A 230,686-nucleotide genomic window follows, 5' to 3' on the forward strand; every position below is an offset into this window, starting at 1 on the left:
CCGTCACGCGCTGTTACGGGTGACCGACACTTCCATCGTGCTCAGTGACGAAGCATCGTCCAACGGCGTGTGGTTCGCCCAAACGCCGATCCTTGAGCGGCGACTGCTCATCGGTGATTCATTCAGCGCCGGAGGGAGCGACTTCGCGGTGCTCCCGGCTCGTGGGCTCTCACCGGGTCCGGTGCAATGGCCGTTGGAACCAGTCCCCCTCGCCGCGGACGAGCCAGGCAGCAGGCTGGCGATGTTGCTCATCGGGGCCCTCGCGCCGCTTGGTCTCGGGTTGGGGTTGTTCCTGATGACACGCAGTGTGTTCTTCCTGGCCTTCTCCGCCATTTCTCTGCTCACCGGAGGGTTGCCCGCGTTGCTGCTGCTTCGGGCCAAGGCACGCTTCCGTCGGGCCTGGGCCCAGGCAACGGTGGCGGATGCGAAACGGCGCGAGGACTTGGCTCCTCCCCTGGGTGCGGTGGCGGCAGGACTTGCCGACGGCGGCGGCATCGTGGACGGGGCCGGTTTCCCGGCGCTGGTCATCGGGCACGGCCGCCTGGCCGCATGGTTGTGCAGCGGATCCGGCGCCGATCCGCCCGCCCCGCGGCTTGCACGCGGAAAATCTCCAACGACAACGGGACCGTACAACCGACGGCGCCGGCGCCGGCGCACCAACGCGTTCGCCAACTTCCGGGCCACGAGAGCCGACGCCGGAAACGCGGATCCGTCCAACCTCGGCATATTGCAGGATTCCCCCGTCCCGCTGCTTCTGCACGCCGGGGCGATGGTGTGGTTCCCGGGGCTGGAATCAGGTTGGGGCCCGGTGCTGCGCGGCGTGTTGGTGCGGTGGCTTCCGCTGTTGGCCGCGGGCACCCTGGAGGTGGTGGTGCTGGGCCCGGCTGGTTTTCTGCCCGCCGAATTCGCAATGCTGCCCGGTGTCCGGGTGCTCCCCGCGGATGCAAAGCTGCCCTCGACCCACACCCCCAGGATCGTGCTGTGCACCGGAATCCGGAGTACACAGCACGCCCAACCGATTCCCCCGGCAACCACCGATGCCGGTCCGACAGTGTGGTTCCACTGCGGCGGTTCGGCACCGGTGGCCGGAGCCGAGGCGCACATCGACTGCCGGTCCGGTCGGTTGGTCCTGCAGTGTTCGGGCCGGGAACACAATCCATGGCTGTGGCCCGCACCGCCGGCGCGTGGGATAACAGGGGGTCGCGCGCCCGGATCACCGGGACAGGCTTCACCTCGTGGCTCCGGACCGGCGGATAACCCCGGACCGGGACCGGTTCAAGACGGCGATCTCCCGGACAGCTCCCTGCCCGTGGAGTTGGAGGGGATCGGGTTCGACACCCTCGCGCGTGCCATCCGGCGGCTGGTGCCGCTGGATGCGGCTGGGTTGGATCCGGTCAACGAAGCCGCCTCTGCGACCCCGACGGGCGTCACCCACCGCACGGGAGCCCTCATCGGGGACACCGCCGAAGGGCCACTGCACCTGGACCTCGACGCCGACGGGCCACACCTATTGGTCGCCGGAACCACCGGTTCGGGAAAATCCGAGTTGCTTCGCTCCTTGGTGCTGGGCCTGGCCACGGGAACCGGACCAGACGCTTTGGCATTCATGCTCGTCGATTTCAAGGGAGGTGCCACCCTGGCCCCGCTGTCCGGGCTGCCGCACGTCCAGGACTTCGTATCCGACCTGGATGCTGCCGCCGGGGAACGGATCCTTGAACTGCTGGGGCACGAACTTCGCCGGCGCGAGGCATTCCTGGCGCAGCATGCGGCCACCGACCACCGGGACTACCTGCGATTGCGCACCGCCACCGACCCGCCGTTGCCCAAGCTCGTGGTGCTCATCGACGAATTTCGCGTTTTCGCCACCGAGCTGCCCGAGGCACTGGAACGGGTGGTCCACATCGCCACTGTCGGCCGCTCGCTGGGGATCCACCTGGTGCTCAGCACCCAACGGCCGGCCGGGACCATCAGTGCACCATTGCGCGCCAATATCGGCTCGGTCATCGCGTTGCGCACCATCGGCGAATCCGAATCCAATGACCTGATCGGCTCCGCCGCGGCGGCGCGGCTGGATGCGTCGACCCCCGGTTTGGCATATTTCCGGCGCGGGGGTGGCTCCCCTGTGAAGTTCCGGGCTCGCGTCAACGCCCGTCCGAGCGTCCCGGCGCGGTTGCGGGGATTCGGCCCCTGCCTGGACGAAGTGCACTTCGATGAGGAGGTGCCCGCCGCCCGACCCGGCGCCGCATCCAAGGCAGCGGTGGACGAAGCCTCCGGGCAGACCGTGCCCGGTTCCGAGTTGACCGCGCAGGTGGAATCCATCCGTGAGAGGCACCGCGACGTCGAGCCCGCCCCGAACCCGTTTTCCGCAGCGCTCCCCCGGCACCTGCCCGCGATCCCCCGCTCGGTGCTCCGGCAGGTATCGGGGCACCAGGGGGTGGTCGGGATGCTGGATCGTCCCCACTTGCCGCAGGCAGGTCCCCTGGTCTTCACCCCTCAGTCCACGTCCCGGCTCATGGTCTGCGGCCTGCCGGGCTCCGGCATCGAGCGGGTGCCGGAATTGCTGGTCCATGCCGTGAACCGGGGGTCCTTTGGAATGCCGTCCTTCGTACTCGACGGCAACGGCACCTTGGGCGCGCTGCGCGACCATCCGGCGGTGTCGGGCTATCTCGGCCCCGGCGACGCTTGGCGCATCAACGAGCTGCTGCTGCAACTCGGGGACCCAGGGTGCGGCCAACCGTTGCTGCTGGTCGTTTGCGGACTCGGCGGCTGGGCCCAGGCGCTGGAGGGCAGTACGTTCCTGACCCTTGAGGCGATGCTGGCAGGCTTTGCACGCACCGCACCCGAACTGGGACGTGCACTGGTCGTGTGCGGGGACCGGGACCTGACAAGTTCGCGGGCCGCATCGCTCTGCGAGAGCCGCTGGTATTTGCCGCGCGGTGCCGGCCCCGAGGTACTCATGGGATGGCCGCAACTGCGCAAGGTTGCCTCGCACGTGGGCCGTGGCGTGTTGCTGGACCCCGAGGGGCCACCGCGTGGGACGGAATTCCAGCTGCTCGACGGGGCCGCCTCCATGCCGATGCCCGTGGGCCAAGCGCCAGAAACATGGCTCCGTTCACTTCCACTGCCCGAGGTCTTGTCATCGTCGGATCTGGAAACCGCCGCCTGGGGACAGACCCAGGGAAGTCGTGGTGCTGCTGAGTCCCCGTCGTCGTTGTCCGTGGGGGTCTGCGGTCCGGACAACCGGCCATTCATCTGGTCCCCGGGCCCCTGCGGGCTGGTCATTGGGCACGAAGGGGCAGGCAAGCGGACGCTGCTGGAACACCTCGCCGGATTGGCCGGTTCGGGTCAACGGCACACCGTGCACTTTGGCCCGGACGACGAGTTGCCCGCCCATGCCGAAGAGTTCCTCAACTTGCACCCACTAGCCGAACGCGTGCTGGTGGACCGTGCCGACCTGCGCATGGCCCAGGCCTCCCGGGCCGCCGAGGTGTTACTTGCAGCCCGCGTCCAAGTGATCCTTAGCGCCGAGCCCTCGGCTCGCTTGCTCTTCGAACTGGGACTTTCATCGGTGGTGCGGGACCAACGCTCATTTTTGGTGCTTGACCCGCAATTCGGTGGTGACGCCGACCCCAGCGGATTCCGGCTTCAAGCCGCGGCCACGAGCTTGCCGGGACGTGCCTTCGCCATGGATCGCGGAACGATTCGGCAGATCCAGTGCGTGAACCGCGCAGCGTGATCCATGCGAGCGGGACCGGTCCCGGAAAGTGTCGACGGTCAGCTTTCGGGCTCGGCGTCGGATGAGGGACGATCGCCCAGGAACGCGGTGGTGCGCGGGTCGAAGATGAGGACGATGATCAGGGCGGCGGGAACCAGCCACAGCCAAGCCATGAGCGTATCTCCGGTTTGGAAGTAGGGAATCGCCAGGATGATCTGGAAGACCTGCCACATCAGGACCGCCGCACGCGTCCAGGCCCGCGCCCGGAAGAAGTGGTGCGCCACCAGCAACTGCCAGATGCCGGCTCCTGCGATCAAAATGAGCATGAAGATGCGGGCTCCCATGCCCAACGCACCGGCCTGGCCCAGCGCCATGGCGTAGGTGAAAGCATAGAAGAGAACGGCGAGGCCCTCGAGGACCAAAAGCCCGGAAACGAGTAGCACCGAGATCGGGCGACGCTGGATCGCGGGGCGGACGGGCTTTGGCGCTGGCTGGTTCATCACTCCCCAAATCTAGTATGCGCAGCCTCCCCGAGGCCAAAGCCGGAGCCTGCCCGGGTGTGACAAACGACCACACAATGAGGCAAAAAATGCCCTTGTCACGGAGGTGGAAACCTGTTAGTCAGACCCGTAAAACCGGTGCTTGTGACCAAGCACTCAAGGTTGTGGAGGTATTTGCAACACAGGACTCTTGTTTACGTGAACGTAACATGAAAACCTTGTTAGGCAGTCGTTCGGGTAAGGCATTTTTCCCGCCGCGCTGCTTTTGTCCCGGCTTTTTATGCTGGGCAATCCCCTCACTTTTCCTAGACACAAGGAGCATCATCAAGCATGGATTGGCGTAGCCGCGCGGCCTGTCTGGACAAGGACCCGGAACTTTTCTTCCCGGTAGGAAACACCGGACCGGCCCTGCTCCAGATTGAAGAAGCCAAGAGTGTCTGCCGACGGTGTCCCGTAGTGGACACCTGCCTGGCCTGGGCCATCGAATCCGGCCAGGATGCAGGTGTTTGGGGCGGCATGAGCGAAGACGAGCGCCGGGCGCTCAAACGCCGGGCAGCACGGGCTCGTCGAGCCTCCTAGGCTGATCGGTGCATCACAGCACCTTCACGTGAGGGGTCGGTTCCACGGGAACCGGCCCCTCACCTGCATTTCGGCTTCAAGCCGGGCAACACGGGCAGCGCAAGAACCTCGCCGTTCCCGTGTTGCGGACTCCACCCACCCCCTAGCACTGGTTACCATCGATAAGTGACAGAGCCACACACCGACCCCCGCATAGGCACGACGCTTGATGAACGCTATCGGCTCGATGCCCGCATCGCCGACGGCGGAATGTCCACCGTGTACCGCGCCATGGACGTGAGGCTGCACCGCACCGTCGCCGTGAAGATCCTGCACGCGCATCTGGCTTCCGACCCCGTCGTCCTTGAGCGATTCGCCTCGGAGGCGATCATTGCCGCCGGTCTCACCCACGACAACATCGTGGGTATTCGCGACCACCACGTTTCGGGCACCACCGCCTACCTGGTCATGGAATACGTGCGCGGGCTGAATCTGCGCGAGTCGCTCGCTTCCCGAGGGCGCTACACTCCGCGCCAGGCATTGGTGGTGTTGCAGGCCATCTGCACCGGCTTGTCGGTGGCGCACGAGGAAGGCATCGTGCACCGCGATATGAAGCCGGCCAACGTGTTGATTTCGGACGAGGGTCGCATCAAGGTCGCCGACTTCGGGCTGGCGCGCGCCGCCTCGGCCCACACCAATGCCACCAACTTCTTCGGCACCGCCGCGTACATCTCCCCCGAGCTGGCCAAGGGTGAACCGTCAGACGAGCGTAGCGACATCTACGCCGTCGGGATCATCGCCTATGAGCTGCTCACCGGGCGCCAGCCCTTCACCGCGGAAAGCGCCTACGGGCTGGCCTTCAAGCACATCAACGACGATGTCCCGCCGCCCTCGGCGATCGTGCCAGGACTTTCCCCGGAGATCGACGAGTTGGTGGCCTATTGCACCAACAAGGACCCGGAGGACCGGCCGCAGAACGCTTCGTTCCTGCTCAGCGACCTCAAGCAGATCCACGATTCGCTCACTCCGAACCAGCTCGACCTGGGCTCCGAAACCCTTGGCGGGCTCAAGGACCTGATTCCGCCGGCGACTTCCGCCCACACCACCGTCCACGACCGCCTTGCACTGGCCCAGGAATACCGTGACTCCGCAGCCGCCGGCCGGGCTTCCGGCGATGCCGCCACCATGGCATTGTCAGCCGCTTCCGGCGACGAAGCTACTCCCTCTACGGACGACACCACCGTGCTGGCAAGCGGTTCGGACCACACGCAGGTGCTGGCCGGTTCATTCTCCTCCACCCAGCAAGTGGACCAGGGCCACACCCAGGCGCTGCAGGCTCAGCCCCAGCGACCGGTTTCCGCGCGGCAGGCCAAGAGGAACGCCAAGGCTGCCGACATTGCGTGGCGAAAAGACGCGCAGATCCCCACCCGCCAGCTGGATTCCCGGATCCCGACGCGCCGCAAGTGGCTCTTCGGGGTCCTGCTGACGCTCCTGGCAGCAATCGTTGCCGCCGTCGGCCTATTCTTTGGCATGGGCCCCGGGGCCCCCTTCACGATCCCGACACTGACCGGGGTCACCGGCAGCGAGGCGGTGCAACGCCTGTCGGACACCGGCGTCCAGGCCGGCACCCGCGAGGTATTCGACGACAAGCTTGAGCGTGGCCTCGTGGTTGGAAGTGAACCCGCCGCAGGGGAAACGATCCGCCGATTTCAAGGGCTCCAGCTCTTGGTCTCCAAGGGTCCCGAGCTTTTCTCCGTCCCGAACCTGACCGGCCGCACGCAGGCAGCGGCCGAGAAGGACCTGAAGGCCGCAAACCTGGCAGCCGGAAAGGTCTCGAAGAAATACTCCGAGGAAGTCGCCGAGGGCGTGGTGCTCGGCCATGATCCGGAGACAGGGGAAAAGCTGCGCCGCGGCACCAAGGTCGGGCTGACAGTGTCCCGTGGACCGGCCCCGGTGGACGTCCCTGTGCTTGCTGGCATGTCGCCCCAGCAGGCGGATTCCGAACTGAAACAGGCCGGGCTGAAGGGCAAGTCCTCCGGAAAGGAATACAGCACCTCGGTGCCGGAAGGTGCAATCATTTCGCAGCAGCCTTCCGGCGGCCAGGTCGAGCGCGGATCCACCGTCGAATACGTGGTTTCCCGCGGGCCGCGGATGATCGAGGTACCCAACATGCAGGGCAAGCAGCTCGCTGAGGCACGCCGGGAGCTCGAGTCCCTGGGCTTCAAGGTCCAAGTCGAGGAGTTGCTGGGTGGGTTCTTTGGGACTGTTCGTTCGCAAAGTCCCGCCAATGGCAAGGCCCCGGAGGGCTCGACCATCAAGCTGGTCGTGGTCTAGCAGCGGCAGCCCCGGGCTCCCGCTGACGCTGATCGCGCAGCGTCCGGCACTGCCGGAGTTCAGAGCGATCCATCACCCGCGGAAAACAGCAATGGCCGGGTTCCTTTCCCTGTGTATCAGGGTGAAGGAACCCGGCCATTGTCTTGCGGTCGGTGCGTGTTGCGGCTAGCCGCGGACCCCGCGCTTGGCCAGTGCCCCGGAGACCAGGAAGGCCATTTCCAGGGACTGCTTGTGGTTCAGGCGCGGGTCGCAGACCGACTCGTACAGGTCGTCGAACTGTTCCTGGCGGATCGGATCGGCGCCGCCGAGGCACTCGGCCACATCGTCGCCGGTCATTTCCACGTGCAGGCCGCCGGGGTAGGTGCCCAGCGAGTCGTGGACCTCGAAGAAGCCGCGGACCTCGTCCATGACGTCGTCGAACTTGCGGGTCTTGTAGCCGTTTTCACTGGTGACGGTGTTGCCGTGCATCGGGTCGGTGACCCAAAGGACCTGGGCTCCGGAGGCCGTGACCTTCTCGACCAGGTTCGGCAGCTTCTCGCGGATGTTCTTCGCACCCATGCGGGTGATGAAGGTCAGGCGGCCCGGTTCGCGGTTCGGGTCCAGCTTGTCGATGAGCGCCAGGGCGTCTTCGGGCGAGGTGGTCGGGCCGAGCTTGACGCCGATCGGGTTGCGCACGCGGGAGAGGAAGTCGACGTGCGCGCCGTCGAGCTGGCGGGTGCGCTCACCAATCCACAGGAAGTGGCCGGAGGTGTCGTAGGGCAGCTCGGTGCGCGAGTCGGTGCGGGTCAGCGCACGCTCGTAGTCAAGCAGCAGGGCCTCGTGGGAAGCGAAGAACTCGGTGCGCTTCAGTGCCTCGAAGTCGGCGCCGCACGCATCCATGAAGCGCACCGCGCGGTCGATCTCGCCGGCAAGCTGCTCGTAGGCGGTGTGCGCCGGGTTGGCCATGAAGCCCGCGTTCCAGGAGTGCACGGAACGCAGGTCGGCAAAGCCGCCCTGGGTGAAAGCGCGGATCAGGTTCAGCGTGGCCGAGGAGGTGTTGTAGGCCTCCACCATGCGCCGCGGGTCGTGGGCACGGGACTCGGGAGTGAACTCGTAGCCGTTGACGATGTCGCCGCGGAATGCCGGCAGGGTCACCCCGTCGCGGGTCTCGTCGTTGGAGGAACGCGGCTTGGCGAACTGCCCGGCCATGCGCCCCATCTTGATGACCGGCATCGATGCGCCGTAGGTCAGCACGACTGCCATCTGCAGGATGGTCTTCACCCGTGCGGAGATCTTGTCGGCGGTGGCACCGTCGAAGGTCTCGGCGCAGTCGCCGCCCTGGAGCAGGAAGGCCCGTCCCTGTGCGGCCTCGGCCAGGCGCTCGCGCAGCACGTCGACTTCGCCGGCGAAAACCAGCGGCGGACGTGAGCCGAGTTCGGACACGGACTTGGCATATTGCGGGTGCTCGCTCCAGGTCGGCTGCTGGGCGATGGGCAAGGTGCGCCAGATGTCCAGTGCGGGGTCGGCAGCGGGACCGGCCGGGGATCGTCCGGACATTGAGGAAGTCGAAGATAGCTGAGTCACCCTCTAAGGGTAAACCGCTTTCGGGTCCGCGGGGCATTCACTGCGTAACCCTCGGAGTCGACGGGTTCACAGTGCCGGGCCCTGCGGGCGGAGGAAGCTATTTCTTCTTGCCGGCCTCGCGACGTTCGGCATCCAGCTGCGCCTTGACGGTGGCGGCATAGGTGTCGGCGTATTCCTGTCCGGAAAGTCGCATGATCGCGTACATGATCTCGTCGACCACCGAGCGCTGGACAAAGCGGTCCTCGCTCATTCCTGCGTAGCGGGAGAAATCCAGCGGTTCGCCGATGATCATGCCGACGCGCCGGATGTTCGGGACGCGCTTGCCGATGGGCTGGACCTTGTCGGTGCCGATCATGGCGATCGGGATGACAGGGACCCCGGCTTCCAGGGCGAGCTTGGCGACCCCGAGCTTGCCGCGGTACAGGCGCCCGTCGGGGCTGCGGGTGCCCTCGGGGTAGATGCCCAGCAGGCTTCCGTCGACAAGCGCCTGGGCCCCGGCGCCCAGGGAGTTTGCGCTTGCCGCCCCGCCGGAGCGGTCCATCGGCAGCTGGTTGATCATCCGGAAGAACCAGGCGGTCACCCGTCCCTTGGGGCCCTTGCCGGTGAAGTAGTCCATCTTCGCCAGGAAGATCACCGGGCGGCTCACGGCCACGGGCAGGAAGATCGAGTCGGAGACCGAGAGGTGGTTGCTGGCCAGGATCGCGCCGCCGGAGGCAGGAATGTTTTCCAGCCCCTTGACCCACGGGCGGAAGAACACGTTTACGAGCGGCCCCACGATGAACCGCTTCATAAATTGGTAGAACATGCTTGGAACGCCTTCCGGGCCGAGAGTGGTGCGGGACTCCACCGAGAAACCGTGCGCGCGGAGCCCCGGGACATGCCCGGAGACCTGGTGTTGAACACGTGGTTCTCGGTTAGGCTCTAACTGTAGGCAAAACTACGCCATGGGTCACACTTGGCACGACGCGGTGACGTCCGAAGCAGGTGTCCCAGACCCCTCCGACCCTCGCAGGAGCACGCTCCCCATGCCAGAGACGCCAGCGGCCCCCGGCCCCAACGCTCCGTTCCACCACACCGGGACAAACGGCGCGGCCGTCCTGGTGCTCCACGGATTCACGGCCGGCCCGGCGGGACTGCTGCCCTGGGCCGGGGCCTTCGCGGATGCCGGATACACCGTCAGCCTGCCGCTGCTGCCCGGTCACGGCACGCGTTGGCAGGATCTGGCCGCCGTGAAGCACACCGCGATCATCGATGCCGTGCGACAGGAATTTGCGACGCTGGCCGCCATGCACCGGCGCGTGTACGTCGCCGGGCTTTCCATGGGCGGCGCCCTGGCCCTGCACCTGGCATCGACCCATGCGGTGGCAGGACTCGCGCTGGTGAACCCCGGGCTGACCCTGGCCTCCCCGTTGGCGCCCTTCACCGGGGTGCTGCGCCATCTGTCCCCGACCGTCGCGGGGATCGCCAACGACATCGCCAAGCCAGGTGGAGACGAGCACGCCTACGCCCGCACCCCGGTCGCGGGGGTGCATGAGCTGCGCAAGCTCTTCAGGGAGACCATCAGTCGGTTGCCGCAGGTCAAGGCCCCGGTCCTCGTGTTCCGCTCAAACACCGACAACGTGGTGCCCGAATCCAGCCTGGACGTGTTGTGCGCCCGGCTCGATGCCGGTGTCCACCTTGAGGTGAACCGGTTGACTCGCAGCCGCCACGTGGCCACGCTTGACTATGAGGCGGAGTCGATCTTCGCCCGTTCCATCGCGTTCTTCCAGGAAGTTGAAGACAGCAAGCCATGACCAACCCCATGCACGAGCCGGCCGAATCCGGCGATTCCGACGATTCGGTGTGGGAAGACCTGGTCCGCCGGCTGGAGGCGACGCCCGGCGATCCCACGGAACCCGCTTCCGGCGACTCCCCCGCGCCCCCGGCGCCGGGCTCCGTCGCCCCGCGCGGTGTGGACCCGGGGCTCTTCAGCATGCACCCGGCGCTGTCCGGTCCGCGCGACCACGACCTGCCCGACGAGGACGAAGGCTCCTTTGTCCCGGAGGATCCACCGGCCCTGGGATCGGGAAACCCGCTGTTGACCCTGGCCTGGTCCTGCGCCGCGGGCGCCCCGATCGCACTGCTGCTGTTGGCCATCTTCTGGCGACGGGCACCCATGCCGCTGTGGATCGGGCTGGTCGTGGTGGCGGTGGCCGCCGCGGTGTTCCTCTTCGCCCGCTTGCCGCGCCACCGGCAGGACGGCGACGACGGTGCCCGCGTGTAGCCGCGCCGAAATTTGTTGCGAACCGCGGCAAATGCCCGTAAGTTACCTGTCAGTAAACAATGTGTGACCCGAACCACTATGATGGGTGACATGGGGGAAGAGGGGTTGGCGGGCACGCCCAACACCGCCCCGGAACCGAAGGAGCTCCAAATGCAGGAATTAGCCGTCCCTCCGCTGGTGGAGAACCCGCCGCAGACCAACATCACCGACCTGCTCCTGCGCCATGCCCGGTCCGCCGCCGACCCGGCGCTGCTGTCCAAGCCGGGCCCGAACGGGACCTGGATCGACATGCCTGCCTCGGAGTTCGCGGCGGAGGCCTCCGCCCTGGCCAAGGGGTTCATCGCCTCCGGCATCGCCCCGGGGGCACGCATCGGCCTGATGGCCCGCACCCGCTACGAGTGGACGCTCGTCGACTTCGCCATCTGGTTCGCCGGCTGCGTCACGGTTCCGGTCTACGAGACCTCCTCCCCCAGCCAGGTCGCCTGGATCCTGGGCGACTCCCACGCGGTTGCCGCCGTCGTGGAGGCCCCGCGCCATGAGACCGTCGTGCGCCAGGCCGCCCACCAGGAAGGCCTGGAGAAGCTGGAACATGTGTGGCAGATGGACGGCAACGGGCTCGATGCCCTGCGCGAGGCCGGCAAGGACGTTGACGACGCGGTCTTGGAGGAGCGTCGCTCGGCCGCCGGGCTGGACTCGCTGGCCACGATCATCTACACCTCCGGCACCACCGGGCGGCCCAAGGGCTGCGAGCTGACCCACTCGAACTTCGTCGAGCTCAGCGACAACGCCGCCGCCGAGCTTCCCGAGGTCGTCTACCCGGGCGCCGCAACCATCATGTTCCTGCCGCTGGCCCACGTCTTCGCCCGCTACATCTCGGTGCTCGCCGTAGCCGGCGGGGTCAAGGTGGCCCACACCGCCGACGTGAAGAACCTGCTGCCCGACCTGCAGTCCTTCCAGCCCAACTTCATCCTCGCGGTGCCGCGCGTGTTCGAGAAGGTCTACAACTCCTCGATGCTCAAGGCCGAGGACGCCGGCAAGGGCAAGATCTTCCACGCCGGCGCCGACACCGCCATCGCCTTCTCCCGCGCCGAGCAGGAGGGCAAGGTCCCGCTGGGCCTCAAGCTCAAGCACAAGCTCTTCGACGTGCTGCTGTACGGCAAGATCCGCGCCGCGATGGGTGGGAAGGTCGTGCACGCGGTCTCCGGCGGCGCCCCGCTGGGCGAACGACTGGGGCACTTCTTCCACGGCATCGGACTCACGGTGCTTGAGGGTTACGGCCTGACCGAGACCACCGCCCCGATCACGGTGAACACCCCCAAGAACTTGAAGATCGGCACCGTGGGGCGCCCGCTGCCCGGCAACGCCGTGCGGATCGCCCAGGACGGCGAGATCCTGGCCAAGGGCTTCTGCGTGATGCGCGGCTACTACAACCGCCCGGACCTCGAGGCGGAGACCTTCTCCGATGGCTGGTTCCGTACCGGGGACATCGGCGAGCTGGACGCCGACGGCTTCCTGCGCATCACCGGACGCAAGAAGGAAATCATCGTCACCGCCAGCGGCAAGAACGTGATCCCGGCACTGCTGGAGGACCAGATCCGTGCCGACGCCCTGGTCTCCCAGTGCGTCGTGGTCGGCGATGCCCGCCCGTTCATCGCCGCGCTCATCACCCTGGACGCGGATGCGCTTCCGGGCTGGCTGCAGCGCCACCACCTTCCGGCCGAGACGACGGTGGCCCAGGCCGCAGAGCTGCCGCAGGTCCGCGACGCGATTGCCGCGCTGGTGGAGAAGGCCAACGGCGCGGTCTCGCGCGCCGAGGCCATCAAGGAGTTCCGCATCGTGCCCACCGACTTCACCGAGGACTCGGGGCACCTGACCCCGTCGCTGAAGATCAAGCGCGCCCAGGTGCTCAAGGACTACGAGGCGGTGCTCGAGGACATCTACGCGGGCTCCAAGCCGCGCGCCTAACGCCGGATCAGCATCAAGACGCGCGGGGCGGGCACCGAATCGGTGCCCGCCCCGCGCGTCTATTGCCCTTGCCCGGTTGCTCCTACAACGGGTCGGAATCGCCGACCGGAACGCCGAGGCCCAGCAGGGCGTTTTCCACGACCTCGCTCAGCGCCGGGTGGATCCAGAACGGCTCGCGTGCCATGGTGTTGACCGACATTCCACTGACCATCGCCTGAATGAGCGGCTGGATCAGCAGCGAGGCCTCATGGCCCATGATGTGCGCTCCCAGCAAGAATCCGGTGTCCTTGCGGGCCAGCAGCTTCACGATGCCCACTTCGTCCTCCATGGCCCAGCCGTAGGCGGTGGAGCCGTAGGGCTGGATGACCGAGAGCACGGCCTCGTCCCCGTGCTCGGCCCGGGCCTGGGCCTCGGTGGAACCGACGGAGGCGATCTGCGGGTTGCTGAACACCGCCGCTGGCACTGCCCGGCGGTCCATGGGGCGCATGGCGTCGGGGTTCTCCAGGTTGTGGGCCACCACGCGCGCCTCGCGGTTTGCCACGTGCTTGAGCTGCTCGATATTCGCCGCGTCGCCCAGTCCGAAGATGCCCTGCACGGGCTCTCCGGAAGCCAGCACGCGCTGGTATTCGTCAACGACCAGCGAGCCGTCATCCCGCAGGTCGAACCCGAGGTCGGCCACGCCAAGCCGGTCGGTGTTCGGCGTCCGGCCGGTGGCCACCAGCACCACGTCGGCTGCCATCTCCAGCGGCTTCCCGTCACGCTCGAGGCGGACCAGCAGCCCGTCCCCGTGCTTCTCGATGCCCTGCACCGCAGCATTGAGCTCCACGCCCCAGCGCTTGGTGGCGGCCTGGGTGAAGGCAGCTGAAATGTCGGCGTCCTGCTGGCGCATCAGGGCGCCGGAGCGATTCACCTGGATGACCTCGCTGCCCAACGCGGAGAAGACCGCTGCGAATTCGCTGGCAATGTAGCCGCCGCCCAGGATCACCATGCGCCGAGGCAGCTCGTCCAGGCGCATGACGGTGTCTGAGGTGTGCACGCCGGGCAGGTCGATGCCGGGGACCTCGGGCAGGACCGCGCGCGATCCGGTGGCGATGACGATGTTGTCCGCAGTGATGCTCTGACCGGCGGCCGTGTTCAACTCGTTGCGCGAGATGAAGGAAACGTGCTCGGTGTAGAGCGTGACGTTCTCCAGCTCGTGGGCCCGGTAATTCTTGCCGGATTCGGAAATGGAGTCGATGCGTCCGAAGATCCGATCCCGCAGGCCGGCCCAGTCGGCCCCCTCGAACGTCATCGACACGCCCAGGCGCTTGGCCTCGGCGACGGAAGCCGCCAGCTGTGCCGGGTAGACGAACATCTTGGTGGGGATGCAGCCGACGTTCAGGCAGGTGCCGCCGAAGGTGCCGGCATCGATGATCGCCACCTTCTTGCCGTCCCAGTGCTCGGTGATCAACGAGTTGCCGGATCCGGATCCGATGATTGCCAGGTCGTAATGTGTCATGGTGGGTGCCTAGTGCTCCTGAACGATGGTGGAAATTTCGTGGACAAGTTGGTCGATTGCCTGACGTGCTGCCCGGCGCGGAGCCCTTGACACCGTCGCGGGGAGGGACAGCGCCGGGTCAAAGGGCAACAGGATCACCGGCCGGTCAAGGTCCGCCGGGAGCTGCAGCTCCCCACTCTCCTCCGCTCCGATGTTGATCGCGAAGAGCGTGCGCGCCGGCAGGTCCGGCTTGCCGTTGGCTTCAAGCCAGCGCAGCTTCTCCCCCAGCTCCGCGGTCATGCCCGGGTCCGGCGGGCAGACGAGCACCAGCGCATCTGTGTCACCCAGCATTCCGGCAAAAGCGGCGCGGGCCAGGCCGGGGCCTGCAGTCCGGAATCGCCATCCCTTGCCGTCGGTCCGGCGCTCGAGGGCTGCGGCCAGCGTCCCGGCGCCGGCATGCTCGACCAGCGAGAGCACCGTAATGACCTTGTGGTCGCGGGAAATTGGTGCCGGGGCTGCTGTGGGTTCGGGGGCCTCGGATGCTGCGGAAGCGGATGGCTCCGGCGTTCCTTGCTCCGGCACCGTGTCCGCCTGGGTGTCGGCGTGGGTGTCGGCGTGGGTGTCGGCGTGGATGTCGGCGTCGTTCTCCGGAAGATCTCCGGATGCGGGGAAGGTCATGTCAGGATCGGCAGGTTCGTCGGTCTGCGCTGTCGGGAGCGCCGGGGCTTCGAGCGCCGGGGCTTCGGTCGCCGGTGCCTCGATCGCCGGGGCTTCCTGTGCGGATCCATCCCCCGTTTTGGCCGCGGGCCGGGCTTCTGCGTGAGTGGCTGCGGGTTCACCGGCAGGTGACGGCGACTGGCTCCCGGTGGTATCCGGGGGTGTCGGTCCGGGGGTGTCGACAGGGGCGGGTTTGGCCGGCGCAACGTCGCCGGCGGATCCGGATTCCGTTCGCGCCGACCGTGACAGCCGCGCGAATATCCGTGAAATAAAGCCTGCACGTTTGATGGCCATGGATCCCACTCCTTCCAACGGCGTTCCGGGTTTGGTTCGCCGCCTGTTCGTTGCCGCTGGTGCATCCACTGGCAATTGGCACCCTAACACGCAAGTGAGGATGGACCCGTCCCAGGCCCTCGGAATCGGGGCGGGCGGGTCCATCCTCGCGCGCGTTGCATGCTTGTTTGCGGTGCCGGCCCCCCAAGGGATGGCCGGCACCGTGTGGCTATGCCGGGTCGATGACCACCAGTAGGTCCCCGCCCTGCACCTGGGCGGTGCCGGCGATCGCGAGGCGGGCCACGGTGCCGGCGACCGTGGAGGTGATCCCGGCCTCCATCTTCATGGCCTCGATGGTGGCGACGGTGCCGCCGACTTCGATGCGGTCGCCCACGGCCACCTGGGCGGTGACGGCGCCGGCGAACGGAGCCGCAACATGCCCGGGGTTCGCCGAGTCGGCCTTCTCCGCGGCAACCACCGTGGATTCCACCGATTCGTCGCGCACCATCAGCTGGCGGGATTGGCCGTTGAGCGTCACCGTCACGGTGCGCAGGCCCTTCTCGTCGGGCTCGGAAATCGACTGCAGGATGACCAGCAGGCGCACGCCCTTGCCCAGGGACACCACATGCTCGCGGCCCTTGACCAGGCCGTAGAGGTAGTCGCGGGTGTGCAGGACCGACAGGTCCCCGTAGTTCTCCACGCTCGCGGCAAAGTCGCGGGTCGGGCCGGCAAAGAGCAGGCGGTTCAGCGTGGCGCGGCGGGTGGCCGAATCTGCGTTCAGCGCGTCCGAGTCCTCGGCCGAAAGCTCCTCGACGTGCGGGCGCACGACGCGGCCCTCCAGGGCCTTGGAACGGAACGGCTCCGGCCAGCCTCCCGGAGGATCGCCCAGTTCCCCGGAGAGGAACTGGATGACCGAGTCCGGGATGTCGAAGGACTTCGGGTCCTTCTCGAACTCGGCCGGGTCCACGCCCATTCCCACCAGCTGCAGGGCGAGGTCGCCGACCACCTTGGAGGACGGGGTCACCTTGACCAGGCGGCCCAGGATGGCGTTGGCCGCGGTGTACATGTCCTCGATGGCCTCGAAGCGCTCGCCCAGGCCCAGTGCGATGGCCTGCTGGCGCAGGTTGGAGAGCTGGCCCCCGGGGATCTCGTGGCGGTAGACGCGGCCGGTCGGGGCGGCAAGCCCGGATTCGAACGGGGAGTACATGGAGCGCACCGATTCCCAGTAGGGTTCCAGCGAAGCTGCGGCCTCCAGGGAGATGCCGGTGTCGCGCTCGGTGTTCTCCAGAGCCGCGATCAGCGCGGAGGCCGATGGCTGGGAGGTGGTCCCCGACATCGATGCAGCGGCGACGTCCACGGCGTCGACCCCGGCGTTGATGGCCGCCAGCAACGTGGCCGACTGGCCTCCGGCGGTGTCGTGGGTGTGCAGGTGCACCGGCAGGTCGAAGCGCTCGCGCAGGGCGGTGACAAGCTTCGCCGCCGCGGCAGGGCGCAACAGGCCGGCCATGTCCTTGATCGCCAGGATGTGCGCCCCGGCGTCCACGATCTGCTGAGCCAGGTTCAGGTAGTAATCCAGCGTGTACAGGTCTTCGGCCGGGTCCAGCAGGTTGCCGGTGTAGCACAGGGCCACCTCGGCCACCGCGGTGCCGGTCTCCCGGACCGCCTTGATGGCCGGGGCCATCTGCGAGACGTCGTTCAGCGCATCGAAGATGCGGAAGATGTCGATGCCGGTGGCCGCCGCTTCCTTCACGAAGGCGTCGGTGACCTCGGTCGGGTACGGGGTGTAGCCCACGGTGTTGCGTCCGCGCAGCAGCATCTGCAGCGGGATGTTCGGCAGCTCGGCGCGCAGCAGCGCCAGGCGCTCCCACGGGTCCTCGCCCAGGAAGCGCAGCGACACGTCGTACGTCGCCCCGCCCCAGACCTCCATGGAGAAGAGCTGTGGCATCACGTGCGCGTAGGCGGGTGCCGCGGCCAGCAGGTCGCGGGTGCGCACGCGGGTGGCCAGCAACGACTGGTGGGCGTCGCGGAAGGTGGTGTCCGTGACGGCCACCGCCGTCGAGTCGCGCAACGCCTTGGCGAAGCCCTCCGGGCCAAGTTCCAGCAGGCGCTGGCGCCAGCCGGCGGGCGGTGCCTGGTCCGAGGGACCGTCGAACGGGCTGCGCTCCGGCTCGGTGGACTTGTCCCCCGGGAATGCCGGAAGCTTCTTGCGCGGGTCGATGCCCTCGACGCGGGCGCCGTTGGGCTGGTTGACGGTGACATCGGCCAGGAACGCCAGGGCCTTGGTGCCGCGGTCCTGGGACTTCTTCCCGGCCAAGAGCTCCGGGTGCTTGTCGATGAAGTCCGTGGCGGCTTCCCCGGCCAGGAAGGCCGGGTCGTCGAGCACGTTCATCAGGAACGGGATGTTGGTGGTCACGCCGCGGACGCGGAACTCGGCCAGCGCACGGCGGGCCCTGGCCACCGCGGTGGCGAAGTCGCGGCCGCGGCAGGTGAGCTTGACCAGCATCGAGTCGAAGTGCGGGGAGACCTCGGCGCCGGTGTAGATGGTGCCGCCGTCCAGGCGCACGCCCGAGCCGCCGGCAGAGCGGTAAACCGTGATGGTTCCCACATCCGGGCGGAAGCCGTTGGCCGGGTCCTCGGTGGTGATGCGCGATTGCAGGGCAACGCCGCGGATCTGCAGCTCGTCCTGGCGGATGCCCAGGTCTTCCAGGGTCTCGCCGGCGGCAATGCGCATCTGCGCCTGCACCAGGTCGACGTCGGTGATTTCCTCGGTGACCGTGTGCTCGACCTGGATGCGCGGGTTCATCTCGATGAACACGTGCTGTCCAGCGCGCTCGCCCACGGTGTCGACCAGGAACTCCACGGTTCCGGCGTTCTGGTAGTTCAGCGCCTTGGCGAACTTCACCGCGTCGGCGTAGAGCGCCTGGCGGATGTTCTCGTCCAGGTTCGGGGCCGGGGCGATCTCGATGACCTTCTGGTGGCGGCGCTGCAGCGAGCAGTCCCGCTCAAAGAGGTGCACGATGTTGCCGTGCTCATCGGCCAGGATCTGGACCTCGATGTGGCGCGGGCGCAGCACGGCCTGCTCCAGGAACACCGTCGGGTCGCCGAAGGCGCTCCCTGCCTCGCGCATAGCAGCCGAGAGCGATTCGGCCAGCTGGTCACGGGTGTCGACGCGGCGCATGCCGCGGCCGCCGCCACCTGCCACTGCCTTGACGAAGATCGGGAACCCGATCTTGTCGGCCTCGGCGGTCAGGTACTCAAGGTCGTCACTGGGTTCCGAGGACTCAAGTACCGGAATACCCGCAGCGCGTGCCGCGCGCAGCGCTGCAACCTTGTTGCCTGCCAGTTCGAGGACCTCGGCGGCCGGGCCGATGAACTTGATGCCTGCTTCGGCGGCAGCCCGCGACAGGTCGGGATTCTCGGAAAGGAATCCGTAGCCCGGGTAAATGGCATCCGCGCCGGCTTCCTTGGCGACGCGGATCACCTCTTCAACGTCCAGGTAGGCACGGACCGGGTGGCCCTCTTCGCCAATCCGGTAGGCCTCATCGGATTTCTGGCGGTGGATCGAGTTGCGATCCTCGTAGGGGTAAACGGCGACAGTCTTCGCACCCAGCTCGTAGCCGGCGCGGAAGGCGCGAATTGCGATCTCGCCGCGATTGGCTACCAAGATCTTCTTAAACATGGCGCTCCTGCGAAATGACATAGGGATGAATGACACGCACGAATATCAGGGTCTGAGTTCGTGTTTGCGGGGCAGAACGTGTGTTTCGGCGCCCAACGTCACACACTACCGTGACGGGGCGCACGTATCGCAAAAGATTGCGGCAGGCACGAAACAGTGGTGTCAGGTGGTCGTTTGAACCCGTGGCGGCAAAGGAACCAGAAGCCGATTATGATGTTGAGGGAACCAATCGTTAAGACGTGAGCAACTAACAGTAGAAAAGGGCGTGGTCCGTTCCGTGCAGGTAGTGAGCATTAGCAGCCTTAAAGGTGGCGTAGGGAAGACCTCCGTTACATTGGGGCTCGCTTCGGCCGCCCTAGCCGCTGGTATCCCCACACTCGTGATCGACTTGGACCCGCACGCCGACGCCAGCACCGGTCTGGGAGTGCGCGCCGACGGCAAGATGACCATCGGCCGAATGCTGAAGGCCGCGCGCAAGGCGAATCTGTCCGAAAACATCGTTTCCAGCTCCTGGCAGTCCAAGGCCGTCTCCAAGCGTTCGCTGACTCGAGTCCCGGTGCTGGATGTGGCAGTCGGCGACGCCTACACCGGCATCTACGACCGGCCCGACCTGCGAGCCCGCGATTTGCGCCGGCTGACCCAGCTGCTTTCCAAGACCTCCGGTTACGCGCTCGTGCTCATCGACTGCCCGCCATCGCTCAATGGCCTAACGCGGATGGCATGGAGCGCCAGTGACCGTATCTTGCTGGTTGCCGAACCGTCGCTGTTCTCCGTGGCCGGTACCGAGCGCACGCAGCGTGCCTTGGAAATGTTCCGCAAGGAGTACGCGCCGGACCTCGGCCGCATCGACGTGGTCGCCAACCGGGTGCGCAAGGATTCCGACGAGCACCGCTTCCGCCTGACCGAAATGCGTTCCATGTTTGGCACCTCCGTGCTGAGCCCCGAGCTTCCCGAGTTCGCGGACTGGCAGCAGATCCAGGGAGCCGCCTACTCGGTGCACCAGTGGCCGGGCAGGCCCGCGCAGAAAACGGCGGTGCTCTTTGACGAGTTGCTGCGCAACATCACCGATACCGCTGTGAAGCCGGAACGCAGCTAGTCTTCGCTTCACCGAATCCTCGAACCACTGTCCCCATCCTCAAAACCGCTCCGCTCATCGCCTGGCCAATGTCCGGTCGGTGAAGGGCGGTTTTTTATGGGCGGATTGGACCATGCCAGAGCTCTCCCAAGCCGAAGGCGGGCATAAAAATGGACGGGGTCGGACGCTGCCTGCCTGCGCCTGGGCGCAGCGGCGGCATCCGATCCCGTCCGCAAGAATTCGTGTCTTGGTGCGGGCCTAGCTGGCGGAGCGCTTCGCGGCGCGACGCAGAGCCAGTTCGTCCTCCGGGAAGTCCGTGGCACGCTCACTGGGCAGCTGCGACAGGGATCCCTCGACCTCGCGCCACACTCGCCCGACGGCAATGCCGAAGACGCCTTGTCCCCCCTGGACCAAGTCAATCACTTCGTCTGCGGACGTGCACTCATATACCGAGGCGCCGTCACTCATCAAGGTGATCTGGGCAAGGTCTTCCACCCCGCGCTCGCGAAGGTGACCGACGGCAGTCCGGATCTGTTGCAGGGATACACCGGTGTCCAGCAGCCGCTTGACGACCTTGAGCACCAGGATGTCGCGAAAGCCGTAGAGGCGCTGGGATCCCGAGCCCTTGGCACCGCGCACGGCCGGTTCCACCAGACCCGTACGGGCCCAGTAGTCGAGCTGGCGGTAGGTGATGCCTGCCGCCTTGCAGACGACGGGGCCCCGGTAACCGGCGTCCTCGTCGAGGACCGGCAGGTCCTCGGTGAAGAGGAGTCCCTGGGTGTTGCGAAGGGACGCGGCGTGCGCCGGTGAGGCCGCGTGTTGGTCGTCCGTGGGATTCATTGGAATCTCCTTGCTCAAGCATCCCCGTGCGGGAAAGAGGGCTGCCGGGTGTGGAACGACTCCGTTGCGAGTGAAACCGAAATCCGAGGGCGGCAAACCTTGGGAACTTATGCTTCGACGGTACGACTACATTGGGGCTGCGTCAAAGACCTTCAAGCTTAACTTGAGGCGTGTCGCGAACGGTCGTCTATTTATCGAAATCTTCCGGCTCGACCTCGTTGAGGAATTCACGGAACTCACGCACCTGGTCCTCCTCCCCCTCGGCGACTTCGGCGTCCTCCGAAACCATGACGGAGGCCTCGTCTAGCACCTGGTCGTCGCACAGTATCGGGCATTCCGCCCGGAGCGCCAGGGCAATGGCGTCGGAGGACCTGGCGTCGACGCGCACGTCGTCGGCAAAGACCAGCTCCGCGGTGAATACGGCGTTGAGGACCGATACGATCTCCACTCTCACCAACGGCGCGTGCAGCGCCTGCAGGGTCGAAATCATCAAGTCGTGGGTCAGCGGACGCGGCGGGATGATGCCTTGCTGGAACATGGCGATGGCTGATGCCTCGGGGGCACCAATCCAAATGGGCAGGTGGCGTTGGGTATTGGCTTCCTTGAGCAGAACAAGGGGCTGGTTGGAGGGAAGCTCTATGCGAACTCCCACAACTTCAAGTTCCTGCATGGTTCGCTCCTTTACCCGGGTCGCTGCAACTTGCAGTGACCGTTTGTCCGGCCTAGTGGTCCAACTTGGCGATGGCACCGTTGACCAGGGCACCATGCAATGCCATGCAGGCATCGCTTATTTCGCGGGCTGTCTCCGCCGCCCTGGCACGCGACGCCACATCTCCGCGGCTCATGTGCGGAGCCACGACACGTTCCACCAAACCCACTTCGCGATCGGCCGCTGCGCGGAAGGCCCGCAAGTGGCGGGGCTCGATGCCGTGCGCCGCAAGCGCAGCTGAAGCGGCGGCAATCTTCTGCGCATGTTCATCGAAACGCTCGTTTTCCGACGCGATCATGCCGAAGGCCAGGAGGTCATTGACCAGCTCCGGGCTGGCGCCACACAGCCCCTGCAATTCGGCCTTGGTCACCGGGCGGGTGCGGGCAGCCAGGTCCTGGGTCATCTGTTCGCTGATGCTTCGCGGTGCCAGTGTGTGCCCGCCGGGCAACTGGTCCGGCCGTTCGCCTCGGTCTACCGCGTCCAGGTAGTCCTTGATGACCTTCAGTGGCAGGTACTGGTCGCGTTGCAGGCCCAGGATGAAGCGCAGTCGGCCCACGTCGTCGGGCAGGTACTTGCGGTAACCCGCCGAGGTGCGTTGCGGGGTCAGCAGTCCCTTTTCCTCGAGAAAACGGATTTTCGACGCTGTGACCTGAGGAAACTCATCATGAAGCTCCGAAAGGACCTCGCCGATATTGAGCGCAACGGCGCGCTGGGTATCGCCGGCAACAACTGCCAGTCGCGGGTTTCGGGCTGCCTGGTTCACTACCATGTCCTGCTTAGTCGCGGACGTTGGCCGGGTTGTTGGGCAGTGCGTTATAGAAGGTCAGCCGGAATTTTCCGATCTGCACCTCCGAGCCGTTGGCAAGGCGCACCGAATCCACCCGGTCGTTGTTGACGTAGGTTCCGTTCAACGAACCGCTGTCGACCACGCTGAACCCTGAAGCATCACGAATGAATTTTGCATGCTTGCGCGAGACAGTGACGTCATCAAGGAACACACCGGCGTCCGGATGGCGTCCTGCCTGGGTCATATCCTGGTCCAGCAGGAAGCGTGCTCCCTGGTTCGGTCCGGAGTGCGCGATCAACAATGCGGAGCCTTCCGGCAGCGCGGAGACGGCGGCGCGTTCTTCAACACTCAGACCGTAGAAGACAACTGGTTCACGCGTTACCGGCGGCAAGGCAATTCCCGTTGTTTCGGTAGACGACTCGTGCTGCTGGTTAGGCACCTGAGCTTCAGCCATTTCCGGTCCTCCAAAAATCTTTATCATAATTCCCTGTGGACGTTGCCCGGCCCCAAAATGGGGCAATCGTCCTATCACCAGATTAGCCTACTAGCCACCGGTCAGTTTTCGTGAATAACGAGACAGTTAATCTCCACAGTTGCGCGGTCGGCGTGGGAGGATGCAGGCATGCCTGATTTCGAGAAAAAAGACCAGTCACCCACGGTGGCCACCCGGCAGGCCGAGCCCAAGCCCCGGTGGGGCCTGCGGATTGGGCTGGGCATAGCAGCGGTGGCGCTGCTGGCGATCGTCTACCTTATCGTCCGCCTGTTCCTGCCCGTTTGGTGGGCCACGAATATCGGCAATCAAACCCAGGGGTCACTGAGCAGCGGAATCATCCTTGGACTCGTGTATGGCTTCGTCTTCACCTTCGTTCCCCTGCTCATTATCTGGCAGGCCCGGTACAAAAAGGTGTCATGGCCGTGGAAGTCAGTGATTGTCATAGTCGCTATCCTGCTGGCGATCCCGAACTTGCTGACCCTGAGCATCTATGCGAACTCATCCAGTGCTGCCGCCAAGGCCAGGTCGATGATCGACATCAGCGCCACGTATTTCCCGTCCTGGTCCATTGGCGGTGCGGCAGCCGCCCTGGTGCTCTTCGTGGGCATTGCCGCGTTCTGGCACCTGTGGCATTCGCGTGGCAAGAAGTTGAAGGCCATGAAATCAGACATGAAGACCCAGGCCGCACTGCGGGACGCCGAGTCGTCCGCCCCGACCGCCGAATCGGGAAGGGACGGTTCCCGGCCCGTGGCCTGGTCGCCAACGGAGAACGCCGAGCATCCCAAATCCGCCAACTGACACCCTGTGCCGCCTGAACGCATTTAGCGGCGCCTCTCCAAGCATCTCCGCCCATCCGGCGGGAGTCTTGGCGGGGCGCCGTTCGCGTTTGGCCAACTTCTGGCTGGGCAGTTCACAGATGAACCACAACCGCACCCACCCGAGAAAAAGATCCGGCTAATTCGTCGCGACCCTAGACATTGCCAACGCCTTCACCTTAGTCTTGGTGAATAGCTTTCAGTGAACGCTATTGGCGGATCTCCAATGGCCGCCGGACGTACCCATGTCCGCGATGCGGATTCCCCCAAGGTCCACATCGAAAATGAGCCCCGCCGGTCTCCGGCGGGGCTCATTCGTGCGTTCAGCCGGGTCTAGCTGGGGCCCTGCGCCCCCGTCCGCCAATAAGCTGGCCAAAGCCGGTTCGCAAGACGGCGTGTCCTCGGCTTTTGGCTGTCAGCTTCACAAGCGCCTGAACGACTTACCTTTCCGACTCCAAACCTCCGGCAATTATCGAAATCTAGTCATGACGGCGGGAACGGTGAGAGTCACCGGGACATGGAAAAACCCCGGCAGTTCAACGCTACTTCGTTGATCTGCCGGGGTTTTAACCGGTCGGGCTAGCGGGATTCGAACCCACGGCCTCCTGACCCCCAGTCAGGCGCGCTACCAAGCTGCGCCATAGCCCGGTTGCTTTCGCAGCCGTTCTCCCTCACTCTCGTGAAGGTGCCGTCTGCGAAAAGCTCCGTGATTACCCTACCCTATTTTTTGGGCTACTTCGAACGCTGGCGCTTTTCGCGCACTCGCATCGACACTTCAATGGGGGTTCCCTCGAAGCCAAAGGTCTCGCGAAGCCTGCGGGTAATGAATCGGCGGTACCCGGGATCCAGGAAACCTGTGGTGAACAGCACAAATCGCGGCGGACGCGAAGAGGCCTGGGTGCCGAAGAGAATACGCGGCTGCTTGCCTCCGCGCAGGGGGTGCGGGTGCGCCGCCACAAGCTCGCCCAGGAAGGTGTTGAGCTTGCCGGTGGAGATGCGCTTATCCCAGGATTCCAGGGCCGTGTGCAGGGCGGGAACGAGCTTGTCCTTGTGCCAGCCGGTCTTGGCCGAGATGTTCACGCGCGGGGCCCACTCCACGTGCGCCAGATCGGTCTCGATCTCGCGCTCCAGGTAACGGCGGCGGTCATCGTCCATCAGGTCCCACTTGTTGAACGCGAGCACCAGGGCACGGCCCGAGTCGATGGTCATCTGCAGGATGCGGACATCCTGCTCCGAAAGGACCTCGTCGACTGCCAGCAGCACGACGGCAACCTCGGCCTTTTCCAAGGCGGCCTGGGTGCGCAGCGAGGCGTAGTAGTCAGAGCCCTGTGCCATGTGCTGGCGGCGGCGGATTCCAGCGGTGTCAACGAAGCGCCAGACCTCGTCGCCCAGTTCTACGAGCTCGTCGACGGGGTCGCGGGTGGTGCCGGCGAGGGTGTCAACGACCACGCGCTCGGAGCCGGCCATCTTGTTCAGCAGCGAGGACTTGCCCACGTTCGGGCGGCCGACCAGCGCAATGCGGCGCGGGCCGCCGCGCGGGATGATCCCACCGAAGGCAGAGTACTCGGGGAGCTTGGCCACAACGGCATCCAGCAGGTCCGCTGCGCCGCGGCCGTGCAGGGCCGAGACCGGCCAAGGCTGGCCGAAGCCAAGGCCCCAGAGGAAGGAGGCGTCGGCTTCCTGATTGGCGTCATCGACCTTGTTGGCGACCAGCAGCACCGGCTTCTTCTTCCGGCGCAGCATCTTCACCACTGCCTCGTCGGTGGCGGTTGCGCCAACGCGGGAGTCAACGACGAAGAGGATGACGTCGGCGATGTCAGCGGCAACCTCGGCCTGCTCTGCCACTCGGGCGTGGATGCCCTTGGCGTCGTGCTCCCAGCCGCCGGTGTCAACCACGGTGAAGTTGCGGCCCGCCCATTCGGCCTGGTAGGACACGCGGTCGCGGGTCACGCCCGGGACATCCTCCACGACTGCCTCGCGGCGGCCCAGGATGCGGTTGACCAGCGTGGACTTGCCCACGTTGGGGCGCCCGATGATGGCCAGGACCGGCGGGATGACCTCGTCGGCGTCGTCGTCGAAGTCATCGCCCAGGTGCGCGAGCAGCTCGGCGTCTTCCGGGTCCAGGTCGTAGTCATCGAGGCCGGCCAGCAGCGCGGTGGCGCGTGCGTCGGCATCCTCGTCGCTGATTTCGGCCAGGCGGTCGGCGATGTGGTCCTCGTTGTTGAACGGGACGTACTCGGCGCCCTCGTCCGGAAGCAGGCTCTCACTCATGGTGTGGTTCCTTTGCGTTGCGTGCCTCCACCAAACGCGGAAGCCGGTATCAATTCAAGCATGTACCCCGCCTTGGCGCGCAGCATTCGCTGCGCACCGGGGCGGGGATGGTGATCCGCCGGCGGCGGATCGGGAGGTTCTATTAGTCGGCCTGGGCCTTGATGGCCTCGAGCACGGCTGTCACCGTTTGCTCGAAGTCCATCTCCGAGGAGTCCACGGTGGCCACCCCGTCGGCGGCGACGTGGAAGTCCACCACCGTCGAGTCCTTGGCGTCGCGGACGAGCACCTGGGCCTGCAATTCGGCGTCCGACTGGGTTCCGCCGAGCTGCAGGCCGCGGCGGCGCAGGCGCGCCTCCTCGGAGGCGGTGAGCAGGATGCGGGCGTCGGCGTCCGGGGCCACCACGGTGGTGATGTCCCGGCCCTCGGCCACGATGCGTTCGTGCGCGGCAATGATGGCCCGCTGCCGTGCGACCAGCTCGGCCCGGGCGGCAAGGTTGGTGGCCACCGCAGATACGGCCTCGGAGACAAACGGTTCGCGGATCGCCTCGGTCACGTCGGTGCCGTGGATGGTGATGCGTTCCACGTCCGGATCGGTGGAGATGAACAAGTCGGCCGCCTTGACTGCGGCGGCAACCGCCTCGGCGTCGGACAGGTCGGTGCCGGCATCCAGCGCGTGCCAGGTCACCGCGCGGTACATGGCGCCGGTGTCGAGGTAGGCGGCACCCAGACGGCGCGCCGTTTCCTTGGATACCGAGGACTTTCCGCTGCCCGAGGGGCCGTCGACTGCAACCGTGATTTTCCGCATTACTGCACTACCTTCCATCCAAGTGCGCTGAGCACCGTGATCAATTCTTCCCGGCGTCCGGGGATGACGGAGATGTCTACCAGCCCGACCTGGTGCCCGGCGGAGTGTTCCATCCGCAGGTCTTCCATGTTGATCCCGGCGTTCCCGACGTCGGCCAGCAACCTGGCCACCTGCCCCGGCTTGTCCTTGACCGCGACGGTGACCAGGGCGAAGGCCTGCGGCGGCGCGCCGTGCTTGCCAGGGATCCTGGCCTGCCCGGCGTTGCCCTCCCCCATCAGCTGGGCGAGATCAAGCAGCGCACCGGGGGCCGAGGGATCCTCGAGCGTAGCGACAAGCCGCTGCAGGTCCTCTTGCATGCCGCGCAGGATCGGCACCAGGGCGCCGGCATTGTGGCTGAGGATCTGGATCCACAGCTTCGGGTCCGAGGCCGCGATCCGCGTGGTGTCGCGCAGCCCGTTCCCGGCAAGCGCCAGCGAATGCCCCGGCGCGTTCAGCAACCGGGAGGCAATCAGCGAGGAGGCCACCTGCGGGAAGTGCGAGATCAGTGCGACGGCCGCGTCGTGGTCGGCGGCATTCATCCGGGCGACCGTGGCCCCCAGGTCGATGGCCAGCGCCTCGGCGGTCTTCACCGAGTCGCCGCGCGATCCGGCATGGGCACAGATCACCCACGGCATGGAGGTGAACAGTTCGCCGCGGGCAGCGGCCGGGCCGGAGCGCTCGCGCCCCGACATCGGGTGCGTGCCCACGTAGCGGCTCAGGTGTTCCTCGCCGATGCGCGGATCCGCCCGCACGGCCTCGAGGATCGAGCCCTTGACGGAGGCGATGTCCACCACGGTTGACATCGGGAAGTCGAGAAGGGCCTGCGCCACGACCGCGGCGGTGACGTCCGGCGGGGCGCCGACGACGACCAGCTCGGGTGCCAGCGGGCGCCCGGGGACGTGAATGGTGCCCGCGCCGATGTCCTGCGCGACGATTTGTGCGCTGGGCGAGGGGTCGGCAAGCCAGACGTTCAGTCCGCGCTGGCTCAACCCCAGCCCGACGCTGGTGCCCAGCAGCCCGGTGCCGATGACCAGAATCGGTCCGGCCAGGTGCGTGGTGGGCATGTGGCTACATCCCCACCATTGCCAGCAGGTGCCCGACTTCCTGGTTGCCCAGCGGGCGGATGGTGCCCTGCTTCTGGTCGCCCAGGCGGATCGGGCCGACCTGGACGCGGACCAGGCGGGTCACCGGGTGTCCTACCTCTTCGAAGAGACGGCGGACGATGCGGTTGCGGCCCGAGTGCAGGATGACTTCCACGAGCACGTGGCCCGGGGTGGAGTCGACCAGCTTGAAGGAATCGACCGACTGCCAGCCGTCCTCGAGCTTGATGCCCTTCTTCATCTGCGCGCCGATGCCGGCGGCCATCGGTCCGCGGACCTGCACGAGGTAGGTCTTGGGGACCTCGTAGGACGGGTGGGCCAGCCGGTTGGCGGCCTCGCCGTCATTGGTCAGGATCAGCAGGCCCTCGGTCTGGTAGTCGAGGCGCCCGACGTGGAAGAGGCGCTCCTGGCCCTTCTTGCGGATGAAGTCAGAGATGCACTTGCGGCCCTCGGGGTCCTCCATGGTGGAGACGACGTTGCGCGGCTTGTTGAAGACGAAGTAGCGCATGTCGGCGTTCAGCTGCAGGCGCATGCCGTCCACGTGCACGGTGTCGCGCTCGGGGTCGATGCGGATGCCCGCCTCGGTGATCAGCACGCCGTTGACCTCGACGCGGCCGTTGGCGATCATTTCCTCACAGACGCGGCGCGAGGCCACACCCGCGTTGGCCATGACCTTCTGCAGGCGCACGCCCTCGAGATCGGAGTGGGCGGCGGCTGCCTGGGCCCGCTGCGTGGGCTTGGTGCGCTCGGTGTTGACCGGGCCGAGGTTCTTGCCGAAGCGTTCCTTGCCGAAGGCCTGGGGACCGGTGTACTTCTTCTTGCCCGGGGCACCCGACTTCTTGGACTGCTTGGGTCCGCCGTGTGCCTTGGACCAGGATCCGGCAGATGACTCGTTGCCGCCTTCGGAGCCCGGGCGCGGGTTTGACGAGCGTGGATTTTGGTTGGAACGGCCAGCACCGGTTGCTCCTCGGCCGCGGCCGTTGCCGGAGCCGGAGCCTTGTGGGCGCTGGTTGCCGCGGCCTGGGCGGGATCCCTGGTTCATGATCTGTCCTTATGTTGTTTCGTGGTTCGCCTATTGCCAGGGCGAATCAACGTCATAGTCGTCGATGTCACCCACTCCGGGAAGATGCGGGGAGAGCCTGGGCAGCTCGGAAACGCTGCCCAATCCCAATCTTTCCAGAAAGTACGAGGTGGTCTGATACAACGTGGCACCACTTTCACCGTCGTCGGGTGCTTCGTGGATCAGCCCGCGCGTCAGGAGTGTGCGCACCACCGAATCGACGTTGACCCCGCGAATCGCCGCGATCCTGCCGCGGGAAACCGGTTGCCGGTAGGCGATCACTGCCAAAGTCTCCAGCGCTGCCTGGGTAAGTCTTGCCGTTTGGCCGTCGATGACGAAGCGTGAAACGAAGGGAGCAAAATCACGTCGGGAGAAGATGCGCCAGCCGCCGGCCAATTCACGCAGCTCAAAACCGCGTGGTGTATCCCCACCATCATACTGTGCCCGCAGCTTTTCAAGGGCCGCTGTGACGCGTTCCTCACTGACCTCAAGCACCTGCGCGAGGTGGCCGGCGGCGATGGGCTCGTCGATCACCATCAGCACCGCCTCGATGCCGGCTTCCAGCCCCCCGGGCAGTGCGTCTATTGCCGACCCGGCGGCTTCGGGAAGCCCCCCGGCGGCAGGTGTGGCGGTGTGGTTCATGGATTTCCCCCCTGCGGGTCTGGTGCCAACGTGGTGGATGTCTCGGACGGTTCAGCGGCCACGGGTTCGTATTCCTCTTTCAGCGCGGCAGGGTCCCAGTCCGCATCGGGTTCAAGCCAGCGCACGTTCAGCGCATCCAGCGGCGCATCCTGGGAAAAGGCGATCACCCGTTCGCGATACATTTCCAGCAGCGCCAGGAAGCGGGCCACGACCTCCAGGTGGCTTGCCGCGTCGGCGACCAGCGCGGTGAAGCTCAGCGAGCGGTGTTCCTTCAGCAGTGCTGCCAGGATGCCTGCCTGCTCGCGCACCGACACGGTGCCGCCGTGCAGGTGCCCGGTCCCGACCTCGGTGGGTGCCGGTGCCTTGGGTGCCAGGGCTGCGGCGGCCAGCTGCGCCAGCGCCTCGGGGCTGGTCTTGAAGACCAGTTCGGGAAGCAGCGCGGCGAAGTGCGCCTCCAGGCCCGCCTGCCGCGGGAAGCTGGTGGCTTCCTCGTGCAGCTTCCCGGCGATCCAGCCGGCGGCGTGCTTGAACGCCTTGTACTGCAGCAGCCGGGCGAAGAGCAGGTCGCGGGCCTCAAGCAGGGCCATGTCCTCGTCGTTTTCCGTCTCGCTGCCCGGCAGCAGGCGTGCCGCCTTCAGGTCAAGCAGCGTGGAGGCGATGACCAGGAACTCGGTGGTCTCATCCAGCGCCTTGGACCCCGGCCGGGCCTGGAGCAGCTTCAGGTAGGCGATGAATTCGTCGGTGACCTCTGCCATGGCGATCTGGGTGATATCCATTTCGCGCTTGGCTATCAGCGAGAGCAGCAGGTCGAAGGGGCCGGAAAAGTTTTCCAGCGAAACCCGAAAACCACCGGCCGAATCGTCTGGGACGACTCTGCCGGTGGCGGTGGTTTCGGCGGCGGGTGCCGTCATTACGGGGCGCCGCCACGGGAGATCAGTTCCCTGGCGAGCTGGCGGTAGGCCTCGGCACCCGGGTGCGTGGTGGCGTAGCTGGTGATGGGTTCGGCAGCAACGTTGGCGTCGGCGAACTTGATGGTCCGGCGGATGACCGTCTCGAAGACGGTGTCCCCGAAGGCCTCGACCAGCCGGCCGACGACCTCGCGGCCGTGCAGCGTGCGCGGGTCGTACATGGTGGCCAGCACGCCGTCGATGGCCAGGGCGGGGTTCAGCCGGTCCTGGACCTTCTCGATGGTCTCCACCAGCAGGGCCACGGCACGCAGTGCGAAGAACTCGGCGGTCAGCGGGATGATCACGCCGTGGGCGGCCGTCAGCGCGTTGACGGTCAGCAGGCCCAGCGAGGGCTGGCAGTCGATGAGCACGATGTCGTAGTCATCGGTCACCGAGCGCAGGGCACGTTCCAGGACCTGTTCGCGGGCGACTTCGTTGACCAGCTGCACCTCGGCGGCGGAGAGGTCGATGTTGGCCGGCAGCAGGTCGACGTTCTCGACGTCGGTGGACAGGATGGCGTCGCGGATCTCGGTCTTGCGATCCATCAGCACGTTGTAGACGGTGACGTCGAGTTCGTGCGGGTTGGTGCCGAAGCCAGCGGACAGGGCGCCCTGTGGGTCGAAGTCGACCAGCAGCACCTTGCGCCCGTATTCGGCCAGGGCCGCCGCGAGGTTGATGGTGGAGGTCGTCTTGCCGACGCCGCCCTTTTGGTTGACCATGGCGATCACGCGGGCCGGGCCGTGGGATTCCAGTGGCTGCGGCTCGGGGAAAATCGTCATCGGGCGCCCGGTGGGCCCCATGGGGGTGGGCTCCTTGAGCAACCCCACGCCTCGCGCCTTGCTGCCCTGTTCCTCGCTCACGGTATGAACCACGCTTCCGTTCGTTGTGCGATCTGGTTGACTACTTGTTTCAAGGGTATAGGTTGTGCACCGGCCTTTGCCCAACCAGCGTCACGGCGAGCCTTTACCTTGAAGTTGAAGTCCAACGTTGGGTTTTGTGCCGGACGCACCAACGCCAGGGCCCCGGATGCGGGAGTCCCTGGCGCTGGAACCGGGTGCCGCGGAAGCGGCGCCGGTGTTAGTGCTCGTTGGCGGTCAGCGAGAGCTCGTCGAAGGGACGGTCCCCGGCAAGCACCGAGCGCGCCTGCTCCATGTCGATTTCCTTGGTCCACTTGCCGATCAGCAGCGTGGCGACAGCGTTTCCGGTGAAGTTGGTCAGTGCGCGGGCCTCGGACATGAACTTGTCGATGCCCACGATCACGCCCATGCCGTCAAGCAGTTCCGGGCGGTGCGACTGCAGTCCGGCCGCCAGCGTTGCCAGGCCGGCGCCGGTGACCCCGGCGGCGCCCTTGGAGGCGACGATCATGAAGACCAACAGGGAGATCTGCTCGCCGATGTTCATCGGCATGCCCATGGCGGTGGAAACGAACAATGCGCTCATGGTCAGGTAGATCGCGGTGCCGTCGAGGTTGAAGGAGTAGCCGGTGGGAACCGTGATGCCCACGACCGGCTTGGAGACGCCCACGTGTTCCATCTTGGCGATCAAGCGCGGCAGGGCGGACTCGGAGGAGGAGGTGGAGAAGATCAGCAGGTATTCGCGGGCCAGGTACTTCATCAGCGCGAAGATATTCAGGCCGGTCACGGCGCGCAGCAGCGAGCCGAGGATCACGATGATGAACAGGGCACAGGTGACGTAGAAGGCGCCCATGAGGATGGCCATGGAGCCGATGGCTGCCCAGCCGGTGGCGCCGACGACCGCGGCGATGGCGCCGAAGGCGCCGATCGGGGCGGCCCACATGATCATCATCATCAGGCGGAAGACCACGGCCTGGATGTTCTTGATGGCACCGAGCACCGGCTCGCCGCTCTTGCCCATGGACTGCAGGGCGAAGCCCACGAAGAGCGCCAGGACCAGGGTCGGCAGCACCGGGATGTCGCCCGGGATCAGCTCGAGCAGGAACTTGACGGTGGCGTTTTCGGCTCCGCCGGCGGCACCTTCATAGGGCTGCAGCTGCAGGCCGGAGCCCGGGTGGACCAGGTTGCCGACGAACAGGCCGATGGCCAGGGCGAAGGTGGACATGGTGATGAAGTAGAGCAGCGCGAGCCCGCCGACCTTGCCGACCGTGGCGGCCTTGGCGATCGAGCCGATGCCCAGCACGATGGTGCAGAAGATGACAGGTGCGATGATCATCTTGATCAGGGCGACGAAACCGGTGCCCAGCGGCTTGAGCGCCTTGCCGAGGTCCGGGGCCACCAGGCCGATGGTGGCGCCGGCGACCACGGCTACGATCACCATGATGTACAGCCAGTGGGTGCGGTCCTTCTTGAGAGGTGGTTCCTGGTTCCCGATGGGGTCCCGGTCCAGGACTCCGCTCGATGCCGGCGTCGTTGCCATGATGGCTCCTTCTGGAAAATGTTGCTTCGGTGTGGGGTGGCGGCGATTGGATGCGCCGTGAGCTCTTCATCCATGGTGGGGCCCGGAGTGATCGAGATCTCTCTTGTGTTCATAATGGTCATGGCGGGTTTGTTGACGTGCCACCCTTGAGGTGCGCGTTGCGCGCCACCGAGGAACCACACGAAGGGGGAAGCCGCCCATGCCAGCAGCCGATCGCCGCTCCCCCGCCGCGCATCCGCGCGGCCGCGGCCCGTATTCGCTGGCCGCCCGCATCTTCGTCGCGCAGCTGGCGCTGGTGGCGCTGGTGGTGTCGGTGGTCAGCGCCGCGGGCTACCTCAATGCCCGCGCCCAGGCACACGATTTCGCCGCCAAGCGGGTGCTATCCGTCGCCGAGACGCTCTCGCACGATCCGTTCGTGATCGACGGGGTGCAGCTTCCCGACCCGTCGGTGGCGCTGCAACCCTTTGCGGCGCAAATCCTGGAACACGCCCAGGTGGATTTCGTGACCATCATGGACACCGACCGCACCCGCTACACCCACCCCACCCCAAGCGAGATCGGGCGCAAGTACGTAGGCAGCGTCGAGCGGGCCCTGGCCGGGGACAGCCAGGTGGAGGACTATCCCGGCACTTTGGGCCCCTCGGTGCGAGCCATCGCCCCGATCCGCGGTCCCGGCGGAAACGTGATCGCGATGGTCTCGGTGGGCGTGACCCTGCAGTCCCTGAGTGTCACCCAGGCAGCCCTCATTCCCGCCACGCTGCTGGTGGGGCTGCTGGCGGTGGGCCTCGGGGGCGTGTTCACCTATGCACTGTCCCGCTACCTGCGCCGCGCCACCCTGGGCTACGGCCCGGAGGAGCTGCGCCGGCTCTACGCCTATTACTTTTCCGCGCTGCATTCGCTGCGCGAGGGGCTGGTCCTGGTGGATGCCAAGGGCCGGCTGGTGCTCTACAACGACCAGGCCGCCCAGCTGCTGGGCCTGCCGCCCGCCGGTTCGCTGCGCCCGCTGCCGGTGGTGCAGGTGGGGCTGCCGGAAACGGTTGCCGAGCTCTTTGCCTCGGGCCGGCGCGCCACCGACGAGATCCACCTGACCCAGAACCGGGTGCTGGTGATTTCCCAGCAGAACGCCGAGCAGCCCGATTCGGATCCCGGGGCGCGGGTGCGCTGGACGCTGCGCCGCAAGCAGGTGGAGAGCTCGCTGGGCACCGTGGCGACGCTGCGCGACCACACCGAGGTCCAGGCGCTGACCGGGCAGCTCGAGTCCCTCACCACGCTCACCGAGGCGCTGCGCGCCCAGACCCACGAGCACGCCAACCGGCTGCACACCGTGGCCACGCTCATCGAGCTGGGCCGGGAGCGCGAGGCGCTGGAGTTCGCGGTGGCGGACCGGCAGGAGTCCCAGCGGCTCACCGACGAGTTCGTGCAGGCGGTCGACGAGCCGTACCTGACTTCGCTGCTGGTGGGCAAGGCCGCGCAGGCCCACGAACGCGGCATCACGCTGACCTTCTCCGCCTCGGGGCACCTGCCCGCCGGCGCGCTGGATGCCAGGGACCTGGTGACGATCACCGGGAACCTTTTGGACAACGCCTTCGATGCCGCGGCAGGCTCGGAGCAGCGCCGCGTCTGGGCCGACTTCGCCGCCGACGACGACTCGGTGGTGGTCTCGGTCGCCGATTCCGGGCCAGGCGTCGACCCGGATTTGCTCGACGAGTACTTTCGGCTGGGCGTTTCCTCCAAGCCGGTGGCCGCGGGCAGCGGGTCGCGCGGGCTGGGACTGGCGCTGGTGCGCCAGGCGGTCGCACGCCTGGGCGGGTCCCTGGAAGTGGATAATGATGCCGGGGCCATTTTCACCGTGACGCTGCCGCTCTCCCGGCCGGCGCGTTCCGCGCCTTAGGCCGCCGGCACCCGCCCCACACCAAGACCCCCCCAGGAAGCACAGGTACATGGATCCGCACAGAGACCTCCGCGTTCTCGTGGTTGACGACGAGGCCACCACCGCCGCTGCGCACGCCAAGTACGTCGCCCGCGTCCCCGGCTTCCAGGTGCAGGCCATTGCGCACAGCGGCCAGGAGGCCTTCGCAGCCCTGGATGCGGCCCAGGAGGCCGGCACGCCCATCGACCTGGTGCTGCTGGACATGAACCTGCCCGACTTGCACGGATTGGACGTGGCCCGGCGGGTGCGCGGACGCGGCAACACCGTGGACATCATCGCGATCACCGCGATCCGGGACCTGAACGTGGTGCGCACCGCCATCTCCGCGGGCGTGACCCAATACCTGATCAAGCCCTTCGGCTTTGCCGCGTTTTCCGAGAAACTCGAAAACTACCGGATGTTCCGCTTCAACCTGGGCACCACCGGCCAGTCGGCCTCCCAGGAGTCAATCGACAACGCCTTTGCCGCTCTGCGTTCGGTCGGCCCGGCCCCGCTGCCCAAGGGGCTGATCACCGAGACCCTCGGCGCCATCGCCGAGGCGCTTCGCTCGGCGAGCGCGGCACTCTCGGCCACCGAGGTATCAGAATTGCTGGACCTCTCCCGCGTCACCGCACGTCGCTACCTGGAGCACCTGGCAGAGACCGGGCAGGCCGCCAAGGCCCCGCGGCACGGGACCCGGGGGCGCCCGGAGAACGAATACCGCTGGCGCCCCAGGGCGTAGCCCCCTGGCCTACCGGCCCGCCGGGCGCAGGAACGGGAGGAGTTCATCGATGACCGCCGGGTCCTCGATGGTGGAGGGCACCGCGTAGGGCTTGCCGTCGGCGATCTGCCGCATGGTCTTGCGCAGGATCTTGCCCGAGCGGGTCTTGGGCAGCGCCGCCACGATGCGGACCTCGCGGAAGTCCGCGACCGGGCCGATGTGTGCCCGCACCATCGCGACTAGTTCCCCGGCCAGATCCTCCTCGGAGATCCCCGCCCCGCTCTTGAGCACCACGTATCCGCTGGGGCGCTGGCCCTTGAGCTCATCGGCGACCCCGATGACCGCGCATTCCGCAACCGCGGGATGGGAGCCCAGCACCTGTTCCATGGCGCCGGTGGAGAGCCGGTGCCCGGAGACGTTGATGACGTCGTCGGTGCGGCCCATGACAAAGAGGTAGCCCTCGGCATCGAGATAGCCGGAGTCCCCCGTGGCGTAATAGCCGGGGAACTGCTCCAGATAGGTTTCGATGAATCGCTGGTCGTTTCCCCACAGCGTGGCCAGGGTGCCCGGGGGCAGCGGGAGCTTGATGGCGATGTTGCCCTCTTCGCCTGCCCCCACCTCGGCACCGAGCCCGTCGAGGATCCGCACGTCGTACCCGGGCACCGGGACAGTGGGAGAGCCGGCCTTGGGCTCCAGCACCTCAATGCCCACGGGGTTCGAGGCAATGGGCCAGCCGGTCTCGGTTTGCCACCAGTTGTCCACCACCGGCACCCCGAGCTTTTCCCCGGCCCAGGCGTAGGTGTCGGGGTCCAGTCGCTCCCCCGCCACGAAGAAGTTCCTGAGGCTGGACAGGTCGTAGCCGGCCATCAGCTCGGCGGCGGGGTCGGCCTTGCGGATGGCGCGCAGCGCGGTGGGAGCGGTGAAGAAGGTGTCCACCTTGTGGTCCTGAATGAGCCGCCAGAAGGCCCCTGCGTCGGGGGTGCCCACGGGCTTGCCTTCGTAGAGGACCGTGGTGGCACCGGCGATCAGCGGGCCGTAGACGATGTAGGAGTGCCCGACCACCCAGCCGACGTCGGAGGCGGTGAGCATGGTGGAGCCCGGTCCAACGCCGTAGATGTTGCGCATCGAGAAGTCCATGGCCACCGTGTAGCCGCCCGAATCGCGCACCACGCCCTTGGGGGCGCCGGTGGTCCCGGAGGTGTAGAGGATGTAGAGGGGGTGGGTGGCGGGCACCGGAACCGCGGCGGCGGGTTCGGCGAGCGCGGCCAAGTCGTCCCAGTCGTGCCAGGTGGCGTCGGTGCCGGCGAACTCGGAGCGCTGGTGCGCGAAGCCGTCACGGTGGTGGACGATGACGGTGGAAACCTTGTGGCCGGCCATCCCCATGGCCTCGGCGACGGCGGGCAGGTATTCGATGCGGCGCGAGGGCTCGATGCCGCCGGTCGCGGTGACGATGGCGGCAGGGGTGGCGTCGTCGATGCGTGCGGCCAGTTCCTTGGGGGCGAATCCGCCGAAGACCACCGAGTGCACAGCGCCGATGCGGGCGCAGGCAAGCATGGCGATGTGTGCCTGCGGAATCATCGGCAGATAGATCAGCACCCGGTCGCCGATCCCGATCCCCGCATCCCGCAGGACACCGGCGAACTTCTCGACCTTGGCCAGCAGCTCGGCGTAGCTGAAGCGTTCCTGGATGCCCAGGACCGCGGAGTCGTAGATCAGTGCGGTGTTCTCCCCGCGACCCGCCGCAACGTGGCGGTCCAGGGCGTTGTGGCAAACGTTGAGGACCCCGTCGGGGTACCACGCATAGATCGGCGCGCGGCTCTCATCCAGTCCGGCGGTGGGCTTCTGCTCCCAATCGATTGATGCGGCCGCATTGAGCCAAAAGGCTGCGGGGTCGGTCTTGGCTTCGGCAAAGGTCTGCGCGTAGGTCGGTGCCATGCGAACCGTCCATCCATTCGTATCAGGTACTTGATCGGGTCCCACTGAGCATATGACTCCCGCCACACAATTTCAAGATGAATGTATACACGAACGGACTATTTTGGAATAAAGTCTCATGCTTCGCGTGACTTTGTGGCTTTTCTGTATACAATTAACGGCATGAGGGCAAGCGACAAGGCTTATGAGGCACTGCGAACGGACATCGTCGAATGGCGGTTGCGTCCCGGTGCCGTGCTGGGCGAGGTTGAACAGGCCGAACGCCTAGGTGTTTCACGCACCCCGCTGCGTGAGGCCCTGGCCCGGCTGGTCGCCGACGGGCTGGCAGTTCAGCAGCGCGGCCGCGGTGCCGTGGTCTCCGACGTCTCGAGCGAGCACGTTGACGACCTTTTTGACCTGCGTCGCGCCCTCGAGGTCGAATCCGCCCGCATTGCGGCGCGAAAAGCCGAGCCGGCCACCTTTGCGTCGCTGCGCTCCCGCTTCCTGGAGGCGGGACGCTGCACCGGCCCCGAAACCCGCGAGGCCTACTACCTGTTGGCCGGGGAACTCGACAGCTGCATCGATGCCGCGGTGGACAACCCCTACATCGAACAGGCCCTGCGCTCACTGCGGGTCCATCTGGCCCGGGTCCGCCGCCTGGCACAGGACGACCCCGAAAGACTGGCGAGGTCCGCGCTTGAACACGCGGCGATCGCCGAGGCCATCGCGGCCCGAAATCCGGAGGTCGCCGCGGCGGCCACCCAATTGCACCTGCACCACAGTCTTGAACACATCAAAACCCATGCTGGACCCCGAGAGGACACCCCATGATCAACCACCCCGTACGCGTGTACCGCAGTGAAGAAAACCTTGCCCGCGAGGATCAGCTCGCGCACAAGATCGCTACCGTTGCAGCCGACCCGGTAGAGGTCACCGCAGAGGTCACCGAGATGATCATCAACCGCATCATCGACAACGCCTCCGTTGCCATTGCCTCGCTGAACCGCGGTCCGATCGTTGCAGCACGTGCCCAGGCCCTGACCCACGCCCCGTCCACCGGCGGCAAGGGTGCCTCGGTCTTCGGCATCACCGAGAAGGTCTCCCCCGAATGGGCAGCCTGGGCCAACGGCGTGGCGGTGCGCGAGCTCGACTACCACGACACCTTCCTGGCCGCCGAGTACTCCCACCCGGGCGACAACATCCCGCCGATCCTGTCGGTGGCACAGCACACCGGGGCTTCGGGCAAGGACCTGATCCGCGGCATCGCCACCGGCTACGAGATCCAGGTCGACCTGGTCAAGGCGATCTGCCTGCACAAGCACAAGATCGACCACGTGGCACACCTGGGCCCGTCGGCCTCCGCCGGCATCGGCACCCTGCTCGGCCTGGATGTCGAAACCATTTTCCAGGCCGTGGGCCAGGGCCTGCACACCACCACCGCCACCCGCCAGTCGCGCAAGGGCGAGATCTCCACCTGGAAGGCCCACGCACCTGCCTTCGCCGGCAAGATGGCCGTCGAGGCAGCGGACCGCGCCATGCGCGGCCAGACCTCGCCGGTGCCGATCTACGAAGGCGAAGACGGCGTCATCGCCTGGCTGCTGGACGGGCCGGACGCAGCCTACGAGGTTCCGCTTCCGGAGGCCGGCGAAGCCAAGCGCGCCATCCTGGACACCTACACCAAGGAGCACTCGGCCGAATACCAGGCACAGGCCTGGATCGACCTGGCCCGCAAGCTCAACCGTGAACACCCGGAAGCCGCCGACGCCAAGAACGTCGCCTCGGTCCTGATCAAGACTTCCCACCACACGCACTACGTGATCGGCTCCGGCGCCAACGACCCGCAGAAGTACGATCCGACCGCCTCGCGCGAGACCCTTGACCACTCGATCCCGTACATCTTTACCGTCGCCCTGCAGGACGGCGCCTGGCACCACGTGGATTCCTACTCCCCGGAGCGTGCGGGACGTGCCGACACCGTGGAACTGTGGAACAAGGTCACCACTGAGGAAGACAAGGAGTGGACCCGCCGCTACCACTCGCTGGACATCAACGAGAAGGCCTTCGGCGGCTCGGTGGTCATCACCTTGGCCGACGGCACCGTCATCACCGACGAGATCGCCGTGGCCGACGCCCACCCGTTGGGAGCCCGGCCGTTCGCCCGCGAGCAGTACATCAACAAGTTCCGCACCCTGGCTGCCGGCCTGGTCGAGGAAGACGAAATCGACAGGTTCATCGCAGCTGCCGAAAACCTGGAGAAACTGGGTGCCGGCGAGCTTGACCAGCTGAACATCGTTGCCGCCCCGGGCGTCATCGACCTCGCGGCAGCCCCGAAGGGACTGTTCTAACATGTTGTACTCCACCACCACCCCGGAGCAGAAGCGCGCGGCACTGCGCGAGATGCTCGTTCCGGGAACCGCACGCCAGTTCCCCGGGGCCTTCAACCCGCTCTCGGCCCGGTTGATCGAGGAAAAGGGCTTCGACGGCGTCTACATCTCCGGTGCCGTGCTTGCCAATGACCTTGGCCTGCCGGACATCGGGCTGACCACGCTCACCGAGGTGGCCACCCGTGCCGGGCAGATCGCCCGGATGACCGATCTGCCCTCGTTGGTTGACGCGGACACCGGATTCGGCGAGCCAATGAACGTGGCCCGCAGCATCCAGGAACTCGAGCATGCGGGGTTGGCTGGCTGCCACATCGAAGACCAGTTCAACCCCAAGCGTTGCGGCCACCTCGACGGCAAGAACGTCGTGGACCTGGACACCATGGTCAAACGCATCGCCGCGGCGGCGGATGCCCGGCGGGATTCGAACTTCCTGATCATGGCCCGCACCGACGTGCGCGCCGTGGAGGGGCTCGATGCAGCCATCAACCGGGCCAAGGCCCTGGTGGATGCCGGCGCGGATGCCATCTTCCCGGAGGCCATGAAGGACCTTTCCGAGTTCGAGGCAGTCTGCAAGGCGGTTGACGTGCCGGTGTTGGCGAACATGACAGAGTTCGGCAAGTCCGACCTGTTCACCCGCCAGCAACTGGCGGATGTCGGAGTGGCCATGGTCATCTACCCCGTGACGCTGCTGCGCAGCGCCATGGGAGAGGCCGAACGCGTCCTGGATGCGCTTGCAGCCGACGGAACCCAGGAGTCTCGGGTAGATTCAATGTTGACGCGTGCGCGTCTCTACGAGCTGGTTGACTACGAGGCGTACAACCGCTTCGACACCGGGATCTTCAATTTCCAGGTCCCTGATCTGGATATCCACTCAAACAACGCGAATTTGTAGGAATCAGGAGCGAAGTGATGACTGAAACTGAGATCAAGAAGGGCCTCGCCGGCGTCGTCGTCGACTACACGGCGGTCTCCAAGGTTAATCCGGAGACGAATTCGCTGCTATACCGTGGATACCCGGTCCAGGACCTGGCCGCCAGGAAGAGCTTCGAAGAAGTGGCCCTGCTGCTGTGGACCGGAGAGCTGCCCACTGAAATCGAGCTCACCGACTTCGTCGCCGCCGAGCGGGCAGGGCGCGCCCTGGCCGCCAACGTCAAGGCCGCCATCGACCTGCTGCCGCTCGATTGCCACCCGATGGACGTGGGCCGCACGGCGGTCTCGGTCATCGGCGCCAACCACGCACTGGCCGACGATTCCTCCCCCGAGGCCGAACTCATCAAGGCCAAGGAACTCTTTACCGCGTTCCCTGCGGTTGTCGCGTACGACCAGCGCCGCCGCCGCGGCCTGGGTGTCATCGAGCCACGCGAGGACCTGGACTACTCCCAGAACTTCCTGTGGATGACCTTCGGCGAGGAAGCCGCACCGGAGGTGGTCGACGCGTTCCGCGTTTCGATGGTCCTCTACGCGGAGCACTCGTTCAATGCCTCGACGTTCACCGCCCGTGTGGTCACCTCCACCCTCTCGGACCTGCACTCGGCCGTCACCGCGGCCATCGGGGCGTTGAAGGGGCCGCTGCACGGCGGCGCCAACGAGGCAGTGATGCACACCTTCCACGAGATCGGCATCGACAAGAACGAATCCCGCCAGGATGCCGCGGCCCGCGCCAAGGCGTGGATGGAGGAGGCCCTGGCCGCAAAGAAAAAGGTCATGGGCTTCGGCCACCGTGTCTACAAGCACGGCGATTCCCGCGTTCCGACCATGAAGGCTGCGCTGGACAAGATGATCGCCTACTACGGCCGTAGTGAAATGCTCGGGCTGTATGACGGACTCGAAGCGGCCATGGACGAGGCCAAGGCCATCAAGCCGAACCTCGACTACCCGGCCGGCCCAACGTACCACCTGATGGGCTTCGACACCGAGATGTTCACCCCGATCTTCATTGCCTCGCGCATCACGGGTTGGACAGCACACATCATGGAACAGCGCGCGTCCAACGCGCTGATCCGCCCGCTGTCCGAATACAACGGCCCGGAGCAGCGCGCGCTGTAATCATTCGGGACCTCAGCACGTTGCGAGGGAGTTGGCCGGGACCCAAAATGGGTGCCGGCCATCTCCCTCGCTTTCTTGTTCGTGCCTGTGCCTACGTGAGTCTCAACGACTCGGCAACCTCGATGGCCCGCAGGTACTCGCTGGATTCCAGGTAAGCGTCGCGCTCGGCCGCGTTCTTGAACCCCATGGGTCCGGTCCAGGCGTCCGATTGGACCATCTTGCCTTGGTAGTGGAAGGCGGTGGCCAGGTCGCAGAGCTTGCCCTCCGTGGCGCTGTCGACCGGGACCAGCGAGACCACGGATCGCTCGATCCCGAAGACGTCGGTCTGGGTGACCAGACCCAGGCCCAGCTTCCCCTCGTCGACCTCCACGGAGGTGGGGTTCAAGCCATGCAGCGTGTAGGTCCCCTCCGGGTCGCCGCAGCTTTCGGAACCGTCCTGGCCGGGACGGTCGTCGGGGAAGAGGCCGAGGTTGAAGACGGCCTTGCCGTGCGCATCGAAGAACATCAACTGGTAGGTTGCCGCGTCCCGTGGATCCGCCGTGGCGGGATCCATGGCCTTGCCGTCCTCGTCGCGCATGTTTTCGTACATGCTCCATGACGGGTGGGTGACTTCCAGGACGGAGTTGCCGTAGGCGACGCGTTCGGCCCCGTTCTCGGCTTCCATCCACGAAGGCACGTTCGGCCCGAAGAGCGTCGCGGCGACCTGCCGGGGTATTTCCTGGTCCTTGATGGCCCGGTCCATGCGTTTCTCGGGCGTTTCATCCGCTTCGTAGGTGTACCCACGCAGCAGGGGCCAGCTGAGGTGTTCTTGGTGCACCTCCACGCCGTCCTCGGCGATCTTCAGGGGCGAACTCACCCAGCGTCCCGCGTCGGGATCCCACTTGGCTATTAGCATGCCACCGGAAACGTCGTCGACGTTAAGCTCGGTGCGATACCGATCCGATGGCGTGAAGGCCGCGAATCCCTCCAGGCAACCAATGAGCGAGAAGGATTCGGCATCCAGTCCCGGATTGCTGAGCTTGCCGTTGCCGTCGGCGAACTGCATCTCGGGCAGCGACAGGGCACTGCAGGCCTCGTCGTCGGCGAAGTGCGCGCCGTCGTAGGCGGGGAACAGTTCGTTGGGCAACTGCAATGATTCCGGTTGTGAGGTCGGATCGGCCGCGCCGGTTTCCGACGGCACGGGGGCCGTGGGGCTTGGCGTGGGTGTTATGGCCGGTAGCGGGTCCGGAAGCGGGGCGTTCCACGGTGACCAGACGATCACCGCGGCCACGGCTGCGGCGGTGAGCATCCCGCCCACTGCCACGGGGCGCCAGGAGCGCCGCTGCTTGGGTGTTTCGCGCACCTTTTGCTGGGTAAAGACCGGGCGTGGTTCTTCCAGGTCCAGGGGAAGGGGCCCGGCGGAGTCCCGGCGCATGCGCGGGTCGGCGTCTCGCAGGAGCTGTTCAATGTTGTCCATTTGAGCTTCCACCCTTCAACATCTGGTTCGGTGCCTTCTTCGAAAAGGCCTTGCGCGCCCTGAAAAGCCGGGACTTGGCCGAGTCGGGCGAGCAATCGAGAATGGCCGCGATTTCAGCCAGGCTCAGTGAATCCCAATAGGCGAGCATGAGGATTTCGCGTTCCTGCGGGCGCAAGGTGTTCAGGACTTCGCGGACCGCGGCACCGGGATCGTTCTCCGGCTGCGGGCGGCGGGCCAGTTCACTGCTGCCCAGCTTCTCGACGAGGCTGCGTTGGCGGCGTTGTGCCCTGTATTCATTGGCGACCAGGTTCCGCGCTGTCACCAGGAGCCACGGCAACACATCTTCCGACGGCTCCTTCTGGTGCTGCCAGGCGATGCGGAAAACGTCGTTGGTGATCTGCTGGGCGGACTGCACATCGCTGGTGCGCCGGTACACGTATCCGTAAACGCGCTGGGAGTATTGTCGGTGCAGTTCTTCCACGTGCAACGCGGTTCTCGCTTCCACGGGTTCCCTCCCTCACGGCACCCAATGTCGGATGCTCCCCTATGCCTGGGTAATGTCCGGGTAGTCGGCTTCGGTTGCATCAGCGGCGGGAATTCCATGTCCCGGCCAGTTGAAGGTGGAAAAGCCGTCCACCGATTCGTTGTCGGCGGCAAGACGCACCAGGGCGTCGAAACGTTCACCCGACAGGATCCGCCCCAGCCACAGAGCCGAATCGTCCCACATCCGTTCCAACGGCAGGTTCTCCACCGGATGCCATTCCGGGGCAAGTTCCGCCGAGGGCCTGGCCATGCCGGTGAAAGCCGAGGTGAGGTAGATGGTGCAGTCCATGTCAGCGGCGGGGTTCGCGGGGAAGCGGAAGTAGACCCGGGCTGCGGGCAGCAGCGAAGCAATGTCGGCGACCAGCGAGGTTTCCTCGACCAGTTCGCGCACCGCGGCGGCCTCGGGGCTCTCCCCCGGCTCGATCTTTCCGCCCGGGGCAACCACCCGTCCGGCACCGAACCCGCACTGTTTCAGCCCCAGCAGCACCTGGGTGCCGTTTGGTCCGTGCTCCACGGGCAGGCACAACACGACCCGGGTGGGGGTTTGCGTCGATGCGTGCTCCATGGCTGGCAGCTCTTTTCCCTAGTTGTGGGCCCGCGGGTGGGCTGCCGCGTAGATTTCACGCAGCGTATCGGCCGTGACCAGCGTGTAGACCTGGGTCGTGGTCACCGAGGCGTGGCCCAGCAGCTCTTGGACCACGCGAACGTCGGCCCCGCCCTCGAGCAGGTGGGTGGCGAAGGAATGGCGCAGGGTGTGCGGGGAGACGTCTTGTTCGATGCCCGCCCGTTCTGCTGCCTTGGTGAGCACCGACCAGGCGGATTGGCGCGAGAGCCGTCCGCCGCGCTGGTTTAGGAAGAGGGCGGCAGTGCCTTTGCCCTTTGCCACGAGCTCGGGGCGCCCCCGGACCAGGTATGCGTTCAGTGCGTCAATGGCGTAGGAGCCCAGCGGCACGATGCGTTCCTTCGAACCCTTGCCGAAGAGCCGCACCACCGCCGGCCCGCTGGCCGGGCGTTCCAGGTGCAGGTCATCGACATCCAGGCCCACTGCCTCCGAGATGCGGGCGCCGGTGGAGTAGAGGAATTCGAGGATGGCCTTGTCGCGCAGGCCCGCGGACGTCTCGATGGAGACCGAATCCAGGATCGCGGTCACCTGCTCGACGCTGATGGCCTTGGGCAGGCGGCGCCCGGGTGCCGGCGGGTGCAGGTCGACGGCGGGGTTGGTGGGTGCCAGCCCCTCAAGTTCCCAGAACTTGTGCACTCCGCGCACCGCGACGATGGTACGCGCCGCCGAGCGTGCGCTCAGGGGCGCAGCTCCGTCGGCACCGTCGCGCACGGCCTGCGCGAAGGAGGTCAGGTGACCCAGGGTCACCTGGGACGGTTCGTGCACATCCTGGGTGTGCAGAAAGGAAACGTAGCGGTACAGGTCCCGGCGATAGGCGCTGACGGTGTTCTTGGCCATGCCGCGTTCCACGGCCAGATGCTGCAGGTAGGTCGCCAGGTGCTTGCCCATGGGCAAAGTTGCCGGGTCTGGTCCGGCAGGTGCCGGCGGAGCGGCAGGTGCCGGCTCGACGGGTGTCAGCCGGATGGTGGCCGGGACCGAACCGACAGGGGTCAACCGGATCGTGGCCGGCCCAATCGTGTCGGAAGACATTTCGCCGCTCCCCTAGAGCCTTGGCTCGTTGGAGCGCAGTCGCGGGTGGGCTTCAAACGAGGTGTCAACCGGGCGCAGCGATGTGTATCCGTCCGCGCGTGCCGCGACGGCCGCCAATAGGCCTGCAACTGCGGAAGGGTTGTGGATCCGCCCGCCCAGGACACCGGCAACGGCTTCGTCCAGGGGAACCCAGGCAAGTTCCATGTCGGCTTCCTCGTCGGTGCGTTCGTGGCGTTCATGCTCGGGGACCGGGTGGGCACTGCGGGCCAGATAGATGCGGATCGCCTCCGAGGATGATCCGGGGGAAAGGAACAGGTCGACCAGGACGGCCCAGTCCTCGGCGACCAGGTCGGCTTCCTCGGCAAGTTCGCGTGCGGCGGCAAGGTGCGGCGCCTCGTCCTCGATGTCCATGAGCCCGGCGGGGATTTCCCACAGGTTCATGCGCACCGGGTGGCGGTACTGGTTGATCATCAGCACCTCGTCGGCATCGTTGAGCACCAGCACCGCAACGGCCCCAGGGTGGTCGATGTAGTCCCGGACCAGCGGTGCGGCATCGGGCGCGAATTCAAAGGTGTCCTGCACTACGTCCCAGATGCGCCCGTCGTAGACGGTCTCGGACTTAAGCAGGCGGCGAGGGCTGAACGAATCGCCCAGCGCCTCGCCGTCTGTTGTTCCCATGGTGTTACTTGCCGGCCTTCTGGTGTGCCAACCCGGCCTTGACCAGTCCTGCAAAGAGCGGGTGCGGGCGGGTGGGACGGCTGGAGAGCTCCGGGTGGGCCTGCGTGGAGACGTAGTACGGGTGCACGTCCTTGGGCAATTCCACGAACTCGACCAGCTTGCCGTCCGGCGAAGTGCCGGAGAAGACCAAGCCAGCCTCCGCGATCTGGGCGCGGTAGGCGTTGTTGACCTCGTAGCGGTGGCGGTGGCGTTCGGCGACGGAGGTCTTGCCGTAGGTCTCGGCGATCACGGAACCCTCGGTGAGGGTCGCGTCGTAGAGGCCCAGGCGCATGGTGCCGCCCAGGTCGCCCTTGCCGTCGACAATGTGCAGCTGCTCAGCCATCGTCGCGATGACCGGGTGCGTGGAATTCGGTTCGAACTCGGTGGACGAGGCGTCTGCGAGTCCCACGACGTTCCGTGCGTACTCGATGACCATCGACTGCAGGCCCAGGCACAGGCCCAGGGTCGGCAGGCCGGTTTCGCGGGCAAACTTCAGCGCGCCGAGCTTGCCCTCGAGCCCGCGGATGCCGAAGCCTCCGGGAACACAGATCGCGTCAACGCCGGCCAGGGCCTTCTTGGCGCCTTCGGTGGTGGAGCAGTCGTCGGAGGGAACCCAGCGGATCTGGACCTTGGCCTTGTTGGCGAAGCCGCCGGCGCGCAGCGCCTCGGTGACCGAGAGGTAGGCGTCGGGCAGGTCGATGTACTTGCCCACCAGCGCAATTTCCAGGTGGTGCTTGGGGTTGTGGACGGCGTCAAGGAGCCTGTTCCACTTGGTCCAGTTCACGTCCTTGAACTTCATGCCCAGGTGCTGGACGATGTACGCGTCCAGGCCCTGTGCATGCAGCACGACGGGGATGTCGTAGATGCTCGGAGCGTCGGCGCAGTTGATCACTGCTTCCGGATCGACGTCGCAGGTGCGGCCGATCTTCACGCGCATCTCGTCCGGGATATCCCGGTCGGAGCGGATCACCAGGGCGTCGGGCTGGATGCCGATGGAGCGCAGCGCCGCCACCGAGTGCTGGGTCGGCTTGGTCTTCAGTTCCTGGCTGGGGCCGATGTAGGGCACCAGGGAGACGTGGACGAAGAAGACGTTGCCGCGGCCTATGTCCTGGCGGACTTGGCGTGCCGATTCGAGGAACGGCTGGGACTCGATGTCGCCAACGGTGCCGCCGATTTCGGTGATGATCACGTCGGGGGCCTTCTTGCCCTTGCCCGGTTCGGTGGCCGGCAGGCGCATGCGGCGCTTGATTTCGTCGGTGATGTGCGGGATGACCTGCACCGTGTCGCCGAGATAGTCGCCGCGGCGTTCCTTCTCGATGACCTCGGAGTAGACCTGGCCGGTTGTCACGTTGGCCATGCCGGTGAGGTTTTCGTCCAGGAAGCGCTCGTAGTGTCCGATGTCGAGATCGGTTTCTGCGCCGTCATCGGTGACAAAGACTTCACCGTGCTGGAAGGGGTTCATTGTGCCCGGATCCACATTGAGATACGGGTCTAGCTTCTGCATGGTGACGGAGAGACCACGTGCGCGAAGAAGGTGACCGAGGCTGGAAGCCGTCAATCCCTTTCCGAGGGACGAGGCCACGCCACCAGTGACGAAGATATGCTTTGTCGTTTCAGACGACCGGGAATCACGAGAAAGATTACGTTGCACCACGGGGTTCTACCCTATCACCTTTTCGTTGTTGGACGGTTGGGAAAGACTCTACAGCCTTGCCGGAAGCGGCAGGCGGAATCCGGGGTTCAGGAAAGCGAACTCACAAGCAGCTGCGCCTCCCCGAGCAGTTCCTCGGCATGGGCCTGGGCTGTGCTGGAGTCTTCCTGGCCGGCCAGCATCCGCGCCAATTCGCGCACGCGCTCGGCTTCGTCCAGGAGCACCACGTCGCTGGCGGTGAATCCCGCACCGTCGGCGGCCTTGGCATTTGAGGATTTGATGACCCGGACATGCCGGTCGGCGTAGGCTGCCACCTGCGGCAGGTGGGTGACAACTATCACCTGGACGTGCTTGGCCAGCATGGCCAGGCGCTTGCCGATCTCGACGGCCGCCTTGCCGCCGACACCGGCGTCCACCTCGTCGAAGACGAACGTCGGAACGGGGTCCACGGCTGCCAACACCACCTCGATGGCCAGCATCACCCGGGAGAGCTCGCCGCCCGAGGCCCCCTTGCCCAGCGGCCGCGGGGAGGACCCGGCGTGGGGCTGCAGCAGCATGGTGATCGCATCGATGCCGAAGCGGTTGGGTTCGGCGAGCTTCTCAAGCTCGACCACGAACTTCGCGTCGGGCATGGCGAGGGCCGCGAGCTCGGCGGTGACCCGGGCTGCCAGGTCCTTGGCCGCCTTGGCACGCAGCTTCGAGAGCTTGGCAGCCAGGTCCGCGACCTCAAGGCGCAGCGCCTCGGTTTCGGCACGCAGCTCCTCGATGCGGCCGTCGTCACCCTGGATCTCGGCCAGACGCGCGCGAGAGTTGTTGGCCCAGGCGATTACCTCGTCGATGTCGGGCGCATACTTGCGGATCAGCCGGTTCAGGTCGGCGCGGCGTTCCTCGAGCGCAGCAAGCTGCTCTGGACCCTCAGTGTCCAGGTCGGAGAGGTAGGCGGCCAGGTCGGTCGACACCTCTGCCGCAAGGATGCCGATCTCGTTGAGTCGCTCGGAGAGGGACTTGATGTCCGCGTCGTCGGCGGCGACCTGCTCCAGGGCATGCCTGGCGATCTCCACCAGGGAGATGACGCTGGGAGCCTCATAGTCCTCGCTGTTGAGCGACTCGTGGGCGAGGTTGGCGTTGGAACGCAACGCCTCAATGTTTGAAAGCTTCAGCGACTGGTGCTTCAGGTCCACGTCTTCGGCGGGCTGCGGGTCGACGGCGTCGATTTCCTCCAGGGCCGACTGCAGCGACTCGGCCTCGCGGATGCGTTCGCGGGATGCCGCTACGAGCTCCTCAAGCTCTGCGGTGGCACCGCCCCACTTGTCGAAGGTCTCCTGGTAGGTGGCCAACAGCTTGGCCAGCGGGGCGCCGGCAAACTTGTCCAGCGAGGCGCGCTGCGCCGCGGCTCCCTTGAGCCGCAGCTGGTCGGTCTGTCCGTGGATGGCGATCAGGTCCTCGCCCAGTTCCACGAGTACTCCCACCGGGGCCGCACGTCCGCCCACGGAGGCGCGGCTGCGTCCCTCGGCGGACAGGGTGCGGGTGATGATCAGTTCGGCCTGGTCCTCATAGCGTTCGACCAGGGCACCTGCTTCCTCGGCACGGTCAAGGACCTTGCTGGCGGCGGGCAGCACAAGCGTCGCATCCGCCACTGCCTGCTTGGCGCCGTGGCGCACGGCCCCGGCGTCGGCGCGGCGTCCGAGCAGCAGCCCGAGCGCGGTGATGACCATGGTCTTGCCGGCACCGGTTTCGCCGGTGACGACGCTGAATCCCGGGCCCAGCGGCAAGGTTGCCTGGGAGATGACACCCAGGTCGCTGATGCGTATTTCCTGTATCACAGTTGCCTCCGATGGTCTTTGTCCGCGAGGGTTTCCGGTTCGGGCTTGGGCGCGTGGTGGCGCGGCTCGATGACCTGCATCGCCGGGGTGATGACGGGCAGCGCGGTCGTGGCGGTCTCGCGTTCGCCGGGTTCCACCGGACCCCGCCAGCCGTGGATGGGTAGTTCGAACTTGTTGACCAGCCGCTCGGAGAACGGGGTCTGGTTCACCCGCGCCAGGCGCACCGGCTTGGTGGAGCGGGTGACTTCGATTCGGGCGCCCGGCGGCAGCTCGATGGAGCGCCGGCCGTCGCACCAGAGCACGGCCCCGGCATCGGTGCGGGTCAGGATCTCAATGGCCAGGACGGAGGTGGGGGCCACGACCAGCGGCTTGGCGAAGAGCGCGTGGGCACTGATCGGCACCATCACCAGCGCCTCGACCTCGGGCCAGACCACCGGTCCCCCGGCGGAAAACGCATAGGCGGTGGAACCCGTGGGGGTGGCCATGACCACGCCGTCACAGCCGAAGGTGCTTAGCGGGCGGCCGTCGACCTCCATGACCACTTCGATCATGCGTTCGCGGTTTGCCTTTTCGATGGCTGCCTCGTTCAACGCCCAAGTGTGCGCGATCCGGCGGTTGTCCAGCCAGACCTGCACGTCGATGGTCATGCGTTCCTCGACGGTGAAGCGGCTCTCCACGATCCACTGCACGGTTTCCTGCAGGGCTGTGCGTTCGCTTTCCGCCAGGAACCCTACGTGCCCCAGGTTGACCCCGAGCAGCGGGACCCCGGCGTTGCGGACCAGTTCGGCGGCCCGCAGCACGCTGCCGTCGCCGCCCAGCACAACGCCCAGGTCGATGTTCTCGAGGCTGGTGTCTTCGTCGAGGATCTCAACCTCGAGGTCCTCGCCCTCCGCGGTGTTGCGCACTGCCTGCATTTCCAGGCGCCGCATCACCGGGATGAGTCCGGCATCCCGCAGCCGGGAACAGGTGTCCACGGCTGCTAACAGGGCATCGTTTCGTCCGGTGTGGGTGAGGACCAAAATCCTGCGCATGAGTTCCTTCCTCGGCGGACCGAAGGTTAGGACATCGATTCAGATGCCGCCAGTCTAAGAATAGTCAACGTCCGGCCAGGCGTCGGTCCCGACGCGGGGATGTGCAAAAGCCTCCGGATTGTGTCCGGAGTCCTTGCGCAGCCACAGAAAGAATTCGACGTTGCCGTCCTGGCCCGGGAGCGGGCTGCGGGCCAGCCCCTTCACGGCCAGTCCGGAGTCGTGCGCGCAGGACATCACGGCGTCCACCGCCTTGCGCCGCTGGGTCGGGCTGCTGACCACCCCGGTGCGGGACAGCTGCTCGCGGCCGATCTCGAATTGCGGCTTGACCATGAGGACCAGGTCGCCGTCGGGCTCCGTGGCCCTGGCCAGGGCATTCAAGACCATGGTCAGCGAGATAAAGGACAGGTCGGCCACGACCAGGGACACGGTTCCGCCGATGTCCGCGGGATCCAGGTAGCGGACGTTCATGCCCTCGTGGACGTGGACGCGGGCGTCCGTCCGCAGCTCGGGGACGAGCTGGCCGTGTCCCACGTCGACGGCCTCGACATGGTCAGCACCGCGGCGCAGCAGCACGTCGGTGAATCCGCCGGTCGAAGCCCCGGCGTCAAGGCAACGTTTCCCGGCGACCTCGATGTGTGAAAACTCAGCCAGTGCACCGGCCAGCTTGTGCCCGGCGCGACTCACGAATTCCTCGCCCGCGGCGGCCTGGACGGTGATGGCCGAGGTCTCGGCAACGTTCTTGGCGGCCTTCGTGGCAATCATGCCGTCGACACGCACGCGCTGGTCGGCGATCAGCCGGGCGGCGTCGGTGCGCGAACGGGCCAGGGACCGGGTGACCAGTTCCTGGTCGAGGCGGCTCATGCCTGCTCCTGCGAGGTGGCATCCAGGTCGGCGGTCAACGAGGCCAGCAGGTCCTCGAAGATGGCCAGGTGTTCGGCAACGGGGGTGGATGCCAGGGTTTCCAGGACTTCGAGGTCTGTCGTCGATGCGCGTGAATCCGAGGGGGCGCCCGGGCGTGGCCCGGGGACCGCTGCGCCGGGGCCGATGTTGGGAAGTGGGGTGTGGTTGCTGCTCATCATCACCATCGAGCCTATGGCTTGATGCCGACGATTTGGGAAAAGCTCAGCCTAGGTTCCACGGCGTGTTCCTGCCGCGGGTGGGCTAGCCACCAGGCCGCGCATGCCGCACGCCAGGAATCCAGGTCGGCTTCATCGCCGTCGATGGTGATCGTGTCGCCGTTGACCGAGGCCATGGCGGATCCGCAACGGACGCCGAACCCGGTGACCTCGACAACCGGGTAAGGCTCGTAGAGCCCGGAGAGGTCGGCCAGGAGATAATCGGGGCGTTCGGCAGTGCGGGCGGCCAGGGCCGTGCGCACCGTGTCGACTCCGGTAAGCACCAGCGCGGTGTTGAATGCGGCGTTGTTTCCGCCCAGGATGTCCGTATCGAGCCGGTCACCCACCACCAGCGGTCGGGTGGCCTGGAAAGTTTCGGCCGCGCGGCGGAAGAGCAGTGGCTCGGGCTTGCCCGCCACCAGCGGCTTGGTCTTGGTGGCGGCTGCGACGGCCTCGACCAGGGCACCGTTGCCCGGGGCTATGCCCTCGGCCCGCGGTATGGTCAGGTCGGTATTCGTGGCGACCCAAATGGCACCGCCATTAATCGCGAATGCAGCTTCGGCCAGGTCCTTCCAGCCGACGGCGGGGTCGAAGCCCTGGATGACACCCTGGGGGCCATCGTGGTGGCTGGAGACGATTTCCATTCCGAAGGAGCTGACGCAATCGCGCAGGTGGGCGCTGCCCACCACCAGGACCTTGGCGCCCCGGGGAAGTTCCTTGGCCAGGAGTTCAGCCCCCGCGTCGGCCGAGCCAAAGACTTGCTCGGCCGACGCGGGAGCGCCAAGTTGATTCAGGTGTGCGGCAACGGCACCCGGGGACCTTGAAGCGTTGTTCGTGACATACGCCAGGACCACCGAATGTTCCTGCAATCGATTCAGGGCCTCAATGGCCTTGGGAATTGCACCGTTGCCGGCATAGACGACGCCGTCGAGATCGGCGAGCAGCGCGTCAAAACCTGTAATCAGCATGGATGGATCGAATTCCTACTTTTCGTCGTTTTCGTCCTGGTCGATAACCGGGGACGTTCCGTTGGCCTCGGTGACGGCCGGGGCCTCGTCATCGAGTTCCGGGTTCGATTCCTCGGCCACTTCCTCCAGCGAGGACGCATCGACAACGTCGACGGCGTCTTCGTCAGAGAGACCTTCTTCTACGGCTTCTTCCGAGGATTCGTCGCCGTCTTCCGAGGAAGGGGTCTCCGACTCGACGAGATCGCGGGCGCGCGGGCGGCGTGCATCGGTTTCGTCGTCTTCGCCGAGGTCGATGATATCCGGTTCGGCGAACTCGCCGGTGCCCAGGGCTTCCTCGGCCACGGAGATCTGCTTGCGCCAGGTCGACGCTTCTTCGATGCGGCCCAGGTTTTCCAAGGCGTCTGCGTAGGCCGAGAAGAGGCGCGGGCTGTAGCTAAACGCGCGGTTCATGTCCAGCTGCGGGATCTCAAGTTCAGCCAAGGCTGCGTCGAGGTTACCCAAGTCGTTCTGGGCACCGGAAGCGACCATGGCCATTTCGACCTTGCCGTTGGTATCCAGTGTCTCGATGACCTCGCTGTGGGCAATTTCCAGCGCCTTTTCCGGACGACCAATTCCACGTTCGGAATCGGCGATCAGGGGCAGGTGCAGGTTGTTGCCGCTGATGCGACGGTGGGTACGGAATTCACGCAATGCTTCGGCAAACTCACCGGCAGCGTAAGCGGCCAGACCAACTGCTTCACGAACAACGGCAACGCGGCCGCCACGACGGGAAGCTGCGATGGTGTGCTCATACGCCAACTGCGGATCGATATCGATCAAGCGACCGGCCATGACCAGGTGCTTGGATACCCATTCGTTGTTGACGTCGTCAAGGTAACGCAGTTCCGCGCGGGTAATGCGGTCCAGTTCCTTGCCGGTTACATCGTCATCAATTTCCGGTGAGCGTCCGCGTTCCGGGCTGTTGGAGCTGCGAAGGTCGGCCGGGTTGTGGGCGCGGCGGTTCTCTTCGTCGCGCAGCGCTTCGAGGTCAGCAGTGCTGGCTTCGTTGCGGGGCTTGAATCCACCACGGTCTTCGCGAGGCTTGAATCCACCGCGATCTTCACGGGGCTTGAAACCGCCTTCACGACGGTCTTCGCGAGGCTTGAATCCACCGCGATCTTCACGGGGCTTGAAGCCACCTTCACGACGGTCTTCACGGGGCTTGAATCCACCACGGTCTTCACGGGGCTTGAAGCCACCTTCGCGACGGTCATCGCCGCCACGGAATCCACCGCGGTCTTCGCGGGGCTTGAAACCGCCTTCGCGACGGTCATCGCCGCCACGGAATCCACCACGGTCTTCACGGGGCTTGAAACCGCCTTCGCGACGGTCATCGCCGCCACGGAATCCACCACGGTCTTCACGGGGCTTGAAACCGCCTTCGCGACGGTCATCGCCGCCACGGAATCCACCACGGTCTTCACGGGGCTTGAAGCCACCTTCACGGCGATCGTCGCCGCCACGGAATCCACCACGGTCTTCGCGGGGCTTGAAGCCACCGCGATCTTCACGGGGCTTGAAGCCACCTTCACGGCGATCGTCGCCGCCACGGAATCCACCGCGGTCTTCGCGGGGCTTGAAGCCGCCTTCACGACGGTCATCGCCGCCACGGAATCCACCGCGATCTTCGCGAGGCTTGAAACCGCCTTCACGACGGTCATCGCCGCCACGGAATCCACCGCGATCTTCGCGGGGCTTGAAGCCGCCACGGTCTTCACGAGGCTTGAAGCCACCGCGATCTTCGCGGGGCTTGAAGCCGCCACGGTCTTCACGGGGCTTGAAGCCACCTTCACGGCGATCGTCGCCGCCACGGAATCCACCACGGTCTTCGCGGGGCTTGAAGCCACCACGATCTTCACGGGGCTTGAAACCACCTTCACGGCGGTCATCGCCGCCACGGAATCCACCACGGTCTTCGCGAGGCTTGAAGCCACCTTCACGGCGGTCATCGCCACCCCGGCGGAAGCCGTCGCTGTTGTTCGGCTTAGAACCATTTCGGTCGCGGTTGTCCTTTGACCCGAAGCCCTTGTTTTCGTTTGACACTAGATGTGTTCCTCTCAAAAGGGTCTTCAGTTTTGGACCCCACGCATGAACCAGTGGACCTCCGCATCTCACGGAAGCCCACACTAAAATCTTTTTGCCCTCACCAGGGCATTGAACGCCTGCATCTATCTTAGTCGAGCGTACCGAGTCGCCTTCGTGATTTGAACCAATAGTGCGCAACGCAACTGATCAATACTACGGCAGAATCTCGACAACTCCCGTGGATCATCAGGCCAATCCGATTGGACTCAAGATCTCGAATCGCCGGCGAGCAATTTCAATCCCACGAATTAGTTCACTCGGCATGGAGCTAACCTGCTTCGAGTAGAGCGACGTGTCGAAGACGGGACCAATTCAAGCAGCCGCACATTTCCAAGTCGCGAACCTTCTTCTGCACCTCCAACTCGTCGATTCGCTCGATTGGCATGACGATGACATCATGAAAACCGCGAATTTTATCGAGGCTGCTGCACAAATACATTGAAGGACGCCCGACGTGGAATTCTTGGATGCAGAATGGGCAGTTTTTCTAGCGTCCACGCCATTCCCGCTACTAAAAGTTTGGTTTTTGGTGGTGTGGTGGTTAAGCATCGAAACCCCCAAGCCGGTGGGGCTTGGGGGTTTCGGGACGTTGTGTCCGGCGGTGACCTACTCTCCCACACCCTCCCGAGTGCAGTACCATCGGCGCAGTGGGTCTTAGCTTCCGGGTTCGGTATGGGACCGGGCGTTTCCCCCACGCTATGACCGCCGTAACTCTGTTACCGCCACCCAAAGCTGGTTTGGGTGTGGTGAATCTGTGGGTTACGACCATGATAGTTATGGTTGTTGTTGTTCCGCGAAAAACAAATTGGGTTTGTTGTTTCGGGACCGTATAGTGGACGCAGCGTTTCTTGCCAACCACCGAGCGTGTCGGTGGTGTGGTGTTTGTGGTTTAAGTTGTCGGCCTATTAGTACAGGTCAGCTTCACGAGTCTTTAGTCCTCGCTTCCACATCCTGCCTATCAACCCAGTGGTCTGGCTGGGGGCCTCTCACACTCAAAAGTGTATGGAAATCTCATCTCGAAGTGGGCTTCCCGCTTAGATGCTTTCAGCGGTTATCCCTTCCGAACGTAGCTAATCAGCGGTGCACTTGGCAGTACAACTGACACACCAGAGGTTCGTCCGTCCCGGTCCTCTCGTACTAAGGACAGCTCTTCTCAAATTTCCTGCGCGCGCAGCGGATAGGGACCGAACTGTCTCACGACGTTCTAAACCCAGCTCGCGTACCGCTTTAATGGGCGAACAGCCCAACCCTTGGGACCTACTCCAGCCCCAGGATGCGACGAGCCGACATCGAGGTGCCAAACCATGCCGTCGATATGGACTCTTGGGCAAGATCAGCCTGTTATCCCCGAGGTACCTTTTATCCGTTGAGCGACGGCCGTTCCACAACGTGCCGCCGGATCACTAGTCCCGACTTTCGTCCCTGCTCGAGCTGTCGCTCTCACAGTCAAGCTCCCTTGTGCACTTACACTCGACACCTGATTGCCAACCAGGCTGAGGGAACCTTTGGGCGCCTCCGTTACTCTTTAGGAGGCAACCGCCCCAGTTAAACTACCCATCAGGCACTGTCCCTGACCCAGATCATGGGCCGAAGTTAGGTGACCGGTACAGCCAGAGTGGTATTTCAACGATGACTCCACCCGAACTAGCGTCCGGGCTTCACAGTCTCCCACCTATCCTACACAAGCTGCACCGAACACCAATACCAAACTATAGTAAAGGTCTCGGGGTCTTTCCGTCCTGCTGCGCGTAACGAGCATCTTTACTCGTAGTGCAATTTCGCCGAGTTCATGGTTGAGACAGCGGGGAAGTCGTTACTCCATTCGTGCAGGTCGGAACTTACCCGACAAGGAATTTCGCTACCTTAGGATGGTTATAGTTACCACCGCCGTTTACTGGGGCTTAAATTCTCAGCTTCGCTCCAAAGAGCTAACCGGTCCTCTTAACCTTCCAGCACCGGGCAGGAGTCAGTCCGTATACATCGTCTTGCGACTTCGCACGGACCTGTGTTTTTAGTAAACAGTCGCTTCCCCCTGGTCTCTGCGGCCCACACCCGCTCCGAGGAGTAAATCCTCATCACGGGGCAGGCCCCCCTTCTCCCGAAGTTACGGGGGCATTTTGCCGAGTTCCTTAACCATGATTCTCTCGATCGCCTTAGTATTCTCTACCTGATCACCTGTGTCGGTTTGGGGTACGGGCGGCTAAAACCTCGCGTCGATGCTTTTCTTGGCAGCATAGGATCACCGAATCACCCCCCAAAAGGGGCGCCTATCGGGTCTCAGGCTATGTGAGTCGCGGATTTGCCTACGACTCGCCCTACATCCTTGGACCAGGTCAATTCCATTGCCTGGCTCGGCTACCTTCCTGCGTCACACCTGTTAATACGCTTACCTCCCTGGTTCGGGTCCCGCGCCGCACACCCGATACAAGGCCCGAAGGCCTTGAGGTGGGTGGTTGGGGCGGTTAGCATCACCAGTTCGGTATGGGCGGTTTTTCACCGGTACGGGAATATCAACCCGTTGTCCATCGACTACGCCTGTCGGCCTCGCCTTAGGTCCCGACTTACCCAGGGCAGATTAGCTTGACCCTGGAACCCTTGATCATTCGGCGGACGGGTTTCTCACCCGTCATTCGCTACTCATGCCTGCATTCTCACTCGTGTGGGCTCCACCGCTGGTTTACACCGCGACTTCACTGCCCACACGACGCTCCCCTACCCATCCACACGGCTGGACCACGAAGGCCTGCCAAATATGTGAATGACGCAACTTCGGCGGTGTGCTTGAGCCCCGCTACATTGTCGGCGCGGAATCACTTGACCAGTGAGCTATTACGCACTCTTTCAAGGGTGGCTGCTTCTAAGCCAACCTCCTGGTTGTCTTCGCAACTCCACATCCTTTTCCACTTAGCACACGCTTAGGGGCCTTAGTTGGCGTTCTGGGCTGTTTCCCTCTCGACTATGAAGCTTATCCCCCACAGTCTCACTGCTGCGCTCTCACTTACCGGCATTCGGAGTTTGGCTGACGTCAGTAACCTTGTAGGGCCCATTAGCCATCCAGTAGCTCTACCTCCGGTAAGAAACACGCAACGCTGCACCTAAATGCATTTCGGGGAGAACCAGCTATCACGAAGTTTGATTGGCCTTTCACCCCTACCCACAGCTCATCCCCTCCATTTTCAACTGAAGTGGGTTCGGTCCTCCACGCGCTCTTACACGCGCTTCAACCTGGCCATGGGTAGATCACTTCGCTTCGGGTCTAGATCACGCCACTCACTCGCCCTATTCAGACTCGCTTTCGCTACGGCTTCCCCACACGGGTTAACCTCGCGACGTAACACTAACTCGCAGGCTCATTCTTCAAAAGGCACGCTGTCACCCCAACAAGGAGGCTCCAACGGATTGTAAGCGCACGGTTTCAGGTACTATTTCACTCCCCTCCCGGGGTACTTTTCACCATTCCCTCACGGTACTTGTCCGCTATCGGTCATTGGGTAGTATTTAGGCTTACCAGGTGGTCCTGGCAGATTCAAACGGGATTTCTCGGGCCCCGTCCTACTTGGGATACTCTCACAAAGCGGCGGCACGCATTCGCACTACGGGACTCTCACCCTCTACGGTCCGGCATTCAAGCCGATTCGCCTATGCGCCCGCACCTCACTTCACCAGTCCGGCAGAACTGATATGGAAAGTCCCACAACCCCGACCATGCAACGCCCGCCGGCTATCACACATGGCTCGGTTTAGCCCCATCCGCGTTCGCTCGCCACTACTAACGGAATCACTATTGTTTTCTCTTCCTGCGGGTACTGAGATGTTTCACTTCCCCGCGTTCCCTCCACACAGCCTATGTGTTCAGCTGCGGGTCATACGGCATGACACCGTACGGGGTTTCCCCATTCGGAAATCCTGGTCTCAACGTCCGGTTATCGACTCCACCAGGCTTATCGCAGATTCCCACGTCCTTCTTCGGCTCCCAATGCCAAGGCATCCACCGTGCGCCCTTAAAAACTTGACCACAAACATGATCAAAAATTTACATGAGCTATATATTATTACAATCGAAAGAACCAAGAAAAACACACCCGAAAGTGCGTTCACCAGGTTCAATAATTCATAAGAAATTGCTATGCAAGACAAGGAAAAAATCCCTTGCCTCACAAGATGCTCGCGTCCACTATACAGTTCCCAAACAACAACCCCGTCACACCCACCACCAACACACCCCCAGGGGGCTCGTGCGGCTTAGGCCATGCGCGGGACAATCCAGAAAAAACAAGAACCCAACCCGAAACCGGACCGGGGCCTGTTATTCCAGGACCCAACAGTGTGCCAAAAGACCACCCGCGTTCGCCGGCGGCTCCCGTTCCAACCACCGGAACGAATCCCGGAAGCGTACTAGAAAACCACCCACCAACGATGGACGGCCATGATTTGTTGATATTCCACCCTTGAGCACTCGCCCATCAACACAAGTGATGGATGCGAGCAGCACTGAACACCCGCACGGGAAACACTGTGGAATCCCTGCCTGGTGCTAGTTGCTCCTTAGAAAGGAGGTGATCCAGCCGCACCTTCCGGTACGGCTACCTTGTTACGACTTAGTCCCAATCGCCGGTCCCACCTTCGACGGCTCCCTCCCACAAGGGGTTAGGCCACCGGCTTCGGGTGTTACCAACTTTCGTGACTTGACGGGCGGTGTGTACAAGGCCCGGGAACGTATTCACCGCAGCGTTGCTGATCTGCGATTACTAGCGACTCCGACTTCATGGGGTCGAGTTGCAGACCCCAATCCGAACTGAGACCGGCTTTTTGGGATTAGCTCCACCTCACAGTATCGCAACCCATTGTACCGGCCATTGTAGCATGCGTGAAGCCCAAGACATAAGGGGCATGATGATTTGACGTCGTCCCCACCTTCCTCCGAGTTGACCCCGGCAGTCTCCCATGAGTCCCCGCCTTTACGCGCTGGCAACATGGAACGAGGGTTGCGCTCGTTGCGGGACTTAACCCAACATCTCACGACACGAGCTGACGACAACCATGCACCACCTGTGAACCAGCCCCAAAGGGGAAACCGTGTTTCCACGGCGGTCTGGCACATGTCAAGCCTTGGTAAGGTTCTTCGCGTTGCATCGAATTAATCCGCATGCTCCGCCGCTTGTGCGGGCCCCCGTCAATTCCTTTGAGTTTTAGCCTTGCGGCCGTACTCCCCAGGCGGGGCACTTAATGCGTTAGCTACGGCGCGGAAAACGTGGAATGTCCCCCACACCTAGTGCCCAACGTTTACGGCATGGACTACCAGGGTATCTAATCCTGTTCGCTCCCCATGCTTTCGCTCCTCAGCGTCAGTTAATGCCCAGAGACCTGCCTTCGCCATCGGTGTTCCTCCTGATATCTGCGCATTTCACCGCTACACCAGGAATTCCAGTCTCCCCTACATCACTCTAGTCTGCCCGTACCCACCGCAGATCCGAGGTTGAGCCTCGGACTTTCACGATAGACGCGACAAACCGCCTACGAGCTCTTTACGCCCAATAATTCCGGATAACGCTTGCGCCCTACGTATTACCGCGGCTGCTGGCACGTAGTTAGCCGGCGCTTCTTCTGCAGGTACCGTCACTTTCGCTTCTTCCCTACTGAAAGAGGTTTACAACCCGAAGGCCGTCATCCCTCACGCGGCGTCGCTGCATCAGGCTTTCGCCCATTGTGCAATATTCCCCACTGCTGCCTCCCGTAGGAGTCTGGGCCGTGTCTCAGTCCCAGTGTGGCCGGTCACCCTCTCAGGCCGGCTACCCGTCGTCGCCTTGGTGAGCCATTACCTCACCAACAAGCTGATAGGCCGCGAGTCCATCCCTGACCAAAAAATCTTTCCACCAAAAACCATGCGGTCCACGGTGCATATCCGGTATTAGACCCAGTTTCCCAGGCTTATCCCAGAGTCAGGGGCAGGTTACTCACGTGTTACTCACCCGTTCGCCACTAATCATTCTGTGCAAGCACAAAAGTCATCGTTCGACTTGCATGTGTTAAGCACGCCGCCAGCGTTCATCCTGAGCCAGGATCAAACTCTCCGTAAAAAAATACAGACACAACCAACACGCCGACTGGAAAAAATCGACCGGGCTGCACCAAGCAAAACATCCTGGCAAATTGCCCCAGGCATCCACACGGGGGTGCGGACCCTGAAACCATTCACCAATAAAATAAATAAATTGGTATCAACAAACTTGGCACACTATTGAGTTCTCAAACAACAGACACTTCCAACACCCACAACCGGACTAACAATTCCTACCGGCGCTTCGCTCTGGAGCAACTTGAATAATTTATTACATGTTCTTCGCTTTGTCAAACCGGCTTATCGTCGATCTAATTTGCTAAAAACACATCTTTCCTTCAACGAATAAACGTTGTTAGAAGAATTCTTTTGTCATTCGCGGCTGGTAGCTTTTCGCTTGCCTTGGCCGCGGCGACTTAGAAAACAATACACACGTTTCCGCGTCCCGGCAAATCGACGGATCCTGCACACCATGACCCCGGATTCCCCCGAAACAACCGGGATTAGGCGCAAATCGGAGCCCAAAAGGCAAAAACCGGGGCGAGGTCGTCGCCGTGATTCACAGCACTCCCCCGCCCCGGTTCAAATTGCGTTGTCAGCAAGCCGGAAATTCATTTCCCTATTTAGGAGACCTCAACAACTGCCAGGTTCTTTTTCCCGCGGCGTACCAAAAGGTAGCGACCGTGCAATAGGTCCTCTCGGCTAACGACTGCTTCGTGGTCCGAGTACTTCACGTTGTTCACGTAGGCGCCGCCTTCACTGATCGTGCGCCGGGCGGCCGACTTCGATTCGGAAAGACCGGAAGCCATCAATACCGAGATAATATCCAGATCCTCCCCGGTAACAGTGGTGCTTTTTAGCTCCTGGGTCGCGGCCCTGAGCGTCGCTTCGTCCATATCGCCCAATTCGCCCTGGCCAAAAAGGGCGGCCGAAGCTGCGATGACCTTTTCCGTGGCATCCACACCGTGGACCAACGATGTCACGAGGTAAGCCAGTTCCTTCTGGGCCTTGCGGGCGAAGGGACGCTCGGCAACTTCTTTTTCGAGTGCCTCGATCTCTGCACGGGAAAGGAAAGTGAAGACCTTCAAGCGCGAAATGGCATCGGCATCCGCGGTGTTCAGCCAGAACTGGTAGAAGGTGTACGGGCTGCACATCTCTGCATCCAGCCAAATGGCGTTGCCCTCGGACTTGCCGAACTTGGTGCCGTCGGAGTTGGTGATCAACGGGGTTCCGTAGGCGTAGGCGCTCTTGCCCTCGGCCTTGCGGATCAAGTCGGTGCCGCTGGTGAGGTTGCCCCACTGGTCGGAGCCGCCGGTCTGCAGCGTGCAACCGTAAAGCTGGTGCAGCTTCAGGTAGTCGTAACCCTGCAGCACCTGGTAGCTGAACTCCGTGTAGCTGATGCCCTCGTCCGAGTTCAGACGGGCGGCAACGGTTTCTTTCTTGATCATGGTGCCCACCCGGAAGTACTTGCCAACCTCGCGCAGGAAATCGATGGCACTCAGGTTGGCGGTCCAGTCCAGGTTATTGACCATGCGGGCCGCGTTCTCGCCCTCAAAGGAGAGGAAGCGGGAAACCTGCGACTCGAGCTTGCCCACCCATTCGGCAACCGTTTCCTTGGTGTTCAGCACACGCTCGGCCGTCTGGCGCGGATCACCGATCAGGCCGGTGGAGCCGCCAACCAAGCCCAGGGGCTTGTGGCCGGCCAACTGCAGGCGGCGCATGTTCAACAGCTGTACCAGGTTGCCCAGGTGCAGGGACGGGGCGGTGGGATCGAAACCGCAGTAATACGTAATGCTCTCTCCGGAGAGGACCTTTTCCAGCTCGGTTTCCTCGGTGGACACGTGGACCAGGCCACGCCACTTCAGTTCCTGCCAGACGTTTTCAAAGGACGGATCATTACGTTGTCCCGACAGTGCGGGATTCTGCTCAATTTCAGACACCCTACTAAATTAGCAGTCTCGGCCCCGAATTACGCTTCCGAGTCAATGCCCGCAGGAATCGAGCCCTCGGCCAGGATTCGCAGGCGCTGCGTGGTGCGGGTCATCGCAACATACAGATCACCGACGCTGCCCTCGACTTCGTCGATCAACTCCTGCGGTTCCAAGACAACCACCACATCGAATTCCAGGCCCTTGGCCTCGCGTGCACCCAGCACCACGATGTCCTGGCTCAAGCCACCGGACCCGCTTCCCACACGGCGGCCGAATTGCTCGACCACGGCGGAGCGAACCTGGGCCAGACGCGGCTCGGGCACGATGACGGCCAACAGGCCGCCGTCGGCGATCGCGACTTCCCCGGGTAGAACCTCACGGAGCTTGGGCAGCAACTGCCCCGGTTCCAGCCGGTCCACCAGCGGCGGCCACTGGCCCTCGCGCACTGCCTTCGGGGTGGAGATCTTCAGTCCCGCGGCGTGGGCAACCCTGGTCGCGGCGGCGGCGATCTGCATGGGGGTGCGGTAGTTGACCGTTAGTTCCTCCAGGGTGAAGCGCTCGGCCACGAACGGCTTCATGGCCTGCGCCCAGCTGTTGGCGCCCGAGGCCGAGGAGGTCTGGGCGATGTCGCCGACCACCGTGAAGGACTTCAGGGGGCAGCGGCGCATCAGCAGTCGCCACTGCATCGGGGACAGCTCTTGGGCCTCGTCGACCACCACGTGCCCGTAGGCCCAGTTGCGGTCGGCCACGGCACGCTCGGCTGCCGTCTGGCGTGCCTCGGTCTCCTGGTTCATATCTGCCAGGTCCTGGGCCTCGACGAGCCCGTCGATGCCGGCGTTGAAGAGCATCTCGTTGACGTTGCGCAGGGTCGCCTCGGCGTTTTCCAGGTCCCGCTTGAGCTGCGCCTCGACACCGGCGTCCTTGTTGCCCACGGCCTTGAAGTCGCCCAGCAGTTCGGCTGCCTCATCCAGCAGCGGCACATCGGACTCGGTCCAGGGCGCCCCGGGCTTCCGGTGCAGCGCCTTGAGCTCGCGGGCGTTCAGCTGCGGAGCGGCCGCGGCGAGCAGGTCTTCCTTGGCGAAGAGTTCCTCCAGCAGGGACTGCGGTGTCAGCGGCATCCAGCACAGGTTCAGGGCAATGCGGACATCGCGTGATTCGCGCACTTCCTGGACCAGGTAGCTGCGGTCCACGGCATTGCCGTTGCCCGATGAATCCTCAAGGACCTGCTGCAGCTGCGTGGCCAACTCGCGCACCAGGATCTTGGTGAACACCTCGCGGGCCTCGTTGTGCGGCTTGCGGGAGGCCCGCGCCTTTTCACGCGCATGACGCACCTGGCCGCGGGTCAGCACCAGCCGGGTACCCTCGACCACGACGCGGCGGTCCTCGGCCAGCAGTCGCTGGCGGTTGGAAACCGCCTTGGCCACGACCTTTGCCATGAAGGCCTTGCCCTTGATGCGGGCGGCCTCCCGGCTGTGCTCGGGCACGGCACGCAGGCCCGGATACAGCTCGCCGACCGAGGACATGACCACGCCGGTCTCGCCCAGGGAGGGCAGCACGCGCTCGATGTAGCGCATGAACGATGATGAGGGGCCGACCAGCAGCACGCCGGCGCTCTTGAGCCGTTCACGGTGTTCGTAGAGCAGGAAGGCGGCACGGTGCAGTGCCACCGCAGTCTTGCCGGTGCCAGGTCCACCCTGGACCACCAACACTCCGGCCAGCGGGGAGCGGATAATGCGGTCCTGCTCGGCCTGGATGGTGCCCACGATGTCGCCCATGCGCCCGGTGCGCTTCTGCGTCAGGGCGGCCATGAGAGCGCCCTCTCCCTGCAGGTTGTCGTTTTCGCCGAAGAGTTCGGTGTCCAGGACCTCGTCGTCGATGCCCAGCACGGTGCGCCCGCGCAGCATCAGGTGCCGGCGGCGGCGCACGCCCTGCCGGTGCAGCGCGGTGGCCTGGTAGAAGGCGGCGGCCTCCGGGGCGCGCCAGTCGACCATCAGGCGCGTCAGGTCCTCGTCGGTCATGCCGATGCGGCCGATGTAGCGCGGGGCGCCGGGTTCCTCCCCGGAACGGTTCATGTCATCGTCAAGGTCCAGCCGGCCGAACACCAAGCGGTCCTCAACGGCATTCAGCTGCGCCAGGCGGTCTTCGTACAGGGCGGCAAAGGAGTCGCGTTCGGACACGTTCTGGATGGATCCCTGCGCCCCGCCGCGGCGGGTGCGGGTGAGCTGCTCGAGCTTTTCGGCGCGCAGCTCATCCAAGCGGGTATAGAGCATCGAAACGTAGTTGCGTTCGGCGTCGAGCTCCGGTTGAACGGTCGTGGACTCTGACATTCAGCACTCCCTGATGGAACAAATCGTGGACAGACCAGTTTACGCTCTGCGGCACCGAGCATTTGACCGGACGCCTTGGGGCGACCGATGCGGATACGGCAGGCGGGTGTTGCTAGACGAGCTGGAGCGAATGGACGTGCAGGCCGGAGAGCTTTTCGCGCCCGCCCAGGCCCTGGAGCTCAAGGACCACGCCGACCCCGATGACCTGTGCGCCGACCATTTTCAGCAAACGGGCGGCGGAGCCGACCGTGCCGCCGGTGGCCAGCACGTCATCGAGAATCAGCACCCGGGTGCCGGGCGCGACATCGTCGCGGTGCAATTCCAGGGTCCCGGTCCCGTATTCCAGGGTGTATTCGTCGCGGTGCACCTCACGGGGAAGCTTTCCGGCCTTGCGCACCGTGACCATGCCGGTTCCCGTGGCGTAGGCGGCGGCCGCGGCCAGCACGAATCCGCGGGCCTCGAGCCCGGCAATGACGTCGAATTGGCCGGAAAAGGGGGCGACGATCTCATCGACCATGCGGCGCAGTCCCGCCGCGTCGGCAAAGGCCGGGGTCAAGTCCTTGAAGGAAATCCCTGCGCTGGGGTAATCGGGAACGATTTCGCACAGTCGGTCAAGGAGGTCGCTTATGGTTTCAGGCTCTGGATTCACCCGACAAGTCTAGTCCCTTCCGCCGCGCACCTTGCGCGGTGCCGCCTTCCGGTACGGCGAGACGCTGGGCTCGCCCGGGAGCCAGAACCGGTACGGGTATTCTTCCCCGCCGCCGTCCCCCGCCACCCCGGTGCGCGGACCGGCCTGGTAGCCGGCCGGGGCGATGGCCAGGTTCCCCAACGCCAGGTCGGGTCCCGGCGGCACGGCGGTGCCGTCGCGGAAGCGCGCCAGGTTGTGTTCCAGCGTCAGCCCCAGCCCCTGGGCCAACCGGGCAGGCCCGCTGAGTAGCTGTGCCTCGGGTCCTTTCGGGTTTCCCCGTCTGGCCAACACCGTGTCCAGGCCCGAAACGACTTCCCCGGCGCGCATCAGCACGGCCGAGGCTGTTCCCTCCTGCCCGCACACCACATTGGCGCAGAAGTGCATCCCGTAGGTGAAGTACACATACGCGGTGCCCGGTGGGCCGAAGAGCCCGGCATTGCGGGCGGTCTTGCCCCGGTAGGCATGGGAGCCGGGATCCTGGTGCCCGTCGTAGGCCTCGACCTCGGTCAGTCGCACCACGACCAGCCGCCCGCCGATGAAGGTGGAGACATGGGCGCCGAGCAGGTGCGGTGCCAGTTCCAGCGACGGCAGACCTAGCAACCCAACGCGGTCCGGGCTGTTCACGACGCCCCCCTCCTTCCGGATATCCCGGTTGCCTAGTTGTTGGCCTTCAGCTTGACGGCCCAGGGTCCGAGCTCGGGCAGGTCGGTGCCGTCGGCGGCGGCGGTGGCCTGGACCGGTCCCAGCGGCTGGCGGCCGGCGAGCCAGGCGGCCAGGTCGAAGGCGGTGCCGCTGAGCACCGTGGTCGCCTCGCCCTGTCCAAGGGTGATGCGCTGGGCACCGTGGGGCTGGAGGATGTAGCGGCGGGATTCGGGCACCCGGGCTTCGAGCGCGTCGAAGAGGTGCGCACAGAATTCCGGTTCCCAGTCGGCGACGGAGTTGCCCAGGGCAAGGTCCGAGGTGTGGATGACCAGCTCGCGCCAGATGGCATGGAAGAGGTCTTCCACACTGCCTCCCTCACGGAACCCTGTTGCCAGGGCCCACTCCGCCGGGCTGATGCCGCGGATGCTGGATTCCAGTGCGTCGAGGGACTCGGTGACGCGGGCCACCAGCGCCTCGGGGCGCATCAACGCGGTGATCTCGATGGAGTCGTCGCGGGCCTCCATTCCACCGTCGTACATGGGGAAGGGTTCCTGGGCACCAGCGGTGTCCAGCTGGCGCGCTGCGGCACGGCTGAACCCGTCCAGGTGGGCGAGCACGTGTGCACGGCTCCACCCGGGAAGGGCGCTCGGCTCGGCGGCGGCCGCATCGTCGACGGTGGCCATGGTCTCGCGAAGGGTCGACAAGGCGGAGAGGATCCGAGTCGTAAGGTCCTGTTGTGTGAGCTCACTCATACTGACCACCTTATCCGGCCCGGTAGCCGGAAATCACGCAGGCGGGGCCCCCCGAATGGTGGGCCCCGCCTGCGAGGGAACTGCGGGCTTGCTAGCCGGCGTACGTGCGCACCGGAACCAGCGCGTCCTTCAATGCGGCCAGCTGCGCCGCAACGGCCGAGGGTGCGGTTCCGCCCTGTGCCGAACGGGAGTTCAACGAGCCCTCGGTGGAGAGCACGGTGCGGACCTCAGGGGTCAGGTGCCCGGAAATCCCGGCGTATTCGGCGTCGGAGAGGTCCCAGAGCTCCACGCCCTTGGACTCGGCGAGCTTCACGGCCGCGCCGGAGAGCTCATGGGCCTCGCGGAACGGCACGCCCTGGCGGACGAGCCACTCGGCGATGTCGGTGGCCAGGGCGAAGCCCAGCGGTGCGAGCTCGGCCATGCGCTCGGTGTTGAACTTCAGCGTGGCGATCATGCCGGAGACCGCGGGGAGCAGCAGTTCGAGGGTGTCGGTCGCGTCGAAGACCGGCTCCTTGTCTTCCTGCAGGTCGCGGTTGTAGGCCAGCGGCAGTGCCTTGAGCGTGGCCAGCAGCCCTGTCAGGTTGCCGATCAAGCGCCCGGCCTTGCCGCGGGCCAGTTCGGCCACATCCGGGTTTTTCTTCTGGGGCATGATCGAGGAGCCGGTGGAGAAGGCGTCGTCGAGGGTGACGAAGGAGAATTCCTTGGTGGCCCAAAGAATGATTTCCTCCGAGACGCGGGAGAGGTCCACCCCGATCATGGCTGCCACCCAGGCGTATTCGGCGAACACGTCGCGGGCGGCGGTGCCGTCGATCGAGTTCCACGCGGCGGAGTCGAAGCCGAGTTCGGCGGCCACGGCGTTGGGGTCCAGGCCCAGCGAGGAACCGGCCAGGGCACCGGAGCCGTAGGGGGAAACAGCGGCGCGCTTGTCCCAGTCCGCCAGGCGCTGCACGTCGCGCAGCATCGCCCAGGCGTGGGCCAGCAAGTGGTGGGAGAGCAAGATGGGCTGGGCGTGCTGCAGGTGGGTGCGGCCGGGCATCGCGGCGTTGGGGTGTGCCTCGGCCTGTTCGATGAGTGCGTCGATGGTTGCGACCACACCGCGGGCAATGATGCGGGCGTGGTCGCGCAGGAACATGCGGCCGAGCGTCGCAATCTGGTCGTTGCGCGAGCGGCCGGCGCGCAGCTTGCCGCCCAGTGCGGTTCCGGCGCGCTCGATCAGCCCGCGCTCGAGGGAACCATGGACGTCCTCGTCGGAGTCGGAGGCGACGTAGGCACCGGAGACGACATCGGCCTCGAGGGTGTCCAGCGCCTTGATCATGCCGCCGAGTTCGGCTTCGTCCAAGAGTCCGGCGGTGTGCAGCACGCGGGCGTGGGCGCGGGATCCGGCAATGTCGTAGCGGGCAAGCCGCCAGTCAAAGTGCGTGGACTTGCTCAGCGCCGCCAGGGCGTCCGCCGGGCCTCCGGCAAATCGTCCGCCCCAGAGTGCACCTTCGTTTGTTGCCGATCCCATGTTCATCCTTCCGTGTACCCGTCCCGGGCACCGGTTCGAGAGGTGTCCAAATCCAGTGTCCATCCTAGTGCAGGGCGGTTCCCCGGCCCCGGACGCAACACCCGATATCTAATACTTATTCACTAGTCTACATAATTATTCATCTACGATGTCACCGCCATTCCCCTGGCGGCAGCCCGGTACGATTTGGGGTATGACCGATTCGAACACCCCCGACGCGCTTTCCGATGAAGAGCTCGCGTTCCTGCACTCCATTTTCGACCTGGCCCGCGAGGGAAAAACCGAGAAGCTGATGGCCATCCTCGACCAGGGAATCCCGGCGGACCTGACCGACGCCAAGGGCGACACCCTGATGATCCTGGCTGCCTACAACGGCCACGACGAGACCGTCTCCGGCCTTCTCGAGCGCGGCGCCGACATCAACCGCCTCAACGACAAGGGCCAGGGTGCCTTGACCTGCGCCGTGTTCCGCAAGAACGAACCACTGACCCGGATGCTGGTGGTCAACGGCGCGGACCCCCACTTAGGTGCCCAAAACGCCTTGGCCGTCGCCCAAATGTTCGACCTGCCCGAGTTCAAGGCAGTCATCGAGGAATATCTCTAGGACAGGTCCCGCGGACATTGCCTTTCCGGCTTCGGGCACCGCGCTGAGACGGATCTAGATTCCGTCCGCGCGGTTCCCGCCGGTGCCACACAAATCCCCCAAGCCCTTGCTTTTGGCCTCCTGATCAGCTTTGCGCTAGTCACGCCTGAGAATCCGCTGTATGCCCCTCCACAAGATCAGGACTGGCGCGTATCGTGGTGCTTATCAGGTGTTCTGGATCACTGACAGGAGCAAAGAAATGCATATCGACATCGTGCGTGGAGACATCACCGAACAAAAGGTCGATGCGATCGTCAATGCTGCAAATCCATCCCTGCTCGGTGGCGGTGGTGTCGACGATGCCATCCATGCGGCCGCTGGTCCCGCCTTGTTGGCCGAATGCCGGAAGCTCAGGGCCACGACCCACCCCGACGGCCTCGCCTCCGGCCTTGCCTTGGCCACCGGAGCCGGCGACCTACCCGCCCGCTGGGTCATCCATTCCCCCGGGCCAAACCGGCACGTCGGGCAGACCAACCCCAAGACGCTTTCGCAGTGCTTCACCAATTCCTTGTACGTTGCCTCGCGCCTCGGTGCCACCAGCGTGGCGTTTCCGGCCATTGGTGCCGGTGCATACGGCTGGGACCCGGAGGACGTTGCCTCGATCGCCGCCCACGCCATCCACGAATGGTTTGAGACGTACCTGCATTCGACATCGATCCACCGCGTCGTGCTGGTTGCCTACAACGACAAGGTTGAATCCGCATTCCGCAAGGCCTTCAACACGCCGCGCACCGATAGCGAACTGGTCCACGGGCCGTAGCATGCCGGCGCGCACGCCGCGCGCGATCCTGCATTCGGGGCACCCCGCGAATTTTGCGCGCGGTGCCCCGAATTTTGCGCGCGGTCCCAACAAGACCCAAGCACTCGGTGCCCTTACCGTGGCAAGAGAAGCGGCGGGTGCGGCCTCAGCCCGATTCTGACGCCTTGGCCGACATCCCGCCCACGCCGGCCTGCAATCCGCCGATGTAGTCGGTCGCCGGGCCCCATCCGCCCGGGACCAATTCGAAGACTATCTCCCTGCCGTCGCGGCGCCGTCTGGCGAGGCCGGCGTCCAGAAGGATCCCGAGATGCCTGGCCGCGGCCTGCCTGCTGATGCCCAACGGTTCACTGAGTCGCGACGCACTGCTCGCCTTCTCACCTAGTAGCACGAGCATCTCTCGCCGCGTAGGGTCGGAGAGCGCTGCAAAAATCAATTGGGTGGAAGCCGGTTCAGGCTGCCCGGTCATTTTCCGTCCAAATAACGCTGCGCCGCCAGCATCTCCGCTTTCCAGCCCTGGGTGTTGGCGCTGATGGCGTGAGCATGCTCATCGGCACCGAAGTCAGCGAATCCGCTTTCCATGACGCGCAACCTCACGGCTCCGGAATGTGTGGGTTCGATCCAGAATTCAACGAGGGTGTTGGGGACGGGATCGTCCCATGCATGACCCCCCAGCGAACGGAACGCGGCATAGCGGGGCGCCTCGAGGGTGATTGTCTCGAATTCGAATTTTCCATAGATCGCATCGTAAACGGTTGAGAATGCACCGTCGGTTTCGATCCGATGCGTCGTGATGGCACCGCCGTTGATGAACCATCCTGGTTCACTGATCAGTTCCCAGACGGATGCGCCCGTGGCATTGATGTCGATGGATGCCTCGATGGCATCCTGACGTTTGACGTCCATGTGTTTTCCCCTCAAAACGAGAAGCCCTTGTGCAACAGAATGGTTGCACAAGGGCTGTGGTTGCACAAGGGTTACCGGCCGGTAGTCGCAAGGCCCTCCGGCATTCCGCGACCGTCCGCGGAAAAGACCTCTCCGCCGCCGGGACCGGCGATCATGCCGCTTGTCCCGACGATGACACCGATGAGGATCGCCAGCAAGAGAAGCGTTACCAGGATTGCACCTAGCATCGCCGCCTTCTTGGAAGGACCCATTCCAGGCTCCTGGGATTCCTGCGACCGTGCGACTGGTCGACCTGGCTACTGCGGGTCGGCAAGAGCCAGGAAGCGCGCTGCAACCTCGGCCCCACCGTTGACGTCGCGGGTCACCAGCATGACGGTGTCGTCCCCGGCGATGCACCCCAGGATCTGCGGCATCGTGGAATGGTCGATGGACAGGGCCAGGAAATTTGCCGCACCTGGCGGGGTGCGCAAAACCACGATGTTGCCCGAGGCCTCGGCGGTAATCAGCAATTCAGCGCACTGCTTGGCCAGCTTGGCATCGTGCACCTCCGGGCTGACCCCAACCTGGGGGCTGCGGTCACCGCCCTCCTGGCGTACCGCATAGACCAGTCCCCCGTCGGCCCCGCGCACACGCACCGCGCCGAGCTCCACCAGGTCCCGCGACAACGTTGCCTGGGTGACGGCCATGCCTTCCTCAGCCAGCAGGACCACCAACTCGGCCTGCGAACGCACAGTGCGGGTGGACAGGATGGCACCCACCCGCGCCTGGCGCGCGATCTTTGTTGTGGGCTGGAACGAGGCGGGGGTGCTCATCGGTTCGAGTTCACTCCCGGCACCTCGGCCAGGTTGGACTTGGCCATCAACCAGCCCATGATGGCCTTCTGGGCGTGGACGCGGTTTTCGGCCTCGTCGAAGACCACCGACTGGGGTCCGTCAATGACATCGGCAGCGATTTCGTAGCCGCGGTAGGCCGGCAGGCAGTGCAGGACGATGGCGTCCTTGTCAGCGTGCGCCATGGCGGCCGAATCCACGGCGTAGTCGCGGAAGAGTTCCATGCGCTGCGCCTTCTCGTCTTCCTGGCCCATGGAAACCCAGGTGTCGGTGGCCACCACGTCGGCGCCGGCCAGTGCGGCAGCGGCATCGGTGGTGACAGTCACCGAACCGCCGGTTTCGGCCGCGCGCTTCTCGGCAGCCGCAATGATGTCAGCACTCGGCAGATAGCCCTCCGGTCCGCAGATGCGCACGTGCATCCCGGCGGTGACGCCGGCCAGCAGGTAGGAGTTGGCCATGTTGTTGGCCGAGTCGCCCAGGTAGGCCATGGACAGGCCGGCAAGCGTGCCCTTGTGCTCGCGCACGGTCAGCAGGTCCGCCAGCAGCTGGCAGGGGTGGTAGTCGTCTGAGAGGGCGTTGATGACCGGGACGTTGGAGTTCTCGGCCATTTCCTCCAGGCCGGCCTGTTCGTAGGTGCGCCACACGATGGTGGAGACCATGCGCTCAAGGACCTTGGCGGAATCGGATATGGACTCCTTGTGGCCCAACTGGGATTCGCCGGAGTTGATGATCAGCGGGGAACCGCCGAGCTCGGCAATGCCGGCGGCGAAGGACACCCGGGTGCGGGTGGAGGTCTTGTCGAAGAAGACGACAACCGTCTGCGGGCCGGCATACGGCTTGTATCCGTACTTGTCCTTCTTCATGGCCAGGGCCAGGTCAAGGACCTCGGTCTGTTCGGCCTGCGTGAGGTCAAGGTCGGTCAGGAAGTGGCGAACTGTGTTGGTCATGGTGCTGTGGTCCTATTCCTGGGTGCCGGCAACGGCCGCGGCATATATCGCGGGCAACGCTGCTACGAAGGTGTCGAGTTGTTCGGTGGTGATGATCAGGGGAGGTGCCAGGCGCAGCGTGTTGGGGCCCGGGGCGTTGATGATGAACCCCGCCGCCAATGCGGCGGTGACAACCGCCGGGGCCACGGCGGCCGCCAGGTCGAAACCGATGAGCAGCCCCTGGCCGCGGACAGCCGTGACGAAGTCGAGCGCGGCGAGCTTGGTCCGGATCTCCTGGCCCACGCTTCGCACCTGCGCCAGCAGGTCCTGGGATTCTATGACATGCAGGGTGGCCAGGGCCGCGGCGGTGGCCACGGGGTTGCCGCCGAAGGTCGTTCCGTGCTGGCCCGGGGTGAGCAGCCCGGTGGCCTCGGTGCCGAAGACGACCATCGCGCCAATCGGGAATCCGCCGCCCAGGCCCTTGGCCAGTGTCATGGCGTCGGGGATGACCCCGGCGGAGGCGAACCAGTCGCCGGTGCGGCCGATGCCCGTCTGGACCTCGTCAAAGACCAGCAGCGCGCCGGCGGCCTCGGTGATCTCCCGTGCCTCACGCAGGTATCCGGTGCCGAATTCGATGACCCCGGCCTCCCCCTGGATAGGTTCGATGAAGACCGCGGCGGTGGTTTCATCCACCGCTGCGCGCAGCGCCTCGATGTCCCCGGCCGGGATCCATTCGACCCCGCCCGGAAGCGGCTCGAACGGCTCGCGGTAGGCCTGCTTCCAGGTCAGCGCGAGCGCGCCCATGGTGCGGCCGTGGAAGGCTTGCTCCAGGGCAATGATCTTGGTACGCGGTGCTTCGGGCGTGCCCGCGTTGCGGCGGGCCAGCTTGAAGGCAGCTTCATTGGCCTCTGTGCCGGAGTTGGTGAAGAACACCTTGGAGCCCTCCGGTGCCGAGCTGAGCTCCAGGAGCTTTTCCGCCAGCGCGATCTGCGTGGGGCTGGTGAAGAAGTTGGAGATGTGTCCCAGGGTGGCCAGCTGCGAGGAAATCACCGAGGTGAGCAGCGGGTGGGCGTGGCCCAGGGCGTTGACGGCGATCCCGGAGAGCAGGTCGAGGTATTCCTTGCCGTCGGCGTCCCACACGTGGCAGCCTGCCCCGCGCACCAGAACCTGTTGCGGGGTGCCGAAGACACCCAGCAACGAGTGGTTGTAGCGGGCGAGCAATTCGCTGCCCTGCAGGGCGCCCAGGGCGCCCGTTTCCTGTTCAATGATCTCGTTCATGCCTTGTCCTTGGGAATGACTTGGGTTCCGACGCCGGCGGAGGTAAAGACCTCCAGCAGCATGGAGTGTGGTTGGCGGCCGTCGACGATGTGGGCCTGGCCCACGCCCTCGTCCACGGCCTTGAGGCAGGCCGCCATCTTGGGGATCATCCCCGATTCGAGCTTGGGCATCAGGGCGCGCAACTGCTCGGCGTCCATCGATGAGATCAGCGAGGACCTGTCCGGCCAGGCCGCGTACAGCCCCTCCACGTCGGTGAGGATCACCAACTTGGAGGCGCCCAGCGCGCTGGCCAGTGCCGCCGCGGCGGTGTCGGCGTTGACGTTGAGCACCTGTCCGGTGGGGTTGTCCTTCTCGTCGACCTCCGGGGCCACGGTGGAGACCACCGGAATCTTGCCGGCGGCCAGCAGGTCGAGGATCTGGTCGGGCTTGACCCCGGTCACCTCTCCCACCAGTCCAAGGTCCACGTGCTGCCCGGCAATGTAGGTCCCGGTGCGCACTGCCCGCAGCAGGGCGCCGTCCTCGCCGGAAAGTCCCACCGCGTAGGGTCCGTGGGAGTTGATCAGGCCGATCAGTTCGCGCTGCACCTGCCCGGTGAGCACCATGCGGACCACGTCCATGGCTTCGGGGGTGGTGACGCGCAGCCCGCCCTTGAATTCGGACTCGATGCCCAGGCGGCTGAGCATGGAGTTGATCTGCGGGCCTCCCCCGTGCACGACCACGGGGTTGATGCCCACGTGGCGCAGGAACACGATGTCTTCGGCAAAGGCGCGCCGCAGGTCCTCGTTGATCATGGCGTTGCCGCCGTACTTGATGACCATGGTGGTTCCGGCGAAGCGCTGGATCCAGGGCAGGGCCTCGATCAGGGCTTCGGCCTTGCGCTGTGCCACGTCCATGGGCGTTGGCGCGGGTTTGTTCTCAGACATGCTCTTAGGTGCTTCCTCACTGAAACGATTGAGCCGGGGCACTTGCGTCGCCTAGCTGCTGTAGGCCGAATTCTCGTGGACGTAGTCGTGGGTCAGGTCGTTGGTCCACAGGCTGGCTTCCTGCATGCCCGCGTTGAGGTCGATTTCCACCAGGACGTTGCGCCCGGAAAGGTCCACGAGGTTGCGGTCATCGCCCACCCCGCCCTTGCGGCATACCTGGACGCCGTTGATGGACACGTTCAGCTCGTCGGGCTCGAAGGCCGCCCGGGTGGTTCCCACCGCGGAAAGCACCCGGCCCCAGTTGGGGTCCTGGCCGAAGATCGCGGTCTTGAAGAGGTTGGACCGAGCCACAGTGCGCGAGACCTCGACTGCGTCGTCCTCGGTGGCGGCGTTGAAGGTGCGGATGGTGATTTCATGGGCGGCGCCCTCGGCATCGGAGATCAGCGCCTTGGCCAGCCCGACGCAGACCTCGGTGAGCCCGGCGGTGAATTCCGCGGTGTCCGGGACGGTTTCGCTGGCGCCGGAGGACATCAGGATCACGGTGTCGTTGGTTGACATGCAGCCGTCGGAATCCGCCCTGTCGAAGCTGACGCGGGTGGCCTCGCGCAGTGCGTCATCCAACTGCGCCGGTTCCAGCACCGCATCGGTGGTGATGACCACCAGCATCGTGGCCAGCCCGGGGGCAAGCATGCCTGCGCCCTTGGCCATGGCGCCGATGGAGTACCCGGATCCGGCGAACCCCGCCTGCTTGGACACCGTGTCGGTGGTCATGATGGCGGTGGCTGCAGCAGCTCCCCCGTCGAATTCATTGCCGGAGCCCAGTGCCGCGGCGGCCGCGTCCACGCCGGGCAGGATCTTGTCCATGGGCAGTTGCTCGCCGATCAGCCCGGTGGAGCAGACCAGCACGTCCCCGCTGGAAACGCCCAGGACCGTGGCCACGTGTTCGGCGGTGGCGTGGGTGTTGGCGAAGCCCTCGGGGCCGGTGCAGGCGTTGGCGCCGCCGGAGTTCAGCACCACGGCGTCGGCCCGGCCGTCGGAGATCACCTGGCGCGACCAGTGCACCGGGGCCGCCGCCACGCGGTTGGAGGTGAACACGGCTGCCGCGTCAAAGCGCGGGCCGTTGTTGCGCACCAGGGCAAGGTCCGGGTTTCCCGAGGCCTTGAGCCCGGCGGTGATACCCGAGGCGCTGAAGCCGCCGGGGTAGGTGATTCCCATGGGTGCGTTGCTCACGGTGCTACTCCTTCAAGTGCCAGGCCGGCGGTTTCCTTCAGGCCCAGGGCGATGTTCATGGATTGGACGGCTCCGCCTGCGGTGCCCTTGGTGAGGTTGTCGATGACCGCGGAGACGATCACGCGGTTCGCGTGCGGGTCGAAGGCCAGCTGGATCTGCGCGTGGTTCGAGCCCATGACCGACGAGGTTGCGGGCCACTGGCCTTCGGGCAGCAAATGCACGAATGGTTCGTCCTGGTAGGCAGCCGTCCACGCAGCGCGCAGCGTTGCCTCGTCCACACCGGGCTTGACCCTGGCGGTGGCGGTGGTGAGGATGCCGCGCGGCATCGGCGCCAGGGTCGGGGTGAAGGAGACAGTCACCGGGACGCCGGCGGCCTTGGAGAGACCTTGTTCCATTTCCGGGGTGTGGCGATGGGAGCCGCCCACGCCGTAGGGGTTCATGGAGCCCATGACCTCGGAGCCAATGAGGTTCACCTTGGCGCTCTTACCCGCTCCCGAGGTTCCGGAGGCGGAAACCACGACCACGTCGTCGGGTTCCAGGAGGTTGGCGGCGAATCCGGGCACGAGTGCCAGCTGGACCGAGGTCGGGTAGCATCCGGGCACCGCAATGCGCTTGGCGCCGACGAGCAGTTCCCGGGCTCCGGGCAGCTCCGGCAGGCCGTAGGGCCAGGTTCCGGCATGGGAGGAGCCGTAGAACTTTTCCCAGGCCTCCGGGGATTCCAGGCGGTGGTCGGCCCCGGCGTCGATGACGAGGGTGTCGGCGGGTAGTTGGGCAGCGATCTCGGCGCTGGCACCGTGTGGCAGGGCCAGGAAGACGACGTCATGTCCGCGCAGTTGCTCGACCGTGGTTTCCACCAGGACCCTGTCGGCCAGCGAATGCAGGTGCGGGGCGAGCTCGCCCAGTCGCTGGCCGGCATTCGAGTGGGCGGTGATCGCACCGATGGTCACGTCGGGGTGGTTGGACAGCAGGCGCAGGACCTCGCCGCCGGCATACCCACTGGCTCCGGATACAGCTACTGAAATCGTCATAACCCAACCCTACTACGCATTTATGCATGATAGCTAATAAATATTCATTTGTTTGGTCCCGCAACGCAACATCGAGGCCTTGGTCACGGGCCCCTGGGGGCCCGAACGCTATGGTGGAAACAAAGCCAAGCGCCGACCCAAGGAGTCCAGCACGTGAGTTCCCATGCAATTATCGCCCGTCAGGCCGGAGGACCCGAAGTATTCGACTATGTTGCGTCGCCGATGCCCTCCCCCGGGCCCGGACAACTGCTGGTCAAGGTCGCTGCCGTTGGCGTGAATTTCATTGAGACGTACCAGCGCTCGGGCGTCTACAACGTCAAGTATCCCTTCACCCCGGGCAGCGAGTGCGCCGGCACCGTCGAGGCCGTTGGCGCCGGCGTCACCGATTTCGCCGTCGGGGACAGGGTGGCCACCACTGAAGGCTCGCGCACCTATGCCACCCACACGCTGCTGGATGCCGAGAAGGCACTGCCCGTCCCGGAGAATGTGTCGCTGGAAACCGCCGGCGCGCTGCCGCTGCAGGGCATCACGGCGCACTACCTGGTCAATTCCAGCTACAACGTGCAGCAGGGCGACACCGTGCTCACCTATGCCGGCGCCGGTGGCGTCGGCCTGCTGTTGATCCAGCTGCTGAAGCTGCGCGGGGCCACCGTCATCACCACCACTTCGACTCCGGAAAAGGCGGAACTGGCGCGCGCCGCCGGCGCGGACCATGTCCTTTCCTACGACGAAGTGCCGGTGCGCGTCCGAGAAATCACCGGCGGCAAGGGCGTCGATGTCGTGTACGACGGCATCGGCAAGGACACCTTCGAAGGGTCACTCGAAGCCCTCAAGATCCGCGGCACCCTGGTGCTCTTTGGCGGAGCCTCGGGCCAGGTGCCGCCCTTTGACTTGCAGCGCCTCAACGCCCATGGTTCATTGACCGTGACCCGACCCAAGGTCGCCGACTTCCTGCTTGATGCAGAGGAGCGACGCTGGCGTTCCGGCGAGCTTTTTGAATTGGTCTCGCTCGGCAAGCTCGACGTCCGCATCGGGGCACGCTTCCCCCTGGCCGAGGCGGGCAACGCCCACACCGCCCTTGAATCCCGAGCGACCACCGGTAAAACCATCCTCATCCCGTAGCCACGATCCAATCGTTGCCGAACCACCACGGGCCGCCACCCCGGAGGACAGACTCCCACGTGGCGGCCCGCGCCGTGCTTACCCGGAATCAGCGGCCGCCCGCTGATGCCCGAGTGTGTTCAGGAATCGGTTTTCATCCTCTGGCTGTTGTGGCCGCACCGCAATGCCTTGCCGAAGTCGTCAACGGAGTGCGCGCAGGTATCTCCGGCGTACGATTCGCTGCGCGACGAGAATCAACGGGTACAGCGCTCGCCACGGTTGCCGCGATGCCGCCCGGGTGAGGGATCGTATGGTGAGTCGCACGTCATCCCCGTGACGGCTCACGACAAATGCTTCCTCGCCGCAAACGGGGTGCCCCGGCAGCGCGCGATACGCAAACCCGACCCGATCCGGGCTATCCACGACTGCGACAACTTCCACGGGCTCAAGGACGGTGGCACCGAAAAGGTGCACCGTGACGTCCACGCGGTCGCCCCGTCTCACCGGAGCAGCTGAACTCACCGTAAACCCGCTCGCTGTCTTCACCTTCCAGCGCAGCACGTCCGCGATGACGCGTTCCCACACCAGATCCCCGGTTCCAATGAACGACGAGAATTCCGAGCGACGATACTTACCGTCGCCCGGCGGCCAATGGGCAAGATCCGGACTGGTCACGCGCCACTCTCCTCACAATCCAAACAGATGCCGGGCAAGTTGGGTCTGGGTCCATTCCTACTACAGTCCCGTACCCAAAAGAAGCCGCCCGTGGACAATCCCAACAGCAAATCAGGCGATTCCCACCGCCCCACCTACTCGATTTTCCCAGGCCTCCGGGCCAGGGGCCCAAACGAGGCTGCCCACCAAATGGGGAGGAAGCATGGCACCCAGGGAGTCGAGGCTTTCTGGATCAAGATCCAGCACGCGGAGTCCGGGGCTGTGCAACAACGGGTGGACGTTTTTCCCGGCAACCACGGGAATGCCGGCCTCACCGGCCAGGCCCTCCCCGCTGGCCTTGGCGACCGCTTCCTTCAGGGCCCACCATCTGGCCCGAAGCCGCTGCCGTTCGGACTCCGGCAACAGTTCGAGTCGTTCTCGCTCTTCCCGCGCGTAGGCATAATCCTCGAGCATGCCGCCGTCTCCGGAGGAAAACGCGCTGTCGTCCAGGTCGGCCAGGTCAACGCCCAGCCGACTGTTCGCGGGGGCCAGCGCAAGCAGCAGCCAGCCAGCAGTCCGTGCGTAGGAGAGGGAAAAAGACTGCCCGGTCTTCGCCATCCGGAGCTTCGGGGTCCCGTGCGCCACCGACGCGCATTGCTGACAGTACTGTGTGAGTTCGAGGTCGCCGGGAAGGATCCCGCGGCCCGAAGGCATCACACGGTTCAACAGGTCCGCAGCCAATACCCGGACAAGGATCCGTCCTGCCACAAAGTCGTCGCGCGGGCGTCCGGCAAGGTATGCGCCGGCGCGGGCGAGTTCGTCGGGCAGCAATCGGACCGCGGGATGCGTCGCGGCCTCCGCCAACGGGGCGGCCGCCCACAAAGGGGCCGAGAGTCCCGCTTCAGGACTCTTACCCGGTACGTCGTGCATTCGGATTGCGCTCCTTGTTCCGCGGGTCACTGGCCACGGATGCATGGCCGGTTCGACTGCATCGAGTATCTCGCATCAGCGCTGGAAGCCGGAACCAATTCCGATACACACAGTGGGCGCTGCGCCACATATTGGTTTGAGCTCCCGCGGCCGGCTTCAGCCCGACCGGCGCTCCTGCCCAGGCCCGGGCATTGGCCCCGCTGGCAGGGATCGCCGGATTCCCAAGCGGGTGGACGGCAGCTCCCTCCAACCAAGTTGGTGAGGCATCACACGGCCCTGTGATTCCCGCCCCAAGACACCTCCCGTTAACCTCCCGGTCCACCTGCCGTTCACCTGCCGTGACTACGGTGGGCGCGTACGTGCCGGCCGGGCGGCGGCGGACGCCTTGTCGGCGTGCCGCCGGAGCATGGTTGGGCTCCATCGTCCTGGTCCGTCCCCTACAGGGGGCTGGGCCGAGCACCACTTCCAGAAAGCCACAGTGGAAACGACTCCCAGCATTGCCGACAATGGATCCACCGCCCCCTTGTTCCTGCCGCAGTTCCCGGGCAGCGAATTGGCACCGAAGCCCCGCACCCTCATGGACATCCTTGAGGCCAGCGCGGCGGCCCACCCCGAAGCCCCCGCACTTGATGACGGCGAGCGCTCGCTGACCTACGCGGAACTGCTCGTGGCCGTCGACGAGATGGCCGGGCGCCTGCGCGCAGCCGGACTCGGCGCCGGGGACCACATCGGCATCCGCATCCCCTCGGGAACGCGCGAACTCTACATCGGCATCCTGGCCACGATGAGGATCGGCGCAGCCTACGTTCCCGTCGATGCCGACGATCCGGAGGAACGCGCCCAACTGGTCTTTTCCGAGGCCAAGGTCGCCGCGGTCGTGGGCGAAAAGGGCAAGATCACCTCCCTGCGCGAGACGGCAAACCCGGCGCCGGCCCGGGACGCCGCGCTGGGCGACGACGCCTGGATCATCTTCACCTCCGGATCCACCGGGACTCCCAAGGGCGTTGCCATCACGCAGCGCTCGGCGGCCGCCTTCGTCGACGCCGAGGCCAGGATCTTCCTGACAAGTGAGCCCCTGGGCGCCGAGGACCGCGTGCTTGCCGGCCTGTCCGTGGCCTTCGATGCCTCCTGCGAGGAAATGTGGCTGGCCTGGCGCCATGCCGCCTGCCTGGTGCCGGCCCCGCGTGCCCTGGTTCGTTCGGGCATGGACCTGGGTCCCTGGCTGGTGACCCGCGGGGTCACCGTGGTCTCCACCGTCCCCACACTCGCCGCCCTCTGGCCGGCCGAGGCCCTGGAAAACGTGCGCCTGCTGATCTTCGGCGGCGAAGCCTGTCCGCCCGAGCTTGCCGCCCGCCTTGCGGTTCCAGGGCGCGAGGTCTGGAACACCTATGGTCCGACCGAAGCGACCGTTGTGGCCTGTGCCGCGCAGATGGACGGCACGGATCCGGTGCGCATCGGCTTGCCGCTCGATGGCTGGGACCTTGCCGTCGTCGACGCCTCGGGCTTCCCCGTGGCCCCCGGTCAGAGCGGGGAACTGATCATCGGCGGCGTCGGACTCGGTCGCTACCTGGACCCGGCCAAGGACGCCGAGAAATACGCGCCCTTCGAAACCCTGGGCTGGGAGCGCGCCTACCGCTCGGGTGACCTGGTGCAGGCCGACCCCGAGGGTCTGGTCTTCCTGGGCCGGATGGACGAACAGGTCAAGCTCGGCGGCCGACGCATCGAATTGGGCGAAATCGATGCCGCGCTCCAGTCCCTGCCCGAGGTCTCCGGCGCCGCGGCAGCGGTGAAGACCACCGCCGCCGGAAACCAGATCCTCGTCGGCTACCTGGCCGCCGATCCCGCCTACGACACCTCGGCTGCGCGCGGGCGGCTGGCGGACATGCTTCCGGCGCCGCTGATCCCGCTGCTGGCAATCGTCGACGCCTTGCCCACCAAGACCAGCGGCAAGGTCGACCGCAACGCGCTGCCCTGGCCGTTGCCCGGAGCCACCGCCACCGGGCCCGAAGGGGTGCTGCCGGATCTCGGCCAGGACGCTGCATGGGTGATCGAGCAGTGGACCCGCGTGCTGGGGACCCCTGTCGGCAGCCTTGACACCGATTTCTTCGCCTCCGGCGGCGGTTCGCTCTCCGCCGCCCAGCTGGTCTCCGCCCTGCGCGTGCGCTACCGCACCGTCACGGTGGCCGAGATCTATTCCCACCCGCGCATCGGGTCCCTGCTCGAGGCCCTGGGCACCAGTTCCGGTGCCGAACCCGAGACCCGAATCGTCGAGCGCACCACCCGGCGCGCCCAGGTCTTCCAGACGCTGATGGGCATCCCCACCTTCATCCTGGTGGGCATGCGCTGGCTCGTGTACCTGGCCGCCGGCAACAACGTGCTCGGCGCCCTGGGGGTCTTCACCGACGCACCCAGGCTCTCCTGGTGGGCGGTGGCCGCCCTGTGGCTTGTCTTCGTCTCCTCCCCGGGGCGCATGGCGCTTTCGGTCATCGCGGCCCGGATGCTGCTGCGCAATCTCAAGCCCGGGAACTACCCGCGCTCGGGCAAGGTGCACCTGCGGCTGTGGATGGCCCAGCAGATCGCCGATCTGGTTGATCCCGTCTCGCTCGGCAACGCGCACTGGATCCAGTTCTACGCCCGCGCCCTGGGCGCGAAGATCGGCGCCGACGTCCAGCTGCATTCGATCCCGCCGGTCACCGGCCTGCTCACCGTGGGCCGCGGCGCCAGCATCGAACCCGAGGTCGATCTCACCGGCTACTGGATCGACGGGGACCGTGTCCATGTGGGCACCGTCGAGGTCGGTGCCGAGGCCACGGTCGGGGCACGCAGCACGTTGATGCCCGGCTCCGTGGTCGCCGACGGGGTGGAGCTGGCAGCAGGCTCCGCCCTTGCCGGAAGCACCAAGGCCTTCTCCTCCTACTCCGGCTCCCCCGCAGAACGCAGCGGCAAGTCCAAGCCCTCCTGGCCGCAGGAGCCGTTGCGTACCCGCCGGGTGCGCAACGCGATGTTCGCCGTGGCCTCCTCGGCCCTGGGCGCAATTCCCCTGCTCTCCATCCTGGGAGCCATCATCGCCGCTGCCCTGCTGCTGCGCGGCCAGGCCTCGCTGCACGAATCCCTGCTCCGGCTCACGCTGGCCGTCCCGGTGGCGGCACTGGTGTGGTTCGGCCTGAACATGCTGCTGGTGCTGGTGGCCACGCGCCTGCTGGGAATTCGCCTGCGCGAGGGCTGGCACCGGGTCGACAGCAGGATCGGCTGGCAGGTCTGGGCCACCGAACGCCTGCTGGACATGGCCCGCGACCTCCTCTTCCCCATTTACGCCTCGCTCTTCACACCCGTGTGGCTGCGCCTGCTCGGCGCCAAGGTCGGACGCAACGTCGAGGCCTCCACGGTGCTGCTGATCCCCAAGATGACCACCATCGGTGCCGGGGCCTTCCTGGCCGACGACACCATGGTCGCCACCTACGAACTCGGCGGCGGCTGGATGAAGGTGGGCCGAGCCAAGATCGGCAAACGCGCCTTCCTGGGCAACTCCGGCATCGCCGGAGCCGGGCGCCGCGTGCCGCGCAACGGCCTGGTCGCGGTGCTCTCGGCCACCCCCGCCAAGGCCAAGGCCGGGACCTCCTGGCTGGGCAGCCCGCCGGTGCGCCTGCGCCGCACCGCGGTGTCCTCCGACGATTTGCTCACCTACGCGCCGCCGCTGCGCCTGAAGTTTGCCCGCGCCCTGTGGGAAATCTGCCGGATCGTGCCCGTCGTGGTCACCGTCGGCGTCGCCGCGCTGGTGCTGGCGCTGTTGGACTTCCTGGCCGCGGAATACGGCTATCTGGCCGCGGCACTGCTCAGCGGCGCGGTGATGCTTGCCGCAGGTGCCGTCGCGGCAACCTCCGCGGTCGTCGCCAAGTGGCTGCTGGTGGGCCCCATCCGCCCGGGCGAACACGCCCTGTGGAGCTCCTTTATCTGGCGCAACGAGGTAGTTGACACGTTCATCGAAATGGTCTGCGCTCCGTGGTTCGCCCACTCCGCCGCCGGCTCCCCGGCCCTGGTCTGGTGGCTGCGGGCCCTGGGCGCGAAGATCGGCCACGGCGTCTGGTGCGAAAGCTACTGGCTGCCCGAGGCCGACCTGGTCACCCTCGGGGACTCCTCGACCGTCAACCGCGGCACGGTGGTCCAGACCCACCTCTTCCACGACCGGGTCATGGCAATTGATACGGTGGAACTCTCCGCTGGATCCACGATGGGCCCGCACGGGGTCATCCTGCCGGCAGCATCCCTGTCGGAAGGCGCCACCGTGGGCCCCGGTTCGCTGGTGATGCGCGGAGAATCCGTTCCCCCTTCAAGCTACTGGATGGGCAACCCCGTCCAACCCTGGAGCCAGCCGCGCGCATGAGCCACACCCAACAGACCGACACCTCCACCGCCGCCGAGGCTTCCTTCATCCCGGATGCCTATGTGCCCCGCTCCGGCAGCGCCGACTACCGTGTCACGCACTACGACCTGGACCTGGACTGCAAGCTCGGGGGCAACCGGCTCGACGGCAGGGCCACCATCACCGCCGTGGCCCTGGTCGAGCTGCACCGCATCAGCCTGGACCTGTCCGGGCTGCGGGCCTCCCGCTGCCAGGTCAACGGTGCCAAGGTGGCCCGGTCCACGCAGAAGGCCGGCAAGCTGGAGCTCCACCTGGTGACTCCGGTGCCCGCCGGGGAGCAGTTCACCGTGGAGATCCGCTACGGCGGGGTCCCGAATGTACGCGATGGCATCTGGGGCGAGGTCGGCTGGGAGGAACTCACCGACGGGGTGCTCGTGGCCGGACAGCCCAACGGGGCCCCCACCTGGTTCCCCTGCAACGACCACCCCAGCCAAAAGGCAAGCTACAGGATCTCCGTCAACACCGACGCCGGGTACCGCCCGGTCTGCAACGGAAAACTCGTTGACCGCCAGCGGCGCTCCAGCCGCGAACGTTGGACCTACGAGGTCAACGAGCCCATGGCCACCTACCTGGCGACTATGCAGATCGGCCGCTACGAGCTGCGCTCCCTGGCCGGCACCGAAGCCGGTGCCGCACCGCTGGGCGGACGGCATGCAGGTGCCCCGGTCCCGGTGCCCCAGCTGGTTGCCTCGAACACCTCCCAGCTGCGCCGGGTCTCCTCCGCATTGGCCGATCAGCCCCGGATGATGGAAACCTTCATCGAGGCCTTCGGCCCCTACCCCTTCGAGGACTACACCGTGGTGGTCACGGAGGACGACCTGGAAATCCCGCTGGAGGCGCACGGGATTTCCATCTTGGGCAACAACCACCTGCTCCCGGGATGGGAGCAGCAGCGATTGATCGCCCACGAGCTGTCCCACCAGTGGTTCGGGAACTCGCTGACCGTCGGGTCGTGGGAGGACATCTGGCTGCATGAGGGCTTCGCCTGCTATGCCGAATGGATCTGGTCCGAGGCCTCCGGCGGCCCGAGCGCCGATTCACGCGCCAGGGACGCTTGGGCGATGATTGAATCCCTGGAGCAGGACATCGCCATCGGGGCCCCCGGGCCCAAGGACATGTTCGACGACCGGGTCTACAAGCGCGGTGCGCTGACGCTGCACGCCCTGCGGCTGGCATCGGGCGATCGTGCGTTTTTCGCGATGTTGCGGGCCTGGACCGGGGCACGGCGCCACGGGACGGTCACCTACCGGCTCTTCCGGGACCACGTGGACGCGCACCTGCCCACCGCACTCTCCGCCGAGGCGTTCCTGGAACCCTGGCTCTTTGAAAAGGCGTTGCCGGCACTGCCTGCCCCGGCGGCAAACTGACAGCGGAGGGGGCTCGGCCCCACCGCCGTCGCGGTGCTCTTTTCACCGTATAGAGCCTGGTCACAAACCCCCTTCCGGGCACCCAATGTTCATCTTCCGTTCATGGCGCGCGGATACGGTCAACCCCATGCAATTGCTTGATTTGGCCGCCCACGGCTACTCCGTCCGCGACGACGACGATGACGACCCGGTGCTGTTGACCTCCACCGGCGAAGTCGTGGACACCTGGCGGGAGGGCTACCCGTACTCCTCGCGCATGGACCGTGCCCAGTACGACCTGGAAAAGCGGCTGTTGCAGATCGAGCTGCTCAAGCTGCAGGTCTGGGTCAAAGCCACCGGGCGCCGACTCGTGGTGCTCTTCGAGGGCCGCGACGCCGCCGGCAAGGGCGGGACCATCAAGAGGTTCACCGAGCATTTGAACCCGCGCGGGGCCCGCGTCGTGGCGTTGGAAAAGCCCAGTGAACGCGAATCCACCCAGTGGTTCTTCCAGCGCTACATCGCCCACCTGCCGGCCGCCGGGGAAATGGTCCTCTTCGACCGCTCCTGGTACAACCGTTCCGGCGTCGAACGCGTGATGCGCTTCTGCACCCGGGAGCAATTCGACAGGTTCATGCACCAGGCACCTGCTTTCGAGCGGCAGCTGGTTGATGACGGGATCGTTCTAGTGAAGTTCTGGTTCTCGGTTTCCCGCCGCGAACAGCTCACCCGCTTCACCATCCGCCAGATCGACCCGGTTCGGCAGTGGAAGCTTTCCCCCACCGACCTCGCCTCTCTGGACAAGTGGGACGCCTACACCGAGGCCAAGGAAGAGACCTTCCGCAGCACCGATACCGATTGGGCACCGTGGACCGTGGTGAAGTCCAATGACAAGAAGCGCGCCAGGCTCGAGGCAATGCGCCACGTGCTGAGCCTCTTCGACTACGAAGGCAAGGATCACGAGCTCGTGGGGACCCCCGACCCGCACATCGTCGGACCCGCCTCGGCAGTCGTCGCCGACGGTGAGGAATTCTAGGGTTCGGTTTCCCCCGCTGGGATGCGGCGCTGGACTGCGATTCGTGTGCGGTAAGAAGCGCCCTCGGTGGTCCGGTCCCGCGTGACCCCGTATTTTCCTGCGAATCAGAACTTCTCAAGTATCAGGCCCTTGAGGGTTCGGTTCCGTTATCCGAATCCCAAGGGAGTTCTTGGTTCCCACTTGCCGAAGCTTGAGAGAATTACCGTCATTTCGCACGCAGCACGAAGAAAATAAAGCTCAAGAACGATTCCCTGCCTTCGAATTGAGGCGGGATGAGTTCCGGGGGCGCATCGGCAGAGAAAGGTGGTTCACTGACTACCTCGATCTGGAATCCGGCCTTGGCAAATGCGTCCGTCATTTCGTGCAATGGTCGATGCCAATATGTGAGGATCGCCGGTTGGCCATTGAACGTGTGCTCATCTGAATACTTCGTGAGCTTGAAGTAGTCGGAACCGGGGTTGGTCCATGGGTAGAGGATCGGATGGTTGACAGACATGATGAGTCGGCCTCCGGGTCGCAGTACTCGCCGTATCTCCTGTAGCGGACTCAGCCAGTCTTGCAAATAGTGAAAAACCAGCGAGGAAACCACGTCATCGAACGTTTCCTCGGCGAATGGCAGCGGCTGGCCGAGGTCGGTTGTCAGCAGATCTGCTTCCGCACCAAGTCTTTTCCGGGCAAGGCTGATCATTGCTTCACTGGAGTCAAATCCTGTCACGCTGGCGCCGCGATCACGGAGCGCCTTCGTCAGCGGCCCGGAACCGCAGCCAGCATCTAGAATTCGACGATTACGGACATCCCCTGCGAGTTTTATCATCGCCGGCCGTTCGTAGAATCCATTGATCAGACTGGTTTCATTTTCAGTCGAGTACGCTTCGGCAAAGCTGTCGTAATCGGTGTCCTGCGTCATAAACCAATTCCTCCGGACCTCAGAATGGGGGGCTCATTTATATGAGGCTAACAGCCTTCCCGCATTCCCACGGATAATAATAGAAACGACACACTCACCCGAAATTAAGCTTTCGGGACGATCCTCTTTCAATATTCTGAAAGTCCAATTCCTCCCACTGGTTCCCATTAGCAGGACGGCCATGGCGCATGACCGGGTTCCTTGCGACACCGTGATTCGGCGGATGGACCATGACACGACAGCAACGCCGTCGTCTCCGGTTCGTCCCGGCCTGGTCGGTGATCCCCGATTCCGCCGGACCCTCCCCGTGCCAGTCGTCAAGTCAATTTGCGAAGAGTCTCATCATCTCGTCAAGAGTTGCGCAGGAACCAGGAACGCCCACGCCGGAGGCCCTTGGCCAACCTGTCGACCGCGTGAGCCGACTCGGCCGACCCGACGTCGGAAAACGACCCCGTCCCGCCATACAAGCTGAAGGCTGTTGCAGCGGCCGCACGGAGACCGCGCCTGTCCGCAACGCCGACGAACAGCTCGTGGAGCCAGCCGGCAGCGTGGCTCCGCTGCTTGTCGCTTTCGGAGCGAGCAACGGTGCGGACTTCGGCGATTGCGGAGAGGATTTCATCGCGGACAGTTTCAACAGCCCATCCTTTGCTACTCATGGAACAATCTTACGGATCACACCGAGCTGGGATGCTACATTCGGCGTCGAAAACCACACGCTAGGGTGGTCACATGATGACAATCATTTCAGCCCCAGGGGATCTCATCGTGGCAACCAAGGATGGTGTGGACGTGCGGTTCGCCGGGGTTGAGTCGATTGCCGACGCTCCGTTTTCCGCAACTGAATGGTTGGGAAAACAGGGAATAAGACTCCACCTCGAAGGGATCCGCAGTCCCGAAACCCAGCGCCGCGACGAACACCACGTCAAGGAAATATCGCAGTGGGCAAACCTGAGGGAACGTGATGGGGCGGAAACAGCCGGAGACGCACCGGCGATGCCCGGTCAGTTAGTTCTTGGCCCTGTTGGAGCGGATATCTCGGATGATTTAGGAACCATCTATCGATGGTCTGCCGGACAAGTCGCAGGAAGCGGGACCGATTGGGATGCCACCTGGGTGTATCTTCCGGAACCTCCTGCTGCTGCCCGATTCCTACGCATTGACTTCACTCTCGATGGAGAACCAACTGGAAAAACATGCAATGTGCAGCTTGGTTAACGTCCAAAAATCTTTCGACAAGTGTTCCTGGCGTCGACGCCAAAGACAACCAGACAAATAGGATTCGCTGTGCTGGGGGGTGCTTTCTCGCAGCATTCGGGCTTGGTGCGGCCCTGTTGATTTCGGGTTCGGCGGTCGCCGTTGGTCTCATGGCTTTTTGGTTCGCCCCCGAATACATTCGAAGCTGGCGGGCAGGGACTGGAAAAGCCATCCGAAACCCTTCTCTGGAAGGCCCCCTCCGGGTGTGATCGTACGGCCTACTGGTAGGAAACGAACCATGGCTTCGGATCGATGTCGAAGGTCTGCTTCGGTGTGAACGTCGGGGAGTCCTCGTCGATGAAGTTCTTCCACGCCATCCTGATGCCGTCGGGCAGGTCACGGCGCAGGCTCTTCCACGTCTCCATCTTCATCCCCGGCGTGCCGTTGCCGTCTGCATGCAAGACCATCGCGAGTTCGGGGTGCGAGGTATCCAGCGCGGACCGGTTGCGGATCATGCTCAACTTGAACTGGTGCAGGATGACGACCTTCTGCGGCAGGTGGTGCTTGCGCGTCAGCGCAGCCAACCAATCGTTGGTGCGGTTGAGCTCAGCGGCATCCACGGAACCGATTTGGACCATGTGACGCTGGCCGGGCTTGAGCCGCCACTCGGGGTCGTAGGCAATGCCGACGTTGGGGTAGACCAGCAACTTTTCATAGTGCTTGGCCTGGGTCAGGAAGTCGTTGCGACCCGGTTGCAGGTCAAGAACCACGTATACCCCTGCTTTCTCGGCCGCCTTCACCCATGACTCGAGTCGTTCCACGGGAACGTAGCTGGAGTACTTCCCGTCCTTGCCCGCGGACGCCGCGGCGACTGTCGAGATGATCTCGAAGGCCGGCACGACCTTCTCCTTGCTAAAGGGCTGGTACTCCGCGGCGTACTTTTTGGCGAGCTTGATGGCCCCATCGACGTCCTGTTCGCCTAGCAGACCCAGTGAAGCCGTCCCGGGCGTCCCGTACAGCGCGACCATGCGCCGGTCCGGAAACACGATCTGCCCGCCGCCTGGAAGTTGCATTCCTCCGGCAGCCGTTGCCGCCAGGGCAGAGAAATCCGCGGCTTTCCCGAAGCCGCCGCCGATCGCGTACAGCTCCGAGTCCGCGTGTTCCTGGAAAAATTTCTGGTTCTTCGCAGCCCTTGGGTCAGGCGAGGCCATGGTGTGGAGCTCGGCCCCTGCGGCTTGGGCCGTGACCAGTGCCGGACCTGCCGCTTCCGCGGCTTCTTCCCCCGAGCGAACGACGACGGCGAAGCCGGAATCCGTGGTTCGCTCGACCGGGTCAATGTCTGGCAGATCGGCATCGGATGCCGCCCCTTCGACAACTTCCCGACTCCCCGCCAGTGAATCCGGCACAGTTCCGTGGGCAATGAGGGTACGTGCGCCCAGACGCTCCAGCTCGGCGGAGAAATCTTGCCGCTCCGTTGCTTCGTCCGGTGCGTCGCCAGGTGCCACGAGCAGCGGGACGCCGAGTGCGCGGGCCTGACCGGCGGCGGCTTCCTGCCCGCCGTCATTGCCCAGCACGACGACTGCGGGTGCCTTTTCGAAGAACGCCTCGCTGGCTTTCAGTGCCATCTCCGCGGGGTTGCCGCCGATCTGGCCGATGCCAGCCTCGGCCCCGGCCAACACAACGCTGTCTTGGTTCTCCTGCGCTTTGGCACCGACAACGCCGGCGTCGTCCCCAGGATCCGCTGCGGTGCACCCGGCCGCGACCAGGGCAAGAACCAGCCCGGAAGCAACCGCAGCGAGACGTCCCCTTGCCCGAATCGTCATATTTTTACCCCCGCGTCGATCATCAGCCAAAGATTTTCACCGGCATCGTTTTATCGTTCCTTCAACAGAAAGCGCCTTCGAAACCGTTGGAGAGGCTTCAACGACGGCAACCACTAAAGGAGAACGATCACCACTAATGACACTAGCAACAACTTCCGTTGTTACCCCAACGAGCTGGCTGGCACAAGAACCGGTAAAACTTGAGCCGGTGGATACGAGGCCTTGGCCATGCGCTTACGCCCAGGGTGGGACGACTGACTCGCTGGAGCGCGGGCTGGACGGGGCCATCGCGAATCAGGACTCGGCGTCCGCCGCGTCACAGGACTTGTTCTTGAGGATGGGTAACCTCCCGCGTAACAAGGGGACAAGCACTTCCATATTGGCCAACATGGATTGAAGGCCCGGCCAATGGGCCAGCGGGCATCCTGCCACCGCACCGAGTCGCATGGCGATTCTGTCCCGCTCCCACGAGATGCTTTCCATGTGAGGCTCGCGTCACGCGGTGGGTTTTGTCCTGCGGAAGGTTCCGCTATCGGAATTCCACAGTCTATAGATCCCGGCGTCTCCCGGTCGTCAAGGGGTGATTCGGTCGCCCACAGACCAGCGGATGCTGCATGTGCAAGACTGAGCGGCATGACTTTAGACAAGGAGCTGGACAGGATCTTCGCTGCCCGAGACCGGGCGAACATGCAGCCGACCATCGATGCGTTGCTTCCCCTGCTTGCTTCGAATCCCGGGAATGCGCGAGTGCTCTACGAAGTCGGAGGGGCATATGACACTGCTGGCAAGGAAGAAACAGCCCTTGGATTTTACGAGAACGCCCTCGCTGCTGGCCTCAAGGGCGATCTGCTCCGCCGTTGCTATGTCCAATACGGGTCAACCTTGCGAAACGTGGGGCAGTACGCAAAGTCCAGCGCGGTCTTCGCGACAGCTCGCACTGAGTTTCCCGGGTCCCCATCGCTGGGGGTGTTCGAAGCAATCACCCTCCACGCAGCAGGCCGACCAGATGAAGCCATTGCTTCGCTGCTTGATGTGGTGGTGGATTTCGTTCGCTCTCCGGACATCGATAGATACAAGTCGGCGATCAGTGGGAACGCGGCCTATCTCCGCTCGCTGGATGGACGAGGTACACCCCCCTGTAGCTGAGTCCCGCTGAAGGATCCCGAGGGCAAACTCGCGCTACCTGGTCCGTGAAACGATCGTTATCGCGCTGGCAGCCCTGGGCCGAACCAGCGGCATAGCGCGTCCGTCAGGTCTTGGGCAGTTCCTTGCCCAACCCAGGCAACATATCCGTCCGGGCGGATTAGCACGGCGGTAGGAGGCGTCACGTCACCCAGGAGGGGCAGTCGCCACGGGCCGGTATACCGGGCCTCGACCTGTTGGACGTGATCGGCCCAGGGTTCGATCTCGAAGTGGCTCAGACCGTCGAGTGTTAGCAGGACCGGCTTTGCATCGTGGAGCAGCGTGAAGACACGGGTCGGACCGTTTGCCGTATCGAGATCAAGATCCGGCATGCGGCGTCCGAGAAGCGGGTGCCCCTCCCCTAAGTCGTAGGTGATGTCGAGTCCGTGGATCAGTGCGGCAACGTGCCGCCGAGGCTCATCCATCGACATGAGTTCCTCGTCGGTCTCGGCGAGCGCCTCGGTTCGGGCATCGGCGCGTTGCAGGGCTGTTTGCGCCATCGAATGCTTGAGCGCGCGACCACCGACGGGGTGTCGCTCCGCGTGGTAAGTGTCCAGAAGGGACTCGGGTGAGAGGCCATTGATCACCTGTGCGAGCTTCCACCCAAGGTTGACTGCGTCCTGCAAGCCCAAGCCGATCCCCTGGCCGCCTGCGGGATAGTGAACGTGAGCGGCGTCCCCGACCAGCAGCACCCGGCCCTTGCGATAGGTCGCTGCCTGCCGCGTGGCGTCGGTGAATCTGGAGATAGAGGTCGGTGTATGCACTCCGAAGTCTGTTCCATACGCCCAGGTCAGGGAATCGCTCAGGTCACCCAGGGTGGGATCCTGCCGCGAACCGACCTGTCGCTCCGTCGTGATGACACGATAGGTACGCCCGTCCGGCATCAAACTAAAGCCGTGGACCCCGGACTCATCCAAGTGCGTACCGGAGGGTACTTCATCGGTTGCTTCCACTTCGGCGATCAGGTTGCTCCGGGTCGCGTCCCAGCCGGGGAAGTCGATGCCGGCGCACTTGCGGACCACGCTGCGGCCCCCGTCCGCGCCGATAAGAAACGCGGCCCGGATCTTTGCGCCGTCGGCGGTCTCGACTTCGACGCCGGACTCGTCCTGGATGAAGCCAACCACCTCATGACGGCGATGGACGGGCACCCCGAGCTCCTTGATCCAGTCTTCGAGGATTGGTTGGATGCGGCTCTGCCACAGGCCGAGCCCGTAAGGGTGCCGCGTCGGAAAGTCGCTGATATCCAGAACCGACTTTCCGAATCGGGCCGTCTGCACGGTCGTGCCCTCGTCCAGGAATCGACCGGCGATCCCCCGCTGGTCAAGGATCTCAATGGTGCGACAGTGAAAGCCGCCCGCACGGGATTCCGTCAAGGCCCCTGTCGGAAGCCGCTCCATGATCGCCACGTCAATACCAGCCAGTGCCAACTCACCAGCCAGCATCATGCCGGCCGGTCCACTTCCCACGATGATTACGTCTGCCATCCCATCCCATCCTCTTCGCGTGATGCTGTGCTGACGGGCACGCCAGAGCAGTGTATTCCACAGCACGGGTCTTGCTGCAAGACCCCCTCGCGGCGCTATCCTGAAGGCGGGAGGGGGTGCTACCCCTCCTGGAAAACTGTCGTCGCATTTCCAAAATTGCCCTTGCAGATCCTCGCCGAGCGGGGCAGGGTCTTCCCTTGCGGGCGGACCAATGCGGGCGCGAACGTTTTGCCGTGCGCGGCATTCAGCGGAGACGCGTTTTAGGCGCGGGCCTGGACGAGATTGGCGAACGGCAACCTACCGTGCAATTGGCGGAACTCGGCATGGTAGTTTGCCTGGGCCGCATTGAGCTCCTCCGCAGGTAGCTCCTTCCATGCCATGAGAAGGGCTCCTGTTTCCGCCAAATGCCAGATCAGCCGGCCGTCCCAGTGTCCCGGCGGCTTTCCATTTCCGAAGTCCAAAAATTCTTGGATCTGGCGTCGAAGCCCGCGGTTGCCCTTACTGCCGGGGCTGGCCTTGCCAATGAAGAGGACATCTGCGTCCTCAACCCATTCAGCGGTGAGCCCGGCCATGGGCAGGGATGGATTCTTCTTCTTGAAAATTCCGGCCGTGCTTTTGGTGAGGAACCGCGGCTCAAACCCCTCGGGCCGCAACACAACGAATATCCCCTGACGCTGCGGAATCCGATTGATTTCAAGGTCCGTGATGGGGCGGAATCCGGTGAATCCGTCGTCTTTGAGCGTTTTTTTGTTGAACGGCATCGGATTCCTTGGATCTTGGCGGCGGGAATGTTGCGGGGCACTCTCCCGGAGGTGCCATGATTCGCACCTCCGATGCTACCCGGCCGGGCAATGAACGCGTTTCCCCGATGCCAGGCGTGAGGTGGTCGTCCCGATCTTGCAGGGCGCCGCGTCCGGGGGCCTCCCCCGCGGAAAATGGTTTGCACATCCGCTGGATGTCGGTGAAAGGGCAGCGTCCGTGGGATAGCAACCTACAGTGCCGGCCTATGGTTCGGGAAAATGCCGGTGCCGTCCAACCACCGCAGGACAGTGTCGGCAAATTCGCTCGGACGCGTCTCGTGAACGTTGTGACCAGTGGGTATGGTGACGAGAGCGCACTCGGGGATGAGCCCTGCGACCTCCACGAGTAGGTCCTGCGGAACAGGGCTGGTGGGACCGCCTCCGATGAGCAACGTGGGAGATGCGATATCGGGCAGTCGCCTCCACCAGCGGCGAGTGGAATCGTTAACCTGTTCAACGATGGCCGGCACGACCGCCCAATCGAACCCCAGGACTCCCTCGGGGCGTTCGGGAACCGGCCGTGTCCGGGGGAACGGCGGCGGGACGTCCTCGACCACGAGCCGTGCGATGCGACCCGGCTGCGCTTGGGCAACCATATATGCGACAGCGCCGCCCATCGAGTGGCCGATCAGCACCACGTCGCGCAGATCCATGATGTCAAGGACCTCGATGACGTCCGCGCGCATGAGTTCGAACGAGTAGGTGCCCGGCCGATCGCTGTCGCCATGCCCGCGCAAATCCAGATTGACTACTCGAAACAGCGAAGCGAACCGCTCCTCGACCCCGGACCAACTCGCTGCTTGTTCCCCGAGCGCGTGCAACAGGACCATCGGCGGCCCACCGGCAGGGCCGGAAATGCGGCAGCCGATTCGGATTCCGCTGCCGAGCTCCACCAACCGCTTTTCCACCTGCGAACCGCGGCCGCGCCGCCATGAATATTCGTGGCCGCCCGGAGAGGGATTGCTCGTTGAGTGTTGGTCCCTCACGAATCCGGCTCGTATCCGATGAGCCAGTGCAGCCCGTGGCGGTCGATGACCTGGCCGTCGGAGGCTCCCCAGGGCTTGGGGGAAAGCGGATCCAGCACCTTCCCGCCAACTGCGAGTTTGTCGAACCACTCGTGGAGGACGGACGGTCCGGCGGTCCCCAGCAACGAGAGCATGAGTCCTTCGAACTTGACGCTCTTTCCTCCCGTGGCAGCATCCGATCCGGCCAGCGCCACTACGCCGTCGAGAACGCCATGGGCGATGGATTCCGGCGGACCGTCCTTTCGGCCAAATTCTTCATAGGTGTACAAGGAGAGTTTTCCGCCGAAAACGTCCGCATAGAAGCCGAGCGCTTCACGCGCCGTGCCGGGGAAACTGACATAGATCTGGGGAGCAGCCATGGGCATAGCCTACGAAAACTGTTCTCCTTCCGCTACAGGTCGATCGGGGCCAGGGGCGCAAGCGGGGCCACGGCCCCGGCCCAGGATCGGTGCCGGTGAACCGATCGATCGTGGCCGGCCTCGGGGTTGGCCCGCCGAACCGAGCCCAGGCGGTCGTTCTCACAGCGGCCGCCCGTAGGGATAATCAACCCAGGCTCCGGTGCCCTCCTTCGGACATGCCTTTTCGGCGCCCTTCCGGGTGCTCCACGCATCCGCTGGATAGCTGGCACCCTGGAGCACCTTGTCCAAACTCTCGACTTGTTCCTCACGCCCGTCGGCGTATCTGACGTCGAATCGAAAAGAGCGATATGGAATCTTCAGCCAGCGGGACTTGGTCCACACGGACGTGGCACGGGCGGCAACCGGGATTTCTGCGCTCATTCCCCCATCTTGGCACGAACGAATGTGCGCTGGCGCTTTCGAACCCGGCCACCGATGCCTACCGGGTCTGGTCCCCCGCGCTTCCGCCCAGCATCCGGCTTGCCAGGTCCTGGTGGGCCAGGCGCCGCATCGCGGCAAAGATCGGATCGTAGAGCGCCGTTCCGAGCACCGAGTACTCCACGGCCCGCGATGTGTCGGCTTCGGGCAGTTCCGCCATGTCGATCTCGGCGATCGCCATGATGTGCCGTGCGTAGCCGTGCAGCCGTTCGCGCCCCATGGGCAGGCCGGCCGCTTCGGCGGCGGCCAAGGCGCGTTCGAGCTGGGCGACGGCCGCGTAGCCGGGGTCGCAGAGCTGGCCGATCTCCGCCAACGCCGCCCGGGCCCGCGGATAGTCACCGTGTGCGTCCGCCTCCACGGCCGGCGGCAGCACGGCGATCGCTCGTCCCAAAGTACTGTAGCGGTCGGCCTCCGGTTCGTCGATGATTCCAACGATGGTGCGCACCCCTGCCAGCGGCAGCCCCACGACCTCGGTGAGCGCGCGGATCAGCGCCAGCCGGCGCACATGCTCTTCGCCGTAGTCGGCCATTGTTGCACCGACCGACTCTCCGGGGGCCAGCAGGCCCTCGCGCAGGTAGTATTTCACGGTCGCCAGCGGCATCCCGGAGCGCTTGAGAAGTTCGGACATTCGCATGCGGCAACCCCTTGTGTTGGATAGTTAAGGTATCTATGTTGGATAGTACAGCTATCCAAACGGGTTCGAAAGAAACACCCCCATGGAACCGAGCACGTTGGTCCTCGCCGGAATTCTGCTTCTGGCCCTCATCACTGTCGAATCAGGCGGCGCCTTCCTCGTCCGCGTCGCCGCCGGCGGGGTTCCCGCCAACGACCTGCAGAAGTCTTGGTACCGGGCAGGGCACGCCCATGCAGCGGTCCTGCTGGTTCTGTCCTTGGCGATCCTAGCCTTCGCCGACCACCTCGACGTCCCGACCTGGGTCGACTGGATCGCCCGCTCAGGCGTCCCGGTCGCCGCTATCTTGATGCCCGCCGGCTCCTTTCTCTCGGTGCTCGGGAAAAACCCCGAGAAGCCCAACCGACTGTCGCTGCTGATCGGCCTCAGCGCCGCCTCACTTACCGCGGGGCTGTTGGCCGTGGGGATCGGGGCGATCGCCACCGGGGCCGGGAACGCCTGAGGATACGCCGCAGGCTGGCAACACGCCCCCCCAGTTCGCGGGGGTGCGGGCGGTTTGTTCCCGGGGCTTCGACCGGGCGGATTGGCGACTTATCCACAGCCCTGCAGGCCACGGGTCCACCGACCCGCGGATCGGTCCATGCTGGGATTCCCGCACCGAATCCCCAAGGATGGCCATGACCACGACGAGCAAGCAATTGCGCCGAAAACACCGCAAATCACCGAAAGCACGGCGACCCGGCCCCCACCCGTCGCGCGCCTCGGGAATCGAACGGCTCCACGGGCTGGAACCTGCCTACATCGCCTGGAGATCCCGCACCGTGACGCACGGCCAGGCCCACGACGACTGGGACGGGTTGCTTGTCCTCCTAGAGTCCTACGCCAATGTCTGGCCATTCAACGCACCCGACGCGTTGGCCCCCCGACCATTCGCCACCATGATCAAGTCCATCCGCCGGCTGCCCGGTGATGTCGCCTGCCAGGCCCTGAACCGCCTGGATGGCTACCTGCATTTCCTGCAAGACAACGGCCGATGGACGGCCGGAAGCGAGGACTTCGGCCTGTTGCACATGCTGGTGCTGATGCGGATTCCTGGCTCTGCCCATCGACGAACCCCTCGCGAATGCCCGATCGACATCCCCGCCAGGCACGGCCACGGCATAGCGCTCGTGCAGTGGGCCGCCTATCTCCTGGACGAGATGATTGAGGGGAAATTCATTCCGAATTCCACCGCATCGCTGGCGCTTCCGGTCACAGATCCTGCGGGCCCCATCCTGCTGGCCCCGGGACTCTACCCGCTTCCGCTCACGATCTTCATGGACCTTTTCACCGCCATGGACGAAGCGGAGCTCTTCGAAACCGCTGGAGACGAATGCGCCTGGGACGAGGACGAATATGTCGGGGAAGTTCCGGAGAACAGCGGCGAGCCCTATCCCACGCATGCGGGGATTGCCTTGCTGGATGACGGGCATCCACGAAACCAGGATGCCATCCGCAGCCTGCTGGCCGCCTACCTCAAGATCCTGATCTGGGCCGAGGCCAAGCCCGCGGTCGGCTTGGCAGGCCTTCGACGGGCCGAGGAACGCTTGGCCCTCCTTGCTGACGTCTCCAAGCAACCATCCGTTGAACGGGCCACCACGGAAACGAACATGTTGACCCTCGGCGAAGACATCCAGGACCGGCTAGCGGAACGGTATGGCGAATTATCCGCCTCCATCTTCGCTTGGCTGGAAGCCGGGGTCTTGGAATACACCGCCGGAACCCTCGTCGCGCAGCCTATTGTCCGCGAGGCCATCAAGGATCTACACGACGAATACAACGAACGCCGAAGGCCGGCCACCGCCCGCGATTTCGCGGGAGGTGGCCGGCCTTCGTAGCCCGTGTTGCCGGCGGGCGTTAGCGCTGCACGGCTCCGAACCGCTCGGCGGCAAGTGCCACCGCGGCAGCACGCGCCTCGGAAGCTTCGTCGGCTGTCAGCGTGCGATCCGCGGCACGGAAGCGCAGGCCGAAGGCCAGCGACTTCTTGCCTTCCGGAATCCCGGTGCCCGAGTACACGTCGAAGAGTGCAAGGTCCTCGAGCAGTTCCCCAGCGCCTTCGCGCAGGGTCTCGAGCACCTCTGCCGCCACCACGTGCGCATCAACCACCAGGGCCACGTCCTGGGTGGAGATCGGGAAGGTAGAGATCTCCTTGGCCACGATCACGTCGGCAGCGGCCTCGAAGAGCTCGTCCGCGTTGATTTCCATCGCGACGGTGCGCTCGGGCAAGTCCAGCTCGGCCAACAGCTTCGGATGCAGTTCGCCGGCGTAGCCGACGTGCGTGCCGTTGCGAAGCGCCAGGGCCGCGGTGCGTCCCGGGTGGAATGCCTGGTGCGAACCCTGCGAGACGACGACCTCGACGCCCAGCACGTCACCGACCAGCTTGGCGGTGTCCAGCGCATCGGCCCAGTCGTAGACGCGCGGGACGTGTGCGGCGGCAACCGGCGAATCGTGTCCGGTGAGCACCGCGGCAATGTGCGTCGGCTGGTGCGGCAGCCCGTTGTACAGCGCCTCGAGTTCCTCCTCGGAGGGGCGCTCCCCCAGCGGCGGGATCGTGGCGGTGCCCAGGGTCTCGCCGGGCAGGAAGACCTGGCCGGCCTCGTACAGCGCCAGGTCGCGGAAGCCGCGGCCGTGGTTGCGGCGGGCGATGCCCAGCAGGCCCGGCAGGATCGAGGTGCGCATGAAGCCGAACTCACTGGACATCGGGTTGTTCAGCTTCACGGCCGCAACCTCCCCGGCCTCGGGGGCACCGAAGGTGTTGTTCTGCACCTTGGTGACGAACGGGTAGGAAAGCACCTCGGTCAGGCCCGCGTCGGCCAATGCCGCCACGACGCGGCGGCGCTGGCCCTGCACGCGGGAGAAGCCGCGGCCCGGAGGGGCCGTGGGCAGCGTCGCCGGGATCAGGTGGTAGCCGACCAGGCGGGCGATTTCCTCCACCAGGTCCTGCTTGGTGGCCAGGTCGGGGCGCCATGACGGCGCGGTGACGCGGTAGCCTGACTCGACGTTCTGAATCTCCGCGCCGATCTCGCCCAGCGCCCAGGTGATCTGCTCCTCGGTGTAGTCGATGCCGATCAATGCCGAGGCGAACCCGGCGGGCAGGTCGATGACCACGGCTTCGGGCGCGGTGCCCTCGTCGGTGATCTCGGTGGTGGCGGTGCCGCCGGCCAGCTGGACCAGCAGGTCCACGGCGCGCTGGGCGGCCACGTCGGCGATGTTCCAGTCCACGCCGCGCTCGAAGCGCTTCGAGGCCTCGGAAGGAAGCTTGTGGCGGCGGCGCGAACGCGCAATCGAGATCGGCTCGAAGTGCGCCGCCTCGATGAGCACCGTGGACGTCGCGTCGGAGACCTCGGTGGCCGACCCGCCCATGACCCCGGCAACGCCGATGGCCCCGGATTCGTCGGTGATCAACAGGTCCTCGGCGTGCAGCTTGCGCTCCTTGCCATCGAGGGTCTTCAGCGTCTCATCCGGGTTCGCTCGGCGCACGGTGATGGTGCCGGTGAGCTTGTCCGCGTCGTAGAAGTGCAGCGGCTGGCCAAGCTCCAGCATCACGTAGTTGGAAATGTCGACGACCAGCGAGATCGAGCGCATCCCTGCCAGGTTCAGCCGGCTGGCCATCCACGGCGGGGTGGGCAGTGCCGGATTCACTCCGGTGACCTTGCGGGTGAGGAACCTGTCGCAGCCGTCCTTGCCGTAGATGCCGGCGGCATCGGCAAGCTTGACCGGGTGGCCCGGTGCGGTGGCAGCATCCACCGTGACCAGCGAGGCAGGGTCGGTGTAGGGGGTGCCCGTGGCATGTGCGTATTCGCGGGCCACCCCGCGGATGGAGAACGCGTAGGAGCGGTCCGGGGTGACGTTGATTTCCGCCGCCTGGTCGTAGAGACCCAGCAGTTCCATCGCGTCGGTGCCGATCTCCGGGTCAAGGCCCAGGGCCGAGAGCACGATGATGCCGTCGTGGTCGTCCCCGATGCCCAGCTCGCGGGAGGAGGCGATCATCCCGGCCGAAACGTGGCCGTAGGTCTTGCGCGGGGTGATCCGGAAATCGCCCGGAAGCACGGCGCCGGGCAGGGTCACCACGACCTTGTCGCCCTCGACGAAGTTGTGGGCGCCGCAAATGATGCCCTGCACACCCGAGGGGTCGATGCCCTCGTTCGTCAGGGTCTGAGTGGCACCTTCGGGCACCACGCGGACCTGGCACCAGTTGATGGTCTTGCCGTTGGTCTGCTGCTCCTTGACGATGGACAGGACCTGGCCCACCACGATGGGGCCGGAGATCTCGTCGGTGGGACGGTGCACGTCCTCTTCCTCGAGGCCTACCTTGACCAGCTCGGCCATGACGTCTTCGGCCGAGGCATCGGCCGGTACCTGCGCGTATTCGCGCAGCCATGAAAGTGGAATACGCATGTCTTAGATCTCCATCCCGAAGTGCTCGCTGAACCGAATGTCGCCCTCGATCATGTCGTGCATGTCGGGGACCTCGTTGCGGAACATCAGGGTCCGCTCCACGCCCATGCCGAAGGCGAACCCGGAATATTCCTCCGGGTCGATGCCAGCTGCACGCAACACATTGGGGTTGACCATGCCGCAGCCGCCCCACTCGATCCAGCGCGGGCCACCCTTGGCACCCGGGTGCCAGATGTCCAGCTCGGCCGAGGGTTCGGTGAACGGGAAGAAGTTCGGGCGCAGACGGATGGAGGCGTCCTCGCCGAACATCTGCCGGGCGAAGTGCTCCAGGGTGCCGCGCAGATCGGCCATGGTCAGCTTCTTGTCGATGGCCAAGCCCTCGAACTGGTGGAAGACAGGGGTGTGCGTGGCATCCAGCTCGTCGGTGCGGTAGACCCGTCCCGGGCACAGCACGTAGATCGGCAGCTCGCGCTCGAGCATCGAACGCACCTGGACCGGTGAGGTGTGGGTGCGCAGCAGGAGGTGCGAATCGGCGGGCTCGATGAAGAAGGTGTCCTGCATTTCGCGGGCCGGGTGGTCCGGGGCGAAGTTCAGCGCGTCGAAGTTGAACCACTCGGATTCGATCTCCGGGCCTTCGGCGATTTCCCAGCCCATGCCCACGAAGATGTCGGACACGCGGTCCTGCAGCGTGGAGAGCGGGTGGCGGGCACCTGCACGGCGGCGGCGCGGGGCGGCGGTGACGTCAACCGTCTCCTCGACGAGGATGCGGGCGGCGTCCTCGGCTTCCAGCACGGCGGTGCGTCCGGCCAGGGCCTTGTTGACGCGGCCGCGGGAAGCGCCCAGGAGCTTGCCTGCGACTGCCTTCTCGGACTTGTCGAGGCGGCCGATTTCCCGGTTGGCCAAGGACAGCGGGGACTTCTCCCCGGTGTGTGCCAGGCGTGCCGCCTTCAGCTCGTCCAGGTTCTTCGCGGCGGCAAAGGCGGCCAGCGCGGCTTGCACAGCAATGTCGATGCCGGCCTCGTCGGTGGGATGCGGGACAACCGGCGCGTGGCTGTCAATGACATCCACTTCCGGGCTCGTGGGTTCAGACATGGGGTTCTACGGCCCTTTTCACTGTTGATGGTGTCTCTGGTTCTGCATCCCATTCTAGGTGCTAGCCCCGATGGGTTTGGAATCGCAACTGGCTCCGCCCCTTCCGGGCGTGGTTGTGGACATCCAAGGGAAGGTTGGGCAATAGTTAGTCCCATGTCCCGAGTAATTCGAACCCTTGCCCTGCCTGCCGCCGCCCTGCTGATGATCGGCTCCCTCGGGGCGTGTTCCGCGCCACCCGCGCCCAATGCCACCGCCGAACTCCTGGCCGGTTCGCTGGCGGACCTGGACCTCGCCTCGGTCCCGCTGGCGGGCAGCGACGCAGCCACCGCGAGCGCCGAGCTGGCGGAATCGCTCAAGCCGCTGGAATCGATCCCCCGCACAGTCACCCTCGCCTCTGTCACCGAGGACGAGGGCTCTGATGCACCCAAGACCGCCACGGCCGTGTACAACACCGTGTGGGACGTCGATGCCTCCGACACCGACTGGACCTACCAGACGCAGGCAACGCTGGAACTCGATGACGAAACCAAGACCTGGGCGGTGCGCTACTCCCCCTCGATGGCCGTGCCCGGGCTGGAATCCGGTCAGTACGTCGCCAAGCGCAACTCCCCGGCCAAGCGCGGGGAGATCCTGGGCAACAACGCCCAAACCCTGGTGACGGACCGCCCGGTGCTCCGCATCGGGATCAACAAGGAGGCCATCGGGGAGACGGAATGGGAGGACTCGGCCACCAAGCTCGCCAAGGTATTGGAGATCGATGCCGAACCGTATGCCGAGAGGGTTGCAGCTTCCGGCCCGCGGGCGTTCGTCCAGGCCATCACCCTGCGCGACGATGCCGACCGCACCGTCACCGATCAGCAATTGAAGGCGATCCCCGGCGTGCTGGCGCAGCCCGATACCCAGCCGCTGGCCCCGAGCCGGAGTTTTGCCCGGGCCATCCTCGGGTCGGTGGGCGAGGCCACGGCGGAAATCGTCGCAGATTCCAAGGGCAGCGTTGCTTCCGGGGACCGGGTCGGACTGTCGGGCCTGCAAAAGGCCTACCAGGACGAGTTGGCGGGCACCCGGGGCTACAGCATCAACATCTACAACCAGGACAAGGCCGAAGTCTCAACCCTGGTGACGCGGGAAGCGGTGGACGGCAAGGATCTTAAAACCACGCTGGACCGGAACCTGCAGGAATTTGCCGAGTCGTTGATCGCCGACTCGGACAGCGACGCCGCGCTGGTCGCGGTGCGTCCCTCCGACGGGGCCATCCTGGCCGCCGCCGCCGGGCCCACCGACAACGCCCAGAACACCGCGTTGTTGGGCAAGTACGCCCCGGGCTCCACCTTCAAGGTCATCACAGCACTGGCCATGCTCCGTTCCGGGGACACCCCGACAACGAGCGTGGATTGCCCGGCGACCATGAGCGTGGACGGCAAGGCGTTCAAGAACTACGACGGCTACCCCTCCAGCGCGCTGGGAAGCATCCCGCTCTCCGAGGCCGTGGCGCAATCGTGCAACACCGTCTTCCTTGAGGGCGCTTCCAAGGTCAAGGCACCTGCCCTCGCCGACGCTGCGGCCTCCCTGGGCCTGAACATGAGCCCCGCCACGGGCGCGGCATCCTTCCTGGGGTCGGTGCCGGAGGACTCCACGGGCACCGAGCTGGCGGCCAACGGCATCGGCCAGGGAGTGGTCCAGGCCTCGGCGCTGGGCATGGCCACGGTGGCAGCCTCGGTCCAAAACGGCGCCACCGTCAGCCCCCGCCTGGTGGTAGACCCCAAACCGGATGCCGCCGCCAAGCCCAAGAACCCGTTGACTGCTGCCGAGGCCAAGGCGCTTTCGGGCATGATGGCCCAGGTCGTCGACCACGGCACGCTGAAGGACCTCAAGTCCGTCCCCGGCCCCGCGATCATCGGCAAGAGCGGCACGGCGGAATACGATGCCGAACGCAATGCCCACGCATGGTCCATCGCCGCGCAGGGAGATCTCGCGGTGGCCGTGTTTGTGGGCGACGGCAGCGGCGGGGCGCAGACGGCCGGCCCCATCCTTGCCGAATTCCTGGCCGACGCCCAGTAGGCGCCGCTCCGCCGCACACCCCAGGCATGCCAAAGGGACCGACAAACCCGGTTTTTCCCGGACTGTCGGTCCCCTTGGCGTTCAGCGGCCGAACCCCGAAGTTCGGCGTTGCGCGGTATTAGGCGTGCACGTCTTCGGTGCGCTCGGGGCGGCGCATCGTGCCGACGGCGACTACGGCACCCAGCAGGGCCAGGGCGCCGAAACCGAGAGACAGGTAGATCGGAGTGTTGTCCTTGGGCTTGGCCACGGCTGTCATCTCGCCGGTGGCTTCGCGCATGTCGAAGCTCACGGTGTTGCCCTCGATGTGTGCCCCGGCGCTGGCGGAGGTGACCTCCCCCGGGAAGGTGACGGTCATCGTGGACTCGCTCAGGCTCGAGGTGTCGGTCCCGGCAAGTCCCCGGGCGGAGAAGTGGTACAGGTCGTCGCGGTATTCGATGTTGACCTTCGGGCCAAGCCTGCCGGAAAGGTCGCCCAACTTGGTCAGCGATTGGTTCTCGATGCTGAAGACGTAGCCCTTGAAGTTTTCCTCGTCGTATGGCGCCTTTTGTGCCTCCGCGGGGATGCCCAGGAAGAATTCCTCCTCGGTGGTACCCATCTGGGTCATAAGCTCCTCGACCGAGATGTCGCCGGCAACGCGCTTGTCGAATGCCACCACCATGTCGAGGCTGGCCTCTTCCGGACTCGAGACGACCAGATCCACATCCATCTTTATGCACCCGGTCAGGCTCAACATCAGCGCCACCATGATTCCAATGACGGATACGATCTTCTTCATGTATTCTCCTCCACGTTCGGGGCATTGATCTGCAACGATGCTCCCGGTTCAATAGTCAACACTAATGGTTGGATTGCCTTGGCCGAGAATTGCCGCATGGGCTCCCCACCCGCCTTTGCGTAGGCTCCGGGATTACACTGGGGAACCATGGACACCTGGGAGCGCACACGCGAGGTCGCCAACTGGCTGAACCTGAGCACCATCAGCGGCCTGCTGCTGGCCGCCGGCACCGGATGCAACATCGAAGGCGGTGCGCGGGGAATCCTCTATGCGCGCAACTACACTCCGGTGCTTCCCAAGGCGGGAGCCTTCACCGTGGGCAACGTGGTTTTTTTCCGCCCTTCCCTTGGCACGCCGGCCCAGCGCCCCGCGTTGCTGTCCCACGAGGAAACACATGCCACCCAATACGCCCTGTGCCTGGGACTCCCCTTCATCCCCCTGTACTTTGCGGCGGCCGGCTATTCCTGGCTGCGCACCTCGGATCCCGCATCGCGGAACATCTTTGAACGCGCCGCCGATCTGCAGGCCGGCGGCTATCGTGAACGGCCGGTACGCAAGCTGCTCCCCGTGGTGGCAGCCGGCCTGCGACGGGGTCTTCGCCTCGCAACGGCAACTGCAAGCACGACCAAGGGAACTTCGGCATGAGGCGCACACCGGCCATCACGGTGCGCGGGACAGCCTCCGCGACTGCAGTACCCGACGTCATGGGCATCTCCCTCACCGTCCAGGTTCACCATGCGCAAGCTGCGGAGGCCTTCGGGCTTGCCTCGGAGCGTGCCAGGGACGTCATCGAGGCGGTGTTGGTTGCCGCCCCGGGGGCAAATCTGGCAACCACGGGAATCGCACTGGCCGCCCGCAACGCCTGGCGCAACGAGGAATCCGTGCTGGATGGCTACGATGCCGAAACCAACATCGAGGCCTCCGACCTGACGACGGACAACGTGACCTGGGTGTTGGCGGCCGCCGTGGCAGCCGGCGGGGACGCGTTGCGGATCCACTCGATGAATGCCGAGGTTTCCGACGCCGCCGACGCCCTGCGGAACGCCAGGGAATCGGCTTTCGCCGATGCACGTTCCAAGGCAGAGCACCTGGCCTCGCTCGCCGGAGCACGGCTCGGGCCCGTGCTACTGGTCCGAGAGGTCGCCGGCGAACCAGTGCTGCCGCTACAACGCACCAAGTCCACCCAATTTGCGGCGGAGTCCATGCCGGTGGTTGCCGGCCGGCGGCAGCTCTCGGTGACGCTCGAGATCCGCTGGGAACTCAGCGCCGATGAGCCATCGCCGGAGGCGGGTGCCTAATACTCCGTGCCGGCGCCAAGCCTTGGTTCGGTGGCACCGGCCAAGGCCAGCTGTGCCACGCATGCCACAGCCCGGGCATGGATCGCGATCCGGGGGGCGGCGGGATCCATCCAGGGAACATGGATGAACCCCGCGCGGAGCCCCGGCGCCCTTCCGGCGTGGTGCATCAGGGAATAGAACACCTGGTTGCAGACAAAGGTCCCGGCGGAATAGGAGATCTCGGCCTCGACGTCGCCGAGTTCGGTGGACGGGTCCCGTAGTGCCTGCAGAGCGGATTTCAGCGGAAGGCCCGAGAAGTACGCGGCCGGCCCTCCCGCCAATACCGGCAGGTCGATGGGTTGGTCCCCGGCGTTGTCTGCGATCCGGGCATCCAGGTGGTTGATGGCGACCTTTTCCAGACCCAGTGCTCCGCGGCCCTCGGCCAGCCCGAGGCTGATCACCACGCGCGGCTGCCAGGTGGCCAACAGCTCTTCGAGCATCGCCGGGGCCGTGGCAAACACGCAGGGCAGTTCCGCGGCAATGGTCGCAATCCCCTGCTGCTCCAGAATGCTCGCGGCTTGGCGTGCGATGGACATCGAGGGGTTTGAGTCCCTGTCGCCGAAGGGTTCAAAACCGGTGAACAGGATCACCGGGTGGCACCTGCCAGGGTGTCGGCCAGGACCGCGCGGACGATGGGAAGGTCTGCAGGTATCCATTCCAGGGCCTCGAGTGCTTCGTGTTCCAATGCGACCCAGGCCAGCTGGTCGTGGTCCTCGAGCGTGTCCGGGGTTCCGGCGGTGACCTCGGCAAACCAGACGCGCATCGCTGCACGTTCGTTGAGCACCCATCCCTCGGGGACCGGACCGAAGACCTCGCTGCCCAGGGCCACTTCGATGCCGAGCTCCTCGGCCAGTTCGCGCTTCACCCCGTCTTCACAGGTCTCATCGGGTTCGAGCTTGCCTCCGGGAAATTCCCACATTCCCGCCAGCTCCGGCGGCGCGGTGCGTCGCGCGGCCAGCAGCCGGCTCGGGGACACGAGCGAGTCCAGGATCGCGGCGGCGACTATCTGTTTGTAGGCCATGGTCTTTATCCTTCGTTGGGAAGCGTCGCGGAAGCCCCGAGGATGTCGGGTTCGATGTGGATCACGCACGGGAGCGGAACGGCGCTCGGATGCGTGTTTCGCCGTCGCGCAGTTGCGCGGCCGGCGACCTAACCGCGTCGTTGCGCCCGTGCCGAGGCATAGAGGCACATCGTCGCAGCGGTTCCCACGTTGAGAGATTCGGCGATCCCGTACAGCGGCACAGCCACGCGGTGGTCGGCACCTGCAAGTTCGGCTTCGTCCAGGCCCTGGCCCTCGTTTCCGAAAAGCCACACCGTCTGGTCTTCCAGCGCCGGTTCCCCTTCGGGCGCAGCTGCCCCGGCCCCGGCGCGCCGTGCGGCGCTGGCATCCTGGAGCGCATCCAAATCAGCGGCAGCGTAGCCGTCGGCTGCAAGAACGGTGCTGCCCTGGCCCTTGAACGCGGCAAGGATTTCACCCAAATCGACATTGGTGACGATAGGCAGGTGGAAGACGGAACCGACGGTGGAACGCACGGCCTTGGGGTTGTAGATATCCACGCTTCCCCCGGTCAGCACCACTGCGTCGGCGCCCGCTGCGTCCGCTGCCCGGATGATCGTGCCGGCGTTGCCCGGATCCTGCACGCGGCACAATACGGCCACGAGGCGGGGCTTGCCGGCAGCTACCTCCTGCAGGCTGGTTTCGGGGATGATGCACACGGCCACGATTCCCTGTGGTGTCACGGTGTCGGCCATCGCCGCCAAGACTTCCTGGCTGACCAGTCGAGTATGGATGCCGTCGGCCTTGTTGGACATGACCTCGAGTTCCGGATAGCGGTCCAGGCAGTCTTCGGTGGCATAGACGGCCCGAACAACGGGTGCCCGGCCATGTTCGGCATTTTCAAGGTGGAGGCGCAAGGCCTCGCGGACGGCCTGTGGGCCCTCGGTCAGGAACTCGCCGCTGCGGGCGCGTCCCGTGCGGGTGGCCAGTCGGGCCACTTCGCGAACCTTTTCGGCACGAACATTGGTCATGGTCACTTCGTTGTCTCCGGCAAGATTCATGGGAATGACTTTACCGGGGATACGCCAAAGGGACGGAATCGCAAACGATTCCGTCCCTTTGGACTAGAGCTTTATGAGCTCAAGGACTAGGCGTCCTTGATCTGCTGGCGGGATTCGCCGCCTGCAGGCTCGAAGCCGGCTGCCTTGGCAGACTCAATGCTGTTGAACCAGTATTCGGCAACAGTCTGGTCGAACCAGGTCGAACCCGGGACGTGGTACTTGTTGGAACCGGCGTTGCCCTTGATGATGAATCCGGCCGGAGCCTCTTCACCCTCGACACCCTTGACGGCACCGGCGGCCTCGGCCTTTTCGGCCGGGGTACCCTCTGCTGCCGGGGCTGCAACGGCAGCCTTCTTGGCCGGAGCCTTCTTGGCCGGTGCAACCGGAGCTGCGGCGGCGGCCTTGGGGGCGTTGACATCGGCCGGGAGGGCCTGCTTGGCAACTGCAACCAGTACGGCGAAAGCCTTGGCATCCGAAACGGCCAGCTCGGCCAGCATGCGGCGGTCAACCTCGACCGACGCAGCCTTCAGGCCCTGGATCAGGCGGTTGTAGGTCAGGTCGTTGGCGCGGGATGCAGCGTTGATGCGCTGGATCCAGAGGCGACGGAAGTCACCCTTGCGCTTGCGGCGGTCGCCGTAGCTGTAGACGAACGAGTGGAGCAGCTGCTCCTTGGCCTTGCGGTACAAGCGCGAACGCTGACCGCGGTAGCCCTTGGCGCGTTCAAGAATGACGCGACGCTTCTTATGGGCGTTTACTGCCCGCTTCACACGTGCCACGTGTGTACTCCTTTGTTTCTGTTCCGCCTGGCCTCAAATATTGGGCCGGCAAAAAATCTTTATGTGGTCGGGAATCCAGGATCAGGATTCCCAAGACGGACTGGTGTTAGAGACCGAGCATCCGCTTGATGGTCTTGACGTCCGCCTTGGCGACCAACTGGTCAGATGCCAGGCGACGGGTGATGCGGGAGGACTTGTGCTCCAGGTAGTGGCGGCGGTTGGCCTGCTGGCGCACGAGCTTGCCGCTACCGGTGAGCTTGAAGCGCTTCTTGGCGCCACTGTGGGTCTTGAACTTCGGCATATCCGCCGTTCTCCTTACTTGCTCCCGGGATCCTTTCGGACCGGGGGATCGTGCGGACTCCCGCGTTTGGGGGAATCCGTGGTTCTGGTGTTGCTCTTGCGAGCTGCCCTGCTCGGGGCGACCTTACTTGGTCGTCCCGGGCTTGGGCGCGCGGGTTGCGGGCTTCGGACCCGGCTTGCCCGCAGGCTTTGGTGGCATGGCCATTGGCTTGGGAACGGCCATTGGCTTCGGTGCCGCTGCCGGCTTGGCTGCGACGGCTGGCTTGGGGGCCGCTGCCGCTGCCGGCCTGCTGACCGCCGGACGTGCTGCTGCCGGTGCCTTTGAGGCTGCCGGACGGCTGGAAGCCTCGCGGGCGGGTGCCGACCTGACAGGGGCCTTGGCCGCTGCTGGGGCTGTCCTGACCGGGGCGACCTTTGGTGCCGCGGCTGCTGCGGCCTCTTCAGCCGCTGCCTCCGCACGTACCTTGGCAAGCTTTTCCATGATGTCCGACTCGATGACATCGGCAACGGAGCCGCCGATCTCGCCCTGGGGCTCCGAGGTGTCCATCTTGGCCTTCGGGTTGGCTGCCTTGGCCTTGTCGGCATCGCGCTGTTCCAAGCGACGGGCTTCGGCCTTGGCCTCTGCCTTGTTCTTGAGAGGCCCGACAACCATGACCATGTTTCGGCCATCGATACGTGGCGTCGACTCAACCAAGCCAACCTCGGCAACTGCCTCGGCAAACTTGTTCAACAGACGAATGCCCATTTCCGGACGCTGCTGTTCGCGGCCACGGAACTGGATCATGGCCTTGACCTTGTCACCGGCGCCCAGGAAGCGAAGTGCGTGTCCGACCTTGGTTTCGTAGTCGTGCGTGTCGATCTTCAGACGGAAACGAATTTCCTTCAGCACGGTGTTCGTCTGGTTCTTGCGCGTTTCACGTGCCTTGACTGCAGCCTCGTACTTGTACTTTCCGAAGTCCATCAACTTGCACACGGGAGGCTTGGCGGTAGGCGCCACCTCCACGAGATCAAGGTCGGACTCGACGGCAAGACGAAGTGCATCCTCAATACGGACAATGCCAACCTGTTCACCGGCAGGGCCGACAAGCCGCACCTCTGGGACGCGGATTCGATCATTAATGCGTGGATCGCTAATGTGTTGCTCCTGAGTAGTTCGAAGTTCGAGGCCACCGCAGCAAAAGGAAAGGCCCTCGGCTGCATGTGCAGGCGAAGGCCCCAGATTCGATCGATGAAAATTCATCCAGCCAACGAACCCCGCGGGGTCATCGGCACCGAACTTACCCGGCCGCCTGATTCGGCTGCTGCGGGTGGGAGTGGCCTCCACTTGCGTACTGGTTCCATGGCTCCTTGGTCACATCCACCCGGTGGGCGGCGCATCCAAGTACACGGATTCAGTCGGTCTATGGAAAGCTTAGCAGTATGAGCACCCCTGAAACCAATCCGGACTCCAACAACGCCACCAACGAGATCCGCGACATCGCCGAGGTGGCAGCCGTTGAAATCATCACCACCGCCGCCGTTCACCTCATGAGCGCCGCCGCAGTCAAATGCGGACTGGCCGAGGGCAACGACGCCGAAGAGCTGAAGGACCTTGACGAGGCCCGCAAGCTCATCACCGCCCTTGCAGGTTTGGTCGTCTCCGCATCCCCGGAAATCGGCTCCCAGCACGCCGGTCCTTTGCGCGACGGCCTGCGTTCGCTGCAGCTTGCCTTCCGCGAAGCCTCGACCTTCCCGGACGAGCCGGGCAAGGGCCCGGGCGAAAAGCTCACCGGCCCGGTGAACTAACACCCGCGTAACACTGCAAGATTTTGGCGGCTTGCGGTCGAGAGGTTGATCACAGAGTGGTTCCGGGCAGCCGGCACCGACTTGTTCCTCCCGGCCGCAGTGCCGAAAAATGCCCCGCTTCACGGCGGGGCATTTTTTGTTTGTCCCCCGGCTTATGCGTCCTGGATGAGTGTGCGTGCCCGGGTCGTGGCCCGGCGCCGGCGCACCTGCTGTGCCACCAACGCCACCGCGCACACCACGGCGGCAATGGCACCGACCACGATGAATCCCGCGTTTGCACCGAACGAGTCCACGGTGGCACCGGTGATGGGCGAACCCAGTGCCGTGCCGGTGGTCAATGCCGAGCCGTACCAGCCCATGGCCTCCCCGCGCCGCTTTTCCGCCACCAGGTCGGTCAACCATTCCGAGGCCGCCGAGAGCACCGGCGCGCACAGCATGCCGGGCAGGATCGAGAACAGGGCCAGCGACCAGGTGCCGGTGGCGAACGCCATCGGGACGGTGAGCACCGCCATGGCCAGCAACAGCACAATCGGTGAGATGCGCCGGTTCTGGCTGCCGTAGATCAGCCCGCCCACCAGCGAGGCGCCGCACCAGAAGAGGAAGACGATTCCCAGCTGGCCCTCGCTGTGCTGCGCGTCGAGAAGCGAAATGATGCCGACCTCGGTGCCCGAGAGCAGCAGCCCCGCGCCGGAGGCTGCAATGAACACCGCGATCACCGAGGCACTGACCCATCCGAACTTGTGACGGAAGCCGCGTCCGCGGGCGGAGATGCGCGCCCGCGTCGACTTGGCCCCGGCCAGGATCAACTCGCCCTCGACCTCTGCCAGGCCGCCGGGTCCGGCGGCGATCAGCGAGGCCTCGGCCCCGAGGCGTTCCTCGTGCGGGTTGGCCTGGGTGGCCACGGCTCCGGGCTGGCCGGACCGGGTGGGCGGATTCAGGATCATCAGCGCCACGCCGCTGAGCGATGCCGCGGCGGCGATCCCGATCATCCCGACGGTGGTGTCCAGTGATGTGGCCACGATCCCCGCTGTCGCCGGTCCGACGATGAAAACCAGTTCGGTGCCCATCGCATCCAGGGCGAAGGCCGACCGCCGGGTCTCCCCCGTGGTCATCACGCCCAGGGCGGTGCGGACCACGGAGAAGACCGGCAGGGAAAAGAGTCCGCCGAGGAACACGAGTGGCAGCACCCAGGTGAAGGAGACCTGGGGAACGATGCTCCACACCACGGCTTCGGCGATGATGGAGGGAATCAGCGCCCGACGCAGCCCGTACATGTCCACCACGTGTCCGCGCCAAGGTGCGCCCAGGGCGATGCCAATGGTCATCAGCCCGACCACGAGACCGGCCGGGCCCCAGTCAAGTCCCAGTTCGTTGACCAGGTGCAGCAATAGGAGCAGGCCGACCGTGGCGTGCGGAAGCCGGGCCACCATGCCGATCAGCAGCAGCGGAGCCACACCCGGCTGCCGCAGCAACTGGCCGTAGCGACCGAATTTCATGCCGGCGTACCGGGATCCGAGGTTGGTCCTGCCTTCAGGGCAACCTCGAGCGAATCGACATTGTGGGCAAAGTCCTGGTTGGCCGACAACCGCGCGTGGATCCGCGAGACGCACTCGCGGGCCCCTGCCTCGTCGATACCCGGGCGGAAGGTGAATTCAAGGCGCAGTTCCGGTCCGGAACCCCCACCGGGCACGGACGTGCCTGCGGCGGTGCGCGACCCCACCCCGCGTCCCGGTGCCATGTGGATCGCGGTGAGTGCCGCTTCGCTCGCGGCCTGTTCGGCAACCACGGCTGCCAGCTCCTCGCTGAGGTAGCTGGGGGTCCAGTCCTCTTGCCGGGCAAGGGCCCACATGCCCGGACGGCGCAGCACGAAGGTGAAGTCGGCGCCGGGGTCCAGGACCAGCATTTGGGCTTCCTCGCTCACGGCCGAAAGTGCAGCCCGCGGGGCGTAGACGGCCACGGGTCGCGCCTCGGCATGCCAGGCCTGGAGGTTCTCGACACTGCTGAACACCGGCAGGGCCTTCCGGCCCTCGGGAGCCGTGAGGGTGACCAGGGCCATGTCGGCTTCCTTGTCCTCGGCAAAGCCGTGTTCCCCCATGCCGCCTTCGGCCAGCTGTGCCACGACGGCGATGTAGACGCGGGCCCCTGCAAGGGCGGCATGGACCTGTTGCTCGGTGCCGGTTCCGGCGATGAGGCCCTCGAGGGCCGCCTTGAGCTGCGCGTCGATCAGGCCGTTGTCGTTGTCGAAGTTGTGCAGCGGGTTTCCCTCGCCGCCGAGGTCCCGGCCTTCCCAGCTTTGCCCCGCGGAATCTCCGGACCCGCCGGCGCGTGCCAGGGCGGCGGCGATATGTCCGGGCAGGTGGCGCTCTGCGCCTTGTCCGGCGGGGGAAGAAGGAGAATTCGTGCTCATATGCACATGCTATCTTGCGCCCGCGTCAGGGGTGGATCGCGGGATTCGGTGCCTGTGGCCCGGGCGCCCATGTGCCGGGCCGATTCGTTGGGTGCCGGTGCCCCGGCGGTGTGGTGAAGCTCGCTCGGAGACACGGATGGGGGCAGTGCCGCAACGCGGCAGTGCCCCCATCCGATCGATGCCTGTTGCCGCCCGAAAGCGGCGGCCGCTGGATCCTAGCGGCGCCCTGCCACGTCCAGTGCTTCGGCCATGGTGAACTTGCCGGCGTACAGCGCCTTGCCCACGATCGCGCCTTCAACGCCGCTGGGGACCAGTTCGCGCAAAACGCGCAGGTCCTCAAGGCTGGAGATGCCGCCGGAAGCGATGACCGGCTTGTCGGTGCGCTTGCACATTTCGGCGAGCAGTTCGACGTTGGGTCCGCGCAGCGTTCCGTCCTTGGTCACGTCGGTGACCACGTAGCGGGCGCATCCGGCATCTTCCAGGCGAGCCAGGACCTCCCAGATGTCCCCGCCCTCCTTGGTCCAGCCGCGGCCGGACAGCGTGGTTCCGCGCACGTCCAGGCCCACGGCAATCTTGTCGCCGTGGCGGGCGATGGCCCGTGCGGTCCACTCCGGGTTTTCCAGGGCGGCGGTGCCCAGATTGACACGGGTGGCGCCGAATTCCAGGGCGCGGTCGAGGGACTCGTCGTCGCGGATGCCGCCGGAGAGCTCGACCTTGATGGTCAGTTCCTTGGCAATGCGGCCCAGGATCTCGGTGTTGTGGCCGCGGCCGAAGGCAGCGTCCAGGTCCACCAGGTGCACCCATTCGGCTCCTGCGTTCTGCCACGCAAGTGCTGCCTCAAGCGGGTCGCCGTATCCGGTTTCGGATCCGGCCTCGCCCTGGACCAGGCGCACGGCCTGGCCGTCGGCCACGTCCACGGCGGGCAACAATTCCAGGATGTTGTTTTGGTTCTCGGTCATGATCATTCCTTGGTTTTTCCGGGCCGGCGCATTGGGGCCGGGTGATGCGAGGCGGGGCCGGCAACGATCGTGCCGGCCGGTGGGGTGCCGGTTAAAGCGTCAGGGCGTAGGCTGCGAAGAGCGCCATCCCGGCCAACACCCAGGCGGCGATGATCCAGGAGATATGGGCGCGTTGCTGGCGCAGCGAAAGCGCTCCGCCGGCCAGCAGGCCGGCGACCGCCATGAGGATGATGGACCACATGGTCTAGAGGGTCCCCAACCAGTTGCGCAGCAATTTGGCCCCGGCCTCGCCAGACTTCTCCGGGTGGAATTGCAGGGCGCACAGGGGCCCGTTCTCGATCCCGGCAATGAAGGGAACGCCGTGTTCGGCCCAGGTGACTTGCGGCGGGACCATCTTGGGCTGGGCGACGTCGAAGTTCCATTCCTGCACCGCGTAGGAGTGCACGAAGTAGAAGCGCTCGTCCTCGATACCGGCAAAGAGCTTGCTTCCGGCCGGCGGGGTAACGGTGTTCCATCCCATGTGCGGGACGACCGGGGCCTTGAGCAGCTCCACGGTGCCGGGCCATTCGGCCAGTCCCGGGGTGCGGATCCCGTGTTCCACGCCCTCGTCAAAGAAGACCTGGTGTCCGACGCAGACGCCGAGCACCGGGCGACCGCCGGCGATGCGGCGTCCGATCCAGCGGATGGCACCGACGTCCTTCAGTGCCTGCATGACGGCAGCAAAGGCACCGACCCCGGGAACGAAGAGCCCGTCGCATTCCAGGATGTCCTCGGGCTTGGCCGAGAGCTTGACCTCGGCGCCGGCCGCCTCAAGGGCCCTGACGGCCGAGCGGACGTTGCCGGAACCGTAGTCAAGGACGGTGACTGTCTTGGCCGCCATCTACAGCGCACCCTTCGTGGACGGGATGGCGTCGCCGATGCGGGCATCGGGTTGCACGGCTTCGCGCAGGGCGCGGGCAAATGCCTTGAACTGGGCCTCGACGATGTGGTGCGGGTCGCGTCCGGAAAGCACCTCGATGTGGGCGCAGATCTGGGCGTGGAAGGTCAGCGCCTCGAAGACGTGCCGGGTCATCGACCCCGTGAAGTGGCCGCCGATCAGGTGGTATTCCTGGCCTGCGGGCTCGCCGCCGTGGACCAGGTAGGGGCGCCCGGAGATGTCGACAACGGCGCGTGCCAGGGCCTCGTCCAGCGGGGCATAGGCGGTGCCGAAGCGGGTGATGCCCGCCTTGTTTCCCAGGGCGGTGCGCAGCACCTCGCCAATGGTGATGGCGGTGTCTTCGACGGTGTGGTGCACGTCGATGTGGATGTCTCCGGTGGCGCGCACCGTCAGGTCGATCAGCGAATGCTTCGAAAGCGCGGTCAGCATGTGGTCGTAGAACGGGACGCCGGTGCTGATTTCCGAGCGGCCGGTGCCGTCCAGATCAAGTTCGACAAAGACGGAGGACTCGCTGGTGATGCGTTCGAGGCGAGCGCGACGACCCGTGAGTTTTTCGGCAGACATGCACATTCCTTTAGATCAGGCGTTGAGACGAGGATGTGGTGCGGCGGCTGGCTCGTGCGCGACCGGGCATTTCGTGAAATTCGCCCGCCGCGTCCAGCGCCACCCCACCAAGTTTAGCGTGAGTGCGTGTGAGGACCCTGATCGAGCAGTTCCTCGAGACGGACAAGGAATGCGGTGGTTTCGTCCTCGGTGCCCGCGGTGACCCGAAGGTGGCCGGGAATCCCGACATCCCTGATGATCACTCCGGCCTCCAGCAGGCCCTCCCAGATGGCCTTGGTGTCCTTGACTCCCCCGAAGAACACGAAGTTCGAATCGCTGGAGGCAGGGCGCAGCCCCATGCGCGTGAGCTCGTTGACGATCCGGTCCCGCTGGACCTTGATGGCCTCGACGTTGGCCAGCAGGATGTCGGAGTGTTTCAACGCCGCATTCGCGGTCGCCTGGGTGACCGCGGAAAGGTGGTACGGCAGGCGCACCAGGCGGATCGCGTCGGTGACCTCCGGGGCCGCGGCAAGGTAGCCGAGGCGTGCTCCGGCCAAGGCGAAGGCCTTGGACATGGTGCGCGAGACAATGAGCCGCTCGCGATCGGGCAGCAGGGACAACGCCGAAGGCGTCCCGGTGTGGGCAAACTCCGCGTAGGCCTCGTCAACGATCACGATGGCGTTGCTGGCCCGGCCGGCTTCGTAGACGGCTTCGACGACGTCGAGTCCCAACGCGGTACCGGTGGGATTGTTGGGCGAACACAGGATGACAATGTTCGGCGCGGCCTCACGAACCTGTGCCGCCGCATCCTCCGCCGAAAGTCCATAGTCCTCGGAACGGATTCCCGCAACGTAGGTGGTGTCGGTCCCGGCTGCCAGCAGCGGATACATGGAGTAGGTGGGAGGGAAACTCAGGACGGTGCGGCCCGGCCCGCCGAAGGCCTGCAGGATTTGCTGGAGCACTTCGTTGGATCCGTTGGCTGCCCAGATGTTGTCCGCTTCGAGCCCGTGGCCCAGGAACGCGGCAAGACGTTCACGCAATTCGGTGAATTCACGGTCGGGATAACGGTTCAATCCCACGGCGGCCGCGGAGACTTCTTCGACAATGGCGCGATGCACTTCCGCGGGTAGCGGGTGGGTGTTTTCATTGACGTTCAACTGAATCGGTACGTCAATTTGGGGAGCACCGTAGGGTTCGAGACCTTGAAGATTTTCTCGCAGGGGCAGATTTGCCAGGCGATTTAGCCGTTCATTCACGGGCCAAGTCTACGGCGGTGGCAGGTGGGGCCAAGAATCTTCGCCGGTGCAGAGGGTAATAATCGGTTCGCAATGCCTTGTATCGGCGCCCGCGGGAGCGCCGGTGCGGGGGCTAGCTTCCGGTGGGAACGAAGAGTTCGGCACCGGGGTGCAGCACCGAGCTGTTGAGGTTGTTGAGGTCGCCGATCTGTTGAACCGCATCGCGGGGCTCGAGCTGCGGAGCGAACTCGCGGGCAATCCCCCACAGCGTGTCCCCTTCGATGACGGTGACGCTGACCGCGTCAACGCCCAGGGGCACTTCCGCCGATGCGTTGGCCGGGGAAAGGAACAGGCCCAGGAGCATCAGTGCTGCGGCACTCACCACGAAGATGGGCAGTCCGATCAGCACGAACTTTCCGCGACGGGTGAGCCGCAGGGGTGCCAGCGTCGGCTGGGATTCGGGCAGGTAGTCGTTGGATGTTACAAGGTGGAGCGGGGCCGAGAAAGCAGTGTTTGCCATGTCTTTGCCTTTCCTCTGAATTCACGTGGCCGACCGGGACCCTGGGGCGCCTAGTCGAACACGTGACGATTATTCGAACGCATCTTTCGAACATGTGTTCGTAGTGCGTATCTTATTTCTAGCACTTTTCGACGACACGTGTCCAGATCTGTTCGAACAAATCTTTGAAAGCAGTGACTTTGTCTACTAGGATGTTGGTTGTGAAGCGATGTATTTACTACATCAACCCACACCGACAATTTGCGGCACGCGCGGGCAACCGGCGACGATCGGGATGAGGCATTGACAATGACGACCGAACAACGAACCCCTCGACGCGACGCGAAGAGCCTGACCATTCGCCAGAAGAAGGTCCTGGAGACCATCCAGCGCTCCGTGAGCAGCAACGGCTACCCGCCGTCGATGCGTGAAATCGGGGACGCCGTGGGACTTGCCAGCCTCTCGAGCGTGACCCACCAGCTCAGCCAGCTCGAGAAACTTGGCTACATCAGGCGCGATCCGCGCCGCCCGCGCGCCATGGAGATCCTGCTGCCGTTGCAGCTCAAGAGCGAGGCAAAGCTCGAGGTGGTGGAGGGCCAGTCGGATCTCAGGGCAGCCAACGGCATGAACGTCTCGGAACTGACAACCTCCGCGGACACCGCCATGGTCCCCCTGGTGGGGCGCATTGCCGCCGGCGGACCGATCCTGGCCGACCAGGCGATCGAGGACGTTTTCGCCTTGCCGCGCCAGCTGGTGGGGCATGGCGAGCTCTTCATGCTCAAGGTCAGCGGCGACTCCATGATCGATGCCGCCATCTGCGACGGCGACTGGGTTGTCGTGAGGCGCCAGCCGACGGCGAACAACGGCGACATCGTCGCCGCGTTGCTCGAGGACGAAGCCACGGTGAAGACCTTCCGCCAGCGCGATGGCCACACCTGGCTTTTGCCGCAGAACTCCCGATACGAACCGATCCTTGGTGACGCCGCAACCGTCATGGGCAAGGTCGTATCGGTCATGCGCTCCGTCTAGGTCCGCAGCCACAACTCATCCCGCAACACAGCGAGGGCCGATCATCGGATCGGCCCTCGCTGTTGTTTGCGCACCCTGCACATCTCCCGCGACCGGGATGCCCTCAAGGCAACGTGCTCAGCCTTCGCTGAGCCTTTCGAGCGCGGAAATGACGGTGGCCTTGTTCGGTGTTGCCCACAGCGGTGGCAGGGATGCCCGCAGGAACGTTCCGTAGCGTTCGGTGGCCAGGCGCGAATCGAGCACCGCGACCACGCCCTTGTCGTTGACCGAGCGGATCAGGCGGCCCGCACCCTGTGCCAGACGCACCGCCGCATGGCTTGCGGCCACGGCCATGAAACCGTTTCCGCCGTGCTTGGCGACATCGCGGCTGCGTGCCGAGGAGAGCGGATCATCCGGGCGCGGGAACGGGATCTTGTCGATGATGACCAAGCGGCAGGCGTTGCCCGGCACATCGACGCCCTGCCACAGCGTCATCGTCCCAAAGAGGCAGGTATCGGGCTCAGCCGAGAACTGGTCGACCAGCGCCTTCATGCTGGACTCGCCCTGGCACAGGATGGGGATGTCCAGGCGTGCGCGCAGGATCTCCGCAGCGTCCTCGGCCGCGCGGCGGGAGGTAAACAGCGCCAGCGCCCCGCCGTTGGAGGCCTTGATGAGATCCTCGATCTCTGCAAGCGTCTCCTGGGACATTTGGCGCCCGGGCTTGGGCAGGTGCTTGGCAACGTAGAGGATGCCCTGCTTGGGATAGTCGAAGGGACTGCCGACGTCGACGCCGTTCCAGGTCGGCGCCCCGTCCCCCACGAGCCCCAGGGATCCTGCCACCGGTTCAAACGCCGCACCGATGGCCAGGGTTGCGCTCGTGAGGATGACGGTCCGGCCGTCGAAGAGGCCTTCCCTGAGTTTTCCCGCCACCGAGAGCGGTGCAACCATCAAGGTCGGCTGGCTTGACTCGTCCGGTTGGACATAGCCCTCCCCGGGGCTGAAGTGGCCGGGCCGAGAGGCCCAGATCACTTCGCGCTCCTCGGTCATTTCAAGCATCTTGGTGCATTGCTCCACCAGGTACATGACCTGGGAACGGGCCATCTGGCGTCCCCCGTCCGCAGGGGCGTTGGCCTCGGGCTTGGAGTCGGAGAGCACCACGCGTGCGGCTTCGGCGATCTGGTTGATCGCGGCTTCCTGGTCCTCGTTCAGGCCGCGGGCCATGAGCCCGGTGGGCACTCCTTCCAGCGCACGCTGCAGGGCCTTGGCGCCCTGGTTCAGCGCGTCCACGCTCACCGAGCAGTGCTTGCGGGCAGCCGAAGCGGCGGTCTGGACCATGTTGACCGACAGCGGCCGCGTCACCGAGCTGGTCACCCGGTCCTGCAGCTCGTGGGCCTCGTCAATGATGACGGTGTCGAAGTCGGGCAGCACGGCCAGGCCTTCGAAGGCCGAGACGGCCAGCATGGCGTGGTTGGTGATCACCACGTCGGCGTCGGCCGCGCGGGCGCGTGCCAGTTCGCTGAAACATTCGGCGGCCATGGGGCACTTTTGCGCGCCCAGGCAGTCCATCGCGCTGACCGAAACCTGGCGCCAGGCCTTGTCGCTGACCCCCGGGGTCAGGTCGTCGCGGTCACCGCTGTCGGTTCGTTCGGCCCACTGCCGCAGGCGCACCACTTCCTGGCCCAGGGCAGAGCCGGGGCCCTCGGAGGAACCACCGAGAACGGGGGTGCCGGATTCCATGGAAAACAGGGCGCCCTCGTCGTCGTCCGGGTATCCGCCGCTGAGCTTGTACTGGCACACGTAGTTGGAGCGGCCCTTGACCAAGGCCACTTCCATCTCGCGTGGCAGTTTGTCCTTCAGGGACGACAACAGGCGCGGCACATCGCGCCCGACGATCTGCGCCTGCAGCGCGAGGGTCGCGGTGGAAATCACCACAGGTTTTTCGGATCCCAGCGCGTGCGCCAGCGCCGGAACCAGATAGGCCATGGACTTGCCGGTTCCGGTTCCCGCCTGCACCAGCAGGTGTTCACCGGTTTCCATGGCGCGCACGACCTGGCGTGTCATCTCGTGCTGGCCCGGACGGCTTTGCCCGCCCATGCTGGACACTGCTTCGTCCAACAGGGCGATGACCTCTGATTCCTCAGCCATGAATACTAAATTGCTCCACTTCTGCGGCCATGCTTTCGCGGACCTTGACCATCATGCGGGTTCCCGTTTCGGTGTGTTCGACGGCCAGGATCTCGGCCTCGGCGCCGTGGAGCTTGTTGACCACGTCGCCTCGATCATAGGGAATCATCAATTCTAGTTGGACATTGGGCCTCGGGATTGCGGCGCTGATCCGGGCCTGCAATTCGTCGATGCCTTCGCCGGTGCGCGCCGAGACGATGACGTGGTTCGGCTCTCGCTGGCGCAGGCGCTCGACGACGAACGGGTCGGCGACATCCGCCTTGTTCAGGACAATGATCTCCGGGATGTTGCGCGCGTCGACGTCGTTGAGCACCTCGCGCACGGCCTGGATCTGGCCTTCCGGGTCCGGGTGCGACGCATCCACGACGTGCAGGATCAAATCGGCATCGGCCACTTCCTCCAAGGTGGAGCGGAAGGCCTCGATCAGCTGGGTGGGCAGCGACTTCACGAAGCCGACGGTGTCAGCGAGCGTATAGGTCAGCCCGTCGCTGGTTTCGGCCTGGCGGACCGTGGGATCCAGCGTTGCGAACAGGGCGTTTTCGACCAGTGCCCCGGCATCCGTGAGCCGGTTGAGCAACGAGGACTTGCCGGCATTGGTGTACCCGGCAATGGCCACCGACGGCACCGCATTGCGCTTGCGGTTCGCGCGCTTGGACTCGCGGGCCGGGAGCATTCCCTTGATCTCCTTGCGGAGCTTTGCCATGCGGTCGCGAATGCGCCGGCGGTCCAGTTCGATCTTGGTTTCACCCGGGCCGCGGGATCCGATTCCGCCGCCTGCAGCACCCACGCGGCCACCGGCCTGGCGGGACATCGAGTCGCCCCAGCCGCGCAGGCGCGGCAGGAGGTACTCGAGCTGGGCGAGTTCGACCTGGGCGCGGCCCTCATGGCTTTTGGCATGCTGGGCAAAGATGTCCAGGATCAAGGCGGTGCGGTCAATGACCTTGACCTTGACGACGTCTTCCAGGGCACGGCGCTGCGACGGGGCGAGTTCGGTGTCGATGATGACGGTGTCGGCACCGGTGGCCGCCACGATTTCGCGCAATTCCAAGGCCTTGCCCGATCCCAGGTACGTGCCGGGATCCGGCTTTGCACGGCGCTGCACCATTCCGTCGAGTACTTCCGAACCCGCGGTCTCGGCCAGTGCCGCCAACTCGCGCAGCGAGTTTTCCGCATCCTGGGCGGTCCCCTCGTTCCAAATGCCGGCCAGCACGACGCGCTCGAGGCGCAGCTGGCGGTATTCGACCTCGGTGACGTCCTCGAGTTCGGTTGAAAGGCTGGCGCCGCGCCTCAGGGCTCGGCGTTCGGCCAACTCCTGCTGGTCGCCGTCGGAGGAGGAATGCTCGCCGGTGAGCTTGCTCAGGGCCTGGGCCCGTCCGGAGAGCACGCCCTCGTCTTCGGGTGCGCCGAAGTGGCTGCTCTTGCTGGCCGCGGCCTTGTCGCTGGCGAGGATCCGTTCGATGGCGGCTTGGAGCTTGGCCTCGTCCATCTCGTTGTCCTGCGGGCCGGAAGTTTGTGGATTGGTCATGTTCCCCTTAGTTTGCTGTATTCCAGAATAGTGCCCCGCACCCACAGAAGCGGCGTTGTGCGTGGATTGGTTGCTCGGATGTCCGGGTTCGGTGAATGGATGCATGGTTTGCTCCTTGGGCTGGATGCCGCGCGCGGGTCGGCAAGCGCCGAATTTGGTGTCAGTGTTAGTGTCAGTGGCACGATCGAGTCGGAGTCTCGCTCGTGCTGGGAATGGCGATTGCGTGGGGCCGGCGCCTGCCTACGCGGCGGGCGCCATGTCGATCACGAAAAGTGATGCGCCCTCGCGCGAACCTGATATTGGAAACGTTGTGGTTTCGAAGGTTCGCCTCGGCGGAATGACTTTTCGGCGCGACAGCCAATCGCCCTCAGGGGGCCGCCTTCCAGCCAATGAGCCTGCAGCTCTAGTGGGGGAAGGTCCCGGGGTCGATGGTGTGCTTGATGCGTCTTACAGGAAAGTCATAGGGAAAACTCTATCACTTGCCCCGGCTTGGCGCATTGAGGCATCTCACATACTTCCAGCGCCCGAATTCGTGCCTCGGGTTTGGGTTTGCCGCCCCCGGGCGGTTAACCTGCCAAGATGAGCCCGGAACATTATTTCAGCGCCCAGCCTTCCACCCCAGAGAAGCGGCGCCACATCAGCGTCGAGTTGCGCGGCGCCGTGCACAAGGTGCAAACCTCCGGCGGCATCTTCAGCCCGGACAGGATCGACAAGGGAACTGCCATTCTCCTGGACGGCGTTCCCGATCCCTCGGTCAGCGGAAACCTCCTGGACATCGGCTGCGGCTGGGGACCGATTGCGCTCTCGATGGCCATGGCCTCCCCGGAGGCGATGGTGTACGGGGTTGATGTGAACGAGCGAAGCCTCGGCCTGACCCGTGACAATGCCGCAGCCCTGGGATTGAAAAACGTGGTCGTGGCGCTTCCCGAAGCAATCGATCCGGAGCTGACATTCGACACGATGTGGTCGAATCCTCCGATCCGCATCGGCAAAGAGGCCCTGCACGAGCTTTTGCTGCTGTGGCTTCCGCGACTGGCCCCGGGCGGGATCGCCTGGCTGGTGGTCCAGAAGAACCTGGGTGCCGATTCCCTGCAGAAGTGGCTGGGCACTGTCCTGCCCCAGGACTGGGACATCGAGCGGGTCTCGACGGACAAGGCCTTCCGCATTCTGCGCGTGGCGCGCCCCGAGGCCTCCTAGCCCTCTTTACGCCAATGGCCGGATTCCCCTTGCGGGAATCCGGCCATTGCTGTCTCAGATCTCGGTGATTCGGCCGCGGGAGACCAGGACTGCGGGCCCGCTGAGCACCACGTGTTCGCGTCCCGTGGCTCCCTGGGTGAAATCGATGCCAACCTCGCCGCCGGGCACCTGGACCTTCCAGTTTCGGGTGTCCTGGGCCTGGGCCCAGTGGCGGGTGGCAGCGGCGGCGGCGCAGGCCCCGGTGCCGCACGACAGGGTCTCCCCCACGCCGCGTTCGTGCACGCGCATGCGCAAGGACCCGACACCGTCTTGGACCACCGGGTCTGCGGCAACGACGTATTCGACGTTGGTGCCGTGCGGGGGCAGCGGCTGCACCTCGGGGATCGCAAAGAGCTCCAGGTTTTCCAGTTCGCCTTCGTTGGCCAGTGCCACGACGGTGTGGGGGTTGCCCATGGAAATGCTCAGGGCACCGCGGGCATTGCCCAGTCCGGCGGTGGAAACCTTCGAATCCAGCCCGTTTTGCATGGCTGCCTGCTCGAAGATGAACTCCCAGGGACCCATGTCCACGGCATATCCGTCCTCAAGGCGGGTCACCAGCTTCACACCGGCCCGCGTCCCAATGGCCAGCTGCTCCCCCACCGGAAGCTCCACCAGCTTTTCGCTCAGCAGGAAATGGACGAACACGCGCACGCCATTGCCGCACATCTCCGACACGGAGCCGTCGCCGTTGCGGTAGTCCATGAACCAATAGGCCTGGGGGCTCGTTTCCAGGACTTCCCTGCCCTCCGCCAGCGAGCTGGAGGGAACCGCGCGGATCAAGCCGTCGGCGCCAATGCCGCGGTGCCTGTCACAAAGCGCGGCAACCTGTTCGGCCTCGAGCCGGTGTTCATCCGCCGGGTCGGAAATGAGGACGAAATCGTTTCCGGTTCCGTGTCCCTTGGCATAGCTCAGGCCACCCACGATGGACTGCAGGGTTGGCGTGGTCGTCATGGCGGGTTTGCTCGCACTCATGCCTCCAAGGATACGGGGATCCAGGCCGCGGCACCTATTTCCGGCCAGCCCCCGCCAAGGCCCCGGATCAGGGTTTCCGGATGGTCTCCAGGACCCTCGGCAGCATGTGGGGATCCGTCGGGTCAAACCAGTTCACCCGGTCATCGGCCCCGAACCAGGTGACCTGCCGGCGCGCAAATTGGCGCGTGGCAATCACCGTCTTTTCCGTGGCTTCCTTCACCGACATGGTGCCGTCGAGCACCGCCAGGAACTGGGCATAGCCGATGGCCCGCGAGGCGGTCTTCCCGTCCCGAAGCCCCTGGGCATCAAGCCGGCGCACCTCCTCCAACAGACCGAGCTCGACCATCTTGCCCACCCGTGCCGCCAACCGATCGTGCAACAGGGCACGGTCGAGGTTCAGTCCGACCTGGAGCGCAGGGACGTGGTACTGCCGCCGGGGCATGAAGGAGCTGAACGGCTTGCCGCTGATTTCGTGGACTTCCAGGGCCCGGATCAGTCGCCGGTCATCAAGGTTCCTGGCGGCTGACTCGGGATCGACTTCAGCCAGGCGTGCTGCCAACGGGGCAATGCCCGCCTGCGCCGCCTCGGCTTCCAGCCGCCGGCGAACGTCCGGGTCGGTCGGCGGGAAATCAATTTCGTCCAGGGCAGCACGCACATACAGGCCGGACCCGCCGACCAGGATGGGCACCAACCCGCGGGCGCGGATCTCGCCGAAGACCTGGCGTGCCTCGGCCTGGAAACGTGCCACGCTGGCCTCTTGGCGGACATCCATGATGTCGAGCAGGTGGTGCGGTACCCCGCCGCGTTCGGCCGGCGGAAGCTTGGCGGTGCCGATGTCCATCCCGCGGTAGAACTGCAGGGCATCGGCGTTGACTATTTCCCCGCCCAGTTCGTTGGCAAACGCGATCGCCAGATCGGACTTGCCCGTCCCGGTGGGGCCAACGACCGCCAGGACCGGCAGTTGCTCGGAGGCCATGCCCCTAGCCGCGGACCATCAGCGAGGGCATGCCCAGGTTGGTCTTGCTCCCGGTCGGGCCCGAACCGGGGGTGGGAACCCCGCAGCTTTCGGCTTGGGCGCGGTCCCACGCGTCGCCGGCGCGCGAGCGGCGTAGCGAGTACTGGTCGGTGGTCGGGTCGGAGACCAAATGGAAGGCTGCGGCCCCGGTGACCGGCACGGTGACCAGGTCGCCCGGACGCGGTGCCTCGGCGCCGGCCGGCACGGAGAAGTGCACCAGGCGCTGGTCGGTGGTCCTGCCGGAGAGACGGTGGGTTTCCCCGGCCTTGCGGCCGGACTGCTCGGTCACCAACACCTCGACGGTGCGCCCGACCTGCTTGGCGTTCTCTTCCTTGGCGATGCGGTCCTGCAACGCGGTGAGCCGTTCGTAGCGTTCCTGCACCACCGCCTTGGGCAGCTGGTCCGGCAGGTCTGCGGCCGGGGTGCCGGGGCGCTTGGAGTACTGGAAGGTGAAGGCGGTGGAGAAGCGGGAGGCCTCGACCACGTCCAAGGTCCCTTGGAAGTCCTCTTCGGTCTCGCCCGGGAACCCGACGATGATGTCGGTGGTGATGGCTGCGTGCGGGATGCGCTCGCGCACCTTGTCCAGGATGCCCAAGAACTTCTTCGAGCGGTAGGAGCGGCGCATGTCCTTGAGGACCTTGTCCGAGCCGGACTGCAGCGGCATGTGCAGCTGCGGCATCACGTTGGGGGTCTCGGCCATGGCGTCGATGACGTCGTCGGTGAAGGCGGCCGGGTGCGGGCTGGTGAAGCGCACGCGCTCCAGGCCCTCGATCTGTCCGCAGGCGCGCAGCAGTTTTCCGAAGGCGAGCTTGTCGCCGAATTCGACGCCGTAGGAGTTCACGTTCTGGCCCAGCAGGGTGACCTCGATCGCGCCGTCCGCCACCAGCGCCTCGATCTCTGCGAGGATCTCGCCGGGTCGGCGGTCCCTCTCCTTGCCGCGCAGCGAGGGCACGATGCAGAAGGTGCAGGTGTTGTTGCAGCCCACGGAGATCGACACCCAGCCGGCGTACACCGACTCGCGGCGCGTGGGCAGGGTCGAGGGGAAGACGTCCAGGGACTCGAGGATCTCCAGCTCGGCCTGCTTGTTGTGGCGCGAGCGGGCGAGCAGGGTGGGCAGCGAACCAATGTTGTGGGTGCCAAAGACAACGTCGACCCAGGGGGCCTTCTTCAGGATGGTGTCGCGGTCCTTCTGGGCCAGGCACCCGCCGACGGCGATCTGCATGTTCGGGCGCTCGCGCTTCAGCGGTGCCAGCATGCCCAGGTTGCCGTAGAGCTTGTTGTCAGCGTTTTCGCGCACGGCGCAGGTGTTGAACACGACCACGTCGGCGACCTCGCCGGTCAAGGCTTCGTCCTTGCGCGCCAGCCCGGCGTCCTCCAGCAGGCCGGAGAGGCGTTCGGAATCATGCACGTTCATCTGGCAGCCAAAGGTGCGCACCTCGTAGGTGCGGGGCAGCTCTTCGCCGTCAATCTGGGTCATCGGTTCGCGCTCAGTCACCGTTCAAGGTTACCCAAAGTTTCGAGGAGCAACATCTTGGGTCATGGGCAGCTCCTGGGAATGGCGGGTTCCCGCGCTCTGCCCCCCTCATTCGCCGGTGTACCTTCGGTGGAGGAACGGCGAGTTCCCGGACGGTGCCGGGAAAAACGAAGCACAACGGTGCCGGCTCCCGTCGTCCACCCGAACCCTGCAGCGCTTCGATCGGGGGGCGCCGAACGCCACGAACGCCAAGGTGCCGTCAAGGACCAAGGCAGCAAGTATCATTCCGAACAGTTGCACCATGTCCTGTTGCCCTCCCAAGAGGAGGCCGACGACTGCGATCACCAGCACCATGGGAAGCAGAATGCAGCGAGCCATGACATCCGAACGGCTCAATGGCGCGTACTGCTAGGCCGATTCAGGCCTCATAATCATTGAAAAGATCCAAGAAATATCCGGTTCGACACCGACAACGGCGCCTGGGGGCGCGGGCGCCCCCGGGTCGAGTCAGTCCCGATACTGTTCGGGCACCTTCCCATAGCTGTACCAGACCACTGCGTCCCCGGCCGCGTTGTCGTAAGCCAGGCGGGGCACGTCGAGCGACTGGCCCTGGTAGACCAGGTTGCCGATGGCGCATTCGCCGGGTTGCAGGGCCTGTTCACGCAGCTGGTTCCCGCTGTCGACCAGACGTGCCTCGAGGTAGTCGTCGTTGAGCATCCCGAAGTCCTTCGGGGATACCCGGCGCTGGGCATCGGGTGCCAGGTCGCCGATCCGGGTGTCCCCGCCGGCACAGAAATTCACTTCCACGTTGACCACGTATTCGCTTTGGTCGATCGTCGGGTGCTGGATGTCGAACCGCGTGGCCGTGATCGTGGTCCCGTTGTCCAGCGTGGCCGTTTCGGAAATGTTGATCCAGTCGCGAATTGGCTCCGCCCTGTCGTCCTGCACCACCGCCATCGCGACCAGGCCTCCCAAGAGCGCCGCCACGAGGCCCGTTGCGATGCCGACCGAGCGGCGCCGACGCCGACGCCACTCGGCCACATCGGATGCCGTGCGCTTGGACTTCATCCTCAGTCGCGGCGCTCCGGCCAGGCGCTGGTCCAACGCCCTGCGCAGGGCCTTGGACCTGAAGTACAGGTCCGGGTAGATCATGGCCATGCGCAGCTTGTCGTCCAGCACAAAGAGGTTGCCCAGGCCGTCTTCGAGGACCGCCAGCAGGTTGTTCGCATCGGCAGCGTTTCCGGCAGTGGCCCCCGGCATCCGCAACTGCTGCCACTGCTCGATGAAGATGGCTTCCCGGCCAATGACCAGTGCCGGGATGACGGGCAGCGGAGCGCCTTGAAAACCTCGGGGCGCCCAGGACTTGTATCTGCGGCGGTGGCCCCCGGTGGGCAGCCTGAGTTCGTTGATGGCCGCCGTGTTGGTCCCTGCCGACCGCTCGTTGGCCCGCTGCCTGCCTCTGGCACCCGGAGCCACCGGATCGACGGCCAGGTGCAGGCTGGAGGATGAGCGCGCCACGGCGGCCCGGATGTCGGCGACATCGGGTGCGGGGTCGGCACCGAGCCCCACGAGGGCACGCTCGCGTTGCAGCCGATCGGATCCCCCGGTGCCGGCGTACGCCAAAATGTCGCCAATCCAGGCGTCGGGAATCTGCGTCATCGACGTGGCGAAGTCTTCGAGCAGGAGCCGCCGTTCCCGCTCCGGCAGCATCTCCTCGCTCAGGAAAACGGCACAAAACTCGGCGCCTGCACCGATGAATTCCACCCCGGATTTGAAGGTTCCGCTGACGATGCCGCCGCGTCGGTGCGCCAGCTGGCGATTGAGCAACTGCGCGGCCAGGAATCCCGCCGCGGAGCGCGGCACCATGACCGAAAGCAACACCGGGATGTTGTTCCCCAGCACCACGCCCGGGGCGTTGCCCACGGCAGTCGTGGACAACGGATCCGTGGCTGCCGGCCCGGTGTGGAAACCGTGCGTCGCAGAGCGTTTGGGGGTGCCGTCGGCCCATGTCCCGGCCAAGGGTGCGCTGTCGTTCTGCTTCACCGGGTACACGTGCCCGATCAGCGACTGGTCGTTGGTGAAGAACACCGCGCGGGTTCGACCGGCGGAAGGATCCAGCTGCGCGAGGACGGTTCGGGCCCGATCATGCAGATTTTCGGGATACACGTGGAAGGACGTGAACGCGGCCGCATTCGAACCGGTGCGTTGCACCAGGTCGGCGGGCCAGAACGATTCCTCGACATGGATGGGGTCGGTGTTCTCGGGGATGCTCCCGGACCTGAACACTGCGGGGAGCCGGTTCCAGGACGCGGCCACTGCCTCGGTCGTCCCGCGGACGGTCACGGTTGCGGTATCACTCCCCAGCAGTGCCGTGACCTCGGGAAGTGCCACCTGCCCCGGGCTCAATTCGACGGGTCGGGCCAGTTCGGTGCGCAGTGCCGCCAGCGCTGCGGACAGCGTCCCCGCCGCCTCGACCTGCTCATCGAGCAGCCCCATCCCGAAGCTCACGCCAAGGCACGCCTGGGTGTCCTCGCCATTGACCAGTTGCCAATTGCATCCACTCCAAACGGGCATGCTGCTCCTAACGTGTGACCGGCTGGATTCATTCTCGATGAGAACGGGACCGCCCGGTGTTTGCCTGACTCCGGGACTGAGACCGGCGTGGGTGAGATGGTGGACTGCAGAAACTACCCGGATGTGCCCTCAGGCTCAACGAGCCCCCTTGAGCTAGTGTCTGCTCTCATGCATGCCAGCAGACCGTCAGATATTGTCCTGGGGAAATAGGGAGATCCATCTGGGTTCCTCGTTAAACCGGTCATCAGCCATTTGAATATTTACTTCACTGCCGAATTCCCGGCCGAGCAACGACTCGATAAGGGCACTGCTTTTGTCCACCGTCCTCGTCCACTCCGGAACGGACGTCCCTCGGGGCGTGAACTCAATTTCACACAAGCGTTGCTTTACGGTCTGGGGTGCACCCAGCCACCGAACCCGTACGCGGGGAACATCCACGAGTTCCGCCCACGACCAGGCCCGGTCATCGCTCGGGACCAGACCCTCGACTGGCCCAAGAAGGTCCTTGTTCATGCCCGCCCGGTCGGCCAAACGCCTCATCGCCTCGAGATACCTGCGTGGAACCGCGATTTCTTCATCGACAGCCGCCGTGGCCAGTGCCTGAATCGCATCCTGTGGCCGCCCTTCGGCAACCAATGCGTAAACCCGTTGCGTGACCGGTGCCGAGACGAGATGGCTGAACCACTCGGCAACCCATTGCGCCGCCATGAGTAGGCTGCGCTCCGGCCCTTCAGGCACTGGCGACACCACGGACGGTGCCCTGTCATGAGTGGCCACCCAGGGTGAGGTGCGTTCACTCCTGGGCAAGAGGTGGCTTGATGGAACAGACGCTGCCTGCCCTCGACGAAGCAGGTCCTGGGCGGCTTGCTCGTCCAGCTGGTTGCCCTTTCCCAGCAAAACAGCCGGCCAGCTGTTTCCGGTCATGAATGCCACAGGGAAGGGCGTGCGAACGCTGAAGGCCGCAACTTCGGCCCCTTGCGGCACTCCGGCAATTTCAAATAACCTGATCGACCTGAACAGCCTTCGCGGAAGCACGATCTCCCGCAGTGCATAGGCCACGCCATGGTCCGCCCGCAGCTGACTCAATTTCCGCCCCTCAGGTCAACCGCCGGAAGATAGTTCTCTTCATACCTTGGATATCCCGAAACCATTTGGGTCTCGAGATTGTAGAAGTCGCTGTCAGTACTCGGTTGACCGATATCCACAATCCTCTTGCCCTGTTTCATCTGGTGCGCGATCCATAGTTTATTGAACTGCAAGTCGACGCTATCGGTAAATTCCTTGGAACCATGCTCCAGCAAATAATTGTGGAGGCGTTCGGGCGTCGCATTGTAGTAACCGTATTCGTTTGCATTTGCGAAGGGCTTGACACGCCCCTCCATCCAACGGCCCATCACGACGGTGTCGGCCTGTGGACGGGTGGTCAGCGGTGCAAGGAGCCGCCCGGTGATCTTCTGGCCAACGCCGCCACCGGCCCCGCCCATGATTCCGCCGCCGAGGGTACCCAGCGTGGTGGATTGCAGGAAGCCTCCCGGCGTGTGCGGGCCCGGCCCGCTTGCATAGGTGTACGCGCTTCCGGCACCGCCGGACGCCGCACCGGAGGCAACCCCCTCTGCGACCGCCGCCCTCATGCCGGTTACGCCGGCAGCACCGAGGCGTCCAACCGCCATGGCACCGCCCAGGCCGCCGGTGACAGCCATGACCGCGGTCTGCCCCCAGTTCACGTCGCCCGTGGTCGCTTTCTGGATAATGACGTCGGCACCGGCACCGATAAGCGCCATGCCCACGGGACCGCCCACACCGGTGGCCATCAGCACGCCGCCGGCCACGACCATGGCCCCGCCGGCAAAGTATTCCCAGTGCTCGCCCATCCAGTCCCCGGCCGCGGCCAGGGCGCCGTTGTTCGATTCCCGGTAGGCCGTCAGCTCGGCCTCGGTCACCGGGCGCAGGCCCAAGGGGTCGATGGCGTGCAGCGGGTCGTTGCCCGCGTAGGAGTAGGGGTTGGATGCCCAGCCTGCGCCGGCCACCGGATCCAGCGGATCCACGGAGAGGAACCCGCGCGTGGATGGGTCGTAGGCGCGGGCGCCGAGCCAATCCAGGCCCGCCACCTGCACCCCGCCGTTGGCCCCGATGCCCAGGCCTTCCGGCAGGCCCGGCACGGTGCCGGCGGCCATGGCCCAGGGGTTTGTCGCCTCGGTCGGGTGCGCGCCGCGCCACCCGGCACCCAGCAGGGTGCCGTCCACCGCGGCCAGGCCGCCGGGTAGGGCGGCGACCGAGCGGTCGCCGACGGAGACCACGCGCGGGGCGTATTCCGCAGTGTCCCACCAGAGCGCGGTGCCATCCACCTCGGCCAGTTCACCCAGTGCATCCACCCACAGCGTGTGCAGCGTTCCGGGGCCCTGCGGACCGGTGTGCTCCACCGTGCGCAGGGTGCCCAGGCCGGACCACCCATATCGGGTGGTGCCTTCCGGTCCCGTGCCGGCGGTGCGCCGGCCCGAGGCGTCATAGGTGTATTCGGTCGTCCCCGCGTCGGTGGCGGTGGCCAACAGCTGGCCGGCCGCGTCGTAGGTGGAGGCGGTGGTGTGCCCGTTGGCGGTCTCGGCGGCAAGCCGGCCCGCCGCGTCGTAGCGCCACGTGGTCACGGTTCCGTCGGCGCCCTGCATGCGTTCCAGCTGGCAGGCGCCGTCATAGGCGTAGCGCGTCTCGGTCCCGCCGGTGCGGATCGCGGCGATGCGCCCGTCAGCGTCGCGCACCAGCTCGGTTGCCTCGACCCCGTCGGGGGTGGTCACCGTGTGGCGCACCAGCGCGCCGGCCTCGTAGTCCCAGCCCTGCAGGATCTCCCCGGCGCTGGCGCCCAGGAGCTTCCCGGCCGCGTCGTACGCGTAGGTGATGGTGCCGAACACGGGATGGTCGACGGCCGCCAGGCGGCCCGCGGCGTCGTGCCGGTACCCGGTGCGTGCGCCCTGCGGATCCAACAGTGCGGTGCGCCGCCCGTCAGCGTCGTATTCCCAGGCCACGCCGGCACCGTCGCGGGTGCGGGCGACCAGCTGGCCTCGCCGGTTGAAGCGCAGCTCGTGCAGGGCGGCCGTTCCGTTGGGGCGGGTGCTGTCGGTGATGCGCACGCTGCGCTCGCGCGCATCGCGCTCGATCCGGACCAGGGTTCGCCCGTCCAGCGAAGTGGTGGCAAGCCGCCCCGCCGCGTCGTAACCCCACGCGATGCGCTGTCCGTCGGGGGTCTGCTGCCAGAGCGGCCGGCCGGCCGCGTCGTAGCCGGCCGTCGTGGTGCGGCCCAGCGGGTCGGTTTCGGACACGACCCGGTCCCCCTGGTCGTAGGCGCGGCGCACCACCGAACCCAGCGGGTCGGTGGTGGATACCAGGCGGCCGCGTTCGTCGTAGTCGTATCTGGTCACCCCGCCGAGCCCGTTCACGGCCTCGGTGAGCTGGCCCGCGGCGTCGTAGCGGAAGCGGCGGAGACCGAACACCGCGTCGGCGGCCCCGATGAGCCGGCCTGCCTTGTCGTAGTCGTAGCGGGCGGTGCCGCGCGAGGGCAGGCTGCGGGAGATGACCCGGCCCATCGCGTCGTAGCGGATCCGCTCGGCCTGCCCGTCGGGGAAGGTGCGGGCGATGATGCGGGAATCAGCGTCATAGGCCAGGGTGGTGCGCGCCCCGGAGGCGTCGATGTTGGCGCACGCGCGTCCGGCAGCGTCGTATTCGATGCGGGTCACTGCCCCGGTCGGTGACACCTGTGCCGTCACCCGGCCGGCTGCGTCGCGTTCGAGCCGGGTGAGCCCGCCCTCGCCGTCGACGAGCTCGACCACGCGTCCGCACATGTCATAGGTGGCCAGCTCGCTGCTGCCGTCGGCTTGCTCGGAGGCGACCGGGCGGCCGTATTCGTCGCAGCGCAGCGTGCCGCGCTCAAATTCGTCGGCGACGCTGAACGCGCCGGCGGCCGGGTCCGCGGAGAACTCCTGGCGCACCCCGGTGGGATCGAGAACCGCGGCCAGCTCCCCGTTCACCCCGTACTCGCGTGCCCAGGTGTTGCCCTCCGGGTCGGTGATCCCGGTCAGCCGGGAGAGCGTGTCGTGGGCGAACCGCCATTCGGCGCCGTCGGAAAGCGCCAGGGAGGCCACTCGGCCCAGGTCGTCGAACCGGCGGGTGACCGCCCGGCCCAGCGGATCCACGGTGCGTTCCAGCGCGCCGTGGGCACCGTGCTCCATCACCGTGCGTCCCCCCAGCGGATCGGTGATGACGGCCAGGGCGCCGCCGGGCGCGTACTCGAAGCGCCACAGCGCACCGTCCGCGTCGCGACGCGACGTCAGCCGCCCGGAGCCGTCATAGAGGTAAGAGGTGCGGGCACCGCCCGGGGAGACGGCCTCGGTGACCCGGCCGGCCTCATCGCGGTGCAGCCGTGCGGTGTTTCCGAAGGCGTTGGTGATGCCCTTCAGGTCCCCGAATCGGTCGTGGGCGAAGTCCAACATGACCCCGGTCGGGTCGGTGATGCGCACCAGCAGCCCGTCGCGCCAGTCGAGCTCGGTGCGCCCGCCCTCCGGGTCGATGACCGCGTTCGGGTTGCGCGCGGAGTCATCCGCATATTCGTACGTCACGACCGCGCCGGTGCCGCTGACCACGGTCAGGGGCCGGTCCGCGGCATCGTAGCCAAAGTTGAATTCCGCCCCGGTCGGGGTCAGGGTGCGGATGCGCCGGCCGCGCTCGTCATAGGCGTGCACGCTCAGGCTGCCGTCGCGTTCGGTGGCGGAAACCAGGTTCCCCCACCGGTCATAAGCCATCGACTGGCGTTTGTCCTGCCCGTCGATGACCCCGACGAGCCGGCCCTTGGCATCGGCAATCCAGGTATTGGAGCGGCTTCCGTCTTCGTCCGAGACCACCGTCAGCCGGCCGGGCAAGTAGGCAAAGCGGGTGGTGCGCCCGAAGGCCGAGACCTGGGTGAGCACCCGGCGCCGGGCGTCGTAGGTGTTCACGGCCTCGGCTACCCCGGCGGCATCGATAACGGCTTCGATCAGTCCGGCTTCGTTCCACCGGTAGGTGCGGGTTCCGCCCGGGCCGGCCGCGGCGACCAATTTCCCGGAGGCGTCGTAGGAGAAGTTCACCCGGCGACCGTCCGAGGCCTCGAGCCGGATGATCCGCCCGCCGTCATCCGGCTCGCCGGAGTATTCGGCACGGACCCAGCGGCCGCGTTCATGCTCAAGCCCCGTGACGCGTCCATGGGCGTCGTGGTGTGCGGTGATGCCGGTGCCCGGACCGCGGTCCGTGGACAGCCAGGTGCCGGAGGTGGTGAATACCCATCGGCCCCCTGCATTGTCCGAGGCAACCAGTACTCCGGCCGGCTCCGCGTGTTGGGTTTCGGTGCCCTCATTGGCCGGAGCGCCGGAGGTGGCCCAAGCTTGGCGTTGGAGCCACCAGTTCTCCCCGTCCGCCCGGTCCCAGCCCTCGCCCAGCCGCGGAAAACGCACCTCGCGCCCGTCGGGCAGGACCAGGGAGGCACCCTCGTCGTCAAGGTCCAGGCGCACCTCGAAGATCGAGGCCCAGCCCGGGCCGAAGACGCCGGTGGCCTCGGAGAGGGAGTTGTACATCCGGGACGCGGCCAGGCTTGACGCCGCCCCGGCGAAACCGAGGTCCACCTCGGGTTCCAGGAAGTTGCCGGTCGAGGTGTTGACCGGATCGTTCGAATAGCCGGTCGTCGGCGGACCGCCGTAGGCCTGCGCCGGAGTGATGGTCAGGTCTTGGCGGGACGCGCCGACCCCTTGGGAAGCCAGCGCCGCCAACAGCGAGGCGTCCGACAGCTGCGAGACGTTGCCTTCCCCGCCCGCGGCGGCAAACGCGTTGGCGATGGTGCGCGCCCACAACACGTCCTGCTCGTTGGCGTCAAGCCACTTTTCGAATCCGCGAACCACCGGACCGGCGCTGAGCCGGCCGTAGGAGCAGCGGGCCGAGAAGTCGGCCAGGTGCCCGCGCAGGGAGCCGGGCAGGCCGGCCAGGTTCGAGTTCAGGTTCGCTGATCCGGTGGCGAAGGACCGCAGGTCGCTGGGCCGGGCTGCCGAGGTTCCGCCACCGCCTCCGCCGCCGTTGCCCGGATTCGGGTTTTGGCGCACTCCAGTCTGCGGCTCGGATGCCCGTACCGAGACCGGGGCGGACGGCGGGCCGACCGGTGGATCTTCCTCCCCGAAGACCGCGTCCACGGCGTTGAAGAAGATATTGGCGTCGCGTTCATCCTTCCGCTGTTTCCATTCCCTGGCCAGGCGCCGGCGCTCGTTTTCGCTGCTTGCCTGCTCTTTCAGCTGCTTCGCACCATCGGCGGCCTCCCGGAGCCGCGCAGCCAGTTCGATCGCGTCGGATGAGGCAACGCTGGCATTGTCTGCAAACAACTGGGAGAAATGGCCCTTGAAGTCCGTGCGTGCCGTGGCCACCAGAGATGACCGCGATCCGGCCTGCCCCTCGATCTTCGACGCCGCGGCTCGGAACGCGCCAATCAACGCATCGGCGGTACCGAAATCAAATGCAACGTCATGCTCAAAGGCCCCCAGATCGGCCACGTAAAACTCCCTCATCAGCCCGCGGGACCAGGCAGTCCCCCGAAAACACTACCCGAGGCACCATCGATACCCCGGAAAAATATTGAATACGCCCCCGTCGTCAATGCGGCACTGCCGGTGACAACGGGGGCGAAGGAAAACCAGGCTAGTTGCCGCCACCTGCGGTGAAGATGTTCGTCGAGATCTGGTTCAGCTGACCACGCAGCTCCTCGAGTTCAGTCCGGGCCTTGTCCAGCGCGGCCTTTGTCTCCGGCCACGTGGCACCTCGGAATTGGGCTGCCAGCGGGCCATCCCACACGTTTGGATCCGAGAGGAGGCGTCCCTGGGCATCCAGCTGGCTGATCTGGTCGGTAAATCCGCCGTTGATGATCGCCTGGATCTGCTGAATGGCGGTTTTTGCCTGCTCTGTTGATAGGACACGCGACATGAAATCCTCCAAGGATTCGTGGGGGTCAGTAATTCCGGCGCCGTGGCCGGGGACTCGAACGTGAATAACTCTAACAAGATGACAAGGGATTTTCCAAGGATTGCAGGCCGTGGGAACCGCCTTGGGCCAAACGCGACAGACGCGAGATAGTGGCCTTCGTGCCGACGCACCGGAGAAAGTCCGTGTACTAGCCCTGCTCTTCGAAGCGGACGTCCCATTCCTCGCGCGCGATGCGGAATGCCATCGAACCGCCGTAGCCCTTGCGCGCAAGCATCCCCACGAGTCGGCGCAGCGCCTTGTCGCGGTCAGCGCCCATCGATTCGGGACGGAGCTTGGTGCGCACCAATTCCCGGGCACGTTCTTCCTCGTCGCCGTCGTCGATCTGCTCCAGGGCCTGCTGGGCTGTCTCGTCGTCCACGCCCTTTTCCCGCAGCTCGCGCTTGATCGCCCCGCGGGCCAGGCCGCGACTGCGCGCGCGGGAGCGCACCCAGCCGTCGGCAAAGGCCTCGTCGTCAACGAGCTGGATCTCCTCGAAACGATCCAAGAGGTCCTCGGAGATGTTCTCGGGGATCTCCTTTTCCAGCAGCTTGGTTTTCAGCTGAGCCCGGCTCTTGGCCGAGGCGGTGAGCTGCCGCAAAAGGATGGCGCGCCCCTTGGTGGCATATTGCTCGTCCGTGAGCTCGGCGGGTTCCGCGGCATCCGCGGGCCGCTTCTCCCGGGTCCGGGGTGTCCGGGTCGAGGCGCGCTTGGAACCGGAGTTGGCCGATCGTCCGCCGCCCCACGATCCCGTGCCGCCGGCGCCGCGCTTGGAGGTGCGCGCCGAGCTGCGACCGGCATATCCGGCTCGCTCCCCGAAGGCGGGCTTCACCTCGGGGGGTCCGGGTGCCTCCTCGGGCGGCGGGGCCGCCGAGGCCGCCTCGCTATGCGCCCAGGCGGGGATCTCGGACACGTCGCCCCAGTCGGAATTGCCGTCGGCCGGGAACGACCAAAGCGGCCGTTCGGCTCCCTGTGGGAAGCCGGACGAACCGCCTTGGTGTTTGGTGGTGCCCACGGAACTAGGACTCCTTGACCACGCGCAAGGTCTCGCCGTCCTTGTCCTCGGCGGCCTGGCCAATGCCAAGCTTCTCGAGGATCTGGCGTTCGAGTTCGTTGGCGAGGTCCGGGTTGTCGCGCAGGAACTTGCGCGCGTTTTCCTTGCCCTGGCCCAGCTGGTCCCCGTCGTAGGTGAACCAGGCGCCAGATTTCTTCACGAAGCCCTGGTCCACGCCGATGTCGATGAGGCTGCCTTCGCGGGAGATGCCCTGGCCGTAGATGATGTCGAACTCGGCCTGCTTGAACGGCGGGGCCATCTTGTTCTTCACGATCTTGGCACGCGTGCGGTTGCCGACCGGGACGGTGCCTTCCTTGAGCGTTTCGATGCGGCGGACGTCAATGCGGATGGACGCATAGAACTTCAGCGCCTTGCCACCGGTGGTGGTTTCCGGGCTGCCGAACATCACACCGATCTTTTCACGCAGCTGGTTGATGAAAATGGCAGTGGTGCGTGTCTGGCTGAGGCGCCCGGTGATCTTGCGCAGCGCCTGGCTCATCAGGCGGGCCTGCAGGCCAACGTGGCTGTCGCCCATCTCGCCTTCAATTTCGGCCCGGGGCACGAGTGCCGCCACGGAGTCGATCACGACGATGTCGACGGATCCGGAGCCCACGAGCATGTCCATGATTTCCAGGGCTTGCTCGCCGGTGTCCGGCTGGGAAACCAGAAGTGCGTCGGTGTCGACGCCCAGCTTCTTGGCGTATTCGGGATCCAGCGCGTGCTCTGCGTCGATGAAGGCGGCAATGCCGCCCATGCGCTGTGCACTGGCCACGGCGTGAAGGGCAACCGTGGTCTTGCCGGAGGATTCCGGACCGTAGATTTCCACCACGCGGCCGCGCGGCAGGCCGCCAATGCCCAGGGCGATGTCCAGGGCCACCGACCCGGTGGGGATGGCGGCAATCGGCGCAACGGTCTTGTCGCCCAGTCGCATGACCGAACCCTTGCCGTATTGCTTGTCGATCTGTGCAAGTGCAGCTTCGAGTGCCTTCTCGCGATCTTTACCAACGGCCATTGTTCACCTCGGTTGTTAGGGCCATCCGATGAGGGGTCTGGCCGGTACTCTTTGTCTATCCACGAGCGTACGACGGTTGGCCGACACTTTGGTTTCGAGGTGTAGTTGCTGTGGAAAAACCAGCCACGTTCACCTCGACGAACTCTCATTGAGAACTCTACACTCTTCCGAACAGATATTCGAAGATGGTGGGTGTGTCCCTCGAATATTCTACTTCTCCTTGATCGGTTGGTCCCTGCCCAACCGGCGCTCGGGCGGCACGTCCTGCATCTCGCATACCGCCAGCCACACCTCCCGCGGAGCGACCCCTTTGGCCAGCGCTTCTTGCGCAGTCACCCCGCCCACGGCAGCGAGCACCAGGGAAGAAGCCAATGTGCGGGAATAGCCCGCACCGAACTCGTCGTCCATCAGACGCCAAAAATCACTCAATCGCACCCTCGCAATTGTGCCACGGGATGCTTGGCGCTTAAGCAAAAAACCCCCGCACCGGAGTCCTGTTCATGATGAACGGACACCCGCACGGGGGTCATGGCCGCGGAACCGGGTACACCACCGGGACCGCGTCTGGATGATTAGTGGCTCGGGGCCAGTCGCTTGCCGAGTTCAACCGGATATTCGCCGGCGAATTCGCTGGTGAGGTCCACGGGGACCGTATCCGGAATGGTGATGCCCTCTGCGATGGCAACGCGGTCGCTGACCTCGCGGAGCATCAGTGAAAGCGGAACCTCGAGGGCGCCACAGATTGAGGAGAGAAGCTCGGATGAAGCTTCCTTCTGTCCACGCTCGACCTCGGAAAGGTATCCCAAGGAGACGCGGGCGCTGTGGGAGACTTCGCGCAAGGTGCGACCTTGGCGTTGGCGGACATCGCGGAGGACGTCGCCGATTTCGTGTCGAAGGACTACCATTTTGCGCTCCTCTTTGTCGCGGCGGACCTCGCTCTGTAGGCCCACATCACGCCAACGGACCACACCGTTTACCGATACTGGTTGCTTGACCATGTGCATTGCCCTTTGTTCTCCGGTCCTATTGCCTTGTGGGGCGATCGGTGCGGGTCACTTTTTTGTGCCCGTCATGGGTAATAACTGCCGGGAGTCGGTTTTTGTTCCCCGCCACCCACCTTAGCGACTGCTGTGTGTGATTATCCACAACACCCGCAAATCATTCCGCATTGCTGTCACAAAACGATTCATAGCCACCTTGCCCCATTAAGCTGTGCGCTAGCTGGGCGGCAGATGGGCGGAAAACAATTCGAGTGCCGCCAGGGTGCTTGAAAGTCGGATCCGTGCCCTGTCACCGGCAAAATGGTACTCGACGAAACCGCTGCCCGACGCCGTGGCATAGCCAAGGAAAACTGTGCCCACGCCCTTGCCGTCGTGGGCGTCCGGACCGGCCACGCCCGTGGCGGAGACCGCCAGGTCGGCATCGCAGGCGCGTCTGGCGCCCTCTGCCATTTGCCTGGCAACGTCCCCGTCGACGGATCCGCGCTCGGCCAGCAGCCGGGGATCGACCCCCAGCACCTTGGCCTTGACGCCGCCGGAGTAACTCACCACCCCGCCCTGCAGCACCGCCGAGGCGCCCGGCACCTCGGCAAGCGTTGCAGCAATCATGCCGGCGGTCAGCGACTCGGCCGTGGCCAGGGTGGTCCCCGACGCGATGGCCGCGGCGATCACCCGACCGGCCAGCTCGGAGCCGGGGCTTGCATCCAGGGGCACTGTCATGTCTATCGGTCCTCGGAGGTTGGCGTTTCGGTTAGTCGCGGGTGGCTGCTGCGCGCAGCTGCCAGGCCTTCAGGAGGTAGTCAAGGCCCGTCACCACGGTGACCGCCAGGGCCAGCAGCATCACGATGAACGCCACAACTCCCAGCCAGTCAAGCGTGTGGGTCCAGGGCAGGAGGTACAGCACGATGGCCACCGTCTGCATCACGGTCTTGAGCTTGCCGCCCCGCGAGGCAGCCATCACCCCGTAACGGATGACCACGAAGCGGATGAGCGTGATGCCCCATTCGCGCACCAGGATCACGATGGTGATCCACCAGGGCAGCTCGGCGAGGATCGAGAACATCACCAGCGCGGAGCCGGTGAGCAGCTTGTCTGCGATCGGGTCGGCGATCTTGCCGAAGTTGGTGATCAACCCGCGGCTGCGGGCCAGGTCCCCGTCGAGCTTGTCGGTGTACATGGCCACCGCGAAGAGCGCCACCGCCACCCAGCGCATGAGCCCGTATTCCTTCTCGTCGGCCACCAGGGCCCAGATGAAGAACGGGACCATGAGGATGCGCAGGGTGGTGAGCACATTGGCGATGTTCAGGGTCGGCACGTGGGCCGGTTGCGGGTTCGCTGGGGTTTCAGTCACTCTTCTAGGCTACCGTCCGGTCAGGTTCCAGGCGTCTTCCGAGCCCTCGTCGTCAGCGCCGTCGTGGTAGTCAACGGCCTGTTCGAAGCCGTCGAGGTCCTCGGCGACCAGGTCCGTGCCGTAGTGGTTGGCGTTGGCATTCTCCGCCAGCGCCGCCTCGGTCGCGGTGGGAACCACGTCCTGGGCGGAGCCCTCGTCCCCGCGCATCGCGGCCAGCACCTCGGGCAGGTCGTCGGGCTTGACCAGCACATCGCGGGCCTTGGAGCCCTCGGAGGGGCCGACCACGCCGCGGGACTCCAGCAGGTCCATGAGCCGGCCGGCCTTGGCGAAGCCCACGCGCAGCTTGCGCTGCAGCATCGAGGTGGAACCGAACTGCGTGGTGACGACCAACTCGGTGGCCTGCAGCAACAGCTCCAGGTCGTCCCCGATGTCGTCGTCGATCTGCTTCTTGGGCGCCTCGACGGCGACGTCGTTGCGGTATTCGGCCTTCAACTGGCCCTTGACGTGCTCGACGACCGAGTGGATCTCGGACTCGGTGACCCAGGCACCCTGCACGCGCATGGGCTTGGAGGTGCCCATCGGCAGGAAGAGCGCGTCGCCCTGGCCCAGCAGTTTCTCGGCGCCCGGCTGGTCCAGGACCACGCGGGAGTCGGTGACCGATGAGGTCGCGAACGCCATGCGCGAGGGCACGTTGGCCTTGATCAGGCCGGTGACGACGTCCACGGACGGGCGCTGGGTGGCCAGCACCAGGTGGATGCCGGCGGCGCGCGCGAGCTGGGTGATGCGCACGATCGAGTCCTCGACGTCGCGCGGGGCGACCATCATCAGGTCGGCGAGCTCATCGACGATGACCAGCAGGTACGGGTAGGGCTTCAGAATGCGCTTGGAGCCTTCGGGCACCACGACCTTGCCGTTGCGCACCGCCTTGTTGAAGTCGTCCACGTGCTTGAAGCCGAAGTTCGCCAGGTCGTCGTAGCGGGTGTCCATTTCCTTCACCACCCACTGCAGCGCCTCGGCGGCCTTCTTCGGGTTGGTGATGATGGGGGTGATCAGGTGGGGTACGCCCTCGTAGGCGGTGAGCTCCACGCGCTTGGGGTCGACCATGACCATGCGGACCTCGTCCGGGGTGGCGCGCATCAGGATCGAGGTGATCATCGAGTTCACGAAGGAGGACTTGCCCGCTCCGGTGGCACCGGCCACCAGCAGGTGCGGCATCTTGGCGAGGTTCGCCACGACGAAGCCGCCCTCGACGTCCTTGCCCACGCCCATGACCATGGGGTGCTCGGTCTTGCGGGCGTTGTGGCTGCGCAGCACGTCGCCCAGCACGACGATTTCCTTGTCGGCGTTGGGGATCTCGATGCCGATCGCGGACTTGCCCGGGATCGGCGAGAGGATGCGCACGTCCGAGGAGGCCACGGCGTAGGAGATGTTCTTGGACAGGGCGGTGACCTTCTCCACCTTGGTGCCCGGGGCCAGCTCGATCTCATAGCGGGTGACCGTGGGGCCGCGGGAGAAGCCGGTGACCTTCGCGTCGACCTTGAACTGCTGCAGCGTGTTGGTCAGCGCCGCTACCACCGCGTCGTTGGCCTCGGAGCGTTCCTTGGACGGCGGGCCGGCGGGCAGGAAGTCGGAGGACGGCAGCGTGTAGGCCACGTCCCCGGAGAGCTGGAGCTGTTCGGTGCGTGCAGGGATCGGCGGCAGCGGGGCCGCGGAGGGCCGCGAGGGGACCTGCGGAATCGCGGAGGTGGCGGCGTCCTCGGTGTCGTAGGAGGTGAGGTCGATGGCGCTCATGGCCTGGGTGTCGGCCTCGGGTTCCCTGCCCAGTCCGACGGCGTCCATGATCGCGGCGCGCTCGCGTTCATCCTTGGTGGGGCGGCGCACGCCCGGGCGGATGGCCGGTTCCTCGTGCGCTGCGTCGACCGCCTCGTCGTAGAGGTCCACCGGGTTGGACCCGGGTGCCGTGGTGTGGTCGTAGGCGTCGGTGATGACCGCCTGGTCGTAGGCGCCCTCGCCGGAGTTGCCCAGCAGGTCTTCGGCGGCAATGGCCTCGGCGTCCTTGTCCTTGCCGAAGAGCCGCATCTTCTTGCGCGGCTTTTTCTCCGGTTGTTCGTCGTAGAGGTAGGACTGGTCGTGCTCGTCGCCCGTCAGTTCCGTGTGGCCTGCGCGGTGGGCGGATTCGGGGTGCTGGCCCATGAGCTTTTCATAGCCCTCGCGGAAGCGCGCCGGGATGTGCCTGAAGGGGGTGGCGGTGAGGATCATCAGGCTCAGCAGCCCGAGCGCGATCATCACGGCCATGGCGCCGGGACCGGAAATGAGCCCCGCCAGCGGGACCGAAACCAGGGCGCCGAGCATGCCGCCGGCCGCCCAGAGTTCGTCGAAGGGCGCGGAGACCGGGGGCAGTCCCCCGGTCACGTGGGAGATCCCGGAGCCGGCCAGCGACAGCAGGGCCAGGCCGATGCCCACGCGGTTGTTGGCGCGGTGCTCCTCGGGCCAGCGGAAGAGCCTGATGGCCCCGATGAGCAGGATCGGGGGCATGAGCACTGCCATGAACCCGAAGGTTCCGCCGGCCACAGCATGCACGAACCCGCCGTAGCCGCCCGTCCCGCGCAGCCCCCACCACTCCACCGAGGCAACGATGATGGCGATGATGACCAGGAAAAGGCCGGTGCCGTCGCGGCGCACCTCGTAGGGCGGGTGCACGTCGCGGCCGATCTTGCGGAAGGCGCCGCCGGTGACGCGCGCGATGCCCATCCAGAAGGAGCGCACCATGCGCACCGGCAGCGGGAAGTCGTGTTCAACCGGTGCGGGTGTGCTCTTGGAGCTTCTGGTCGTCTTGGCAGAGGAGCTCGACGCACGCGGTTTGCGCGTGGTCGTTTTCCCCTCGCCTTGCGAAGAGGTACGTGGGGCCATGGCTCTAGGGTATCGCCCAAGGGCGCCCGTGCCCCGTATGTACACGGTCCGTCGGGGAACCGGTGCCGTGGAGAATCATCACAACCAGTGCGGGCAAAGGCAGGAAAGCGGGAGCAGATCAGTAACGGATGCCCGCTGTCCGATGGTTGGCCGCGGCGACGGCCCCGGGAATCGTGAACAAGTCGATGACCAGCATGATCCAGAGGACCGCCAGGATGGCCCAGCCGATGAACAAGACGGTGGTGGCCCAGCCGACGATGCCCAACAGCAGGTAGGTGATGCCCATGCCGGTCTTGTTCAGGTAGAACTTGTGGATGCCCAGCTGTCCCAGGAAGAACCAGAGCAAGTAGGCCACCGCCATGCTCTTCTGTTGGACGATGACGACATGGTTGGTGATGTGGACCGGCTGCCCGGAATGCTGCGGCGGTGTTGTACCCGGTGTGGTGTTTTCCTCGGTCATGGGGTCCCCCTGAAGGTGTCAACGCGTCCAGGACGCGAGGTGGGCGTGGTGTGGAACCTCCCAATCTACCCGAGCCCGGGGACGGTTCCCCTGGCTCGATGGCTGGGTGACATGGGCCAGGCCGGTTCCCGTGGCCCGTCACTGCTCCGCACTGGCTGGTGGTTCGAGGAACCCTGCCAGCCGGGCAAGCCTGAGGCCGAGGTGCAGGTCGCGCTGGACGGTGCCCAACCGCAGGTCAACGCCTGCGACTTCGGTGAGTCTCTCCAACCGGTAGTAGATGGTGGAGCGGTGCACGTTGAGCACCTGGGCGGTGGCCTGGATATCTCCCGCGTTCTCGAGGAAGGCCTCCAGCGTTTTCGCCCAGTGCCGGGTCTTGCGCTCCTGCAGGATGCGCCTTACCGGGGAGGGCAGGTCCGCCACCCCAAGGCCGTCCAACGGCAAGGTGGCCAGTATGCCGTCGGCACCTGAGTCGGCCCAGTGCACCGCCACCGGGTGGTCGGCCGGCGCCAGGCTGGTGGCACGAAGGGCCCAGCCCGCCCGCCGATAGGAAAAATGCAGTCCGTCCAGGGGCGCCAGCGGACCGATGCCTGCCCGGGCCGGGGCGAGTTGGGGACGGGTGAGAATTCGTGCCAGGCGAGGGGCAACCACCGGGCGGGGGAAAATCAGCACACCGTTGCCTTCCTCGGCGACGCCGCCAATCACGCTGGCCGTCGAGGTGTCGTTGACGAAGCGGATGGTTTGCGCGACGGCCTGTTCCACCCGGCCCTTGGCAGCCGCGTCGGCATCCACTGTGCCGGGCCCGACCGCGACCGCGCAATAGTGCTCGGAGGCCCCGAAGATCCCCTCGCCGAGCAGGGTTGCCGCCGCGCTCTCGCGCCGTTCGTCCTCGTGGGAGACCAGGTCCAGGGCCAGTGCACCCGAGCGGTCCAGCAGTGCCCGAAGACCGGCGTCCCGCGACTCCAGAAGCCGGCTGATGCGATCGAGCGAGTGCCCGGCGACGAAGTCCCCCAAAGGGCCGGCGGCAGTGCCCTCGGCAGGGGTCAGCAGCAGGTGCCCGACGATGTGCCGGTCGGCGCCCAGCAACCGGTGCATCACGACGGACCCGATGCCTTCCAGGTCGTGGACGGCACTCCCCTGGTTCGTCGTGGCCGGCGCCTCCCACGAATCGCTGTGGGCCAGGATGCGGGAGAGGCTCAGACGGTCCTGGGGGGACTCATGGATTGAATAGGCGATGACCCGCATGGTGCGATCCAGCACGACCAGTCGCCGGCCCATTGCCTCGGAGAGGTCCTGGATGGCGTCGTGGAGTTCCGGCATGCGGTTCATCCGCCCATGGTAGGCCGCAGACTGCGGCCAAAACCAATCAATTGCGACACTGTGTCGCAAATGCGGAACCCAAACTCCAACCGCATGCCGATGTGGTCGGCGTCACCCGCTACGTAGGGTGGACGGGACGCACAAGCACCGTTTCCACCAGAAGGATTTTTCCATGCACACCACCATCAACCAGCCACGCGGCCGCCGCATTGCCATCATCGGTGCCGGCATCAGCGGGCTGACCCTGGCCATCGAACTGCGCCGCCGCGGCCTGGAACCGCTGGTCTTCGACCGGGTGGCCGAGCTGCGTGAGGTGGGCGCGGCCGTTGCCCTCTCCGCCAATGCGACCCGCTACCTGATTGAGCGAACCGGCATCGGCGCCGGTCTGGCTACGGCGGCTGCCAGCGTGGACGGCCTGGTGTTCCGCGACGGCCGTGACGGCCGGGTCATCGGCAGGGTTTCCTCCCGCGAGGAATACCAAGCCACATGCGGCGCACCGTACTACGGCATCCACCGGGCGGACTTGCAGAAGCTGCTGGTGGACCGCCTGGGCGGTGAAGGCCTGCACCTGTCCAAGGCCTGCGAGCGGATCGAGGAAACCGCCGACGCCGTGCGCCTGCACTTCACCGACGGCGACGTCGTCGAGGCCGACCTCGTGATCGGCGCGGACGGCGCCCGCTCGACGCTGCGCCGCCACGTCGTCGGATACGACGATGCCCAGTTCTCCGGCTGTTCCGGTTGGCGCGGGATCGTCTCCCCCGAGGCCCTGGCGGACCTGCCGGATCCCGAGGCCATCCAGTTCTGGATGGGCCCCGGCGGCCACCTCCTGCACTACCCGATCGGCAGCGGAGAGCAGAACTACTTGTTGGTCCGCCGGCACGACGGGCCGTGGGAAGGCCCTGCCTGGGCCACCGCAGATGAAGAGGGAGCCCACCTCAAGGCCTTCGAGGGTTGGCATCCTGCGGTCCAGCAGATGATCGGCGCCGCGCCGACCGGAGACCGCTGGGCACTGTTCCAGCGTCCGCCGCTGCACCAGTGGAGCCGCGGGCGGGTGACCCTCATGGGAGATGCCGCCCACGCTCTGGTGCCCCACCACGGGCAGGGCGCCAACCAGTCCATCGAGGACGCCATCGTTCTGGCGGACTGCCTCATCCAGTCACTGGAAGACGGCTCCGGCTGGGACGCGGCACGCCAGCGCTACCAGGACGTGCGGATCGAGCGCACCCGCAAGGTGCAGATCGCCTCGGCGACGACCGCCGATGTCCTGCACTTGCCCGATGGGGAACGCGCCGATGCGCGGAATGCCCGGCTTGCAGCGCCGGATGCGTGGGAACGCCACCTGGGCTGGATCCACGAATTCCAGGCAGCACGTTCCCTTCAGCCTGCCTCGACCTAATCGGTTCCCGCGCGCTCTGGCAGCATACGCATCGGCAGCGGGAAGCCGTGATCGACCAGACGCGTGCGTGCTCGACAACGGTTGCCCCGCTTCCCCGAGGGTGAATCGGGCTTGTGCTGGTGTTCCGTTTCGCGTCCCGTCACCGGACGTTTCACCGGACAGGTCTTACGGAACACCCGACTTTCCTGTGAATCTGAGAAACTTCGAACATTGAGGTCAGGCCCTGGTGCGTTCCGGTAGCCCACCGGCTTTCGGGACAGTGCAGAAGCATCCGGGCGGGGAACCAGATGCTCAAGCCGATCCATTCGGATTCACTACCCCGATTTCACGAAAGTGGTCCGGCGCTGGATCTATGGGTGCTGAATCCGCGATCGACGGTTCTCACCGGTAAGGGTTTCATGCCTTGTTTGGCGCAGTCCCCCGCTCCTGCTGTTTGGGTGGGCAGGGAACCGTCCCATAGGAGCAGAAAACGCAGCAGTCCCCAGCCGCTGGGCGTAGACGTTCCCCGCAGCCGGGGCATACCCAGAAGAACTGGCATGCGTCGGTCGGCATCTGAACGGCAGTGGCTACGCCGCACGACGGGCACGACAGAACGGAGTTTAGTTCGACGGACATCTCTTGGCTCTCCATGGGTTGGTAGAAAATGCGGTTGACGGCCCCGGTGGCTTGGGTGACCGGTCAGCCGGTGAAAGCGGGCAGGAATCGCAGAAAGACCGACCCTGCGACCACGACGTAGGCGATGGCCACGAGCGTGCCCGCCCAGTCGGCAGCGAACCTGGTCACGGCCCGGGGCGCGGGAATGACGCCGTGGACGAGGTTGCGGACCGTGAGCAGGATAAACAGGGGGATCATTGCCGCCCACACCACCATGCAGTACAGGCACAGGATGTAGATCTCGAACAGGGCCTGGCTCCAGAGCCAGGCCACGAACACCGCGCCCAAGGTCACTCCGGCTTGCAGTCCCGTCCAGTACCAGCGCCCCGGGGCGGCCCCGGAGAGCACCATCATGGCGGTGGCCAGGATGAGGGCGAAGGCGACGATGCCGATCAACGGGTTGGGGAAGCCGAACAATTCCGACTGCCAGGTGCCCATGACCCGCCCGCAGGACACCCACGGGTTCACGTCGCAGCTGGTGATGTGGCCCGGGTTCTCATACAGGGCCAGGCGTTCCAGGACGAGGATGGCCGAGGCGACCCAGGCCACAGCCCCGGTAACCAGCAGCACGAGGCCGAACGTGCGGGGGCGGGCGAAGCGGGGCAGCCGGATCTCCTGGTCCCGGGGGCCGGCTATGGGTTCAGCGGTGATAGGTGTGCTCATGGAGTCTTCTTCCGGATCTGGCGACGGCGGATTAGTTGGCGGCCGTCGCGGCGACGGCGGCCCTGAACTCATCCAGGCTCTGCACCGTGAGCATCTTTCCGTCGAGGAAGAACGTCGGGGTTCCGGTGACGCCCAGGGCCTTGCCGTCGTTGACGTCGAGCTTCACGCGTTCCTCGGTGGCGGGGTTGGCGACGGCGGCGTCGTAGGCGGCCATGTCCAGTCCCAGGTCTTCGGCATAGGTGCGGAACAGGGCGCTCTTGTTCTCGGCGGATTCGCCCCATTGGGCCTGGGTGTCGAACATCTTTTTGTACATCGGCTCGTAGGCGTCCTGCTGCGCCGCGGACTCCACGGCCACGGCGGCGTTCATGGAGTTCAGGTGTCCGGGCAGCGGGAAGTACCGGTGGACGAAGGTGACGTTCTCCGAGTGCTCGGCACGCAGCTCCTCGACGAACGGGTAGGCCGCACCGCAGGCCTCGCACTCGAAGTCCAGGAACTCCACCAGGACCGCCTTCTCGTCTGGGGCTTGGGACAGCACGCGGCTGTTCTCCCGCACGACCTGTTGTTGGGCGGCGGCGTCGGGGGCGGCGGTGGTCTCGGGGGCCGCGGTCGTGGAGTTGCCCTGGGCAATGACGTAGCCGATGATGCCCGCGACAACGGCGATCGCCAGCAGGATCCAGACCACGATCTTGGGCTTCTTCGGGGCTCGGGTGGTTGAGGGGGCGGTGTTGGTCATGTGGTGTTCCGTTCTGTGGTTTGCGGTCCGGCGTGCCGGACCGGCTAGGAGGTGGGGGCTGGGTTGGTCGCTGAGCGTGGATGCTTGCATGCTCGTTGAGTGGAGCTCCGGGGCGACTGGTGTTTTTGGTTCGGGCTGCACGCAGACCGTTGAAGATCACGATGACCTCTGTGACCTCGTGGATCAGGACGACGGCTCAGCGCGAATTGGTTCCCTGTGGATTGTTCGGGGTAGCTCATGCGCCGAGGTAGACGGAAATCAGCGCGAAGAGTCCGGCACCGACGGTGAGGTAGATCGGGTCGGTCCGGCTGGTTTCGCCTTCGTGGGCTTCGCTGATCATTTCTTCGATGACCACGCTGGTCAGGATCCCGCCTGTCAGGGCCAGGACCGACAGGGTGATGATTTCGGGTGCGTCGCGCAGGACAAAGTAGCCGATGCTTGCTCCGAGAAGTATCGGGATGCCGAAGGCCAGGGACAGCAGGATGCGTTGGCTTCGCCGGACCTTGGCCCGCTTGAGTGTGGCGATGGCGGCGAATCCTTCGGGAATGTCGGCAGGGACCTGGCCCAGGGCCAGCAACAGTCCCAGGGACGGGTTGATGAGGCTTGCGGTGCCGATCATGACGCCGTCGCTGAACAGGTCGAGCGCGACTCCCGTGAAGATGGCCATCGGACCCTCGGCGTCTTTTCCGGCACCTGCCCGTTGTGTCAGGAACGCAATGAGCCGTTCGAGTCCGATGAACGCGGCACCGCCGGCGGCGAAGGCCGCAATGGGAACCCATGCGGGGTTGCCGTTGAGGGCTTCGGGCATCAGCTCCAGGCCGACGACGGCCAGCACTATTCCGGCCGCCAGGTGCAGGGCCTTGCTGAGGGACTTATCGGAGACGTGGAAGAATTCGGCGGCCAGGCCTCCGAGCAGATTTCCGGCAGCGGGCAGGGCAGCGAAGGCGAGGACCAGCAAAAATCCCTGCATCGGGAACCTTTCTAACGACCGGGCCCAAGGCCCGGTAAAGCGTGGTTGGGTTACGTTCCCGGTGTGGTGCGGGGGTGCAGGAAGGCGGCCAGGACAAGAACGGCTGCTCCGGTGGTGACGAATACATCGGCGAGGTTGAAGGTGGGGAACCACCCGGTGTGCAGGTAGTCCACGACGCCACGCCCGTCGAGCCGGTCAATGAAGTTGCCCATTGCGCCGCCCAGCAGCAGCGCCCCGCCTCCCCGCGAGAGCCCCGTCATGGTGGGTGCCGATGAGAGCAGATACCAGGTTAGGGCGAGGATGATCAGTCCGGTCACGGCAATGACGGCCCACGACGGCAGGGAGGACCCGAAGCTGAACGCAACGCCGGGGTTGTAGAGCAACCGGAAGTTGATCAGCCCCAGATCAATGACCTGCCCGTCGGAGAGCAGGGCCTCGGCCGCCGCCTTGATCACCAGATCGGCTGCGGCCAGGGCGGCAGCCCAGGCGAGCAGCACGGCCCGGAACCGCAGGACCGGGCGCGGACGCGTCCCGGTCCCCGGTCCCGTTTCGGCGCTCACGCGCTCGGCTCCAGCGCCGGGACCGACTGCGTACTTTTCAGTGCAGTCCGGCGGGTGATCCGGCCGGCCCGGACCCCGTTGGCGATCACGACGATTTCCGCCAGTTCGTGGATGAGGACCACAGCGGCCAGCCCGAGCACCCCGAAGAGGGCCAGCGGGATCAGCACGGCAATCAGCAGCAGGGACAGGCCCACGTTTTGCAGCATGATGCGCCGGGTGTTGCGCGCATGGTCCAGGACCTGGGGCAGGTGGTGCAGGTCCTCGCCCATCAGCGCAATGTCTGCGGTTTCGATGGCCACATCGGTGCCCATGGCCCCCATGGCGATGCCCGTGTCGGCGGTGGCCAGGGCGGGAGCGTCGTTGACGCCGTCCCCGACCATCGCGGTGGGCTGCCGGGTTTGGAGGGTGCGGATGATCTCCGCCTTGTCCTCGGGGCGCAGGTCCGCGTGGACTTCGGTGATGCCCGCTGCCCGGGCCAGGGCGGTTGCGGTGATGATGTTGTCCCCGGTGAGCATGGCCGTGGTGTAGCCGGAGGCCGTGAGCCTGGCGATGACCTCGGGTGCTTCGGGGCGCAGCTCGTCGCGGACTCCGATGGCGCCGATGACCTTGCCGTCGTCCTCGATGAGCACGGCCGTGGCTCCGGCGTGCTGCATCCGCTCGATGTCCGGGGCCAGGGCTCCGGCATCGATCCATCCTGGGCGGCCGAGCCGGACACGTTTGCCGTCCAGGTTCCCCTCCAGGCCCGCCCCGGGAATCGTGTCAACGTCGGTGACCGATGCGCGCTCGGTGGTCGCGGCGAGGATGGCGCGGGCCAGCGGGTGTTCGCTGCGGGATTCCAGTCCGGCCGCGAGGGCAAGCACTCGTTCCCGGGTCGCGGACCCGGTGCCCACGACCTCGATCACCGAAGGCTTGTTCCGGGTCAATGTTCCGGTCTTGTCCAGGGCGATGGTGCGGATCTTGCCCAGGGTTTCCAGTGCCCCGCCGCCCTTGATGAGCACTCCGATCCGGCTGGCGGCCCCGACGGAGGCCACCACGGTGACGGGCACGGAGATGGCCAGCGCGCAGGGTGATGCCGCCACCAGGACGACGAGGGCGCGTTCGAACCACAGGGCCGGTTCCCCGACGATGAAGCCGAAGACGATGATCAGGGCAGCGGCGATCAGGATTCCCGGGACCAGTTTCTTGGCGATGGAGTCGGCCAGTCTCTGGCCCGGGCCCTTGCGGGATTGCTCGGCCTCGACGATATGCACGATCTTGGCCAGTGAGTTGTTCTCGGCGGTGCTGGTGACTTCCACTTCCAGAGGGCCGGTGCCGTTGATGGACCCGGCGTAGACCTCGGAGCCGGGGCCGACCTCGACGGGGACGGATTCGCCGGTCAGCGCCGAGGTGTCCAGGGAGGTGCGCCCGGTGATGATCCGCCCGTCGGTGGCCAGGCGTTCCCCTGGCCGGACGACCAGGCGATCCCCGGGGACCAAATCGGCCGGGGAAACTGTTGCCTCGATGTCGTTGCGCAGGACCCTGGCTTCGGCCGGAACCAGGTCCAGCAACGCCCGCAGACCGCGCCGGGTCTTGGCCAGGGAGTATTCTTCAAGCCCCTCGGAAATCGCGTAGAGGAAGGCCAGCATCGCGGCTTCCTCGAACTGACCCAGGGCCACCGCGCCGATGGCAGCGATCGTCATCAGCGTCCCGACGCCGATTTTTCCCTTGAGCAGGCGTCGGAGCGTGGAGGGAACGAATGTCCAGGCGGCAACCAGCAGTGCACCGAGTTCCAGGGGCAGTGTCACGACCCGGGGGCCTCCGGCCAGCGAGGTGATCCACGCCGCCAGGAGCAGCGCGCCGGCCACGGCGGCCGCCCGGACCTCGGTTACCTGCCAGAACCCCGGGGCTTTTTCGGTTTCACCGGTTTCGGTTGTCTCGTCGCTGCATCCGCAGGCGTCGCTCATCGGGCGTTCTCCTGTTCAACCATCGGGGCGGTGGTGCTGTCGGGGCCGTAGGTCGGGCACAGGCTGACAGCGTTGCCGGTGGAGGCAAGCAGGATTTCGGTCTGGGCGAGCATGTCCATCAGTTCCGGATGGGACAGCGAGTAGTACACGCTGCGGCCTTGGGAGCGCCCCTCGACCAGGCCGCAGTCGCGCAGGCAGGCCACATGCATCGAGGCCGTGGATTGGGGCAGGCCCAGCTCACGGGTGAGGTCGCTGACCCGTACCTCGCCGCCGGACATGCGCTTGACGATCTTCAGTCGGATCGGGTCGCCAAGGGAACGGAACAAGGCGGCCGCGGGGTCCAGCCCGCACGCGTCCACCGGAGCATCTTGATTGATCAGCATTTACTGATGATATCTTAATTTAATGATCATTGATTCAAGCGTCAGTCCGCTGGGGTACCCTTGCGGTGCGCCTCGAAAGATCATGAACCCTTTGTGCAGCCGATCCTCTGATGGCGGATTTTGCAAATGACAGTCCCAGTCAAGGTTCCGCAACTGAACCAGTGACCCCTTGAATCGATGGGCTTGGGGTTGCGACAGTTAACGCTGAAAACTACTGCATCCCTTGTTTCCTATTGCCCTGTCGTGTTGGCTGTATCGATACCCATCACGGAAATGACCCGAGCGTCACACACAGGGAAAGCAGCAGCAGCCATGGAAACGAATGACTCGCCGTTTTTCTCCTCGGGCACCGCGCAAGCCCACCCTGCCCGCAAACGGCCCAGCAGCAAACTCCGCACGTTCCTGCTGGTCATCGCCGTCCTGACGCTCTCCTTTGCCGTCTTCAGCATCTTCGGCGCAACCGTGGGAACCTCTGACAATTCCCCCTATTCCGAACGTTTCCTGCTCACCTGGATCACGTTGCCTTCGTTCCTGCTTGGCTTCGTCTATCTGGCTTTGTATTTTCTCGTTCGCCGAAACCAGACTTACTAATTCGGCAAGTCCCCCCGGCAAACCAGCCTCGGACGGGATGGCAAGAGTGCGCTCCAAGGCAGCACCGCCCACACAACAAGACGGGTAGGCACGGCAGCTCGGTCCACGCGGCACGCTGAAGCATTCGAGACACTAGGCCAGAGCCTGAAACTGGCTTGGCGGTCTCAATCACTTATTTCAGTGTCCGGTAAAGGTTCCATTCCGGCCATGATGCCGCCATGCAACTGTCGTCTGAAACAAGAATGTTTCGGAGTTGGGCTGGCGCGACGCCTTGTAGCCTGACAGAGTTGGTCCGGCCGGGCCGACTGCGGGCTTGCGTATGAAGGGTGAGTCGATATGTGGGACACCTATCCAATTGGTAACCGCCCCTTGGGCTGGATAGAGCTCAGCGAGAATGGCTGGGGCGCCATCGCCGCGTGGTTCGCCGGACCGAAGAACGTGGCGCGCGAGCCGATGGGCGAACGCACCGACCTGATAAAGGTGAAGTGTGAATCGGCGGGCGGCGCCACTAGTTCTTGGACCGAGACCATCACAGAGGCAGACGTCCATGACATTGAAGACGGCATTGACGAATACCTCTTGGATGCCGGGCTGCCGGCCCGACCGCACGGCTATCGCTGGTTCATGCGCTTGCCTGCCGTCGTCAACGATGAGCAGGATTTCTGGGGCCGTCTCAATGAGGCAGACTTCAGGATGCCGCATCGGGATCGGGACATAATCCGTGAGGCGGCCAACTTCGGTGCCACCATCAAAGACCTCTACCTCAGGTCTACGATAGAATGATGATCATCCACAACCCTCAACGACAAGGGCGGCCCATGCGCGTTCACCTCCAGGCGCCACCCCCCGTCACCCGAGGTCGTCTACCCGGAAAACATCCTCTATTGGCCTGAACTTCCAGGGGTCATCGTTGCGTGTGCGGCGGGGATCATCCTGCTGTCATTCTTGAGGTTCCCCATTCGCCGCTGGCGCCGTCGCAAGTAGCGGACTGCCCGCGCCCAGGAAGCCCGCAACACGTCCCGCTGGAGCTTCGGCTTACGGACGCACTAGCGCAGTGCAGACGGCTTTGGACGCCCAGTGCACTCGCCTTCGAAAATGGCATCTCCGAGGGTCCTTCTGGGAAATCCCCAACGACCCCTCGGCGGACGGAGCATGGTCAATTAATGGTGCGATCCATTCAGGTTTGCTTGGAATGCGAAAGCGATTCAGCATGGCGCATGATCAGCGAAGCGGCGACCAAAGCTGCGGAAAACGGCAAGAAGGTAACCGTCACTAGCAGATAGATCGTGGACACGGCCATGGCAACGGGCGCATCTTCGATAACTCTGGTGGTTCCGAAGCTGCCCATGATCTGAGGGCTGAACGCGATCAATAGTACGGCCGTGGCACCTAGGATCAGGCCCGTCCACATCGTCGTCTTGGACAAGTTTGACGCTTCCACACGATCCCCTCGCTCCTTGTGCTCCACTGCCATCAGCCAAGCATCAGGTCCAAAGGATTGCAACGGGGTGAGACCCATCGTTACACCTCCGTAGCTACCCCGCGGACCCAGGGTCTGTGCAGGTTCCTCGCTTTCGACGGTTTATGCCGAGACTTCGCATGGCCCCGGCGATGTGTCCGGTGAGCTTTCCCTCATCGGTCCGGTCGCGCATCTCCGCCCCCACCTCGGATGGCGGAGTATGCAGCTTTGGATCCACCCGGCGCTGATCCGGCGCTACCTAAATTCAGCGACGACGCGCACCGGACCGCTGCTGAAGTCGGACGGCAGATGGGGATGAAGCGGATCTTGCCATGTCTTCAAAGGATGCCCGACAGCACCCGTGATGACCGGTCACGCGGCGGAACAACCATTGTTCGATCATCATCATATTTGACGTAGATCGAAATATCGTTCAGGATGGACGAGGCGAGGCACGGTGCCTCGCCCAACGAAAGGACACATATGCGCGCCTGGATGCTAGACGACTTCGGCCTCGAGAACCTGAACCTGCACGAGATCCCGACACCCCAACCGGCCGCCGGGGAACTTCTCATCAAGGTCTCGGCCGTCTCGCTGAACTACCGAGACAAGGCCCTGGTAGACGGCATCTACATGCCCGAAAAGATCTCAAAAGGACTGATCCCGGTGGCCGACTCCTCCGGAGTCGTGGCCGCAGTAGGGGCGGGCGTAACAAAATACAAGGTCGGGGACCGCGTCACCTCCCACTTCTACTCCACCTGGCACGATGGGCCGTGGCTAAACGAATACGCCGACTTCCAGACCGGCGGGCCCATCAACGGCGGACTGGCCGAATACCAGATCCTCGGCGAGGACAACGTCGTCCCCACTCCCCTGGACATGAGCGACCTCGAAGCCTCAACCCTGCCGATCGCCGCACTCACCCCGTGGTTCGTCCTGCGCGAGTACCGCAAGGTGAAGCCCGGCGATACTGTCCTGGTCCAGGGCACCGGAGGCGTCTCGATCTTCGCCATCCAGCTCGCTTCGGCCCTTGGTGCCCGAGTCATCGTGACCTCAAGCAGCGACGAAAAGCTGGTACGCGCCCGAGAACTGGGGGCAACGGACACCATCAACTACCTCACCACCCCTGACTGGGCCGCAGCCGTCCTGGAACTGACCGACGGCCAGGGCGTGGACGTCGTGCTAGACGTCGTTGGCGGCGACGGGCTGAAGGACTCGGTCCGCGTTGCCAAGGGCAACGGACTGGTCGCGGTCATCGGATTCCTCCAGGGCCAAAGCACCACCCTGGACCTGATGGACGTCATCTGGCACCAGGCCCAGATCCAGGGGATCGCGGTCGGGCACCTGCGCGCCTTCGAAGACCTGGTCACGTTCCTCGGCGAACACACCATCAACCCGGTCATCGACACCGTCTACCCCTTCGAGGAAGCCCACGCCGCCTACGCCCAGCTCGCCCGCGGAGCGTTCGGGAAGATCGTTATCCAGGTCAACTAACGGACGGGCGGCGGCGAGCAGTAAGATCGAAGGCTGAGAGAAGGACAACCATGGCACGAAGCACCAAGATTTCGGACGAACCCGACATCGCCGACTTTGATTTCCCCCGTATCCTCGCCGCCGTCGCAGACCCCGTGCGCCTGAGCATCCTCAAGCAACTGGCCAACGCAGAGGAAGCACTGAGCTGCGGAGCCATCGAACTGCCCATCAAGGCCTCCACGGCAACGCACCACTTCACGGCCCTGCGGCAGGCCGGCGTCCTGCACCAGTACTACGTCGGCACCTCCAGGATGAACCTCCTGCGAATAGACGACATGGAACGGGCCTACCCGGGCTTCCTGCCCTCGGTCATCGCCGGGCTGGCGACCACGACACCCAAGTAGCACCGGCGCGCTTCGTCGCCCAGCGTGTGCACCGACCGAAGGCCGGGGGCGCAATGCCGAGAAAAATACGACGCAGTCCATCCCGCGGGAGGTTCGGCTACCGGTCGTGACACGAACTGGGCAGAGGACTCCTTTTCGGCGACTGTTCAACCACCCACTTGCGCAGAGCGGGGTTACGCCTGGCTGGGTCAGCCCACGGCGACGAGCGTCGCCCAGGCAACGTCGATCACACACAGCCCGTCGTCGGTCTCTCGGTAAAAGACGTCTCCCGGATAGTGGCTCCCGGGCACTGCACCCTTGGGGAGGCCCTCCAGGTTGATACTCCACTGAGGGTCGAGCGCCGCTTGGTCGTCCCAATACTCCGCGAAAAACTCTTCCGGCTCGCCTGCCGAAAGCCCTGACCAATCGCTGGGCGCACCGAGGTCCGCCACGGAATCAATACAGACAACGCCTGAGGTTCCACCCGAAGCCAAGTCATTCACGAGCGTCTCGGTCATTTGAATCACCTCGGCGCCATCGCTCCCCCAGATCAATGAGTCGACCGAGCACCCAGTCAGCAAAGCTGCGAGTGCTCCAGCCGAAAGTCCGCAAACCACTCTCCGAATCGATCTCATTCTTCAAACCTACCGTCCCGCCTATCGGACCTGTACACGGTCAGTGGCTACGACGATGTCGCATGTCCCGGCGGTGTACATGGTGCCACCGCTGACAAAAGAACAACGGATTGTCCGGTGAACGTTGTGCACATGACGCACGGCGCATGCCGCACAAAGTCATGTGGTGCTCGGTGACAGCTCTGGGCGGGAGTCGCCTGGATATCGAATCAGGCCCTCGGCATCTACTCTTCACTCGAAGGCAGAAGCAATGTGGATGGCGTACTGTCCACAGGTCAAGGTAAGGTCCCGCCCCAGAGAGGCCAAAGTGCAGTGTTGAATCGGAAATTCGCCTTCTTCTGAGTCTCCGCTGATGCTCGACTCGTAGATGAACGGTGAGCGCCGGCGGTAGATCCGGTGGCCGGGGTGTCGAACTCCTTCCTGGCTGACGATGACGCTTTTCCATCGTCGGCGGTTTATCCCACCCCTAACGCTGGCATAATCGGTGACCTATGACACCAAGCCGCGAGCGGAGCCCGTTGAACCGTGAATAGCGTCAAAGAAGCCTCGGCTGTACTGCACCACCGGCAGTTTCGATACTTTTGGCTCGGACGAGTAGTTTCCTCGATCGGTTCGGCCGCGGCCCCGATAGCTGTCGCGTTTGCAGCCCTTGAGGCAGGTGGCGGTGTCGAATGGTTGGGCTTCATCCTCGCTCTCAACATCGCTCCACAAGTGTTCCTGCTTCTCGTCGGTGGCGTGCTGGGCGACAGGGTCCGGCGTGACCGAGTGATGGTCATTGCGAACGCCGTTTCCGGAGTTGTGCAGGTGGCCATAGCCATACTGATTCTGGCCGGCGTGGCTGAGCTATGGATGCTGGCCGCCTCCGTCTTTCTCCTGGGTGCGGCTTCGGCCTTTTTCCAACCAGCTTCCCAGAGATCAATCGTCCAGTTGGTCCCCCCGGAATTGCGATTGGCTGCGAACGCGGTACTTCGTCTTCCCTTGAACGTCGCGAAGGTGCTCGGTCCGGCACTCGGTGGTCTGGTTGTCGCGCTGATCGGCCCGGGGTGGGCACTGGCATTCAATGCTTCCACTTTTCTCTTATCAGTATTCTTTCTCGCTTCGATCCAGTTGCCCCAGCCAATCAAGAGCAAGACCTCTGCCCTTTCAGCCTTCCGAACCGGCTGGAAAGAATTCAGTGCCAGGCGTTGGTACGTCATCATGGTGGCGCAGTCCGCCGTCACGGTCTTGATGTGGCTGGTGGGATTCCAGCTTTTCGGACCAGTCGTTTCCCACTCATCACTGGGAGGTGCGTTCGCTTGGGGATTGATCAGCGGCGGCTTCGCTTTCGGACTGGTCGGAGGCTCACTGGTCGCCGTTGCGGTACGGCCCCGACGAGTGGGCATCACGGTATCTCTCTGCATGGCTACCCAAGCGCTGCCGCTTGTGGCCCTGGCTTTTGTCGCCCCGCTCGGGGTGATCGTCGGTGCCGCCGTCCTGGCGGGCATTGCCCTGGATATCTCGATCGTGTCCTGGTCGGCATACTTCCAAGAGCAAATTCCAGAGGGGTTGCAGTCACGCCTGTCTTCGATCAGTACGTTCGGGCAGCTTCTCCCCGTCCCAATCGGTTACGTATTGTTCGCGTTGCTCAGCGGGTACTTCAGCAACACCATCATGGTGAGCCTCATGTCGGGAATTCTCGTCGTCGCGGCATTGCTGCCACTCCTACTGCCTTCCATTCGGCAATTGCGGCTTGGACAGGTCGTCGATGAGTCCATCGCTGGAGAGAATGACGATCTGCTTCCCGACTTGCTTGCGAAGGAAGCCAAAGGTGAAGCCACCTAAGCGCCCGGCTTCGACTCCCCTTCCGCTGCGGGCCGGCGCACGCCATCAAGACGCCGGCGCAACGGTCGGTTAGCCGGCAGCCCCCGACTGCGCCATGGCCGGCTCATCCGCCATGCTGAAGACCAGCTGCAGGCAACCGCGCACGGAGACCGGTTCGACGTGGATCCCGTACACCCGCAGCAGCATCTCGGGGGTCAGCACCTCCTCGGGCGTTCCGCTGGCCACCGCCTGGCCATCCTCGAGCATGACCAGCTTGGTGCAGTAGCGGGCTGCCAGGTTCAGGTCGTGCAGCACGACCACGGTGGTGACCCCCAGCTGCCCGACCATGCGCAGCAGCTCGTGCTGGTAGCGGATGTCCAGGTGGTTGGTCGGTTCGTCCAGCAGCAGGTGATCGGCCTGCTGGGCCAGCGTGCGGGCCACCAGCACGCGCTGCTTCTCCCCTCCCGAGAGCGTGGAGTAGGGGCGGTCGGCCAGGTCCCGGGCACCGACCCGGCTCAGCGCGGCGGCCACCGCCTGGTGGTCCTCGCGGGTGAAGGCGGCCAGCGCCTTGCGGTGCGGCGCGCGGCCGAGCAGCACCATGACCGCGACGCTCACCGGCAGGTCGGTGGGAGTTTCCTGAGCGACCACGGCCACCCGCCGGGCCAGCTCGGTGCCGCGCAGCGCCGTGACCGGCTGCCCGTCGAGGACGACCAGCCCGGCCCGCGGGCGCAGGGCCGCGTACAGGGTGCGCAGGAAGGTGGACTTGCCGCTGCCGTTCGGGCCGATCAGCCCGACGACCTCCCCCGGCCCGGCGTGCAGCCCGACGGATTTCACTACCAGCTTCCCGCCGTAGCCGACGGAAACATCGGTGGCTGTGATCATGCTTTGGGCCCCCTTGGGCTGTTGGTTGTCATTGGGTCGGGTTCAGCTTGCGCACCAGCACGAAGAGCAGCGGGGCGCCGAGCAGCGCGGTGACGATGCCCAGCGGCAGCTCCTGCGGGGCCAGGGCCGTCCGGGCGAGCACGTCGGCCCAGACCAGGAAGATCGCACCGAGGAGCGCCGCCACCGGCAGCAGCTTGCGGTGGGTGGAGCCCACGCACAACCGCGCGATGTGCGGGATGATCAGCCCGACGAATCCGATGCCGCCGGAGGCCGCGACCAGCGCGCCCACGCACAGCGCGGTCACCACCATCACCGCAGCGCGCAGCTTTGCCGGGGAGATCCCCAGCGTCCGGGCCGTGTTGTCGCCGATGGCCAGCGCGTCCAGCGGGCGGGACCAGAGCAGCAGCAGCACCAAGGTGGCCAGCACTACCGCCCAGGTGACCAGCGCGGACTGGCCGGTGGCCTGGGTCAGCGAGCCGAGCGTCCAGAAGAGCACCGAGCGGCCCGCGTTCGGGTCATCGGAGGCGAAGATCAGCAGGGAGGTGAGCGCGTGCAGCACGTAGCCCACTGACACCCCGGCGAGCACCAGCCGGGTGGAGGTCATCTGCGAACCGACCCGGGCGAGCAGGAAGACAGCTATCCCGGCGGCCAGCGCCCCGGCGAAGGCGCTGCCGGCCAGCGAGGCCGAGCCGATGCTCACCGAGGCCCCGAAGAGGATCGAGGCCGCCGACAGGGTCGAGGCCCCGGAGGTCACGCCCAGCAGATAGGGTTCGGCCAGGATATTCCGCGTCAAGGCCTGCAGGGCCACCCCGGCCAACGCCAGCCCGGCGCCGACGGCGGCACCCAGCAGCACCCGGGGCACGCGCAGCAGCAACACGATGGATTCCTCGGAGTTGGTCCAGCTGCCGAGCGGCTCGCCGCCAAACAGGTGCCCGCGCAGGATTTGGAGCACCGTGCCCGCCTCGATGGCCACCGGCCCGAGGCCCACAGCCACCGGCAGGGTGATCAGCAGCGCGGCCAGCAGGCCGGCGATCCACAGTGCGGTGTGCCGGGTGCGCCGGTGGTGGTGGTGGTGCGCTGTACGGTTCGCGGAGCGCGGGGTCCAGCTGGGTCATCGTGGCCTCTTCATCGATGGGTCGTCGGTTGCGGTGCGCAGTGTGAGCGCGGCACCGAGGGCAAGCAGGGTGAATCCGCCGAGCACCGCGGCCGCAGCCAAGTAGCCCGCCGTGCCCAGCGCGGCCCCGGCGGCGCCCGCGCCGAGGAACAACCCCAGGGACATGCCCGCGGCGTTCAGGCTCAGCGCGGTGCCGCGCACCTGCCCGCAGCGGCGCACCAGCAGGGTCATCACCGCTGCGGAAACCACCGCATGGCTGGCCGAGAGCACCGCGGTGCCCAGCATCGCCAGCAGCAGCACCGGGGAAAGGTACACCCCGAGCAGGGCCAGCAGGCCGGTGCCCAGGCAGATGGCCATCACGGCCCGGGTACGGACCTCGGAGTCCTCGGCGTTCAGCATCCGCCCGGCGAGCAGGTGCCCAAGGAAGAAGGAACCTCCGCTCAGGGACCAGACGAAGGCGAACCAGCCGGCGGTGAGCTGGAACTTGTCCGCGTACAACGGGGCGAGGAAGGCCAGGTGCCCCATCAGCGCGCCGGCCCGCCCGAAGGAAACCAGCAGCAGGGCGCGCGCCCCGGGGATGGCCGCCAGCGTGCGGAATGCGGCCAGGTAGCCAAGTCGCGGGGCCGACTCTCCCGCGCCGGGGTGTGCGCGGCCGTAGCGCACCAGCGCTGGCGCCAGCGCGAGGGAGAGCACGGCGATCGCGATGAGATTGCCCTGCCAGCCCCACCACAGTGCCGGCAGCACCAGCAGGGGCGCGCCCACGGTGGAGGCCAGGGTCTGGGCGGTCATCACCAAGGTGGCGGCACGGCCCGCCGCGGGAGTGGTCCCGAAGCGGTCCGCGGCGGCAGTGGACAACGCCGGGTAGAGCAGCGCGTTGGCCACGCCGGTGGCCAGGCAAAAGGCCGCCAGCGCCCCCAGTCCGGAGAAGGTCCCGAGCACCGCGGCGATGCCCAGCAGCACGAGGGCGGCGGCGGCCACGCGGCCCGGTGCGATGCGCCCGATCAGCGGGGCCAGCGCGACACCGGTGAGCACCGCGCCGACCCCGGCCAGCCCGCGCAGGGAGCCGACCTCTGCATAGCCGGCCCCGGCCCAGTCGGCGATCGGCACCAGGAAGGTGCTCAGCACGGTGAAAGGCAGCAGGCCCACGGCCGAGGCCAGCAGCGCCGGCCAGATCTCGGCGATGATCCTCCGTTCACCGGGCAGCTTGTCGGTGGTGTCCAGTTCGGTCTGACTCATGCCGCACTCCCGATCCCGGCGCGGATCATGCCCAGGTCCTCGGCGAAGGCCGCGGACATGGCGTGGCGCGGCCTGCTCCGTGCGGGCACCGCGGGTGCGCGCCGGCGGCCGGCAGTGTGCGCAGGCCGGCGCAGCCGTGCCGGCTGGCTCATGGGGTGGCCAGCCGTTCGGCGAGCAGCTCTACCCCGTCAACGGCCAGCGGGCCGGGCGAAGAATAGTAGTAGTTCAGCGGCACCACGGCCGTGTCGTCGTTGACCGCCTCAAGTCCATCGAGCTCGGGCCTGGCGCGTAGCTCTTCGAGTACGTCCTGGTCGGTTTCCATCGCCGAGGATCCGGTGGGCAGGTACATCGCGAAGACCTTGTCGGCCGCGCTGGCGACCAGCTCTTCCGTAGACGGCTCGAAGTAGCGCTTGGGCACCTCGTTGAACACGTTTTCCAGGCCCAACAGCGACATCTGCTCCGAGACCAGCGACTCGTGCCCGTAGGACCCCAGGGTGCCGGCGGTCGGCACGTACAGGGAAAGCGCGCTTTGCCCTGCCCCTTCGTCCACACGCTCCGCGGCAGCTGAGACGCGGTCCCGCATGTCCTGGACCGCTGCGGCTGCCACCGGCTGGGTCCCGAAGAGACGGCCGTAGGACTCGACGTCCCGGTAGATCTGCTCGAACCCGCTCAAGCCGCCGGTGGAGCGATCCTCGAAACCGGCGCAGTAACCGCTCACCGTCAGCATCTGCACCCCGGCCTGGGCAAGGCGATCGGCGAGGGAATCGAGGTCGACCCCCGCCGCGATGTCGGTGCCGATGACCACGTCGGCGCCCGACCCGAGGATCATCTCGTAGGAGACGTCGTGCGAGTCTTCGGTAACCCGTTCGGCCCCTTCGACGACGGCCTTCGTCGCTGCGTCGAAGGGCACTTCCATGCTGCCCGCGTAGTGCGTCAGCTTGTCGCCCGCTCCGGCGGCAACCAGCAACGCCGGCGCCTCCGAGCCGACCGCGAGCACCCGCTGCGGCTGCGCGTCAAACACGACCTCCCGACCGCAGCTGTCCAGGATGACCGGACCGGCCGTCGCGTCGCCCGGGGCGCTTCCCGCGGAGCCGGCCGGGGCACCGCACGCAGTCGCGACCGTCAGCACGAGGGCGGGCATGACAATCATCCAGGGATTGATTCTTCTCATTGACTAGGACTCCATTTTCGGTGGCCAGGGCTGCGACGCTCAGTCGCCGGGGGCACATCTGGCCGGCACCTCGTAAACACTAATGAGAATCATTATTATTTGTCAAAACGAAGACGACACAAGTTGGCGCGGGCCGGGCGCGCTCGCATGGGGTCGCCGGGGGAAGGGAACCTGCCCCTTGACGTGGCAACCTGCCGGCCGACCGGCGCGGTGGCATGACGGGGGCCGGCAGCGGCGTGGGGCACGCCGGCGGCGGCCGTGCGAGGCCCAAGGCAGTGCCGCAAAGAGGCACTTAACCAGAAAATCCCCAGCCACCTTGCGGTGGCTGGGGATTTCTTGCTCGGGGCTTATGCCTCGAGCACGACCGGAACGATCATGGGCTTGCGGCGCAGCTTGCGCGACACCCACGAGCCGATGACGCGGCGGACGATCTGCTGCAGCTGCTGCGTGGTGTGCGTCGGGTTGTTGCGCACCGCATCCTCAAGGGCCTCGGCGATCTTCGGCTTGATCTCGTCAAACACATTGTCGTCCTCGGCCACGCCGCGGGCGTGGATCTCGGGTCCGGAGATCAGCTTGCCGGACTGGCGGTTGATCACCGAGATAATCGAGATGAAGCCCTCCTCGGCCAGCGTGACGCGGTCCTTGAGGTCCTCGTCGGTGATGGTGCCGACCTTGGAGCCGTCCACGTAGACGAACCCGCAGTCGACTTGGCCCACGAGCTTGGCCACGCCGTCCTTGAGGTCAACGACCGAGCCGTCCTCGGTGAGCAGCACGTTCTCCGCCGGCACGCCGGACTGGGCGGCCAGGCGGGCGTTGGCGATCAGGTGCCGGGTCTCGCCGTGCACCGGCATCACGTTCAGCGGCTGGACGATGTTGTAGCAGTACAGCAGCTCGCCGGCCGAGGCGTGGCCGGAGACGTGGATCTTGGCCATGCCCTTGTGGATCACGTCAGCGCCCAGGCGCATCAGGCCGTTGATCACGCGGAACACCGAGTTCTCGTTGCCCGGGATCAGCGAGGAGGCCAGGATGACGGTGTCGCCCGGACCGACCTGGATGCGGTGGTCGCCGGTGGCCATGCGCGAGAGCGCGGCCATCGGCTCGCCCTGCGAACCGGTGGACATCAGCACAACCTTGTGGTCGGGCAGCTTGTCCACGTTCTTCATGTCCACCAGGATGCCGGCGGGGATGTGCAGGTAGCCCAGCTTCTCGGCAATGCCCATGTTGCGCACCATGGAGCGGCCGATGAAGGCGACCTTGCGCCCGTGGACCTCGGCGGCGTCGATGACCTGCTGCACGCGGTGCATGTGCGAGGAGAAGGAGGCGACGATGATGCGCTTGCGGGCGCGGCCGAAGAGCGCCTCGAGCACCGGGCCGATTTCCTTTTCCGCGGTGGTGAAGCCGGGGACGTCCGCGTTGGTGGAGTCGGTCATGAACAGGTCCACGCCCTCGTCGGCCAGGCGGGCAAAGTGGCGCAGGTCGGTGATGCGGCCATCGAGCGGCAGCTGGTCCATCTTGAAGTCGCCGGTGTGCAGCACGGAGCCGCCATCGGTGCGGATGAACACGGCCAAGGCGTCCGGGATGGAGTGGTTGACCGCGACGTATTCGGTCTCGAACGGGCCGAAGGTCTCCACGTCGCCCTCGGCAACCTGGCGCAGCACCGGCTTGATGCGGTGTTCCTCCAGCTTGGCGGAGATCAACGCGAGGGTGAGGCGCGAGCCGATCAGCGGGATGTCGTTGCGCAGGCGCAACAGGTACGGGACGGCACCGATGTGGTCCTCGTGGCCGTGGGTGAGCACGACGCCGACGACGTCGTCGAGGCGGTCCTTGATGTAGCTGAAATCGGGCAGGATGACGTCCACGCCCGGCTGGTGCTCCTCGGGGAAGAGCAGTCCGCAGTCGACGATCAGCAGCTTGCCGTCGATTTCGAAGACGGCCATGTTCCGCCCGATCTCACCCAGGCCACCGAGCGGCACAATGCGCAAGGTGCCCGGCTTGAGCTTGGGCGGAAGGTTGTGGAGCACCGTATCGGTGACCACGGATGAGGAATCGGTCATGAATAACTTACCTTTCTAGATCTCCCATCCGCCCTCGCGCAAATCGGTGCGGATGGTTTCGAGTTCCGTTTCCGACGGTGCCACAAGCGGCAGCCGGACCACGGTGTTCGGCAGGACTCCCTGCCAGTTAAGAATGTGTTTTGCCGCAACGGCGCCCTGGACGTGGCTCATCACCGCGCGCTGGATCGGGTCCAGCTCGAAGTGGGCCTTGCGGGCGGTCGCCAGGTCACCGGCGAGCATCGCGTCAACCAGGATGCGGTACTTGGCCGCGGCAATGTGGGCGGTGACCGAGACGACGCCGACGGCGCCTGCTGCCATCAGTGGCAGGGTCAGTCCGTCGTCGCCGGCGTAGACATCGAGGTCGGTGTTCGCCAGCACCGTGGTGGTGGACTGGTAGTCGGCCTTTGCGTCCTTCAGGGCCACAACCAGCGGGTTCTTCGCCAGTTCGATGATGGTTTCCGGTGCCATGGCGATGCCGGCGCGTCCCGGGATGTCATAAAGCATCACGGGCAGCTGCGTCGCTGCGACGATGGCCTCGACGTGGGCAATGACGCCCGCCTGGGAAGGTTTGTTGTAATACGGGGCGGTCACCAGGATGCCGTGCACCCCGGCGTCCTTCGCAGCAAGCGAGAGCTTGATCGAGTGCGCGGTGTCATTGGTGGTGGATCCGGCCAGGACCTTGGCGCGGTGCCCCACGGCCTTGACCACGGCGGCGAACATGGCGATGTTTTCCTCGTCGCGAAGCGTCGAGGTTTCCCCGGTGGTGCCGGTGACGACCAGGCCGTCGCAGCCCTCGTCCACGAGTTTGATGGCCAGTTTGGCGGTCGCATCGTAGTCGACCTCCCCGTTGTCCTTGAAAGGTGTCACCATGGCGGTGAGGACCGTTCCGAAGGTGTGGTTCTTGCCCGGGGTATGCAACACAGATTCAGCCATGATTCCAAGGTTACACTTCGCACGCACCAAGCCTTGATTCGGCGCATGCGTTTAGGCTGTAAACATGACGCAATTCTCCTCCCGCAGCACCCGCCACCGGGCTCCGGGCACCGGCACGGCCGGCACACGCGCCCGCATCGCGGGAGTCGACGCCGCCCGCGGACTGGCACTGCTGGGGATGGTCGCGGTGCACATCATGCCGTTGCGCGTACTTGATGCCGGCGGCTCCCCCGAAGCAACCTGGGCTGCCACGCTGTTCTCCGGTCGGGCTTCGGCGCTCTTCGTGGTGCTCGCCGGGGTGGGGCTCGCCCTGCTCTCCGGCGGTTCCGGAAACATCGGTGCGCCGAAGCTGGCAGGAGTGCGCCGCTCGGTGGCGGTGCGGGCGCTGTTGGTCTTCCTGCTGGGGCTGTGCCTGGGCATGCTGGACACCAATGTGGCAGTCATCCTGGTCCACTACGCGGTGCTGTTCCTGTGCGCGATCCCGTTCCTGGGGATGCGCGCCCGCACCCTGGGGTTCTGGGCCGCCGGTTGGCTGGCCGTCTCCCCCTTCGCACTGTACCTGGCCCGCCCCTGGGCCATGGAATGGCTCGACCCGCACCGGCTGGGTGCCTCCCCGCTGCCCGAGGATATGTTCTCCCCCGCGGTGTTCCTGGCCGACCTGCTGCTTACCGGCTACTACCCGTTGCTGGTCTGGTTCGGCTTCATCCTGGCGGGCCTATGTGTCGGACGCCTGGCGCTGGAGAGGCCGCCGGTGGCCCTGTCGATCGGGGTTTTCGGCGCGGGCCTGGCGGTGGGAGCCAAGGCCCTCTCGGCCTGGCTGCTGGCCCAGCCAGGTGCGTTGGCCGCACTGGCCCATGCCGCCAACCAAGAGTCCAAGGAGCTGTCGGTGGCGTTGGTGACGGGACAGCGCCTGGGCAATGCGGCGGACAGCGGCTGGTTCCTGGCGATCTCGGCTCCGCATTCGGGCGCCCCGCTGGATGTGCTGCACGTCGTCGGTTGCGCGCTGGCGGTGCTGGGGGCGGCGCAATTGGTGTGCATGGCCCTGTCCGCGCTCTTTGGGCAGGTCGGCGAGATACTGATCTGGCCGCTGACCGGAGCAGGTGCCGCAACGCTCACACTCTATGCCACGCACTTGGTGGCCCTGGATCTTTTCAGCGACATTTCGGCGCCGCTGCCTCGCACCGGATTGTTCATCATCTACTCGGTGGGCTGTCTGCTGGCCGGGCTGGTGTTCAAGTTCCTGGGACGGCGCGGCCCGCTCGAGGCGCTGGTGCACACCGTGTCGCGGACGCTGGGGCGCAGCGGCTAAGGGGCAAGGACCAAGGGCAAGTGCCAAGGGGAAAGCCACCTTTCCGGAGCGGGTATTGCCGGTCCCGTTGGCCGGTGGCACTGTGGACGCATGGCGATCTCGGTGCGGGCGGCAACGGAATTCAACGACGTGAAGACGATGCTCGGACCCAAAAGGAACCCCGAGGCGAAGGCCTGCTGGTGTTTGGGCCACCGCCTCGGCTCGGCACGGAACCACGAAAGCCAGAAGCAGGGCGCCGAACTCGTGCGCGTGCTGTGCGCCGAGGATCCGCCGCCCGGGGTCCTGGCCTACGAACGCGAGGACGTAGTCGGCTGGGCGGGGGTGCACCCGCGGGCAGACACGGCACTTGCGCTCAGCCGCACGATTCCGCACGTTGACGATCTTGCGGTGTGGTCGGTGTGGTGCATCCGGGTATGGGCAGGACATCGGGGCCAGGGTATTTCCCACGCGCTGCTTACAGGGGCGGTGGAATTTGCCCGGGGCTACGGGGCGCCGGCCATCGAGGGGTACCCGTTGGACAACCAGGGCAGAAAGACCGATTCCACCATGGCATATGTCGGCACCCGCGCCCTCTTCGAACGGGCGGGATTCACGAAGGCCGCCGACACCGATTCGATCATGGGCGGCTTCCGGCGCATCTTGATGCGTCTGGACCTCCGCTGAGGAGGCAGCGGCGCGATCGCCTTCCAGCGGCCCGGAATCCCCCCTGATCGACCAGACCGCCGCGGTGTGGTGTGTCGTCTTCCTCGGCGTGTAGTGATGTGAAACCGTGAAGAACATGGAGACCCCACCGCGGCCAGAAGAACGCCTGCCGCCCCTGAACGTCGGCGAGAAGTTCCTGCTGGGGCTCTGGGTGTTCTCCAACGTGGCGTTCGTTGCCGCGCCCCTGTTCGGTGGCTACGTCGGCGCGTGCCTGATCTACGGATTTGACGCCGTCCGCCCCGGGGTAGCACCTTGGGCAGCATTGATCATGGTGGGGATTCTGGTTGTCTGGCTGGTCATCAGCGATATTGTCGAGCTGATCCTGCGCAGGAACATGGCGCAACGGCACGCGGTCCTCAGGGAGGCGGTGTCCACGCTGAGTGGTGTCGTGATCCTGGCCGCGCTGTACGGCATCGTGTTCACCGAAGCGGTGCCAGCACTGGTGGCCGCCGTCTTCGCCGGCATTCTGCTGCTGGCATGCATTCCGCTGGTGAAGCTGCTCGAGAAACGGGCACCGGCCGAAGGTGCCCCGCCGGCCACCTAGACCTGTAAGGATGGTTTGACGGCGGTGCATGCCCCCGAAGGCCGCCGGTTGAGGCGGCATGACGCAATCCACGACCGAAGCCTAGGTGCGATGAAGAACGACCCGCGGCGAATGCCGGGCGACCCGCTGAGTCCCCACGAGCGCGCCCTGCTGGAGATCCTGTGCTCGGGGAAATGGCCCGGAACAACGGAGGCACGCGAACAGGCGGCCCATGCCCGCTGGGGCGGGCGGGAGTCCGACGAGTGCGAATGCTTTCTGGTCGATATTCCAGGGCACCTGAATCTTCCCAGGATTCCGAAGCGATCGGGCGGGCCGTTCGCGACCGTGGACGTCCATGATGGAGACGTTGCACTGGGGCACCTGAACCTATGGGCAGTGGACGGGCTCCTGCACTCGGTGGACTACATGACGTTCAACGTTCCGGATGACCGGCTCCCCGCCATGGAACAGCTCGACGACGGACCGTTTAGTTGAGGGGTCCGTCCAAGACCGCGCCCGGTTCCAATCCTGGAGCCGCTCCCCGCACATGTGGTGCGGGTCGGCTCGTCGAGGCCCGGAGCTGTGGCCGCACCTGTACCGGGCACGGAGCGGGTGCAGGCTCAGAGGCGAAGGAGGAGGGTGCCCTCGTCGAAAGCCGGGCCGGCCGGGGCGAACCCCAGACGCTCATAGACCGATCGTGCAGGGTTTCCCGCTTCGACGCTGAGGCTGATCGCGGGCAGTGCCTGGGAACGTGCCTGTTCGAGGATTCCGGCAATGAGTCGGGTTCCAAGTCCCCGGCCGCGTTGCCCCTCGGCAACCCAGACGCAGAGTTCGGGGATCGAGGCGGCGACGAAGCCGTAGCCCGGGTCCGTCGGGTCGAAATAGCGCAGCCAAACGACGCCAACCGCTTTTCCGTCCGGGTCTTCGGCCACCAGGCCGAAGTCGTCCTTCCCGGGCCACCGCGTGAAATAGTGGGCGATGGCAGGAATCTGCTCGATTTGCTCAAGCGTGAACCGTGGCCCCGGCCAGTTCATATTTCCCAAGGTGGCCCGCGCCAGCAATTCCTCCTCGCTAAACCGGAGCACGCGAAGCGTGGACGTTTCTCCCCCAAAGTTCCTCATGTCTGCCACCCTACAGATTCGGGCCTGCCGCTTCCACGATATGTCGGCCCCCGTCGGCCTATGGGCCGGAGACGAGGGTGACGGTCTGCAACAGGCCCGGCACCAGCACCAGCCCCAGCAGGCCCGAGGCAATGGCCCAACCGAGCGAACCCGCGCGCCAGGCAAGCCAGGCACCACCCAGTCCCAGAAGCACTGGCGCGACCATGAACCACGCGGGCAGCAGGGCCACGCTTCCGCCCCAGTCGGGCAACAGCAACGTGATGGCCACGGCGAGAAGCATGAGGATCCAAGTGGCAAGCAGCTTCCGGCCGCGGGGCGGAACGCGGCCGGGCTTCGGTGATGGCGCGGTCACTTGATGCTCCCGGTCCGGCGTTCGAGGCCCGGGACCGACAATTTACCGGCGACCATCGCCGCCCGGTGCGTCTTCCGCACCCACTCGGTCCTCAGCACGCCGTAGAGGTGGGGGAATAATTCCCCGTCGTCGCCGTCCTCCAGGCGGATCTCTACTCCCGCGGCGGCAATCGCTGCGGCGTCCAGCTCCAGCACCACCAGCTCACCGGAGAAATCGGAGTAGATGTGGCCGGCGACCACCGGGAGCTGCCCCGGGGACGAGCAGTGGATGAAACCGACCTCGGCCAAAGTTGCGCCCCGGGTCGATTGTCGATATTCGCCGGCGGTCTGGGCGCGTTCCCATGAACTCAATTCGGTCAGGTGCAGGACGGTTTCCATGCTCCCAGCATATGCAGAGGCGCGCGTTTGCCGATGCACCCCTTAACGGAAAAACGCCCGGCGGACGGTTATTGTCCACCGGGCGCTTCCCAGGATCCTTCTACTTATCCAACTGCAGCCCCACAAGCACCGGATCATGGTCCGAGGAGCGGAACTGGTCCGGGGAGAACAGCTGCGCCACGTTGTAGTTGTAGCGGCTGTACTCGTACGCCACCGACTCGGTGGCGTTGATGTTCCAGATCGTTTCACCGGTGACCCGCTGCGCAACCTCGCGCGAACCCAAAATATGGTCCAGGGAGCCGGTCCGGCCCCCGAACAAGTAGCTACGGGTATCCGCGCCGACTCCGAGATCCACGTATCCGGCCTCGGCCAGCACCTGGATCGGCTCCTCGGCGGAGTACGCGTTGAAGTCCCCGGCCAGCAGTACCCTGTTGGTGTTGCGTTCCTTCTTCAATCCTTCGGCGAATTCCACCAGGGCCTTCGCCTGCTCAACGCGCGCAGCGTTCCAGGCCCCCGCGCCGTCGCCACGGTCGGCGTTCTCCGAGCCGTCCTTCGGATCCGAGCCCTTGGACTTGAAGTGGTTCGCCAGGACCAGGAAGCGGCTCTTGGCATTTCCGCCAACGCGCTGGAATGCCTGCGCCAGGGGGTCACGTGCATTGTCGAACGCCGCATCATCCAGGATGACCGACTCGTCAATGGGCTTCACCGCGCCGTCCTTGTAGATCATCGCGGTGCGAATGACATCTTCATCGGCCGGAACCGACTCGGGGCTTGGCACGAACTTCCACTGTGACTGGCCCGCAGACTGGTTCAGCGCATCCACCAAGGTGGCGAGCGCTTCATCGCGATCGAGCCCGAAACGGGCGGAGTTTTCAATCTCTTCCAAGACCACCACGTCGGCGTCGAACGTGTTCAGCGCCGAGACGATCTTGGCCTGTTGGCGCTCGAGGCTCTGGCCATTGGCGGCACCGCGTGCGTCGCAGCCTCCGCGCACGGTGACCGGCTGGCCTTCCCGATCGGTGTAGTAGGTGCACCCGGAAAGCTGGTCCCCGGTGGTGGTGAAGTAGTTCAGGACATTGAAGCTGCCGACGGTGACGTTTCCGCCAACATCGGCCGGGCCCTCCGGCTTGATTTGTGCAAAGGTTGCCGGGATATCGGCATCCTCTGCCCCGATAACCTGCCCCTGCGGCTGCATCCGCCACAGGTCATAGCGGTAGTCCATGATCACCGGAGAGGTGAAGGTGGCCTGGGCACCGACGCTGACACGATGCCCCGCCGAAAGATACGGAAGCGGAACGGACTTGTTGGCTCGCGCACCGAGGAAGTTCAAGGTGGCGCCGTCATCCAGCACCACGGCCCGCCGCTCATTCTCGGCTTCCAGGGCTTGGGCCTGGGCACTGCCCGGGGCAAAGGCATCGGTGGCCTGGCGCAGGGTGCGCTCGCCGGGAAGGATCTCGCTGGTGCCTTCGGCGAGGGTCATCTCGCCGAACTGGTTCAGCGAATAGTTGTCGGCCACCGTCCACTGTCCCTGCGGGTCGATGAGCATGGATTCAAAGCGCTCGCGATCGGCGTCCGAGGAGGGGATGTCGATGGCCAGCGGCTTGACGGCATCGGCCGGCTCGCTGAGCACCTCAATGCCGGAAGCCGAGGCACTGACCTGGGTCAGTCCGAAGTATTCGCCGACCGTCCCGGTGACCTCCACGTGGTCGCCGACGGCAACCTTGCCCACTCCGCTTGGGGAGTAGACGAAGATCCCCGAGCTGCCCTCGGGGGAAATCTCACTTCCGCTGCCCGCGCTTTGGACGTAGAAGCCGCGGATGCCGCCCTCGGCGTAGGCGCCGGTGACCACCGCGCGAACGGTGACCTGCTCCCCGGCCATCCCGCTCGCGGCACCCGTGCCCTGGATCGTTTCAATGGACGTCGTTTCGCCGACCGCCGCCGTGGCCGGGGCAATTGCCCCCACGGCCATCGCGGCTGCCAAGGTGACGGTGGCGAACGCCGCCGTTGCGCTCTTCTTCATGGATTTCCCTCGATCGTCGTTGTCTCCGTGACGCGGTGGCGCACAGTATGTAGCCCGAACAGATTCGACCATTGGGACATGAATTCGGAATGAATTGGGTTTGAATCCCACGGAATCGCTCGCTTGATGGCCACTGAACCATCCAAGGTGATGAAGGAGAACACGTCCAGCCTTTTGGCTCTCCAAGATCAGGGGCCCGATGGAAGCACCACGTGGCCGGATCACCGATCCCCCGCCGGATATGGAAAATGCTCCCCCGGGCGGTTCCTGCGAACCGCTCGGGGAAGCATCGATCATGCCTCGGAGCTGCCTACTTGCCCTCGGCCAGGTAGAAGCCGATCGCCGTGCGCATCGACTCGCGGGCGCGGCGCCGGTCCCCCGCGGCGTCGTAGGCCAGGGCCAGCCGGTGCCAGGACTTCCAGGAGTCGGGGTTGGCCTCGGCCTCTTCCTTGTACTGCACGAAGTCCTCGTCGGCGGCGGCCTTGACGATTCGTCCCGAGGGGGTGCGCGGCAGGGTGTCTTCGGGCAGCAGGCCCTCGCTGGCCAGGATCGAGGCCATCTTCTGCGTGCGGGAGCCGAAGAGCACCTCACGGATGAGGATCCACACCCCGACCAGCGGGACCACCAGGGCGGCCACGCCGATGATCTTGGCGACCGGTTCATCGGCGGCGATGAAGCGCACGGCCGAGCCGAACGCGGCGACCAGATAGAACACGAAGAGCAGCAGGATGGCGCCGACCCAGATCTTGGTTTTCATGGCTTTCTAGCGTCCCAACTCGAGGTAGCCGTCAAGGCCGTAGGTAAGCCCCGGGCGCGAGGCGACGGTGCGCAGGCCCAGCAGCACGCCGGGCATGAAGGAAGCGCGGTCGTAGGAGTCGTGGCGCAGCGTCAGTTGCTCACCTTCCCCGCCCAGCAGGACCTCCTGGTGGGCAACCAGTCCGCGCAGGCGCACCGAGTGCACGTGGATGCCGTCCACCACGGCGCCGCGGGCGCCGTCCAATTGGGTTTCGGTGGCATCCGGGCTCGCCGCCACTCCCGCGGCTGCACGCTCGGCGGCGATCAGTTCCGCGGTGCGCACCGCGGTGCCCGAGGGGGCATCGACCTTGTTGGGATGGTGCAGCTCGATGATTTCCACCGATTCGAAGTAGCGTGCCGCCGTGGCGGCGAAGGCCGAGGCCAGCACCGACCCGAGGGCGAAGTTCGGGGCAATGAGCACACCGGTGCCGGGGTTTTCGGCCAACAGGTTGGTGAGGGATTCGCGCTTGGCGTCGTCCCAGCCGGTGGTTCCGACCACGGCATGCAGGCCATGGGTGACAGCGAAGCGCACGTTTTCCTCGGTACTGGCCGGGACCGACAGGTCGACCACGTGCGTGGCCCCCGCCTCCAGGATGGCTTCCAGCTTGTCTCCGCGACCCAGCGCTGCAACAAGTTCCATGTCCGTGGCGGCGTCGACGGCCTTGACGGCCTCGGCCCCCATTCGTCCCGATGCGCCGAGGACGGCGACTTTCAGTGGTGCACTCATGACTTCTAGGGTATCGGGAATTCGGGGCCGCTCCCGCGTCGGTGACGGGCACGGACCGGATGAGGTAGAGGCCGGGGTTCGTCCGGCGTCAGGATCCGATGCGTCCCAGTTCATGCCCGGCCTCATCGAAGGAGACCCGCGCCGTGGCGACCGGCTTGCGCAGCACCCCGGTCAGTCGATCGACGGCGTCACGGAAATGACGTTGGAGCAGGTCCACGGCGCCCTCACCGTCGCCCGCGAGCACCAGCTCCAGCCGTTCCCGGTGGGCCCGGTGCAGGTCGGTGCGAATAACGTAGCCGCCGGGGTTGCCGAGGCTGGCCAGTCGCGTCTCCACGACCAGATTGGCCATGTACTTGACCAGGCGACGGTTCCCGGACGCCTGCACCATCTCGAAGTGGAAGTCCAGGTCCGCGTCGCCGATGGATCGAGGGGATTCGAGGGCTTGGGGGCTGGCGTCGAGACCCTCCAGCCGGGTCAGCACCGCCGATGCGGCATGGAGGCGAATCGCCCGCTCCCCTGCGTCCGGCAGTGAGGCGATGACGCGGATGGCAGCGCTCTCCACCACCAGGCGCGTTGCGTAGAGTTCCTCCAGGTCGGCCGGGCGAATGACGGCCACACTCAGTCCCTGCCCCGGGATGGAAACCAGCAGGCCGTCCTGGATGAGCCGCTGGGTGGACTCGCGCAGCGAGCCCCGGCTCACCCCGAGTTGTTTGGCCGCCTGGGCTTCCTGGATGGGGGTACCGGGCATGAGCAGGCCTTCGTAAATGGCGTTGCGCAATTGGTTGGTTATCAAGTCGATCGTCGAGGATCGCTGCACCCGAACCATGCTTGTCGCCGAGGGCTGTTGACCCATGTCCACGGGTGCTCCGTTCTTCCTTCGCCGGTGTTGCCGCGTCGGCTCCCCCAGCCTCTTGGCCCCACCGGCAGACCCAATCGTAACTTAATCGTGATTTATGCCTGCAGGTGCCGGATTCACGGCGAAACAAGCCCTCCTGCCGCCTGGTTCCCTGACATCAGCCGGGATTCGAGCGCACCTCTTGCACGCTGCCAGCTTTTGTCAACAATCCAACGCCCCGAACATCGGATTGTCAATCGATTCTTTTCTGGCTAACGTGATCAACACCATACTGAGCGTCACCACCACCCACCACGATCGGGTCGGGTCTGCCTCACACGGGTGCCGCAACCCCTTCACAGGATCCGGCGCACGGGGCGGCTTGGCCATCGCACCCCGAAAGAGGTTTCTCATGAAGCGCAGCATCACTCGCAGGCCGTTGCTGGCCACAGGCGTTGTCCTAGCCTCCCTGTCACTGGCCCTCAGCGGCTGTGCCGGATCAACCACCACCGAACAACCCGGAGGCTCCGCCGCCGCCCCCGCGGGCGAAGGCAAATTGCAGGCACTGAAGGACAAGGGCTCCATCACCGTCGCCATCGCCGGCGAAGCCCCGTACTCATACGAGGAGAACGGCGAGCCCACCGGCGCCACGATCGCCCTGGCCAAGAAGATCTTCGGAGACATGGGAATCAAGGAAGTCAACACCGTCTTGGTCGACTGGAACGGCTTGATTCCCGGCCTGACTGCCAACCGCTCCGATGCCGTCAGCGCGGGGATGTCCATTCTCCCGGAGCGTTGCGCCAACGCCGACTTCTCCGACCCCGAGATCATGTACACCACTGCCCTGATGACCCAAAAGGGCAACCCGAAGGGCCTGAGCGACCTCGACTCCGTCAAGGAGAAGATGGATGCCGGGGAAGACATCAAGCTCGCGGTGCTGGCTGGCGGCATCGAGGCCGGCTACGCCGATTCCCTGGGCCTTGAAGTGCAGTCGGTTCCGGATGCGCAGACGGGCATGGACACCGTGGACAACGGCCGTGCCGATGCGTTCGCGATGACCGCGATCTCGCTGAACTTCATGGCCGATGAGAACCCGGACGCCAATGTCGAGGTCACGGAGGCCTTCGTGCAGGAGATCGACGGGGTTCCGCAGATCGGCGCGGGAGCCACCGTCTTCGCCCAAGGTGACGACGAGCTGCGCGAGGCCTACAACGAGGGCCTGGCCAAGATCACCGAGTCCGAGGAAACCTACCTTGCCGTCGTGGGCGAATACGGCTTCACGGCCGAGAACCTTCCGCCCAAGGACCTGACCACCGAAGAGCTCTGCGAAGGCACACCGGCCCCGTAGCCGCACCGTGAGCGGTGGCGCCGGCAGCGATGCCGGTGCCACCGACGGGATCCGCCCGCGCCATGCGGTGATGGCGGAACGACTGCCCGTCTCCGGCCGGAGACACCGACGAGATCGATGACCCAAAGGAGTCCATCACCTGTGGACGAAAAATTTGCGGCGCTAGGGGAGGCCATGCCGCGGCTGCTGGACGGCATTCTGGTCACTGTCCAGCTCACCGTCCTGGGCGGGTTGGCGGCCTTCGCCCTGTCCGTGGCGCTGGGCCTCGCTGCCACCCATCCATCGAAAGCCGCGCGCATCCCCGCGCGCATCGTCATTGAGTTCTTCCGCGGCACCTCGCTGGTGGTGCAGCTGTTCTGGCTGTTCTACGTGCTTCCCTTGCTCGGCATGGACCTGCACCCGCTGTTGGTCGGCGTGATCGGCCTGGGCCTGAACTACGGCGCCTACGGGGCAGAAGTCGTTCGCGGTTCCATCAATTCGGTCTCCACCGGCCAGTGGGAAGCCACCACGGCGCTGAGCATGGGCGCCGCGCAGCGGATGTACCGCGTGATCTTCCCCCAGGCCTGGGCCCTGATGATCCCGTCCCTGAACAACCTGCTCATCCACCTGATGAAGGGAACGGCAATCGTCAGCTTCATCACGATTGCCGACTTCACCTACCACCTTGACCAGCTCAAGCGCGTCACCGATACCGTGTTTGCCTACGGGGTGGTCGGGCTGCTGAGCTACTTCATCATCGCGCTGGTCCTGACCTTCCTGATGAACACCCTGGAACGCCGCGCGAAGCGCAAGCTCGGCCAGGGCATCACGGTCAAGTCCATACTGAGTCCGGCACCCACTGTCGGCACTCCGGCGGGAGGAGCCATATGATTGCCGTCAACACCGCCCTGGAATGGCACTGGGACAGCACCTGGGAGGTGCTTCCGACGCTGCTCATGGCGTTCCTCAAGGTCACCTTGCTGGTCACTGTCCTCAGCACGCTGATTGCCGCGGTCCTGGGCCTGTTCATAGCAATGGCCATGCGGATGGCCCCGCGGCCGGTCGCCTCCACCATCAAGTGGATCGCCAACTTCATCCGGATGACGCCCATCGTGGTCCAGCTGTTGTTCGCCTACTACGCGTTCCTGTCGCTGGAGGGGGTGACGATCGGCATCATCGTCTTCGGCATCCACTATTCCACCTATATGTCGGAGGTCTACCGGGCCGGGATCGACTCGGTGCCCAAGGGCCAGTGGGAGGCCACCACCGCGCTGTCGATGTCCTCGCGACGCACCTGGACCGCCGTCGTCATTCCGCAGGCGCTGCGCGCCACCATCCCGGCCCTGGGCAACTACGCGGTCTCGATGTTCAAGGACACCCCGTTCCTGCTGGTCATCGGCGTGGTCGAACTCGTGAACGCCGGGTTGATCTTCGGCGGCAATGCCTTCCGCTACGTCGAACCGCTCACCCTGGTGGGAATCATCTTCCTCCTGGCCAGCTACCCGACCTCACTCCTGATTGGAAGATTGGAAAAGCGCCTTGCCTTCAACACCTGATTCCGCAACCAGCCCGGCGGCCGCCGGTTCCGCACCGTCGGCACCCGTGATCGAGTTCCGCGACGTCGAGAAGTCCTACGGCAGCAACGTGGTGCTGCACGAGCTGAACTTTTCCGTCGCCAAGGGCGACCGCGTCACCCTGATCGGCCCCTCCGGGTCCGGCAAGACCACCATCCTGCGCCTGGTCATGACGTTGGAGGAGGCCACTGACGGCTACATCTTCATCGACGGCGAACCGCTGACCCACGAGGAGCGCGGCGGCAAGCGGGTGGCCCGCAGCAAGAAGGACCAGAAGCGGATCCGCCAGCGGATCGGCATGGTCTTCCAGCAGTTCAACCTCTTCCCGAACATGTCGGTGCTGGAGAACATCATCGAGGCCCCGGTCCACGTGCTGGGCCAGTCCAAGGCCGAGGCAACGGCCCGGGCCAAGGAGCTGCTGGAGAAGGTCGGCCTGTCCGACAAGGCCGACCAGCACCCGACTTCTCTTTCAGGCGGGCAGCAGCAGCGCGTGGCCATCGCCCGGGCCCTGGCCCTGGACCCGGAAATCCTGCTGCTGGACGAGGTCACCAGCGCGCTGGACCCGGAGATCGTCGGCGAGGTGCTGGGCATCCTGCGCAACATCGCCGAGACCACCAACATCACGATGCTGATCGTCACCCACGAGATGCAATTTGCCCGCGACGTCTCCAACCGCGTGCTGATGTTCGACGGCGGCAAGATCGTCGAGGAGGCCCCGCCGGCGGTCATGTTCAGCGACCCGAAGCACCAGCGCACCAAGGACTTCCTGCACGCCGTGCTCGGCGGCGAGGAGGGCACCATCGGCACCCACTAGGGGGCGCATTGCCCACCGAAGTACCTCCGGGCAATCCGCCTCACAAGGCAAGGGATCGTTCGGCGGGCATTCGCCGGACGATGCCCTGCCTCTCGCAGACAGCCTCCCATCAACCCACCCTGCCGACCCGCACCCCGAACCCCTTGTCAGTGTTCCGCGCCACCCCCTATCGTTGTCAACAATCTACCAACTGTGTTAAGGGGTCACGATGGAACATGTGGGCGTCGCACCAATGCTCTTCACCACCGAGGAGTATGCCGCGCGGCTGGCCGCGGCGAGGGTGCGCATGCAGGAGCAGGGCCTGAGCGCCCTGTTGGTCACCGATCCGGCAAACATCTACTATCTGACCGGCTACAACGCATGGTCTTTCTACACCCCGCAACTGGTCTTCGTCCCCATGGAAGGGGACATGATCCTGTTCTCCCGGGAAATGGACGCCAACGGGGCCTTCCGGACCAGCTGGCTGCCGCCGGAAAACATCGTGGGATATCCCGAGCGCTACGTTCACCGCCCGCACCTGCACCCCTTCGACTGGGTGGCCTATGCCCTGCGCGCCCGCTACCTGATCGCCCCCGCGGCCAAGGGTTGCGTGGGCCTGGAAATGGACGCACACTTCTTCTCCCCCAAGGGATATCGCTCGCTGGTCAACGCCCTGCCGGAATGGACCTTGGTGGACTGCTTCGAGTTGGTCAACTGGGTCCGGGCCGTCAAGTCTCCGGCGGAGATCCAGCTGATGCGCCAGGCCGCGGTGTTCACCAACCTGGCAATGCAGGCCGCCCATGACGCCATCGACGTCGGCGCCCGCCAGTGCGATATCGCCGCCGCCATCAGCCAGGCGCAGCTGTCGGGCACCGCGGAGGCCGGCGGCGACTACCCGGCGATCGTTCCGATGCTCCCCACCGGTCAATCGGCCGACACCCCGCACCTGACCTGGAGCGACGAACCGCTGAAGCCGAACGAGGCGATGATCGTGGAGCTGGCCGGCGCCTACCACCGCTACCACGTGCCGATGGCCCGCACCTTCATGCCCGGCAAGCCCTCCCCCCAGCTGGAGCACCTGGCCCGGGCCACCGACCACGCGCTGGCCGCGGTGCTGGAGGCCGTGGCACCGGGCACCCCCGTGCAGGAACTCTCTCAGGTCTTCAACCGGACCCTGTTTGAATACGGCTATGAGAAGGCCTCGCGCATCGGCTACTCGATCGGCGTGGGCTACCCGCCGGACTGGGGCGAGCGCACGATCTCCCTGCGCAGCGAGGAGTTGACGGTGCTGCAGGAGAACATGACGTTCCACCTGATGTGCGGCATGTGGATGGAGGGCTACGGCTACGAGGTCTCGGAGGCGATCCGGGTCACCGACACCGGGGTGGAGACCTTCACTGCCTTCCCTCGCGGGCTGGTGCCCGCCGGCGAGGCCCGCCTGGCAGCGGCCGAGTCCAGCACCCTGCTGGGCAACCCCGGCGAGCGGGCGGTTTCAAGCGGTCCCGGGCTGGCGGGGCTCCCGCAACCGCTCACCGAACCGCGCCGCCCGGCCACTCCGCGCTTTGGCTTCACCACCCCGACGGAGGAACCCATGACCGGGCCGGTCGGCATCGTTGCGCGCAACGCCGAGCGGGCCGACAGGGACCCCGCCTGGCCCGTCACACCGGAACCGGAGGCCGAGCCCGAAGCGGAGAACGGCGATGCTTCCCCGGGGCAGACTCCCTGAGCACCCAGGGGGCTTGCCGGCGACGAATCAGGAGGCCGCGTCGTCCCGGCGGCCCCTCGCGGCTGAGGGGCCCACGAGGTGGTCTACGGCGCTGTCCATATGGTCGGCGAGCGCCCGGTGGAGTTCCGGCACGTCGGCGTCGAGGATCGCCTGGGCAATGCGCCGGTGCCCGGCGATGCGCTCCGCGACGGGGTATTCGGATTTTTCCAGGGCCGAGAGGCACATCCGGGTCTCCGTCACCAGCGTGCCGTGGATGCGGCTGAGCCGCGGGCTGTCGGCCAACCGGACCATGGCCTCATGGAAGGAGATGTCGCTTCGGCTCAGTGCGGCGGGGTCGGTCCCTTGGGCCTCCATCTCTGCCACGATCCCGAGCAGTTCCTTACCGACCTGGCCGTTCGTGTGATCGACCTCGATGATCTTCAGCGCGGCACCACGCTCGACCGCGGTTCGCGCCCGATAGATGTCGGTGATGTCGGCCTGCGTGAACTGCGCGACGAACAGGCCGCGGTTGCGGATGCTCACCAGCAGCCCCTCCTGGGTCAGACGCTGCATGGCCTCGCGCAGCGGGCCGCGGCTGACACCCAGGCGCCCGGCCAGGTCGGCTTCGGCCAACTGTGCGCCCGGCCCGAACTCGCCGTTCTCGATCGCCATGCGGATCTGGCGCGCAATGATGGCCGGCGTGGATTCCTGTTTCAGCGGTTCGATGCTCGATGCGGTCATGCCGGTGGTTCCTCGCTTGGGCCGAATTGTCTAGATGCAGACAATCCTACAACCGGTGGGTACCATCGGCCGGGCCACCACGATTGGCCCGTCGTTATGCCTCGCTGACTGCCTTCTTCAGCAATTCCACCAGTCGCTGCTGGTCCTCGGCGGTCAGCCTGGTCACCGCGTAGGAGCTCGGCCAGAAATTGCCCTCGTCGAGGTTCGCGTCTTCCTGGAAGCCGATCGTTGCATACCGCACCTTGAACTTGGCGGCGCTCTGGAAGAACACCACGACCTTGCCCTCGGCATTGGTGTACGCCGGCATGCCGTACCAGGTCTTTGCCCCCAGGGACGTGTGCTCCTTGACCAACCCGTGCAGGGTTTCGGCCAACTCCTTGTCCGAACCGGTCATCTCGCCGATGGCCGCGAGGCACGCCGCTTCCAGGTCGGCACTTTTCTTGGAGGCCTTTTCCTCGGCTACCGCTGCCTTCATGGCAGCCTTTTCCTCTTTGCTGAAAGCCGTGCTCATGGGGATTTCCTTTCATTGATCTGCTTTACCAGACCCACTCTAGGCGGAACCACTAATGGGCGCTTCTTGATTCCTGCTCGGCTTGGTGGGCGTCGCGGGGATGCTCTCGGGGAATCTTGCAGCGGCACGCAGGCTGCGTCGTGGTTGTTCCCCGACCGCCTCGGAGAAAAGTGCGCGCGGCAACGGGACGGCGCTAGGCCCTTGGCGCTCATGGTTCCCGGCTTCTCCCGGTCCGTGCACGCTCCGCGCACGCTGTCTTCCCACCGCCAGGGTGGCCGGGTTGGCCGGTTCTGTGCGATCAATATCCATCGGGAACTCTCCTCGAGTCTGCGACACCGCCTCGCGGCGGGCGGCACCCCATCGTCTCCCCCCGCTGGTGGCCCCCGTCGGGCCTGCCGGTTTTCGCGGGCCAAACATATGGCCAACGGCAGAGGGGGCTACCTGCGCCTACGGCTCCGGTAACCCCCCTCGTTCATGTCTGTCGTGCTAGCCGGCGTCGACGACGTTCCAGCTACGGTCCTCGCGGTTCCAGGCCACCGAGGCGTCGCGCAACTTGCGCAGCGACTTCAGGACGTCGCGGTTGATGGCCGGGTGCCCGTTTTCATTCGTGTAGACCCACTCGTCGCCGAAGGCCTCCGCAATGCGGGGCACCAGGGCTTCCTGGTGGACGGTCTTTTCTTTGTGGATCGCGTCAAGGATCCACTGGGCAATTTCTGGTGCATTGGTCATCTGTTCAGGGTACTGGTGCGCGGGACGGAGCACACAACGCGCGCCGGTTGGGACGCCTGAGGTTCAGGCGCTGCCCACCCATTCGACCTCGCCGTCGGCGAAGAACTGTTCCTTCCAGACCGGCACGTGGGCCTTGACGGTTTCCACCAGGTCGCGGCAGGCGTCGAAGGCCGCCCCGCGGTGGGCGGCGGCTGCGGCCGCCACCAGGGCGGCGTCCCCGATGTGCAGCTCCCCCACCCGGTGGGCCGCCCACAGCCGGGTCCCGGGGTGCCGGGAGGCGACCTCGTCCACCAGCTCGACCATCCGCGCCGGGGCGCTGGGGTGGGCGCTGTAGGTCAGTTTCAGCACCTCGCGGCCTCCGTCGTGGTTGCGCACGATGCCGCCGAAGGTGACCACGGCGCCGGTGTGCTCTGACTCCACCGCGTCCCAGGCGGTGTCCGCGTCGATGGGGGTGTCGCTGATGCCCGCGAAGACCGCTTTGCCGGGTGATCGGGGCCCGTTAGTGGGCATGGCGTCCCTCCAGCTGGTCGCAGATGTGCGTGAGCAAGGGAGTGAGCACCGTGAGCCCGTCCATGACCCCGGAGGGTGAACCCGGCAGGTTCACGATGAAGGTCTCCCCCGAGACCCCCGCATGCCCGCGGCTCAGCGCGGACATCGGGGTCTTTTCCCGCCCGGCTGCGCGCAGCGCCTCCATGATGCCGGGGACCATCCGGTCCAGCAGCGGTTCGGTTTCCTCCGGCGTCCTGTCATCGGCGCTGAGTCCGGTGCCGCCGGAAGTGATGATGACGCTCGGCTTGGACAGCAGCAGTCCCTGCAGCGCAGCCCCGACAGACGGGCCGTCCGGGACCACGATGGCCGGGATGACATCGAAGTTCTGTTCCTGGAGCCAGTCGGCAATGACCGGGGCGCTGGCATCCTCGTAGATGCCCATGGCCGCACGGGTGGATGAAATGAGGATGGCCGCCTTGCGAGGGGCGCCCAGTGGTTCACAGGCACTCATGCGCGCAGTTCTCCTTCGGTGTTGGGAAGTTGTTGGGGAGCAATGTCCCAGGATCCGGACTTGCCGCCGGACTTGGCCAGCACGCGCATGTCGGTGATGCTCGCGTGCTTGTCGACGGCCTTGATCATGTCATACAGGGCCAATGCCGCGGTGCTGACCGCGGTCAACGCCTCCATTTCGACACCCGTGACGCCGCGGGTCTTCACCGTGGCAACGATGCGCACGGAGTCTTCGGCGTCCAGGTCGAAGTCGATGACCACCTTGGAAATCGGCAGCGGGTGGCACAGCGGGATGAGCTCGGAGGTTTTCTTGGCCCCCATGATCCCGGCAACGCGGGCCACGGCGAGCGCGTCCCCCTTGGGCATCCCGGCACCGGAGATCAGTTCCAGGACCTCGCCGGTGGTGTGAACGAAGGCCTCGGCGGTGGCCTGGCGGCTGGTTTCTGCCTTGTCGCTGACGTCGACCATGTGGGCGGTGCCGTCGGCGCGAACGTGAGACAGCGCGCCGGGCGTCGGATTGTCGTTCGGTTCGGGTGTGGTTTCGCTTCTCATGAGCCGTCTCCAATGATCATGATGTCCGCGCGGCTTCCCGCGGGCAGGGTGGTGGTCTCCTCGTCGAGGAGGATGAAGGCGTTGCTGGCAGCCAGGGCGGCCAGGAGGTGGGAGGAGGCCCCGCCGACGGGCGCGACGGTGCCGTTGGCGTAGCTGCCGCGGCGCACCTGCAGCTTGCCGGGCACCGAGTCCAGGTCCTCGGTGAGCGTGGCAGTGGTCAAGACGCGTTCGGGCAGGCCCAAGGCCATGGCCAGGACCGGGCGGATGAACATCTCAAAACTGACATAGGCGCTGACCGGGTTCCCCGGCAACGCAATGAAGGCCACCGGCGCACAGCCGGGCAGGATAAGGGTGCCGGAGCCCTGGGGCCCGCCGGGCTGCATGGCCACGGAGCCGAATTCGATGCCGTGCTCGCCGAGCACCGCCTTGACCACGTCGAAGGCACCCTTGGAGATCCCCCCGCTGCTGAGCACCAGGTGGTAGTCCCTGTCGCCGGCCATCAGCGCCGCCCGCAGGGACGTGGTGAACTGTTCGGGCGAGTCATCGAGTACGCCCGCGACGGCCACCTGGCAGCCGGCACCCGTCAGCGCGGTGTGCAACAACGTGGTGTTGGCGTCGTGGATCTGCCCCGGGCCCAGCTCCCCGCCGGGGGCGACCAGTTCGTCCCCGGTGGACAGCAGCAGCACCCTCGGCCGGGAATGGACCTGCACCTCGGCCAGGCCGAGTCCGGCCACGATGCCCAATGCCGTGGGGCCAAGCCTTGTCCCTGCCTCCAAGACCAACGCACCTTCGGCGATGTCGCTGCCGCGGGCACGCACGTAGTTGCCCACCGGGCTGGAATCCGGCAGCACCACGGTGAATCCGTCTGCAACTTCGGCGGTGGTGGGAAAGCGATCGGGCACTGCCGCCTCGACGGGGATGACGGTGTTGGCCCCTTCCGGCATCGGGGCACCTGTCATGATGGGCGCGGCGGTGCCGCGCACCAAGGCAGCGGCAGCCTGGCCGGCGGCGATCGGGGCGACCACCCGCAAGGCACCGGAACCCAGGTCCCCGGTGTGCACCGCATACCCGTCCATCTGGGAGTTGTCCCAGGGCGGCAACGCACGCGGGGCCAGCAGGTCGTGGGCCAGCGTGCGGCCCAACGCCTGGACCAGCTCCAATGGTTCGCTGCCCGCATCCCGCAGCGCGGGAGCCAACAAATCCTCTATGGCTTCCAGGTGCCCGCGGACGCTGCGGCGAAATGGTGGTCTCATGCCTTCCATCCTAGGTCGCAGTGGTGGTGCCGGATTCCTAGTCACCGAATTCCTTCATCAGTGCAGCCACGTTTTCCTACGCGCAGCACGTTCGGCGGGGCCGTCGCTGTCCCACCATTGCCGCCACTTCGACCGTTGCCAAACATGTGCCCATCTGCGCCGTGGTTCAGCAATCCCTGTTCCTTCGAAGATCCGAAAATTCCTGCGCTCCGAGCGCCACCACGAATGTCGCCGTCCTTGGAGGACGCTGATGGCCGGAGCAGGCTGGTGGCCAGTCGGACCACGCTGCCTTCAAAAAAGCATACCGAGGCAGCGGGCACGGTGAAGCCGTGGCCGCTCGTGCTGCCACGGCTGAATCGCTCGCCTGGGGAACCGCCGCCACGGCTTCGGCAGGGCCTGAACCTATCGGGCCCCGACTGGCAATCCAATCGTCACTGTGGGCAAGGCAGACCCCCGGGAAGCTTCTTCCCGGGGGTCTGATAACTGGGGGTCGGTGGAATTGTGGGTTTTGGGCTGGAAGCGCTGAAGCGGGTTTTTCCGGCGACCGCTGACGGCGATCCCCGGCAGCCCTTCCTTGACTGCTACAACCGCGCCACCAACCGCTCCGCCGTCCGCAGGGCCAGCGCAGCCAGCGTCAATGTCGGGTTGGCCGTACCGGCGGTGGGGAACACCGATGAACCGACCACCCACAGGTTCGGCACGTCATGGCTGCGGCCTTCCGCATCCACCACCGAGGTGGCCGGGTTTTCACCCATCGCCGTCGTTCCCATGATGTGCCCGGCACCGAATGGGACGTCGGAGTGGTTGCGCTCGGTGGCCTCCAGCTCTGCGAACAGGTTTTCATGTACGGCGGCCGCGTCGGCCATGCCGGCGCGGACAGACGCGCCGACGGCGAAGGTGATGCGGGGACGAGGCAATCCGATGTCGTCGAGGTTGTTGAAGTCCGGCACGATGCGGTTGCCCGGGTCGGGCAGCTGCTCGACCGAGCTGGCAAACCGGATCTCGCGCTGGACGTGCTCATTCCAGCGCCGCGCCAGTGCGTTGCCGCCTTCGCGCAGGCGTGGGAACGGAGCGGGGGCGGTGAACTCGAACGTCGGATCACCGATGGGGAACCGCCATCCGTCGTTGCCGATCTCGACGCGGAAGGCACTGCGCGCGTCCGCATCGGGACGCTCGCGGGTGCTGTCTATCCCGGCCGTCGAGCCCGGGCCGCGCTGGGGATACACCGGATCGCGAGACAAGGCCCACGACAGCTGGATCGGGTGGTCCATCAGGTTGCGACCCACTTGATCCGAGGAGTTCGCCACTCCCCGCCCATTGTCGCTGGACAGCAGCAGCTTCGGCGTCTCGATGCCGTGCGCGGCCAGCACCACGGCCTTGGCCAGCACCGTGTGATCGGTCCGGTCGGGTGTGCGGTATCGCACCCCGGTCGCGCGGCCACCGCTCACCAGCACGTCGAACACCACGGCGTTGGCCACCAACCGTGCACCGTTCTCCCGGGCACGCTCCAGGTGGATGAGCGCGTCATACTTGGCGCCGATGGGACAAATGGGGATGCAGTTGCTGTTCCCCTCGCAGCGCGGACGGTCATTGAAGGAGGATTCGGAGTTGCGTGCCTGAGGGGTGGACCGAACCTGCAGACCGATCCCGGCAGCGGCTTGGCCGATCACCCGGTCCAGAAAGCTGGTCGGTATCGCCTCCATGGGGTACCCCGCGCTGCGCGGTGACCCCAGGTCCTCGTTCGAGTCTCCTGAAACGCCCATTTCGCGCTCCGCCCTGACATACCACGGCTCGAGATCGTTGTAGGTGATCGGCCAGTCCGCGCCGACCCCGAACCGGGTCCGCATCTCGAAGTCCCTGGGCAACAGCCGCGGCGTGCTGCCCAGCCAGTGCCAGGTGGTGCCGCCCACGATCCGTTCATAGGTGGAGCCGAAGGCATCGGGTCCGTCCTGGATGAAGTAGCCGGTGCCGGGAACCCCGATCTCCAGGCTGGTCGGATGTGGCGCCCACGGCACATTCGGGTACGGGCTTTCGGGGACCTTGGCCGGGGCGGCCCGAAAGACCTCGACCGCTTGGTCGCGATCCACCGGTGGTCCGGCTTCGAGCATGATGACGCCGACACCCGCGCGCGTGAGCGCATCGGCGACCAGGGCTCCGGCCACGCCGGAACCCACGATGACCACATCGGTGGTGAGAGTATCGCTCATGGCACATCATCCCATTTCGAAAAGCCGATTTCCGTGCTCGCCGGCTCGGCGAACGGCAGCGTCTCCCACGCCAGGGCCTCCAGGTAGTCAGCGGTCCGGCCATTGACCAGGCCCGAATACCAATGGACAAGGATCTGCCGGGCTGTCTCCGCCACGGCATCGTCATCCAGGACGCCGCTGCGACGAACTTCGTCGAAGGTCCTGGGTCGACGCTTCACGCGCACCGTGCCGTTGACCAGCACGCGGAGTGTCTGCGCGTGTGCCGGATCATTGCTCAGGGCCCGCAGGTACTGCTGACCCACCTCGTCGCGCAGACTGAATTCATTGTCGGTCAAGATGTCCGAGAGCTCCATGAACTCATCGAGCGTGACCGCCCGCGGCGTGGTTGCTGCCCTGACCGGTGGCGCCGTGAGGCCGCCTGCGGCAACGGCGCCCGCGGCGGCGGCAAGCCCGACCAGCACCCCGCGCCGAGTCGGGAGGTGTGCGGGGTCTCGTTCACTCTGCGTGAGAGCTCCCGACTGAGGATCCTGTAGTGCCATGCTCTTCTGCCCCCCGAGATCAACTGGTGTGGGTTCGACGCGGCTGGGGCCCTATGGGGATAGGACGGCATTGCCGTGGACTCTTCATGATTCTCCCGAAACCGACCCGACGGCAATCCCTAGATTTGGGGGGATGCACACCACTCAGTCGCACAGAATATAGGGACCCGGCCAGCCCGAAGGAAAGCTTCACGTGGGTGGGTATGGCACGCCATTCCCTGGGGGCGGTGGATCGTTGCGGCGTCAACCAACCACACCGGGTGAATGCCGGCGGCAGCACTGTCGCGCTGTCCGCCAAGGGCCAAGCCACAAATGGTCAAAAGGCCTCCCCCGTGGACTACCCTCGATATATGGCGACGAACACAGACACACCCCGCAGCACCGTCAGCCTGCCCATGCCCACCATCCTGACACCGGCACCCGCAGACTCCCCCGGGCTCAGCGACAAGTTCGGCCGACAGGCCACCGACCTGCGCATCTCCCTGATCGACAAGTGCAACCTGCGCTGCACCTACTGCATGCCCGCCGACGGGCTGGCCTGGCTGCCCAAGTCCAAGCTGCTGACGCTGGAGGAAATCTCCCGGATCGTGCGCATCGGCGTGCGCGACCTGGGTGTGCGCGAACTGCGCCTCACCGGCGGCGAACCGCTGGTGCGCGTGGACCTGCCCCAGATCATCGCCGCGGTGCGCACCGAATACCCGGACCTTCCCATATCCCTGACCACCAACGGGGTGGGGCTGGCCAAGAAGGCCGCGGCGCTCAAAGAGGCCGGACTGACCCGCATCAACGTTTCCCTCGACACCCTGCACGCCGAGACCTTCGCCAAGCTCACCCGGCGCGACCACATCGACTCGGTGTTCGCCGGCATCGATGCGGCACTGGCCGCCAACCTGGCGCCGGTGAAGATCAACGCGGTGCTGATGCGCGGGATCAACGACGAGCAGGCACCCGAGCTGCTGGCCTGGGCGCTGGAGCGCGGCCTGGAGCTGCGCTTCATCGAGCAGATGCCGCTGGATGCCGACCATGTGTGGCGCAAGGACAACATGGTCACCGCCGCGGATTTGCGAGCCTACCTGGAAACACGCTTCCGCCTCTCACCCGACACACGTCCGCGCGACGGCGCTCCGGCCGAACGCTTCCTGGTCTCCACCCCGCAGGACCCCGACACCATCCTGGGTGCGGTGGGCATCATCGCCTCGGTGTCCGAGCCGTTCTGCTCCGACTGCAAGCGCACCCGCATCACCGCCGAGGGCAAGGTCATGAGCTGCCTGTTCTCGCGCGAGGAAACCGACCTGTCCGCACTGTTGCGCGACGGCTCGGACGACGTGGCCATTGCCGAACGTTGGCGGGCTGCCATGTGGGGCAAGCCCCGGGCCCACGGCATGGACCACACCGGACTGGGCTCCAAGGACTTTGTACAATCGGACCGCTCCATGAGCGCCATCGGAGGATAATTGCGCATTCGATACTTTGCCGCCGCGGCCCAGGCCGCCGGCACGACAGAGGAACGACTCGACCTGCTTCAGCTGCCCGGCGCCACGCTGGGCACGGTGATCGAACACCTTGCAGCCAACGCCCCCTCAGCTGCCCCGGTCCCCGACGGGCCGCTGCTGCGCCGCACCACTTCGCTGGCCACCGTGCTGGGGCGCTGCAGCTTCCTGGTCAACGGCGTGAGCGAACAGGACAAGGACCGCGTGCTGCGCCCCGGCGACGAGCTGGACGTGCTGCCGCCCTTCGCCGGCGGATAGCGGATAAGCTCAGCGCCCGCGGCGCCCCGCCCACAGCCCGTGCAGCAACGGCAGCGCCGAGAGCCACATCAGCACGGTGCCCAGCACCGCATCGTCAGCGTGCAGCACCGCGCCGGCGAGCAGCAGGGCGGCGAACACCACTGCCGAGGCGGTCCGCGTCCCGGTGGCCTCGACCCGCGCCAGCCGGCGTTCCAGCTTCGGGTTTGCCACCGCGAGCGAGCCGTCCTGCAGTCCGCTGAACAGCGCGTCGATCCGCCGCGGCAGGCCCAGGCCCAGCGTCGCGGCCTCCAGCAGCTGCCCCGCCATGTCCTGGACGATGTTGCCGCGCTGTTCGCGCAGCAGCTGCGCCGCATAGGGTTCGACCGAGTCCCAGAGGTTGAAGGCCGGGTCCAGCGAGCTGCACACGCCCGAAGTCAGAGACATGGCACGGATGATGAGCAGGAAGTTCTCCGGCACCTGGAACGGCAGCGAGCGGACGACGTGTCCGAACTCCTCGGCGAACTCGCGGAACTCCCGCGGGTCCACCTCGCGCAGCTCGGCAAAGCCCATGCCGCCAAATCTGGCGAAGAGCTGCGTCAGCGCGCGCTCCAGCTCGGCGGTGTCGGCCGTTGACACCAGCACGCCCAGCTCCCCGATCGCGGCGACCAGTCCCTTGCCGTCGCGCCCGGCGGCGGAGATCAGCAGCTTGCGCAGCCCGCTGCGGGTGTTGGACGGGACCTCGCCCATCATGCCGAAGTCGATGAAGGTCAGCTTCCAGGGATGCGGGGCTTCCGGGTCGGTGGCCGGGGTGACGAAAATGTTGCCCGGGTGCGGATCGGCATGGAAGAAGCCGCTGGTGAACAGCTGGTCGAACATCACCGCGGCGAACACCGGAGCCACCTCGCCCGGATCGATGCCTGCGGCCCGCAGCCCGGACAGGTCGGTGATCTTGATGGCGGTGACATCTTCCAGGGTGAGTACGCGGCGGGTGCAGCGCTCCCATACGACCCCGGGCACCGCCACGCGGTGGTCGTGATCGAAGTCGGCGCCGAAGCGCTCGGCGTTGGCCGCCTCGTTGAGGTAGTCGATTTCCTGCAGGCTGGTGGCGGCAAACTCCTCGACCAACGCCGGGGCGTTGGCGCGCCTGGACACCACGCGCACGTGGCTGAGCCAGCCGGCCACCTTCCGCAGCGCCGCCAGGTCGGTGGCGACGATCCCGTCGATGCCCGGCCGCTGCACCTTCACCACCACGGTGTCGAAACCGGCCGCCGCGGCATCCTCGGGCATCAGCCGCGCCCGGTGCACTTGCCCAAGCGAGGCGGCGGCGATCGGCACCTGCTCGACCGAGGCGAACACCGTCTCCAGCGTCGTGCCCAGCTCGGCCTCTGCCAGCGCGCGGATGGCGGAGAACGGGACGGGCGGCACCTCGTCCTGCAACCCCTCGAGCTCCGCGGTGATTTCCGGCGGCAGCACGTCGAGGCGCGAAGACATGAACTGGCCGACCTTGATCATCAGTCCGCCCAGGTCCACCGCGAGCACATGGAAGCGCTGCGCGAAGCGCCGCATGCGCCGGGCACGGGAGCGCTCGGCAACCCGCGCGAGCCCAAGGCGGGGCAGGAACAATTCGAAGAACCACGTGACGGCGAGGTTCCAGGCGGCGAAGCGCAGGATGCGCCGGTAGCGGGCGCGGGTGTTCCCCGCGCCCGCCATCATCTCCGCGCGGTCCCGGGGACCGGAGGCCACCTAATCAGCCCTGGGCGAGGATCGAGTACAGCTTGCGGCGTGCCTCCTCAAGCACCGCCACAGCCTCCTGGACCTGCTCCGGGGTGCCGGTGCGGCCCACCTGTGCGGCGGCCTGGGCCAGCTCGACGCCTGCCTTGGGCAGCGAACCGCCGCCGGATCCAGCAGTTCCCCCGGCGGGCTCCCACGGCACCGAGAGCTTCGAGTCGGCAACCTCCTCGCGGCCGGCCTCGGTCAGCGAGTAGATCTTGCGGCCGTTGGATTCCTCGGCGTTGACAGACCCTTCGTCAGCCAGCAGCTGCAGCGTGGGGTAGACGGAGCCTGCGCTGGGCTTCCATGCCCCTCCGCTGCGCTCCTCGATCTCCCGGATGATTTGGTAGCCGTGCATGGGCCGCTCGGCGAGCAGGGCAAGAACCGCCGAGCGCACCTCGCCGCGTCCCGCGCGGGTGCCCGCGCGCTTTTCAAAGCGTGAACGCAGCTCCTCGACGGCCTGCCACACGCCGTCCAGGTTGTTGGCGGAGAAACCGCCCGTTGGATTTGAGTGGTGCATGATGCTCTCCTCTATCGCTAACGATGTACGAACGATACTTAAAGATACGTCGCCCGATGCTGGGAAATCCATGGGTTTGGGCCTTGAATTGCCTATAAGCCAAGGGCCTTCCGCCCATGTCGACCGCCGGGCGACAATCGGTCAGACTATATCTTTCGCTGAAACCCAAAAGGCGATCCCCGCCACCCTGGCCCGAGGGGCCTTGGTGGCGGGGATCGCCCGTGGTGTCCGCGACTGCGGAAAGGGTGGCGCTAGGAGCGGTCACCCACGGCGTCGCGTTCCGAGCTGGACATGCGGCTGGAGCCCAGGACGTCCCCGGCCTTCCAGTCCGCCCATCCCGGACGTTCCTTCATGAAGGCCTCGATCTCGTCCTTGGTGGCCTCGAGCTTCGGGTCGTGTTTGAGGTACCAGCGGGTCTCGCGGGCAATCATGCCCGAGAGGATCAGTAGGCCGATCAGGTTCGGGATGGCCATCAGGCCGTTCATCATGTCGGAGAAGTTCCACACGGCTGTCAGCTGCGTGGTGCAACCCACGTAGACGACCAGCGAGAAGACCACGCGGAAGGGCATGACCGCCTTGCGCCCGAGGAGTCGCTCGATGTTGCGTTCACCGTAGTAGGACCAGCCCAGGATGGTGGAGAAGGCGAACATGACCAGGCCGATGGTCACGATCCAGTGGCCCCATTCACCTGGCAGGCCGAAGGTGAAGGCATGTCCCGTCATCAGGGAGGCAGCGATCTGCTCCCCGGTTTCCGGGTCGACATAGTTCCAGGCTCCGGTGGTGATGATGACCAGGCCGGTGCAGGTGACAACGATGATGGTGTCGATGAAGGTCTGGGTCATGGAGACCAGGCCCTGGCGGACCGGGTGGGTGGTCTGCGCCGCGGCGGCCGCGATGGCTGCCGAGCCCATGCCCGATTCATTCGAGAAGATGCCGCGGGCCACGCCGAACTGAACGGCGATGATGATGGCCGAGCCGGCGAAGCCGCCGACCGCGGAGGTGCCGGTGAAGGCTTCGGTGAAGATCTGGCCGATGGCCGCGGGGATCTGGCCCACGTTGGCAATCAGGATGTAGATGGCCGCGGCGACGTAGAAGACGATCATGATCGGCACGAAGCCGGCGGTGACCTTGCCGATGGACTTGATGCCGCCCACGAGCACGACCATGGCCATGATGGTCAGCACCAGGCCGGTGGTCCAGGTCGGGACGTTGAAGGAGTTCTCCAGGTTGGCCGAGATCGAGTTGCCCTGGGTCATGTTGCCGATGCCGAAGCAGGCAATGGTGGCGGCAATGGCGAAGAACAGCGCCAGGAACTTGCCCAGGGGACCGCGGATGCCGCGCTCCAGGTAGTACTGCGGACCGCCGGACTTCTCCCCCGCCGCGTCGGTGCCACGGTAACGGACACCCAGGTAGGCCTCCGAGTACTTCGAGGCCATGCCGAGCAGACCGGTGACCCACATCCAGAACAGCGCACCCGGGCCGCCGATGCCGATGGCCGTGGCCACGCCGACGATGTTACCGGTGCCGACGGTGGCGGCAAGTGCGGTGGTCAATGCCTGGAACTGGGAGATGTCTCCCTCTGATCCGGCGTCCTTGCGCTTGAGCAGGCCCAGGCGCAGCGCTGCGCCCAGTTTCAGGAATTGGAGTCCGCCCAGGCGGAAGGTCAGGTAAAGCCCGGTGCCCAAAAGCAACGGGATCAGCAGGAAGGGTCCCCAGATGACGCTACTGATGTCACCGAGGAGAGTTGCGAGGTCGTCCATAAGTATGGGTCCCATATCTTCTCGTGCGAGTGGTGAAAGTGCGAGCGTGACTGCTGTCACAAAGCACTTATCCTACGGTATATCCCACGTCCGGTGACCAATTGCACGTGACATCCCGATTAACCAAGACAAACGGTAACGATTCAGCGACGATCGGTCGTAATCATCTCCCAAAACACGAAAAAGGACCGTTCCCTTCCCGAAGCGGGAAAGAAGCGGTCCTTTGGACGAGGTGTAGAAACGCCTTACTTGCCTAAAACGGAAGGCTTGCCGAAGGGGCCAACCACGGTGATCCTTCGCGGACGGGATGCCAGCAGCACCGCCAGTAATCAAAGACACCTGGCACGGCGTTCTCGCAGCGAAACACCGGCGACTACGGTCCGTGCTTTCTTACTTGATCCCGAAGTCGAAGCCACCTGGTTGGTGGTGCCCGAACCGCTCCCGGAGGAAGTTGCCCGTAGTGGTCAAATCCGCCGAGGTTTGGTTGTGCCGGGTGGAGTGCAACGTCTCGGCCTGTCCCAGAAGGAGACGAAGTTGCTCAACCAATTCCTCATTGGGTGTTCGCCCGTTTGGTTGCCGATTGTCCACCATGCTCGGCGGTACGGCCAGGAATCCCTGAAGAACATTGGGTAGGTACTCCCGCACCATGGCTTCGAGTTCATACTCAAAGCGCGCATCGCCAGAGGGCTGCCGGGTTTCCGCGTCGATGACCGAGTCAAGCATCTGGCACGTTTCCAGAATGGTTACGTACGTATCAGCGGGAAGACGGTGCTTGTTCTGTTTGGCTTGCGTGCTCACCCATGTCAGAGCGGTCGACAGTTCGTCCGACGCCCCGGCAACCGGAGTTGCTGCCGGGGACGGCTGGTAGAACTGGATCGGCGGCGCTGGTGCGGCCACTGGCGCCGGTATCTGGACCGTCTCGCCACTGCGCAGTCTCCGAACCCGCCTGGGGAGCCAGAGATCGCGAAGCATGTAGGACCGCACGGCCGACAAGACCATGGATCCGAGACCGAGCATAGCGCCGCTGCCATTAGGGAGAGAGAAAGCACCAATAAAGAGGACAGCGTAGAGCCCACCTTCAAGCATGACCTTTTTGTTCTTGGCGCCCATGCCGATGATGAGCACGTAAAAAGCGGCGAAAAGCCAAAATACGAAGGCAAGAACCACTTTGAAGATGTTCCCTCGAGTGAAGCGCGACAGCATTATGCGCCCCGTGGGTGAGTAGTGGCGGCGTCAGAGGCATGACTACGCTCCAGCTGAAGTCGAGCCTGACCAACTTGGCCTTCAAGAACCTGCACTGTCTGTTTCATCGACTGTGCGGCTTCGACCTTGAACCTATCGATCTCGTCCATGGCCTGGAAAACATTATCGAATGCTTGTTGCAACTTGGTGGAGTCGATCGAGGCTTGGGCGGAAGTCTTATGAATGGCTGCGCCCTGGGAGCGAAGAAGTTCCGAGGTCGAAACGATCAAGTCCGAGGTAGTTGAGTTGAGGGCATCAATTTGCGCCAGCACGATCTTTTGCTGGGCCAGGGCCTGCGCAACGATCACCGCTACCCGAAGCGCCGCGAGTGTAGTGTCCAGCGCCCGATCCACACCCTTGATCAGCTCGGAGTTGTTCTTCTTGACCACATCAAGAGCTAGGTACCCTTGGATGGATACCGCCATCTGGGTCATTAGATCTTGGTGGCGTTGGCGGACGTAGAAGAGGGCGTCTGCTTCAAGTGTTGTGGCGTCGTCCGCTTTGCCCGTATTGCGCAGCTCTACGATCCGCTGCTCCAAACCGTTTCCAAGGTGGCTCGCGAGCACGGCGTAGTTCGCCAACTGCCCCATCGCCGCCCAGAGGGTATCGCGTTCGGTCTGGATGGCGGCGTTGTCCTGACGGAGATCGTCCTGCCCACCCTTCAGAGCCTTGGTGATGGCGTCAAGTTGTTCTTGTGCCGATTCGTACCTCATGAAGTATCGCTGGATGGCGTTGCCTCCGGGAAGGAACCGCAGAATGCGCTTCGCGCCAGTCAAATCATGGCGCTTGGGGTCTAGCTCGGTGACAATCTGTCGCAGTTCCGCCAGGGTGTTGCCGGTACGCGATGCAGGGTCGGCGCCGGTGGCTGCGAGGGCGGCTGCCGGTCTCCTCAACATGCGGTTGGATGCGGAGCTTGCCTGCTGCATCGTTCCCTCGCCCAGCCGGGTCAGCTGCGCCAACTTGGTCTGGAACTCCGGGCTCTGGAGGGGTGTGGCCAGCAGGTCATCAAGAAAGGTTTTGGCATTTTCGGCGTGCTTCTGCTGTGCGTCGGCATCCACCAGGATCATGCCGCCGACCTTCTCCGGAGCGTGAACTACCACCTCAACTATTGGTTTCGGCGGCTCCAGCTCAAGTGGATTTCCAACCTGCGGGGACGAGGTCGCGCCGAGGTCGAGTGGGTTCAGCATGATGTACTCCTTGGAAGGCTCTGGGACACTTGCAGTCTACTAGGGATTACTTGTAGGTAACAGTAAATGGCCTGTTTTAGCCGCGGCAATCACATTTAAATCTATCTCATCAGCCGGACCACAATCTTTGCGGAAAAGACAAACCTGTTCCTTTTTGCGGGCCCTTGACGGAATTGAGAATCGAGAAAACGTTGGCGTCCTTGCCCTCAAGCATCCTCGCTGTCATCGCATGTCTTGTTCGAGAAGATCGGCGACAACAGCATCCATGACGCCCAGCGTGCCACTTCGTGAATCAGACTACGAAGCCATGGTCAGAATCTTTCATTCTAGAATTTTGGAAATACACCGAGAGTTCCTGGAAATTGAGAAAAGGACCGTTTTTTCTTCCAAAGAAGCAAAAACGGTCCTTTTGACCAAAGGCCGGAAGGCCTACATTCCGAAGTCCGAAGGCTTATCAAACGGACCCACCACGGTGATGGTGCGCGGACGGGACGCCAGCAGCGCCGCCAATTCCTGCACCTGTGCCGGGGTGACTGCCTTGACGCGTTCGAGCGACTCGTCGATGTCGTGGAAGACGCCGGTGACAAGCTCGGCGCGGCCCAGACGCGACATGCGCGATCCCGGATCCTCCAGTGCCAGCACCATGCCGCCGGAGAGCTGGCCAACGGCCTTGCGCAGCTCCTCGTCGGTGATGCCATCTGCCGCCAGCTTTTCCAGCTCTTCGCCCAGCAACTTGATCACGCGTTCGGTCTTGGCCGGGGCGCACCCGGCGTACATGCCGAAGTAGCCGGCGTCGGAGTACGCGGCGGAGAACGAGTAGGTGGAGTACACCAGCCCGCGCTTCTCGCGGATCTCCTGGAAAAGGCGCGAGGACATGCCGCCGCCGAGGATCGCATTCAGCACGCTCATCACGTGACGGCGCTCGTCGGTGGCCACGATGCCCGGGCAGCCCATGATGATGTTGACCTGCTCGACCGGCCTGCGGATCACATCGATGCGCTGCGAACCGGTGATCTCCACCGGGACGGTGGGACGGCGCGGAACCGGCGAAGCGCCTTCTTCCAGCTCCCAGCCCGCGGTGCGCAGGGCCTTGAGAACCAGGTCGCATACCTCGTCGTGGTCCAGTGAGCCCGCGGCGGTGATGACCAGTTCCTCGGGGGTGTAGAAGCGCTGGTAGTGCTCCCAGACGGCGTCGCGGCCGATGCCGGTGATGGCCTCGGGGGTGCCGCCGATGGGACGGCCCAAGGAATGGTGGCCCATGACGGCCTCGACGAAACGCTCGTGCGCCACGTCCCCGGGATCGTCCGCGTCCATCGCGATTTCCTCGAGGATGACGTCGCGTTCCTGCTCGAGTTCATTGGGATCGATCACCGCGGAGGTGACCATGTCGGCGATGACGTCGATGGCCATGGGCAGGTCGGAGTCCAGCACGCGGGCGAAGTAGCAGGTGCTTTCCTTCGCGGTGGCGGCGTTGGACTCGCCGCCTACCTCGTCAAAGGCGGAGGCGATTTCAAGCGCCGTGCGGCGCTTGGTGCCCTTGAACAGCAGGTGTTCCAGGAAGTGCGTGGAGCCGTGTTGACCGTCTTGTTCATCGCGGGAACCGACGGCCACCCAGAAACCAATGGTGGCCGAACGCTGTCCGGGCATGGCCTCGGTCAGCACGCGAACGCCACCGGGCAGGACCGAACGGCGTACCAGCGCCCCACCGGCTTCGCCGTGGACGATGGTAGGGTCCCCCGCCTCGATCGGGGCCGTGGCGCCAGTGGCGCCACGCTCCCCCGCGGGAGCGGGAGACATTCCAAAGCCGTTGAGCGGCAGGGGAATCATGACCACAGAAAACATCCTTACTGTCCGCCTGACTGACCGCGGAGCATTGGGTTATTCGCGCGCAGTGGCGCGCGAAAGGCATTACTCCATTCTTCCACAGGGCCAACCAATCGCCGTCAGTACATGAGCGGTCTCTCACCGCTCGCTCCCCTGCGCCAGGAGACCGACGGGTCGGAGCCGTGCGGAGACAGAAAAATCCCGGCCCACCAAGTGGTGGACCGGGATTTTCTAGCCTAGAAACCTAGGATTACTCGGCTTCGACGAGGTCTTCCTCGGCTACAACCGGGGCAAGCGAAAGCTTTCCGCGATCGTCGACCTTGGTGATTTCGACCTGCAGCTTCTGGCCCACGGAGACAACGTCTTCGACGTCGTCAACGCGCTTGCCACCGGCGAGCTTGCGCAGCTCGGAGATGTGCAGCAGGCCGTCCTTGCCCGGGGTCAGCGAAACGAACGCACCGAAGGTGGTCAGCTTCACGATGGTGCCCATGTAGCGTTCGCCAACCTCGGGAACCATCGGGTTGGCAATGGCGTTGATCGCGGAGCGTGCTGCGTCTGCAGCTTCCCCGTTGGTGGCGCCGATGAGGACGGTTCCGTCGTCCTCGATGGAGATATCCGCTCCGGTATCCTCCTGGATCTGGTTGATCATCTTGCCCTTCGGGCCGATGACCTCGCCGATCTTGTCTACGGGGATCTTCACGGAGATGATCCGCGGAGCGTAGGTGGAGAGCTCGTCCGGGGTGTCAATGGCCTGGTTCAGGACATTGAGGATGTGCAGACGTGCCTCGCGGGCCTGGGTCAGCGCAGCTGCCAGGACCGATGCCGGGATGCCGTCGAGCTTGGTGTCAAGCTGGATGGCGGTGATGAACTCCGAGGTACCTGCAACCTTGAAGTCCATGTCGCCCATGGCGTCTTCGGCGCCGAGGATGTCGGTCAGGGCCGCGTAGCGGGTCTGGCCGTCAACTTCGTCGGACACCAGGCCCATGGCGATGCCGGCGACGGCTGCGCGCAGCGGCACACCGGCGTTCAGCAGCGACAGGGTCGATGCGCAGACCGAGCCCATCGAGGTCGAGCCGTTGGAGCTCAATGCCTCGGAGACCTGGCGGATGGCGTACGGGAATTCCTCGCGCGACGGCAGCACCGGCATGATGGCGCGTTCTGCAAGGGCACCGTGGCCGATTTCGCGGCGCTTGGGCGAACCCACGCGGCCGGTCTCACCGGTGGAGTACGGCGGGAAGTTGTAGTTGTGCATGTAGCGCTTGCGCGTCACCGGGCTCAACGAGTCGATCTGCTGTTCCATCTTGAGCATGTTCAAGGTGGTGACGCCCATGATCTGGGTTTCGCCACGCTCGAAGATCGCCGAACCGTGGACGCGGGGAAGAACCTCGACCTCGGCGGTGAGCTTGCGGATGTCGGACAGGCCACGGCCGTCCATGCGGACCTGGTCGGTTAGGATGCGCTGGCGCACGACCTGCTTGGTGACAGCACCGAAGGCCTTGGAGACCTCGCCTGCGCGCTTCTCGAAGGCGGTGCCCTCGGCGGCGAGCTCGGCAACGACCTCGTCCTTGAAGGCGGAGGAAGCGTTGTCGCGCTCCTGCTTGCCGGCGATCTGGTAGATCTCGGTGAGCTTGGCGGCGGCCTTGGCCTCGACGGCTGCGAAGACGTCGTCCTCGAAGTCGCGGAAGACCGGGAACTCGACGGTCGGCTTGGCGGCGCGAGCTGCCAGGTCCGACTGTGCCTCGCACAGTGCCTTGATGAACGGCTTTGCAGCCTCAAGGCCCTGGGCAACAACCTCTTCGGTCGGGGCGGTAGCGCCCTGTTCCTTGATGAGGTTCCAGGAGTTGTCGGTGGCTTCGGCCTCGACCATCATGATGGCGACGTCGTCGCCAGCGATGCGGCCTGCAACAACCATGTTGAAGACTGCGTTTTCCAGCTGGCTGTGCTTCGGGAAGGCTACCCACTGGGCACCGTTTCCGTCGTCAACCAGGGCAACGCGGACGCCGCCGATCGGGCCGGAGAACGGCAGGCCCGAGAGCTGGGTCGACATCGAGGAGGCGTTGATGGCCACCACGTCGTAGAGCTCGTCCGGATTGATCGCCAGAACGGTGACCACGATCTGGACCTCGTTGCGCAGGCCCTTGACGAAGGCCGGGCGCAGCGGGCGGTCCATCAGGCGGCAAGCCAGGATGGCTTCGGTCGACGGGCGACCTTCGCGACGGAAGAAGCTGCCCGGGATGCGGCCGGCAGCGTACATGCGCTCCTCGACGTCCACGGTCAGCGGGAAGAAGTCGAAGCCTTCGCGCGGGTGCTTGCCGGCCGTGGTGGCCGAGAGCAGTGCGGTTTCTTCGTCGATGTACACCATGGCCGCACCTGCGGCCTGCTGGGCCAGACGGCCGGTTTCGAAGCGGATAACGCGCTTGCCGTACCGACCGTTGTCGATCACGGCCTCTGCGAACTGAATTTCTGGACCCTCCATTTGGGGGCATTCCTTTCGATCGCTCCCAGGACACTTTGGATGCGTACCCAGTGTTCCGTACCCGGATCTGGTCTTCGATCGAGACTCGCGCTACTAAAAGGTAGATACCCTGAGCGAAAGCCACTACCGAGGACCGCGATCTGCGCGGCGTGGACCCTGATGCACACGGTCCGGGGAGTAATTGTTTGTTGTGGTTTTCCGCAATACACGGAGAACCACGTATAAGACTACCGGGAATCCTGGAAAGGTGCAGTTCTGCTTGATTTCCAGAGCGCATGGGTTAAATGCGATCCAAACCGGTGGGTACCGCTATGTTCGGCCGCATATCAGTAGCACGGCTTCCACATTCAACCCAAAGTCATGGTGTCTCTCCAACTTGATACAGTTTGCGGCTTAGCATAAGAATCACTTTGAGGAGCAGCCAGATCGTCAAACAACGGCCACAACGCAATCAGAAGGTTTATGCCCGCTCGGCTAATTTCCGAGACGATTCGCCTTCTCCACCACCCGCTCCGTCAAATGAAGTATGGGACCTCATCAACAAACTGGTTGCTGAGAACCCGAGTCCTGACGCATCCGCAGATACACGAAAAGATCCAACGCGGCGTCGCCGTGGCCTTACTCGTCGTCGTAGGAAGCGCACGGACTGGCGTCGGGCCCTTGACGTCGTTGCATCCGCCGTTTGGACATTCATAGTTGTCAAATTGTTCATCGGTGACCTCGACAGAGTCATGCTCACCGCCATATGGCCAGAGGCAGTGTGGCTACTCGATTTTCGATGGCTACTCGTTCTGGTCTTGGCTGCCTTGCTTCTTTTACTTTTCAACTGGCGACGACTCGGGCTCAGCCTGGCATATGTGATTGGGTTTCCACTCGTGCTCACCTGCTGGAAATTCCCTAAGTTTCTGATCAAGAAACGTAGCTCACTATTTGTCGTTGGCTTTGCTGGCATCGTGATGAGCTTAGGATCAAAAGCACGCCCATTCATCATTGCACTGGCGATCGCGTGTCTGTCCGGTTTCATGATTACTTCAACTGAGCAGCCATGGGTCATAGCGGGGATCATCGCGATGGTTCTGGTGCTGGTTTGGTGGCTTTCAATAACTGCCATCGACCTCTTACGTTCAACCGCCTTCATTCGTGCTCAAAAGAAGTTCATCAACTGGGCCCTGGAGAAGCGGTTTATTGACAAACTCCCCGCACCGATTGTCCCCAATCGTGTCACGATCCAGTCATGGACCATTGACGACGCAAGAAAATTCCGGGATAGCACAGGTTACAGCGTTCTCGTGACACGCGTATTGCAATTCTGGGCAGTTTGTATAGACCAGTACCGCAAAGGGCCGTCGGTCGTCCTACTAAATATCTTTGCCACCGTCGGCCTAACAATCCAAGTCATACTAGCTTTTACGTTTATTAACCTTGGCGTATATATACTCGCACCAGCCCAATTCTCCAGTTCATCCTCAACAGAATGGTGGACTTTTGTCTACTATTCAGCCGCCGGAACATATTTTGGAGAGATCAGCGCTTTAGCACCCGTCGGCAGCTTCGCGATTATTTCGAAGCTGCTCAATGGCATCCTTGGTTTGCTCGTCGTTGGCACAGTCATTCTCTCTATCACGCTGAATTACCGAAGCGTACGAGCTGACATTGATGCCGACGGAGTCGTAGGCGCACTAACTGAGAAAGCATCCGAATTGGAGAAAATTTCTTCCGCACAGCATCAAATGTCACTACGAGACCTCGAGAACCGCCTTATCACCGCAGGATGGGGCTTTCTGGGGATAATGCAGTGGCTCTCGAACCATGCAGCGGGGCAAGAACAACGAACACCCACTGACAAATCGTAGCTTTGGACTTTGCGGCAATCATCCCTCAACAAGTTATATGGGAGGCATGATTTCATGGAGGGTTCAGTTCCAGATCTAATAGATGTGGCTATCCCGCCTAACCGTCCCCTCCCGTTACCTTTTTCGTAGCCCCGCAACCGAGACTCATGGGTAAGGAGTGGGGTTGCTGGCCTGTCTGTGTCGGTCCCGGCATAATCCGCTCCCCCTGTCATTCATGATCCAGGGGGCTGTCACCGGGACCGAAAGGCACCAAGGAAATAGGGCCGGATCCGGACAATCCACCACCCATCCATTTGCCGGTCGTAACGTGGATGCCGAGCTGCTAAATAGCCTCAGGAGTTAGTCCTGTTCCGGCTTATTGGTAGTGTCGTTCCGGCCACGCGAAAATCTCCGGGCCCTTCGCTGCTCTACCCGATCCGATCTCCCCGCAAGACGGGGGGCGACCACATCAGGCAGGCGATGGCTCAGTGGTGAGCCTCCACGGCAACCTTCGCTCCGGTCGGGACCAACACGCCATGTCTCGACCGCGAAGAAGGCCATCCCAGCGGTTGGCAGCGCTACCATCCGCTGAGGTGCGCCGGCTACCCCAGCAATGCAACGTCGGGTCCCCCGACGCCCAGCACCGCGCCCGCAGATGCGAGAACAGCACCAGCCCCGAGGAACACGGGCCTCGGCAAGTGTCCCTACTTCTCGTTTGCCACCAACGAGGCGTGGGCCGACCTGGCGATGTTCGCAATGAACCTGGTGTCAAGGATCCAGCTCGCGGTCCTGCCGTGGGGGCACGCCGCCGGGGTCTGGGACGTGAAGCGGTAGCCTTACCGGCTGTTTTCGATGGCCGGGAAACTGGTGCGCGGAGCACGGCAATGTTTAGGCGGAGCTTTCGGTAGCGCATGTGGAACGAACCGGTAGCAAAAATGTAAGTATCCGGTAGCGCTTCGGGGGATTCAGAGTCAGGATTGCTTTCACCCACGGCAACAGGTCGTGGACAGTGAAAGGAAACCGACCGTAGTGGCTGATTACAAACAAATCATGGCCCTGCTGGTGCAGGGCAATTCGTATCGGCAGGTCCAAGCGCGAGCCGGTTGCTCGCATCGAACGATCTCCAAGGCCCGCCAGGTCCTTGACGACCAGAAACTGACCACCCTTGATCAGGTCGGTGCGCTTAGCGATGAGGACCTTGACCGGCTTTTCAGCGATGGCCGCAAGAACGTGTCCAGCGAGTTCGTTCCCGTCAACATCGATGCCGTGGTGAAGGCCCGGATCGGCCGGAAAAAGCCACCGTTAAAGGTCATGTGGGCCCGCTACCTGGACACCCCGCACACGGGCTCCGCCCGGTTTTACGGGTATGAACGGTTCTGCCAGATCGTTGCCGAGCACGTGAAGGCCAACGACCTGACCAGCCCGCTTACGCACGAACCCGGACGCACGATGCAGGTCGACTGGGCCGGGACCAAGATGCAGCTGACCGACCCCATCACCCGGGAAACCACGAAGGTCTCGGTCTTCGTGGCGTCGTTGCCGTATTCGGGCATGATCTTCGCGTACGGGTCCCTGGACGAGAAGCTTCCAGCGTGGTGCCAGATGCACCGCAGGGCCTTTGAATATTTTCAAGGCGTGACCCAACTGGTCATTCCCGACAATGCCTCGACCGCCTCGAACCAGATCAGCCGCTATGAAAAGGCCCGGGACGTGAACCAGTCCTATGAGGCTTTCCTGGAGTATTACCAGAGCGCGGCAGTCCCGACCGGATCCTACAAGCCGCAAGAGAAAGGCCACGTCGAGGCCGGGGTGAAGATCGTGACGAACTGGATCATCCACTATCTTGCCGACCGGCGCTTCACGACCCTGGATGAGCTCAATGAGGCCGTGGCCGAACAGATGGACATGATCAACGAACGGACGCCCTTCCGCGGTGAGCCCCGCTCCCGGCGTGAGTGGTTCGAGGAAGCCGAGCGCCCCGAGTTGATCGGCCTCCCGGATGAGCCGTGGCGGGAAGTTCAGTGGCGCAAGGCGAAGGTCTCGCGGGACTGGCACGTGCAGGTCGACACGATCAAATACTCGGTTCCGCACCAGCACGCCGGGCAGACCCTGGACGTGCGGGTGGTCGGTGAGCAGGTCACGATCCTTGCCGGCGGGGCAGTGATCGCTTCGCACCAGCGTGGGGCGCGGCGTCATTCCTACGTCACCGACGCCGACCATGCGCCGCACGGGTATGAGGACACCTCACTGCTATGGACCCGGGCCTATTTCATCCGGCAAGCGACCAAGGTCGGCCCCTACACGGTCCAGGCTTTGACCCGGTTGCTGGAGCGGAAGAAGATCGAAGCCCAGGGCTACCGGTCGTGCTTGAACATCCTCGAGCTGGGGAAAGGCAACAACCGCAGCCTGTTGGAACAGGCCTGCCACGACCTCTGCGTGCACGACGCGAGGAACCCGATCAGCTATACCGCGGTCAAGCATCGCATCGCCGTCCTGCGTGCGGACCATGCCGGGCGTCCTGCAACTCTCGCTCCTGGCCCGGGGCCGTCCGCTGCGACGGGGAGAACGGTGGGCGTCCGGGATACCAGCCGTGCCCACCTGGACGGGATCTCGCAGTTCAGTCTCGAGGCGCTGACCAACGCAAGCCTGACCGAGCCGACGACGGGGGAAGGCCGTGCTTGACCACCACCTGACGGAAGATGACATGGGGCTGTTTACCAGGTTGCGGATGACCGCGTTCGGCCAGGCTGTCATCGACATGGCCAACGATCCGGCCTATGACGAATGGACGTTCTCCCGCAAGGTCCGTCACGCCTTGGACCAGGAGACCACGGCCCGGGCCCAGCGTCGGGTGGTGAAACTGCTCAAGGAGTCGAAAACGCCCAACCCGGCCGCTTGCATTGAAGAGATCCACTATCTGCCCGATAGGACGCTGAACCGGGAGGTCGTGGCACGGCTCGCGTCGTGCCAGTGGATTGAGCAGACGACGAATCTGGTGATCCTCGGGAAATCAAGTGTCGGCAAATCGTATTTGGCCCAGGCCTTGGTCAACGCGGCTTGCCGGCACGACCACACGGCACGCTACTTCCGGCTTGATGACCTGGCCAATAAGCTCGCGGTCTATCATCGGGCGGACTCCGAACGGCTGAAGTTCCTCGGAGACCTGCACGACTGCGATGTCCTGGTCCTGGATGATTTCCTGACCACGCCGATCAGCCCGGAGACTGCGAGCGAACTGCTCAATATCCTTGCAGGACGTGAACACCGGGGCGCCACGGTGGTGACGTCGCAGTTCGATCCCGAGGACTGGTACAAGTCGCTGCACGATGCGGTGATCGCCGAGTCAATCCTTAACCGCATTGTTTCCAGCAGTGAACTGATCCAGCTTGACGGGCCGAATATGCGCCGGCGCGCCCACGCCGATCAAGGAGCTGAGCCTGCAAGCTAAAGCGGTGGGGTGCTGGTGCGAGGGTTCGGGCACTACCGGGTCCTCGTGGCAGATATGCCTAGTTGGTACGCCCATTCCACGTAGGTGGTACCCCATTTCCGCGTAAGTGGTACCGCTTGGGGTTTCGCCGTGTTTCGCTGGACGGATTCACCGCGCATCCGGCGCCGTGAATCCGAGACAGGAGAAACGCAAATGGTGGACCACAGGGCGATCATGTCGTTGCTGTTCAAGCACCGCAGCTACGCGGAGATCACGGTGTCGACGAAATGCTCACGCCGCGACGTGTCGATGGTGAAGAAGGCTATCGAATCCGGCGGCATCACCGCGGAGCAGTGCGGGACCATGAGCGCGGCGGATATCGCCGCACTGTTCCCCGACGGGCGCAGCAACGTTTCCTCGGAGTACGTGCAGCCCGACTTCGGACGGGTTGTCGCCGCGATGAAATCGAACCGGCACTTCACCATCCAGCAGGCCTGGACCCGCTACATGGATGCCGCGCCAGGTGCCGGGAAGAAGTACCGGTACTCGCAGTTCGCCGAGCTCTTCGGCCGGTTCGCCGAGGCAAACGACGTCGTGGCGACGCTGCGCCACGAGCCGGGCAAGTCGATGTTCGTCGACTGGGTCGGGGACACCCTGGACGTGCAGGACGCTGTCACCGGCCAGCTGCACAAGGCCTACCTCTTTGTTGCCTCGTTGCCGTTCTCGGGGCTGGTGTTCTGCGAGGCGTTTGCGAACATGAAGCAGGACGCCTGGAACCAGGCCCACGTGGACGCGCTGGCCTTCATCAACGGGGTCACGCAGATCATCGTGCCTGACAATGCTTCGACCGCGGTGCACCGGCGGCAGCGCGGGGACACCGAGCGGGTGGTGACCGCCAGATACCGGGAGCTGGCCGAGCACTACGGCACCGCGATCGTCCCGGCCGCACCGTACCGCCCGCGCCACAAGGCCCACGTCGAGTCGATGGTGAACACGGTCGAGAAGCGGGTCATCGGCTACCTGGCCGAGGAAACCTGGACCACCTTCGCCGAGCTGAACGAGGCCATCGCCGAACGCCTGGTGGACATCAACGAACGCATCCACCGACCCGACGGAACCACGCGGCAGGAACGCTTCGATGCGGAGGAATCTCCTTTCCTGCTGCCGCTGCCCGAGCTGCGGTTCGAGTCGGTGGAGTGGAAGGAACTCAAGGTCGGCAGAAATTACCATGTCGGCGCGGACTACCAGCAATATTCGGTGCCCTACCAGCTGGCGGGTAGGACGCTGCGGGTGCGGCTCACCGGCACCACCGTCACGATCTTCGACGGGCAGCAGATCGTTTGCGAGCACGCCCGCAAGCTCGGGCGCAAGGGCCAGTACTCCACGGTGCCGGAGCACGCCCCGGAGCAACACCGGAATATCGACGGGCTCTGGTCGCGGCAGTGGTTCCTGGATCTGGCACGCGGCTTCGGACCGGCCACCGTCCAGGTGATCACCCAGGTCCTGGACCGTTTCCCGATCGAGGCGCAGGGCTACCTGCCCTGCCAGAACATCCTCGGCGGGCTGGGCAAGAAGAACAAGGCACGCCTGGAGGCGGCCTGCCAGCAGGCGCTGAACCTGGGCGGGTATCCCACCTACAGCACGCTCAAGAGGATCATGGCCGCCATTGCCGGTGATGCCCAGGCCGGCGGCCCGCCGGTGCCGGCGGCAAGCAACGAGAAGAACACCACCTCGGACCCGGGCCAGCCCGGTGTCATGGTGCGCGGCGCGGACCACTACAAGATCGGCGGCCAGCGCAATGTTTAGCCCCGAAGCCCATGAAAAGTTCAAGGCCCTGCGCATCACCCGCCTGGCCTCGAAGTTCGAGGAACTGGCCAACGACGAGGCCAACCACCGGCTCACCGCGGAGGAACTGTTCCACGAGGCGGCCGACGACATGCTCACCGAGCGGCGGTCCGAAAGCATCGCCAAGCGCTCACGCCAGGCGGGATTCCCCATCCCCGGCGCCTCGCTGGCCGAGATCGACTACCTCGACGGCCGGTCCATCAGCGAGCGGAGCATGAACAAATATGCCACCCACCAGTGGAGCGCCGACCCGATGAACCTGATCGTCATCTCGCCCTCAGGCGGCGGAAAGACCTACCTGGTTTGCGCCATCGGAAACGCGGCCTGCCAGTCGGGGCACACCGTGTCCTATTCCAGGATGGACGACCTGGCCCGCAAGCTCGTGGCGACCCGCAGCGATGCCATCGCGCACCAGGAACTGCTCAACAAGCTAACCGAGGTTGACCTGCTGGTTATAGATGATTTCCTCACCGTCGGGATCGACCAGAACGCGGCCAGCGACCTCTTCGCGATCCTCGCCGACCGCGAGCACCGTCTCCCGACCGTCATCGCCGCCCAAACCGATCCCAGCTACTGGGTCCAGGCCCTGCCCGACCGGGTGGCGGCGGACTCCATCGTCAACAGGCTGGCGAACAACACCCGCTGGATCCTGATGGGCGACCGCGACATGCGCCGGACCAAGCACGACCAGGCCCGCGCCAGCGAGGAATTCTGGGAGTAAACACCGCCCGCACACCCACAAGCGGGAACACCGAGGTGGTGCCGGGAAAAGGATCAAGATCCGGTGCCCGGTACCACCTGTCCGGAAGGCCGGTACCACTTACGTGGAACATCCGTACCATCTAGGCATATTTGCCACCTCGCACCAGTGCTACCGGTTCGTTCCACAGGCGTTACCGAAAGCTCCGTCCATACACGGCAAACCCGGCTGCTGCCCCCGTGCACGGCGCCCGAGGCGGAACTGGTCATGGGCCTGCACAACCGCATCACCCGTGCCCACCAGCACTTCAGGCACCGCAACGTGGCCGCCTAAACCCGCGGCCCGGCCCACCGCGACGAGACGAAAGGCCAAGACCCCGGGCAGTGGAACCCGGCACCACCGGCCGGCGACATGGCCGCCGGCGGGCTGCCCTAAAAACGGGACGGGCCGCCCATCCCGGGAAGTTCACGGAACCAGCGGCCGCCGGGCACCCGATGAAAGATCTGGACTAGCTGCCTAGTTCGGAAGAGCGTTGTTGACCTGCGCTGGCAGCTCGAACGCTAAAGAGGGCAGCTCTAGCCAGGTTGACTTCTACCAGCATGGAGCATTAGTCCTATTCGCCGACCTCGACTGCCTCCGCTCGGCGTCGACCGTTCGTATCGTTGCCAACCGAAAAAGCAACGTTTAGTCCAATGAGCAGTTGTGAGAAGGATGCTCCACCAACGAGACCGGTTTTGTGGAAGTAGATTGTTTCTTCCGTAACGTTGGTAAGGATAAATCCGAACCCTTCCTTGAGACTATGTATAGTTCCCAGCATTCGGCCGTCACCGGCTTCAATGGTAGGGTTCCGGCTCTCAGCATTCGACTGGGTCGGTTCTGCCTCAATCAGCTCCATGTTCTTCAGCAATCTAGAAAAAGCATAGGGTTGGTTACCGGAAAAACTGTACTGGGAAGCAGTTTTCCGCAGAGCATGCCAAGCTTCAGCGCCAGAGATTTGTGACAACCGTTTGGTCAACTTGTCAAAGAAATCGGGCATTGTGTCAACTTCATGGCCAAATGCTTGGCATCTCATGAGGTAATGAATCGCAGCATTTGCCGCTTGACAAGCCGTTTCTCTCAGTTTCTGATCCGCCGCCCCAATGTCTAGTTCGTCAGAGGCAAGTTCGTAGGCGCAGATGGCGTCATAGGCGGCCTGAACCGGATTTCGTGATTCTCTCAGCGACCAAGAAGCACGTCCCATATATGCTGCTGCCAAAGCAGTTGTGGCTATAAGTCTAAGTCGCCCCTCGGCAGCCGACGCCGCCTGCTCAAGAAGTTGGATCCCTTCATCGTATTGGTTATGCCAGACGAGAGCGGTACCCAACGTCGAGGCCGTATCAGGAAGCATCAATACTTCGTGGGCTTCTCTCGCGTACGGAATGGCAAGCCCTGGTTCCATCAAATTCCGAGCAAGCAACCCAGCAAAGTAGTGCGCGACTACCGCCTTATGCTCTTGCGTTTCTGCAAGGCGATATGCATCCAGGTAACTTTCCCTGGCCCCCAGCTTGTCTCCCTTGTTAGCGTGTATGAATCCTTCGACTCGGTGGACTTCCCAAAATTCTGGGTTGAGTTGCTTAGCTTCCCCAACAAGTTCCAGCGCGCGGACATAGTCGCGGCCTTTAGATGATTGGAGAGCTCTCCGTAGGATCTGGGCAGTAGGCGCATCAGTTTCGAAACGTGTTCGCACAACATTTGGCCCCAAGGAGCGACGGACTTTCTCTTCCGCTCGTCTTTCTTCATCCCGGAGAAAAGTTGTTTCATTCTCCTGGACTTGCTTACGCAGCGGATGGTCTCGGGGGATCACGAGGCTAGTAAATTCCCGGGCGGTATCGGTCAACTCGATAACCATCACGAGTGAACTATCGCCTGACAACCGTGCCCGAACCAATGCTCCACGTGTAAGTTCCCGAAGCGCAGAACGAACGTCAGCAACCGACCTGCCCAGCAGGAGAACAAGATCATCCGGAGTGACGGGACGGCGAAGCACCTCCATCGCAATGAAGACTTCCACAGAGTTTGCAGACAAATTGTCGTAGACCGAACTCACGCAATAGCTCAGTAATTCGTCTTGATGCCGAATCACATCTAGAGGATTCTTTCCTGCCTCAGTCGATAAAATGAACCAACGGATCGCCAGCGGTGAACAGCGGAGCTTCTGAACGATATTCTTACGGGCTTCTCCCGTAATGCTTTTGAGAGCAGGAACGTTACGATGGCGGATCATTTGATTCAACAAGAGCAAAGCATCTTTGTCGGATAGGGGACCTACTTCTATTCGGCGTTCGAGTTGTCCAATACCCTCCCTACTAGTCACCAAAAAAGACGCGTTATCCGGGAGGTTCTCATAGAGTTCAACAAAATCAGACCCGTTGATTGTTTCTAGGTTGTCGATGACTATCAGAGGAGTGAACCCTTCAATGGCTGCTGCCAGGGCCGCTATGCCGCCGGCAAAATCAGCCGAAGTGCCAGATCCAAGCTGATTAGCGATTCCAATCAAATCTGTCGCAGAGTCCCTGAGCGCCTGTACACCAAGCCCAGTTAACCGTTCAGTTTTCAATGACGTCCATAAGACTAGATCAAAGGGCTCTTCTGGATCGTCCAGGAGTGTATAGGCAATTTCAACGGCCAAGGCTGTCTTTCCAATGCCTCCCTCGCCGCATAAGGTAACAACCGAATCACGCTTTCGCTTCAGCGTTTGGCAAATCTTTACAACTTCCTCGTCACGGCCGATAAGTCCTGTTTCATCGTGTTCCGACTGTGGAAGATTATGCCGCACCTTATCTTCGAGCGGTTCGAATGTATCTTCCGGCATCCAAGAATCATCGTCTTGGAGGAACCGCAAGATTTTTGCAGTTCCACGCCAAAACGTGAAATCAAACTTGACTAGGGAAGACATAATTTTGTCGAAATCGCCGGAGACAAGTGGCCGACTGTGCATGACCCTATGACGAATAGGAAGAATAGTGTCGAGTTCAGATGTCAGTTCCCTGACCTGGGTGGCCAAATCCGCCGGAAGATAGCGTCGATGCTGGTTAAGAAGATCATAAGCTGGTCTTAGGTCGAGGTAGTCGACAAGATCGGCTCCAGTTCCCATCGGATCCGCATCGCGCCTTGCTTCCAAGTCAGTGAGCGCACCACCGAATATGACAGCATCGTCACCGACCTGCGATTTGATGAATCTACGCAAGTGCCCTCGAATGTCCCTTTCGAAAGCGTCGATTAGAGCGTACATCTGTTGAGAACTCACGAATTTCTCCCGTAGTCGAAAAATTTATCCGATCATTCACATGTGAGGACGATAGGATAAATGTAAATGCCTAACTGGCAGTTTAGGGGCAATAAATATCCCTCTCTGCACATACTTCTAGACATGGATGGTCTTCGGCCAATTCTATCTCGGTTCAGATCGTCACCTAGCCGCTGTATCGACCAGCTTCTTGAACTCGGATATTAGCAAGTCAGTGGACAAGGAAAAGGTACGGTTTTACCGACAAACGTTCACAACGCAATCATCAGCATTATTAGGAAACTATGTCTTATCCCATAAGGCTTTATGAAAAGTCCGGTATCCGGTTACATCCTTGACGTTGTTATCTCGTGGCGTGAACGGGGTGGCTACTGTGAAAAGTGGAATATCAGACGTTAGCGCGATCTTCCGCTTGAAGTGTGCAGTGTTTTCCAGCAATTTATCCTGCTTTTCGCCCTGGACCGATCTTTGAAGATATTGTGTATCGCCAAGCCCGGTGGCCGTTACTTCGGCGCGTACACGGAAAGCGTTACAACGCGAACCGCTAGGATCCTGAGCTGCATGTGCGCCTCTGGCGGTGACTTCCAAACGATCGTTACCGGACACCGAAATCCTTAGTCGCTTACTCGCATCCAGGACCACGCGCTTAGCACCAACCGCTGTACCGATTGGCAAGTTGGTCTCGTCATCGACTTACGCGACCGCCAACTCAGTTTGCGGCTAAGCCACTGCCTCGGCCAATGGCTTCCATGTCCAGCTCGGTGAGCCGTTGCCCGAAGGGTTGTCATCGAAGGATTCTTGGTGCGTCAGGCCGATGGCGTGGGTGACGACGTCTGCCAGTCGCCCGTTTAGTTCGAAGGATTGCCGCTGCCGGCTTGCGCCTGTTCCGTTGCTGAGGATCCTTTCCAGGGCTTCCTCGACGTAATCCGCGTCCCCGGACTCGTTCAGGGCATCCCGCACATGGTCATGGAGTACCGAAATGACGTGTCGTGCGTTGTCCGGCCTGTGGGTTACGGGGTGGAGCAGTTCGCCGCGGATGCCCCACCGGCTGGCCATCCAGACCCCTTGGCGCAGGACGATGGCCGGAACCATGTCAGGTTCCATTCCGGCTTCCCATTCCCGGGCGGCGGTCTCCACCAGGGCCCGCACGAGGGCTGCGAGCAGGACGGTATCCCGGGGATCAAGGCAGACATCGGACACCCTGATCTCGACGGTGGGGTGCCGGGCGGAGAGTCGGGCGTCAAAATCCGGGTTGATGACCACTGTCGTGGCTGATATGTCCGCCACCAGCGAGTGGTAGGCCCACGCCGACCCGAAGACCTCCATGGGACCGGCCGAGGACCACCGGTTCCAGGCCTGCGTGCGGTAACTGGCGTAGCCACTGTCCTGGCCGTTCCAGAACGGGGAATTCGAGCTCAATGCCATGAGCGAAGGCAGCCAAGACCTGATGCGATCCAGGACAGCCACGCCCTCCTCGTCCGAGTCCACTGACACGTGGACATGGAGTCCACAGGTCAGCTGCTCGCGCGCCGTCAGGGCATACTTCTCCACCAGGGCGTCATAGCGTTCGTTCCTGGTGGGATGAGGCGAAACCGCCAGCGGAGACGTGGCCAGGGCGACGATCCTCGCACCCGCTTTTCGCGCGAGCGAGTCGGCGTAGGCGCGCCCCTCCAGTATCTCCGTGGCGAGACTCGCCAGGCTGCTGTGCGGGTGCGTGATGACTTCGAGCTGTTCCTGGTGCAGCTCTGCGGACAGCATTTGCCGGACGGACGAGCCGGACGCCCGCGAACTTGCATCGTGGAGGCCCATCACCTCCGCGGACAGGGGCAAGGGGACCCCGTTGACGGGGTCCACGATCAGGAATTCTTCTTCAACACCAAAGGTACGCACCTCCTAAGTGTGGACTATGAAAGCGACAACTGAATCCACGCCTAACGACAGGCCGTCGCAGCGCCAGTGCACCGGAAGGATCTTCGCCTAAACGGGCCAAGACATAAAAGTAAACGGGCTCCTCGCCACCTCTTCGGGCGAGCTCGAAAGCGGGCGGTCCGTTCCGGTAAATGACGTCGAAAAGGTCAACAGCCACATCGGTGCGGGCAATAGATAAGGGCACCCCTTTGCCAATCCCCCATCGCGATGCTCCTCAACCAAAAATTACGACGATCAAGTACGCACGAGAAATCAGGGCCGCAGAACTCCCATAGACTTTGCCCGCGATGCTGGCGCGGAACCTGACCCAAACGCTACGCCCAGATCATCCGGAATCGGATTGTTGGCATCGCCGTGCGCTCAGCGCTAGTAGTCGGCACCAGACCCGTAGATCTTAATGACCTTGTCAGCTGGGTCGGAATGACGATTTTCGGGAAGAAATGACTGGCCTAATTCTTGCCGCTCATTTGGCCTGAAATGATCCACCAACTTGGCATATATTCTTAGCTGAAACGTCCCACAGTAGGTCGATCGCACACAGACCCGCTGCTCCAACGTCTATCCTGGGTCACTTCGTCCAGGCGGCGAGGTTGCGGCGGGTTTTCAGGGTGGCCGGGTGATTCGGACCCAAGACCCGCAATCGATCCCCGAGCAGATTGTGAAACTGAGTGACAGCACCGGCTCTATCCCCGGATTTTCCGGTCCAAGAAGCCACATTACTACGCGCGCTCAGTGTCGCGGGATGGTCCTCCCCCAGCACACGGATCCGGGCTTCGAGCAGCGCAAGAAATTGCTCGAGAGCGCCGGCGATGTCCCCGGACTTACCGGCCCAAGAAGCCACGTTGCTACGGGTTTTAAGGGTGTCGGGATGATCTTCCCCCAGAACACGAATCCGGACTTCGAGAAGCGAGCGAAATTGCGCGAGAGCACCGGGCACATCCCCTGACTTACCGGTCCAAGTGGCCAAGTTACTACGAACTTTTAGGGTGTCGGGATGCTCCTCCCCCATGACCCGCAATCGGTCCTGGAACAGATCCCGGTTCTGCGTGATAGCCTCAGCGATATCTCCGGTTCTGCCGGTCCAGGTGGCCACGTTACTTCGGGTTTTCAATGTGGCCGGGTGATCGGCGCCCAGCACACGCACCTGGTCTGGAAGCAGGTTACTGAATTGGACGAGGGCCTCGGAAGCGTCCCCTAATTGGCCGGTCCAAAAGGCCAAATGATGGCGGGCGGTCAGCGTGGCGGGGTCATCCGGCCCCAGCACGCGCAATCGATCCCGTAGGAGGTTCCCCGACTGGGTGAGGGCCGCGGAAATGTCTCCGGATTTGCCGGTCCATAGCGCAAGCCTGTCCATGAAATTCAGCCTAATCACTTCGTCTACTGGCAGCACACCCGAAGCGCGTTCTAACCATTCCTGTAGGAGCTCACGGTTGTCTGCGGCCCGGTGTCCGAGACTGGAGATCACGGCCGAGAGGGCTTCATGGTATCGTCCGAGCGCCCAAAGGTGATCGGCGGCCCGCTCCCTAGAGTAGTTCCGCGAAGCCTCTTCGCCGACGACTTCGATGGCTTCGAGGATGGCCTGGTGTGCGTGGCGGACCGTAATCGGCCAGTGTCCTTGATGTCGGACTTTTTGAACCAAGGTGTCGTGGAAAAACCCAATGATTTCGTTCGCGGTGCCCGGATTGGCACGGGCAACCAGGCCACCCAGCCTTGCCAATGTATTGCGGAACTCTAGTTCGTCGCCGGGACCACCCATTTGCAAGGATGCCTCCACGGCGATATGGAGGGGCAGGACTGGCCCGCTTCCGGCGGCCGCGAGTACCGTCAGACAGACCATGGCATCCGTCATCTCTTCGTCCACTAGGGATGAAAGCAATGTCTGATAAATATCATCCAGACTGGCAGCGTCCTTCAAAACATCGGGTCCCAAAGTCAAAATAGCCTCAGTAAGGAGTCCCGCCTCTAGCCATGTGGATGAGTTCGCGGCCAGATCGGCGGCAACCGATCCGGGCAACCCTTTGGCGGCAAGATACTCGGAGATTTCATCCTCGCCCGGCCGGGCGAGCCGGATCGATTGCCCTGGGATGCTTTCTATTCCTTCACCTCGGGTGTTGACGAGAATACTCACCCGCTCGAGTCGCTCATCAACGCAAGCTTGAGCGATGACCGACATGAGCTCGCCACGCGCCACAGGTTCGAGCTGGTCGACACCGTCAATGGCTACGCGAATCCGTTTCCCCAACGGCACCTTCAACTGTCGCAGGGGCCCGAACACCAGACGCTGCAGTGCGGGCTGCCGATCCAAATCCTTCTTGTCGAATGCTCCGCTGTGGGCGACTGTTGCGGCGGCAAAACCAGAGATATCCCCTAGCTGTTTGGCGATGCTGGCGGCCAACATGGAAAGAGTGGGGGTCAGCGCGGTGAACGCCACGGCTGACAGGTACCGCTTGGGTAGGTCAGGAACGAGTTCCGGGCGGGCCAGAGCGGCAAGGAGAGCGGACTTGCCCGAGCCGGCTTTACCATGGATGACCACGAGGCGTTGCTGGGACATGGCGAACGTGATGCGTTCAAGGTCATGGGTGATCTGAAAGGAGTTTGTCAGGGTCACTGCCAGAGCTCCTTCCGGTGTCCCGGACAAGGGCCAAAAATTAGGTGCAGCGATGTTCCGGGTCACCCACAGTCCTGGGTCACTGGCATTTGTTCCGGCGCCAGATCCGATATAGACGGGGGGATCCTGTTCTTTCCTGCAGATGGCGTTTCCGAAGTTGGCGGCGTGGCGGATATCCAGATAATCCACCGAGGAATCCGGCTGACCGGATTCCATGAGTGTGATCAATGACTGGGAGAAACAGCCGTTCCGGGCTTCCCGATCGTAAGTGCCGGCGAGGAGCTCCAGCCGGACCTGCTCTCTCAAATCGAGTCCGTTCTTGATCACGTCTGCCACCCCGAGTCCGGCGTGGCAGACATCAAGGATGAGTATTAGCCCATCTAGGCTTCCCAACGCCATATTGCCAAGACGACGGCCGATCTCGTAAGCGGTGTCATCGTCGAGGTCCTTGTGATTGCCGTCCTTGGGCAGCAGAAATAGCGGAGCGGATACCTTGTTCTTGTTGATTTCCGCGTGGCCGATGAACGCGAAAACCAAAGTTGCCTTCGCCTCCGAAGCTCGAGTCACCGAAGCCATCACGGCCTCTTTCAGCTCCGCCATCGTCGGATCGAGCACCAGTGCACTGTTGGCCGGATCACAACCACCCAGCCGGGGCTCAGTCAGCGCCCGGTGAAGATGCTGGGCGCGCTGCGGGAGGAAGGACAAACGCTGATTCCGCAGCGCGGCGCACTGCGACCCCACGACGAGTGCATGACGGGAGCTCATGGCCATGGTCTATCACAATTCCGATTGCGGGGATAGGATCTTGAGCCACAGATCCGCTGGCTTTGACCAACTGCAGGGAGAAGTTCCGATGGCTGAAATTGTGCTGGTTCACGGTATGGCTCAGGAACAGGAGACCGCCGATTCCCTTGAACAGACGTGGCTCCCAGCCTTGGCCGGCGGCATCCGCACCGCAGGCTATGGCGATCTGGCCGACAGGATCTGGCGCAACCACCATTCGGAAGGCACCATCGATGTCCGGATGGCCGCTTACGGAGACCTGTTTACCACGCCCGATGCGCAGGGGTCCGATGATGGCTTGGACGCTCTAGATCCCGAAAAACTGACCCTGGCCGAATCCCTCGCCGCAGAATGGCTGAACCGGGCTGCCGGGCGCGCGGATCACCCTGACCACGAGATCGCAGTTCGTGAGCTCGGATTTCTGGACCCGGCCCACGAAGCCATGGGAATCAAGGAAGAAGCAGTTCGGTCCATGATCAACGCTGCCACCCAACTGCCGTGGTTCGGTCTTCGGGCCATGGCAGTGGCCGAGCTCCTGAAGAGACCTTTGCGCCAAGTCACCGCCTATATGACCGACCAGGCCCTGCACGACGAGATCCAGAGCCGTGTCCTGGCACATGTCGGACCGGAGACGAAGGTCATTGTCGGCCATTCCCTGGGATCTGTCGTGGCCTACGAAGTGGCCGCCCAGCAGCTCACTAACAGGTTGCCTCTGCTGCTCACGATCGGCAGCCCCTTGGGACTGCGCAGCATCATCTACGACCGGCTCCAACCCCGCCCGCCCGAATACCCGTCCGGGACCCGCCGATGGGTCAACATCGCCGATCGAAACGACCTCGTCGCTGCCGAACCAAATCTCACAGGCCTCTTTGAACGAAACAGGCCTGCCGACGCCATCTTGGAATCTGGCTGGACAGTTAAAAACGGCGCCAAACCGCATCAGGGTGAGTACTATCTTGGAAAACGAGAAGTGGGTAAGCCCATTGCTGAAACCCTCAACAGTTAGGTACCACTCAGCCCTGCCACCAGATGAATAAGTCCTAATCGGTACCGAGGACATAAAGATCCCAGTCCATTTGGACTGAGGTCTTTATATTTTTTGTCGGAGAGCGTCAATGGGCTTTGGCAGACATTTTGGTGGTTACAGTTTTCGGCCCGAAATGGACAAACACCGCGGAACCATGCGGTTTCGAAGCAAGCCGGGATCACCAAGGGCAGAGTATGGATCCGACCATGCCACAAAGATCTTTCCCTGCTTGTGAATAGCCGGCGCCTGCTGCTCGTCTGGGACAACCGTGAGGACATGACGCAGCCGGTGGCGAGACTGATCGGGGTGTTTCTGAGAAGAGGTTCTAGGATCCGGATCCTAGCAGCCAGCAGGAAGCCCTTGGGGCTCATCTAAGAACCCTTACGGCACCATGCTTCGCCATGAAGACCACGCAAAGTGCCGCTCCCCCGGCAGCCGCAGCTGGTAGCGGCTACGGCGCGGGATCGACGTTGTCTTTCCCCGGCCGGAAGCCGGCGATGGCTGCACGGACGTCGCCCTCCTCGTGGTGCCCGCCTTTCTTCTTGCCGAACGGCAGCACCTTGAGCAGCGGGTGGAGGATGGCCATGACGACACTGCCCCAGATGATTCCGAGAATGGCCGAGCACAGGGTGTTCACGAGCCAGGCCAGGAAGCCGCCCACTACGGGGATCCCGGCGAAGGGTGTCTCGAGGGCATGGACCAAGTCATAGGGAGCGTGCCACCCCAGATCGTGGGCCCCCTGCAGCATGATGTGGCCACCGACCCACAGCATGGCGATCGTTCCGACAAAGGTGATCGCTGCCAGCACGGCGGGCATGCCCTTGACCAGCATCTCGCCGAAGCGCTTTGTCCCTGCGGAGTCCTTGGTGGCCAGGTGCAGGCCGATGTCGTCCATCTTCACAATGAGTCCGACGGCCCCGTACACGAGCACCGTGATCGCGAGCGCCACGACGACAAGGATGATGGCCCGCGACAGCAGGGACTCGGTGGCCACCTCGTTCATGGAGATGACCATGATTTCGCAGGACAGGATGAAGTCGGTGGTGATGGCGCCCTTGATGACCTTGGCCTCGGCCGCCGGGCCGCGTTCGACCGCCGGGGACTTCTCGGCCTCGTGGTGGCCGCGGAGCTTGTGCCAGACCTTCTCGGCACCCTCGTAACAGAGGTAGGTGCCGCCGAGCATGAGGATGAAGGGAATGGCCCCCGGAAGGAACGCGCTGACCAGCAGCAGCGCCGGCAGGATGATCAACAGCTTGTTGCGCAGCGAGCCCCAAAAGATCTTCTTGATCATCGGCAGTTCGCGGGACGGGTCGGCCCCGGAAACGTACTGCGGGGTGACGGCGGCGTCGTCGATGACCACGCCGGCGGCCTTGGCCCCCGCCTTCGCGGCTCCGGCGGCGACGTCGTCCACCGAGGCGGCCGCGATGCGGGCCAGGGCCGCGACATCGTCCAGCAGGGCGACGAGACCGCCGCTCACAGGGCGCCCCGCTGTTGCTCGGGGGCGGACGGCTGAGCGTGGAAGCCTCTGTCAAGGCGCATCATTGGCATGCTCCGAGTATAGGGCGGCGAGCAGACCTGCGACGAGTGAAACGGGGGTCGGCGGTACAGGAAAGGCTGACCCGGCCGGACTTTCCCCAGCGCACCGAGGCTGTTAGCGGTTGCCGGTACGGCGGATCCTGGCCATGTCGACGTGGCCGTTGAGGAACGGAACGCCTTCGGCCTCAAGCAACGCCCGGGCTTCCCCGCCGTGGCATGTCGCCGGCGTGCCGTCGGCATAGACGATCCGCCACCACGGCACGTCGTGGTCCAGGGCCGACACCGCGCGACCCGCCTGCCGGGGACCGATTCCCACCGCCCTCCCGATCTCCCCATAGGTCGCGACGGAACCGGCAGGAATCGCCACCACCACTTCCCTGACTTCCTCGCCCACGTCCATGCTCATCCTTCCCCGGATGCGGGATAGGTGATTTTCCCTCCGTGCACCTTGGCGAACACTGTCATGCTGGCCGGCCTGGTCGAGGAGGGTGACATGATGTCGGAGACCTCCACGCCGGAGGCAAGGAGCGCATCGGTGACCAACCTCCGGTGGCACCTCCAGGGCACGGCCTCGCTGCACATAATGGCCGGCACGGATTCGTCCGCGACCTTCAACAGCTCGGCGAGCCCGGACCCGAACTCGGCACTCGACATGTAATCGGCGTAGTCACGGAAGGCCTTGACCCTCCACCCCGTGTTCGGACTGGCCACGCCGGTCGGCGTGTGCCTGCGACCGCCCAGATTCCGGATCCACCGGTACCCGATACCCTCGGGCAACGCTTCCTTGATCGCGTCCTGGTTCCACTGCGGAAACTTCCGTGACGCCGGAAACGAACGGACGTCCACCAATTCGCTCACCCCGTTGGTGCGCAACATCTCCAGCACCTCGTCAAAGCCACGGGTGGAATGGCCAATCGTGAAGACGTGCGGCTTGCCGCGGCCGGCTGCCCGATTCTCCATCGTCGAACCTCCCTCACGTGGGCCTGTGGATTCCGTACCGCGTGGGCATCCTTCCGCCCTGTACCAACGTTCCCCTTCAGTCTGGCATGGCACTGCGGCTTGCTGGCAAGGACGAATGATCGGAGCCCCATAAGCGGGTACCTCGTTGTCAAAGCGTCGTAGCGGGCAGATTCCACCCCGAAGCCGTCGGCCTTGTGCTCATCGATCCGGTCGAACAACGCGTCCACGCTCGCCTAGAAGGGATGCTCCTCCATACGATCGACATCCCGACCCGGATGTCCGCATGGTGTCTGACCACCATGTTCTAGCCGGGTTTCGCGATATAGGAGGCGATCTTCCCCACCCATATGACAAGATGTTCGAATGGATGAGTTAACGCAGGAATTAGCAGTACATGTTGCCGAGCGACGCGCTTTGATTTCCGGTGACCCTGAGCTGCTTCAAACCTTGTTCCAGGAGATAGGCGTCGATTCTTCCCACACATCGCGCGTTGGACAGGGCACCACCGACTTGGCAGCCATGACAGCCGGCCTTACCGCGCTGTCGACTTCAATAGACAGCGCATGGGTACAGTTGACGCCCGATTCACATATGCGTCTTTTGGAGCTGCTCAAGCACAACGTACCTATCGACGGCCTTTTCAGTGGGGTTATCCGGGGCGAAAAAGGACGCATCGACTCGTTCATGCAGTTCACAACTGGCGGCATCAATCCAGCGGCGATGGCAAACATTGCTACGTTGGCTGCCACAATTGCCCTCCGCAGCGCGATTGCTCAGCTGGAAACCTTGGTCCAGTCCATGGACGTCAAGCTTGACCAGCTGCTCCAGGACAATCGTGCCAAAGCGTTGGGCGATATCAACGGACTAACCCAGGTCTTGGCCCGGGCGGTCGATCTGTTCGACGAGGCCGGCCTGGTTACGGATACTGCGTGGTCACAGATCGCTGGCCACGCTACGGCGTTGGCTCAAGTCAGCTCCCATGCTCTCGCTCAGATCGATGCGATGACAAAGTCAATTCCGACGGGGACTTTTGCGAGACAGGCCGATGCCTTGAAATCACTTACAGATTCCGAATTACGGCCTTGGCTGATCATTCTGGCAGCGGCCCAAGCCAACCAACTTCGTCTAGAGACCCTTGAACTGGCCCACCTCGGATCGCGTACCCCCGAGGCTGTTCCGGCCCACGCCGCAGCCATCAAATTGACTTCCGAACGGCGCCAGCGAACTGCCATTCACCACCTACAAGCACTGCTTGACGTCATTGGCACCATGGCAGATGTCAGCGACTTAAACCGCATCAAGAATCCACTTAAGAGTCGTATCGTGTTGGACTCCGCGGAGCGAGCCATCCAACTTATCGCCGTCTTCGGTGAAATCTATGATCTTCAGGATCTCGTCTTTCAAGATGTGGAGCGTGAGTCCTGGCGAAAGTCACTCAGCGACCTGGGCAAATCGACGACCACAGTAGTTGCTTCCGCAGCAAAGAGCGTTCCCGTTGGTATCGCTAAGGCCAGTGGCGACGCTGTCATAAAGGCCGCCAGCCAGATTGAGGCAAAACGCGAGCCCGATACTCGGACTGAATCTGATTCCGATCCAAACACAGGGTCCCAGCTGGTCTAGGGATAACGCTGTCTTTGGATTCGGGCAAAACGGCTTTCCGGCATTTAGCCGGGCGACAATTTTGTACAGCAAGCATTTTGGGGAGGCTGTAGCCGGCAGGTGTCAAAACAACACGTCAGCGGTGCGAATACCACTCAGATAGGACGCAACTCGACGTGACTGGCCACTGGCTGTTCAGTGATTGCGGGTGGCACGAACGATCCTTCTCCCGGCCACAGGCAATGCCGCACGTCGGATAACCAAAGCCTGCACGCGGGCTCAGGTTCCGCAGAAGGTCCGGTAGGGGCCGAAGTCTTCCGGGGCCGCGGCGGCGTACCGCTCGAAGCCGGGACGCTCCTCGAAGGGTGCGGTGACCGCAGCCAGGAGCTTCGAGAACGGCTCCAGGTCGCCGTCGACGGCGGCAGCGAGCGCCTCCTCGACGAGGTGGTTCCGCGGGATGTAGACGGGATTGGCCCGGTCCATGAGCTCCGCATCCGGATCCAGTGCCCGCCAGCGCTGAACCCAGGCATCGAATGCGGCCGGGTTCGAGAACATGGAGCGCGCGGGTTCGGCATTCCCGCGCGCGGCCGTGCCCAGGCTCCGGAAGAAGGACGTGTAATCGACGCGGTCTTCCTGCAGGAGGGTGAACAGTTCCTCGGTGAGTGATGTGGCTGCTTGATCCGCGAGGCCGTCGGCCAAGCCGAGCTTGGTTTTCATTCCGGCCAACCACTCGGCGCTGTACTTGCTGTGGAAGGCGCCGAGCGATTCCTGTGCCAAGGCAACGGCCTGCTCCTGGTCCTCGTGGAAGAGGGGAAGGAGGGCCTCCGCGAGACGGGCGAGGTTCCACTGCGCCACGATGGGCTGGTGGCCATAGGCATAGCGGCCGGCTTCGTCGATCGAGCTGTAGACCGTGGCCGGATCGAATACGTCCATGAAGGCGCACGGCCCGTAGTCGATGCTCTCCCCCGAGATGGTCATGTTGTCCGTATTCATGACGCCGTGGATGAAACCCACCAGCATCCACCGGGCCAGCAGCGATGCCTGGGCCTCGACCACGGCTTCGAAGAGCGCGAGGTAGGGGTTCTGCGCCTGGGCTGCTCCCGGATAATGGCGCGCGATCGCATGGTCTGCGAGACGACGCAGCAGGTCCTGATTGTCCATGGCCCGGGCATACTGGAAGCTCCCTACCCGCAGATGGCTGCTCGCCACCCGGGTCAGCACGGCCCCGGGAAGCATGGTCTCGCGGCGAATTTGCTGTCCTGTCGCCACCACGGCCAGGGAGCGTGTGGTGGGAATGCCCAAGGCGTGCATCGCCTCACTGATCACGTATTCGCGCAGCATCGGACCGACTGCGGCGAACCCGTCACCGCCGCGGGCAAACGGGGTGCGTCCGGAACCCTTGAGGTGGATGTCCCGAAGTCGGCCGTCGGCATCCAGAATCTCGCCGAGCAGCAGCGCCCTGCCGTCGCCCAGACGCGGCGAGTAGGAGCCGAACTGGTGGCCGGCATATCCCTGCGCAACGGGAGTGGCCCCATGGGGTAGCGCGTTGCCGATCAGCAGCCCCAGGCCCCCTGCATTGCGCAGGGACGCGGGGTCGAAGCCCAGCTGGGCGGCCAGCGGCTCGTTGAGCACCAGCAGCTGCGGATCCGGGGCCTGCTCCGCCTGCCAGGGAATGGCCAGCTCGGGAAGTTCACGGGCAAATTGGCCGTCAAAGGTGACGGCGGCTTGTGCTTCGACGCTCATCTTCCAAGGATACCGTCGAGGTGGTGCCGTCGGTGGGGGACGTTCGTCACCAGGCAACGCCCACGGCACCGATCTTTCACATGGCCGTCGGCTCGCTCATGCCCGGGTGCCGGTGCCAGGTCGGTGAACCCAATTCGCGGAACCGCATTGCAAAAGAGTTCCCTCATCGGGTCCGATGATGCAACATGTGAGAACGCAGCAGGTCGCTGCAGCCACGATCCTCGGAAAGGGCCACACCATGACCAGCCACACTGCACGTACAGGCACAGAGCGCACCAATGTCCAGAAGGCGGCATTGGCCGTCGGCGCAGTCTTTCTACTCGTCGGGATCCTGGGATTTGTTCCGGGGATCACCTCCAACTACGACCAGCTTTCCTTCGCCGGCCACGACTCCGACGCAATGCTGATGGGCGTGTTCCAGGTTTCCATCCTGCACAACGTCGTTCACCTGCTCTTCGGCATCGGAGGCATTGCAATGGCCCGAACCCCCGGCACGGCCAAGAACTACTTGCTGTGGGGCGGGGTGGTTTATCTCGTGTTGTGGATCTACGGGTTGCTCATCGACCACGACACCGAAGCCAATTTCGTGCCGGTGAACGATGCGGACAACTGGCTGCACCTGGTCTTGGGTCTGGGCATGGTTGCCCTCGCCCTGTTGCTGACCCGCACCGCGGATGCGGGCACCCGCAGGCCCGGACACGGAGATCCCCACAAGAACCTGTGAATGGAGGTGCCACAATGAGCAGACACGAAGAACTCGAGCCACTGCGCATCGACGGACTCGAAGCCCTCCCAACCGGGCGTTTCCAGTACTCCGTCCGCGTTGTCCGTAGCGGAAGGGAGCTGGGTGCAGTCCGCCTCTGCGACGACCACCGCTTCGAGGCCACTACCCGGACAGGAAGCTTCGCCGGGGTGCACAGGACATTGGCCGAGGCCATGGAGGCCTTGGCCTCGGGGGCGATGGACGACACCGCCCAGGTGCCCGAAGCACGCCCTGCCCCGGATCCTGCCCCGGTCCATCGGAATCCGACACCCTTGGGGCGCATCCGTCCGGTCCGCCGCGGCGTCTACATTGGTCTCAAGGCCAGCCGCAGCGCTGCCCCGTGATCAGGCGCACAGCTCTCCCCGAACGCCGAGACCCGGATGGCACACCGGGTCTCGGCGCGGTGCCGGGTGGTCACCGGATCGACGTTTAGAGGTTTCCGGATCCCTCGATGAAGGCCTTGGCGTGGTCGACTGCCTTCTTGAAGGCGTCGTTGCGCAAGCTAATACTTCGCAGGTTCTCCGATTCGATGTAATCAGGGATACCCGGGCGCAGCAGCCAAATGTCGCCGGCCGGTGGCAGGTAAAACATGGCGAAAGACCTGCGATGCTCGTCGTCTGTCCATACGGGGACGACCGCCAGCGCGGCACCCGTGTCAATGTTGATCCACTGGGCCCGCGGCATGGGCTGTTCATGGACTTCCGGGTCCAAGAAAGGGGCGGTGCCCTCGCCCCAACGTTTCTCGAACCGTTCATGGAAGGCCGGCAGTAACGGCGAATCGTAGCGACGCCATGCGCTCATCTAAAAACACCTCCTGGCGGCGGTCCGACAACGGGACCGATGATCCTCGACTGGCCCTGCGCCCGCGCGAGCCAGGCGGCCCGCGGAACGGAAGGGACATCGTGTTCGACGAGAACCCTTCGGTTCCCCTCGAAGATGTCCTCCCCTTTGGGCTGTCTTTGAATGTGAGTTGGTCCCCGGCCGTGGGCCGGGGACCAAGGAGCGGAAGGCAATTCGAACGGACAACCGTGGCCCTTGCTGCGCCGTGACGTGTCCTATGGCAACCGCCTATGCCCAGGCACGGCAGGCCGTCGGCGTGCCTTCCAACTGCGGAACGTGGAACCTTGGGTATCGCGGCCTAGCTTCTAATGGCCTGGCGCTCCCCGTCCTTGCTGGTGATGGCAATCTTGCGCGGCTTGGCCTGCTCGGCCACCGGGATGCGCAAGCTCAGCACGCCGGAGTCGTAACTGGCTTGGATGTTCTCCGTATCCAGGTTTTCCCCCAGGACCAGCTGGCGGCTGAACACGCCCCGGGGCCGCTCGGCGGCAAGCATCTCCACGTTCTCGTCCACATCGGGGCGTTCGGCCCTGATGGTCACCACATTGCGTTCCACGTCCAGGTTGATCGAGTCCGGGCTGACCCCGGGCAAGTCAAACTGAACCTCGAAGGTATCGCCGTCACGCCAAGCGTCCATGGTCATGGTGGTCGGTCGGGCTGAGGTCCCCAAAACCTGCTGGGCGAGCCGGTCGATTTCACGGAAAGGATCTGTTCGCATCAACATGGCTTTCTCTCCTTTGTGGTGTCATTTGATGCCGTTTTGGGTGGTGGATCCCCACCAAAACCTATATCGGTGGAGATAGATTTTTTATAGCATGCGTGACAGTCTGGGGCAAGAGGTTTTTTTGGAATTGAGTCTGGAAGGGGATCGACCATGGTCATCGGGGATCCAGGGGCGCGCGGGGTCTATGCCATCTCGGTCGCGGCCGAACTGGTGGGGATGGGGCAGCAAAACCTGCGACTGTACGAACGGGCGGGACTGTTGGAGCCGGGACGCACCGAAGGAGGAACCCGCCGCTATAGCGACAACGACATAGTGATCCTGCGAAGGATTGCCGAACTCCTTGCCCTCGGCCTCAACCTCTCCGGCATCCGTTTGGCCCTGGCCCTCGAGGCGGAAAACACGGCCTTGCGCCAGGAACTCTCACGGTACAGCGATGGTCCCGACGACGCGGAACCTGCAGCACAACCCTAGGGCCAGCCTCACCCACCACCACTCATCCAAGAGGCCAACGGCCGTTATCCAGGCATCGATGCCATGGGACACGGGCTGACCCCTCCCCCCAACATCGCGGCCCAACCCCAGCACAGAGCATGGACTACAGGAGCAGGCACGGCTACTGTTTTCCCGAAGAGGACCGGTCATGGGCAAGAAACGAGGGGCTGGCATGTCCACAATTGCTGCAACGAACGCCGGCAACCGGGAAACTGCGTCCAAGACATTCATTGGGCCCGACATCGTTCCCGGTGTCCTCTTGGGCATGGGTCTTGGCTTGGTCGTCGGCGGAATCTTGTTGCACCGACGGACGGACTCGGGGGCATCCCGAGGGACTGACCGCGGCCGTGGTCCGAGGTTCCATGTGGCGGGACGGCCCGGCACCCAGGTGCACGTGCATAGCGAGGGAACCGGCCCGGACACCTATGTCCTGATTCACGGCATCGGCGTCTCGTCGCGCTATTTTCGCCCACTCGCCAAGGAATTGGCACGCACCGCCACGGTCCACAACATCGAATTGCCAGGCCACGGAAGCACGCCGAAACCACGTCGAACCTTGAGCGTGCCGGATTACGCACGCGCCGTGTGGGACGCCCTTGACGAATTGGGGGCAGATCGGCCCATCCTGGTCGGGCACTCCATGGGGTGCCAGATAGCAGTGGAGATGGTGAACATGCGCGCGACTGCGGCTCCCCGCCTCGTGCTGCTGGGGCCCACCAATTACCCGCCCGAGCGCGGATTCTGGCTCCAGGCCCTCCGGCTGGGGCAGGACACCCTCCGAGAGCCATGGCGAATCAACGCCGTCGTACTGAGCGACTACATTTTCCGTTGCCGCCCGCCCTGGTACTTCAGGACAGTTCCAGCGATGCTTTCGAATCACATCGAAAACGGAATCGCCAATGTACAGGTGCCCGTGGTGGTTGTCCGCGGTATAAAGGATCCAATCGTCCCGACAGCATGGACCTCCGCCCTCGCGCACCTGGCGCCGCAGGGCTCGATGGCGCAGATCGACGACGAGAGCCACGTCATGATGTACCGTTCCGCAGCCGAGGTTGCAGCGCTGTGTCGCGCGCCGGCTTCGCACGGTAGCTCCCGGCCAGGCGATGCACGGCGGAAATCGGGTGCCGCAATTTGAGTTTCCAGCTGTTTCCAGTGCGGCCCAATGCCTCGTGTGCCTGAACGTCCAGAACCGTCCCATGAGTGTCGCCATTGTCTGATGTCTGGCGGCCCACAGGCGCCCTACCCCTCCCCCGGACGAAGGGACAGAGACTTCCAGCCCGCGGATTGGCTTGTCAGGTGAAGTTCACCAATAGGGCATCAACTGATGGTTTCAAAGGTACTGGTCTGTGCGTGTCGGGTTTTCGGCGGACAGCGAAAATTCAAAACCCATAAGGTCTGGTCACGGTAAAAATATGGATAAGCGCTCCGGCGCCACACTTGCAGATGACTGTCCTGTTCATTTTCATTTACAACGCCTTACCTGGACCAAGGCGATGAAACGTTCGTCTTGGGGCCTGGGATGGCAATGGAGGTGTAGTGGTGTGTTTGTGATCCAGAACAATACCGAGGCTCAGAGGTACGAATTTTTTGAGGCCGGAAGTCGTATTGGATTTGTGCAGTACGAAATGCACGAGAAGCAGATGTGGGTGCTCTACACCGAAATGCGGCGCAAGTTCAAGAGCGCTGCTCGGGCGAATAGGGCGATGGGTTTCATCCTGGAGGATGCCAGGCGCAGCCGTATCGAGGTGGTTCCGTTCTGTCCCGCCTTTCGGGTCTTCATGTGCCAGAACCCGGTCAAACCCGCGTTGGTGCCGGAGGAGTGGCACGAACGGGTCGACGGTGCGATCAATGGCGAGCAGGACGAGCCCGATCGGGCGGTATTGAAGTACATCCGCTTCACCGGGAGCCCTTGGCGAAAATCATCGTCTGCGCAAGCTGCAGCCCTCGCCTCCTAAACAGCGGATCGCTTTTCCCTCCCCCTCGGCGTGTGCCGTTTCTGTCTGCGCAGGCGAAGCACGCACGATACCTGCACGAAAATGCGGCACAACGTCGAGGGGGTGTGGGTTCGATCCCCACATGTATCCCGTCGAAGGCCAAGCCCGAGGAGCCAAATCGGTCCGCGCCGACGCGCTGCGCAATGCCCGCCGCGGCGCCCAGCGAGCCGCCGTGGATTTACGGGACAAAGACCTCCATCTTGGTGCCAGGTCGCGTACGTTTTGCTTCTCCCGTAGGTGCTGAGTTGGTAGTCTTCCAGCAATCGCAAAGACCGCAGAATGAGGGGTGGTTTCCTTGAATGAAGGTGGGCTGACGGACGCTGTGCAGGAAGCGGGAGCGGTGGAGTTGCTCTTGATCCGGCACGGAGAGAGCGAAGGCAACGTTGCTGCCACCGCCGCGCGCCTGGCGGGTGCGGAGGTCATCGAGGTCCCCGCGCGGGATGCCGACGTGTATTTGTCCGGCACCGGGCAGCAACAGGCCACGGCGTTGGGAGCCGCACTGGCCCGGGTCGATGACGATGTCCGGCCCGATACGGTGGTGTCCTCGCCCTACACACGAGCCAAGCAAACAGCGGAAATCGCTGTGCAGACAGCCAATTGGCCGCTGGCGGTGCGCACCGATGAACGGCTACGGGACCGCGAGCTGGGCATCCTGGACCGGCTGACGAGGCTGGGCGTGGACAGGCGTTTCCCGGAGGAGGCCGAGCGGCGGCGCTGGTTGGGCAAGCTGTACTACCGTCCTCCAGGCGGTGAGTCGTGGGCCGATGTGGCGCTCCGGCTGAGATCCGTCCTGGAAGAGCTGAACAGGCTCGGAAATGGACGCAGGGTGGTGCTGGTATGCCACGACGCAGTGATCATGTTGTTCCGATACATCCTGGAGGGCATGACGGAGGAAGAGCTTCTGGACCTTGCCGCAAGTACGTCCATACTCAATGCCTCGACCACACGCTACGTGCGTCCCTCCGGCTCCGGGCCGTGGACATTGGAGAGCTTCAACGTAGCCGACCATCTCATTGAGCAGGGCGTGACGGTTACCGAGCACGCAGGAGACACCAATGTCCACCCGCATTGATCGCAAAGGCGGGGATCCCACGCCAGTGACACCGTCGCTGCTGCGCGATTGGCCGCTGCCGGCACCCGGGGAAGACAAGTACTCCCGCGGCACAGTCCTGGTCATCGGCGGTGGACGAACGACGCCCGGGG

General features: G+C 64.8%; 203 protein-coding genes, 1 tRNA gene, 3 rRNA genes and 1 pseudogene (2 of these 208 only partly in view). 63 read left to right on the forward strand and 145 right to left on the reverse strand.

All coding sequences use genetic code 11. The annotated features are described in order from the left end of the window. Positions 1-3,736 carry the 3' portion of an FtsK/SpoIIIE domain-containing protein gene (locus Q2T94_RS00505; RefSeq protein ID WP_302262481.1) on the forward strand. The gene continues 380 nt to the left of window position 1, outside the view, so the window shows 3,736 of its 4,116 coding nt (coding positions 381-4,116); the start codon falls outside the window, past its left edge; its stop codon occupies positions 3,734-3,736. Between the two features lie 38 nt (positions 3,737-3,774). Here Q2T94_RS00505 and Q2T94_RS00510 read toward each other — a convergent pair whose 3' ends face one another. Then, positions 3,775-4,218: a hypothetical protein gene (locus Q2T94_RS00510; RefSeq protein ID WP_302262482.1), complete on the reverse strand. Its 444-nt coding sequence runs from the start codon at positions 4,216-4,218 to the stop codon at positions 3,775-3,777. A 327-nt stretch (positions 4,219-4,545) separates the two neighbouring features. Here Q2T94_RS00510 and Q2T94_RS00515 point away from each other — a divergent pair, with 327 nt between their 5' ends. Beyond that, complete coding sequence (locus tag Q2T94_RS00515; RefSeq protein WP_007271814.1) at positions 4,546-4,794, forward strand: WhiB family transcriptional regulator; 249 nt, start codon at positions 4,546-4,548, stop codon at positions 4,792-4,794. A gap of 165 nt (positions 4,795-4,959) precedes the next feature. Beyond that, positions 4,960-7,107: a Stk1 family PASTA domain-containing Ser/Thr kinase gene (locus tag Q2T94_RS00520; protein ID WP_302262483.1), complete on the forward strand. Its 2,148-nt coding sequence runs from the start codon at positions 4,960-4,962 to the stop codon at positions 7,105-7,107. 165 nt (positions 7,108-7,272) lie between these two features. Here Q2T94_RS00520 and Q2T94_RS00525 read toward each other — a convergent pair whose 3' ends face one another. Beyond that, positions 7,273-8,643, reverse strand: coding sequence for a class II 3-deoxy-7-phosphoheptulonate synthase (locus Q2T94_RS00525; RefSeq protein WP_302262484.1), 1,371 nt, complete (start codon positions 8,641-8,643; stop codon positions 7,273-7,275). Between the two features lie 124 nt (positions 8,644-8,767). Then, complete coding sequence (locus Q2T94_RS00530; protein WP_264270752.1) at positions 8,768-9,475, reverse strand: lysophospholipid acyltransferase family protein; 708 nt, start codon at positions 9,473-9,475, stop codon at positions 8,768-8,770. Between the two features lie 220 nt (positions 9,476-9,695). Between Q2T94_RS00530 and Q2T94_RS00535 the strand changes: the two genes are divergently transcribed. From Q2T94_RS00535 to Q2T94_RS00545, 3 genes are all read left to right on the forward strand, one after another. Then, positions 9,696-10,463 (forward strand): alpha/beta hydrolase, encoded by a 768-nt coding sequence (locus Q2T94_RS00535; RefSeq protein WP_302262485.1) that lies wholly within the window; start codon positions 9,696-9,698, stop codon positions 10,461-10,463. After that, positions 10,460-10,933 (forward strand): hypothetical protein, encoded by a 474-nt coding sequence (locus tag Q2T94_RS00540; RefSeq protein ID WP_302262486.1) that lies wholly within the window; start codon positions 10,460-10,462, stop codon positions 10,931-10,933. The genes Q2T94_RS00535 and Q2T94_RS00540 overlap by 4 nt, the downstream gene beginning before the upstream one ends. A gap of 150 nt (positions 10,934-11,083) precedes the next feature. Continuing rightward, positions 11,084-12,898: an AMP-dependent synthetase/ligase gene (locus Q2T94_RS00545; protein WP_302262487.1), complete on the forward strand. Its 1,815-nt coding sequence runs from the start codon at positions 11,084-11,086 to the stop codon at positions 12,896-12,898. An 82-nt stretch (positions 12,899-12,980) separates the two neighbouring features. On the opposite strand, the gene Q2T94_RS00550 is transcribed toward Q2T94_RS00545, so the two are convergent. The 3 genes from Q2T94_RS00550 to Q2T94_RS00560 all read right to left on the reverse strand — a co-directional run bounded on the left by Q2T94_RS00550 (position 12,981) and on the right by Q2T94_RS00560 (position 19,044). Beyond that, a complete protein-coding gene (locus tag Q2T94_RS00550) occupies positions 12,981-14,396 on the reverse strand; it encodes a mycothione reductase (protein WP_302262488.1) in 1,416 nt (471 codons plus the stop codon). A 9-nt stretch (positions 14,397-14,405) separates the two neighbouring features. Beyond that, positions 14,406-15,386 (reverse strand): hypothetical protein, encoded by a 981-nt coding sequence (locus Q2T94_RS00555; protein ID WP_302262489.1) that lies wholly within the window; start codon positions 15,384-15,386, stop codon positions 14,406-14,408. 208 nt (positions 15,387-15,594) lie between these two features. Next, on the reverse strand, positions 15,595-19,044 hold the full coding sequence (locus Q2T94_RS00560; protein WP_264270758.1) for a pyruvate carboxylase: 3,450 nt from the start codon (positions 19,042-19,044) through the stop codon (positions 15,595-15,597). Positions 19,045-19,321: 277 nt separating this feature from the next. On the opposite strand from Q2T94_RS00560, the gene Q2T94_RS00565 reads away from it, so the two are divergent. Next, on the forward strand, positions 19,322-20,140 hold the full coding sequence (locus Q2T94_RS00565; RefSeq protein ID WP_372342935.1) for a ParA family protein: 819 nt from the start codon (positions 19,322-19,324) through the stop codon (positions 20,138-20,140). Positions 20,141-20,377: 237 nt separating this feature from the next. Here the strand turns inward: Q2T94_RS00565 and Q2T94_RS00570 are convergent, their stop codons facing one another. The 4 genes from Q2T94_RS00570 to Q2T94_RS00585 form a co-directional block, all read right to left on the reverse strand. Beyond that, on the reverse strand, positions 20,378-20,959 hold the full coding sequence (locus Q2T94_RS00570) for a MerR family transcriptional regulator (RefSeq protein WP_264270760.1): 582 nt from the start codon (positions 20,957-20,959) through the stop codon (positions 20,378-20,380). Between the two features lie 187 nt (positions 20,960-21,146). Continuing rightward, positions 21,147-21,629, reverse strand: a complete 483-nt coding sequence (locus Q2T94_RS00575) for a bifunctional nuclease family protein (protein ID WP_264270761.1) — start codon at positions 21,627-21,629, stop codon at positions 21,147-21,149. 52 nt (positions 21,630-21,681) lie between these two features. Next, positions 21,682-22,437, reverse strand: coding sequence for a transcriptional regulator FtsR (gene ftsR / locus Q2T94_RS00580; RefSeq protein WP_372342936.1), 756 nt, complete (start codon positions 22,435-22,437; stop codon positions 21,682-21,684). 7 nt (positions 22,438-22,444) lie between these two features. Further along, a complete protein-coding gene (locus tag Q2T94_RS00585) occupies positions 22,445-22,909 on the reverse strand; it encodes an FHA domain-containing protein (protein WP_264270763.1) in 465 nt (154 codons plus the stop codon). Positions 22,910-23,077: 168 nt separating this feature from the next. Here Q2T94_RS00585 and Q2T94_RS00590 point away from each other — a divergent pair, with 168 nt between their 5' ends. Continuing rightward, positions 23,078-23,746, forward strand: a complete 669-nt coding sequence (locus Q2T94_RS00590; protein WP_264270764.1) for a hypothetical protein — start codon at positions 23,078-23,080, stop codon at positions 23,744-23,746. Positions 23,747-24,337: 591 nt separating this feature from the next. On the opposite strand, the gene Q2T94_RS00595 is transcribed toward Q2T94_RS00590, so the two are convergent. From Q2T94_RS00595 to Q2T94_RS00635, 9 genes are all read right to left on the reverse strand, one after another. Beyond that, a tRNA-Pro gene (locus Q2T94_RS00595) sits at positions 24,338-24,411 on the reverse strand. Between the two features lie 84 nt (positions 24,412-24,495). Further along, positions 24,496-26,034 carry a ribosome biogenesis GTPase Der gene (gene der / locus Q2T94_RS00600; protein WP_264270765.1) on the reverse strand — a complete coding sequence of 513 codons (1,539 nt, stop codon included), beginning with the start codon at positions 26,032-26,034 and terminating at the stop codon, positions 24,496-24,498. A gap of 142 nt (positions 26,035-26,176) precedes the next feature. Continuing rightward, a complete protein-coding gene (cmk, locus tag Q2T94_RS00605; protein ID WP_264270766.1) occupies positions 26,177-26,839 on the reverse strand; it encodes a (d)CMP kinase in 663 nt (220 codons plus the stop codon). Beyond that, positions 26,839-27,942 (reverse strand): prephenate dehydrogenase, encoded by a 1,104-nt coding sequence (locus Q2T94_RS00610; protein WP_264270767.1) that lies wholly within the window; start codon positions 27,940-27,942, stop codon positions 26,839-26,841. The genes cmk and Q2T94_RS00610 overlap by 1 nt, the downstream gene beginning before the upstream one ends. A gap of 4 nt (positions 27,943-27,946) precedes the next feature. Beyond that, the gene (locus tag Q2T94_RS00615; protein ID WP_264270768.1) at positions 27,947-29,020 is read right to left on the reverse strand and encodes a pseudouridine synthase; all 1,074 of its coding nucleotides are present in this window, start codon (positions 29,018-29,020) and stop codon (positions 27,947-27,949) included. A 30-nt stretch (positions 29,021-29,050) separates the two neighbouring features. Beyond that, positions 29,051-29,680 (reverse strand): SMC-Scp complex subunit ScpB, encoded by a 630-nt coding sequence (gene scpB / locus Q2T94_RS00620; RefSeq protein ID WP_302262490.1) that lies wholly within the window; start codon positions 29,678-29,680, stop codon positions 29,051-29,053. Next, the gene (locus Q2T94_RS00625) at positions 29,677-30,591 is read right to left on the reverse strand and encodes a segregation and condensation protein A (RefSeq protein ID WP_264270770.1); all 915 of its coding nucleotides are present in this window, start codon (positions 30,589-30,591) and stop codon (positions 29,677-29,679) included. Before Q2T94_RS00625 ends, scpB begins: the two co-directional genes overlap by 4 nt. Further along, on the reverse strand, positions 30,591-31,487 hold the full coding sequence (locus Q2T94_RS00630; RefSeq protein ID WP_436836800.1) for a ParA family protein: 897 nt from the start codon (positions 31,485-31,487) through the stop codon (positions 30,591-30,593). The genes Q2T94_RS00625 and Q2T94_RS00630 overlap by 1 nt, the downstream gene beginning before the upstream one ends. Positions 31,488-31,704: 217 nt before the next feature. Beyond that, on the reverse strand, positions 31,705-33,021 hold the full coding sequence (locus tag Q2T94_RS00635) for a cation:dicarboxylate symporter family transporter (RefSeq protein WP_264270771.1): 1,317 nt from the start codon (positions 33,019-33,021) through the stop codon (positions 31,705-31,707). 199 nt (positions 33,022-33,220) lie between these two features. Between Q2T94_RS00635 and Q2T94_RS00640 the strand changes: the two genes are divergently transcribed. Next, entirely contained in the window at positions 33,221-34,912 is a 1,692-nt protein-coding gene (locus Q2T94_RS00640) for a sensor histidine kinase (RefSeq protein WP_302262491.1), read from the forward strand. Between the two features lie 49 nt (positions 34,913-34,961). Further along, positions 34,962-35,672, forward strand: a complete 711-nt coding sequence (locus tag Q2T94_RS00645) for a response regulator (protein WP_302262493.1) — start codon at positions 34,962-34,964, stop codon at positions 35,670-35,672. A gap of 9 nt (positions 35,673-35,681) precedes the next feature. Here the strand turns inward: Q2T94_RS00645 and Q2T94_RS00650 are convergent, their stop codons facing one another. Further along, the gene (locus Q2T94_RS00650; protein ID WP_302262494.1) at positions 35,682-37,586 is read right to left on the reverse strand and encodes an AMP-binding protein; all 1,905 of its coding nucleotides are present in this window, start codon (positions 37,584-37,586) and stop codon (positions 35,682-35,684) included. Between the two features lie 162 nt (positions 37,587-37,748). On the opposite strand from Q2T94_RS00650, the gene Q2T94_RS00655 reads away from it, so the two are divergent. The 4 genes from Q2T94_RS00655 to Q2T94_RS00670 are packed head-to-tail and all read left to right on the forward strand — an operon-like array spanning position 37,749 to position 41,995. Continuing rightward, the gene (locus Q2T94_RS00655) at positions 37,749-38,396 is read left to right on the forward strand and encodes a GntR family transcriptional regulator (protein WP_302262495.1); all 648 of its coding nucleotides are present in this window, start codon (positions 37,749-37,751) and stop codon (positions 38,394-38,396) included. After that, a complete protein-coding gene (locus tag Q2T94_RS00660) occupies positions 38,393-39,910 on the forward strand; it encodes an MmgE/PrpD family protein (RefSeq protein WP_264270776.1) in 1,518 nt (505 codons plus the stop codon). The genes Q2T94_RS00655 and Q2T94_RS00660 overlap by 4 nt, the downstream gene beginning before the upstream one ends. Position 39,911: 1 nt before the next feature. Further along, positions 39,912-40,841, forward strand: a complete 930-nt coding sequence (prpB, locus tag Q2T94_RS00665; RefSeq protein WP_302262496.1) for a methylisocitrate lyase — start codon at positions 39,912-39,914, stop codon at positions 40,839-40,841. 17 nt (positions 40,842-40,858) lie between these two features. Further along, entirely contained in the window at positions 40,859-41,995 is a 1,137-nt protein-coding gene (locus Q2T94_RS00670; RefSeq protein ID WP_302262497.1) for a bifunctional 2-methylcitrate synthase/citrate synthase, read from the forward strand. A 91-nt stretch (positions 41,996-42,086) separates the two neighbouring features. On the opposite strand, the gene Q2T94_RS00675 is transcribed toward Q2T94_RS00670, so the two are convergent. The 12 genes from Q2T94_RS00675 to Q2T94_RS00730 all read right to left on the reverse strand — a co-directional run bounded on the left by Q2T94_RS00675 (position 42,087) and on the right by Q2T94_RS00730 (position 53,769). Beyond that, positions 42,087-43,451 carry a hypothetical protein gene (locus tag Q2T94_RS00675; RefSeq protein ID WP_302262498.1) on the reverse strand — a complete coding sequence of 455 codons (1,365 nt, stop codon included), beginning with the start codon at positions 43,449-43,451 and terminating at the stop codon, positions 42,087-42,089. Then, positions 43,438-43,956 carry an RNA polymerase sigma factor gene (locus Q2T94_RS00680; protein WP_302262500.1) on the reverse strand — a complete coding sequence of 173 codons (519 nt, stop codon included), beginning with the start codon at positions 43,954-43,956 and terminating at the stop codon, positions 43,438-43,440. Before Q2T94_RS00680 ends, Q2T94_RS00675 begins: the two co-directional genes overlap by 14 nt. Before the next feature lie 39 nt (positions 43,957-43,995). Further along, on the reverse strand, positions 43,996-44,559 hold the full coding sequence (locus Q2T94_RS00685) for an 8-oxo-dGTP diphosphatase (protein WP_302262501.1): 564 nt from the start codon (positions 44,557-44,559) through the stop codon (positions 43,996-43,998). Between the two features lie 18 nt (positions 44,560-44,577). Continuing rightward, complete coding sequence (gene xerD / locus Q2T94_RS00690) at positions 44,578-45,504, reverse strand: site-specific tyrosine recombinase XerD (protein ID WP_302263329.1); 927 nt, start codon at positions 45,502-45,504, stop codon at positions 44,578-44,580. Between the two features lie 153 nt (positions 45,505-45,657). Continuing rightward, on the reverse strand, positions 45,658-46,323 hold the full coding sequence (locus Q2T94_RS00695; RefSeq protein WP_264270782.1) for an NUDIX domain-containing protein: 666 nt from the start codon (positions 46,321-46,323) through the stop codon (positions 45,658-45,660). A 4-nt stretch (positions 46,324-46,327) separates the two neighbouring features. Continuing rightward, the gene (gene pyrG / locus Q2T94_RS00700) at positions 46,328-48,016 is read right to left on the reverse strand and encodes a CTP synthase (RefSeq protein WP_302262502.1); all 1,689 of its coding nucleotides are present in this window, start codon (positions 48,014-48,016) and stop codon (positions 46,328-46,330) included. Between the two features lie 86 nt (positions 48,017-48,102). Beyond that, positions 48,103-49,836, reverse strand: coding sequence for a DNA repair protein RecN (gene recN / locus Q2T94_RS00705; RefSeq protein WP_264270784.1), 1,734 nt, complete (start codon positions 49,834-49,836; stop codon positions 48,103-48,105). Beyond that, on the reverse strand, positions 49,833-50,867 hold the full coding sequence (locus tag Q2T94_RS00710; RefSeq protein WP_264270785.1) for an NAD kinase: 1,035 nt from the start codon (positions 50,865-50,867) through the stop codon (positions 49,833-49,835). The genes recN and Q2T94_RS00710 overlap by 4 nt, the downstream gene beginning before the upstream one ends. A gap of 54 nt (positions 50,868-50,921) precedes the next feature. Then, the gene (locus Q2T94_RS00715; protein WP_264270786.1) at positions 50,922-51,728 is read right to left on the reverse strand and encodes a TlyA family RNA methyltransferase; all 807 of its coding nucleotides are present in this window, start codon (positions 51,726-51,728) and stop codon (positions 50,922-50,924) included. Then, positions 51,725-51,943 carry a hypothetical protein gene (locus Q2T94_RS00720; protein ID WP_264270787.1) on the reverse strand — a complete coding sequence of 73 codons (219 nt, stop codon included), beginning with the start codon at positions 51,941-51,943 and terminating at the stop codon, positions 51,725-51,727. The genes Q2T94_RS00715 and Q2T94_RS00720 overlap by 4 nt, the downstream gene beginning before the upstream one ends. Before the next feature lie 14 nt (positions 51,944-51,957). Continuing rightward, a complete protein-coding gene (locus tag Q2T94_RS00725) occupies positions 51,958-52,950 on the reverse strand; it encodes an HAD-IIA family hydrolase (protein WP_264270788.1) in 993 nt (330 codons plus the stop codon). A gap of 15 nt (positions 52,951-52,965) precedes the next feature. Continuing rightward, positions 52,966-53,769, reverse strand: a complete 804-nt coding sequence (locus Q2T94_RS00730; RefSeq protein WP_302262503.1) for a tetratricopeptide repeat protein — start codon at positions 53,767-53,769, stop codon at positions 52,966-52,968. Between the two features lie 168 nt (positions 53,770-53,937). Here Q2T94_RS00730 and Q2T94_RS00735 point away from each other — a divergent pair, with 168 nt between their 5' ends. Then, positions 53,938-55,005 carry a hypothetical protein gene (locus Q2T94_RS00735; protein ID WP_302262504.1) on the forward strand — a complete coding sequence of 356 codons (1,068 nt, stop codon included), beginning with the start codon at positions 53,938-53,940 and terminating at the stop codon, positions 55,003-55,005. Between the two features lie 662 nt (positions 55,006-55,667). On the opposite strand, the gene rrf is transcribed toward Q2T94_RS00735, so the two are convergent. From rrf to argH, 9 genes are all read right to left on the reverse strand, one after another. After that, positions 55,668-55,784: ribosomal RNA gene (gene rrf, locus Q2T94_RS00740) — 5S ribosomal RNA — on the reverse strand. Between the two features lie 175 nt (positions 55,785-55,959). Continuing rightward, positions 55,960-59,089, reverse strand: a 23S ribosomal RNA gene (locus Q2T94_RS00745). A 534-nt stretch (positions 59,090-59,623) separates the two neighbouring features. Continuing rightward, a 16S ribosomal RNA gene (locus Q2T94_RS00750) occupies positions 59,624-61,151 on the reverse strand. Together the 16S, 23S and 5S rRNA genes form the textbook arrangement of a ribosomal RNA operon. A gap of 604 nt (positions 61,152-61,755) precedes the next feature. Further along, positions 61,756-63,072: a tyrosine--tRNA ligase gene (tyrS, locus tag Q2T94_RS00755; RefSeq protein ID WP_302262505.1), complete on the reverse strand. Its 1,317-nt coding sequence runs from the start codon at positions 63,070-63,072 to the stop codon at positions 61,756-61,758. Positions 63,073-63,101: 29 nt separating this feature from the next. After that, positions 63,102-65,390 carry a HelD family protein gene (locus Q2T94_RS00760; protein WP_264270246.1) on the reverse strand — a complete coding sequence of 763 codons (2,289 nt, stop codon included), beginning with the start codon at positions 65,388-65,390 and terminating at the stop codon, positions 63,102-63,104. 112 nt (positions 65,391-65,502) lie between these two features. Continuing rightward, positions 65,503-66,039 carry an adenine phosphoribosyltransferase gene (locus Q2T94_RS00765; RefSeq protein WP_302262506.1) on the reverse strand — a complete coding sequence of 179 codons (537 nt, stop codon included), beginning with the start codon at positions 66,037-66,039 and terminating at the stop codon, positions 65,503-65,505. 9 nt (positions 66,040-66,048) lie between these two features. Beyond that, positions 66,049-66,702, reverse strand: a complete 654-nt coding sequence (locus Q2T94_RS00770) for a DNA-3-methyladenine glycosylase (protein ID WP_302262507.1) — start codon at positions 66,700-66,702, stop codon at positions 66,049-66,051. Between the two features lie 32 nt (positions 66,703-66,734). Beyond that, positions 66,735-67,472 carry a maleylpyruvate isomerase family mycothiol-dependent enzyme gene (locus Q2T94_RS00775; protein WP_302262508.1) on the reverse strand — a complete coding sequence of 246 codons (738 nt, stop codon included), beginning with the start codon at positions 67,470-67,472 and terminating at the stop codon, positions 66,735-66,737. Between the two features lie 91 nt (positions 67,473-67,563). After that, positions 67,564-68,979 (reverse strand): argininosuccinate lyase, encoded by a 1,416-nt coding sequence (gene argH / locus Q2T94_RS00780; RefSeq protein ID WP_264270250.1) that lies wholly within the window; start codon positions 68,977-68,979, stop codon positions 67,564-67,566. 193 nt (positions 68,980-69,172) lie between these two features. Between argH and Q2T94_RS00785 the strand changes: the two genes are divergently transcribed. Both Q2T94_RS00785 and Q2T94_RS00790 read left to right on the forward strand, forming a co-directional pair. Next, entirely contained in the window at positions 69,173-69,583 is a 411-nt protein-coding gene (locus Q2T94_RS00785; protein ID WP_302262509.1) for an ankyrin repeat domain-containing protein, read from the forward strand. A 238-nt stretch (positions 69,584-69,821) separates the two neighbouring features. After that, positions 69,822-70,382 carry an O-acetyl-ADP-ribose deacetylase gene (locus tag Q2T94_RS00790; protein WP_264270252.1) on the forward strand — a complete coding sequence of 187 codons (561 nt, stop codon included), beginning with the start codon at positions 69,822-69,824 and terminating at the stop codon, positions 70,380-70,382. Positions 70,383-70,527: 145 nt separating this feature from the next. On the opposite strand, the gene Q2T94_RS00795 is transcribed toward Q2T94_RS00790, so the two are convergent. The 9 genes from Q2T94_RS00795 to argC are packed head-to-tail and all read right to left on the reverse strand — an operon-like array spanning position 70,528 to position 77,500. Next, a complete protein-coding gene (locus Q2T94_RS00795) occupies positions 70,528-70,848 on the reverse strand; it encodes an ArsR/SmtB family transcription factor (RefSeq protein WP_264270253.1) in 321 nt (106 codons plus the stop codon). Continuing rightward, positions 70,845-71,351: an SRPBCC family protein gene (locus tag Q2T94_RS00800; protein ID WP_302262510.1), complete on the reverse strand. Its 507-nt coding sequence runs from the start codon at positions 71,349-71,351 to the stop codon at positions 70,845-70,847. Before Q2T94_RS00800 ends, Q2T94_RS00795 begins: the two co-directional genes overlap by 4 nt. Before the next feature lie 5 nt (positions 71,352-71,356). Then, positions 71,357-71,536, reverse strand: a complete 180-nt coding sequence (locus Q2T94_RS00805; RefSeq protein WP_264270255.1) for a hypothetical protein — start codon at positions 71,534-71,536, stop codon at positions 71,357-71,359. 45 nt (positions 71,537-71,581) lie between these two features. Beyond that, positions 71,582-72,097 carry an arginine repressor gene (locus tag Q2T94_RS00810; RefSeq protein WP_264270256.1) on the reverse strand — a complete coding sequence of 172 codons (516 nt, stop codon included), beginning with the start codon at positions 72,095-72,097 and terminating at the stop codon, positions 71,582-71,584. Beyond that, the gene (gene argF, locus Q2T94_RS00815) at positions 72,094-73,062 is read right to left on the reverse strand and encodes an ornithine carbamoyltransferase (protein WP_264270257.1); all 969 of its coding nucleotides are present in this window, start codon (positions 73,060-73,062) and stop codon (positions 72,094-72,096) included. Before argF ends, Q2T94_RS00810 begins: the two co-directional genes overlap by 4 nt. Before the next feature lie 12 nt (positions 73,063-73,074). Further along, a complete protein-coding gene (locus Q2T94_RS00820) occupies positions 73,075-74,319 on the reverse strand; it encodes an acetylornithine transaminase (RefSeq protein ID WP_264270258.1) in 1,245 nt (414 codons plus the stop codon). Further along, complete coding sequence (argB, locus tag Q2T94_RS00825) at positions 74,316-75,242, reverse strand: acetylglutamate kinase (RefSeq protein WP_302262511.1); 927 nt, start codon at positions 75,240-75,242, stop codon at positions 74,316-74,318. Before argB ends, Q2T94_RS00820 begins: the two co-directional genes overlap by 4 nt. 51 nt (positions 75,243-75,293) lie before the next feature. Then, positions 75,294-76,457 carry a bifunctional glutamate N-acetyltransferase/amino-acid acetyltransferase ArgJ gene (gene argJ, locus Q2T94_RS00830; protein ID WP_302263330.1) on the reverse strand — a complete coding sequence of 388 codons (1,164 nt, stop codon included), beginning with the start codon at positions 76,455-76,457 and terminating at the stop codon, positions 75,294-75,296. Between the two features lie 11 nt (positions 76,458-76,468). Beyond that, positions 76,469-77,500, reverse strand: a complete 1,032-nt coding sequence (gene argC, locus Q2T94_RS00835; protein ID WP_302262512.1) for an N-acetyl-gamma-glutamyl-phosphate reductase — start codon at positions 77,498-77,500, stop codon at positions 76,469-76,471. Positions 77,501-77,653: 153 nt separating this feature from the next. Here argC and Q2T94_RS00840 point away from each other — a divergent pair, with 153 nt between their 5' ends. Next, complete coding sequence (locus Q2T94_RS00840; protein WP_302262513.1) at positions 77,654-78,622, forward strand: quinone oxidoreductase family protein; 969 nt, start codon at positions 77,654-77,656, stop codon at positions 78,620-78,622. A gap of 180 nt (positions 78,623-78,802) precedes the next feature. Here Q2T94_RS00840 and Q2T94_RS00845 read toward each other — a convergent pair whose 3' ends face one another. Both Q2T94_RS00845 and Q2T94_RS00850 read right to left on the reverse strand, forming a co-directional pair. After that, positions 78,803-79,276: a DUF1990 domain-containing protein gene (locus Q2T94_RS00845; protein ID WP_302262514.1), complete on the reverse strand. Its 474-nt coding sequence runs from the start codon at positions 79,274-79,276 to the stop codon at positions 78,803-78,805. Positions 79,277-79,387: 111 nt separating this feature from the next. Continuing rightward, on the reverse strand, positions 79,388-80,185 hold the full coding sequence (locus Q2T94_RS00850) for a 4'-phosphopantetheinyl transferase family protein (RefSeq protein ID WP_302262515.1): 798 nt from the start codon (positions 80,183-80,185) through the stop codon (positions 79,388-79,390). A 577-nt stretch (positions 80,186-80,762) separates the two neighbouring features. Between Q2T94_RS00850 and Q2T94_RS00855 the strand changes: the two genes are divergently transcribed. The 3 genes from Q2T94_RS00855 (at position 80,763) to ppk2 (ending at position 86,984) form a co-directional block, all read left to right on the forward strand. Continuing rightward, a complete protein-coding gene (locus tag Q2T94_RS00855) occupies positions 80,763-84,566 on the forward strand; it encodes a Pls/PosA family non-ribosomal peptide synthetase (protein WP_302263331.1) in 3,804 nt (1,267 codons plus the stop codon). Then, positions 84,563-85,972, forward strand: coding sequence for a M1 family metallopeptidase (locus Q2T94_RS00860; protein ID WP_302262516.1), 1,410 nt, complete (start codon positions 84,563-84,565; stop codon positions 85,970-85,972). Before Q2T94_RS00855 ends, Q2T94_RS00860 begins: the two co-directional genes overlap by 4 nt. Before the next feature lie 127 nt (positions 85,973-86,099). After that, positions 86,100-86,984 carry a polyphosphate kinase 2 gene (gene ppk2 / locus Q2T94_RS00865; RefSeq protein WP_302262517.1) on the forward strand — a complete coding sequence of 295 codons (885 nt, stop codon included), beginning with the start codon at positions 86,100-86,102 and terminating at the stop codon, positions 86,982-86,984. Positions 86,985-87,189: 205 nt separating this feature from the next. Here the strand turns inward: ppk2 and Q2T94_RS00870 are convergent, their stop codons facing one another. Together Q2T94_RS00870 and Q2T94_RS00875 are read right to left on the reverse strand one after the other, a co-directional pair. Further along, positions 87,190-87,891, reverse strand: coding sequence for a class I SAM-dependent methyltransferase (locus Q2T94_RS00870; RefSeq protein ID WP_302262518.1), 702 nt, complete (start codon positions 87,889-87,891; stop codon positions 87,190-87,192). Positions 87,892-88,241: 350 nt separating this feature from the next. Next, positions 88,242-88,547 (reverse strand): hypothetical protein, encoded by a 306-nt coding sequence (locus Q2T94_RS00875; RefSeq protein ID WP_302262519.1) that lies wholly within the window; start codon positions 88,545-88,547, stop codon positions 88,242-88,244. Positions 88,548-88,620: 73 nt separating this feature from the next. On the opposite strand from Q2T94_RS00875, the gene Q2T94_RS00880 reads away from it, so the two are divergent. Further along, entirely contained in the window at positions 88,621-89,106 is a 486-nt protein-coding gene (locus Q2T94_RS00880) for a hypothetical protein (protein WP_302262521.1), read from the forward strand. A 257-nt stretch (positions 89,107-89,363) separates the two neighbouring features. Here Q2T94_RS00880 and Q2T94_RS00885 read toward each other — a convergent pair whose 3' ends face one another. Next, entirely contained in the window at positions 89,364-90,908 is a 1,545-nt protein-coding gene (locus tag Q2T94_RS00885; protein ID WP_302262522.1) for a hypothetical protein, read from the reverse strand. A gap of 633 nt (positions 90,909-91,541) precedes the next feature. Here Q2T94_RS00885 and Q2T94_RS00890 point away from each other — a divergent pair. Next, a complete protein-coding gene (locus Q2T94_RS00890) occupies positions 91,542-92,054 on the forward strand; it encodes a tetratricopeptide repeat protein (RefSeq protein WP_302262523.1) in 513 nt (170 codons plus the stop codon). 56 nt (positions 92,055-92,110) lie between these two features. Here the strand turns inward: Q2T94_RS00890 and Q2T94_RS00895 are convergent, their stop codons facing one another. The 6 genes from Q2T94_RS00895 to Q2T94_RS00920 form a co-directional block, all read right to left on the reverse strand. After that, positions 92,111-93,574 (reverse strand): FAD-dependent monooxygenase, encoded by a 1,464-nt coding sequence (locus tag Q2T94_RS00895; protein WP_302262524.1) that lies wholly within the window; start codon positions 93,572-93,574, stop codon positions 92,111-92,113. A 260-nt stretch (positions 93,575-93,834) separates the two neighbouring features. Then, positions 93,835-94,335 carry a hypothetical protein gene (locus Q2T94_RS00900; protein ID WP_302262525.1) on the reverse strand — a complete coding sequence of 167 codons (501 nt, stop codon included), beginning with the start codon at positions 94,333-94,335 and terminating at the stop codon, positions 93,835-93,837. Between the two features lie 230 nt (positions 94,336-94,565). Then, positions 94,566-95,360 carry an alpha/beta fold hydrolase gene (locus Q2T94_RS00905; protein ID WP_302262526.1) on the reverse strand — a complete coding sequence of 265 codons (795 nt, stop codon included), beginning with the start codon at positions 95,358-95,360 and terminating at the stop codon, positions 94,566-94,568. Next, the gene (locus Q2T94_RS00910; RefSeq protein ID WP_302262527.1) at positions 95,357-95,758 is read right to left on the reverse strand and encodes a VOC family protein; all 402 of its coding nucleotides are present in this window, start codon (positions 95,756-95,758) and stop codon (positions 95,357-95,359) included. Before Q2T94_RS00910 ends, Q2T94_RS00905 begins: the two co-directional genes overlap by 4 nt. Before the next feature lie 159 nt (positions 95,759-95,917). After that, positions 95,918-96,178 (reverse strand): hypothetical protein, encoded by a 261-nt coding sequence (locus tag Q2T94_RS00915; RefSeq protein ID WP_264270274.1) that lies wholly within the window; start codon positions 96,176-96,178, stop codon positions 95,918-95,920. Positions 96,179-96,236: 58 nt separating this feature from the next. Further along, entirely contained in the window at positions 96,237-96,869 is a 633-nt protein-coding gene (locus tag Q2T94_RS00920) for a MerR family transcriptional regulator (protein WP_302262528.1), read from the reverse strand. 82 nt (positions 96,870-96,951) lie between these two features. On the opposite strand from Q2T94_RS00920, the gene Q2T94_RS00925 reads away from it, so the two are divergent. Then, positions 96,952-97,368, forward strand: a complete 417-nt coding sequence (locus Q2T94_RS00925) for a hypothetical protein (RefSeq protein WP_302262529.1) — start codon at positions 96,952-96,954, stop codon at positions 97,366-97,368. 175 nt (positions 97,369-97,543) lie between these two features. Beyond that, entirely contained in the window at positions 97,544-98,743 is a 1,200-nt protein-coding gene (locus Q2T94_RS00930; protein ID WP_302262530.1) for a hypothetical protein, read from the forward strand. A 19-nt stretch (positions 98,744-98,762) separates the two neighbouring features. Here the strand turns inward: Q2T94_RS00930 and pheT are convergent, their stop codons facing one another. Next, positions 98,763-101,303 (reverse strand): phenylalanine--tRNA ligase subunit beta, encoded by a 2,541-nt coding sequence (gene pheT, locus Q2T94_RS00935; protein ID WP_302262531.1) that lies wholly within the window; start codon positions 101,301-101,303, stop codon positions 98,763-98,765. Between the two features lie 3 nt (positions 101,304-101,306). After that, positions 101,307-102,395, reverse strand: a complete 1,089-nt coding sequence (gene pheS / locus Q2T94_RS00940; RefSeq protein ID WP_302262532.1) for a phenylalanine--tRNA ligase subunit alpha — start codon at positions 102,393-102,395, stop codon at positions 101,307-101,309. Positions 102,396-102,548: 153 nt separating this feature from the next. Between pheS and Q2T94_RS00945 the strand changes: the two genes are divergently transcribed. Then, on the forward strand, positions 102,549-104,453 hold the full coding sequence (locus Q2T94_RS00945) for a penicillin-binding transpeptidase domain-containing protein (protein WP_302262533.1): 1,905 nt from the start codon (positions 102,549-102,551) through the stop codon (positions 104,451-104,453). A gap of 118 nt (positions 104,454-104,571) precedes the next feature. Here Q2T94_RS00945 and Q2T94_RS00950 read toward each other — a convergent pair whose 3' ends face one another. Continuing rightward, entirely contained in the window at positions 104,572-105,228 is a 657-nt protein-coding gene (locus tag Q2T94_RS00950) for an LppM family (lipo)protein (protein WP_264270281.1), read from the reverse strand. Between the two features lie 147 nt (positions 105,229-105,375). Here Q2T94_RS00950 and Q2T94_RS00955 point away from each other — a divergent pair, with 147 nt between their 5' ends. Then, on the forward strand, positions 105,376-105,873 hold the full coding sequence (locus tag Q2T94_RS00955) for an eCIS core domain-containing protein (RefSeq protein WP_302262534.1): 498 nt from the start codon (positions 105,376-105,378) through the stop codon (positions 105,871-105,873). Next, complete coding sequence (locus Q2T94_RS00960) at positions 105,870-106,526, forward strand: SIMPL domain-containing protein (RefSeq protein WP_302262535.1); 657 nt, start codon at positions 105,870-105,872, stop codon at positions 106,524-106,526. Before Q2T94_RS00955 ends, Q2T94_RS00960 begins: the two co-directional genes overlap by 4 nt. Here Q2T94_RS00960 and Q2T94_RS00965 read toward each other — a convergent pair. From Q2T94_RS00965 to infC, 6 genes are all read right to left on the reverse strand, one after another. Beyond that, positions 106,523-107,155 carry a pyroglutamyl-peptidase I gene (locus Q2T94_RS00965; RefSeq protein ID WP_302262536.1) on the reverse strand — a complete coding sequence of 211 codons (633 nt, stop codon included), beginning with the start codon at positions 107,153-107,155 and terminating at the stop codon, positions 106,523-106,525. The genes Q2T94_RS00960 and Q2T94_RS00965 overlap by 4 nt on opposite strands. Beyond that, positions 107,152-107,586 carry a (deoxy)nucleoside triphosphate pyrophosphohydrolase gene (locus Q2T94_RS00970; protein ID WP_302262537.1) on the reverse strand — a complete coding sequence of 145 codons (435 nt, stop codon included), beginning with the start codon at positions 107,584-107,586 and terminating at the stop codon, positions 107,152-107,154. Before Q2T94_RS00970 ends, Q2T94_RS00965 begins: the two co-directional genes overlap by 4 nt. 128 nt (positions 107,587-107,714) lie before the next feature. Further along, positions 107,715-108,623, reverse strand: a complete 909-nt coding sequence (locus Q2T94_RS00975; protein WP_264270286.1) for a TrmH family RNA methyltransferase — start codon at positions 108,621-108,623, stop codon at positions 107,715-107,717. 86 nt (positions 108,624-108,709) lie between these two features. Next, positions 108,710-109,399 carry a 50S ribosomal protein L20, sunset domain variant gene (gene rplT / locus Q2T94_RS00980; protein WP_302262540.1) on the reverse strand — a complete coding sequence of 230 codons (690 nt, stop codon included), beginning with the start codon at positions 109,397-109,399 and terminating at the stop codon, positions 108,710-108,712. Between the two features lie 106 nt (positions 109,400-109,505). After that, positions 109,506-109,700 (reverse strand): 50S ribosomal protein L35, encoded by a 195-nt coding sequence (gene rpmI, locus Q2T94_RS00985; RefSeq protein ID WP_217390565.1) that lies wholly within the window; start codon positions 109,698-109,700, stop codon positions 109,506-109,508. A gap of 123 nt (positions 109,701-109,823) precedes the next feature. Next, entirely contained in the window at positions 109,824-110,792 is a 969-nt protein-coding gene (infC, locus tag Q2T94_RS00990) for a translation initiation factor IF-3 (protein ID WP_436836801.1), read from the reverse strand. 326 nt (positions 110,793-111,118) lie between these two features. On the opposite strand from infC, the gene Q2T94_RS00995 reads away from it, so the two are divergent. After that, positions 111,119-111,484: a DUF1844 domain-containing protein gene (locus tag Q2T94_RS00995; RefSeq protein ID WP_264270288.1), complete on the forward strand. Its 366-nt coding sequence runs from the start codon at positions 111,119-111,121 to the stop codon at positions 111,482-111,484. Positions 111,485-111,636: 152 nt separating this feature from the next. On the opposite strand, the gene Q2T94_RS01000 is transcribed toward Q2T94_RS00995, so the two are convergent. The 8 genes from Q2T94_RS01000 to Q2T94_RS01035 all read right to left on the reverse strand — a co-directional run bounded on the left by Q2T94_RS01000 (position 111,637) and on the right by Q2T94_RS01035 (position 118,085). Next, the gene (locus tag Q2T94_RS01000; RefSeq protein WP_302262542.1) at positions 111,637-112,980 is read right to left on the reverse strand and encodes an MFS transporter; all 1,344 of its coding nucleotides are present in this window, start codon (positions 112,978-112,980) and stop codon (positions 111,637-111,639) included. After that, complete coding sequence (locus tag Q2T94_RS01005) at positions 112,977-113,891, reverse strand: SseB family protein (protein ID WP_302262543.1); 915 nt, start codon at positions 113,889-113,891, stop codon at positions 112,977-112,979. The genes Q2T94_RS01000 and Q2T94_RS01005 overlap by 4 nt, the downstream gene beginning before the upstream one ends. Positions 113,892-114,106: 215 nt before the next feature. Next, the gene (gene priA / locus Q2T94_RS01010; RefSeq protein WP_302262544.1) at positions 114,107-114,850 is read right to left on the reverse strand and encodes a bifunctional 1-(5-phosphoribosyl)-5-((5-phosphoribosylamino)methylideneamino)imidazole-4-carboxamide isomerase/phosphoribosylanthranilate isomerase PriA; all 744 of its coding nucleotides are present in this window, start codon (positions 114,848-114,850) and stop codon (positions 114,107-114,109) included. A gap of 91 nt (positions 114,851-114,941) precedes the next feature. Beyond that, positions 114,942-115,091, reverse strand: coding sequence for a CG2302 family histidine operon protein (locus Q2T94_RS01015; RefSeq protein ID WP_264270292.1), 150 nt, complete (start codon positions 115,089-115,091; stop codon positions 114,942-114,944). Between the two features lie 3 nt (positions 115,092-115,094). Then, positions 115,095-115,730, reverse strand: coding sequence for an imidazole glycerol phosphate synthase subunit HisH (gene hisH, locus Q2T94_RS01020; protein ID WP_264270293.1), 636 nt, complete (start codon positions 115,728-115,730; stop codon positions 115,095-115,097). Then, positions 115,731-116,351: an imidazoleglycerol-phosphate dehydratase HisB gene (hisB, locus tag Q2T94_RS01025; protein WP_264270294.1), complete on the reverse strand. Its 621-nt coding sequence runs from the start codon at positions 116,349-116,351 to the stop codon at positions 115,731-115,733. Positions 116,352-116,464: 113 nt separating this feature from the next. After that, positions 116,465-117,586, reverse strand: a complete 1,122-nt coding sequence (locus tag Q2T94_RS01030; RefSeq protein WP_264270295.1) for a histidinol-phosphate transaminase — start codon at positions 117,584-117,586, stop codon at positions 116,465-116,467. A 112-nt stretch (positions 117,587-117,698) separates the two neighbouring features. Beyond that, on the reverse strand, positions 117,699-118,085 hold the full coding sequence (locus tag Q2T94_RS01035; protein ID WP_264270296.1) for a LysM peptidoglycan-binding domain-containing protein: 387 nt from the start codon (positions 118,083-118,085) through the stop codon (positions 117,699-117,701). Between the two features lie 288 nt (positions 118,086-118,373). Here Q2T94_RS01035 and lexA point away from each other — a divergent pair, with 288 nt between their 5' ends. Further along, positions 118,374-119,093, forward strand: coding sequence for a transcriptional repressor LexA (gene lexA / locus Q2T94_RS01040; protein ID WP_264270297.1), 720 nt, complete (start codon positions 118,374-118,376; stop codon positions 119,091-119,093). A 117-nt stretch (positions 119,094-119,210) separates the two neighbouring features. On the opposite strand, the gene Q2T94_RS01045 is transcribed toward lexA, so the two are convergent. Further along, a complete protein-coding gene (locus Q2T94_RS01045) occupies positions 119,211-121,217 on the reverse strand; it encodes an ATP-dependent DNA helicase (RefSeq protein ID WP_302262549.1) in 2,007 nt (668 codons plus the stop codon). After that, the gene (gene hflX, locus Q2T94_RS01050; protein WP_264270299.1) at positions 121,210-122,781 is read right to left on the reverse strand and encodes a GTPase HflX; all 1,572 of its coding nucleotides are present in this window, start codon (positions 122,779-122,781) and stop codon (positions 121,210-121,212) included. The genes Q2T94_RS01045 and hflX overlap by 8 nt, the downstream gene beginning before the upstream one ends. Before the next feature lie 579 nt (positions 122,782-123,360). Between hflX and Q2T94_RS01055 the strand changes: the two genes are divergently transcribed. After that, positions 123,361-123,978: a class I SAM-dependent methyltransferase gene (locus tag Q2T94_RS01055; RefSeq protein ID WP_302262551.1), complete on the forward strand. Its 618-nt coding sequence runs from the start codon at positions 123,361-123,363 to the stop codon at positions 123,976-123,978. 54 nt (positions 123,979-124,032) lie between these two features. Here Q2T94_RS01055 and dapF read toward each other — a convergent pair whose 3' ends face one another. The 16 genes from dapF to Q2T94_RS01135 all read right to left on the reverse strand — a co-directional run bounded on the left by dapF (position 124,033) and on the right by Q2T94_RS01135 (position 146,168). Further along, entirely contained in the window at positions 124,033-124,989 is a 957-nt protein-coding gene (gene dapF / locus Q2T94_RS01060) for a diaminopimelate epimerase (RefSeq protein WP_302262553.1), read from the reverse strand. Between the two features lie 67 nt (positions 124,990-125,056). Further along, a complete protein-coding gene (miaA, locus tag Q2T94_RS01065) occupies positions 125,057-125,965 on the reverse strand; it encodes a tRNA (adenosine(37)-N6)-dimethylallyltransferase MiaA (protein WP_302262554.1) in 909 nt (302 codons plus the stop codon). A gap of 4 nt (positions 125,966-125,969) precedes the next feature. Continuing rightward, entirely contained in the window at positions 125,970-127,481 is a 1,512-nt protein-coding gene (gene miaB / locus Q2T94_RS01070; protein WP_302263333.1) for a tRNA (N6-isopentenyl adenosine(37)-C2)-methylthiotransferase MiaB, read from the reverse strand. A 504-nt stretch (positions 127,482-127,985) separates the two neighbouring features. Further along, positions 127,986-130,052: a hypothetical protein gene (locus tag Q2T94_RS01075; RefSeq protein ID WP_302262555.1), complete on the reverse strand. Its 2,067-nt coding sequence runs from the start codon at positions 130,050-130,052 to the stop codon at positions 127,986-127,988. 186 nt (positions 130,053-130,238) lie between these two features. Next, a complete protein-coding gene (locus Q2T94_RS01080; RefSeq protein ID WP_264270304.1) occupies positions 130,239-131,138 on the reverse strand; it encodes a hypothetical protein in 900 nt (299 codons plus the stop codon). After that, complete coding sequence (locus tag Q2T94_RS01085) at positions 131,135-136,603, reverse strand: DUF6531 domain-containing protein (RefSeq protein ID WP_302262559.1); 5,469 nt, start codon at positions 136,601-136,603, stop codon at positions 131,135-131,137. The genes Q2T94_RS01080 and Q2T94_RS01085 overlap by 4 nt, the downstream gene beginning before the upstream one ends. 145 nt (positions 136,604-136,748) lie before the next feature. Further along, the gene (locus Q2T94_RS01090) at positions 136,749-137,030 is read right to left on the reverse strand and encodes a pyrophosphorylase (RefSeq protein WP_264270307.1); all 282 of its coding nucleotides are present in this window, start codon (positions 137,028-137,030) and stop codon (positions 136,749-136,751) included. 187 nt (positions 137,031-137,217) lie between these two features. Continuing rightward, a complete protein-coding gene (locus Q2T94_RS01095; protein ID WP_302262561.1) occupies positions 137,218-138,081 on the reverse strand; it encodes a regulatory protein RecX in 864 nt (287 codons plus the stop codon). Positions 138,082-138,085: 4 nt separating this feature from the next. After that, on the reverse strand, positions 138,086-139,132 hold the full coding sequence (gene recA / locus Q2T94_RS01100) for a recombinase RecA (RefSeq protein ID WP_217390544.1): 1,047 nt from the start codon (positions 139,130-139,132) through the stop codon (positions 138,086-138,088). A 210-nt stretch (positions 139,133-139,342) separates the two neighbouring features. Then, positions 139,343-139,567 carry a DUF3046 domain-containing protein gene (locus Q2T94_RS01105; protein ID WP_264270309.1) on the reverse strand — a complete coding sequence of 75 codons (225 nt, stop codon included), beginning with the start codon at positions 139,565-139,567 and terminating at the stop codon, positions 139,343-139,345. A gap of 137 nt (positions 139,568-139,704) precedes the next feature. Further along, positions 139,705-140,130, reverse strand: coding sequence for a helix-turn-helix domain-containing protein (locus Q2T94_RS01110; RefSeq protein ID WP_217390542.1), 426 nt, complete (start codon positions 140,128-140,130; stop codon positions 139,705-139,707). A gap of 219 nt (positions 140,131-140,349) precedes the next feature. Next, the gene (locus Q2T94_RS01115) at positions 140,350-140,850 is read right to left on the reverse strand and encodes a CinA family protein (protein ID WP_302262562.1); all 501 of its coding nucleotides are present in this window, start codon (positions 140,848-140,850) and stop codon (positions 140,350-140,352) included. A 31-nt stretch (positions 140,851-140,881) separates the two neighbouring features. Continuing rightward, positions 140,882-141,481 carry a CDP-diacylglycerol--glycerol-3-phosphate 3-phosphatidyltransferase gene (gene pgsA / locus Q2T94_RS01120; protein WP_264270311.1) on the reverse strand — a complete coding sequence of 200 codons (600 nt, stop codon included), beginning with the start codon at positions 141,479-141,481 and terminating at the stop codon, positions 140,882-140,884. A gap of 9 nt (positions 141,482-141,490) precedes the next feature. Then, entirely contained in the window at positions 141,491-144,391 is a 2,901-nt protein-coding gene (locus tag Q2T94_RS01125; RefSeq protein WP_302262563.1) for an FtsK/SpoIIIE family DNA translocase, read from the reverse strand. 118 nt (positions 144,392-144,509) lie between these two features. Continuing rightward, positions 144,510-144,851 (reverse strand): TM2 domain-containing protein, encoded by a 342-nt coding sequence (locus Q2T94_RS01130; RefSeq protein WP_302262564.1) that lies wholly within the window; start codon positions 144,849-144,851, stop codon positions 144,510-144,512. A gap of 138 nt (positions 144,852-144,989) precedes the next feature. After that, the gene (locus Q2T94_RS01135) at positions 144,990-146,168 is read right to left on the reverse strand and encodes a PucR family transcriptional regulator (RefSeq protein WP_302262565.1); all 1,179 of its coding nucleotides are present in this window, start codon (positions 146,166-146,168) and stop codon (positions 144,990-144,992) included. 172 nt (positions 146,169-146,340) lie between these two features. Between Q2T94_RS01135 and Q2T94_RS01140 the strand changes: the two genes are divergently transcribed. Further along, positions 146,341-147,564: an FAD-dependent monooxygenase gene (locus tag Q2T94_RS01140; protein WP_302262566.1), complete on the forward strand. Its 1,224-nt coding sequence runs from the start codon at positions 146,341-146,343 to the stop codon at positions 147,562-147,564. A gap of 396 nt (positions 147,565-147,960) precedes the next feature. On the opposite strand, the gene Q2T94_RS01145 is transcribed toward Q2T94_RS01140, so the two are convergent. The 7 genes from Q2T94_RS01145 to Q2T94_RS01175 form a co-directional block, all read right to left on the reverse strand. Next, a complete protein-coding gene (locus Q2T94_RS01145; protein WP_436836802.1) occupies positions 147,961-148,194 on the reverse strand; it encodes a GDCCVxC domain-containing (seleno)protein in 234 nt (77 codons plus the stop codon). Between the two features lie 48 nt (positions 148,195-148,242). After that, positions 148,243-148,881: a vitamin K epoxide reductase family protein gene (locus Q2T94_RS01150; RefSeq protein WP_302262568.1), complete on the reverse strand. Its 639-nt coding sequence runs from the start codon at positions 148,879-148,881 to the stop codon at positions 148,243-148,245. Between the two features lie 31 nt (positions 148,882-148,912). Continuing rightward, positions 148,913-149,614, reverse strand: coding sequence for a DsbA family protein (locus Q2T94_RS01155; protein WP_302262569.1), 702 nt, complete (start codon positions 149,612-149,614; stop codon positions 148,913-148,915). A 235-nt stretch (positions 149,615-149,849) separates the two neighbouring features. Next, entirely contained in the window at positions 149,850-150,584 is a 735-nt protein-coding gene (locus tag Q2T94_RS01160; RefSeq protein ID WP_302262570.1) for a ZIP family metal transporter, read from the reverse strand. A 50-nt stretch (positions 150,585-150,634) separates the two neighbouring features. Further along, a complete protein-coding gene (gene lspA / locus Q2T94_RS01165; protein ID WP_302262571.1) occupies positions 150,635-151,144 on the reverse strand; it encodes a signal peptidase II in 510 nt (169 codons plus the stop codon). Next, positions 151,141-153,087, reverse strand: a complete 1,947-nt coding sequence (locus tag Q2T94_RS01170; protein WP_302262572.1) for a heavy metal translocating P-type ATPase — start codon at positions 153,085-153,087, stop codon at positions 151,141-151,143. The genes lspA and Q2T94_RS01170 overlap by 4 nt, the downstream gene beginning before the upstream one ends. Further along, positions 153,084-153,470: an ArsR/SmtB family transcription factor gene (locus Q2T94_RS01175; protein WP_302262573.1), complete on the reverse strand. Its 387-nt coding sequence runs from the start codon at positions 153,468-153,470 to the stop codon at positions 153,084-153,086. The genes Q2T94_RS01170 and Q2T94_RS01175 overlap by 4 nt, the downstream gene beginning before the upstream one ends. A gap of 312 nt (positions 153,471-153,782) precedes the next feature. Between Q2T94_RS01175 and Q2T94_RS01180 the strand changes: the two genes are divergently transcribed. Together Q2T94_RS01180 and Q2T94_RS01185 are read left to right on the forward strand one after the other, a co-directional pair. Beyond that, positions 153,783-154,061, forward strand: coding sequence for a hypothetical protein (locus Q2T94_RS01180; protein ID WP_302262574.1), 279 nt, complete (start codon positions 153,783-153,785; stop codon positions 154,059-154,061). Positions 154,062-154,397: 336 nt separating this feature from the next. Continuing rightward, positions 154,398-154,844 (forward strand): DUF5956 family protein, encoded by a 447-nt coding sequence (locus Q2T94_RS01185; RefSeq protein ID WP_302262575.1) that lies wholly within the window; start codon positions 154,398-154,400, stop codon positions 154,842-154,844. Positions 154,845-155,238: 394 nt separating this feature from the next. Here the strand turns inward: Q2T94_RS01185 and Q2T94_RS01190 are convergent, their stop codons facing one another. Beyond that, the gene (locus Q2T94_RS01190) at positions 155,239-155,580 is read right to left on the reverse strand and encodes a hypothetical protein (protein ID WP_302262576.1); all 342 of its coding nucleotides are present in this window, start codon (positions 155,578-155,580) and stop codon (positions 155,239-155,241) included. 423 nt (positions 155,581-156,003) lie between these two features. Here Q2T94_RS01190 and Q2T94_RS01195 point away from each other — a divergent pair, with 423 nt between their 5' ends. Both Q2T94_RS01195 and Q2T94_RS01200 read left to right on the forward strand, forming a co-directional pair. Next, positions 156,004-157,014 (forward strand): zinc-dependent alcohol dehydrogenase family protein, encoded by a 1,011-nt coding sequence (locus Q2T94_RS01195; RefSeq protein ID WP_302262577.1) that lies wholly within the window; start codon positions 156,004-156,006, stop codon positions 157,012-157,014. Between the two features lie 50 nt (positions 157,015-157,064). Beyond that, positions 157,065-157,397, forward strand: a complete 333-nt coding sequence (locus tag Q2T94_RS01200; protein ID WP_302262578.1) for an ArsR/SmtB family transcription factor — start codon at positions 157,065-157,067, stop codon at positions 157,395-157,397. A 188-nt stretch (positions 157,398-157,585) separates the two neighbouring features. On the opposite strand, the gene Q2T94_RS01205 is transcribed toward Q2T94_RS01200, so the two are convergent. After that, positions 157,586-157,894, reverse strand: coding sequence for a hypothetical protein (locus Q2T94_RS01205; protein ID WP_302262579.1), 309 nt, complete (start codon positions 157,892-157,894; stop codon positions 157,586-157,588). A 642-nt stretch (positions 157,895-158,536) separates the two neighbouring features. On the opposite strand from Q2T94_RS01205, the gene Q2T94_RS01210 reads away from it, so the two are divergent. Further along, positions 158,537-159,832: an MFS transporter gene (locus Q2T94_RS01210; RefSeq protein WP_302262580.1), complete on the forward strand. Its 1,296-nt coding sequence runs from the start codon at positions 158,537-158,539 to the stop codon at positions 159,830-159,832. A 69-nt stretch (positions 159,833-159,901) separates the two neighbouring features. On the opposite strand, the gene Q2T94_RS01215 is transcribed toward Q2T94_RS01210, so the two are convergent. The 7 genes from Q2T94_RS01215 to dapA all read right to left on the reverse strand — a co-directional run bounded on the left by Q2T94_RS01215 (position 159,902) and on the right by dapA (position 167,201). Next, positions 159,902-160,693 carry an ABC transporter ATP-binding protein gene (locus tag Q2T94_RS01215; protein WP_302262581.1) on the reverse strand — a complete coding sequence of 264 codons (792 nt, stop codon included), beginning with the start codon at positions 160,691-160,693 and terminating at the stop codon, positions 159,902-159,904. Positions 160,694-160,721: 28 nt separating this feature from the next. Further along, complete coding sequence (locus Q2T94_RS01220) at positions 160,722-161,732, reverse strand: FecCD family ABC transporter permease (RefSeq protein ID WP_302263334.1); 1,011 nt, start codon at positions 161,730-161,732, stop codon at positions 160,722-160,724. 72 nt (positions 161,733-161,804) lie between these two features. After that, the gene (locus Q2T94_RS01225; protein WP_302262582.1) at positions 161,805-163,043 is read right to left on the reverse strand and encodes an MFS transporter; all 1,239 of its coding nucleotides are present in this window, start codon (positions 163,041-163,043) and stop codon (positions 161,805-161,807) included. Then, positions 163,040-163,195: a hypothetical protein gene (locus tag Q2T94_RS01230; RefSeq protein WP_302262583.1), complete on the reverse strand. Its 156-nt coding sequence runs from the start codon at positions 163,193-163,195 to the stop codon at positions 163,040-163,042. Before Q2T94_RS01230 ends, Q2T94_RS01225 begins: the two co-directional genes overlap by 4 nt. Further along, positions 163,192-164,214, reverse strand: coding sequence for an ABC transporter substrate-binding protein (locus Q2T94_RS01235; RefSeq protein WP_302262584.1), 1,023 nt, complete (start codon positions 164,212-164,214; stop codon positions 163,192-163,194). Before Q2T94_RS01235 ends, Q2T94_RS01230 begins: the two co-directional genes overlap by 4 nt. A 347-nt stretch (positions 164,215-164,561) precedes the next feature. Further along, on the reverse strand, positions 164,562-166,268 hold the full coding sequence (locus Q2T94_RS01240) for a ribonuclease J (protein ID WP_302262585.1): 1,707 nt from the start codon (positions 166,266-166,268) through the stop codon (positions 164,562-164,564). A gap of 15 nt (positions 166,269-166,283) precedes the next feature. Then, entirely contained in the window at positions 166,284-167,201 is a 918-nt protein-coding gene (gene dapA, locus Q2T94_RS01245; protein ID WP_302262586.1) for a 4-hydroxy-tetrahydrodipicolinate synthase, read from the reverse strand. A 64-nt stretch (positions 167,202-167,265) separates the two neighbouring features. Here dapA and Q2T94_RS01250 point away from each other — a divergent pair, with 64 nt between their 5' ends. The 4 genes from Q2T94_RS01250 to Q2T94_RS01265 all read left to right on the forward strand — a co-directional run bounded on the left by Q2T94_RS01250 (position 167,266) and on the right by Q2T94_RS01265 (position 170,230). Further along, complete coding sequence (locus Q2T94_RS01250; protein ID WP_302262587.1) at positions 167,266-168,510, forward strand: heparan-alpha-glucosaminide N-acetyltransferase domain-containing protein; 1,245 nt, start codon at positions 167,266-167,268, stop codon at positions 168,508-168,510. Between the two features lie 90 nt (positions 168,511-168,600). After that, a complete protein-coding gene (locus Q2T94_RS01255; protein ID WP_302262589.1) occupies positions 168,601-169,173 on the forward strand; it encodes a GNAT family N-acetyltransferase in 573 nt (190 codons plus the stop codon). A 115-nt stretch (positions 169,174-169,288) separates the two neighbouring features. Beyond that, complete coding sequence (locus tag Q2T94_RS01260; protein WP_302262590.1) at positions 169,289-169,756, forward strand: hypothetical protein; 468 nt, start codon at positions 169,289-169,291, stop codon at positions 169,754-169,756. A 90-nt stretch (positions 169,757-169,846) separates the two neighbouring features. After that, entirely contained in the window at positions 169,847-170,230 is a 384-nt protein-coding gene (locus Q2T94_RS01265; RefSeq protein WP_302262591.1) for a hypothetical protein, read from the forward strand. A gap of 125 nt (positions 170,231-170,355) precedes the next feature. On the opposite strand, the gene Q2T94_RS01270 is transcribed toward Q2T94_RS01265, so the two are convergent. The 7 genes from Q2T94_RS01270 to Q2T94_RS01300 form a co-directional block, all read right to left on the reverse strand. After that, on the reverse strand, positions 170,356-170,856 hold the full coding sequence (locus Q2T94_RS01270) for a GNAT family N-acetyltransferase (protein ID WP_264270333.1): 501 nt from the start codon (positions 170,854-170,856) through the stop codon (positions 170,356-170,358). A 58-nt stretch (positions 170,857-170,914) separates the two neighbouring features. Further along, the gene (locus tag Q2T94_RS01275) at positions 170,915-171,208 is read right to left on the reverse strand and encodes a hypothetical protein (RefSeq protein WP_302262592.1); all 294 of its coding nucleotides are present in this window, start codon (positions 171,206-171,208) and stop codon (positions 170,915-170,917) included. After that, complete coding sequence (locus tag Q2T94_RS01280; protein ID WP_302262593.1) at positions 171,205-171,585, reverse strand: DUF952 domain-containing protein; 381 nt, start codon at positions 171,583-171,585, stop codon at positions 171,205-171,207. Before Q2T94_RS01280 ends, Q2T94_RS01275 begins: the two co-directional genes overlap by 4 nt. 100 nt (positions 171,586-171,685) lie before the next feature. Further along, on the reverse strand, positions 171,686-173,605 hold the full coding sequence (locus Q2T94_RS01285; RefSeq protein ID WP_302262594.1) for an ExeM/NucH family extracellular endonuclease: 1,920 nt from the start codon (positions 173,603-173,605) through the stop codon (positions 171,686-171,688). 310 nt (positions 173,606-173,915) lie between these two features. Beyond that, positions 173,916-174,362: a tetratricopeptide repeat protein gene (locus Q2T94_RS01290; protein ID WP_302262595.1), complete on the reverse strand. Its 447-nt coding sequence runs from the start codon at positions 174,360-174,362 to the stop codon at positions 173,916-173,918. A 6-nt stretch (positions 174,363-174,368) separates the two neighbouring features. Further along, positions 174,369-175,127: a 4-hydroxy-tetrahydrodipicolinate reductase gene (gene dapB, locus Q2T94_RS01295; protein WP_302262596.1), complete on the reverse strand. Its 759-nt coding sequence runs from the start codon at positions 175,125-175,127 to the stop codon at positions 174,369-174,371. A gap of 88 nt (positions 175,128-175,215) precedes the next feature. Beyond that, positions 175,216-175,980 (reverse strand): GntR family transcriptional regulator, encoded by a 765-nt coding sequence (locus Q2T94_RS01300; RefSeq protein ID WP_302262597.1) that lies wholly within the window; start codon positions 175,978-175,980, stop codon positions 175,216-175,218. Positions 175,981-176,374: 394 nt separating this feature from the next. Here Q2T94_RS01300 and ehuB point away from each other — a divergent pair, with 394 nt between their 5' ends. The 5 genes from ehuB to Q2T94_RS01325 all read left to right on the forward strand — a co-directional run bounded on the left by ehuB (position 176,375) and on the right by Q2T94_RS01325 (position 181,382). Beyond that, complete coding sequence (gene ehuB, locus Q2T94_RS01305) at positions 176,375-177,310, forward strand: ectoine/hydroxyectoine ABC transporter substrate-binding protein EhuB (protein WP_302262598.1); 936 nt, start codon at positions 176,375-176,377, stop codon at positions 177,308-177,310. 141 nt (positions 177,311-177,451) lie between these two features. Next, on the forward strand, positions 177,452-178,180 hold the full coding sequence (ehuC, locus tag Q2T94_RS01310) for an ectoine/hydroxyectoine ABC transporter permease subunit EhuC (protein ID WP_302262599.1): 729 nt from the start codon (positions 177,452-177,454) through the stop codon (positions 178,178-178,180). Continuing rightward, positions 178,177-178,845, forward strand: coding sequence for an ectoine/hydroxyectoine ABC transporter permease subunit EhuD (gene ehuD, locus Q2T94_RS01315; RefSeq protein ID WP_264270342.1), 669 nt, complete (start codon positions 178,177-178,179; stop codon positions 178,843-178,845). The genes ehuC and ehuD overlap by 4 nt, the downstream gene beginning before the upstream one ends. Beyond that, positions 178,829-179,677: an ectoine/hydroxyectoine ABC transporter ATP-binding protein EhuA gene (gene ehuA, locus Q2T94_RS01320; protein ID WP_436836803.1), complete on the forward strand. Its 849-nt coding sequence runs from the start codon at positions 178,829-178,831 to the stop codon at positions 179,675-179,677. Before ehuD ends, ehuA begins: the two co-directional genes overlap by 17 nt. 208 nt (positions 179,678-179,885) lie before the next feature. Beyond that, positions 179,886-181,382 (forward strand): M24 family metallopeptidase, encoded by a 1,497-nt coding sequence (locus Q2T94_RS01325; RefSeq protein WP_436836804.1) that lies wholly within the window; start codon positions 179,886-179,888, stop codon positions 181,380-181,382. A gap of 27 nt (positions 181,383-181,409) precedes the next feature. Here the strand turns inward: Q2T94_RS01325 and Q2T94_RS01330 are convergent, their stop codons facing one another. From Q2T94_RS01330 to Q2T94_RS01370, 9 genes are all read right to left on the reverse strand, one after another. Next, positions 181,410-182,102 (reverse strand): GntR family transcriptional regulator, encoded by a 693-nt coding sequence (locus tag Q2T94_RS01330; RefSeq protein WP_302262600.1) that lies wholly within the window; start codon positions 182,100-182,102, stop codon positions 181,410-181,412. Positions 182,103-182,196: 94 nt separating this feature from the next. Beyond that, positions 182,197-182,613, reverse strand: coding sequence for a hypothetical protein (locus tag Q2T94_RS01335; RefSeq protein ID WP_302262601.1), 417 nt, complete (start codon positions 182,611-182,613; stop codon positions 182,197-182,199). 486 nt (positions 182,614-183,099) lie between these two features. Then, the gene (locus Q2T94_RS01340) at positions 183,100-183,342 is read right to left on the reverse strand and encodes a DUF6953 family protein (protein ID WP_302262602.1); all 243 of its coding nucleotides are present in this window, start codon (positions 183,340-183,342) and stop codon (positions 183,100-183,102) included. Between the two features lie 63 nt (positions 183,343-183,405). After that, positions 183,406-183,852, reverse strand: a complete 447-nt coding sequence (locus Q2T94_RS01345; protein WP_302262603.1) for a molybdenum cofactor biosynthesis protein MoaE — start codon at positions 183,850-183,852, stop codon at positions 183,406-183,408. Continuing rightward, positions 183,842-184,342, reverse strand: a complete 501-nt coding sequence (locus Q2T94_RS01350) for a MogA/MoaB family molybdenum cofactor biosynthesis protein (protein WP_302262604.1) — start codon at positions 184,340-184,342, stop codon at positions 183,842-183,844. The genes Q2T94_RS01345 and Q2T94_RS01350 overlap by 11 nt, the downstream gene beginning before the upstream one ends. Then, a complete protein-coding gene (gene moaC / locus Q2T94_RS01355) occupies positions 184,339-184,893 on the reverse strand; it encodes a cyclic pyranopterin monophosphate synthase MoaC (RefSeq protein ID WP_302262605.1) in 555 nt (184 codons plus the stop codon). Before moaC ends, Q2T94_RS01350 begins: the two co-directional genes overlap by 4 nt. Next, positions 184,890-186,146, reverse strand: coding sequence for a molybdopterin molybdotransferase MoeA (locus tag Q2T94_RS01360; RefSeq protein ID WP_302262606.1), 1,257 nt, complete (start codon positions 186,144-186,146; stop codon positions 184,890-184,892). The genes moaC and Q2T94_RS01360 overlap by 4 nt, the downstream gene beginning before the upstream one ends. A 581-nt stretch (positions 186,147-186,727) precedes the next feature. After that, positions 186,728-188,353: a GMC family oxidoreductase gene (locus Q2T94_RS01365; RefSeq protein ID WP_302262607.1), complete on the reverse strand. Its 1,626-nt coding sequence runs from the start codon at positions 188,351-188,353 to the stop codon at positions 186,728-186,730. Next, complete coding sequence (locus Q2T94_RS01370; protein WP_302262608.1) at positions 188,350-188,892, reverse strand: sugar dehydrogenase complex small subunit; 543 nt, start codon at positions 188,890-188,892, stop codon at positions 188,350-188,352. The genes Q2T94_RS01365 and Q2T94_RS01370 overlap by 4 nt, the downstream gene beginning before the upstream one ends. A gap of 395 nt (positions 188,893-189,287) precedes the next feature. On the opposite strand from Q2T94_RS01370, the gene moaA reads away from it, so the two are divergent. Continuing rightward, positions 189,288-190,346, forward strand: coding sequence for a GTP 3',8-cyclase MoaA (gene moaA, locus Q2T94_RS01375; RefSeq protein ID WP_302263336.1), 1,059 nt, complete (start codon positions 189,288-189,290; stop codon positions 190,344-190,346). After that, entirely contained in the window at positions 190,347-190,640 is a 294-nt protein-coding gene (locus Q2T94_RS01380) for a MoaD/ThiS family protein (RefSeq protein ID WP_302262609.1), read from the forward strand. A 9-nt stretch (positions 190,641-190,649) separates the two neighbouring features. Here the strand turns inward: Q2T94_RS01380 and Q2T94_RS01385 are convergent, their stop codons facing one another. The 7 genes from Q2T94_RS01385 to Q2T94_RS01415 form a co-directional block, all read right to left on the reverse strand. Further along, positions 190,650-192,362, reverse strand: coding sequence for an ABC1 kinase family protein (locus Q2T94_RS01385; protein WP_436836805.1), 1,713 nt, complete (start codon positions 192,360-192,362; stop codon positions 190,650-190,652). 4 nt (positions 192,363-192,366) lie between these two features. Continuing rightward, a complete protein-coding gene (locus Q2T94_RS01390) occupies positions 192,367-192,909 on the reverse strand; it encodes a PadR family transcriptional regulator (RefSeq protein WP_264270354.1) in 543 nt (180 codons plus the stop codon). A gap of 251 nt (positions 192,910-193,160) precedes the next feature. After that, positions 193,161-194,669, reverse strand: coding sequence for an alanine/glycine:cation symporter family protein (locus tag Q2T94_RS01395; RefSeq protein ID WP_302263339.1), 1,509 nt, complete (start codon positions 194,667-194,669; stop codon positions 193,161-193,163). Between the two features lie 390 nt (positions 194,670-195,059). Further along, positions 195,060-195,872 (reverse strand): hypothetical protein, encoded by an 813-nt coding sequence (locus Q2T94_RS01400; RefSeq protein WP_302262610.1) that lies wholly within the window; start codon positions 195,870-195,872, stop codon positions 195,060-195,062. After that, entirely contained in the window at positions 195,872-197,098 is a 1,227-nt protein-coding gene (locus Q2T94_RS01405; RefSeq protein ID WP_302262611.1) for a toxic anion resistance protein, read from the reverse strand. Before Q2T94_RS01405 ends, Q2T94_RS01400 begins: the two co-directional genes overlap by 1 nt. A 429-nt stretch (positions 197,099-197,527) precedes the next feature. Then, positions 197,528-198,931 (reverse strand): M16 family metallopeptidase, encoded by a 1,404-nt coding sequence (locus Q2T94_RS01410; protein ID WP_302262612.1) that lies wholly within the window; start codon positions 198,929-198,931, stop codon positions 197,528-197,530. 241 nt (positions 198,932-199,172) lie between these two features. Continuing rightward, positions 199,173-201,398, reverse strand: a complete 2,226-nt coding sequence (locus Q2T94_RS01415) for a polyribonucleotide nucleotidyltransferase (RefSeq protein WP_302262613.1) — start codon at positions 201,396-201,398, stop codon at positions 199,173-199,175. A gap of 410 nt (positions 201,399-201,808) precedes the next feature. Between Q2T94_RS01415 and Q2T94_RS01420 the strand changes: the two genes are divergently transcribed. The 6 genes and pseudogenes from Q2T94_RS01420 (at position 201,809) to Q2T94_RS01445 (ending at position 209,223) form a co-directional block, all read left to right on the forward strand. Further along, on the forward strand, positions 201,809-203,251 hold the full coding sequence (locus tag Q2T94_RS01420) for a hypothetical protein (protein ID WP_302262614.1): 1,443 nt from the start codon (positions 201,809-201,811) through the stop codon (positions 203,249-203,251). 596 nt (positions 203,252-203,847) lie between these two features. Then, positions 203,848-204,064 (forward strand): annotated as a pseudogene (locus tag Q2T94_RS01425) (IS1380 family transposase); the annotation flags it as partial. 195 nt (positions 204,065-204,259) lie between these two features. Continuing rightward, positions 204,260-205,912, forward strand: coding sequence for an IS21 family transposase (istA, locus tag Q2T94_RS01430; protein ID WP_302262615.1), 1,653 nt, complete (start codon positions 204,260-204,262; stop codon positions 205,910-205,912). A gap of 22 nt (positions 205,913-205,934) precedes the next feature. Continuing rightward, complete coding sequence (locus Q2T94_RS01435) at positions 205,935-206,678, forward strand: ATP-binding protein (protein WP_302262616.1); 744 nt, start codon at positions 205,935-205,937, stop codon at positions 206,676-206,678. A gap of 192 nt (positions 206,679-206,870) precedes the next feature. Next, positions 206,871-208,463, forward strand: a complete 1,593-nt coding sequence (gene istA, locus Q2T94_RS01440) for an IS21 family transposase (protein WP_302262617.1) — start codon at positions 206,871-206,873, stop codon at positions 208,461-208,463. Further along, positions 208,456-209,223 (forward strand): ATP-binding protein, encoded by a 768-nt coding sequence (locus Q2T94_RS01445; protein WP_302262618.1) that lies wholly within the window; start codon positions 208,456-208,458, stop codon positions 209,221-209,223. The genes istA (Q2T94_RS01440) and Q2T94_RS01445 overlap by 8 nt, the downstream gene beginning before the upstream one ends. Before the next feature lie 592 nt (positions 209,224-209,815). Here the strand turns inward: Q2T94_RS01445 and Q2T94_RS01450 are convergent. The 4 genes from Q2T94_RS01450 to Q2T94_RS01465 all read right to left on the reverse strand — a co-directional run bounded on the left by Q2T94_RS01450 (position 209,816) and on the right by Q2T94_RS01465 (position 217,796). Beyond that, on the reverse strand, positions 209,816-212,488 hold the full coding sequence (locus tag Q2T94_RS01450) for a S1 domain-containing protein (RefSeq protein WP_302262619.1): 2,673 nt from the start codon (positions 212,486-212,488) through the stop codon (positions 209,816-209,818). Between the two features lie 282 nt (positions 212,489-212,770). Next, positions 212,771-213,094 carry a hypothetical protein gene (locus Q2T94_RS01455; protein WP_302262620.1) on the reverse strand — a complete coding sequence of 108 codons (324 nt, stop codon included), beginning with the start codon at positions 213,092-213,094 and terminating at the stop codon, positions 212,771-212,773. A gap of 114 nt (positions 213,095-213,208) precedes the next feature. Next, the gene (locus Q2T94_RS01460; RefSeq protein ID WP_302262621.1) at positions 213,209-214,378 is read right to left on the reverse strand and encodes a glutamate--cysteine ligase; all 1,170 of its coding nucleotides are present in this window, start codon (positions 214,376-214,378) and stop codon (positions 213,209-213,211) included. A 607-nt stretch (positions 214,379-214,985) separates the two neighbouring features. Beyond that, positions 214,986-217,796 carry a tetratricopeptide repeat protein gene (locus Q2T94_RS01465; RefSeq protein WP_302262622.1) on the reverse strand — a complete coding sequence of 937 codons (2,811 nt, stop codon included), beginning with the start codon at positions 217,794-217,796 and terminating at the stop codon, positions 214,986-214,988. 82 nt (positions 217,797-217,878) lie between these two features. Here Q2T94_RS01465 and Q2T94_RS01470 point away from each other — a divergent pair, with 82 nt between their 5' ends. Further along, positions 217,879-218,814 (forward strand): alpha/beta hydrolase family protein, encoded by a 936-nt coding sequence (locus tag Q2T94_RS01470; protein WP_302262623.1) that lies wholly within the window; start codon positions 217,879-217,881, stop codon positions 218,812-218,814. 472 nt (positions 218,815-219,286) lie between these two features. Here Q2T94_RS01470 and Q2T94_RS01475 read toward each other — a convergent pair whose 3' ends face one another. The 3 genes from Q2T94_RS01475 to Q2T94_RS01485 all read right to left on the reverse strand — a co-directional run bounded on the left by Q2T94_RS01475 (position 219,287) and on the right by Q2T94_RS01485 (position 221,331). After that, the gene (locus Q2T94_RS01475; protein WP_302262624.1) at positions 219,287-220,312 is read right to left on the reverse strand and encodes a DUF808 domain-containing protein; all 1,026 of its coding nucleotides are present in this window, start codon (positions 220,310-220,312) and stop codon (positions 219,287-219,289) included. Positions 220,313-220,486: 174 nt separating this feature from the next. Continuing rightward, on the reverse strand, positions 220,487-220,771 hold the full coding sequence (locus Q2T94_RS01480) for an MGMT family protein (RefSeq protein ID WP_302262625.1): 285 nt from the start codon (positions 220,769-220,771) through the stop codon (positions 220,487-220,489). 2 nt (positions 220,772-220,773) lie between these two features. Continuing rightward, entirely contained in the window at positions 220,774-221,331 is a 558-nt protein-coding gene (locus tag Q2T94_RS01485; protein ID WP_302262626.1) for a DUF488 domain-containing protein, read from the reverse strand. Positions 221,332-221,694: 363 nt separating this feature from the next. Between Q2T94_RS01485 and Q2T94_RS01490 the strand changes: the two genes are divergently transcribed. Then, complete coding sequence (locus Q2T94_RS01490) at positions 221,695-222,951, forward strand: hypothetical protein (RefSeq protein ID WP_302262627.1); 1,257 nt, start codon at positions 221,695-221,697, stop codon at positions 222,949-222,951. Between the two features lie 258 nt (positions 222,952-223,209). Here the strand turns inward: Q2T94_RS01490 and Q2T94_RS01495 are convergent, their stop codons facing one another. Beyond that, entirely contained in the window at positions 223,210-224,673 is a 1,464-nt protein-coding gene (locus Q2T94_RS01495; protein ID WP_302262628.1) for a protein adenylyltransferase SelO, read from the reverse strand. Positions 224,674-224,911: 238 nt separating this feature from the next. On the opposite strand from Q2T94_RS01495, the gene Q2T94_RS01500 reads away from it, so the two are divergent. Both Q2T94_RS01500 and Q2T94_RS01505 read left to right on the forward strand, forming a co-directional pair. Continuing rightward, the gene (locus Q2T94_RS01500) at positions 224,912-225,397 is read left to right on the forward strand and encodes a DUF4383 domain-containing protein (RefSeq protein ID WP_264268587.1); all 486 of its coding nucleotides are present in this window, start codon (positions 224,912-224,914) and stop codon (positions 225,395-225,397) included. Positions 225,398-225,411: 14 nt separating this feature from the next. Further along, positions 225,412-225,780 carry a hypothetical protein gene (locus tag Q2T94_RS01505; protein ID WP_302262629.1) on the forward strand — a complete coding sequence of 123 codons (369 nt, stop codon included), beginning with the start codon at positions 225,412-225,414 and terminating at the stop codon, positions 225,778-225,780. An 85-nt stretch (positions 225,781-225,865) separates the two neighbouring features. Here the strand turns inward: Q2T94_RS01505 and Q2T94_RS01510 are convergent, their stop codons facing one another. Then, positions 225,866-226,237 (reverse strand): hypothetical protein, encoded by a 372-nt coding sequence (locus Q2T94_RS01510; RefSeq protein WP_264268024.1) that lies wholly within the window; start codon positions 226,235-226,237, stop codon positions 225,866-225,868. A 337-nt stretch (positions 226,238-226,574) separates the two neighbouring features. Then, on the reverse strand, positions 226,575-226,997 hold the full coding sequence (locus tag Q2T94_RS01515) for an Hsp20/alpha crystallin family protein (RefSeq protein WP_264268025.1): 423 nt from the start codon (positions 226,995-226,997) through the stop codon (positions 226,575-226,577). Between the two features lie 150 nt (positions 226,998-227,147). On the opposite strand from Q2T94_RS01515, the gene Q2T94_RS01520 reads away from it, so the two are divergent. From Q2T94_RS01520 to Q2T94_RS01540, 5 genes are all read left to right on the forward strand, one after another. Next, entirely contained in the window at positions 227,148-227,468 is a 321-nt protein-coding gene (locus Q2T94_RS01520) for a MerR family transcriptional regulator (protein WP_264268026.1), read from the forward strand. A gap of 193 nt (positions 227,469-227,661) precedes the next feature. Continuing rightward, complete coding sequence (locus Q2T94_RS01525) at positions 227,662-228,624, forward strand: alpha/beta fold hydrolase (RefSeq protein WP_302262630.1); 963 nt, start codon at positions 227,662-227,664, stop codon at positions 228,622-228,624. A gap of 406 nt (positions 228,625-229,030) precedes the next feature. Then, positions 229,031-229,444: a GNAT family N-acetyltransferase gene (locus Q2T94_RS01530; protein WP_302262631.1), complete on the forward strand. Its 414-nt coding sequence runs from the start codon at positions 229,031-229,033 to the stop codon at positions 229,442-229,444. Positions 229,445-229,778: 334 nt separating this feature from the next. Next, positions 229,779-230,555 carry a histidine phosphatase family protein gene (locus tag Q2T94_RS01535; protein WP_436836806.1) on the forward strand — a complete coding sequence of 259 codons (777 nt, stop codon included), beginning with the start codon at positions 229,779-229,781 and terminating at the stop codon, positions 230,553-230,555. Next, a protein-coding gene (locus Q2T94_RS01540; protein ID WP_302262633.1) for an NAD(P)H-hydrate dehydratase crosses the window boundary here: on the forward strand, positions 230,539-230,686 show its 5' end (the start). Its footprint extends 782 nt past the window's final position; 148 of the gene's 930 nt are visible here — the first part of the coding sequence; it begins with the start codon at positions 230,539-230,541; the stop codon falls past the right edge of the window. Before Q2T94_RS01535 ends, Q2T94_RS01540 begins: the two co-directional genes overlap by 17 nt.

It is taken from the genome of Paeniglutamicibacter sulfureus (assembly GCF_030512175.1).
In the GTDB taxonomy this organism is placed as follows: domain Bacteria; phylum Actinomycetota; class Actinomycetes; order Actinomycetales; family Micrococcaceae; genus Paeniglutamicibacter; species Paeniglutamicibacter sulfureus.

Bases quoted from the DNA above. Each gene is read 5' to 3' on its own strand.
- Q2T94_RS00515 (WP_007271814.1), top strand. From the start codon at position 4,546: ATGGATTGGCGTAGCCGCGCGGCCTGTCTGGACAAGGACCCGGAACTT.
- Q2T94_RS00525 (WP_302262484.1), bottom strand. From the start codon at position 8,643: ATGTCCGGACGATCCCCGGCCGGTCCCGCTGCCGACCCCGCACTGGAC.
- Q2T94_RS00530 (WP_264270752.1), bottom strand. From the start codon at position 9,475: ATGTTCTACCAATTTATGAAGCGGTTCATCGTGGGGCCGCTCGTAAAC.
- Q2T94_RS00535 (WP_302262485.1), top strand. From the start codon at position 9,696: ATGCCAGAGACGCCAGCGGCCCCCGGCCCCAACGCTCCGTTCCACCAC.
- Q2T94_RS00540 (WP_302262486.1), top strand. From the start codon at position 10,460: ATGACCAACCCCATGCACGAGCCGGCCGAATCCGGCGATTCCGACGAT.
- Q2T94_RS00545 (WP_302262487.1), top strand. From the start codon at position 11,084: ATGCAGGAATTAGCCGTCCCTCCGCTGGTGGAGAACCCGCCGCAGACC.
- Q2T94_RS00550 (WP_302262488.1), bottom strand. From the start codon at position 14,396: ATGACACATTACGACCTGGCAATCATCGGATCCGGATCCGGCAACTCG.
- Q2T94_RS00555 (WP_302262489.1), bottom strand. From the start codon at position 15,386: ATGGCCATCAAACGTGCAGGCTTTATTTCACGGATATTCGCGCGGCTG.
- Q2T94_RS00560 (WP_264270758.1), bottom strand. From the start codon at position 19,044: ATGTTTAAGAAGATCTTGGTAGCCAATCGCGGCGAGATCGCAATTCGC.
- Q2T94_RS00570 (WP_264270760.1), bottom strand. From the start codon at position 20,959: ATGAATCCCACGGACGACCAACACGCGGCCTCACCGGCGCACGCCGCG.
- Q2T94_RS00575 (WP_264270761.1), bottom strand. From the start codon at position 21,629: ATGCAGGAACTTGAAGTTGTGGGAGTTCGCATAGAGCTTCCCTCCAAC.
- ftsR (WP_372342936.1), bottom strand. From the start codon at position 22,437: ATGGTAGTGAACCAGGCAGCCCGAAACCCGCGACTGGCAGTTGTTGCC.
- Q2T94_RS00585 (WP_264270763.1), bottom strand. From the start codon at position 22,909: ATGGCTGAAGCTCAGGTGCCTAACCAGCAGCACGAGTCGTCTACCGAA.
- Q2T94_RS00590 (WP_264270764.1), top strand. From the start codon at position 23,078: ATGCCTGATTTCGAGAAAAAAGACCAGTCACCCACGGTGGCCACCCGG.
- der (WP_264270765.1), bottom strand. From the start codon at position 26,034: ATGAGTGAGAGCCTGCTTCCGGACGAGGGCGCCGAGTACGTCCCGTTC.
- cmk (WP_264270766.1), bottom strand. From the start codon at position 26,839: ATGCGGAAAATCACGGTTGCAGTCGACGGCCCCTCGGGCAGCGGAAAG.
- Q2T94_RS00610 (WP_264270767.1), bottom strand. From the start codon at position 27,942: ATGCCCACCACGCACCTGGCCGGACCGATTCTGGTCATCGGCACCGGG.
- Q2T94_RS00615 (WP_264270768.1), bottom strand. From the start codon at position 29,020: ATGAACCAGGGATCCCGCCCAGGCCGCGGCAACCAGCGCCCACAAGGC.
- scpB (WP_302262490.1), bottom strand. From the start codon at position 29,680: ATGAACCACACCGCCACACCTGCCGCCGGGGGGCTTCCCGAAGCCGCC.
- Q2T94_RS00625 (WP_264270770.1), bottom strand. From the start codon at position 30,591: ATGACGGCACCCGCCGCCGAAACCACCGCCACCGGCAGAGTCGTCCCA.
- Q2T94_RS00635 (WP_264270771.1), bottom strand. From the start codon at position 33,021: ATGGCAACGACGCCGGCATCGAGCGGAGTCCTGGACCGGGACCCCATC.
- Q2T94_RS00640 (WP_302262491.1), top strand. From the start codon at position 33,221: ATGCCAGCAGCCGATCGCCGCTCCCCCGCCGCGCATCCGCGCGGCCGC.
- Q2T94_RS00645 (WP_302262493.1), top strand. From the start codon at position 34,962: ATGGATCCGCACAGAGACCTCCGCGTTCTCGTGGTTGACGACGAGGCC.
- Q2T94_RS00650 (WP_302262494.1), bottom strand. From the start codon at position 37,586: ATGGCACCGACCTACGCGCAGACCTTTGCCGAAGCCAAGACCGACCCC.
- Q2T94_RS00655 (WP_302262495.1), top strand. From the start codon at position 37,749: ATGAGGGCAAGCGACAAGGCTTATGAGGCACTGCGAACGGACATCGTC.
- Q2T94_RS00660 (WP_264270776.1), top strand. From the start codon at position 38,393: ATGATCAACCACCCCGTACGCGTGTACCGCAGTGAAGAAAACCTTGCC.
- prpB (WP_302262496.1), top strand. From the start codon at position 39,912: ATGTTGTACTCCACCACCACCCCGGAGCAGAAGCGCGCGGCACTGCGC.
- Q2T94_RS00670 (WP_302262497.1), top strand. From the start codon at position 40,859: ATGACTGAAACTGAGATCAAGAAGGGCCTCGCCGGCGTCGTCGTCGAC.
- Q2T94_RS00675 (WP_302262498.1), bottom strand. From the start codon at position 43,451: ATGGACAACATTGAACAGCTCCTGCGAGACGCCGACCCGCGCATGCGC.
- Q2T94_RS00685 (WP_302262501.1), bottom strand. From the start codon at position 44,559: ATGGAGCACGCATCGACGCAAACCCCCACCCGGGTCGTGTTGTGCCTG.
- xerD (WP_302263329.1), bottom strand. From the start codon at position 45,504: ATGGGCAAGCACCTGGCGACCTACCTGCAGCATCTGGCCGTGGAACGC.
- Q2T94_RS00695 (WP_264270782.1), bottom strand. From the start codon at position 46,323: ATGGGAACAACAGACGGCGAGGCGCTGGGCGATTCGTTCAGCCCTCGC.
- Q2T94_RS00710 (WP_264270785.1), bottom strand. From the start codon at position 50,867: ATGCGCAGGATTTTGGTCCTCACCCACACCGGACGAAACGATGCCCTG.
- Q2T94_RS00715 (WP_264270786.1), bottom strand. From the start codon at position 51,728: ATGAGCCGCCTCGACCAGGAACTGGTCACCCGGTCCCTGGCCCGTTCG.
- Q2T94_RS00720 (WP_264270787.1), bottom strand. From the start codon at position 51,943: ATGAGCAGCAACCACACCCCACTTCCCAACATCGGCCCCGGCGCAGCG.
- Q2T94_RS00725 (WP_264270788.1), bottom strand. From the start codon at position 52,950: ATGCTGATTACAGGTTTTGACGCGCTGCTCGCCGATCTCGACGGCGTC.
- Q2T94_RS00760 (WP_264270246.1), bottom strand. From the start codon at position 65,390: ATGTCAGAGTCCACGACCGTTCAACCGGAGCTCGACGCCGAACGCAAC.
- Q2T94_RS00775 (WP_302262508.1), bottom strand. From the start codon at position 67,472: ATGAGTGAGCTCACACAACAGGACCTTACGACTCGGATCCTCTCCGCC.
- argH (WP_264270250.1), bottom strand. From the start codon at position 68,979: ATGGGATCGGCAACAAACGAAGGTGCACTCTGGGGCGGACGATTTGCC.
- Q2T94_RS00785 (WP_302262509.1), top strand. From the start codon at position 69,173: ATGACCGATTCGAACACCCCCGACGCGCTTTCCGATGAAGAGCTCGCG.
- Q2T94_RS00790 (WP_264270252.1), top strand. From the start codon at position 69,822: ATGCATATCGACATCGTGCGTGGAGACATCACCGAACAAAAGGTCGAT.
- Q2T94_RS00795 (WP_264270253.1), bottom strand. From the start codon at position 70,848: ATGACCGGGCAGCCTGAACCGGCTTCCACCCAATTGATTTTTGCAGCG.
- Q2T94_RS00805 (WP_264270255.1), bottom strand. From the start codon at position 71,536: ATGGGTCCTTCCAAGAAGGCGGCGATGCTAGGTGCAATCCTGGTAACG.
- Q2T94_RS00810 (WP_264270256.1), bottom strand. From the start codon at position 72,097: ATGAGCACCCCCGCCTCGTTCCAGCCCACAACAAAGATCGCGCGCCAG.
- argF (WP_264270257.1), bottom strand. From the start codon at position 73,062: ATGACCAACACAGTTCGCCACTTCCTGACCGACCTTGACCTCACGCAG.
- Q2T94_RS00820 (WP_264270258.1), bottom strand. From the start codon at position 74,319: ATGAACGAGATCATTGAACAGGAAACGGGCGCCCTGGGCGCCCTGCAG.
- argB (WP_302262511.1), bottom strand. From the start codon at position 75,242: ATGTCTGAGAACAAACCCGCGCCAACGCCCATGGACGTGGCACAGCGC.
- argJ (WP_302263330.1), bottom strand. From the start codon at position 76,457: ATGGGAATCACCTACCCCGGCGGCTTCAGCGCCTCGGGTATCACCGCC.
- argC (WP_302262512.1), bottom strand. From the start codon at position 77,500: ATGACGATTTCAGTAGCTGTATCCGGAGCCAGTGGGTATGCCGGCGGC.
- Q2T94_RS00850 (WP_302262515.1), bottom strand. From the start codon at position 80,185: ATGCACGACGTACCGGGTAAGAGTCCTGAAGCGGGACTCTCGGCCCCT.
- Q2T94_RS00855 (WP_302263331.1), top strand. From the start codon at position 80,763: ATGGACATCCTTGAGGCCAGCGCGGCGGCCCACCCCGAAGCCCCCGCA.
- Q2T94_RS00860 (WP_302262516.1), top strand. From the start codon at position 84,563: ATGAGCCACACCCAACAGACCGACACCTCCACCGCCGCCGAGGCTTCC.
- ppk2 (WP_302262517.1), top strand. From the start codon at position 86,100: ATGCAATTGCTTGATTTGGCCGCCCACGGCTACTCCGTCCGCGACGAC.
- Q2T94_RS00870 (WP_302262518.1), bottom strand. From the start codon at position 87,891: ATGACGCAGGACACCGATTACGACAGCTTTGCCGAAGCGTACTCGACT.
- Q2T94_RS00875 (WP_302262519.1), bottom strand. From the start codon at position 88,547: ATGAGTAGCAAAGGATGGGCTGTTGAAACTGTCCGCGATGAAATCCTC.
- Q2T94_RS00880 (WP_302262521.1), top strand. From the start codon at position 88,621: ATGATGACAATCATTTCAGCCCCAGGGGATCTCATCGTGGCAACCAAG.
- Q2T94_RS00885 (WP_302262522.1), bottom strand. From the start codon at position 90,908: ATGACGATTCGGGCAAGGGGACGTCTCGCTGCGGTTGCTTCCGGGCTG.
- Q2T94_RS00890 (WP_302262523.1), top strand. From the start codon at position 91,542: ATGACTTTAGACAAGGAGCTGGACAGGATCTTCGCTGCCCGAGACCGG.
- Q2T94_RS00895 (WP_302262524.1), bottom strand. From the start codon at position 93,574: ATGGCAGACGTAATCATCGTGGGAAGTGGACCGGCCGGCATGATGCTG.
- Q2T94_RS00900 (WP_302262525.1), bottom strand. From the start codon at position 94,335: ATGCCGTTCAACAAAAAAACGCTCAAAGACGACGGATTCACCGGATTC.
- Q2T94_RS00910 (WP_302262527.1), bottom strand. From the start codon at position 95,758: ATGGCTGCTCCCCAGATCTATGTCAGTTTCCCCGGCACGGCGCGTGAA.
- Q2T94_RS00915 (WP_264270274.1), bottom strand. From the start codon at position 96,178: ATGAGCGCAGAAATCCCGGTTGCCGCCCGTGCCACGTCCGTGTGGACC.
- Q2T94_RS00920 (WP_302262528.1), bottom strand. From the start codon at position 96,869: ATGCGAATGTCCGAACTTCTCAAGCGCTCCGGGATGCCGCTGGCGACC.
- Q2T94_RS00925 (WP_302262529.1), top strand. From the start codon at position 96,952: ATGGAACCGAGCACGTTGGTCCTCGCCGGAATTCTGCTTCTGGCCCTC.
- Q2T94_RS00930 (WP_302262530.1), top strand. From the start codon at position 97,544: ATGACCACGACGAGCAAGCAATTGCGCCGAAAACACCGCAAATCACCG.
- pheT (WP_302262531.1), bottom strand. From the start codon at position 101,303: ATGCGTATTCCACTTTCATGGCTGCGCGAATACGCGCAGGTACCGGCC.
- pheS (WP_302262532.1), bottom strand. From the start codon at position 102,395: ATGTCTGAACCCACGAGCCCGGAAGTGGATGTCATTGACAGCCACGCG.
- Q2T94_RS00945 (WP_302262533.1), top strand. From the start codon at position 102,549: ATGTCCCGAGTAATTCGAACCCTTGCCCTGCCTGCCGCCGCCCTGCTG.
- Q2T94_RS00950 (WP_264270281.1), bottom strand. From the start codon at position 105,228: ATGAAGAAGATCGTATCCGTCATTGGAATCATGGTGGCGCTGATGTTG.
- Q2T94_RS00955 (WP_302262534.1), top strand. From the start codon at position 105,376: ATGGACACCTGGGAGCGCACACGCGAGGTCGCCAACTGGCTGAACCTG.
- Q2T94_RS00960 (WP_302262535.1), top strand. From the start codon at position 105,870: ATGAGGCGCACACCGGCCATCACGGTGCGCGGGACAGCCTCCGCGACT.
- Q2T94_RS00970 (WP_302262537.1), bottom strand. From the start codon at position 107,586: ATGGCCTACAAACAGATAGTCGCCGCCGCGATCCTGGACTCGCTCGTG.
- Q2T94_RS00975 (WP_264270286.1), bottom strand. From the start codon at position 108,623: ATGAATCTTGCCGGAGACAACGAAGTGACCATGACCAATGTTCGTGCC.
- rpmI (WP_217390565.1), bottom strand. From the start codon at position 109,700: ATGCCGAAGTTCAAGACCCACAGTGGCGCCAAGAAGCGCTTCAAGCTC.
- Q2T94_RS00995 (WP_264270288.1), top strand. From the start codon at position 111,119: ATGAGCACCCCTGAAACCAATCCGGACTCCAACAACGCCACCAACGAG.
- Q2T94_RS01000 (WP_302262542.1), bottom strand. From the start codon at position 112,980: ATGAAATTCGGTCGCTACGGCCAGTTGCTGCGGCAGCCGGGTGTGGCT.
- Q2T94_RS01005 (WP_302262543.1), bottom strand. From the start codon at position 113,891: ATGAGCACGAATTCTCCTTCTTCCCCCGCCGGACAAGGCGCAGAGCGC.
- priA (WP_302262544.1), bottom strand. From the start codon at position 114,850: ATGACCGAGAACCAAAACAACATCCTGGAATTGTTGCCCGCCGTGGAC.
- Q2T94_RS01015 (WP_264270292.1), bottom strand. From the start codon at position 115,091: ATGTGGTCCATCATCCTCATGGCGGTCGCCGGCCTGCTGGCCGGCGGA.
- hisH (WP_264270293.1), bottom strand. From the start codon at position 115,730: ATGGCGGCCAAGACAGTCACCGTCCTTGACTACGGTTCCGGCAACGTC.
- hisB (WP_264270294.1), bottom strand. From the start codon at position 116,351: ATGTCTGCCGAAAAACTCACGGGTCGTCGCGCTCGCCTCGAACGCATC.
- Q2T94_RS01035 (WP_264270296.1), bottom strand. From the start codon at position 118,085: ATGGCAAACACTGCTTTCTCGGCCCCGCTCCACCTTGTAACATCCAAC.
- lexA (WP_264270297.1), top strand. From the start codon at position 118,374: ATGACGACCGAACAACGAACCCCTCGACGCGACGCGAAGAGCCTGACC.
- Q2T94_RS01045 (WP_302262549.1), bottom strand. From the start codon at position 121,217: ATGGCTGAGGAATCAGAGGTCATCGCCCTGTTGGACGAAGCAGTGTCC.
- hflX (WP_264270299.1), bottom strand. From the start codon at position 122,781: ATGACCAATCCACAAACTTCCGGCCCGCAGGACAACGAGATGGACGAG.
- Q2T94_RS01055 (WP_302262551.1), top strand. From the start codon at position 123,361: ATGAGCCCGGAACATTATTTCAGCGCCCAGCCTTCCACCCCAGAGAAG.
- dapF (WP_302262553.1), bottom strand. From the start codon at position 124,989: ATGAGTGCGAGCAAACCCGCCATGACGACCACGCCAACCCTGCAGTCC.
- miaA (WP_302262554.1), bottom strand. From the start codon at position 125,965: ATGGCCTCCGAGCAACTGCCGGTCCTGGCGGTCGTTGGCCCCACCGGG.
- miaB (WP_302263333.1), bottom strand. From the start codon at position 127,481: ATGACCCAGATTGACGGCGAAGAGCTGCCCCGCACCTACGAGGTGCGC.
- Q2T94_RS01075 (WP_302262555.1), bottom strand. From the start codon at position 130,052: ATGCCCGTTTGGAGTGGATGCAATTGGCAACTGGTCAATGGCGAGGAC.
- Q2T94_RS01090 (WP_264270307.1), bottom strand. From the start codon at position 137,030: ATGTCGCGTGTCCTATCAACAGAGCAGGCAAAAACCGCCATTCAGCAG.
- recA (WP_217390544.1), bottom strand. From the start codon at position 139,132: ATGGCCGTTGGTAAAGATCGCGAGAAGGCACTCGAAGCTGCACTTGCA.
- Q2T94_RS01110 (WP_217390542.1), bottom strand. From the start codon at position 140,130: ATGGTCAAGCAACCAGTATCGGTAAACGGTGTGGTCCGTTGGCGTGAT.
- Q2T94_RS01115 (WP_302262562.1), bottom strand. From the start codon at position 140,850: ATGACAGTGCCCCTGGATGCAAGCCCCGGCTCCGAGCTGGCCGGTCGG.
- Q2T94_RS01125 (WP_302262563.1), bottom strand. From the start codon at position 144,391: ATGGCCCCACGTACCTCTTCGCAAGGCGAGGGGAAAACGACCACGCGC.
- Q2T94_RS01130 (WP_302262564.1), bottom strand. From the start codon at position 144,851: ATGACCGAGGAAAACACCACACCGGGTACAACACCGCCGCAGCATTCC.
- Q2T94_RS01135 (WP_302262565.1), bottom strand. From the start codon at position 146,168: ATGCCGGAACTCCACGACGCCATCCAGGACCTCTCCGAGGCAATGGGC.
- Q2T94_RS01140 (WP_302262566.1), top strand. From the start codon at position 146,341: ATGCACACCACCATCAACCAGCCACGCGGCCGCCGCATTGCCATCATC.
- Q2T94_RS01145 (WP_436836802.1), bottom strand. From the start codon at position 148,194: ATGGAGAGCCAAGAGATGTCCGTCGAACTAAACTCCGTTCTGTCGTGC.
- Q2T94_RS01150 (WP_302262568.1), bottom strand. From the start codon at position 148,881: ATGAGCACACCTATCACCGCTGAACCCATAGCCGGCCCCCGGGACCAG.
- Q2T94_RS01155 (WP_302262569.1), bottom strand. From the start codon at position 149,614: ATGACCAACACCGCCCCCTCAACCACCCGAGCCCCGAAGAAGCCCAAG.
- Q2T94_RS01160 (WP_302262570.1), bottom strand. From the start codon at position 150,584: ATGCAGGGATTTTTGCTGGTCCTCGCCTTCGCTGCCCTGCCCGCTGCC.
- Q2T94_RS01170 (WP_302262572.1), bottom strand. From the start codon at position 153,087: ATGAGCGACGCCTGCGGATGCAGCGACGAGACAACCGAAACCGGTGAA.
- Q2T94_RS01175 (WP_302262573.1), bottom strand. From the start codon at position 153,470: ATGCTGATCAATCAAGATGCTCCGGTGGACGCGTGCGGGCTGGACCCC.
- Q2T94_RS01180 (WP_302262574.1), top strand. From the start codon at position 153,783: ATGGAAACGAATGACTCGCCGTTTTTCTCCTCGGGCACCGCGCAAGCC.
- Q2T94_RS01185 (WP_302262575.1), top strand. From the start codon at position 154,398: ATGTGGGACACCTATCCAATTGGTAACCGCCCCTTGGGCTGGATAGAG.
- Q2T94_RS01190 (WP_302262576.1), bottom strand. From the start codon at position 155,580: ATGGGTCTCACCCCGTTGCAATCCTTTGGACCTGATGCTTGGCTGATG.
- Q2T94_RS01195 (WP_302262577.1), top strand. From the start codon at position 156,004: ATGCGCGCCTGGATGCTAGACGACTTCGGCCTCGAGAACCTGAACCTG.
- Q2T94_RS01200 (WP_302262578.1), top strand. From the start codon at position 157,065: ATGGCACGAAGCACCAAGATTTCGGACGAACCCGACATCGCCGACTTT.
- Q2T94_RS01205 (WP_302262579.1), bottom strand. From the start codon at position 157,894: ATGACCGAGACGCTCGTGAATGACTTGGCTTCGGGTGGAACCTCAGGC.
- Q2T94_RS01215 (WP_302262581.1), bottom strand. From the start codon at position 160,693: ATGATCACAGCCACCGATGTTTCCGTCGGCTACGGCGGGAAGCTGGTA.
- Q2T94_RS01225 (WP_302262582.1), bottom strand. From the start codon at position 163,043: ATGAGTCAGACCGAACTGGACACCACCGACAAGCTGCCCGGTGAACGG.
- Q2T94_RS01230 (WP_302262583.1), bottom strand. From the start codon at position 163,195: ATGAGCCAGCCGGCACGGCTGCGCCGGCCTGCGCACACTGCCGGCCGC.
- Q2T94_RS01235 (WP_302262584.1), bottom strand. From the start codon at position 164,214: ATGAGAAGAATCAATCCCTGGATGATTGTCATGCCCGCCCTCGTGCTG.
- Q2T94_RS01240 (WP_302262585.1), bottom strand. From the start codon at position 166,268: ATGACCGATTCCTCATCCGTGGTCACCGATACGGTGCTCCACAACCTT.
- dapA (WP_302262586.1), bottom strand. From the start codon at position 167,201: ATGGCTGAATCTGTGTTGCATACCCCGGGCAAGAACCACACCTTCGGA.
- Q2T94_RS01250 (WP_302262587.1), top strand. From the start codon at position 167,266: ATGACGCAATTCTCCTCCCGCAGCACCCGCCACCGGGCTCCGGGCACC.
- Q2T94_RS01255 (WP_302262589.1), top strand. From the start codon at position 168,601: ATGGCGATCTCGGTGCGGGCGGCAACGGAATTCAACGACGTGAAGACG.
- Q2T94_RS01260 (WP_302262590.1), top strand. From the start codon at position 169,289: ATGGAGACCCCACCGCGGCCAGAAGAACGCCTGCCGCCCCTGAACGTC.
- Q2T94_RS01265 (WP_302262591.1), top strand. From the start codon at position 169,847: ATGAAGAACGACCCGCGGCGAATGCCGGGCGACCCGCTGAGTCCCCAC.
- Q2T94_RS01270 (WP_264270333.1), bottom strand. From the start codon at position 170,856: ATGAGGAACTTTGGGGGAGAAACGTCCACGCTTCGCGTGCTCCGGTTT.
- Q2T94_RS01280 (WP_302262593.1), bottom strand. From the start codon at position 171,585: ATGGAAACCGTCCTGCACCTGACCGAATTGAGTTCATGGGAACGCGCC.
- Q2T94_RS01285 (WP_302262594.1), bottom strand. From the start codon at position 173,605: ATGAAGAAGAGCGCAACGGCGGCGTTCGCCACCGTCACCTTGGCAGCC.
- Q2T94_RS01290 (WP_302262595.1), bottom strand. From the start codon at position 174,362: ATGAAAACCAAGATCTGGGTCGGCGCCATCCTGCTGCTCTTCGTGTTC.
- dapB (WP_302262596.1), bottom strand. From the start codon at position 175,127: ATGAGTGCACCACTGAAAGTCGCCGTCCTCGGCGCATCGGGACGAATG.
- Q2T94_RS01300 (WP_302262597.1), bottom strand. From the start codon at position 175,980: ATGGGTCAACAGCCCTCGGCGACAAGCATGGTTCGGGTGCAGCGATCC.
- ehuB (WP_302262598.1), top strand. From the start codon at position 176,375: ATGAAGCGCAGCATCACTCGCAGGCCGTTGCTGGCCACAGGCGTTGTC.
- ehuD (WP_264270342.1), top strand. From the start codon at position 178,177: ATGATTGCCGTCAACACCGCCCTGGAATGGCACTGGGACAGCACCTGG.
- Q2T94_RS01325 (WP_436836804.1), top strand. From the start codon at position 179,886: ATGGAACATGTGGGCGTCGCACCAATGCTCTTCACCACCGAGGAGTAT.
- Q2T94_RS01330 (WP_302262600.1), bottom strand. From the start codon at position 182,102: ATGACCGCATCGAGCATCGAACCGCTGAAACAGGAATCCACGCCGGCC.
- Q2T94_RS01335 (WP_302262601.1), bottom strand. From the start codon at position 182,613: ATGAGCACGGCTTTCAGCAAAGAGGAAAAGGCTGCCATGAAGGCAGCG.
- Q2T94_RS01340 (WP_302262602.1), bottom strand. From the start codon at position 183,342: ATGACCAATGCACCAGAAATTGCCCAGTGGATCCTTGACGCGATCCAC.
- Q2T94_RS01345 (WP_302262603.1), bottom strand. From the start codon at position 183,852: ATGCCCACTAACGGGCCCCGATCACCCGGCAAAGCGGTCTTCGCGGGC.
- Q2T94_RS01350 (WP_302262604.1), bottom strand. From the start codon at position 184,342: ATGAGTGCCTGTGAACCACTGGGCGCCCCTCGCAAGGCGGCCATCCTC.
- moaC (WP_302262605.1), bottom strand. From the start codon at position 184,893: ATGAGAAGCGAAACCACACCCGAACCGAACGACAATCCGACGCCCGGC.
- Q2T94_RS01360 (WP_302262606.1), bottom strand. From the start codon at position 186,146: ATGAGACCACCATTTCGCCGCAGCGTCCGCGGGCACCTGGAAGCCATA.
- Q2T94_RS01365 (WP_302262607.1), bottom strand. From the start codon at position 188,353: ATGAGCGATACTCTCACCACCGATGTGGTCATCGTGGGTTCCGGCGTG.
- Q2T94_RS01370 (WP_302262608.1), bottom strand. From the start codon at position 188,892: ATGGCACTACAGGATCCTCAGTCGGGAGCTCTCACGCAGAGTGAACGA.
- moaA (WP_302263336.1), top strand. From the start codon at position 189,288: ATGCCCACCATCCTGACACCGGCACCCGCAGACTCCCCCGGGCTCAGC.
- Q2T94_RS01390 (WP_264270354.1), bottom strand. From the start codon at position 192,909: ATGCACCACTCAAATCCAACGGGCGGTTTCTCCGCCAACAACCTGGAC.
- Q2T94_RS01395 (WP_302263339.1), bottom strand. From the start codon at position 194,669: ATGGACGACCTCGCAACTCTCCTCGGTGACATCAGTAGCGTCATCTGG.
- Q2T94_RS01400 (WP_302262610.1), bottom strand. From the start codon at position 195,872: ATGCTGTCGCGCTTCACTCGAGGGAACATCTTCAAAGTGGTTCTTGCC.
- Q2T94_RS01405 (WP_302262611.1), bottom strand. From the start codon at position 197,098: ATGCTGAACCCACTCGACCTCGGCGCGACCTCGTCCCCGCAGGTTGGA.
- Q2T94_RS01415 (WP_302262613.1), bottom strand. From the start codon at position 201,398: ATGGAGGGTCCAGAAATTCAGTTCGCAGAGGCCGTGATCGACAACGGT.
- Q2T94_RS01435 (WP_302262616.1), top strand. From the start codon at position 205,935: ATGGGGCTGTTTACCAGGTTGCGGATGACCGCGTTCGGCCAGGCTGTC.
- istA (WP_302262617.1), top strand. From the start codon at position 206,871: ATGGTGGACCACAGGGCGATCATGTCGTTGCTGTTCAAGCACCGCAGC.
- Q2T94_RS01445 (WP_302262618.1), top strand. From the start codon at position 208,456: ATGTTTAGCCCCGAAGCCCATGAAAAGTTCAAGGCCCTGCGCATCACC.
- Q2T94_RS01465 (WP_302262622.1), bottom strand. From the start codon at position 217,796: ATGGCCATGAGCTCCCGTCATGCACTCGTCGTGGGGTCGCAGTGCGCC.
- Q2T94_RS01470 (WP_302262623.1), top strand. From the start codon at position 217,879: ATGGCTGAAATTGTGCTGGTTCACGGTATGGCTCAGGAACAGGAGACC.
- Q2T94_RS01480 (WP_302262625.1), bottom strand. From the start codon at position 220,771: ATGGACGTGGGCGAGGAAGTCAGGGAAGTGGTGGTGGCGATTCCTGCC.
- Q2T94_RS01485 (WP_302262626.1), bottom strand. From the start codon at position 221,331: ATGGAGAATCGGGCAGCCGGCCGCGGCAAGCCGCACGTCTTCACGATT.
- Q2T94_RS01490 (WP_302262627.1), top strand. From the start codon at position 221,695: ATGGATGAGTTAACGCAGGAATTAGCAGTACATGTTGCCGAGCGACGC.
- Q2T94_RS01495 (WP_302262628.1), bottom strand. From the start codon at position 224,673: ATGAGCGTCGAAGCACAAGCCGCCGTCACCTTTGACGGCCAATTTGCC.
- Q2T94_RS01500 (WP_264268587.1), top strand. From the start codon at position 224,912: ATGACCAGCCACACTGCACGTACAGGCACAGAGCGCACCAATGTCCAG.
- Q2T94_RS01505 (WP_302262629.1), top strand. From the start codon at position 225,412: ATGAGCAGACACGAAGAACTCGAGCCACTGCGCATCGACGGACTCGAA.
- Q2T94_RS01510 (WP_264268024.1), bottom strand. From the start codon at position 226,237: ATGAGCGCATGGCGTCGCTACGATTCGCCGTTACTGCCGGCCTTCCAT.
- Q2T94_RS01515 (WP_264268025.1), bottom strand. From the start codon at position 226,997: ATGTTGATGCGAACAGATCCTTTCCGTGAAATCGACCGGCTCGCCCAG.
- Q2T94_RS01520 (WP_264268026.1), top strand. From the start codon at position 227,148: ATGGTCATCGGGGATCCAGGGGCGCGCGGGGTCTATGCCATCTCGGTC.
- Q2T94_RS01525 (WP_302262630.1), top strand. From the start codon at position 227,662: ATGTCCACAATTGCTGCAACGAACGCCGGCAACCGGGAAACTGCGTCC.